The organism is Vibrio tubiashii (assembly GCF_028551255.1).
GTDB classification, from domain to species: domain Bacteria; phylum Pseudomonadota; class Gammaproteobacteria; order Enterobacterales; family Vibrionaceae; genus Vibrio; species Vibrio tubiashii_B.
This window is the reverse complement of sequence record NZ_CP117031.1, coordinates 1-230686: the sequence shown is the minus strand read 5'-3', so window position 1 is coordinate 230686 and position 230686 is coordinate 1. Positions and strand designations below refer to the sequence as shown.

Annotated in this window: 203 protein-coding genes and 4 pseudogenes (1 of these 207 cut by a window edge); 128 read left to right on the top strand and 79 right to left on the bottom strand. The window is 46.9% G+C overall.

What is annotated here, in order from left to right; all coding sequences use genetic code 11:
• Nucleotides 1-614, bottom strand: partial view of a winged helix-turn-helix domain-containing protein gene (locus LYZ37_RS24025; protein ID WP_004747507.1) — the 5' portion only. The gene continues 199 nt to the left of window position 1, outside the view; only the first 614 of its 813 coding nucleotides appear in the window; its start codon is at nucleotides 612-614; its stop codon lies off the left edge, out of view.
• 184 nt (nucleotides 615-798) lie between these two features.
• Entirely contained in the window at nucleotides 799-1518 is a 720-nt protein-coding gene (locus LYZ37_RS24020; RefSeq protein WP_171321734.1) for a TetR/AcrR family transcriptional regulator, read from the bottom strand.
• Nucleotides 1519-2200: 682 nt separating this feature from the next.
• On the opposite strand from LYZ37_RS24020, the gene LYZ37_RS24015 reads away from it, so the two are divergent.
• The 6 genes from LYZ37_RS24015 (at nucleotide 2201) to LYZ37_RS23990 (ending at nucleotide 9062) form a co-directional block, all read left to right on the top strand.
• Nucleotides 2201-2401: a hypothetical protein gene (locus tag LYZ37_RS24015; RefSeq protein ID WP_272788456.1), complete on the top strand. Its 201-nt coding sequence runs from the start codon at nucleotides 2201-2203 to the stop codon at nucleotides 2399-2401.
• 317 nt (nucleotides 2402-2718) lie between these two features.
• Nucleotides 2719-2925 (top strand): hypothetical protein, encoded by a 207-nt coding sequence (locus LYZ37_RS24010; protein WP_004747512.1) that lies wholly within the window; start codon nucleotides 2719-2721, stop codon nucleotides 2923-2925.
• Nucleotides 2926-2982: 57 nt separating this feature from the next.
• Nucleotides 2983-4362, top strand: coding sequence for an ATP-binding protein (locus tag LYZ37_RS24005; protein ID WP_272788455.1), 1380 nt, complete (start codon nucleotides 2983-2985; stop codon nucleotides 4360-4362).
• Nucleotides 4359-5612 (top strand): HlyD family secretion protein, encoded by a 1254-nt coding sequence (locus tag LYZ37_RS24000; protein WP_171321730.1) that lies wholly within the window; start codon nucleotides 4359-4361, stop codon nucleotides 5610-5612. Before LYZ37_RS24005 ends, LYZ37_RS24000 begins: the two co-directional genes overlap by 4 nt.
• A gap of 9 nt (nucleotides 5613-5621) precedes the next feature.
• On the top strand, nucleotides 5622-7751 hold the full coding sequence (locus LYZ37_RS23995) for a peptidase domain-containing ABC transporter (protein WP_272788454.1): 2130 nt from the start codon (nucleotides 5622-5624) through the stop codon (nucleotides 7749-7751).
• Nucleotides 7752-8066: 315 nt separating this feature from the next.
• The gene (locus LYZ37_RS23990) at nucleotides 8067-9062 is read left to right on the top strand and encodes a GlxA family transcriptional regulator (RefSeq protein WP_272788453.1); all 996 of its coding nucleotides are present in this window, start codon (nucleotides 8067-8069) and stop codon (nucleotides 9060-9062) included.
• A gap of 24 nt (nucleotides 9063-9086) precedes the next feature.
• Here LYZ37_RS23990 and LYZ37_RS23985 read toward each other — a convergent pair whose 3' ends face one another.
• The 6 genes from LYZ37_RS23985 to LYZ37_RS23960 form a co-directional block, all read right to left on the bottom strand.
• Complete coding sequence (locus LYZ37_RS23985) at nucleotides 9087-9350, bottom strand: hypothetical protein (protein WP_239956223.1); 264 nt, start codon at nucleotides 9348-9350, stop codon at nucleotides 9087-9089.
• 30 nt (nucleotides 9351-9380) lie between these two features.
• Complete coding sequence (locus tag LYZ37_RS23980; RefSeq protein ID WP_272788452.1) at nucleotides 9381-9926, bottom strand: hypothetical protein; 546 nt, start codon at nucleotides 9924-9926, stop codon at nucleotides 9381-9383.
• A gap of 99 nt (nucleotides 9927-10025) precedes the next feature.
• Nucleotides 10026-10514: a RadC family protein gene (gene radC / locus LYZ37_RS23975; RefSeq protein WP_195877629.1), complete on the bottom strand. Its 489-nt coding sequence runs from the start codon at nucleotides 10512-10514 to the stop codon at nucleotides 10026-10028.
• 197 nt (nucleotides 10515-10711) lie between these two features.
• A complete protein-coding gene (locus LYZ37_RS23970; protein WP_272245841.1) occupies nucleotides 10712-11149 on the bottom strand; it encodes a phage regulatory CII family protein in 438 nt (145 codons plus the stop codon).
• Nucleotides 11150-11816: 667 nt separating this feature from the next.
• A complete protein-coding gene (locus tag LYZ37_RS23965) occupies nucleotides 11817-12596 on the bottom strand; it encodes a substrate-binding periplasmic protein (protein WP_272788451.1) in 780 nt (259 codons plus the stop codon).
• A gap of 430 nt (nucleotides 12597-13026) precedes the next feature.
• Nucleotides 13027-13323: a hypothetical protein gene (locus LYZ37_RS23960; RefSeq protein WP_004747530.1), complete on the bottom strand. Its 297-nt coding sequence runs from the start codon at nucleotides 13321-13323 to the stop codon at nucleotides 13027-13029.
• Between the two features lie 512 nt (nucleotides 13324-13835).
• On the opposite strand from LYZ37_RS23960, the gene LYZ37_RS23955 reads away from it, so the two are divergent.
• The 6 genes from LYZ37_RS23955 to LYZ37_RS23930 all read left to right on the top strand — a co-directional run bounded on the left by LYZ37_RS23955 (nucleotide 13836) and on the right by LYZ37_RS23930 (nucleotide 17334).
• Nucleotides 13836-14306 (top strand): cold shock domain-containing protein, encoded by a 471-nt coding sequence (locus LYZ37_RS23955; RefSeq protein ID WP_069669731.1) that lies wholly within the window; start codon nucleotides 13836-13838, stop codon nucleotides 14304-14306.
• 44 nt (nucleotides 14307-14350) lie between these two features.
• Entirely contained in the window at nucleotides 14351-14887 is a 537-nt protein-coding gene (locus tag LYZ37_RS23950; protein WP_171381521.1) for a GNAT family N-acetyltransferase, read from the top strand.
• Between the two features lie 174 nt (nucleotides 14888-15061).
• Nucleotides 15062-15619: a nucleotidyltransferase domain-containing protein gene (locus LYZ37_RS23945; protein ID WP_004749124.1), complete on the top strand. Its 558-nt coding sequence runs from the start codon at nucleotides 15062-15064 to the stop codon at nucleotides 15617-15619.
• Nucleotides 15620-15718: 99 nt separating this feature from the next.
• Nucleotides 15719-16429, top strand: a complete 711-nt coding sequence (locus LYZ37_RS23940; protein WP_195877624.1) for an HAD family hydrolase — start codon at nucleotides 15719-15721, stop codon at nucleotides 16427-16429.
• A gap of 121 nt (nucleotides 16430-16550) precedes the next feature.
• Nucleotides 16551-17012, top strand: coding sequence for a MaoC family dehydratase (locus tag LYZ37_RS23935; RefSeq protein ID WP_272788450.1), 462 nt, complete (start codon nucleotides 16551-16553; stop codon nucleotides 17010-17012).
• Between the two features lie 106 nt (nucleotides 17013-17118).
• The gene (locus tag LYZ37_RS23930; protein WP_069669733.1) at nucleotides 17119-17334 is read left to right on the top strand and encodes a TIGR02450 family Trp-rich protein; all 216 of its coding nucleotides are present in this window, start codon (nucleotides 17119-17121) and stop codon (nucleotides 17332-17334) included.
• Nucleotides 17335-17373: 39 nt separating this feature from the next.
• On the opposite strand, the gene LYZ37_RS23925 is transcribed toward LYZ37_RS23930, so the two are convergent.
• Entirely contained in the window at nucleotides 17374-17547 is a 174-nt protein-coding gene (locus tag LYZ37_RS23925; RefSeq protein WP_272788449.1) for a DUF6435 family protein, read from the bottom strand.
• Between the two features lie 192 nt (nucleotides 17548-17739).
• Between LYZ37_RS23925 and LYZ37_RS23920 the strand changes: the two genes are divergently transcribed.
• Complete coding sequence (locus LYZ37_RS23920) at nucleotides 17740-18072, top strand: YnfA family protein (RefSeq protein ID WP_004747542.1); 333 nt, start codon at nucleotides 17740-17742, stop codon at nucleotides 18070-18072.
• 92 nt (nucleotides 18073-18164) lie between these two features.
• Here the strand turns inward: LYZ37_RS23920 and LYZ37_RS23915 are convergent, their stop codons facing one another.
• The 3 genes from LYZ37_RS23915 to LYZ37_RS23905 all read right to left on the bottom strand — a co-directional run bounded on the left by LYZ37_RS23915 (nucleotide 18165) and on the right by LYZ37_RS23905 (nucleotide 22431).
• The gene (locus LYZ37_RS23915; RefSeq protein ID WP_272788448.1) at nucleotides 18165-18617 is read right to left on the bottom strand and encodes a hypothetical protein; all 453 of its coding nucleotides are present in this window, start codon (nucleotides 18615-18617) and stop codon (nucleotides 18165-18167) included.
• Between the two features lie 493 nt (nucleotides 18618-19110).
• On the bottom strand, nucleotides 19111-21108 hold the full coding sequence (locus LYZ37_RS23910; RefSeq protein WP_272788447.1) for a hypothetical protein: 1998 nt from the start codon (nucleotides 21106-21108) through the stop codon (nucleotides 19111-19113).
• Nucleotides 21109-21711: 603 nt separating this feature from the next.
• Nucleotides 21712-22431 (bottom strand): SIMPL domain-containing protein, encoded by a 720-nt coding sequence (locus LYZ37_RS23905; protein WP_069669735.1) that lies wholly within the window; start codon nucleotides 22429-22431, stop codon nucleotides 21712-21714.
• A gap of 929 nt (nucleotides 22432-23360) precedes the next feature.
• Here LYZ37_RS23905 and LYZ37_RS23900 point away from each other — a divergent pair.
• Nucleotides 23361-26585, top strand: coding sequence for a P-loop NTPase fold protein (locus LYZ37_RS23900; RefSeq protein WP_272788446.1), 3225 nt, complete (start codon nucleotides 23361-23363; stop codon nucleotides 26583-26585).
• A 555-nt stretch (nucleotides 26586-27140) separates the two neighbouring features.
• On the opposite strand, the gene LYZ37_RS23890 is transcribed toward LYZ37_RS23900, so the two are convergent.
• The 22 genes from LYZ37_RS23890 to LYZ37_RS23750 form a co-directional block, all read right to left on the bottom strand.
• The gene (locus LYZ37_RS23890) at nucleotides 27141-30479 is read right to left on the bottom strand and encodes a DEAD/DEAH box helicase (RefSeq protein WP_272788445.1); all 3339 of its coding nucleotides are present in this window, start codon (nucleotides 30477-30479) and stop codon (nucleotides 27141-27143) included.
• A 161-nt stretch (nucleotides 30480-30640) separates the two neighbouring features.
• The gene (locus LYZ37_RS23885; protein WP_272788444.1) at nucleotides 30641-30988 is read right to left on the bottom strand and encodes a hypothetical protein; all 348 of its coding nucleotides are present in this window, start codon (nucleotides 30986-30988) and stop codon (nucleotides 30641-30643) included.
• A gap of 366 nt (nucleotides 30989-31354) precedes the next feature.
• Nucleotides 31355-31693: a hypothetical protein gene (locus LYZ37_RS23880; protein ID WP_272788443.1), complete on the bottom strand. Its 339-nt coding sequence runs from the start codon at nucleotides 31691-31693 to the stop codon at nucleotides 31355-31357.
• 183 nt (nucleotides 31694-31876) lie between these two features.
• Nucleotides 31877-32254 (bottom strand): hypothetical protein, encoded by a 378-nt coding sequence (locus LYZ37_RS23875; protein ID WP_272788442.1) that lies wholly within the window; start codon nucleotides 32252-32254, stop codon nucleotides 31877-31879.
• A gap of 158 nt (nucleotides 32255-32412) precedes the next feature.
• Nucleotides 32413-32655 (bottom strand): hypothetical protein, encoded by a 243-nt coding sequence (locus tag LYZ37_RS23870; protein ID WP_272788563.1) that lies wholly within the window; start codon nucleotides 32653-32655, stop codon nucleotides 32413-32415.
• Between the two features lie 185 nt (nucleotides 32656-32840).
• On the bottom strand, nucleotides 32841-33704 hold the full coding sequence (locus LYZ37_RS23860; RefSeq protein WP_272788441.1) for a bacteriophage abortive infection AbiH family protein: 864 nt from the start codon (nucleotides 33702-33704) through the stop codon (nucleotides 32841-32843).
• Nucleotides 33705-33853: 149 nt separating this feature from the next.
• On the bottom strand, nucleotides 33854-34495 hold the full coding sequence (locus tag LYZ37_RS23850) for a hypothetical protein (RefSeq protein ID WP_272788439.1): 642 nt from the start codon (nucleotides 34493-34495) through the stop codon (nucleotides 33854-33856).
• Between the two features lie 498 nt (nucleotides 34496-34993).
• On the bottom strand, nucleotides 34994-35320 hold the full coding sequence (locus LYZ37_RS23845) for a hypothetical protein (protein WP_272788438.1): 327 nt from the start codon (nucleotides 35318-35320) through the stop codon (nucleotides 34994-34996).
• 217 nt (nucleotides 35321-35537) lie between these two features.
• Complete coding sequence (locus tag LYZ37_RS23835) at nucleotides 35538-36194, bottom strand: GIY-YIG nuclease family protein (RefSeq protein WP_272788436.1); 657 nt, start codon at nucleotides 36192-36194, stop codon at nucleotides 35538-35540.
• Nucleotides 36195-36316: 122 nt separating this feature from the next.
• The gene (locus tag LYZ37_RS23830; RefSeq protein ID WP_272788435.1) at nucleotides 36317-37333 is read right to left on the bottom strand and encodes a hypothetical protein; all 1017 of its coding nucleotides are present in this window, start codon (nucleotides 37331-37333) and stop codon (nucleotides 36317-36319) included.
• A gap of 116 nt (nucleotides 37334-37449) precedes the next feature.
• Nucleotides 37450-37749 (bottom strand): hypothetical protein, encoded by a 300-nt coding sequence (locus LYZ37_RS23825; RefSeq protein WP_272788434.1) that lies wholly within the window; start codon nucleotides 37747-37749, stop codon nucleotides 37450-37452.
• A gap of 139 nt (nucleotides 37750-37888) precedes the next feature.
• A complete protein-coding gene (locus LYZ37_RS23815) occupies nucleotides 37889-38314 on the bottom strand; it encodes a hypothetical protein (protein WP_272788433.1) in 426 nt (141 codons plus the stop codon).
• Between the two features lie 124 nt (nucleotides 38315-38438).
• Nucleotides 38439-39449, bottom strand: coding sequence for a 5'-nucleotidase (locus tag LYZ37_RS23805; protein ID WP_053343203.1), 1011 nt, complete (start codon nucleotides 39447-39449; stop codon nucleotides 38439-38441).
• A gap of 167 nt (nucleotides 39450-39616) precedes the next feature.
• Nucleotides 39617-40807 carry a HEPN-associated N-terminal domain-containing protein gene (locus tag LYZ37_RS23795; protein ID WP_272788432.1) on the bottom strand — a complete coding sequence of 397 codons (1191 nt, stop codon included), beginning with the start codon at nucleotides 40805-40807 and terminating at the stop codon, nucleotides 39617-39619.
• Between the two features lie 146 nt (nucleotides 40808-40953).
• A complete protein-coding gene (locus LYZ37_RS23790; RefSeq protein ID WP_272788431.1) occupies nucleotides 40954-41796 on the bottom strand; it encodes a hypothetical protein in 843 nt (280 codons plus the stop codon).
• Nucleotides 41797-41932: 136 nt separating this feature from the next.
• Entirely contained in the window at nucleotides 41933-42838 is a 906-nt protein-coding gene (locus LYZ37_RS23780; RefSeq protein WP_272788430.1) for a hypothetical protein, read from the bottom strand.
• Between the two features lie 196 nt (nucleotides 42839-43034).
• Nucleotides 43035-48782, bottom strand: a complete 5748-nt coding sequence (hhe, locus tag LYZ37_RS23775; protein WP_272788429.1) for a DUF4011 domain-containing anti-phage protein Hhe — start codon at nucleotides 48780-48782, stop codon at nucleotides 43035-43037.
• 301 nt (nucleotides 48783-49083) lie between these two features.
• Nucleotides 49084-49575: an RDD family protein gene (locus LYZ37_RS23770; RefSeq protein ID WP_171381544.1), complete on the bottom strand. Its 492-nt coding sequence runs from the start codon at nucleotides 49573-49575 to the stop codon at nucleotides 49084-49086.
• 263 nt (nucleotides 49576-49838) lie between these two features.
• A complete protein-coding gene (locus LYZ37_RS23765; protein WP_272788428.1) occupies nucleotides 49839-50768 on the bottom strand; it encodes a glycine betaine ABC transporter substrate-binding protein in 930 nt (309 codons plus the stop codon).
• 101 nt (nucleotides 50769-50869) lie between these two features.
• Complete coding sequence (locus tag LYZ37_RS23760; RefSeq protein ID WP_272788427.1) at nucleotides 50870-52522, bottom strand: acetolactate synthase large subunit; 1653 nt, start codon at nucleotides 52520-52522, stop codon at nucleotides 50870-50872.
• A gap of 46 nt (nucleotides 52523-52568) precedes the next feature.
• Nucleotides 52569-54050 (bottom strand): aldehyde dehydrogenase family protein, encoded by a 1482-nt coding sequence (locus LYZ37_RS23755; protein ID WP_272788426.1) that lies wholly within the window; start codon nucleotides 54048-54050, stop codon nucleotides 52569-52571.
• Between the two features lie 2 nt (nucleotides 54051-54052).
• Complete coding sequence (locus tag LYZ37_RS23750) at nucleotides 54053-54499, bottom strand: VOC family protein (RefSeq protein ID WP_004743503.1); 447 nt, start codon at nucleotides 54497-54499, stop codon at nucleotides 54053-54055.
• Between the two features lie 304 nt (nucleotides 54500-54803).
• Between LYZ37_RS23750 and LYZ37_RS24370 the strand changes: the two are divergent.
• The 3 genes and pseudogenes from LYZ37_RS24370 to LYZ37_RS23735 form a co-directional block, all read left to right on the top strand.
• A pseudogene (locus LYZ37_RS24370) lies at nucleotides 54804-55116 on the top strand (IS5/IS1182 family transposase); the annotation flags it as partial.
• Nucleotides 55117-55707: 591 nt separating this feature from the next.
• Nucleotides 55708-56202, top strand: coding sequence for a RidA family protein (locus LYZ37_RS23740; protein WP_272788425.1), 495 nt, complete (start codon nucleotides 55708-55710; stop codon nucleotides 56200-56202).
• 59 nt (nucleotides 56203-56261) lie between these two features.
• Nucleotides 56262-57599 (top strand): MFS transporter, encoded by a 1338-nt coding sequence (locus LYZ37_RS23735; protein WP_272788424.1) that lies wholly within the window; start codon nucleotides 56262-56264, stop codon nucleotides 57597-57599.
• Between the two features lie 6 nt (nucleotides 57600-57605).
• Here LYZ37_RS23735 and LYZ37_RS23730 read toward each other — a convergent pair whose 3' ends face one another.
• The 5 genes and pseudogenes from LYZ37_RS23730 to LYZ37_RS23705 form a co-directional block, all read right to left on the bottom strand.
• Nucleotides 57606-58286 carry a TetR/AcrR family transcriptional regulator gene (locus LYZ37_RS23730; RefSeq protein ID WP_004747968.1) on the bottom strand — a complete coding sequence of 227 codons (681 nt, stop codon included), beginning with the start codon at nucleotides 58284-58286 and terminating at the stop codon, nucleotides 57606-57608.
• A gap of 792 nt (nucleotides 58287-59078) precedes the next feature.
• A complete protein-coding gene (locus LYZ37_RS23720) occupies nucleotides 59079-59240 on the bottom strand; it encodes a superoxide dismutase family protein (RefSeq protein WP_272788423.1) in 162 nt (53 codons plus the stop codon).
• A 27-nt stretch (nucleotides 59241-59267) separates the two neighbouring features.
• On the bottom strand, nucleotides 59268-59732 hold the full coding sequence (locus tag LYZ37_RS23715; RefSeq protein ID WP_272788422.1) for an ankyrin repeat domain-containing protein: 465 nt from the start codon (nucleotides 59730-59732) through the stop codon (nucleotides 59268-59270).
• A 100-nt stretch (nucleotides 59733-59832) separates the two neighbouring features.
• A complete protein-coding gene (locus tag LYZ37_RS23710) occupies nucleotides 59833-61347 on the bottom strand; it encodes a catalase (protein WP_272788421.1) in 1515 nt (504 codons plus the stop codon).
• A gap of 392 nt (nucleotides 61348-61739) precedes the next feature.
• Nucleotides 61740-62149 (bottom strand): annotated as a pseudogene (locus tag LYZ37_RS23705) (hypothetical protein).
• Between the two features lie 334 nt (nucleotides 62150-62483).
• Between LYZ37_RS23705 and LYZ37_RS23700 the strand changes: the two are divergent.
• Nucleotides 62484-63059, top strand: a complete 576-nt coding sequence (locus LYZ37_RS23700; protein ID WP_272788420.1) for a YceI family protein — start codon at nucleotides 62484-62486, stop codon at nucleotides 63057-63059.
• 263 nt (nucleotides 63060-63322) lie between these two features.
• Here LYZ37_RS23700 and LYZ37_RS23695 read toward each other — a convergent pair whose 3' ends face one another.
• From LYZ37_RS23695 to LYZ37_RS23675, 5 genes are all read right to left on the bottom strand, one after another.
• Nucleotides 63323-63526: a hypothetical protein gene (locus tag LYZ37_RS23695; protein ID WP_272788419.1), complete on the bottom strand. Its 204-nt coding sequence runs from the start codon at nucleotides 63524-63526 to the stop codon at nucleotides 63323-63325.
• 721 nt (nucleotides 63527-64247) lie between these two features.
• Nucleotides 64248-64862: a DUF2913 family protein gene (locus tag LYZ37_RS23690; protein WP_171321666.1), complete on the bottom strand. Its 615-nt coding sequence runs from the start codon at nucleotides 64860-64862 to the stop codon at nucleotides 64248-64250.
• A gap of 197 nt (nucleotides 64863-65059) precedes the next feature.
• A complete protein-coding gene (locus tag LYZ37_RS23685) occupies nucleotides 65060-66082 on the bottom strand; it encodes a phytanoyl-CoA dioxygenase family protein (RefSeq protein WP_272788418.1) in 1023 nt (340 codons plus the stop codon).
• Nucleotides 66079-66579 (bottom strand): DUF1353 domain-containing protein, encoded by a 501-nt coding sequence (locus LYZ37_RS23680; protein WP_272788561.1) that lies wholly within the window; start codon nucleotides 66577-66579, stop codon nucleotides 66079-66081. Before LYZ37_RS23680 ends, LYZ37_RS23685 begins: the two co-directional genes overlap by 4 nt.
• A gap of 26 nt (nucleotides 66580-66605) precedes the next feature.
• Nucleotides 66606-67133: a hypothetical protein gene (locus tag LYZ37_RS23675; RefSeq protein ID WP_004747996.1), complete on the bottom strand. Its 528-nt coding sequence runs from the start codon at nucleotides 67131-67133 to the stop codon at nucleotides 66606-66608.
• 274 nt (nucleotides 67134-67407) lie between these two features.
• On the opposite strand from LYZ37_RS23675, the gene LYZ37_RS23670 reads away from it, so the two are divergent.
• The 4 genes from LYZ37_RS23670 to LYZ37_RS23655 all read left to right on the top strand — a co-directional run bounded on the left by LYZ37_RS23670 (nucleotide 67408) and on the right by LYZ37_RS23655 (nucleotide 72329).
• Nucleotides 67408-67980 (top strand): hypothetical protein, encoded by a 573-nt coding sequence (locus LYZ37_RS23670; protein WP_171321658.1) that lies wholly within the window; start codon nucleotides 67408-67410, stop codon nucleotides 67978-67980.
• 832 nt (nucleotides 67981-68812) lie between these two features.
• Nucleotides 68813-69880, top strand: coding sequence for a replication initiation protein (locus LYZ37_RS23665; protein WP_272788417.1), 1068 nt, complete (start codon nucleotides 68813-68815; stop codon nucleotides 69878-69880).
• A gap of 170 nt (nucleotides 69881-70050) precedes the next feature.
• Complete coding sequence (locus LYZ37_RS23660; RefSeq protein WP_049843825.1) at nucleotides 70051-71250, top strand: ParA family protein; 1200 nt, start codon at nucleotides 70051-70053, stop codon at nucleotides 71248-71250.
• Complete coding sequence (locus tag LYZ37_RS23655; RefSeq protein WP_171321656.1) at nucleotides 71250-72329, top strand: ParB family protein; 1080 nt, start codon at nucleotides 71250-71252, stop codon at nucleotides 72327-72329. Before LYZ37_RS23660 ends, LYZ37_RS23655 begins: the two co-directional genes overlap by 1 nt.
• A 107-nt stretch (nucleotides 72330-72436) precedes the next feature.
• Here the strand turns inward: LYZ37_RS23655 and LYZ37_RS23650 are convergent, their stop codons facing one another.
• Nucleotides 72437-73591 carry an MFS transporter gene (locus tag LYZ37_RS23650; RefSeq protein WP_272788416.1) on the bottom strand — a complete coding sequence of 385 codons (1155 nt, stop codon included), beginning with the start codon at nucleotides 73589-73591 and terminating at the stop codon, nucleotides 72437-72439.
• A gap of 74 nt (nucleotides 73592-73665) precedes the next feature.
• On the opposite strand from LYZ37_RS23650, the gene LYZ37_RS23645 reads away from it, so the two are divergent.
• Nucleotides 73666-73860, top strand: a complete 195-nt coding sequence (locus tag LYZ37_RS23645; RefSeq protein ID WP_272788415.1) for a hypothetical protein — start codon at nucleotides 73666-73668, stop codon at nucleotides 73858-73860.
• Between the two features lie 1982 nt (nucleotides 73861-75842).
• The gene (locus LYZ37_RS23640; RefSeq protein WP_171322057.1) at nucleotides 75843-77291 is read left to right on the top strand and encodes a tryptophanase; all 1449 of its coding nucleotides are present in this window, start codon (nucleotides 75843-75845) and stop codon (nucleotides 77289-77291) included.
• Nucleotides 77292-77423: 132 nt separating this feature from the next.
• Here the strand turns inward: LYZ37_RS23640 and LYZ37_RS23635 are convergent, their stop codons facing one another.
• The gene (locus tag LYZ37_RS23635; RefSeq protein WP_239956214.1) at nucleotides 77424-78140 is read right to left on the bottom strand and encodes a helix-turn-helix domain-containing protein; all 717 of its coding nucleotides are present in this window, start codon (nucleotides 78138-78140) and stop codon (nucleotides 77424-77426) included.
• Nucleotides 78141-78622: 482 nt separating this feature from the next.
• On the opposite strand from LYZ37_RS23635, the gene LYZ37_RS23630 reads away from it, so the two are divergent.
• Nucleotides 78623-79030: a winged helix-turn-helix domain-containing protein gene (locus LYZ37_RS23630; protein WP_069669774.1), complete on the top strand. Its 408-nt coding sequence runs from the start codon at nucleotides 78623-78625 to the stop codon at nucleotides 79028-79030.
• Between the two features lie 238 nt (nucleotides 79031-79268).
• On the opposite strand, the gene LYZ37_RS23625 is transcribed toward LYZ37_RS23630, so the two are convergent.
• Entirely contained in the window at nucleotides 79269-80192 is a 924-nt protein-coding gene (locus tag LYZ37_RS23625) for a LysR family transcriptional regulator (protein WP_004744285.1), read from the bottom strand.
• Nucleotides 80193-80308: 116 nt separating this feature from the next.
• On the opposite strand from LYZ37_RS23625, the gene LYZ37_RS23620 reads away from it, so the two are divergent.
• The 4 genes from LYZ37_RS23620 to LYZ37_RS23605 all read left to right on the top strand — a co-directional run bounded on the left by LYZ37_RS23620 (nucleotide 80309) and on the right by LYZ37_RS23605 (nucleotide 83375).
• A complete protein-coding gene (locus tag LYZ37_RS23620; protein ID WP_272788560.1) occupies nucleotides 80309-80977 on the top strand; it encodes an SDR family oxidoreductase in 669 nt (222 codons plus the stop codon).
• A 30-nt stretch (nucleotides 80978-81007) separates the two neighbouring features.
• On the top strand, nucleotides 81008-81637 hold the full coding sequence (locus tag LYZ37_RS23615) for a GrxB family glutaredoxin (RefSeq protein ID WP_171802504.1): 630 nt from the start codon (nucleotides 81008-81010) through the stop codon (nucleotides 81635-81637).
• A gap of 10 nt (nucleotides 81638-81647) precedes the next feature.
• Complete coding sequence (locus LYZ37_RS23610) at nucleotides 81648-82739, top strand: alkene reductase (RefSeq protein ID WP_272788558.1); 1092 nt, start codon at nucleotides 81648-81650, stop codon at nucleotides 82737-82739.
• Between the two features lie 102 nt (nucleotides 82740-82841).
• Nucleotides 82842-83375 carry a YbhB/YbcL family Raf kinase inhibitor-like protein gene (locus LYZ37_RS23605; protein WP_195877776.1) on the top strand — a complete coding sequence of 178 codons (534 nt, stop codon included), beginning with the start codon at nucleotides 82842-82844 and terminating at the stop codon, nucleotides 83373-83375.
• 43 nt (nucleotides 83376-83418) lie between these two features.
• On the opposite strand, the gene LYZ37_RS23600 is transcribed toward LYZ37_RS23605, so the two are convergent.
• Nucleotides 83419-85008 (bottom strand): peptide ABC transporter substrate-binding protein, encoded by a 1590-nt coding sequence (locus LYZ37_RS23600; protein ID WP_272788557.1) that lies wholly within the window; start codon nucleotides 85006-85008, stop codon nucleotides 83419-83421.
• A 431-nt stretch (nucleotides 85009-85439) separates the two neighbouring features.
• Between LYZ37_RS23600 and LYZ37_RS23595 the strand changes: the two genes are divergently transcribed.
• Both LYZ37_RS23595 and LYZ37_RS23590 read left to right on the top strand, forming a co-directional pair.
• The gene (locus LYZ37_RS23595) at nucleotides 85440-85700 is read left to right on the top strand and encodes an H-NS family histone-like protein (protein ID WP_004744279.1); all 261 of its coding nucleotides are present in this window, start codon (nucleotides 85440-85442) and stop codon (nucleotides 85698-85700) included.
• A gap of 104 nt (nucleotides 85701-85804) precedes the next feature.
• Complete coding sequence (locus LYZ37_RS23590) at nucleotides 85805-86170, top strand: hypothetical protein (RefSeq protein WP_272788556.1); 366 nt, start codon at nucleotides 85805-85807, stop codon at nucleotides 86168-86170.
• On the opposite strand, the gene LYZ37_RS23585 is transcribed toward LYZ37_RS23590, so the two are convergent.
• Nucleotides 86165-87403 (bottom strand): aromatic amino acid transporter, encoded by a 1239-nt coding sequence (locus LYZ37_RS23585; RefSeq protein ID WP_171322039.1) that lies wholly within the window; start codon nucleotides 87401-87403, stop codon nucleotides 86165-86167. The genes LYZ37_RS23590 and LYZ37_RS23585 overlap by 6 nt on opposite strands.
• 372 nt (nucleotides 87404-87775) lie before the next feature.
• Here LYZ37_RS23585 and LYZ37_RS23580 point away from each other — a divergent pair, with 372 nt between their 5' ends.
• The 6 genes from LYZ37_RS23580 to LYZ37_RS23555 all read left to right on the top strand — a co-directional run bounded on the left by LYZ37_RS23580 (nucleotide 87776) and on the right by LYZ37_RS23555 (nucleotide 94245).
• Nucleotides 87776-90316 (top strand): hypothetical protein, encoded by a 2541-nt coding sequence (locus LYZ37_RS23580; protein ID WP_272788555.1) that lies wholly within the window; start codon nucleotides 87776-87778, stop codon nucleotides 90314-90316.
• Complete coding sequence (locus LYZ37_RS23575; protein WP_239826561.1) at nucleotides 90316-90972, top strand: hypothetical protein; 657 nt, start codon at nucleotides 90316-90318, stop codon at nucleotides 90970-90972. The genes LYZ37_RS23580 and LYZ37_RS23575 overlap by 1 nt, the downstream gene beginning before the upstream one ends.
• Nucleotide 90973: 1 nt before the next feature.
• Nucleotides 90974-91909, top strand: coding sequence for a hypothetical protein (locus tag LYZ37_RS23570; protein ID WP_171381579.1), 936 nt, complete (start codon nucleotides 90974-90976; stop codon nucleotides 91907-91909).
• 144 nt (nucleotides 91910-92053) lie between these two features.
• A complete protein-coding gene (locus tag LYZ37_RS23565; protein ID WP_239956209.1) occupies nucleotides 92054-93334 on the top strand; it encodes a hypothetical protein in 1281 nt (426 codons plus the stop codon).
• Nucleotides 93335-93617: 283 nt separating this feature from the next.
• Entirely contained in the window at nucleotides 93618-93977 is a 360-nt protein-coding gene (locus LYZ37_RS23560) for a hypothetical protein (protein WP_004744276.1), read from the top strand.
• Nucleotides 93967-94245, top strand: a complete 279-nt coding sequence (locus LYZ37_RS23555; RefSeq protein ID WP_004744275.1) for a hypothetical protein — start codon at nucleotides 93967-93969, stop codon at nucleotides 94243-94245. Before LYZ37_RS23560 ends, LYZ37_RS23555 begins: the two co-directional genes overlap by 11 nt.
• 200 nt (nucleotides 94246-94445) lie before the next feature.
• On the opposite strand, the gene LYZ37_RS23550 is transcribed toward LYZ37_RS23555, so the two are convergent.
• Nucleotides 94446-95387 (bottom strand): hypothetical protein, encoded by a 942-nt coding sequence (locus LYZ37_RS23550; RefSeq protein WP_171322036.1) that lies wholly within the window; start codon nucleotides 95385-95387, stop codon nucleotides 94446-94448.
• 412 nt (nucleotides 95388-95799) lie between these two features.
• Between LYZ37_RS23550 and LYZ37_RS23545 the strand changes: the two genes are divergently transcribed.
• The 23 genes from LYZ37_RS23545 to LYZ37_RS23435 all read left to right on the top strand — a co-directional run bounded on the left by LYZ37_RS23545 (nucleotide 95800) and on the right by LYZ37_RS23435 (nucleotide 125140).
• Entirely contained in the window at nucleotides 95800-97161 is a 1362-nt protein-coding gene (locus tag LYZ37_RS23545; protein WP_272788554.1) for a type VI secretion system protein TssA, read from the top strand.
• Between the two features lie 27 nt (nucleotides 97162-97188).
• On the top strand, nucleotides 97189-97719 hold the full coding sequence (locus tag LYZ37_RS23540; protein ID WP_004744272.1) for an Hcp family type VI secretion system effector: 531 nt from the start codon (nucleotides 97189-97191) through the stop codon (nucleotides 97717-97719).
• A 67-nt stretch (nucleotides 97720-97786) separates the two neighbouring features.
• Nucleotides 97787-98296, top strand: a complete 510-nt coding sequence (tssB, locus tag LYZ37_RS23535) for a type VI secretion system contractile sheath small subunit (protein ID WP_004744271.1) — start codon at nucleotides 97787-97789, stop codon at nucleotides 98294-98296.
• Nucleotides 98296-99774 (top strand): type VI secretion system contractile sheath large subunit, encoded by a 1479-nt coding sequence (gene tssC, locus LYZ37_RS23530; RefSeq protein WP_004744270.1) that lies wholly within the window; start codon nucleotides 98296-98298, stop codon nucleotides 99772-99774. Before tssB ends, tssC begins: the two co-directional genes overlap by 1 nt.
• Before the next feature lie 48 nt (nucleotides 99775-99822).
• Entirely contained in the window at nucleotides 99823-101178 is a 1356-nt protein-coding gene (locus tag LYZ37_RS23525; protein ID WP_272788553.1) for a type VI secretion system contractile sheath domain-containing protein, read from the top strand.
• Nucleotides 101175-101591, top strand: a complete 417-nt coding sequence (gene tssE / locus LYZ37_RS23520; RefSeq protein WP_171381584.1) for a type VI secretion system baseplate subunit TssE — start codon at nucleotides 101175-101177, stop codon at nucleotides 101589-101591. Before LYZ37_RS23525 ends, tssE begins: the two co-directional genes overlap by 4 nt.
• Nucleotides 101584-103365: a type VI secretion system baseplate subunit TssF gene (gene tssF / locus LYZ37_RS23515; RefSeq protein ID WP_171381585.1), complete on the top strand. Its 1782-nt coding sequence runs from the start codon at nucleotides 101584-101586 to the stop codon at nucleotides 103363-103365. The genes tssE and tssF overlap by 8 nt, the downstream gene beginning before the upstream one ends.
• Nucleotides 103347-104330, top strand: coding sequence for a type VI secretion system baseplate subunit TssG (locus LYZ37_RS23510; protein ID WP_069669787.1), 984 nt, complete (start codon nucleotides 103347-103349; stop codon nucleotides 104328-104330). Before tssF ends, LYZ37_RS23510 begins: the two co-directional genes overlap by 19 nt.
• Before the next feature lie 9 nt (nucleotides 104331-104339).
• Nucleotides 104340-106949, top strand: a complete 2610-nt coding sequence (tssH, locus tag LYZ37_RS23505) for a type VI secretion system ATPase TssH (protein ID WP_272788552.1) — start codon at nucleotides 104340-104342, stop codon at nucleotides 106947-106949.
• A 153-nt stretch (nucleotides 106950-107102) separates the two neighbouring features.
• Nucleotides 107103-108254 carry a D-alanine--D-alanine ligase family protein gene (locus LYZ37_RS23500; protein WP_004744264.1) on the top strand — a complete coding sequence of 384 codons (1152 nt, stop codon included), beginning with the start codon at nucleotides 107103-107105 and terminating at the stop codon, nucleotides 108252-108254.
• A gap of 3 nt (nucleotides 108255-108257) precedes the next feature.
• Nucleotides 108258-110456, top strand: a complete 2199-nt coding sequence (locus tag LYZ37_RS23495; protein WP_049843843.1) for an MFS transporter — start codon at nucleotides 108258-108260, stop codon at nucleotides 110454-110456.
• A complete protein-coding gene (locus LYZ37_RS23490) occupies nucleotides 110453-111592 on the top strand; it encodes an ABC transporter substrate binding protein (RefSeq protein WP_004744262.1) in 1140 nt (379 codons plus the stop codon). The genes LYZ37_RS23495 and LYZ37_RS23490 overlap by 4 nt, the downstream gene beginning before the upstream one ends.
• On the top strand, nucleotides 111589-112284 hold the full coding sequence (locus LYZ37_RS23485) for a substrate-binding periplasmic protein (protein ID WP_272250317.1): 696 nt from the start codon (nucleotides 111589-111591) through the stop codon (nucleotides 112282-112284). The genes LYZ37_RS23490 and LYZ37_RS23485 overlap by 4 nt, the downstream gene beginning before the upstream one ends.
• 33 nt (nucleotides 112285-112317) lie before the next feature.
• The gene (locus LYZ37_RS23480) at nucleotides 112318-113262 is read left to right on the top strand and encodes a type VI secretion system-associated FHA domain protein (protein WP_272788551.1); all 945 of its coding nucleotides are present in this window, start codon (nucleotides 112318-112320) and stop codon (nucleotides 113260-113262) included.
• Entirely contained in the window at nucleotides 113262-113729 is a 468-nt protein-coding gene (tssJ, locus tag LYZ37_RS23475; protein ID WP_004744259.1) for a type VI secretion system lipoprotein TssJ, read from the top strand. Before LYZ37_RS23480 ends, tssJ begins: the two co-directional genes overlap by 1 nt.
• Nucleotides 113729-115045: a type VI secretion system baseplate subunit TssK gene (gene tssK, locus LYZ37_RS23470; RefSeq protein ID WP_272788550.1), complete on the top strand. Its 1317-nt coding sequence runs from the start codon at nucleotides 113729-113731 to the stop codon at nucleotides 115043-115045. The genes tssJ and tssK overlap by 1 nt, the downstream gene beginning before the upstream one ends.
• Before the next feature lie 7 nt (nucleotides 115046-115052).
• Complete coding sequence (gene icmH, locus LYZ37_RS23465; RefSeq protein WP_272788549.1) at nucleotides 115053-116198, top strand: type IVB secretion system protein IcmH/DotU; 1146 nt, start codon at nucleotides 115053-115055, stop codon at nucleotides 116196-116198.
• A gap of 1 nt (nucleotide 116199) precedes the next feature.
• On the top strand, nucleotides 116200-119649 hold the full coding sequence (gene tssM, locus LYZ37_RS23460; protein ID WP_272788548.1) for a type VI secretion system membrane subunit TssM: 3450 nt from the start codon (nucleotides 116200-116202) through the stop codon (nucleotides 119647-119649).
• Between the two features lie 2 nt (nucleotides 119650-119651).
• Nucleotides 119652-120344, top strand: coding sequence for a protein kinase domain-containing protein (locus LYZ37_RS23455; protein WP_171322011.1), 693 nt, complete (start codon nucleotides 119652-119654; stop codon nucleotides 120342-120344).
• Entirely contained in the window at nucleotides 120310-122211 is a 1902-nt protein-coding gene (locus LYZ37_RS23450; RefSeq protein ID WP_171322009.1) for a hypothetical protein, read from the top strand. Before LYZ37_RS23455 ends, LYZ37_RS23450 begins: the two co-directional genes overlap by 35 nt.
• A 68-nt stretch (nucleotides 122212-122279) precedes the next feature.
• Nucleotides 122280-124271, top strand: a complete 1992-nt coding sequence (locus tag LYZ37_RS23445; RefSeq protein ID WP_171322007.1) for a type VI secretion system Vgr family protein — start codon at nucleotides 122280-122282, stop codon at nucleotides 124269-124271.
• A complete protein-coding gene (locus LYZ37_RS23440) occupies nucleotides 124271-124834 on the top strand; it encodes a DUF6931 family protein (RefSeq protein WP_004744251.1) in 564 nt (187 codons plus the stop codon). Before LYZ37_RS23445 ends, LYZ37_RS23440 begins: the two co-directional genes overlap by 1 nt.
• A gap of 9 nt (nucleotides 124835-124843) precedes the next feature.
• The gene (locus LYZ37_RS23435) at nucleotides 124844-125140 is read left to right on the top strand and encodes a PAAR domain-containing protein (RefSeq protein ID WP_004744250.1); all 297 of its coding nucleotides are present in this window, start codon (nucleotides 124844-124846) and stop codon (nucleotides 125138-125140) included.
• Between the two features lie 65 nt (nucleotides 125141-125205).
• Here the strand turns inward: LYZ37_RS23435 and LYZ37_RS23430 are convergent, their stop codons facing one another.
• From LYZ37_RS23430 to LYZ37_RS23410, 5 genes are all read right to left on the bottom strand, one after another.
• Nucleotides 125206-126186 (bottom strand): GlxA family transcriptional regulator, encoded by a 981-nt coding sequence (locus tag LYZ37_RS23430; protein ID WP_004744249.1) that lies wholly within the window; start codon nucleotides 126184-126186, stop codon nucleotides 125206-125208.
• Nucleotides 126187-126397: 211 nt separating this feature from the next.
• Nucleotides 126398-126880: a hypothetical protein gene (locus tag LYZ37_RS23425; RefSeq protein ID WP_069669800.1), complete on the bottom strand. Its 483-nt coding sequence runs from the start codon at nucleotides 126878-126880 to the stop codon at nucleotides 126398-126400.
• Nucleotides 126864-127628 (bottom strand): winged helix-turn-helix domain-containing protein, encoded by a 765-nt coding sequence (locus LYZ37_RS23420; RefSeq protein WP_272788547.1) that lies wholly within the window; start codon nucleotides 127626-127628, stop codon nucleotides 126864-126866. Before LYZ37_RS23420 ends, LYZ37_RS23425 begins: the two co-directional genes overlap by 17 nt.
• Nucleotides 127629-127666: 38 nt before the next feature.
• Entirely contained in the window at nucleotides 127667-128182 is a 516-nt protein-coding gene (locus LYZ37_RS23415) for a hypothetical protein (RefSeq protein ID WP_171322002.1), read from the bottom strand.
• Nucleotides 128157-128879: a winged helix-turn-helix domain-containing protein gene (locus LYZ37_RS23410; protein ID WP_272788546.1), complete on the bottom strand. Its 723-nt coding sequence runs from the start codon at nucleotides 128877-128879 to the stop codon at nucleotides 128157-128159. The genes LYZ37_RS23415 and LYZ37_RS23410 overlap by 26 nt, the downstream gene beginning before the upstream one ends.
• Before the next feature lie 459 nt (nucleotides 128880-129338).
• On the opposite strand from LYZ37_RS23410, the gene LYZ37_RS23405 reads away from it, so the two are divergent.
• From LYZ37_RS23405 to tpx (LYZ37_RS23390), 4 genes are all read left to right on the top strand, one after another.
• Entirely contained in the window at nucleotides 129339-130754 is a 1416-nt protein-coding gene (locus LYZ37_RS23405) for an EAL domain-containing protein (protein ID WP_230300142.1), read from the top strand.
• 130 nt (nucleotides 130755-130884) lie between these two features.
• Nucleotides 130885-131709 carry a winged helix-turn-helix domain-containing protein gene (locus LYZ37_RS23400; RefSeq protein ID WP_171321998.1) on the top strand — a complete coding sequence of 275 codons (825 nt, stop codon included), beginning with the start codon at nucleotides 130885-130887 and terminating at the stop codon, nucleotides 131707-131709.
• On the top strand, nucleotides 131693-132181 hold the full coding sequence (locus LYZ37_RS23395) for a hypothetical protein (RefSeq protein WP_272788545.1): 489 nt from the start codon (nucleotides 131693-131695) through the stop codon (nucleotides 132179-132181). The genes LYZ37_RS23400 and LYZ37_RS23395 overlap by 17 nt, the downstream gene beginning before the upstream one ends.
• 160 nt (nucleotides 132182-132341) lie before the next feature.
• On the top strand, nucleotides 132342-132842 hold the full coding sequence (tpx, locus tag LYZ37_RS23390; RefSeq protein ID WP_272788544.1) for a thiol peroxidase: 501 nt from the start codon (nucleotides 132342-132344) through the stop codon (nucleotides 132840-132842).
• 280 nt (nucleotides 132843-133122) lie between these two features.
• Here tpx (LYZ37_RS23390) and LYZ37_RS23385 read toward each other — a convergent pair whose 3' ends face one another.
• Nucleotides 133123-134628: an aldehyde dehydrogenase family protein gene (locus LYZ37_RS23385; RefSeq protein WP_272788543.1), complete on the bottom strand. Its 1506-nt coding sequence runs from the start codon at nucleotides 134626-134628 to the stop codon at nucleotides 133123-133125.
• 344 nt (nucleotides 134629-134972) lie between these two features.
• On the opposite strand from LYZ37_RS23385, the gene LYZ37_RS23380 reads away from it, so the two are divergent.
• The 3 genes from LYZ37_RS23380 (at nucleotide 134973) to LYZ37_RS23370 (ending at nucleotide 139477) form a co-directional block, all read left to right on the top strand.
• Nucleotides 134973-135557: an outer membrane beta-barrel protein gene (locus LYZ37_RS23380; protein WP_239855018.1), complete on the top strand. Its 585-nt coding sequence runs from the start codon at nucleotides 134973-134975 to the stop codon at nucleotides 135555-135557.
• Nucleotides 135558-135845: 288 nt separating this feature from the next.
• Entirely contained in the window at nucleotides 135846-136457 is a 612-nt protein-coding gene (locus LYZ37_RS23375; protein ID WP_004744238.1) for a hypothetical protein, read from the top strand.
• Nucleotides 136458-136609: 152 nt separating this feature from the next.
• Nucleotides 136610-139477 (top strand): HD domain-containing phosphohydrolase, encoded by a 2868-nt coding sequence (locus LYZ37_RS23370; RefSeq protein ID WP_272788542.1) that lies wholly within the window; start codon nucleotides 136610-136612, stop codon nucleotides 139475-139477.
• Between the two features lie 103 nt (nucleotides 139478-139580).
• Here LYZ37_RS23370 and LYZ37_RS23365 read toward each other — a convergent pair whose 3' ends face one another.
• Both LYZ37_RS23365 and LYZ37_RS23360 read right to left on the bottom strand, forming a co-directional pair.
• Nucleotides 139581-139952, bottom strand: a complete 372-nt coding sequence (locus tag LYZ37_RS23365) for a hypothetical protein (RefSeq protein ID WP_171321990.1) — start codon at nucleotides 139950-139952, stop codon at nucleotides 139581-139583.
• A 121-nt stretch (nucleotides 139953-140073) separates the two neighbouring features.
• On the bottom strand, nucleotides 140074-140679 hold the full coding sequence (locus LYZ37_RS23360; RefSeq protein ID WP_171321988.1) for a porin family protein: 606 nt from the start codon (nucleotides 140677-140679) through the stop codon (nucleotides 140074-140076).
• A gap of 485 nt (nucleotides 140680-141164) precedes the next feature.
• On the opposite strand from LYZ37_RS23360, the gene LYZ37_RS23355 reads away from it, so the two are divergent.
• The 7 genes from LYZ37_RS23355 (at nucleotide 141165) to LYZ37_RS23325 (ending at nucleotide 146482) form a co-directional block, all read left to right on the top strand.
• On the top strand, nucleotides 141165-142097 hold the full coding sequence (locus tag LYZ37_RS23355) for a hypothetical protein (protein WP_272788541.1): 933 nt from the start codon (nucleotides 141165-141167) through the stop codon (nucleotides 142095-142097).
• A gap of 82 nt (nucleotides 142098-142179) precedes the next feature.
• Nucleotides 142180-142662 carry a tetratricopeptide repeat protein gene (locus LYZ37_RS23350; RefSeq protein ID WP_171381603.1) on the top strand — a complete coding sequence of 161 codons (483 nt, stop codon included), beginning with the start codon at nucleotides 142180-142182 and terminating at the stop codon, nucleotides 142660-142662.
• Nucleotides 142663-142877: 215 nt separating this feature from the next.
• Entirely contained in the window at nucleotides 142878-143198 is a 321-nt protein-coding gene (locus LYZ37_RS23345; RefSeq protein WP_171381604.1) for a hypothetical protein, read from the top strand.
• Nucleotides 143199-143408: 210 nt separating this feature from the next.
• On the top strand, nucleotides 143409-143564 hold the full coding sequence (locus LYZ37_RS23340; RefSeq protein ID WP_272788540.1) for a hypothetical protein: 156 nt from the start codon (nucleotides 143409-143411) through the stop codon (nucleotides 143562-143564).
• Between the two features lie 79 nt (nucleotides 143565-143643).
• Nucleotides 143644-145302, top strand: a complete 1659-nt coding sequence (locus tag LYZ37_RS23335) for an SgrR family transcriptional regulator (protein ID WP_272242244.1) — start codon at nucleotides 143644-143646, stop codon at nucleotides 145300-145302.
• A gap of 52 nt (nucleotides 145303-145354) precedes the next feature.
• Complete coding sequence (locus LYZ37_RS23330) at nucleotides 145355-145720, top strand: cupin domain-containing protein (protein WP_049843860.1); 366 nt, start codon at nucleotides 145355-145357, stop codon at nucleotides 145718-145720.
• A gap of 144 nt (nucleotides 145721-145864) precedes the next feature.
• Nucleotides 145865-146482, top strand: coding sequence for a LysE family translocator (locus tag LYZ37_RS23325; protein WP_272788539.1), 618 nt, complete (start codon nucleotides 145865-145867; stop codon nucleotides 146480-146482).
• A 24-nt stretch (nucleotides 146483-146506) separates the two neighbouring features.
• Here LYZ37_RS23325 and LYZ37_RS23320 read toward each other — a convergent pair whose 3' ends face one another.
• The 3 genes from LYZ37_RS23320 to LYZ37_RS23310 all read right to left on the bottom strand — a co-directional run bounded on the left by LYZ37_RS23320 (nucleotide 146507) and on the right by LYZ37_RS23310 (nucleotide 148563).
• Nucleotides 146507-147181 (bottom strand): glutathione S-transferase N-terminal domain-containing protein, encoded by a 675-nt coding sequence (locus LYZ37_RS23320; protein ID WP_272788538.1) that lies wholly within the window; start codon nucleotides 147179-147181, stop codon nucleotides 146507-146509.
• A 153-nt stretch (nucleotides 147182-147334) separates the two neighbouring features.
• Nucleotides 147335-147796: a VOC family protein gene (locus LYZ37_RS23315; RefSeq protein WP_272788537.1), complete on the bottom strand. Its 462-nt coding sequence runs from the start codon at nucleotides 147794-147796 to the stop codon at nucleotides 147335-147337.
• Between the two features lie 392 nt (nucleotides 147797-148188).
• Nucleotides 148189-148563 (bottom strand): hypothetical protein, encoded by a 375-nt coding sequence (locus LYZ37_RS23310; RefSeq protein ID WP_004744225.1) that lies wholly within the window; start codon nucleotides 148561-148563, stop codon nucleotides 148189-148191.
• Nucleotides 148564-148652: 89 nt separating this feature from the next.
• On the opposite strand from LYZ37_RS23310, the gene LYZ37_RS23305 reads away from it, so the two are divergent.
• Entirely contained in the window at nucleotides 148653-149477 is an 825-nt protein-coding gene (locus LYZ37_RS23305) for a LysR family transcriptional regulator (RefSeq protein ID WP_004744224.1), read from the top strand.
• A 126-nt stretch (nucleotides 149478-149603) separates the two neighbouring features.
• Here LYZ37_RS23305 and LYZ37_RS23300 read toward each other — a convergent pair whose 3' ends face one another.
• On the bottom strand, nucleotides 149604-150470 hold the full coding sequence (locus tag LYZ37_RS23300; RefSeq protein WP_272788536.1) for a carotenoid biosynthesis protein: 867 nt from the start codon (nucleotides 150468-150470) through the stop codon (nucleotides 149604-149606).
• A gap of 1182 nt (nucleotides 150471-151652) precedes the next feature.
• Here LYZ37_RS23300 and LYZ37_RS23295 point away from each other — a divergent pair.
• From LYZ37_RS23295 to LYZ37_RS23280, 4 genes are all read left to right on the top strand, one after another.
• Nucleotides 151653-152447, top strand: coding sequence for a winged helix-turn-helix domain-containing protein (locus LYZ37_RS23295; RefSeq protein WP_239956356.1), 795 nt, complete (start codon nucleotides 151653-151655; stop codon nucleotides 152445-152447).
• Nucleotides 152434-152919 (top strand): hypothetical protein, encoded by a 486-nt coding sequence (locus LYZ37_RS23290; RefSeq protein ID WP_004744221.1) that lies wholly within the window; start codon nucleotides 152434-152436, stop codon nucleotides 152917-152919. Before LYZ37_RS23295 ends, LYZ37_RS23290 begins: the two co-directional genes overlap by 14 nt.
• Before the next feature lie 356 nt (nucleotides 152920-153275).
• The gene (gene tpx / locus LYZ37_RS23285) at nucleotides 153276-153782 is read left to right on the top strand and encodes a thiol peroxidase (RefSeq protein ID WP_206536185.1); all 507 of its coding nucleotides are present in this window, start codon (nucleotides 153276-153278) and stop codon (nucleotides 153780-153782) included.
• Nucleotides 153783-153784: 2 nt separating this feature from the next.
• Nucleotides 153785-154393, top strand: a complete 609-nt coding sequence (locus tag LYZ37_RS23280) for a redoxin family protein (RefSeq protein ID WP_272788535.1) — start codon at nucleotides 153785-153787, stop codon at nucleotides 154391-154393.
• Between the two features lie 390 nt (nucleotides 154394-154783).
• Here LYZ37_RS23280 and LYZ37_RS23275 read toward each other — a convergent pair whose 3' ends face one another.
• The 3 genes from LYZ37_RS23275 to LYZ37_RS23265 all read right to left on the bottom strand — a co-directional run bounded on the left by LYZ37_RS23275 (nucleotide 154784) and on the right by LYZ37_RS23265 (nucleotide 157958).
• Nucleotides 154784-155038: a hypothetical protein gene (locus LYZ37_RS23275; RefSeq protein ID WP_004744218.1), complete on the bottom strand. Its 255-nt coding sequence runs from the start codon at nucleotides 155036-155038 to the stop codon at nucleotides 154784-154786.
• 167 nt (nucleotides 155039-155205) lie between these two features.
• The gene (locus LYZ37_RS23270; RefSeq protein WP_272788534.1) at nucleotides 155206-156702 is read right to left on the bottom strand and encodes a M20 family peptidase; all 1497 of its coding nucleotides are present in this window, start codon (nucleotides 156700-156702) and stop codon (nucleotides 155206-155208) included.
• Between the two features lie 233 nt (nucleotides 156703-156935).
• On the bottom strand, nucleotides 156936-157958 hold the full coding sequence (locus LYZ37_RS23265; RefSeq protein WP_239956133.1) for a zinc-binding alcohol dehydrogenase family protein: 1023 nt from the start codon (nucleotides 157956-157958) through the stop codon (nucleotides 156936-156938).
• Nucleotides 157959-158275: 317 nt separating this feature from the next.
• On the opposite strand from LYZ37_RS23265, the gene LYZ37_RS23260 reads away from it, so the two are divergent.
• The 11 genes from LYZ37_RS23260 (at nucleotide 158276) to LYZ37_RS23210 (ending at nucleotide 173800) form a co-directional block, all read left to right on the top strand.
• Nucleotides 158276-158779 carry a YgjV family protein gene (locus LYZ37_RS23260; protein ID WP_272788533.1) on the top strand — a complete coding sequence of 168 codons (504 nt, stop codon included), beginning with the start codon at nucleotides 158276-158278 and terminating at the stop codon, nucleotides 158777-158779.
• 830 nt (nucleotides 158780-159609) lie between these two features.
• The gene (locus tag LYZ37_RS23255) at nucleotides 159610-160572 is read left to right on the top strand and encodes a D-2-hydroxyacid dehydrogenase family protein (RefSeq protein WP_272788532.1); all 963 of its coding nucleotides are present in this window, start codon (nucleotides 159610-159612) and stop codon (nucleotides 160570-160572) included.
• A gap of 19 nt (nucleotides 160573-160591) precedes the next feature.
• Entirely contained in the window at nucleotides 160592-162151 is a 1560-nt protein-coding gene (locus tag LYZ37_RS23250) for an amino acid adenylation domain-containing protein (protein ID WP_272788531.1), read from the top strand.
• Entirely contained in the window at nucleotides 162148-163359 is a 1212-nt protein-coding gene (locus tag LYZ37_RS23245) for an ATP-grasp domain-containing protein (protein WP_272788530.1), read from the top strand. Before LYZ37_RS23250 ends, LYZ37_RS23245 begins: the two co-directional genes overlap by 4 nt.
• Complete coding sequence (locus LYZ37_RS23240) at nucleotides 163356-164570, top strand: MFS transporter (RefSeq protein WP_004744208.1); 1215 nt, start codon at nucleotides 163356-163358, stop codon at nucleotides 164568-164570. The genes LYZ37_RS23245 and LYZ37_RS23240 overlap by 4 nt, the downstream gene beginning before the upstream one ends.
• An 86-nt stretch (nucleotides 164571-164656) precedes the next feature.
• Nucleotides 164657-166069, top strand: a complete 1413-nt coding sequence (locus tag LYZ37_RS23235) for a citrate/2-methylcitrate synthase (protein WP_272788529.1) — start codon at nucleotides 164657-164659, stop codon at nucleotides 166067-166069.
• A complete protein-coding gene (locus LYZ37_RS23230; RefSeq protein WP_272788528.1) occupies nucleotides 166062-168692 on the top strand; it encodes an aconitate hydratase in 2631 nt (876 codons plus the stop codon). Before LYZ37_RS23235 ends, LYZ37_RS23230 begins: the two co-directional genes overlap by 8 nt.
• A 61-nt stretch (nucleotides 168693-168753) precedes the next feature.
• Nucleotides 168754-170136: an LLM class flavin-dependent oxidoreductase gene (locus LYZ37_RS23225; RefSeq protein WP_004744205.1), complete on the top strand. Its 1383-nt coding sequence runs from the start codon at nucleotides 168754-168756 to the stop codon at nucleotides 170134-170136.
• The gene (locus LYZ37_RS23220) at nucleotides 170117-171571 is read left to right on the top strand and encodes a DUF6025 family protein (RefSeq protein WP_272788527.1); all 1455 of its coding nucleotides are present in this window, start codon (nucleotides 170117-170119) and stop codon (nucleotides 171569-171571) included. Before LYZ37_RS23225 ends, LYZ37_RS23220 begins: the two co-directional genes overlap by 20 nt.
• On the top strand, nucleotides 171564-172769 hold the full coding sequence (locus LYZ37_RS23215) for an ATP-grasp domain-containing protein (protein ID WP_272788526.1): 1206 nt from the start codon (nucleotides 171564-171566) through the stop codon (nucleotides 172767-172769). The genes LYZ37_RS23220 and LYZ37_RS23215 overlap by 8 nt, the downstream gene beginning before the upstream one ends.
• Nucleotides 172766-173800 carry an enolase C-terminal domain-like protein gene (locus tag LYZ37_RS23210; protein WP_004744202.1) on the top strand — a complete coding sequence of 345 codons (1035 nt, stop codon included), beginning with the start codon at nucleotides 172766-172768 and terminating at the stop codon, nucleotides 173798-173800. The genes LYZ37_RS23215 and LYZ37_RS23210 overlap by 4 nt, the downstream gene beginning before the upstream one ends.
• 165 nt (nucleotides 173801-173965) lie before the next feature.
• Here LYZ37_RS23210 and LYZ37_RS23205 read toward each other — a convergent pair whose 3' ends face one another.
• Nucleotides 173966-174334 carry a DUF3693 domain-containing protein gene (locus LYZ37_RS23205; RefSeq protein WP_272788525.1) on the bottom strand — a complete coding sequence of 123 codons (369 nt, stop codon included), beginning with the start codon at nucleotides 174332-174334 and terminating at the stop codon, nucleotides 173966-173968.
• A 124-nt stretch (nucleotides 174335-174458) separates the two neighbouring features.
• Between LYZ37_RS23205 and LYZ37_RS23200 the strand changes: the two genes are divergently transcribed.
• The 13 genes from LYZ37_RS23200 (at nucleotide 174459) to LYZ37_RS23140 (ending at nucleotide 182839) form a co-directional block, all read left to right on the top strand.
• Entirely contained in the window at nucleotides 174459-174683 is a 225-nt protein-coding gene (locus LYZ37_RS23200) for a hypothetical protein (protein WP_272788524.1), read from the top strand.
• Nucleotides 174676-175932, top strand: a complete 1257-nt coding sequence (locus tag LYZ37_RS23195; protein ID WP_272788374.1) for a replication initiation factor domain-containing protein — start codon at nucleotides 174676-174678, stop codon at nucleotides 175930-175932. The genes LYZ37_RS23200 and LYZ37_RS23195 overlap by 8 nt, the downstream gene beginning before the upstream one ends.
• Entirely contained in the window at nucleotides 175923-176231 is a 309-nt protein-coding gene (locus LYZ37_RS23190; protein ID WP_272788523.1) for a hypothetical protein, read from the top strand. The genes LYZ37_RS23195 and LYZ37_RS23190 overlap by 10 nt, the downstream gene beginning before the upstream one ends.
• 3 nt (nucleotides 176232-176234) lie before the next feature.
• The gene (locus tag LYZ37_RS23185; RefSeq protein ID WP_272788522.1) at nucleotides 176235-176471 is read left to right on the top strand and encodes a transcriptional regulator; all 237 of its coding nucleotides are present in this window, start codon (nucleotides 176235-176237) and stop codon (nucleotides 176469-176471) included.
• Between the two features lie 10 nt (nucleotides 176472-176481).
• On the top strand, nucleotides 176482-176715 hold the full coding sequence (locus tag LYZ37_RS23180; RefSeq protein ID WP_272788521.1) for a hypothetical protein: 234 nt from the start codon (nucleotides 176482-176484) through the stop codon (nucleotides 176713-176715).
• 117 nt (nucleotides 176716-176832) lie between these two features.
• A complete protein-coding gene (locus LYZ37_RS23175; RefSeq protein WP_272788520.1) occupies nucleotides 176833-178164 on the top strand; it encodes a hypothetical protein in 1332 nt (443 codons plus the stop codon).
• Nucleotides 178165-178172: 8 nt separating this feature from the next.
• Nucleotides 178173-178517: a hypothetical protein gene (locus LYZ37_RS23170; protein ID WP_272788519.1), complete on the top strand. Its 345-nt coding sequence runs from the start codon at nucleotides 178173-178175 to the stop codon at nucleotides 178515-178517.
• A gap of 3 nt (nucleotides 178518-178520) precedes the next feature.
• Entirely contained in the window at nucleotides 178521-179939 is a 1419-nt protein-coding gene (locus LYZ37_RS23165) for a zonular occludens toxin domain-containing protein (RefSeq protein WP_272788518.1), read from the top strand.
• 2 nt (nucleotides 179940-179941) lie between these two features.
• Nucleotides 179942-180133, top strand: a complete 192-nt coding sequence (locus tag LYZ37_RS23160; protein ID WP_272788367.1) for a hypothetical protein — start codon at nucleotides 179942-179944, stop codon at nucleotides 180131-180133.
• 46 nt (nucleotides 180134-180179) lie between these two features.
• Nucleotides 180180-180368 carry a hypothetical protein gene (locus tag LYZ37_RS23155; protein ID WP_272788517.1) on the top strand — a complete coding sequence of 63 codons (189 nt, stop codon included), beginning with the start codon at nucleotides 180180-180182 and terminating at the stop codon, nucleotides 180366-180368.
• 518 nt (nucleotides 180369-180886) lie between these two features.
• Nucleotides 180887-181945 (top strand): N-acetyltransferase, encoded by a 1059-nt coding sequence (locus LYZ37_RS23150; protein ID WP_272788516.1) that lies wholly within the window; start codon nucleotides 180887-180889, stop codon nucleotides 181943-181945.
• On the top strand, nucleotides 181923-182327 hold the full coding sequence (locus tag LYZ37_RS23145; RefSeq protein ID WP_272788515.1) for an ASCH domain-containing protein: 405 nt from the start codon (nucleotides 181923-181925) through the stop codon (nucleotides 182325-182327). Before LYZ37_RS23150 ends, LYZ37_RS23145 begins: the two co-directional genes overlap by 23 nt.
• Nucleotides 182324-182839: an ATP-binding protein gene (locus LYZ37_RS23140; RefSeq protein ID WP_272788514.1), complete on the top strand. Its 516-nt coding sequence runs from the start codon at nucleotides 182324-182326 to the stop codon at nucleotides 182837-182839. The genes LYZ37_RS23145 and LYZ37_RS23140 overlap by 4 nt, the downstream gene beginning before the upstream one ends.
• Before the next feature lie 30 nt (nucleotides 182840-182869).
• On the opposite strand, the gene LYZ37_RS23135 is transcribed toward LYZ37_RS23140, so the two are convergent.
• Nucleotides 182870-183235 carry a regulator gene (locus tag LYZ37_RS23135; RefSeq protein WP_272788513.1) on the bottom strand — a complete coding sequence of 122 codons (366 nt, stop codon included), beginning with the start codon at nucleotides 183233-183235 and terminating at the stop codon, nucleotides 182870-182872.
• Between the two features lie 777 nt (nucleotides 183236-184012).
• On the opposite strand from LYZ37_RS23135, the gene LYZ37_RS23130 reads away from it, so the two are divergent.
• Entirely contained in the window at nucleotides 184013-184525 is a 513-nt protein-coding gene (locus LYZ37_RS23130) for a hypothetical protein (RefSeq protein ID WP_272788512.1), read from the top strand.
• 132 nt (nucleotides 184526-184657) lie between these two features.
• On the top strand, nucleotides 184658-185758 hold the full coding sequence (locus LYZ37_RS23125; protein ID WP_272788511.1) for a tyrosine-type recombinase/integrase: 1101 nt from the start codon (nucleotides 184658-184660) through the stop codon (nucleotides 185756-185758).
• A gap of 79 nt (nucleotides 185759-185837) precedes the next feature.
• Here the strand turns inward: LYZ37_RS23125 and LYZ37_RS23120 are convergent, their stop codons facing one another.
• Nucleotides 185838-189053, bottom strand: a complete 3216-nt coding sequence (locus LYZ37_RS23120) for a S41 family peptidase (RefSeq protein ID WP_272788510.1) — start codon at nucleotides 189051-189053, stop codon at nucleotides 185838-185840.
• A gap of 993 nt (nucleotides 189054-190046) precedes the next feature.
• Between LYZ37_RS23120 and traA the strand changes: the two genes are divergently transcribed.
• From traA to traG, 15 genes are all read left to right on the top strand, one after another.
• On the top strand, nucleotides 190047-190328 hold the full coding sequence (gene traA / locus LYZ37_RS23115) for a type IV conjugative transfer system pilin TraA (RefSeq protein WP_195877709.1): 282 nt from the start codon (nucleotides 190047-190049) through the stop codon (nucleotides 190326-190328).
• Nucleotides 190329-190631: a type IV conjugative transfer system protein TraL gene (gene traL / locus LYZ37_RS23110; protein ID WP_004744182.1), complete on the top strand. Its 303-nt coding sequence runs from the start codon at nucleotides 190329-190331 to the stop codon at nucleotides 190629-190631.
• Nucleotides 190632-190641: 10 nt separating this feature from the next.
• The gene (traE, locus tag LYZ37_RS23105) at nucleotides 190642-191208 is read left to right on the top strand and encodes a type IV conjugative transfer system protein TraE (protein WP_272788509.1); all 567 of its coding nucleotides are present in this window, start codon (nucleotides 190642-190644) and stop codon (nucleotides 191206-191208) included.
• Complete coding sequence (gene traK, locus LYZ37_RS23100) at nucleotides 191205-191942, top strand: type-F conjugative transfer system secretin TraK (protein ID WP_069669856.1); 738 nt, start codon at nucleotides 191205-191207, stop codon at nucleotides 191940-191942. Before traE ends, traK begins: the two co-directional genes overlap by 4 nt.
• Nucleotides 191932-193446: a TrbI/VirB10 family protein gene (locus LYZ37_RS23095; RefSeq protein ID WP_272788559.1), complete on the top strand. Its 1515-nt coding sequence runs from the start codon at nucleotides 191932-191934 to the stop codon at nucleotides 193444-193446. The genes traK and LYZ37_RS23095 overlap by 11 nt, the downstream gene beginning before the upstream one ends.
• Before the next feature lie 151 nt (nucleotides 193447-193597).
• Complete coding sequence (gene traV, locus LYZ37_RS23090; protein ID WP_004744178.1) at nucleotides 193598-193993, top strand: type IV conjugative transfer system lipoprotein TraV; 396 nt, start codon at nucleotides 193598-193600, stop codon at nucleotides 193991-193993.
• Nucleotides 193994-193996: 3 nt separating this feature from the next.
• Nucleotides 193997-196549 (top strand): type IV secretion system protein TraC, encoded by a 2553-nt coding sequence (gene traC / locus LYZ37_RS23085; protein WP_272788508.1) that lies wholly within the window; start codon nucleotides 193997-193999, stop codon nucleotides 196547-196549.
• Nucleotides 196503-197228 (top strand): type-F conjugative transfer system protein TraW, encoded by a 726-nt coding sequence (gene traW, locus LYZ37_RS23080; protein ID WP_272788507.1) that lies wholly within the window; start codon nucleotides 196503-196505, stop codon nucleotides 197226-197228. Before traC ends, traW begins: the two co-directional genes overlap by 47 nt.
• Before the next feature lie 9 nt (nucleotides 197229-197237).
• Nucleotides 197238-198233 (top strand): conjugal transfer pilus assembly protein TraU, encoded by a 996-nt coding sequence (gene traU, locus LYZ37_RS23075; RefSeq protein WP_049845141.1) that lies wholly within the window; start codon nucleotides 197238-197240, stop codon nucleotides 198231-198233.
• A 118-nt stretch (nucleotides 198234-198351) separates the two neighbouring features.
• Nucleotides 198352-199026, top strand: coding sequence for a type-F conjugative transfer system pilin assembly protein TrbC (gene trbC, locus LYZ37_RS23070; RefSeq protein ID WP_272788506.1), 675 nt, complete (start codon nucleotides 198352-198354; stop codon nucleotides 199024-199026).
• On the top strand, nucleotides 199023-200744 hold the full coding sequence (traN, locus tag LYZ37_RS23065; RefSeq protein ID WP_272788505.1) for a type-F conjugative transfer system mating-pair stabilization protein TraN: 1722 nt from the start codon (nucleotides 199023-199025) through the stop codon (nucleotides 200742-200744). Before trbC ends, traN begins: the two co-directional genes overlap by 4 nt.
• 12 nt (nucleotides 200745-200756) lie before the next feature.
• Entirely contained in the window at nucleotides 200757-201527 is a 771-nt protein-coding gene (traF, locus tag LYZ37_RS23060; protein ID WP_272788504.1) for a type-F conjugative transfer system pilin assembly protein TraF, read from the top strand.
• A 15-nt stretch (nucleotides 201528-201542) separates the two neighbouring features.
• Entirely contained in the window at nucleotides 201543-201950 is a 408-nt protein-coding gene (traF, locus tag LYZ37_RS23055) for a conjugal transfer protein TraF (protein ID WP_195877700.1), read from the top strand.
• The gene (locus LYZ37_RS23050) at nucleotides 201947-203323 is read left to right on the top strand and encodes a conjugal transfer protein TraH (RefSeq protein WP_272788503.1); all 1377 of its coding nucleotides are present in this window, start codon (nucleotides 201947-201949) and stop codon (nucleotides 203321-203323) included. Before traF (LYZ37_RS23055) ends, LYZ37_RS23050 begins: the two co-directional genes overlap by 4 nt.
• A gap of 3 nt (nucleotides 203324-203326) precedes the next feature.
• Nucleotides 203327-206233, top strand: coding sequence for a conjugal transfer mating-pair stabilization protein TraG (traG, locus tag LYZ37_RS23045; RefSeq protein ID WP_272788502.1), 2907 nt, complete (start codon nucleotides 203327-203329; stop codon nucleotides 206231-206233).
• 159 nt (nucleotides 206234-206392) lie between these two features.
• Here traG and LYZ37_RS23040 read toward each other — a convergent pair whose 3' ends face one another.
• Both LYZ37_RS23040 and LYZ37_RS23035 read right to left on the bottom strand, forming a co-directional pair.
• Nucleotides 206393-207016 (bottom strand): hypothetical protein, encoded by a 624-nt coding sequence (locus LYZ37_RS23040; protein WP_272788501.1) that lies wholly within the window; start codon nucleotides 207014-207016, stop codon nucleotides 206393-206395.
• Nucleotides 207017-207018: 2 nt separating this feature from the next.
• On the bottom strand, nucleotides 207019-208095 hold the full coding sequence (locus LYZ37_RS23035) for a ComEC/Rec2 family competence protein (protein WP_272788500.1): 1077 nt from the start codon (nucleotides 208093-208095) through the stop codon (nucleotides 207019-207021).
• A 298-nt stretch (nucleotides 208096-208393) separates the two neighbouring features.
• Between LYZ37_RS23035 and LYZ37_RS23030 the strand changes: the two genes are divergently transcribed.
• Nucleotides 208394-208951 carry a hypothetical protein gene (locus LYZ37_RS23030; RefSeq protein WP_272788499.1) on the top strand — a complete coding sequence of 186 codons (558 nt, stop codon included), beginning with the start codon at nucleotides 208394-208396 and terminating at the stop codon, nucleotides 208949-208951.
• A 24-nt stretch (nucleotides 208952-208975) separates the two neighbouring features.
• Here the strand turns inward: LYZ37_RS23030 and LYZ37_RS23025 are convergent.
• Nucleotides 208976-209342: pseudogene (locus LYZ37_RS23025) on the bottom strand (regulator).
• A gap of 436 nt (nucleotides 209343-209778) precedes the next feature.
• Between LYZ37_RS23025 and traD the strand changes: the two are divergent.
• The gene (gene traD / locus LYZ37_RS23020; protein WP_272788498.1) at nucleotides 209779-211914 is read left to right on the top strand and encodes a type IV conjugative transfer system coupling protein TraD; all 2136 of its coding nucleotides are present in this window, start codon (nucleotides 209779-209781) and stop codon (nucleotides 211912-211914) included.
• 139 nt (nucleotides 211915-212053) lie between these two features.
• Nucleotides 212054-217780: a conjugative transfer relaxase/helicase TraI gene (gene traI, locus LYZ37_RS23015; protein ID WP_272788497.1), complete on the top strand. Its 5727-nt coding sequence runs from the start codon at nucleotides 212054-212056 to the stop codon at nucleotides 217778-217780.
• Between the two features lie 23 nt (nucleotides 217781-217803).
• Here the strand turns inward: traI and LYZ37_RS23010 are convergent, their stop codons facing one another.
• From LYZ37_RS23010 to LYZ37_RS23000, 3 genes and pseudogenes are all read right to left on the bottom strand, one after another.
• A complete protein-coding gene (locus tag LYZ37_RS23010) occupies nucleotides 217804-218145 on the bottom strand; it encodes a hypothetical protein (protein ID WP_069669869.1) in 342 nt (113 codons plus the stop codon).
• A gap of 688 nt (nucleotides 218146-218833) precedes the next feature.
• Nucleotides 218834-219058: a hypothetical protein gene (locus LYZ37_RS23005; RefSeq protein WP_272788496.1), complete on the bottom strand. Its 225-nt coding sequence runs from the start codon at nucleotides 219056-219058 to the stop codon at nucleotides 218834-218836.
• Between the two features lie 340 nt (nucleotides 219059-219398).
• A pseudogene (locus LYZ37_RS23000) lies at nucleotides 219399-220055 on the bottom strand (CatB-related O-acetyltransferase).
• Nucleotides 220056-220144: 89 nt separating this feature from the next.
• On the opposite strand from LYZ37_RS23000, the gene LYZ37_RS22995 reads away from it, so the two are divergent.
• Nucleotides 220145-221104, top strand: a complete 960-nt coding sequence (locus LYZ37_RS22995) for a LysR family transcriptional regulator (protein ID WP_272788495.1) — start codon at nucleotides 220145-220147, stop codon at nucleotides 221102-221104.
• Nucleotides 221105-221162: 58 nt separating this feature from the next.
• On the opposite strand, the gene LYZ37_RS22990 is transcribed toward LYZ37_RS22995, so the two are convergent.
• On the bottom strand, nucleotides 221163-222440 hold the full coding sequence (locus LYZ37_RS22990; RefSeq protein ID WP_272788494.1) for a WS/DGAT domain-containing protein: 1278 nt from the start codon (nucleotides 222438-222440) through the stop codon (nucleotides 221163-221165).
• A 288-nt stretch (nucleotides 222441-222728) separates the two neighbouring features.
• On the opposite strand from LYZ37_RS22990, the gene LYZ37_RS22985 reads away from it, so the two are divergent.
• The 4 genes from LYZ37_RS22985 (at nucleotide 222729) to LYZ37_RS22970 (ending at nucleotide 225997) form a co-directional block, all read left to right on the top strand.
• On the top strand, nucleotides 222729-222977 hold the full coding sequence (locus LYZ37_RS22985; protein WP_171321843.1) for a DUF6482 family protein: 249 nt from the start codon (nucleotides 222729-222731) through the stop codon (nucleotides 222975-222977).
• 173 nt (nucleotides 222978-223150) lie between these two features.
• On the top strand, nucleotides 223151-224041 hold the full coding sequence (locus LYZ37_RS22980; RefSeq protein WP_272788493.1) for an ABC transporter ATP-binding protein: 891 nt from the start codon (nucleotides 223151-223153) through the stop codon (nucleotides 224039-224041).
• Nucleotides 224038-224979: an ABC transporter substrate-binding protein gene (locus tag LYZ37_RS22975; RefSeq protein WP_272788492.1), complete on the top strand. Its 942-nt coding sequence runs from the start codon at nucleotides 224038-224040 to the stop codon at nucleotides 224977-224979. The genes LYZ37_RS22980 and LYZ37_RS22975 overlap by 4 nt, the downstream gene beginning before the upstream one ends.
• 4 nt (nucleotides 224980-224983) lie before the next feature.
• The gene (locus LYZ37_RS22970) at nucleotides 224984-225997 is read left to right on the top strand and encodes a FecCD family ABC transporter permease (RefSeq protein ID WP_272788491.1); all 1014 of its coding nucleotides are present in this window, start codon (nucleotides 224984-224986) and stop codon (nucleotides 225995-225997) included.
• Nucleotides 225998-226061: 64 nt separating this feature from the next.
• Here LYZ37_RS22970 and LYZ37_RS22965 read toward each other — a convergent pair whose 3' ends face one another.
• The 4 genes from LYZ37_RS22965 to LYZ37_RS22950 form a co-directional block, all read right to left on the bottom strand.
• A complete protein-coding gene (locus tag LYZ37_RS22965) occupies nucleotides 226062-228170 on the bottom strand; it encodes a peptidase domain-containing ABC transporter (RefSeq protein ID WP_272788490.1) in 2109 nt (702 codons plus the stop codon).
• Nucleotides 228171-228172: 2 nt separating this feature from the next.
• Nucleotides 228173-229414, bottom strand: coding sequence for an HlyD family secretion protein (locus tag LYZ37_RS22960; protein ID WP_272788488.1), 1242 nt, complete (start codon nucleotides 229412-229414; stop codon nucleotides 228173-228175).
• Nucleotides 229415-229529: 115 nt separating this feature from the next.
• Complete coding sequence (locus LYZ37_RS22955; protein ID WP_195877685.1) at nucleotides 229530-230105, bottom strand: hypothetical protein; 576 nt, start codon at nucleotides 230103-230105, stop codon at nucleotides 229530-229532.
• A gap of 116 nt (nucleotides 230106-230221) precedes the next feature.
• Nucleotides 230222-230686, bottom strand: a complete 465-nt coding sequence (locus LYZ37_RS22950) for a hypothetical protein (protein ID WP_272240770.1) — start codon at nucleotides 230684-230686, stop codon at nucleotides 230222-230224.

The following is a 230686-nucleotide window of genomic DNA, read 5'->3' as shown; positions in this document are numbered from 1 at the left end:
TGATAGAGCTTGCGACTGGCGTGGCTATCCTGATAGAAAAAAGTGGTACTGCCACGATTGACCGTTTTCCATGTATCCAACTGCACGTCCCAGGCAAAGGTGTAACGATGGACCGCTTCCGCAGTTTGGATGGCTGCGATCACCAGCAGCAGCCCAGCCGCGATTTTTTTTCCCCATGAGATCCACCGGGTTTGAGGCTCAATGGGCGGGTCAAGCGGCGCTTCTTCTCGCCCCAACGCTAAGTCTGGTGACGCGCTCAGCTCTGAGCGCTCAGAGTCTGATTCTACAAGTTCAATCAGGTTATCAAACAACAGGTAGCCTTGATAAGGCACGGTTTTAATCACGTCTTGATCTTTACCATTGTCGCCCAGTGCCAAGCGTAACTGAGCAATACTTTGAGTCAGGCTCGCATCAGAGACCACGCGTCCAGGCCAAGCCATGGTAAGCAGATCGTGCTTCGCGACAACCTGACCCTGGTGAGCGAGCAAAACCTCAAGCACGCGACATTCCGGGCCCTTAAGTTTCTTCACTTGTTTGGTTTGCACATGGATCAGTTGATCCTTATCCAGTGGCGAAAACTGCCACACCGACGTGCCATTGATATGTTTTGTCATTCAACCCACTTCCCCTAATGCATCGTGGTACCTCTTCTGGGTACTGATTGTTTGTCGTCACTCCTACTCTCTTTGAGCTGGCATCGCTTGTGGCCGCTGGCCACACTCACAAGACACGCTGATGGTTGGCCTTTCCTTCAGCGATGTGATCACGTCCTCCTGCCCGTTGCCCACCCCGTAGGGATCAACGTTGCGCTTCCTCCGTGACAGCAATCATTGCCGCGATTTGTCCCTGTAACCCCGCCAATACCACGTCGACATAGCGGTTAAAACTGTCGTTCATTGGCTGCTCGTGCCCATTTTGCCAACGTAAGACAAAAGCCCGATTCATCATCTGCGGCAAGCTTCGCGTTAGGTTCGGATAGTCAGCCGCGTTGAGCCTATCGGCCTTGGCTTGCAACTGATCGCGCCATTGTTGTAAGTCTTCTTGAGGCAGGTGCCCAAATTCCATCGTCGCGAAACCACACATGGCCGCCACTGTCGTGTTATACATAGTCACAAGGTGCCGCTCTGGGCACTTCATTTCAAGTAACGCGGTAAGGACCCCTTCCAGCAGGCTGGGGTTTTGATGCGCATTTGCCAAGAGTCGCGCGCCAATCAGATCCGAGACATGCGGATGTTGCTTGATCGCTTCGCGATAGTTCTGAAACAGCGCGTTCAGCCAACCCTGCCCGGTCAATGCCTCATCACTGGGTGTGACATTGGACATCACCCTATTGGCAATTTCGCCCAGTAAGGCATTTTTGTTGTGGAAATACCAATAGATCGCGGTGGGATAAGTCTCCAGACGTCGAGCAAGGTCGCGAATACTGAACGCCTGGATCCCCTTCTCTGCCAGTAATCGTAGCGACTCGTCTAAAATGAGCGCCTTGGACAAAGAAGGCGTGTTCGCTTTTCTTTTCATAACCCGTTACCTAGAGTGCTGCTGTGCATACGATGTTTGCGTCCTTAATGGCTCTCGAAGCGTGGCGGTGTCGTGGACGATATGACGCTTGCTAAACCGACCGCTCGGTGGGTCGGTTTCTAACATATTCACTCCGTCAAAAGGCGCCGCCTTGCCATTGCGGGGATGGTCTCCCTGCCTCACGCCTTTGCGCAACAACGAGTGATGGCATCACGTCCCTTTGCTCACGACAATCTTGCTCCGTGGACTGTTGGACATTTTCATTGTACACCGAACAATAATGCACGCAAGGTATCCACCAAGAGTGCTGATCCCCCTTCTGACCACCGCTAATCCACGGAATTCAAAGCGGTTTTATCGTTGTTCATCAACAGGCCGTCTTTACGTTATACAAAAAATGGGCGCCGTTAAGTACCATTTGGCTCATATCCACACCCGAAAAGAGACATTGTGCCGATCTGACTCACACACATCAGGACGCGTTCCGATCTCTATTCCTTCAGCCAATGATTTAACGTATTTATCTAATAGAAATATCGTTCATATAAAAGTGGAACGGCAATAAAACGACATTCTTTGTCGGCTTTTCGGATATCCTTTATTATTTTCATTGATTCAATGATTGACGTTGATTATTTTGCACTGGCCAGAACAACTGGTCATTTTAATAAAAGGTAAATGTATGAAGAAGCAACAATTAACTCATCATGAAATGAAAAGCGTCAGCGGTGGGGGCGTTGGCTTGATCAATGGAGCGGCGAAAGTAACCGATGGTCTCTTTCGTGTCATTAATGCCTCTGGTCATGGGGTTGATGGGTTAACCCGCCCGTCCCCAAGGCCTAAGAACGGTAACCTCTGCTGCAGTAACAGCCGCCGCATCTAGTCTTAAACGGAGCTTACGCTCCGTTTTTTTTGTCTCTTCGCCATCCCAGACCCTCATTAAAAGACATTAATGATATTATTATCTTTTAATGGTTTTTTATTTACTTTTCTGTTAATAGAAGTAAAAAAGAAATACATACCCCCCCACAACAATACTATTTGGATTGTATTTACATCAGAGAAAGGACATTCATCCTATATTTCGTTGTTTTCTAAAAATGAATTGAATAGTTTGAAATCGAGTTTTATAGAACAGTCAGTTTGGCAATCCATTAAAACTCAACTTGGTAATCAAAAATAAATTAAGGAAATTCGATTATGAAAAAAACACAACTATTAACTCAAGAAGAAACAAAACAAGTGAGCGGCGGTGGCGTGGTTGGCGCAATTGATGGGGCTGGTGCGGTTGCAGACGGTTTGTCTCGTCTACTCGAATCGGCTGGTTTGGGTGTTGAAGGCCTAACCCGTCCATCACCAAAACCAAAAAACGGCAACGTATGTTGTAGCAACAGCCGCCGCATCTAATCGGCGCAGGCGGGGTATTGAGCTCCGCCTTCTTCTCCTGCGAATTGGACCACTGTTATGAACGCACCCACTCACGATTTGTCCCACACGCCACACCCATTGTTTCAGTGCCTCACCAAACTAGGACTCGCGCTTTCCCAAGCGCATGTGGACCGTCTCTCTTCTTTTTCCTCGATGTATCTGCACGAACGCTTAGCGGTGTATTTGACGGAGCAAGGTGTCCCCTTTTCCGCTACCGCCGTTCAGGAGGAGTCGGATCTGGAGTTATTGTCGCCCCCCTGTCTGGTCCACTGGAACTTGCACCATTGCGTTGTCGTCCTCGACGTCTCCCTTCAGGGACTGCTGGTGTGGGATCCGTATTTAGGCGAGCGACATTATCGCAGCATGGAGTTTCTCGATCTGTGTAAAAAGCCCGGTTACGTCAACTACGTTCTATCGCTGGGCGAGCCCTCCTCAGGCCCCTCACCACTGGCCCAAGTTTTCAAACGAGAGCAAGCCCAAGAACGCACGCTGGTCAAGCGGTTAACCCCATTGGCTTTGATGATGTCGTCGTTTGGCAAACGCCCAACCCGCGCGCTCCTTCGCCTGCTGACTCGGTGGTGGGATTGCTACGTTCAGCCGGACATTTTGGCCGCGCCGCAACACAATATTCAGCGCGTGCTTGCGTGTCCCAACGAACAAGCACGTCACTTGGCCAGAGCCAACTTGGCAGAACTGGCGATCAATATGGGCTACACCGCCCATCTGTTGCGGAAATTGCGCCGTCCTCGCTCGGTTGAATGGGCACACCGCGTGATCTCGGCTCCGCTGTCTTCCCCTCAGTCGCCGTTTGACGGTCAGTGCATCATTGAGTTACTTCACCTGTTTGACCCCATTAGCGCGGTGTACAGCGTGCTGCAAAATCTGCCCTCAGATCGCGATGTGGTGGTCTACGGTAACCCCTGGGATGACACCATGATCACTCTGTGTCACCAAGCTTTCGCTGAGCAAGGTCATGAACGCACCTTGGAAATCTTGCCGCCCGCAGGTAAGCACTCGTTTTTCAAACTGCTTAAACGGGCGCGGGCAGGGGCACACATTATTATGTTTGCCGATGGCAATCCGTTGTTTGTTTCGGACGAGGCGTCGGGGCTTCAGATGGCACGCTCATTCACGGCGTGTACGATGTGGCAGCAGCGCGCGTTTATCACCCACACTGGCGCCTTACTGGCCGACAAAACGGCGGCCAATTTGTACATCGCCGGGCTGGTCAAACGAAAACGCTTCACTCTGGAAGTTACGCCCATTCCGACACGGCACCTATCCCGCGAGGCCATAGTGCAAGCCAAGGCCGACGCCCTGTGCCAACTGATAGAAATCAGCCCACAAGGTTGGTTATTTTGGCGTAACGCCGAGGTCTACTTTCATGAATATCACCCCGCTTTGGAGCTTCAATGAGCCTATTTCGCAATGAAGTGACCGAGCGCCAACACGGCTACTACGGTGACATTTTGATCGCGCTGCCGCCCACTTTTACGCGCTTGATTGCCCTGACTAGCCTCGTGGGGATCGTGGTTGTGGCTTTCACTCTTTGGGGAGAATTTAGCCAAAAAGAAAAAGTGCAAGGGCTGTTACTGCCAAAAGGGGGCATTGCTGATGTGTTCGCCCCAGAGTCCGGCCTCATCAGCCAGCGACTGGTCGAGGAAGGACAGCGGGTCACACGCGGACAAGCGCTGTATGTCATCAACACCGAATCCACCAACCCCACCGATGGCGATCTACGCCAGCACTTGGGGGCATTGATGAACAAGAATGTCGAACTGGTTAAACAGCAGGTCGCGGCCAACGAGACCTTAACCCATCAAAAGCAACAAGCGTTGGAGCGGGAGATCCGTCAATTGGCGGTCAATGCCGAAGGTCACCGACAGGTCATCGCGCTCAAGAAACAACAGCTCAAACTGGCTCAGGAGACACTGGCGTCCTTCGTCACCAAGCAGCAGCAGCAAGCCATCAGTAAAATAGAGCTGCGCCAACGGCGCAGTGACATGCTCGCCATTGAGGCCGATTTGCAGCAATTGCAATTGCAATTGGACGACTTTCGTTACCAGCAAACGCAAAAGCAGGCAGAAATCAAGCAACTTGGTAGCCAATTGACCTTAGAACGCGCCCAATTGCAGCGCCGCGTTGGCGACGTCCAACAGCAATTAGCCACCAACAATGCGCTTAAAGAGACGGTCGTCCCCTCGCCTTTTGACGGCACCGTCTCGGCACTCAATGTCTCGCAAGGGCCCGTGTCGCAAAACAGTGTGTTACTCAGCATCATTCCCGAGGGTCAAGCTTTGCAGGCGGTGTTGTTCGTCCCAAGCCGGGCGGTGGGATTTTTATCCGTGGGTCAATCCGTCCGTTTGCAATATGAAGCGTTTCCCTACCAAAAATTCGGCCAGTACGAGGGGGTGATTGACGCTATCTCATCCACCACGGTTGCGGTGGACGATCTCAAATACCAACCGCCTTCCCAAGCCAAAACCCCGTTGCCACCGTTTGTCTACTTAGTCAAAGTGACGCTGCGCTCGCAATCGGTGGATGTGTATGGGGTCGACACCCCACTTCGTGCCGGAATGAACCTTGAAGCGAGCCTAGAAGTCGAACGACGAAAAATCTATCAGTGGCTCCTCGATCCTTTCAAAAAAGTCCAAGAATACATGTAAGGTAATACAGTGACAGTATTGAATGATTTAGCGGAACGCCTGCAGATCGGTTTTTCGCGCAAGATCCCCCTCTTCTATCAATCCGAAGCCGCTGAATGCGGGCTCGCGTGTGTCGGCATGATTGCCGAGTACTGGGGGCATAAATTAAACCTAACCCGATTACGCAGCGAGATGTCGGTGTCGCTCAATGGCAGCACCCTGAGCGATCTGATGACCATGGCCAAAAAGCTCGACCTAAGCGGTCGTCCGCTGCGTGTCGAAGTGGACGATTTGGCGAGCATCGCCAACCCGTGTATCTTGCACTGGGATCTCAATCACTTTGTCGTCTTAGTGAAGGTCAGCCGGCATTATTTTTACATTCACGATCCCTATATTGGCCGCCGCCGTCTGTCGCGCGCGGCGTTTTCACAGCATTTCACGGGAGTGATCTTAGAGCTGACCCCACTCGACAGCATGGCCCCCATGCGTCATGACATCCATCAACCGACCTTGCGTGATGTGTTCGGCCGCCCTAACGGTCTGATCGGCTCGCTGGCGAAAATCGTTGCGTTAGCCCTGGTCTATGAGATTTGTGTCTTAGGGGCCAGCTTTCTGCCTCAAGTGGTGATTGACCACGTTGTCCCCAGCCAAGATCAGAGCTTATTGTCTTTGGTCATCATAGGCTTTGGTTTACTGCTCCTGATCCGCGTAGGGGCCAGTGCATTGCGCGCTTGGACCGTCATGGCAGTCAGCGCCAGCTTTAACCTGCAGTGGCGTGCACGCGTCTTTCAGCACATGATGCACTTACCGATCCCCTTTTTTGAAAAACGTAATCTGGGTGACATCGCGTCACGATTTGATTCTTTGGACGTTATCGAAAGTGCCATTACTAAACAGGTTGTCGAAGCGCTGTTGGACGGGATGTTGGCAATGGGTGCGCTGGCCATGCTATTGAGTTACGATCCCAAGATAGCCGCCATTGCCTTGGGGGCCATGAGCGTCTATTTTCTGCTGCGACAAGGATTCTTCGCGCGATTTCGCGAACTCAATCTCGAGTTCATTTTATCCAGTGCTAAGGAAAAAACGTATTTTCTAGAAACGGTTCGCAGCATCCAGAGCATTCGATTGTTTGGCCGCACTGACAATCGCGCGGTTCGTTGGCAAAATCTTTTGGTCGATGAGCGCAATGCCGACATTCGACAGCAGAAACTCGGCATTATGTTCGAGTCGATGAGTACTCTGATTTTTGGTCTTGAAGGTCTGATGATCGTTTGGGTCGGTACCGCAGCCGCACTCACCGGGGATCTGACGGTAGGGATGCTCATCGCGGCCTTGTCGTTTAAAGATCAGTTCTCTACCCGAGTCTCCGGCTTTATTGATACTCTGTTTCAGCTCAAGATGCTGAGTTTACACTTAGAACGCGTGGGCGATGTGGTGTTGACTGAACGAGAAGAGCCCGAACCTCAGCGTTCTTACGTCGATGTGGCACACTTGTCACCTAGCATTCGTTTTGAACAGGTCAGTTATCAGTATTCTGACCATGAGCCTCGCGTGATCGACAATCTCAGCTTTGAGATCCACGCGGGTGAAGCGGTCGCCCTGATTGGCGCCTCTGGGTGTGGCAAAACCACCGTGATTAAGTTGATGCTCGGCATGCTAACGCCCACCCAAGGTCAAATTCTCATCGACGGCACGCCACTCAGTTCGCTGAATCTAAGCGAATATCGCCAGATGATAGGCAGCGTCATGCAAGATGACACCTTGTTATCTGGCTCATTAGAAGAAAACATTTCGTTTTTCGACCTCCAGGTTGATGCGCAGCGTGTACGCGACGTGGCGGCCATGGCCGACATTCGCCAGCACATTGAGCAGTTACCGATGGGGTATGAGACCTTTGTAGGTGAACTGGGCAACACCTTGTCCGGTGGACAAAAACAACGTGTGCTCCTTGCCAGAGCCCTATATCGACAACCAGACATTCTGATCTTCGATGAAGCGACCAGTCACTTGGATGCCCAATCGGAGCAACACATCAACACCATGATCCGTGACCAAGCCGCAATCACCCGCGTGATTGTGGCTCACCGACCTAGCACCATTGATTCTGCTGATCGCGTGATTGATATTGCCGCGCTCAACGGGGTCAGCGCTCAGTCCTAGCGCGTAAAATGGGGCCGAGCGCCAAGACACCCAGACGTGAACGGGTGGATTTTCTAGCTTCGCGCCGATACGCTCACGGCCAAATCGCTTATTGCACAGAACAAAAATAGAGTAATTACACTATTTCAATCAACATAATTGGTTATTAATGCGACATGAAGATAATTAATTCTTATTTATCAGTTAATTAAAAACCACACCAAAAAACTCTATCACGTCATGAATGACTGATAATTCATCTTTTTTGATTAACGACCAGATCTATTTACAGCGCATAGTGATGTTATGACTGGCTCAACAAGGGAGTTCGAACGGATGGTAGAACCTAGCAAACCTTTACGCATCACCGCCTTACTACTCAATAACGTCCCGACGACCGCGATCACCGGTCCTGTAGAGATGTTAATCATTGCCGCCAAGTTGGCCGGGCTTCCCGATCCCGATGTGCGTTATATCTCTCCTTACGATGCGCACATACACACCTTTTCTGGACTGACGATTGCCTGTCCCACACCGTGGCAGCAAGTTGAAAAAACAGACATTTTCTTGCTCGGTTGCTGTGGCGATCCAAGTGACGAAGCGTATTTGCTGCCAGACAAGCTCAAAACGTGGTTGACGCAGCAGCTCGTCGGCAGCCAGTTTGTTGTCTCCCTGTGCACGGGGACGTTTTTACTGGCCGAGTTGGGGTTACTCAATCATCGCAGTGCCACCACCCATTGGGCACATGTGGCGGGCTTTCGGGAACGCTACCCCAGTGTCAAGCTGATGCCTCACCTAAAAATCACTCACGAAGGGCCGTTTATCTGCTCGTCGAGCGTGCGGGATTATTATGACGCCACCTTATTGATGATCGATGAGTTGTTCGGCAGTGGGCATCGCGCGCATTGTGAGCGCTACATTGGGGGGGACATTTCCAATGTTGCGCGGATTTGCCTGACCAGTTTTGGCCAATATCGGCAGCACAACGACACGCTGATCCATGAACTGCAAGACTGGATGCATCATGAACACCCAGGCAATCTGACCGTGGCACGCTGCGCAAGCAAGAGTTTTTTAAGCGAAAAACAGATGACGCGACGGTTCAAAGCGGCAACCGGCGACGTGCCGGTTAACTATATTCAGCGCCTGCGCCTCTCGTCTGCACGAGACAAGCTCAGTACCACCCGGCTGAACATTGAAACCATCAGCCGTCAAGTGGGCTACAGCAACATCAATCATTTCCGGTTACTGTTCAAGAAGTTTTATGACATGACGCCCACTCAATACCGTAAAGTGACGCAATCTTATTGTGAACATGAGCCTGCCCACTAAGGATGGGGGCCCCGCCCCTCTCGATTAAGCTTCGGTCAAGGTGATCTGCTCACCACGAACGATTTGGTAGACAGCGATATTGTGTTGGCAAAGCTGCCTGACCACCTCAGGAACGCTTTGGATCGGCAAGGCCAATACATAGCCAAATTCCAACCGCTGGATCGATCCCGAGGCCTCCGGTCCGACGAAAGACGCCAATACCTTGAACGCCGTCTCTTGCCATTCCCCCACTTCAAAATACACCTGATATACCACCTGACTGTAATCACGGGGTGTGCCGTGTGTCATGGTCACCTCTCCTCTGTCGTCGCCAGTCTGTCATGCGATGCGCTCGCGAATATCGACCTCAATCAGCCAAATCTCTTCTTGGTAAGATGGTCGCACCCGGTCAGGTGTCACCACCCATCCACCGTCTATCCTATCATCCTCGGTCACCAACGACAGCGCGCTCCCGTCCGTGAACAATAGGTTGAGCCCCCAGTCGTAGATCAGCGTTTCGTCGCTCGCTGCCCAGCCGCCTTGATCGCCGTGCTGCCATTCGGCATCACGACTGCGCCGGCGGAGGATCTCGATCGCTTCAATCACAGCGAGGGACGAGGCTGCGCCATCCTGTTGAGCGCGGTAGCATGTCGGTAAGCCCTCCATCGGCCGCAGTATTGGCAGATGGAAATCATGACCTTGCGGGGTGGTATACCACTCATTGCTCAGCTCGAATACCGCGTCACCGACCACAAAAGGCACCTGTAGGACGGGTACCTCCGATTGAGTCATGGCCAGCAACGGCTGTAGGCTCAGTGACGCCCCCAGCAATTGCGGGAGCGTCGCCATCGACCACGCATCCATTTCATACACCAGCGGTTTCATAATGGCGCTCCTTAGGCAAGGCTCTGCTCACTACTATCGCGTGTCCTGCGAAGATTTACAACCGCCCTCGGACTGGCGTGGCCTTTGCAAAGGGCGCCGTCAGAGCCAGCCCCGCTCTGCAAACGACACGACGTCAGCAAATGAAACCACAAAGTGGTCGAGTAGCCGAACATCCACCAGCGCAAGGGCGTCGTGTAAACGGCGGGTGATCCGGCGGTCAGCCTGACTCGGCTCCGCGCAGCCTGACGGATGATTATGAAACAAGATCACGGCGGCCGCACTGGTGGCGATGGCACGCTTCACCACTTCACGTGGGTAAACCGCGGCTTGATCAAGGGTCCCGCGAAACAATTCTTCACAGGCGCGCACCCGATGTTGATTGTCCAGAAACAGCGCCCCAAAGATCTCCACGTCGCAAGCGGCCAATTGAGTTTGGCAGAACGCTTGGGCGATGGGCGGCGCATTCATCACGGGTTGCTCAAGGAGCACCAGCTTGGATTTCAGCACCGCCGCGGCTTGCTGCAAGAGGTGTTGTTCTTCGTCTGAGAACACCGGAGTTAGGGTCGTTTGGTAAAGTGGCGCGTTCATCACGTATCTCCTGGGTCGGCTATCGGGCGTCTGACGACCCGCCAGACCGAGCGGGGGGCGATCGCAAGGGCGCGTAGCGGCTTGGCCCTCCCTTGCGATCGACGACCGCTTGGGCAAGGGTTCTGAGGCATTGACGCCTCACTGGCCGATCCAGAGAGTCGGGCTGTCTGCCCTATGACGTTAACGGCACATGAAGGTTACTGAAGCCGATGAATAAGATCCGCTAAGCGACGGATCCCCATATGGGCGGTGTACAGCATGTCATCGCGTTGGGCACGTCGAAGCGTGTCATTGCTGGCGCTCAACAAAACACGTGACAGCTCGCCGGTGTCGAGGGCATGCGCTAAGATCAGCGAGGTTAACGGCGGTGGCGGCGCTCCAGACGGCGGTGGCGTCGTCACCACCTTGAGCCCGTTCAGTACACTATTTAAAATCAAGGGATCGTCACTGAGTTCGGTCAGCGCAACGAGTTCGGCGCACTTGAGCACATGCGGTTGCTCGGGATTGAGCTTATTGCGCAGTGTCACCGGAGTCAGTCCCAATTTTGGCGCCAGACGGAACATGTTGTGTTGACGTGAAAAAAGCCGGCAAGCCTGTTCAAATTGCCGCTGCCTCACGTTGAGACGTTCTGCCATAAGTCCTCCTCTAGTGGGTGTGCGTGCTCACGCTAACAAAGCGCGACCAGACAGAAAAGCCCAACTTCTGGCCAGTCGCGGCTCATCAAGGGTAAGACGATACGATAAACCAATGCGCCAACGCGGCAGGCTGACAATTCAATCGAGAAAACAACCGGATAGCACCAATCGCCGTTTGACCTTGACGTGGGTCTCACTTTGAATTTAATAATGGATAATAAAATGGCGAGACCCACGAAGCGCTAAGGCGCGCATTCGCATCGCACGAGCAAGGGAGAGGTCACAGGGCTCGAATCCTTTCGAGAGCGCCAGATAAATACATGCCTGATCGCGGACTTTAGGCGACGTTAACGACAACATTCAACAAGGACGCCTTTTTTGAAGCCGAATTGACGGGAACGAGTACTGGCACAACCCAAGATCAGGATTCTGAATAGTGGTCTGGTATTTGGGGGCATAAGATTCTATTGCTCAATACACCAGACACATGACGATATCAGGGCAAGTGTACTTATATTGGTTGCGGTGTCACTGAATCCATTTTCTCAGCCAGAGTATGTTCCGAAGTAGGAGATGCCTCTTAGGCTAGACATGAAAAGTTATATTAGGCATGTAACCTCACGACCACTTCTGGCGGTGATTGACATTACCCTTTAACGAACAACCCCTAGTGATGCCTTGCGGTGTATTTTTTAATACTATTCACCGTCACCTGATCGCGTATGTCACCGATAGTTCTCCATATTTGCCTAACTAACTCAGGGTTGTTTTCAGTAAACCTATGGCTAAAAATCAAGTAATAATATTTGCTTAATATGGGCGGGTATACTTTTTCGATACTGGCTAGCTTATTTTCATCGATATAACTGTCAGCGATGTTACTCTGGACGGCGACAGCGATTACTCGCCTTTTTCTCAACATTTTAAACAAGTGTTGCGTGCTTGACACTTCAAGTGTGCTAATTTCATTTTCTTTTAAGGTGTCTATAATTGAAAAACCCGTATGAACAAGAACGGGCTGATGGCCAGTAGAGTATAGCTTTACCCCATCCCATTCTAACTTTTGAATCTTAAGCCTATAGAGAAAATAGTCTAGCGTGGCGATACGCAACGCACTATCAACTTGCCCATTGATAATGGGATAGTGTGCGTATTGGGCCCTCTCATGGTTGTAGGAAAAAATAAAGCCGCCATCCACTTCATTGGATTTGATATGTTGAAGCACTCGTTTCCCTGGTACCCTCACATATTCAACTTTGAACTGCAGCATATGGGCGAGTTGTTCTATGATTTCGACAGATATGCCTGGAGGCGTCGCAACATCATTCCCATTGCCCATTTGAAACGGGAAGGATTCGATATCTGAGTAAGCGAGTTTTATTGTCTTGCTTGAGGAGGCAAATGAAACAATGGGGAGCAACAGTAAAGCGAGAACTAGGTACCGCATTGATCTCTCCTTGGCTCAATTCATTTTTGATATTGTCAGGTTATTCATACAACGATTGAGCACCTTTTTCTCTGGGCTAAAAAGGGATCAGTTCTCATCTAACCAGACTGCACATAGATCTACCTAAAGTAATTTGCCTTCTCTCCCGATCAGAATCAACCTTTATGCACTTGAATCTCTAATCGAGTCTCTCATTTCTCTTGATCATCAACTCGCCTTAACAGTAGATTATCCGCAAGCAATCGAGGATTAGCCGTGATGAATGGCTCGTCCTCTCGCGAATCAATTGCGCTAGATGACGCCAGTGGTGTGAAAGAGATACGGCCGTACTCATCAAATTAGATAGCGTACCGGTAAGAAAGGCATACACAACGATCCATACGCCAACGATTGAAAGCTACAATCCATTCAAGGGGCCTAGGCCCCTTAGTTAGTATTCACTGGGCAGCAACACCGTGGTCAATTGATGACCCGCTTCGGTGATCAGCCAGACGCGCTGACCGGAAAATCGGTATACCGATACGATCCGCCCACCTCGACGAGTGGCCACGTCGTTGGCTTTCTTGTCTTCTATGTCGCACTCACCCCAATCACCACTCTCATGGCGGAGTAAGAGTGGCCTCAGCAGGGCTTCGGGACGTCCGTCGAGCAACGCTTGTATCCCTTGGGTCATCACGACCTCTCCGAGCGTGAAAGAGACGGCGGTTGAGTAGTAGTTAGCTGGCATTGCGTTTGTCCTCCTGAGCGAACAGCGACCTAACGTGGTCAGCGTCGCCATGCACTGTGTGTGTGAGGGGTAGATGGTTCATGGGCTCTCTCCTGTGTTGGGGGTATGTCGTCGTTGCTGGCCTGTCCATGCCCCACTCACGGTTCGCCAGTACAAGGGCGCCTGCGTGCACTTTACCCTTGTGCTGAAGGCTCTGAGGGGGGATAGGTCACAGGCAAGCGCAAAGACGACGGAGCCCCACAGTGAGATCCCTGCCCTTGTCACCGACTCACAGCGTCAAAGGCGATGACACCTTTGGGCCTCGCTAAGGATGCCCTGACGTCATTACGCCACTCAAGCCGTCATACACGGCTCTTCGAGGCAAACGCTTTCACCAAGTAAAATTATTGGGTAAAGTATTGTTCAGAAAAGGAAAAACGAACTTTACGGATAGCAGAGCCTGAAGGTTGGGTCGCCCAACAATCCTCTCACAGAGGGCTAGGCTGTTCATCACCAAGAGGAATACGTTAACCATGAAAGGTACCATTGTCCGGTGGAGAGATGATCGCGGGTTTGGCTTCATTCATTCGGACGACTATCAAGGGGATATTTTTGTCCATATCTCAGAATTTGAACCGGGGTTCAGGCGTCCTCAAGTTGGCGATGAAGTCGATTTTCGCATTGAGTTAAATAAGGGGAAAACCCGGGCTCATCTCGTCTCGTTTGTTGGCGTGGAGCCCGCAAGAGGAAATTTCGCCTTGTCTATCTTACCGGTACTGGTCTTAGTCGGTATCGCCCTTGGCGTAGTCAGCTTCCTCACTTATCAAGCCCCAGAACGCGCCCCTGAAGATGACAAACTCGGTTTCGAGTGTGAGGGGAAAACGCGCTGTAGCCATATGACATCGTGTCATGAGGCGAAATTTTACTTGGCACATTGCCCCAACGTGAAGATTGATGGTGATCGCGATGGCGTACCTTGTGAGCAGCAGTGGTGCGGCCAATAAACGGGATACCCACCCATAAGATGCAATGAATAGAAGGAAGCACCGTGGCACAACAGACAGTCACTATCAGACCCGCAAGGGAAAGTGAACTTGAGCGTCTCCACGCTTTGGTCATTTCAAATGACGAATGGACGCAATTTAACGGTCCGTACTTTTCATACTCACCTCCCTCGTTGGAGCAGTTCGAAAAGACAACGTTTCAGCGCCTGTTAACCGGCGCAAGCTTACAGTTGATCACCGTCGATGACCTCCCCGTCGGCACGGTGAGCTGTTACTGGGAATGCGAAGAAACGCGTTGGCTTGAAGCCGGCGTGGTCATTTACGATCCTGCGTATTGGGGGCAAGGCATTGCAGCCTTAGCGCTTCCCTTGTGGGTGTCGTATCTGTTCAATAGTCAGATCATCGAACGGGTGGGGTTAACCACTTGGTCGGGAAACCCTCGAATGATGTCATTGGCCCTGAAGCTGGGTTTCCAGCAAGAAGCGCGGCTTCGAAAAGTCCGCTATTACAATGGCGAATACTATGACTCGGTCAAATACGGTGTGTTGCGGTCAGAATGGCTCGCGCGGTATGCGCCTTAGCCTCGAAACGGCCCACGCTCTCAATGCCAGCGCCAATGAGTACGTTGCTATTGCCACTTCACCCTGACTTTGGTTTACTCACAGCTTGGTCGCGGACGTTATGTTGAGCGTGAAGGCAGGTCCCTCATTCAAGCGCCCCTACGCGGCTCTAACGCGAAACAAACGGAGCAAATTGTGATTTCAGAAAAGCTAAACTTGGCCCATCTTCCTCTTCAAAATGCCTTGGTTCAATCCGCGTACTCGGCGTTTCATTCTGAAAATGACGCGGTCGCGGCGGTCCTGTTGGGTTCACTGGCCGCGGGAAAAGGTGACCGTGTCTCGGATGCCGATATTCTTGTGTTTACCAAGAATAACTTTCATCAATCTTGCGAGGCCTGCTTCTCCGCGTTTGAGCGTGATAAAGACATCTTCTACCTGCTCGAGGGCTTCCATAATGAGAACGCTTACTTTAAAAAATACATTTTCAATGACTTAACGAGCGCAGAGATTCACTGTTTAGATGTGAGTGAACCCTTGAGTCTGTCTAAGCCATTTAAGGTGCTGTTTGATAAAAATGGCCTCATCGAGCAACGGGTAACGGACGAACCGGCACCAAAGCACGCAGATTTTCCGGCCTACACGAACGGCGACGAAGGAATAACGTGGGAATTGTTTGATTGTATCAAATGGATGAGTCGTGGTGATCATGAGTTGGCAAAGCACCATTTGAAGAAACTGGTTGCGCAATGGTAACGGTGTGCCTGCTCCCAGCCGACTCGGCAATATTGTCCAACTCATTGATTTTGTGATAAATAGTACGTTTAGATCTCGTGTTTGAATGGAGAGGGAACCATGAAATTGGAGGCGGTGCTGTGGGATTATGATGGGACACTGGTAAACTCTGTGCCTAAAAATATTGAGATAACCAAGACCATTTTATCCATTGTTGCTCCCCGTTTGACTGGGGACGGTTTGCCAGAGTGTTTACGCAACGAAGAGGCCTACCATGTCGCCAACCACAGCGCAAAAAACTGGCAAGAGCTTTACGTTGATTACTATGGATTAACCCAACAGGAAATGCGCCTGGCGGGGGGCATGTGGGCCGAGCACCAAGAGAAAAATACCACGCAGGTCTTGTTGTTTGAAGGGATCAAAGACGTGGTCACCGAGTTCTCCTTCCTGCCTCACGGCATATGCTCGCAAAATTCACAGAGCAACATTCGTCGTGTGTTGGAAAACCATGCGCTAGCGGCTTTTTTCAAGGCCATTGTCGGGTATGACGACGTGTCTCATGGCCATCAAAAACCGGAGGCTCTGGGTGGCCTTCAATGTCTTGACGCCATGTTCGGCCATCGCACCAGCCAATGCTTGATGTACATCGGTGATCATGAGGCTGATGTCCAATTTGCTCGTAACCTTCAAGCTGCGCTGGGGGGCAACGCTCGCGTCATTGCTGTGGCCGCAGCGTACAGTGGCGCGGCGCCGGAATCGTGGTCGTGTCAGCCTGACTACACGGCACGCTCGGTTGACGAGCTCTATGATCTCATTGGAACATACGCCTAACTCGCCGCTTAAATGGCGTGCTCACTCAGCGTGCCTCTCTTTGAAGTCATTCCAGTTGCGCTCGGCTTGTCTGATACACTCGGTGGCTGTTTAACCTCGAATTCACTGCTAAAAGGACGCTATGAACGTTATCTCGAAGGATGACATCGCTCACTACATTGGTGTTGAGACAGAGCCAACCGAATGGTTTGTCGTCAGCCAAGCGCAGATTAACCAATTTGCTGACTGCACCTTAGATCATCAGTTTATCCATACGGATCCCATCAAAGCGCAAGACACCATGTTTGGTTCGACCATTGCCCATGGCTTGCTGTCCCTGTCCATGCTGCCCCATTTTGCTGAGCGCTTTGGGTACCAATTGGAAGGGGCAAGCATGGGGATCAACTATGGGTTTGATAAAGTGCGTTTTATCCACCCGGTCACCGTGAATAGCCGCATTCGCGCGCGTGCAAAATTGCTGACCGTCGACGAAAAGCGCCCCGGTCACTATACCTTTAAAAGCGAAGTGGTGGTTGAAATCGAAGGGGAAAAGAAGCCCGCGTTAGTCGCCGTTTGGCTCGCCGTCCAGATAGTGCCTGAATGACCCTCTCCTTCGTCGCGTCTTAACTGATAAAGAGTGGCTCGCCGCTGAACTTTGGCAGCGCTGCCCCGTAAGACATGGGATACAGCGACAACATGACGAGCCTATGATGAATCGAATTAACCCTGCCAAGTTACTCAACAGTAAATGGACAGCCCTGCAGCCGCAAAAGCGTGAGAAGCACTTCTTAGTGTCCGATGTTGATTACGCAGAAGATGGCTCCGTAAGATCGTGCACCTTGGAAGCGGTGATGACTCACGGCGAGTATTCCATTGACTGGAAAGAGCTCAAAAATACCGATAAGTGGGCGTATGGCTGGAAGTAAGCAACGTTGCCCCTTTCTCAACGTTTCTTGCACAGGCGCTCAGCGTTGACTCTGGACGGCTTCGATTTGCTGACCTAATTCTTCCGCTTGCGCGGTTAAAAGCGAATAGGTTCGAATGTCCCCTCTTCTTTGCGCGAGCATCGCCTGCTCGAGTTTTGCAGCATATTGCTTCTTCAGTTTCTTGGTCGAGTCACGTTTAAATAGTGAAAACATTGTTTATCTCCGTTGGGTGCTCTGTCTAGTTACGTCGTTTGGACGCAAAAAGATTAACCCAGAGCACAACAACGCCCACTCGACGTACGCGAAAGGGGTCGTTGGAGCCGCTGACCCTGTTTAACTTGCCTTAACCTGAAAGACTCAGGCACGATGGGTACCGCCAACGAATAATCTCTATAGGAAAATAACGTGCTTGAAGTGAAAACAATGGGGCTTTTCTTTCTCACCGCCGTTGCAGAAATTCTGGGTTGCTACTTGCCTTACCTTTGGCTCAAAGAAGACAAATCTGCCTGGCTTTTAGTGCCCGCAGCGCTCTGTCTTGCGCTTTTCGCATGGCTGTTATCCTTGCATCCAACCGCCGCTGGTCGGGTTTATGCCGCTTACGGCGGCGTGTATATCTTTGTCGCAATCTTATGGTTGTGGCTCGTGGACGGTCTTCGCCCAACTCTGTGGGATATCGTGGGAGTCTCTGTGGCGATGCTTGGTATGGCCATCATCATGTTCGCGCCCAGAACCCCGTAACCGATGACACTATGAGGTACGCAAGCGACTTTCCAGCAAGCCGGTCTCCCCAGCACAAAAAGGCGTGCGGAGAACAGAGCTCACAAGATGCATCATTCGCGATGACGCTCGAAGACATCCATTATGTGATGTAATTGACGCGAACTCAGCGCAAACCAGCGCGAATCCAGTGACCCATCGAGAATCAGTGGTGACATGCTGGCGTCATTGAGCGTGTCCCAGTTCATCACCGCCACCAGCTCGACAGGCTCACCGCTTTGCTGGTTCAACTGGTAAATATGCTGGTCGACATCTTGGGCAAGGCACAGGCGATAGCGGTTACGATGCGGCGCTTTAAGTAGACACAACGAAAACGAGCCTTCCGACTCCGTTAATGCTTTCCACAACGTCGCCTCTAACCAGAAAAACTCTTCGCCCAAATCGTCCCAAAGTTGGTCGAGCAGCCCTGAGATCCGTTCGGTTTGTAGGGGTAATTGAGTTCGGTCACACAGCGCGCGGGCGCACGCCTCATCGAGGGATCGTAAGATTTGAGGGTTTATCGGCATCGCAACCTCCAAGAAATGAAGTTTCCCTTCACCACTCAGAGACCCCAAAACAAAGGGTGGTGAACTGAACAAGGTTGGAACTACCGCACACTAGGACACGGCCAGCCGAAGCTGCCCTGCCCAGCCCACCGTAATGCCAAGTGAACGATTTATCCGTTCCATTTCTTACAGATGTGCTGAGACCGCACATAACATTCGTTTCAAAAACGGACGTAACATGCGCCTAGTGAGTGAAAACAGGGTTCCAATCCTGACACTGGATTTTGCCAGTGCGAGAGCAGAATATCGGTGAGGAATAAGCGTGTCAATGATTACCAGTTCTTGAGCGCCGGATTGAAGAAAGATAGCCCAACGATCCGATTAGACCACGCCTCTGGGCTGATAAACCGTCCCCTTAAAGAAGAAATACCTTCCTCCTTGATAACTAAAAAAGGATGAGCCCTCATCTGGTGAACTCATCCTTCAACTCTACTTGAGAATCCTTAAATGGAATTTAGTTTCCGGGTCCAAACCCTGCAATACAGTCAATAAAGTCTTTCAGGCTGACTTCATTACCGGTTAGATAATCGGTCACGATCGTACATTGATTGCCGACCGAACTGGTTACCGAGGTGTCACTGCCTCCAAGCGCTGAGCCGCCAAAGTAATCAAAGTTACTCACTGAGTTTTCACCGTTTGGTAGCTTGCCATTAAAGCCAAAGCTCTTGCGCAACTTGTTGGCCGACTCTTTGGTGTACACAAAGACCTTGCCCGTGTCCGTCATCCCCGGTTTGTCATAACCCGGCGCAGAAAAGACCATCTGAATCGTTGGATCTTGAGCATCCAACGCAGTTACTGCCGCTAGGTTAGTTCCGAACACATCGCCGGCATGGACACTTGGCGCTTTCACATATTTAAAGAAGCTGTACGCCACTTTGGTGTTGGCATAATTGTTGTCGTTGTAGACGTAAGCCGCCCCCGCATCCAGAGCCTGGTTGTTGGTCAAACCGGGGTTTTGGCATGGGGCTTTGTTGTTTGTACCATCCACATGCGTACCGCAGTTATCTTCACCAGGAGCCCCAATCATCAGGCCGCCCACACTGTCGATAAATAAGTTGGCGCCGAACTGATCGTTCGCGTCAGGGTTTGGCGCTTTGATGTAAGCCACTTCCTTCAAATTGGCATTGTTGTCATCGTAAGCAAACACATAAACCGCGCCTGACTTGCCAATCCGGTTGTCCAATTTGACGTTACTGTTAAGCGGCGAGTTACCACAAACACTTTCACCATTGATCTTCTTATTAGGATTCGGTAGCGCCCCATCAATCCCAGCTGAGCAGCCAGACTCCCCCGGCGCACCAATCACGATTTTGTTGTCTTGATGATCAAACGACAGGGCACTACCAAACAAATCTCCCGCGTCGGTGTTTGAGGCTTTAATGTACTCTTTCAGCACCCACTGACCATTCTCGCGCGCATAATGGTACACCGCCCCAGAATCTCTGGCCGAGTTATCCCACAGGCTTGGATTAGGGTTTGTCCCACACACGAAGCCATAACCAAGGCGTTGATTTGCGTTCGCCCCTTGGCCACCCACACCGGTACCGCAGTTATCTTCCCCTGGGGTCCCTACTAGCAGTTGATCCCCATCCGAGTCCAGCGCCAAGGCAGAACCAAACATATCGCCAGGATCCGTGTTTGGCGCTTTTAGGTACGCGTCCAACACCCAAGTGTTGTTGCTTTTTTTATAGATATACACCGCCCCAGAATCTCGGGCACTGTTGTCATCCATACCTGGGTGTACGTACTGGCCGCAGACTGAGTGCCCACCAAGGCGCTGATTTGGATTAACGCCCGTGCCGCCGACACCGATGCCGCAGTTGTCTTCGCCTGTTGCGGCAATCGCGATGGTCTTTCCATCACCACTGATGTGGACCACCCCACCAAAGTTATCCCAAAGGCTGGGGTTAGGCGCTTTGATGTAAGTAGTAAAATCAAGCAACTTATGTCCTGCACTTGTTTCAAACTGATTGTTGCTTGCAAACTGCCCCTGCCCTTCGAATACATAGGCCGCGCCAATGGAGACGGAATCTAATGGATTGCCAGAATCTGCGTTACTCTCCATTCCATACGAAAAGCAAGTAACTCGGCTGTTGGTGCCAATGAGGTTGGCGTGTTTGGTCGCCCCAACATTGGCCCCACAGCCCGACTCACCTGGCGCACCGACCAGCAAGACTTGATTGTTCCCAGATAGAATGGCGGCTTCACCAAATTTATCCGAGCTTTCCGCGTTAGGCGCTTTAATGAGCGCCGTACCCAGTTGCCCTTGTAGAGTTTTCCATTTGAGGTACACCGCACCAGAGTTAGGCGCAGAATCGGATCCTGGTTGTGCGGCTAAGCTATCTTCATATGGCGCCCCGACCACAATAGGCGCGAAGCTTGCCTCCGTCGCAAACGGGGCCGACATATAGCCAACCAGCGATAGGTAAATCATGGATCTTAAAACATTCATAATTTCACTCCAGACTTCTTTCTATGTTAGGTGTAGTTATTCCTTGTTAGAGCATGAATAACGATGTGCGAACCTTTAATAACCCAACCAACTTGTTGACAATAATCATTATTATTTAGACTTATTAGGAACAATAGGGGTTAAATACCCGAACACAGTTTTGGTTATTATTTGTGCAATCGAGATGCTACTCATTGACTATTTATTGCTCAATATGAAACGCGCGAGATGTCGGCAATCGGATGGGCATTGTGCGGAATCGCAGTGGATTTGATAGAGAATGGACACCTTAATGATAAAATTAATATTTCATTATTCTTCACTTTCGTAGAGAAAACATTCGCGTTTTACTGCGATATACAGCGAACTCATCGCAAAAAGGCGGCTTTGATAAGTCGATCTAGCTCCCAATACCCAAGCCCATTATGGATGCAACAATCAATAGATATAAGCCTTCTTCGCTTCCTGACACACGCATTCGCTCGACCAAAGTCACGAACTCGGCGCATGAACTATGGTGGCGATGATGAAACGTGCTGAGGCTCAGATCAAAAAAAGCCAGCGTTGTCTCGCTGGCTTTGAAGTCTGTTTAAACGAAAAACGTTAGTCCGAGAGGTAGTACTGCACGGTAGAGACCACACGAACCTTCTTAATGTAAGGCGTGTTGCTGTCACGATCATAGATCGAAAACTGCCCTTGTGTAGCGCGCTTAATTTTCCCCAATGAGCTCTGAGAATCTTTGGCAAATTTCTCCGCAACTTCACGGGCGTTTTTGGTCGCTTCTTCAATCATATCTGGTTTGATGTCATTCAACTGCGTGAAGCTGTAGTTGGCCCGGTTTGAATAGGGATCTTGATTGAGCAATATCCCTTGCTTGCCCAACTCCCCAATTTCATTGATGGCCGCTCTGACCACATCAACCTTCTGGCTGTAGACCGTGATTGTACGGCTGCCTAGATAGCGATACTCAATATCCTGCTCATTGCCATACTGCTGCGCTTTACGGTCAATCACCGAAGGCGACGACAATGATACGCTCGACTCTTCTAACCCCTTCGCACTCAGGAAATCCAGTACCAACTGGGTTTGCTGGTCGATGTCCTCAAACATCGCTGACATATCGTTTTTCGCCACCGTAAACTGGATCGGCCAAATCACGGTATCGGCTTGATACTCACGCTCCGACAAACCTTTTACAGTAACCACTCGCTCGTACGCTTTATACTTTATAGCCGTCTGCTGGATGAAGAACCCTAATACTCCCAGCCCCACGATCAGACATACTCCTAACCACAGTGACGACTTATTGGAAACTCGTTCCATTCCCGCTCCTTACTACACTATAGAAAACATATAGATTGATTATCTTAACCAACTAATGTCAATAAAATAGCCATAAAAGACTAACACTTGACTCGTTGTAAGAAAACGACGACATCAAAGCAGACTTGAGACAAAGGACAACACGCACAACTTAGAAACCGTCATGGCGCTCAAGTTGTTACCAACTAATTTTTATACTCATATTTGGACATTTCTGAGTTGTGAACCATACAGAGCCCTGATTTTTCGGATTACTTCTAGTATTGTAACCAAGCGACCAGCCTACATGTGGCAGGCCAAACTCCCTGATTCACTACAGAATTGAATGTCTCTTCTTTGCTCTTACATTAAATTCGCACACCAAAACTGACTCATATCGCCCACGGAGACCAAAACGAATATCACGCCTGTCAAATAGCGTAAATACATCGATGTTTCCAAATGCCGCCATGTTGACCAAATCATCAAGCACAACCCTATTTGAGTTCGCAACTCCAGTATCAATGGTCAAACAGTGTGTCGGTTAGCTATCTTCATAAACCAATTTTTTACCGACATATTCGTCTCGAATAGAAACGGAGTTACATGTACCCAGCCCCACTCAACAACTTCACTTCTACCGTTCTCCTGCTCTGTTACGAGGAAACAAACATGGGAATACCCGAAGTTTTGTTGTCTTTACATTTGCAGCTTTGATACCACCGAAAAAGTCAATACGATATCTTTTACCTTCTTCAAAACTCAAATTACGTACATCTTCATAATTCGTTGACATGGCCCCCCCAGGCATCAACTATCACCAATATCTAGTATCTTTATCATTTATCTCTATTTGACCATGAAAATGTACGCAAAAGTTTGAAGTTAAACTCACAACAATGTGCTGATTAAGGTGATATTATGTTCATAGATAAATGAACAGGTGACTTATGAAGTATCAGATAGAAAAGCCAGCAGACGAAGACCTATTTAGCAGTGGCGGGCATAGCCATACTGCTAACGCGATGGAGCAAGTCATATTAAATCAACCTGATGTTCATGCTATTGGGCTAGAGGGAGAGTTGGGGTCAGGTAAAAGCACTGTGCTTCGCTTTTTAGAACAACAATTGCCTAATGACATATACAAATTTATCACCTTTGACGTCGAGCAATTTCACTGTGCATCAACCAAAGCCTCATTTGTAAAGCACCTTCGAGATAAGTTAGTAGAGTTATTTGGCTCAGATGGTTCTTCAAAATCTAAACGAATCAAAAGGCAGGTTATCAGAGCTGCTGATAGAGCGCTGGGGCATGACCTTACTTATACTAAACGGGTTAATAGCAACATTAGCTGGTATACCGTTGCATTTGCTATCTCTTTACTGTTGTCCGTTAGATACGCCAAAGACTCTCTAGAGTACATTTTTTTCACCCTATCAATCTTCTTTACAGATACATCCCAATATTCATTTGGTTTAGATGAGACAATCACTACAAGCCTAGGGATTTCCCCTATCTTAGTCATACTACTGATGCTATTTAAACGCAGACAGGAAAAAGATAAGCCAGACAATGAAAGATTAGTTCCAAACATTGGCGATATATTCAAACGTAATTCCGTAGATAAAATCACCGAGAAGTTTCACGTCACTCGTGAAGTCGGACCAAGTGAACTAAAAGAAGCTTTCCAGACAATGGTTTCTTCAATTCCTGATGAACAAAATGTAGTCCTAGTAATCGACAATCTTGATAGAGTAGACAAGGAAAAGGTTCGAGAAGTATGGAGTGATCTAGAGATATTCACTTCGTGTGAAAACAGTAATTTGAGGGTTATTGTTCCGTTCTCTGAAAAACATGTTGCTACTGCACTATCTGATGACAAAAACAGCGATGGCTCCGAGTTCATCCTAAAGAGACTACCAGTAAAATTTAGAACTCCTCCAGTAGTCTCTGCGGGCTGGCGAGGACCATTTGAACATTATTGGAATGAAACATTACAAGATGAGGCTGGCATTGAGCTTTGTTCTGAGCTTATTGATATTTGGGTTTCTCCAATAAAACAAATTACTCCACGTTTCTTAAAAACACACATCAATGAAATTGCCGTAGCTTTGGCTTCAAACCCAGAAAAAATATCGGCAGTAGCCTGCTCTGCTTACCTTCTAGTCCAAAAATCCGAGACTGTTAGCTTTATTGATCTAATTGCAACCAATGCAGATATTGGAGATCAAAATGAAGAACAAAGTATAGTTTTAACTCGCAAAGTTCTTAGAAAAATACTCACCGATCAAAAGTGGTCGGAACAAATAATGAGCATTCATTTCCAAACCAGCACAGATATAGCTAGAAGTGAGCTTCTAGAAGATCCTTTGCGCAGAGCTGTCGCAACATACGATGCACATGAAGTTGTTGAACTATCAGAGATATATGGCTTTGATGTGGCATTCCAACGTTTGATCAGTATAAGTGACCCATATGAATTGGTAAAACTTGCATCTGAATCAGATGAAAATGAACCTAAGCATGAAGGTTGGTTAAGTAAATGGCTTCCAAGTATCAATTCTTATTTAGAACAATACAAAGATGTTACTTCTACATATGACCTTCAGTTGATAGAGGCATACTCACACTTAATTAGCAGAGGTATTAAGCTCTCAACAGCAAGATTGGCAACTGAGCATACAGCACTATCTCAAGAGCTTTATAAAGATGTTTCTAAGAAATCAGAAAATGAAGATATTCTATCCAAACTCCACAGTATAGAAACTGTCTCCGACAAAAAACTAACGCTTAGAAAAGTGTCAAATCCTTCTATAACGTTTTTTCTGGAATACCTTTGGCCTAACAAACATAACTTTCCTCACTGGGATATAGCTGGGAGCATTTTAGGCAGTCTTAGTCTAAAAAGTCTTTTTAAGTCAATATCAGAGCTAGAGTTTTCTGATTCGAATGACCTAATTATGCATGCGGCGAAGCACTTCAGTGTAGGTTTGGTTAAATTCAGCTCAAGACAATTCTTAGATTATTCGTATTCAGATGCCGACTACCCCCAAGTATTGCATACATCAGACTTCGCACACACAAACACAACTATTGAACTCTTAAAAATGATACCTGAACGAAAGGAATCAGAGTTTTTTAATTATTGGTCTGCCATCACATTAGTATCAGCTATTGCATCAGATAGCTTAGAGCAACAATATGAAAACTCTACAATTATAGAGAACTTACTTGATAACTACTACGATGAAGAGGGGCAAGGTGACCTTTTAGACGATATCCTTGTGTTTGTCCCGCGCTACCAGCAGTTAATTACTGCACTACAGAACGACAAACTACCAGAAAAAGTAAAACAACGCATAGCATTACTAATTACTAATGGGCGAGTTAATGCTCTGAACATCTCTGATATGTTTGAAAAATATTACCCTATCCTTAGAGCATACTTTAATGAAAGTGATATTGAACAAACTCTAGATAAATTACTAGGCTGGAAAAAGTACCATTCAGATAGTGATATTTCAACTTGGGCACACGAATCCATACTTGACTGTCTAACATATAATGAGACTTGGAATGACATTGTTATATCTTGGTTTGATTCCGAAGAGAACGACATTAAATTTTGGAAAAATCAGTTCTTAAGTTGCCCTGCTGCTTTGAAGGCAATATCCGAGTGGTATCGCCTAAACAATAAAACAATCAAGTACAGTTCCAGCCTAACTAGTGCGCTAATTGAAGAATATCGCTCATTTGATGCAAACAGCTCTAGCTCTAAAATGTTTGATGCCCTCCTACCGCTGCTGCCAACTAGCTCTCTAGGTAGACTCAAGCGTGCCCTATCATCATTGATAAAAGAAGAGCAAGTAGATGCATCAGAAAAATATTATATTATTGAGCAACTTGGAAAACACATTAGTCTTCCCGACTTTGAAAGTGAAGCTTCCATGTCAACAATTATAAGCTTGATAGAAAACACTACTTCACAAAGTACTGTAAACTGGTTTTCTGAACAAATTGATGAACTTAGTCAAATCTCATGGAGCGAGGCAAAACGTATTAATCTGAGTCAAGCAGTCAAAAACCTCACTGAGCAATTTGAAGTAGGTAGCCTAACGCAGCTAATCATTGAAGAGGAAGATGACATTTCTTTACCAAATGAGGAGACTGCGTAGTTCTTAGGTCAAGCAACAATAGTTGTCTTTGTACTATACAAGGCGTGGATATTTCAATGCACTACGTAAAAAGAGACTGAGCATATCAGTCTCTTTTTACCATTAAATTGTACTAATTGAGACGCAATACCTATGCCGCCGCATACCACCTTAATCGCTTAAACCAACGCATGGTAAAAGTGCCACACGTTGAGAATCACTCTTAAACAGACTGTTATACGCATAAAGAGAAGTTAGACAGCAATATGTCGCCTAGTAACGGGAATGATGAGTTATAAACTCAATCGAATAAGTTTTAGTAGGGTAAACGCGCGCCCTCTGAATTGTGTAGAGTATTTAACCTAAGTGATTTTGGGGCATAAATAAGCTGGCAATGATAGCTAGATCCCGGAGCTTTGGATTTTAAACACGTCGAGAGCGGTCAGTCGCACGAATTGCCTCAACAGTTTCGACTCAACGACCGCGACCGGCTCAGCTGAAAATTGTGACCAATAGGGCTGAGCAAAGTTGACTACCACATCAAATTAGCTAAACAAGTCAGTGTAACGCTGGCCACTACATCGTGTCCTCGGTGGAGGACGCCGGATCCACTGCCGGGCAGTCTGGACATTCAGGACGCTCATTCAGTTGAACAAAACAATCTGAAAAATAGAGTTTGTCGGCCCAAACGCGTGAATCACCAACCACAAACAGATTTTTCTTGGCACGCGTGACCGCGACGTTCAGCAAGTTGGGTTTGGACGACGCCCAAACCGCTCCACCAGGTTTGTTGCGATCACAGCCGAGAACTAAAATCACCGTGTGGCTTTCCTTTCCCTGGAACGTGTGCACGGTGCCAATGTTGTGTTTGATGAACGTCGCCAAGCCTTTGTCTTGTTGCAGCGCTTGACCGTGCTGTCTCAAGTATTGCTTGAGTTCATGCTTCACGGCTTTAAACGGCGAGATCACATACACATCCTTTAATGCGCCGCCTTGGCTCACCAGACGATGCAAGATCTTGAGCGTCTCGAGACCCAATTCAGGATAAAACTGCTTGCGGACACATTGGCCGTCGGCTTGCACCCAGCGATTGGGGCCCAGTTGATCATGAACCACACTGGGCACATGACGGTTATCGACGTGATTGCCGTGAATCATGCGCTCTTGATACGCCGCTTTATTGGCAATGGCAAACATCGGATTGATGCAGCGGCGATGCACCCACAGTGGGATCCCAATCCACTTCGCCCGCCCTTGTACCGTGAGGCTACAACCGTAGGGGTTGACGCGGTCGGCAAGCTCTTGCACCGACCAATTTTCCGGGCTCCATTGATGCTTCTCGTCGCCAAGGGACAGCTCCATCAGGTGGTCGACCAACACCGGTGGCGCGGTAAATACCGGTTCAATCTGCAAGGGATCGCCAACCACAACCGTGCGTTTGGCCCGCCATAAACCACCAATGGCGGCTTGCGGTACCGCTTGCCCAGCCTCATCGATCATCAACCAGCCGATCGATTGCTCTTCGAGGTTAGCAAACATGCGCCCCAGCGACGCAAACGTGGTCGAGATCACCGGAACAAACATAAACAGAATTTGCCATAACTTGTGGCTGTTCAATTCATGAGGCTTGGCTTTCAAACAATCGGAAAGTTGAAACACCTTGTCCTTAAAAGCGTTATGCCGTTTCACTTCATACAGCCACGCTTGATGCAAGGTCATCGCAGTGATGAAAACGGTCGAGCGCAGATCATTAATCGCTCGCTCTTGCCAATACGCATTTTGCTGCAGTGACGCCTGATCAATCGCGGCACTGGGCTTGGGTACACTATCCGGATGGATGTGTTGGCTAAGCGCCACCCACTCAGCTTGTAATGCGCGTTGCGCGTGTTGTTCACTCTCTATCTGCCTTTCATGCGCCTGTTGCTGCATCGCGACCTCGGACAGCTCAGAGCGAAGAGTCGCGAGTTGACCACTGTGGTTATTGCGCTTGGCTTTCAACAGTGAAGATTGCTGGTACAGAGCGGCCCATTGCTGGTTATACTGGCGGCTCTTTGCGGTATTAAACCAGCGTGCAAACCAACCGGGACGCTGCAACGTCAGTGCGGAGATACTGTCCTGCGTGGCGTCTATTTGCTCGGATAAAGAGGCCACCTGTGACTCTTGCTGACGCAGTTGGTGCTCAGCGCGATCTCGAAGCTCAACAAATCCTCTTGATGCCTGCTGGAGCGCCAGCACTTGCTGTTGCTTTGCATTCAGGTCTTGTTTGAGAGTGACAAAGCGGACCTGACGGGCGCGGGCTTGCTCAAACGCGGCTAAGGCTTGCTCAAAGTCGCGCTTTGCCTGCGCAAATGACACGCACGTGACATGTTTAAAGTGCTGCCACAAATTGAGAAAATCGCTGCTGTCTGGCCGCGAGGCTGGGACGTTATCACCGTAGTACTTGTCAAAGAAAAAGCGTTGACTGAAGTCGTCTCTTTTGGCTTTTGCCCCCATCGCCGCAGAAATCAGGCCCCAGCATTGCTGCTCCGGCGCCAAAATGGGCTGGAGTTTGCCTTTTCGCTTACGCGCTGCCAACTGATTGGCCACCGACTTGAAGAACGTCATCTGTGGTCGATAGTCGTCATCAATCGAATCATTTTGCGGCAGCTCACGCGAGATGTTTTCCACTGCAGCATTGTTGGAAGACGCCACCACCATTTCGAAACCGGTTAACGAGGCGATTAAGTAGCCATTGTGATCGAGACCTTGCGCCGGATAACTCAGTGCAGCTAGGCGCTTAGCGCGCTCAACTAAGTTTTCAGCAATGATATCGCGCAATAGGGTGGTTTTCCCTGTCCCAGGTGGACCATTGACCGACATCAGGCCTTCCTGACCCAGCTCTTTAAACGTGGTGTTCACCGCGAACTGTTGCATCAACGACATATTGTATTGGGGGGAAGATGGCCAACGACCGGCTGGCGTGCGCTCTGGGCTTAAGTGCTGCGCGATCAAAGGCAACGCTTGGTCAGTGTATAGATCGACGTGACGGTGAGCCGATTGACTTAAATAACGCATCAGACCTTGGCCTGCCGTGCCCTGCCGGATGCTATTGATCGCTCTTTCAATGTCCTCGATATAGAAACTGTTCAGGATCGGGATGGTCGTGTCATTGACGTCGGTGTCGTCTTCGTCTTCCACGTCATTCGGATCGGCTTCTCTCGGCTTGGCGGAGTTCGTGGCGCGTTGGTCAGACGCTGGTTTACGCTCAAATTGCAAGTACGACAATCGAATGCAAGGCACTGGACTATCTGGTACTGGTAACAGCGTGCGATAATCCAGGTTCGCCCATTGATAGAACAGCGCGACCAGTCCACTTATCAGTTGCGCATTGGCGATCGCCCCATGCTCGGCAAACACGCGATCCATGTGCTCCTCAAGACCCTTGATACTGCGCCTAAAGTGACCGTAAGTTAGGCTGGCTAACTCCTGATTGAGGAGACAACCGAGCGCCCAAGGTAGCGTGCTGACCATCAAGGAATCACGATCGATAATCCCATGTTCATCGACCGTCAACTGAGCAAAACAGCTCTCTCCTTCACTATCCAGCCGTTGTTCAATCTCAATGGCCTGTTGCGCCGATAGTGAGGACGGCGACGCGCCCTGCGTTTGATCGACGATCTTGATCAGGGCGGATTTATCAAACAAGCCTAAATTCAGTGTATAACGCGTCGCTTTTTCCGGATCTAACCCAAACTGGCGTAAATTATGGGGAGTAAACCAAGGCAGTACTTGATCCCCCTGATGCTGAAGCTCTTGGAAGTTGATGTCGCGTGGGGTTAATTCTTCATCGTCTTTGCTGGGCAAAGCGTACACTTGGAAAAATTCAATACGATGCCATGCCATCAAGACATCGATTGCCCGTTGCTGATTAGTCATTCGCCACTAGCCTTGGTTACGTTGTTATTTTTACGCCTACTATTCATAGACTTATTTTTCATCACCTTATCAAATCCTCGTGACAACAACCATTCGTGACATCAAGTATTTCGCAGTGCTGCAAGACACGTTTAGCGAATTGCAGCACTGCTGGGACGCGCTCAGCGCCGTAATGTCAGGCTAAACACTTCCTCATTGACCCCACCTATCACTATTGGCGCGTCCACTTGCTCGTTCTCGACCAACATCGTGGTGTTGAGCTCACGTCTTCCGTAACTCGCGATCTTATCGACCACCACCCTGACATCGACTAGGTAATCGTGCGATGTTTTCGTTACGCTACCTGAAAACTCGATATGCTCAGTGTCATTGCGGTTGCTGACTTTAAAACGACTATCTGGGCCAATGTCGGCCGAAATGACAGAATCGCCGTAAGTTAACGCCACTACGGTTAGATCTAGCGATTGACCTGCTAACGCGGAAAACGCGCTCAGCCATAGGGGCAGCAACCACTTTGTTGAATACTGAATGGTTTACGACTCCAGGCTGGATATCAGCACCATCGCCAATACTAACCCAATTGTAGTTGCTGCCATGATGGTCCTCCTCTGTGTAAGTGTTTGTGCCGTGGGACAAATTACCGCTCCGTACCGTCTATTGATAGACAGGACGTGTATCGCCTTGTAAGCCAAGCAAGACACAAAAATGACAGAGCGTTTATTTTTCAGCAGCTTACCGCACGCAAATGGCTCGCCCATTCGCACCATCAAGGACTCACGAAACGGTCGCGCAGGGACGGCATAGTGTTTGAGCACAAAACTAGAGTGAGGTGAAAGCGCCAAGCGTTGTGAATCACTCTTGAGCCGTTGTTATGTTTATATTTCAAGCCACTGATATGGTGCTGCCAACCCCATAACTAATTCATGTCCTCTGTTAGAAGGAACTATACGTTTAGACACGTCATGTTCTAACTTAAATGACCCAAAACACAATACTTTCTTACCCGGCGTGATGAAATTATGGTTTAAGCCAAACTTTAAACGAGCGATGGGGTAAATATTATTCCCTTTACCTTGAAATTTTGGAGAAAACTCTGCCAACGAAAAACGCCCAGTTGAGGTACTAAAATTGACTTTATTAACCTGCCCTATAACAGCAGCTTTAACCGTACCATTAGCAAGTACCTTTTGATGTAATTCATCATAATGCTTCACATCAAAAAAAATTCATCCCACCTTAATTTTTCTTTATCCACCATAACAAAAATTGACTGACGCATCATTGGGGTTTTACTCCCATATTCATAAAGGTCAAGTAAACCATTTAGATTATTTACATAAGGCAGTTTTCTACCACGTGTTCTATAAGTTCGTTTTACAGTGTCATGGTTATGATTTTTAAAAGTTATTTTCCTTACCTTTCATTTTCATTTGGTCTTTCTCATCCATCAAATGAATGCGAAAAACCCGACTCCCATTAGCTAGGGCAGTAAGGACTTCATTTGTTGAACCTGCTGCGTCAATCACTTGTTTGCCTTTTGTAGCAAAAGAACAAGTAATTGAATGATCTTCATATTTCGCCAGCCTGAAGTAAGCAGGGACTTGAGTTATCCTTGATTTACCAACCCTTTGACTAGCTGAAACATACTCAAGTTCTGCTTCACAGCCTTTTCCACCACAATATATTGGATCAGGTCTTCCCAAAGGTAAGTAATTCAAAATTGTTACTTGGTTTCGATTTGAATCGTAACCAAATGGAATTTTCACTCCACTCACAGAACTCTCCTATAAACATAACGCCCTGCTAAGTGGCTAGCAACACATACCGAGACACTTAACCAGACCACCGTAAACACTGTACCCGACAGGAATAAAAATTGCCGAGTGTTAGCAATCCTAGTTAAGCGGTTTGTTAGCTATCTCAGGGCAGAGGATTATTGAAATTCATCACCGCAGTTTTCTAGAGTAGTCTCACCACAAACAGAACAAACAACATATCTATCTGTTAACTCCAAAGAAACACCACCGGGCAATGACGCAGCAGAACCACTAAAGAACCCACTTAAAAACGCTTTGAACTGTTCTTTCCGAGACGTGCCATATTCAGATGGTTTCTGCTTCATAACTTCTTTGTGCTCAGTGTTCATCTTACACTTCTCACAAAATCTAATGTTCATACTTCCTCCTGATTGAATCACTAACGTTAGCCTTAATATTCGAAACAAATCGAGATTGCTCACACCTTGTTGAGGTGTGAGCAACGCAATACCGAAGCCGCCAATTACCACCTTAAGCACTAAAACAAGCGCATAGTAAATTGCAAATCACTCTTAAGCAGTTGTTAGGTGCGTTTTCCACGATGCTATAGGTCGCTGTATGCAATTGTTTCTATTTTGTCTCTATTAACACTGCACTCAATGAGGCTTTGTGTGAAAATATCTTCTTGGTCCTCAGAGTAACAACAAACTTTCCAAGTCGCCTCTGGAACACTTTGAGCAATACGCGCGAAATATGGCTGATCAATAGTATTCAAAGAATGCCCTATTATGACAACGTCTTCGATATTACTGAGTTGTTCAAAATACCATTCATGTTGCTCAATGACGTCAGCTACTGGTTTTTTTAATGCATATAAAGGATAACGAGCACCGCTTTGAGCGTCTGAGAACATATCTCTGGTGCTTTCACCGTCTTCGTCAAACTCAGCAGGCTCAACTATAGTTTCACCATGTCCGAAAATTAGTTCATCATGTGTTTCAGCACGACCATGAATATGGAATACATGATTATCTTCAATACCGTACACAGCTTGGAGAGTTGATGTATAGTTAAAGGTTATGAACTGAGAATCTTCAGGAAAAGTCATTTGCTGTTCAGCAACACTCACATCAAGTTGGTTAACCCAACCAGTAAAAGTTTCTCTTACTGATGAAACGTGAATGTCTGTTTGCTCCTTAATTTCATCTTCCAAACCATATATGAAACTAGGTCTGAAATCATCTGAAGTAATATCAACTTCGTTGTGAAGATCGAAAAAACCGTCCGCATCAAAAGCACCTAGAGCATTTTCAAAATCATGCCAAGGCTCGTGAACACTTAAATCAAAGAGGTAATAGTTTCCCAATTCATCAAGTGTATCCTGAGCAAACTCATAAAACTCGCGATAACTCGTTGGCAAGCTATGCCACAAGTCAAATCCATTACCGATAATGTATAAATTAGTCAACGTTTATACCTCCTAGCACCTAACGCCGCATTAAGGTGTGAGCAACGCAACACCGATGCTACCGCATAACACCTTAAACACCCGACGCAACGCATAGCAAAAATGCCAAGTGTTGCGAATCACTCTTAAACAGATTGTTAAGTTCCGTTCTACAAGCTATATGCCATGTACTCAATAGGGAGTGAAAACTTCTCTTTTATTCGAGCTATGTATTCGACATCCGAATTTTTTAGTTCATGGGGAGATACAATAACTAACTTATCGATACGAATATCGTCGTTATAAAATCCATACTCCAATAACTGACCTAAGGCTTCTCGGATACAATTTTTTGCACTACTCGACGTCTTAATTTCATACAGTGAATAGCGACTATCTTTCTTAACCACAAGGTCTATACGGTTTCCAGAGCCGCAACTTTGTTCAGTGCCTACAAAGTCAGCCCCATAACATTGAGATAGTTGTTCATACAATGCTGTTTGTAATTGGTTGTGCAACAGAGAGATTTCTTTTTTGTAGTCACTATATGACCGCTTGGTTTTGCTTTTTCCCTCAGTATGACCAGCAACAAACTTAAACCCTTTTGGGCTTTCCAAATTCGGCTCTACTTTTCTGTTCTTCAAGTTGTAATAATTAGAAGTTACTGCAGGATCGTCAGCACTAAACTCCTGAGGTTCGTCGAGTAAATCTAGGTCTTCGGGTTTATATCTCACGACAGAAAAGATGTCAGCGGTTACAAAATTTTTGAATTCTTCAATGTTAGCCCCAACTGAATTTAGTTGAGAAAGCATCTCTTTGTACCAACCATTTTTCTTGTACTGTTTGTATACTCTTTCTGACTCTTCAGCGGATACCACTTCTAGATTTTTTATTTCGCCCAGCCACCAACGCTGTTTCGTATCGCTATTTATTGAGTATAAAGAAACATCGAAGATTTGGTCTAAATATGTATCTCTGTGCTTTCCAATTGCTTGGATATACCCATATTGATAACCATCAATGATTTTGGTCGTATCTAGTATCTAGCAACCATTCCTCGTGGCCATATCCATTCTGATACTCATAAGAGCCTTTGTTGCTACTTTTACCTGGACGACCAGATGGGGTTATCCAATCATTGCTGTTCCAGCAAATTCTAGCGATTTTCTTCATATTAACTCCGAGGAACTTAACGCCTTGCTAAGGTGTGAGTAGCGCAATACAAAAGCTACCGCACAGCGCCTTAATCACCATAAGCCATCGCAAAGTAAAAAATCCTCCTTAAGCAATTTGTTAGGCAAATTGTGACTTTAAGACCTATATTCACCTACGAACAAAAAATTCTGTCTATGATCATAACTTTTGTTTGAGCACAACAACTTAACGCCAACCTTGAGGTCAAAACGACACTCATCTCCTAATTCTTCCATAATAGGTGTAGATGCCCCATCACCTTCCGGGGTTTTATACTTAATCACAAATTGACCTGACTCCCGTTGATATGCATAGCCTGGAACGGACCACTCTTTTTCCTGACCATTCATTTTTGTGAAAATGCCAACATATGAATCAGTCATTTTGCTACTGCACCCTGCTACTACAAGACTTGTTAGTAATAAGATTAGTTTTTCGTTCATAGCATCCTCCGCGTAGTTTCGTCGGAGCATATATTAAAGCGAAGAACATAATTAATTGCCTAGGTAACATAAGGTTGCGCTTTTTGCCGAATACCCTGCTAAGGTGTGAGCAACGCAATACAAAAGCCGCATACCACCTTAATCACTTGAACCAACGCATGGTGAAAATGCCACGCGTTGCGAATCACTCTTAAACAGTTTGTTAACTGTCTTGGATTCAAGCGCGATGTGGGTTGTATTTTTCATTCACCTCATTTGCGCCATCCTCATGAAATAAGTCTGTAGTGTTAATAATAGAGAAGGGGTCAAAATCATTTATGAACAACTGTGCATTAAAAGATATCGACGAATCAGGTGAAAAGTACAACTCACTTTCACCTTTACCACCAGTGATGAACCCTAAATCAGAGCGAGTAATAACCTGATCTACTAGATAACCGCCAACTTCTTTTTCTTGGGTAATTTCTAGCCATACACGCTCTTTTGGTTGAACGATTCGAACCGAAACGATATCAAGTTTAATCCATTGAGAGTACTTTGACATTAATCCTTCAGTTATATCTATAGCAGAGAATGCGTCTTCCTCAGATGTGTTCCCAGCTAAGGTTTGCACCAATTTTATGGCTTTGTCTAACGGATACCTAAAAAACTCTCGATTATTATTGACTCTAAAATCAGAAAGCTCTTCGTGAATAGCTTTTTCGGCATGACTGTAATCATCACAAAACAATTCAAATGCCACGTGATAAGGTGTTGGGACTCCTGTTTTATATAGCTCTCTAGCCCTCGACCTACTATCTCTACGAGTTTTACCGATTTTTAATAAGCCGGGCATAGATTCATTTATCAATATATATACGTATCCTGGATTCACAAGTTTCTCCTATCTCGCCTAACGCCTAACATAAGGTGCACCATGGTAAACTCACCAAGTGTACCGAACTCCATACCAAAACCGCCGAGTGTAACAGTTCACCTTGATTGCTTTTTTAAATTTTATCCATCGAGTTTCATCGATGTTTTGGGTAGTAACTCAATAATCGAACGGCCTGCCGGTTGCTGCGATAAACTACTTTCATTTTTGATATAACCTGTATCTTGAGGTGAGAATATACAGGAAGCCGCATGATTCAACACAATGTCTTTAGTTTCTTCCGATGCAGCAGCATCAGTAAGTGCCTTATAAGTCATAAGAGCATTCTGTCTGCGCTTATTCACAATCGCATTATGTTTATGTGACAGAAAATTTTTTGCAGCTAGAAACAACAAATACGCAATAACACCGAATATTAAGACTTTACTAGTAATTAACTGCACTGCTTGCAAGCTGTCTTCGGGCTTAAACCAAGCAATTTTATGAATAAATAGCGTGCAAAAAGCGTATATTCCCAAAGCTATAGCTGCATGAATTGTTTTTGTTTTCCAATATTCTGCTGCTTTCTCATGAACTTCAGCTTCATCTTTAAAGTATATTGCCTGTTGAGATACCCCCTGTTCAGCAGCAACTTTGCGAACATCTGCCAGTACATCCTGAGCTTGCTCCTGATGAAGGGCTAAATCTTCTGTGATTTTACCTGCGTTATCTTTTACCGACTGTAGCATTGCGCGCGCATCATTTTCCATTCGCTGGAAATCTACAGACTTACTTACACCATAGGAAATAAAAGGATATAAGCGATTAAAAGCACCATCATAAGCATCTTCAATCTGAGAAATGATCGAATCCCTATTACCACTAGGATTATCGATATTGTTCGGTTGAAAATCTAATGCTTGTTCAAAGCGGCTATAATCAGCATCAGATTGACTTTTTAATTGACTAAGCATTGAATCAGGGAAATCATCCAAAGCTGATAACGACAACTGCCGATATAACCGAATTACTTTAGCTGCAGGCTCAACAGCTTTCGAAAAATCAAAGTGCTGGCCTAGCTCACTAGATCTTGCAAGTGTTTGCGCATCAAAACTTTGAATCCGTTCGAAGGATTCTCTTGCTTCTTCCAATATGCTCATTATTACCTCTTAATTAATGGTGACACTATAAAAATTAACGCCGCGCCAAGGTGTAAGGTACGCTTGGCTATAAAACGCCAAGCGTTGCGAGTCACTCATAATGCTTGTTATGTAAATTACTCGAGTAAAACTGCCTCACCATAAGCCACAATATACGAGACCATCCACTGCGACCCTTGCTTCTGATAAGAACCGGTCACCATTCGCACATTAATTACGGCGTGAGCCCCCTGATCTAGTGCCGCTTCTAGTAAACTAGAAAAAACTGATTGCATTTTCTCTGGAGCATTTCCAGCGATATTCTTAACGGTATATTCAACGAGACCTAGTGAAGCTATAACTTTCCGACCAGGTACATAATCTAAGGTATAACAACCTGAAACTAACCCACTACTTTCACCATCTGTGCCAAACATTTACTTCTGACCTCCATTTTCATAACGCCCTGTTAAGGTGTGAGCAACGCAATACCAAAGCCACCGCATACCACCTTAAACACTAAACGCAACGCATAGCAAATATGCCACGCGTAGCGAATCCCTCTTGAACAGTTTGTTAGGCTTCAATTGTATCCACAAGCTTCTGTATTGCCTTTTCCAACTCTCTTGGGTTTGACCACAACTTGTAAGAATAGAGCCAGCCTGACCGCGGACCTATTTTTATCCGACCAGAAACACTGCTAGTAGCTTCCTTAGTTACTTTGACTTTATCAATTTGTTGTTTTGAAAGAGACCACTGCAAGCCTCCACGATTATCTCTTATATCATGTAGGTAGCAACGAAGTTGATTGTTTTCTACTCGTAACTCGGTTGTTTGTTTCCTTGTAGAAAAGAGCTCCAATCTATCATCAGATGGCTCAATATGCTCCTCCGCTAGATACTTTTGGTAACCATGCCAACCAACTAAAGCCGCTACACCAAATGATCCTAGCGAGGATAGAGAAGAAATAATTGTCCATATTGATGTTGTATCTGTACTCATGATTCCTCCTTGAAGCCTAACGCCCTGTTAAGGTATGAGCAGCGCAATACCGATGTTTCCGCATACCACAAACGCAACGCATAGTAAAAATGTCACGCGTTGCGAATCACTCTGAAACAGATTGTTAGTTGCATGCTTCATCTGGCACTGTATCAACTTTTTTCTTGGCTTTTTCCTGCATTATTTTATTCAGAATTGAGTTTGATGGATAAAGAACTTTTGCGCTCGGAACCTCTGTTGACGCTGGGTCCAAGTGTGAATCTTGATCATCAAAAAAGATATGTGGCTTAAAAGCCTTTAGAAAGCGACTTTTCTCTAAACCTCCAAGAAAAAATGCTTGGTCAATATAGACATTCCAACTACGAAGGGTTTTTATAACTCTCATTTCCGCCGGGCTATTTCGCGCAGTCATAATAGCCAATTTTACAGGAGAATATTCAATACGCCCTGGCAACCTTTCTTGTACTTTTGATAGTTTTTTCAGAAGGTTAGCATATGGCCCTTCTTGTAAAGGGATATCCTGTTTTTCATTTTCACTACGCCAGAACTCTTCTAACCCATCCGTTTGGTTAACAATTTCACTGTCCTCGCTAAAAAGCACGGCATCCGCATCAAAAGCAAAGCGAACTTGCTCTTCGTTCAAACTCGCCTCTGACTGAGGGGGCCTTTTAACTAATGCCGAGGCACATACCCCACTATCGATGACCTCTTGAGCATCTTGCTCATTGGTAGTTAGAAACAAGTCGACATAAAAAGCATCTAAATAGATCGAACTCGCTTCACCAGCTGTAAATGCTGAACGCGTAATAGGGAGTTTTCTCCTACGAATTTCATTCAATACTCTAAAGCCAGTTTCCGGGCTATTCCTCGAAATAACAACTACCTCGACTATCGGCGCATTGTCTTCCGGACTTTTGTGCGTATTGAGATTTAGCAGTGACCTTACTAACGGCATAGCTGTACCATCATTTAGCGGTTCATCTTCGTGCTCAAGCATATATGTTCGATATTCGTCTATCGCTGTGTTTGGATCTGTTTTGTTTTTTTCTCTAAAGATCTCATCAGCTTCAGATAAATCAAATAGTGCAGTAGCTGAAATCCCAACAACCAAAGTTTCTGTTAAATCTATTGGCATAATCCCTTCCTTTCTGACGTATTAAAATTTTTCTATGACGCAACTAACGCTCTGTTAAGGTGTGAGCAACGCAATACCTAAGCTTCCGCATACCACCTTAACCACTAAAACCAACGCATAGTGAAAATGCCACGCGTTGCGAATCACTCTTAAACAGTTTGTTATACCTATATGTATTTATTGGGATTAATTCTTTTTAGGCTAATAAGTCTCAAAAGACCATCCTTTGCATCATGCTCCACGCATTCTTTGTCGTCACAAAATAATACTATTGCATTTCTTTTATAAAGCTTTGAACTCGGATAAATAATACCGTCAACTTTCTTACCTTCTTTGGTCTTATGGATAAATCGAAAATGTTCGCTGACTACTTGTGTTGGGACATAATCAATATGCTCAAGACCATCTTTTCTCACTGGAGCTGTAAAGTCCGATAGAAAATCGTACACAAAAGATAGTTGATGACGATAATCACGTTCACATCCTGACAGCAACCCTTCGTATGGAGGTAGTTTACTAAAGTCAATCACGACAAGCTCTCGAGTCACTTCAAAAGTCCCAACACTCGCAACCTTAGCTTGATTTGGTCCCTCAAAGGTTTCAGCGATTGCAGTGCGTCGGTCGAAAGCCCCATAGAACATTGATATTCCGGATGGACTCATTCTATTTGGATATACTGCAAACTCTACTGGGGGGGAACCAATGTCATTAGCTGAATTAAGTTTTGTTTTTTTATCATGAATTCTTACACGAAGTACTTTTTCGCCGACCTTAATATTCTTATATAAGTTTAGGCTGTCTACGACATTGCTCAAAGAATCCATGAAATATTTAGGAGGAATTTCGTCGAAACTATTAAACTCTCTATCATCTTCAGCACGGTAAAATGAGTATCGAGATTTGTGCTTCACTAGATGTACAAACGATTTCCATCCATGCAAATATGCCTCCGAGGGAGATAAATTGTAAAAATCTCTCTTGCACCATTGTTGGACATTTAAAGAAGATATAATGTCATCTTGAAGATCCATATTTTCTATTGGGATACTTAGCTTCCCTAACAGATCGTATGAATCCATTACATCTCCACACCATCCCTTATCCCATGCAACACCAACGTTGTTAGGCTCACCATATTCCTCACTGATACAATCCACTAAGAATTCCATAAGCATGTCAAAATGAATGATTCTTAGTCTTTTATTTCCACAATATGTACATTCCCCTCGTTCCCCTTGATCACGCACATATCTTCCTAAGTCTTCTTCACCAATGCATCGAGAACATAAGAATTTGTCACCTACAGAGTAGAACCCTCTTTCTTCTTGTTCCAGCATGAACTCTTTAGCTCTACCCATATTTACTCGCTCCCCTTGTGCCAATAGGTATAACGCCCGCTTAAGTGGTGAGCAACGCAATACGATGTTTCTGCACACCACCATAATCACTAAAATCAACGCATAGTAAAAATGCCACGCGTTGCGAATCCGCCTTAAAGCGTTTGTTAGGCATCTTTTAGGTGCGATCGCAGCAAAGCATCTGCGCAAGACATTCTCTTTCCATATTGATGCTGCAGATATGCGGTAAACTTTCGAGATTTAACATCAACGGTTAAGCCATTTAGTCTTTTGTTAGCAAGAAAGTTAGGAAGTTCATAGATAGCAATAGACTCATCCGAAATAGTAGACAACATCATTGAATCAATTTTTCGCATACAAACTCGCGAAAGGTTTATCAATGCAAACACTTCATTGACTTCAAATTCAGCGTAGGATTGCAGAGAAAAGTCAAAGCCATTTAACTCTGTTGCTTGCTTTGCCCAGTAATTATTTAGATGGTTAGAGTCATTCTTTATCAATGAACGGTAACCTTCACTCATATCTTCACGAACATGAGCAATGTGGTTTCTTCGCAACCGCAAGTATGCGATTGTTTTTATGATTGCACTTTCAGGAACTTCACCAAGCCAGTGGCTTAACTTCTGTTTAAGTTGCTCCTCTGGTTTTTTATCAGTTATAGCATCATGAATAGATGTTTCTACGCTAGCACGAAACTCTTCAATTTCTTCAATATAACTCAACAAGTACTCTACTGAAGCAATTACACTCATGCTAACCAGAGTGTGAAACGCTTTGGTACGAAAAGCAGGTAAAGCTTCAATTTTTATATGGAGTCGTTCAGAAAATTCATTTTCTGAGAATACTTCCGTTGTATATGTGCTGGCAAGCTCATGAGATAACTTGGAAAAAACGTTCTCGACCTCAACATCTGAAAACAAAAAGTAGCAAAGCTGATCATTCATCTCTTCAAGCTTTGCTTCAAACTTTCTAAGTACCTGGGATTTCATTCTTACTCCTCTTGATGCCTAACGCCCTGTTAAGGTGTGAGCAACGCAATACCAAAGCTCCCGCAAGCCACTTTAAACACCAAACGCAACGCATAGTAAAAATGCCACGCGTTGCGAATCACTCTTAAACAGTTTGTTAACTGTTTTTTTTGTGATGCATGTTAAGAAGATACAGCACCCCAAAACTCAATAACAGACCAGTACCAACGCTTAATAAGAAACTCGGCACAAACCAAATTTTCATTACAATACTTAGAATTGCCATGAAGCCAACCCAATACGTTGGCAATAACTCCATAATAAAGTGCCTACGATACTGACTGTTTTGGAAAAAGAGAAAGTTTTCATCAAACCGTTTTATTGACTCGATTAGATAAGGAGTTTCCATTACTTTCTTATAATGCTGAATAAGCTCTCTTGTCGACCTCATCTCTATAAGCAAAGAATACCAGTAGTCCCTATCCGTATTTGTCACCGTGTAACCAGAAACTTTATTTGATTCTTCCTCGCTGATAGCAAGCATTAAACGAGCCTTTTCTTGGTACTTTTTCATTTCATCTTCACTTATTTGAATGTCTATAAATGAGTCAGAGTACAGTTGATGAATCATCAAATATGAATAGAGATTTGACTGCTCGGCACTGTCATTGTGATCTTTGTAAGGGTGTTGGTTTGTGACTTTACGGAGAAACTGCTCGTCTTGACTTGGTTTGCTTGGCGGATTTTTAGTGCCAGTCACTCGTATTTTCCACTTTGCAATGTACTCGGTACAAAGCCAACAATAATTAGAAAGTAAATATACTAAGCTCACCAAAAGCATCATAAAAATGAAGTTAAAATCGATATGCGATGATCTAACAAAAAACAATGTAAAGGTTACGCTTTCCTCGTTATCTGGTGCAGATTTCAATCCAAAAATGATCAAGAGTGTAATCGCACTTAACACTAGAATGTTTCGCTTAACTTTTAACTCATTATCCGTAAATGTTGGAGCTACTGGTTCTCCCATAGACTTTTTAGTTAGCTCAGATAATCCAGTCATACAACCTCAATTGACTATATTGATAAAAAAACAGTTAACAATTATTAGATAGGATTATTCTGCTTTTAAACACCGAAACATTCTGCATTTTCAACATACCTAATTTTTCCAATTAGTTAGGGTCAAAGGTTACGGTTAAAATTAAGCTAATTGCAAAATCAAAAATCGATGCTTTCTTCCTAACTACAACAGGCCACTAAAACGCTTCAATGCTTTCGTAATCCATAATAATTTCCAGTACATCATCCAAGTAGTCCCCCGCCTCTTTCGAGCAAGTGTGCTCTCTCAAATACCCTGGGATATCGAGAGAAAACTCCTCACGTGTCATAGGCCTGTCCAACACTAGGTGCTCTATCATATCCGGTCGCAATAAGCGTTGGTTGGGATCCGTCTTCGGATACTTCCTCGCAATCACTTGATCTCGGTATCGCACCAACGCCTCTTTCAAAGTTTCGGCAACTGGCTCAGACCTCTCCTCAGGCACTGCCTCAGCAAAGTAGGGCTCTTGCATTTCCCCAACATACTCTTCTCGAGAGTTAGATGCTGTCGCCTTAGCTTTTAGTTCCTCGATGATCGGTTTGAGCTCCGCATGAGGATGCTTAAACCAGTCGGTAGACCAGATGCGGCGAATGGTCCACCCCAACCCCTCAAGTACGCCTTGTCGAACTCGATCTCGGTCTCGGGTCGAACGGCTGCTGTGATACGTCGCCCCATCACATTCAATCCCCATCAGATAACGCCCAGGCATACCCGGATCGCGCACCGCGATATCAATATAAAATCCCGCCACGCCGACTTGAGGGACACACTCAAAACCGTGCTGGGCCAGTGCGTCCATCACAGCAATTTCAAAATCACTGTCGGGCTGGCCTTGCTGGATGCCATCTTGACCAATCAGTTGACCGGTTTGGGCGTACTGAAGGTACCCTTTGAGTGACTGCACGCCAAGGCTGCTCGAATCCGTCAGCACAATCTGATCGGCCGTCATGGAGCTGAACACATGAATGCGCTGCTTGGCGCGCGTAAATAGCACGTTCAAGCGGCGCCATCCACTGGCCCCATTGATTGGGCCAAAGCGCTGTGGAATGTCGGTCGCACCTATTTCTTGTGGGCCGTAGGTAAAAGAAATAAAAATCACATCTCGCTCATCCCCTTGGACATTTTCCAGGTTTTTAATGAACAAGGGATCGTCGCTCTTCAGGTTTGCTAGGTACGCCGCTCGCAAGCTCGGATCTTGATGAATGGCGGACTCCAGATTGGCTTCAATCAGATCGCGCTGCTTAGAGTTCATTGCCACGATGCCTAAGCTTTCATGAGGACGTTGCATCAGGTGCGTTTTGATCGCCGCGACCACTTCGTGCGCTTCACCTTGGTTGACGTTGTTAATGAAGCGCCCTTCTCCAATGAGGTGGAACTTGATGCCGTAGTCCTCACACTGATCATAAGGCGAAGGAAACACCACCAGATTGCCGTGATAGAACTTGTGGTTTGAAAATTCGATCAAGCTGCCATGGCGCGAACGATAGTGCCAACGCAGTTGCCGTTTATCAAAATAGGCACTCACCGCATCGAGGATACTCTCCGCTTCATCAATCACCCCCGTCTCGTCCCCGTGAGCGTTTACGTCATTGGACAGCGACTTTTCAAAAAACGCGGTGGGCGGCAGCTGCTTCGAGTCACCCACCACCACAATCTGCTTGCCACGTGCGAAGCAGCTCAACGCGTCTTGCGGCTTCACTTGAGACGCCTCATCCATGATCACCAGATCGAAATCCAGTTGACCTGGCGGAAGGTATTTTGCCACCGCCATTGGACTCATCATAAAACACGGCTTGAGGGCGAGCATCGCTCTACCCGCGCGCGTCACCAAATTGCGAATCGAGATGTGTCGGGTCTTCTTGTCGATCTCTCGTTGCAGCAGCGCCTGCTCTGAATAACTGCTCGCCTTCGCGCCGCGGGTGCCTGCAGGTACGGGGCGATCGGCAGCGCGGGCGGCCACTCGCCGCCGTTGCCACACTTTAAGCTGCTCATCGTATTTGGCAAACTGCTGCTGAAGGGCCGTTTGCTCATGACCGGACATTTGCGACAGCTCCGGCTGAGTTTGATAGATTTCCCGCGCGAGGCACTGATAGGTCGCAAACTTCATCGCGTCTTGGGCGAACGTGATTGAATGAGGCTGCTGACTCAAATAGCGATTGAGCAAGCGATAGCCGCCCGTTTCCATGCGCTGCTTGGCAAACAAGTACTTGAGCCAGCCATCAAGCCACTGCTCACTGTGGAGCGCACGTTGGTTACGCTCAATCACTGCGCTGAGACCGTCGCCGCTGTGTTGCAACCAACAGGCGCGCTGCGCGCCCGTCAGGGCGATAAATTGCGCCTCCGCGTCCAGCACTTGGCGCCACTCTTGGGCCAACGTCTCCCCTAACGCCTGCAGCGCGTGTATCGATTGGGGATCCGATTGGCGCTGGATCAAGGCTGCGATCTGACCCTGACCACACACCCGTTTGACTTTTGCAGCGTAGCTTAATGTGTCCGTGATCACCTCGAGCCCCACCGGCGTTGAGCCAGTCTTAGTAACCGAAAGGTCCAACGGCTCAGAGAAAATTGGCGCACACACGTCATGGTCCGGCATGTCATCCAGCAAATCACGCAGCGACTGACACACCTTGATTTGCGCGCGCAACTGAGACTGCGATAACCCAGCATCCAGCAGGTAGTGCTGGCACAAGGCCAGTTGGTGGGAGAAGCTCTCGTGTAGCTGAGTCAACGGGTAAGGCTCGGCGCCTAACACGATCTCAGACTGCGTCAAACACTCCACCGACGTCAGCACCGACGCGAGTCGTTGCCGCGCTTTTCTCAGCGCTTCAAGCTCGATGACCAAACCGTGCTCATACAAGCTTTGCAAGCCACGAAACACCTCTACCGGCAGGGTGAACAAAGCTTGCGCGAGGGCCACGCGTTGACCAAACCCAATCCCATACTCAGTCCGAACCCGCTGATACCAAAGCGCCATGGTCGACACTAAGTCGACGTCGGTGTCGAGGCCATGAAAATGCTGTTTCAGCAGTTGATTGTTTCTTGTGTCCTCGGCAAAGCCGGTGCGCCTCGCCGACCAGTCCGCCGCCGCGCTCAATTGCGTGGCCATGGCATGGGGCTCAAACGTCGCGGCTCGCGTAAACTGGCGCACCGCTTGTTGGGTCGCTCGCCATGAAGGCTGTAGCCATGACCACCACGTGGTTTGCGCCAGCTCAGCCGCGTATTGCTGTAAGAGTTCAACGCAGGGCAACGCGTCGATGAGAAACGTCTGCGCCAATGCGTTACCTTGCGTCACTAGAGCGTGGTGCTCTTCGACAAAGCTGCGCATAAACTCGGGCAAGGCTTCGTTGTCGAACAGCGCGTCCCGCGCACCAAGGTGCTGCGCGGGTAAAGACGCCGCGAGGGAAAGAAAGGTTTCCAGCTCTTTCAGCCCAGACCAATGCGTGGCCAGCAAGGGCTGGATAGCCTCCGGTAGATGCGGTGACAACTCGCGGTAAGACGTCTCGATGTGGCCAAGGCGCTCCATCATCTCTGCCAGTTGCGTTAATGCCCGCGCAAGATCATCAAAGTGGGTTTGCGTATCCACGCCTAACTGCGCTAAGCCGCGCAGCGCCGCCTCCACCTCATCAATACACGCCAAATCGTTAACCAGCCCTGAGGTGAAGGTGCCGCTGAGCTCCCCATACCACTGCGCAGCTTGCTGGTGCTGCGCCACAAACGCGTCCAGCGCCTCACTCGTACTGACGGTCAGCTTGGCCAGCGCGGGGATATCGGTGTGACGATGGGGCAGCGGGATAGCGCACCACTGCGTGATCAGCGCATCGAGCTCCGTCAGCGAGAGGTGAGGTTGAATGGTCAGGTGATGCTGGTGAGTGACGTCGACCAAGCGATCGCGCCAGACCATCAAGGCGTCATTCCACTGCGCCAGCACTTGACAGACTTGATCAGGATCGTGACCGGACAAGGCTTTGTTCTCCACCCCAAACCAAGGGTGGGAGGCCCAATTGCCGGCGTCTGGCAATTGCTGACTGACGCGGCTTAAGTAATCATAAAACACCTCGAGCTGCTCAAGCTTGTCGTCCAGCGCCCCCACCGAGAACTGGTCTCCGGTGAGCGATTCAGGCGCCACATCATTGAACTTGAGGGGCGAGACCGCTTCTTGGTAGCGCGTCGCCGCCATGAGGATTTCATGGATCGTCAGGCCAGTCTGTTTCCACTCGCGGTTAATCCACTGCACATAGCACTGCAGCTTCTCGCGTGCCCTTTCATAACGCTCCACCTCGCGGCCGTATTCGCTGTGCGAGTAGTGAAAATGGGGCGCATTCGACAGTCGCTGTTTGAACTCATCCAGAACCAGACGTTTTTTTGCCTTGTCGCTATGGAGATCAAGACAGAAGTCCCCCAATCCGGTCTTATCCATACGACGTTTTACCACTTCCAGCGCGGCTTGCTTTTCCGCCACAAACAGCACGCTTTTTTTCTGTGACAGCGCCGCAGCGATCAGATTGGTGATGGTTTGGGATTTCCCGGTGCCTGGCGGGCCTTCGACCACAAGGTTTTTGCCGTTTAACGCGTCAATCACCACGCTCATCTGCGAGCTGTCGGCGTCTTCAATCATCGGGAAATCGTCGTGAAGATCCGCGACGTCATCCAATACATAACTGTCATCACGGCCATTGCCTTGCGTTCCCATCCCGTCACTGGCGGTGAGTTCACCATCGTAAAAGAAGCGGCGAATGACATCGTGCTCCAGTAGGTTATCGGCGCCATCAGGCCAGTTGCGCGGGTCAAGATCGCGATACATCAATAACTTGCCCAAACTTAAGGTGGCAAGCGTTGCATAACGGCGCACCGCCCACTCTCGCACCACCACGTCATTGTGCTTGCGAGCCAGCAACGCGCTCACCGCCTCAAAGTACTCTTCCGGTGTCAGTAACCGATCTTCATTGTCGGGATCCACCAGATCTGGCAGCGTCAGACCGAACTCTTGCAGCAATTTTTCATGTAAGATCAGGTTCTGAATGATGTCTTCGCCGTTGTATTGGATGTGATAGGTCACCACCCCTTTGCGGTAGTCTTTTTCAATACTGACCGGCAGCATATACAAAGGGGCCAATCGCGGTTTGCTGCTGTCTGCCTGATCCACCCATTCCAAAAACCCCAGACACAGAAACAAGATGTTGTTGCCAGTTTCTTCGATCGCCGTTTTGGCCTCGCTCGCCAATTTTTTCACAGCGCGATGCAATGGCGCTTCAAACAGCAGCGACTGCAGGTAACCGTCGCTGTGTCTGCCGTCTTTCGCCCGCGCGTCAGGCATTGGCAAGGTGTACTGGTGGTCGATCCCGAGCAAGCCCGCCCACTCTTTCGCCTCGGGCGGCTTTTTGTTTTGCAGATACTTGCCTTGCGCGTCATCCCATTGCACATAGCCATGAGCGATCAATTCATCTAAGGTTGGCTCGGGCACGGGCGTCAGTTGCATCGATTGTTCCGATAACAGCCGTTTGGCCAGTTCGTCCGGCAGCTCGTCGACCACGCGGACAAACGCGCGACTTGTTTGGTCTAAGTTGAGCAAGCGCGAGCGGCTACCCGAGATGTCTAACAGTTTCTGACGCATCGTTTCAAACGCCGATCCCATAAAGTGATCAGGATACGCGATCGGGGCATCACGATAGGCGCGCTGGCAAGGCATTGAAGTGGGCGTTAACAAGGGCGTTGGCGCTTGGGGTTCGGTGACGGTACGGGAGGAAATCAGCGCTTGAATGCGGGCTCTCAGCGCGCTGTTTCGCTGGCGTGAGCTGCGCCCGGCAAGTTCTGCGTCAATTTGCGCCAACATGATCGGATCATCATGGTGCAATTCAACGAGGGCTTCCAACGCATCGATGAGTAACGTTTTGAGTGTATTCGACATGATAAATAACCTAAACAGAATAGCAAAATATTCTGTACTACTTAGTGTATCTATGGCCCGTGTACGCCTGAGCGTCCTTCAGCAAAACAACGGGGTTAGTCCCAATGCTTTAATTGCCGTGTGTAACACGTCAACAAAATAAAACGAGGGTGTCCAACAGCGCTCGCTCTGCTGTCGATTTCATGATCCCAATCGGGTAAGTGGCGTTGTTACCGCGCAGCGGGAAAGTTCTGCCTCCCCGTCAGAGTGAGTCGGCAACGCAGCGATGAGAGACGCGGCGCTTGCCACTCAGCGTAAGCAATCAGGTGTCTGAGTTGGAAGAAAACGCCACCTCGGCGGTGCGCTCTTTGTCGCCAATCACCACCGTATTGGCCAGTTTGTCGTGCCAACCTTGTTTGCGTTTATCCCAGGCCACCCAGAGAATACCAAGGCCCAAAGGGAGCGTCGCGACAATATAACCCAGGTATCGAATGAGGTACTGTCGCAACGACGGCTTGTCACCGGTGTTGGCATCCACGATTTTGGCACGAATGGCCATTTTCCCAGGTGTCGCTTGACGATACACCCAGAAACTCAGCACCGCGATGAGTGGGAACAGCCAACTCAGCACGAAGTCCGTGCCGCCTTGGATCACGGCGTCACTCTCAAAATACGCCCAACCGTATACGGCGACGAGTATCGGGTACGTCAGCACACAAAGGATCACCGTATCAATCACGGCGGCCCCCACACGAGACCAAAACCCCGCATACTGATAGCGGTCACCCACCTTTAATGTCGATTGTTCATCCATGTCCTTTGCCTATTTGATAAGTCCGATCGCCAGAATATGATACTGATTGCAACTTTACACACAAGCGGGGTTTCAGTCACGGCCCCACGCCAATCAGGACAGAATCGTGGCGCGCTGATCATGATTAAATAAACCAAAGTAGGGATTGACTAAAGTTAGTGAAGAACAGTTAAGTTATTATGTTATGGGCATTGTTACCATACTATTTAAATTACCCATCCTTGAGCTTAGAAAAGATGGGTAAATAAACGCATTAGCTTCAATCACCCTAAAGGCTCTAACCACTTAGATAAGTATTCCGTATTTTCTTGCAACCATTTTTTTGCTGCTTCATCTTCTGTCAAATTAAGTCGATTAACACTATAGTCTATTTCGGAAATAATATCGTTTGTGAGATGAATGTTATCTAAGACGGATATCTCCTGTGGTGAAAAATGAAGGTAAAGACTATCTTTTCTTGCTAGTAGTACTGCTCGATCCTTACCACCGAGTAGTTTTTTGGGATCTTTTAATTCTCGGATTCTATATTGATGATGTAAGAACTGTGGATGCCATAAAGGGACTATCACCCAGTCTTTCACTGAAACAGCGTCTTCAAATGCTGAAATGCAATCTGCTTGCGTACCAGTTTTAAACTCATATCCATGAGGCGTCAGATTGTACTCTTTCATGATATTTTTAGAAAATCGTGTAATACCTGCACCTTCTCCAATCCCTTGAATAATGGGGCGCATTTTAGCAATGACTTTTGGCTTTGTTAGGTCTTCTATACTTTCTAACTCGTTAATTGGAACATAATCAGGCACTCCCCAGAAGGCATAAGGCTCATAGTGTAAACCTAACTCAAGAGTGGCAATGTTTTCTTCGACGCTTGATTTATAAATACCATGACTATGGGGCAACCAAGCAGAGCTTACAAAGTCGACATATCCATTCTTTAGACGATTAAAGTTTTCTTCATGTAAGTCATAAGATCTCACTACTTGTTTGCCCAATAGATTCATGACATGTGCGACAACGGCACCGGTTACTCGATGGAAACTTAAATCAGTCACCCCCAGCTTTACAATTGGGCTGCCTTGTTTTATTGGGTTAATTTTATCATTGGATTGAGCTTTAGATATTGAGGCGCTAGTTATTGCTGTGGCCGCCATATACTTTAAGATTTCTCTACGTGTTTTTTGATTGTTCATAATATTCCTCACTATTAGTTAATAAGCACTCTAAATAGTAAACTGACGTTCACTATCAAAAGTAAATAACTCTGAAATTTTTGTTTAACAATTAATTTTGGTTAAATATTACATGTTATTTCGCCAAGACGTTTCGTTAACAGCTTATTCTCTCGATAGTCAATAGGTATAACGATTAGGCTAGGTCCATCATATTTATTCGATTTTTCTAAGGCTCCCGCTAACTTCGCGCTTTCATCAACAAATTGATAATGCCAACTAAATGCCTCAGCCAATTTCTTCCAATCGGGGTTATTAAATGACAGGTCAGTATGTCTTCCATGCTCAGCCCATTGTTTCCAAGCAATCAGTCCGTATTCGCGATCTTCCCAAACCATAATGGTGATATTACTATTTAAACGGCTAGCGGTTTCCATCTCTTGCACATTCATAAGGAAACCTCCATCACCCACGATGGCAAGGATATTGCGTTGAGGTTCAACAATACTTGCAGCTATGGCACCTGGTAAAGCAAATCCCATTGAACAAAAACCATTTGGAATTAGACAGCCATTTGGGATTTCGCAATGATAATGTCTCGCAACCCACATTTTGTGTGCACCAACATCTGAAAGTACTAAGCCATTTTTTCCAAATATTTTTTGAACCTCATGCAGTACTTTTTGAGGTTTAATTACACCAATATCAACTGCATTGTTATGTTCATTCAGTTCTTTTTTGATCGCTTCTCTTATAACATCTCGCTTTTCAGGCTCGAAATACACATCGCTGCGTCTAATTTTTTCATCTAGTAGGGTTAATGTATCTGCTAAATCCCCAATTAGTTCTATTTGCGGGTGGTAATGCTGATCAATTTCTGCTGGGATAAAATCAATATGAATAATCTCTTTATTACCTTTAGAATTCCATAGACTAGGTTGATATTCGACCATATCTATACCAATACAAATAACCAAATCAGATGATTCAATAGCGCAGGAGCCGATATCGGTTACTCCTAATCCTATTGTATATAGTGATTCTGGTTGATCTGGTATTAATACGCCTTTTGCCATGAAAGTGTTGAGTACACCAATACCGGTATTTTTAACTAAGGATCTAAATGGCTCTGTAGTACGTTTACGAACGCAGCCATTACCTGCAATAATAACTGGGAATTTGGCTTTTTTTATACGCATCACTGCATCGTCAATGATGTGTTCCGCGGGAACTGAACGACGAAACCTACGTGTACTCATAGGAACGGATGTTGTTTTACATTTAGCGATGTCTTCAGGAAGTTCAATTAGTACAGCCCCTGGCTTTTCGCTACGAGCAATACGAACCGATTTTCTAACTATTTCAGGAATTGTATCTGCATTAACAATGCTAGTTGCCCATTTAGTAACTGGTTCGAACATTTTTATCACATCCATAATTTGGTGCGATTCTTTATGAAGTCGATGAGTACTTCCTTGTCCGGTTAATACAATCATAGGCGAGCGATCCATATTTGCATCGGCAACCCCAGTGATGAGGTTAGTAGCACCTGGACCAAGAGTCCCAAGACAAACTGCTGGCGTGCCTTTCAGCCTTCCATATACTTCGGCCATAAAAGCAGCGCCTTGCTCGTGTCGAGTTAATATGAATTTTATTTTATCTGACTTTTCTAAGCTCATCATAAAGTCAGCATTTTCTTCCCCTGGAACACCGAAGATATATTCAATACCTTCATTTTCTAAACATTTCACAAGTAGATCTGATGCTTTCATCATAAACCTAGTTCTCCTTAACTTGTAAGTGATAGTCAACTTGTCTAATTCAATTATTGATTTTTAGTTGTTTTTCCATGTCCTTATTACCCTTAATCCTTTGAACGATCATTTTATTGGTCTGCATTTCATTTATAGTATTACGTATCCCTCCAACCCCTAACCCTGATTGGTTTAGGCCAGAGAAAGGCATATCATCATCACGAAATGCAGAATGGTCATTAATCATCACAGCTGACGAATTTAGTTCTCTAGCGATATAATTTGATTTGTCGATATCTTTACTGAATACAGCAGATTGAAACGAAAATTGAGAGTGATTAGCTTGCTCTATTGCATCACCAATGTTTGAGTATGAATAAAGTGCGATCACAGGTCCGAATATTTCTTGTTGTGTCACTTTTGAGCTTTTACTTGGATTAAGGAGTAGAGTGGGAAGCAAACATGAGTCGTTTATCCTTTCACCACCACAAAGTAATGTTGCTCCTTCTTCTATTGCCTCATTAATCCATGACTCGATACGACTTATTTCAGAACCACGAATAAGAGGACCTACATCTGTTTTTTCGCTAAGCTGATCACCCGTAACTAATAATTGGGTCTGTCTAACGAGTTCATCGGAGAATTCTTTTAACCTTGTGTCTGGCAAGAAGACTCTCTGTACTGAAACGCAAACTTGCCCAGCATGATAGAAGCCGCCTTTCACTATCGATGCAACCGTTTCAACCAGATCAGCGGTTTCCTCGACAATCACAGGGGCAACTCCGCCATGCTCAAGGAGGCAGCGCGTCCCGGGTGATAACTTACTTCGGAGCATCCAGCCAATTTTTGCACTGCCAACAAAAGTCAACAAATTCACTTGTTCATTAGTAATGAGGCTTTGTGTTAGTGCATGTGAACCAGTCATCAAGACTTGGCACCACTCAATCGGTAATCCGGATTTATAGATTAATTTAACTAGATTAAAACATGATAATGGCGTGTCAGCGGCTGGTTTTATCAGTATAGGGTTGCCGCACACTATTGCCGGAATCACTTGATGAACAATCAAGTTTAGAGGGTGATTAAAAGCGCTTACCGCCACTACGATGCCGATGGGTTCTTTCAGCGAATATGAAGTCCGTATATGGCTTTCAGTATCATCACTATGTAGATGGACTGGCTCAGTATTATTTTGGCTTAAATACCTAACGCAAAGTTCAACGCCTCTGATTGCTCGTTTTACTTCCGTTTTCGTATCTATTATTGGCTTGCCGCCTTCAGACGCAGCTATATGTACTAACTTATCGATGTCATTCTTCATCAGAGTAACAAGATTGTTTAACACGGCTAGGCGTTGATCTCGGCTTAACCAACGCTTTCGATTCTTGAATACATCACGTGCATTATCAAAAGCCAGAGAAATATCATTTTGATCGCTTAACTCTACAGACCCAATCGCTTCACCAGAATAAGGGTTTTTTACTATGTGAACGCATTTCTCATTATTTGATGGGCTATTAGCAATAAATGAGGTCTTGACATAATTCATAATTAGACCTCTCCATTAGACTTTTGCCATTCTTTAAACTCAGTATCGTGAAAGATAAGTTCAATCGTTATCTTATTCGGATCTGTGATAAAAACTTGGTGCTCAAATATATTAGGAACAGTACGTTCGAAATAATTCCAATCAAATGTCTTTATGTTTTCTAAGAGTGATGCATAACCCTCTATCCGAAATGCGAGATGATCAATTCTTCCTGATCCTTCTTTATCAGCGTCTTTCATGCCTAAATACTCTGCAACCGGATCATTTTCATTCATTGCTGCTTCAACTAAGTGAAAGATCGGGTCATTGTTTAGGTAAAGCCAATATCCATCAAATTTGAAGTCTGGCCTAGTGCCAACCCTGAGGCCTAACAGATTTATATAAAAGTCTCTGGTCTCTTCCAGCTTGTTAGTTCGAATGGTGAAGTGTTCAAATCCTCGTACAATCATAATTTTTCCCTATAGTCTGCTAGGTGATTTTTATTGGTAAGTCACGATCCAAAGCCATTGTTTATTTTTTAATCACGACCATTGTTTATCATTTGATAAACAATATCAAGTTTTTTATCAAATGATAAATAATGTCAATTTGTTTATCAGCGAGTAGGCTTTAGGCGCGTAAATCGAAGGAACTAACAGTAAGCTTGCGATCTGATCGACGACATTCATTCCAGCCTGTAGCCTGATGTCGAAACCGCGTTGCAAAACAAAACACTGGAAACAAGATAAGCAATACAAACGCAACGTGTAGTGTGAACTGCATATTGCTGTGGAACGAGCACTCATGAAATTACTGCCGCTGAATTGACTTTATCGAAGGTTACTGATGCAGACGTTCGCCTCACTGACTTACGCAAACACGGCGATGAATCATCGATCTGTCTAGGAAGGCGCAAGGGATTGTCAAGATACAATATGGGTTATGCAGCAGTTCCTCTAATCCCTTCAATAGAAAGTCTGCTTTGGGAGAATGCCCCCCTATTGACTTGGCGGTAGGCTGTCAGAAACCCTGTGGATCCAACAAGGAATGGAAAAAGCAGTACGGTTATCACAAACGCTCACTGTCAGGCAGTTTGGTTTTCGGACCCAATTACGCAACAGGATCTGAGTGCATTTATGGATCCTTAGGTAAACAAGCCTTTATGATGGTCGGGCACACCACTCTTCCTGGCTCATTCATCGAATTTCCATACAGGGCATTGATGTATTTGCCTGTCACTTTTCCGTGCCTATCATCAAAAAAATATTGAAATCGATCACTTTAAGCACTTCGATTCACTTGGACGTTCCTCGTTAACCTGTTGGACATTATTTTATTCACCGACCGTGTTGGCAGAACTTCATACCAACAAATTGCGTCGCCGATAATGTGCTCAGCAGTTTTTTGGGGTAAAGAAGTCAAGCGTCCCCCTTTCGATACAACCTACAATCATCGTTCAACTGTTCATTTGTCATCTTTCGGTTCACCTCACATTAAATTTGCACAGAGTACTGGCTAACGAGCTTGGACAATGAAAGCGAAAACAAAGTCTTGATGATCGTTTTTACGTCGTTAAGTTTGCAAATTGCGATTTTCAAGATGAAAACCTATTGACTTATTAATCATCACGACTAATCTGTTAATGAATTGTTTATCAAATGATAAAAAGGAGTAACCCATGTCACTTAATTCTGTTAAAACAAATCCGGAAGCACAGTTATTGATGCTAGGTATCGATCTACCTGCAGCACCAAACGCGGTGTCCAATTACGAACCTATAGTACAAACTGGCAATATCGTGATGACATCCGGTCAACTTCCGTGGGTTGATGGCGAGTTGAAATATGAAGGTCAATTAGGCAAAGGTGGAGAGCTTACCGACGAAGAAGGCTATCAAGCATGTCGATTATCTGCATTGAATGCAGTGGCGCAATTGAAAAAACACCTTGGCGACTTAAACCGAGTTAAAAAAATCATAAGAGTTGTAGGTGTTTTAAATGTTAACCCCACCTCACGCTGGACGGAGCAGCCTAAAGTATTAGATGGCGCTTCGGATCTAATTAATTGCATTTTTGGAGAGCGTGGACGCCATTCTAGAATGATTAATAGTAACTCAGCTATGCCACTAGATTGCGCTTCTTTGATTTATATTTATGCGGAAGTCCAAGAATAAGAAACGAATACTAACCTTGGGATCATGAAAAATAATGGTTCATTTACATGGAGCAAAAAATGACAATGTCAAAATCTAAAAATTTAACTGAAAAAAAATTAAGATTATTTTTGATTAGTGTTTTGGCGATCTTTACATCGGGGCTCAGTTTTGGCTTGCGTGGTGCTATTGCTGGGGACGTTCAAGCGCTCTTTCTTAATCCAATAGATGCTGCCAACTCTGCAACATTAATAGGTCAAATCCTTGGAGTGGCATTCTTAGGTTTTTCATTTACTTTGTTTTTTGGCAGCCCGCTGGTGAACATAATTGGGATTGGAAGAATGCTGCAGCTAGCCGGTGTGAGTTTTGTAGCGGGGACTCTGATTACTATGTTTGGCCCAGTGTTAGTCGAAGGCGACGATATATATTGGGTATTCTGGATAGGCATGGGATTAACTGGTATCGGGTGGGGTTTTACTGAATCTGCAGTAAACCCTTTAACCACTGCTATTTACCCCAAAGATAAAACGAATAGGCTTAATATATTACATGCTTGGTGGCCTGCTGGTATCGTCGTCGGAGGGGTAGCAAGCCTTGGGTTTGATGCGATTGGAGTCGGGTGGCAAGTCAAGTTCGGAATAATACTCATACCAACAATCTTGTTCTTACTTTTAATCATAGGTGTCAAATTTCCAAATACAGAACGCGTAGAGTCGGGCGTAAAATTTACCGATATGCTGGCCGAAATAACCCGGAGACCGTCTTTTGTTATTTGGTTTTTCGCAATGTTTCTTACTGCTGCGACAGAACTTGCACCGGGACAATGGGTTGATATTACTCTTAGTCATACCATCGGAATGCCAGGGATAGTGATCCTAATCTATATTTCAAGTTTGATGTTTTTTATGCGTCATAGTGCAGGTTTTTTATCAAAATATATTTCTAATACCGGCTTGCTATTGGTGTCTTGTATATTATCAGCGATTGGACTTTATTTACTAAGTCAATCGGTAGATCCGTACAGTGCAATAATAGCCTCAACACTTTGGGGGGTCGGTGTCAGTTTTTTGTGGCCCACTATGCTTGCTAGTACATCTGAGCGCTTTCCTCGTGGTGGTGAATTCTTTTTGGGCTTAATGGGGTCGGCAGGTTCTCTATCGATTTATTTTGTTCTTCCAATGATGGGAAGTGTGTTTGATACAGCGAAGTTGACGATTGCTGGAGGGGGTGATGCTTTTGATGCTCTTGACGGTGTTGCACTTGATAATGTATTGGCTAAAGCTGCGCAAATCTCTTTTCAATCGGCAGCCATCTTTCCAATTATATTAGTACTTGTGTTTAGCATTATTATGCTTTACGAATACAGAAAAAAACACGCTAAGACTGCTGAATGTTTTGAAAATACTCAAAATAGGTGAGTAATATTAATGACTATTTTCTAATAGAGCATAGTATCCATAAAGAAAATGCTTTACTCGTGCTCTTATAATTGCATTAATATCTTCAGGTAGTTGCATAAGGTAGATCCAGCGACGTATCCCCATATAAAAGAAACTGGAATGGAATCCCCAAATTATTTCAATATCAATTTCTGAAGGGGCTGGATCTAACCCATGCGCTGCCCTAATTTCGCTTAAGATAGGGAAAAATATTTTTTCTTTTAAAAGTTGAGTATAGTTTTTGTTGAACTCTGGATTACTTAATGCCGTAAAAATGAACAATCGAACCCAATCATTTTCTAAAATGGCCGAAGTGTATTCTTCTAAATAATTGATCAACCTTTCTTCTATAGGCTGTTTTTGATCGGATAGTGCAATTTCCCATTGAGGGTTCCAGCGAGAAACAAACACTTCATGATGAACTCGTTCAATCAATGCCTCTTTGCTTCCAAAATATCGATATATCAGCGGTTGGGTAACACCGATATTTTTAGCTAATTCACGTGTAGTTACGCCAAACCCATGTCGAGCAAAACATTCGATTGATCGTTTGATAATGTAAGTCTCACGTTCTGTTGCAGTCATGTATTTCGTAGTAACTTTTCGCGACTTCTGGAGCATGCTGTTTGGATCTTGTGCTTGAATGAGTGCTGTTTCCTTTGTCATTCCTATCTACTCTGGCCTGTTTTGATGACGAATACTTTTTAAGTCTAATGTTACTTGCCGTTAATGTATATAATTTCACTAAAGAGCGTGACGGGATCACATGTTCTCCAATAACAAAAAAGATTGAATTGAGAATGAATTCTAAATCCTGATAGTGTCATAAGCGCCATCACCAGATATATCGATGATTCTTCGCAGTGTTCGTACCCACCGTAATATGCCGTTTGCGCCACAGAACAATCTCTAAAGGAAAATGATGAGCTTGAAGTCAAAATTGGGGCTTTTCTTTCTCGCTGCCGCTGGTTGCGCCTGCCCCCTTACGGCGGCGTGTCTATCCATATCTCAAGCTCCAAGAAATCCAGTTTCCCTTCACCACTCAGAAACCCCAAAACAAACGGTGGTGAACTGAACAAGATTGGAACTACCGCACACGTGGAAACGGCCAGCCGAAGCTGACTCAATCGCCTACTTGCTGTCATTGAATTGGCCGGATTTTAGCCTCTATCATGGAGCGAAATTGATGACCCACCGGTCTATGATGAAGTGATCTACTAGGGTTCGTCGGTCCGCTAAACTCTCTTCAATATCTCGGTCGCTTAGCATATCGAACTGCTACAAAAGCGATATCAGATGGGGATTGGGAGCCGGAGAAGTCCATGTAGTGCCCAAGTTAAAGTAAAAACAGGACTTCAAACATTGCAAAGCGTATTAGTTCCCTCCGATGCGACAGAACTAAGAAAACGGTCCAGATAATCTGGACCGTTTATTGTTTGTGGCGTCTAAAGAAGGGGATTACTTAATCACACCACACACAATTCGAGCACCACCGCCGCCAAGTTTCGCCGGATGGTCAAAGTGATTATCGCCACCAGCATGAACCATCAAAACACGACCTTTTACATCATCAAGTTTTACTCGTGGCGTCAGTGCCGCAAGCCATGTGGTGTTATTCATACTGTGGATCCTATTGATTGCTATTTATCAGTGTTGAATCAATTTCAGAACATTGGATTGACCATAGATCTCGGCAAATTCTTTCAAATTTAGCCCAGCTTTATTGCGCAGCTCTGGCGAGCACTCCGCTTGATATAGGTCTTTCGCTATACCAATTTCGCGTTTGATGAGTGCCCCCATTAATGCGGTGTTACCACGCTTATCTTGCAGGCAGGCGTTGGCACCTGAGTCGAGCAGCAAGCGAACGGTTTCTCTATTTCCTTGATACGCTGCCACCATCAAAGCGGTATAACTTTGATTATTTCGTTGGTCGATTGGAAAGCCTTGAGAAACAAAAGTATCGACCACTTCGTTATTGCCAATTCGCGCAGCACCAAAGAATAGTTCAACCAGAGATTGGTATTCCTCTTCCAATTTGTCTTCGGCAGCCAATAAGGCTAGCGAGAAGCTCCAAGAGAGCAGAACGGCGCAGAGCAAAAACACAGTTTTCATTTACTCATCCTCATTAACGGAATGGGAGAATGACCCACGGGAGCCCTGATTTTCGGGCAGAAAAGAGCAGATAAATCTCCCGCAGGTCAAAACTTATTGCTTACATCATCGCTTTGTTTTTCACTTGCTTGAGATTGCTATCTGTTGCCTTGGCCAGACGCGTACCGTACTCTTTATCTGCACGATAGAAATAGCTCACCATGGTTTCCTTAACGTCTTTATCCATCACCTTATTTAGGTCACCCGCTAAGTTGGCAATCAAATCACTCTGATCTTGCTTGCTCATGCTGCGGAATAACACACCTGCTTGGTAGAAGTTGCGAGGATTGCTGATTGCTTTTTGTTGAACAGTCCCGACCAGCTTGGTTTCAACCGCTTTATATTGCGTGCTTTCTTCCAGCGCCAGTTTACGGCTTGGTTCGTAGTTCACATCACCATGGCCTTGCTTCGCGTTGTTGCTCAATCCGTCTTGATTATGGTTATTCACGGATGCTAACGGACGGTTTACTGGCAGTTGGAACAAGTTCACTCCCAAGCGGTACAACTGTGTATCTGCATAAGAGAACAAACGACCTTGAAGCAAACGGTCTTCCGATGGCTCGATACCAGGAATCAAATTTGACGGTGCAAATGCCGACTGTTCAGTGTCTAAAAAGAAATTTTCTGGGAGGCGGTTTAACATCATAGTGCCGACTTTTTGATCCGGTACATTCAGCCATACTTTGGTTGCATCCAACCCGTTATAATCCAGTTTGTTCAGGGCTTCTGGCGATAACACTTTCACGTACAGATCCCACTTAGGGTAGTTCCCTAGACCAATTTCTTTGTAGAGATCATTGGTTAAATGGTTGAAGTCCTTACCCTGCATTGCCGTCACTTCATCAGGACGAAGACTTTCAATGCCTTGCTGGCTTTTCCATTGGAACTTCACATAGTTCACATCGCCTTTCTTGTTGATCCACTTGTAAGCGTGGACACCAAAGCCATCCATAGTGCGATAGCTTGCTGGCGTGCCTAGGTTGCTATATAGCCAAGTCAGCATGTTGGTCGCACCCGGCTCATGGCTGAAGAAGTCAAAGAATCGGTTTGGATCCTGAACGTTGTTAACTGGAGACGGCTTTAGAGAGTGCACCATATCCGGAAACTTAATTGAATCACGGATGAAGAACACAGGCAGGTTGTTCCCAACCAGATCCCAGTTACCCTGTTCAGTATAAAATTTAGTGGCAAAACCACGAGGATCGCGAAGTGTCTCTGGTGATCCTTTTGAGTGAATAACGGTCGAAAAACGAACGAAAACAGGAGTTACCTTTCCTTTATTAGTAAAAGGAGCGGAAACCGTTAAGTCACTAAAATCACCCGATGCAACGAACTCACCATGAGCACCTGTACCACGAGCATGCACAACACGCTCTGGAATTCGCTCTCTGGCAAAACGCTGCAATTTTTGGATCAGGTGAACGTCTTGCAGTAATACGCTTCCGTTTTCACCTGCTGTGATTGAATTCTGGTTGTCACCGACTGGTGCGCCATTGTCTCTTGTCAGGGTCTGCGCCTGTAGAGATGTGCTGGCTAAGCCAACTGTAATTAGTAAAAAGCTTTTTGACATCTTCATGGATGCTCTCCAATGCGTCCTAACCATTTAACCAGTCGAGTGGTCAATGGCTAATCAAAAGCTCCTTTCTGCCCACGAAGAATATATCTTCAATGATTGCATTTGTTTAATGGGAAATAACGATAACTCTAATAGATAAAAACGATGAAATACTTATGGCAAATCGAGTGCCGATAAAAAACCAAACTGGATATCTATAAATCACATTTAAATACTGCCCATGTCAATTTTTGGGGGGATAGTAGCAACAGCATCGGGTTTGGCGCTAGTGCCTATCATGTTTACCTCGCGATCTAGATGAAAAGATACCAATCGCGCAGCCATAAGCTAGAACGGCCATTAATTTTCCTGTTTCTCTGTCACGTGCAAGGAAACTTAATGGCATCCAGTGGCTAATCTGGGAGCATTTGTCTACTTTTTATGGAAAGATCCACCTCCTCGTCGAGCGAGTCAGCAAAGCTGCGATGAGAGACGCGGCGCTCCCCGCTCAGTGTAAGCAATCGGGTGTCTACGTTGGAAGAAAACGCCATCCAGACAATACCAAGGCCCAAAGGGAGCGTCGCGACAATATACCCAAGGTATCGAATGATGTACTGCCGCAGCGACGGTTTACAGCCGATGTTGGCACCATGTCCTTTACCTATTTGATCAGTCCGCACGCTAGAATATGATGCTGATTGCAACCTCACACAAGCGGGGGTTCAGTCAACTCACTCTGTGCATCAACACACATTTTGGCAAAGTGCGTTTTTGCGCGACAGTGCGAGCCCCCCCCTCTCGATTTACCGGCCCAATGCCCCATCGGATTGCCTGCCTGAGTTATGAATTTATATGATGGGGTTCTTCACACCTGGATAATCCGGTATGACGTTGACTAAACCCATTAATATCTAAAAATAATCAAAGTTCATCGCCCAATCAGCCCGCCATTAGGACTATTCACAAAAGTTCATTAGAAATAATCGTTATTCACAGCACCTGTCTGATCTGGCATGACAATGTATTTAACCTTTAATAAACAATAACAATATGAAGCGAACTTAATTACCCATAAATTAATTTGAGGTAAGACCAGAAATAATAGAAAAACAGGTACCATCCTCGCCGCAAAAAAAACAAACAAGGAGAAATTAAACATGAAAAAAATAATTATCGCATTCGGCATCCTGGTGACGGTTGCTTGCTCACATGCCTTCGCTTCAGATGAATACCGTCTTGATAAGAAGCTGTCTAGTATCAGTTTTTCGACCATCAAGAATCAGTATGTGATCGAGCCCGCCTCCATTCAACCGGCAGCTGGAGTGTTATCAGAAGATGGCCGCTTGTCGTTGTCTCTCGACATCACAACGATTAAGACTGGGGTTTCGATCCGAGATACTCGCCTATCAGAGCTGTATTTTGAATCGGCCCTTTTTCCTAAAGTGAATATTGTGGCTAACCTTGATCGCGCATTATTCACCACAGGCGCGCTGCACGCGATTATTCCCGTCGACGTAGAATTGTATGGCGTGAAAAAAACGCTCCGTTTCCCTGTCACGATCATACCAACGGAACATTATCTGATCGCAAGTACATCTTCCCCGGTCATGATCAGTGCAAAAGACTTTGGGATCCCAAGTGAAAATTTAGCCACCTTAGCTAAATTGGCAGGTGGCATTACGATTTCAGATAAGACACCATTAAATTTTAATTTGGTGTTTATCAAAAAATAACATGGATAACCAATATCGAGATAAACGCCATTAATCACTCTGGATAAGCCACCATAAAATATAGAAAGGCCGTCTTTTTCGATCGGCCTTTCTATTTTTGCCGCGGATATCAGATTTCGCTCTACGGAATGTCTCAATCGTTCAACGCTTAAACAAGCCGCTCTCAGCCCGCGTGTCGCCGCTTGGAGCACGAGAAATTCGGAGCCACTGAATGCGCCCATCCACAAGGGCATGCCCCTATCCTGACCGAGTAGGTTTGTCGGTTAAGCCACAACCGAGAGTTCTGGCTCCATGTGCTCAATACTCAATACTGAGGCCACAGGGTGACGCTGACAAATATGGGCCACGGTCTCACTCGCCGCCTTAAAATCAAAAGGTTTTTCTCCTGTAATCACGACCCCACCCTCAGTGACACCCGGGGTGCAGCGCATCGAAAGAACGCTCAGTCCCCATACTTCAGCGCCCATCGCGAGCGGTCAGCTTAACGAAAGAAGGGCAACTACTATTAAAAAGGCCTGACGATTTTGCGTGCTGTGGATGAACTGCAGGATCAACTGGATGGCGAAAAGGACAGATTTGCCGGAAACTTAATGTCTTAGCTCCCCTTTTAGGTCGATTTAAACACATGCCCCCAACGCTCGTATCGAACTCGATCTTTCTGAGCACCCAGAGTGGTCATCCCATCACCAATGGTGACGTCATCATATCTATTGGAGCATGAAACAACTCATCATTGAGAATGGTCACTTTTGCGGCCAAGCAACGTTTTATCTGCGCCTCACCACAAGACATTCAAGAAATGGGTCGACCAAAGACCTCATTTGATCTCTTACAACACCGTTGTGCGCATTAAGAGAAAACAACGAAGACGTGGCACTGTAGCCCTTTACCGATATGGCAAACGACCGTGAGCAGATGATACGAATCAATCCTAGCCTTGCGAGTAATGAAGGTCGTGAGATCAAAAAGTGGGTCGTAGCAGGACTAGGTATCACCCTGGCACTCTGAGTAGGACGTTCAACCAAAAATGGAAGGTGGGCAGCGCGAAAAAAGCCCCTCAGCTCGAGTAGCGGGGGTTCTCTCATGGTTGCAGACACCGTTATCAAGCGTTCCTTCGCAACCACTCAATAAGGATGCTTAGCCGTTTTTTTTGTATGGCTTCTCCATCGGTTTGGCTAACTACACAGCTCATTGAGCAGAAGTCACCGCACTCGAAGCCTCCAATACTGGATGCAACAGAATATGGGCTTGGTGCTGTTCAGCCTGCCACTCTTTCATCTCGGCACGAAACTGGCCGTGCTGCTCGATATGCGGCAATAACTCTGACGCTTGCTCTGACTGGATCAACACGGAAAGCGGTGCGACTTGTTGGTCGGTGTTATCGAAACAGTGCTCGAGATGTTCTTCTAACATGTAGAGTACCCCAGGTTCAATGGGCGCCTCTTTATCGAACAAGCGCGATTCGACATTCAACTCGTCATAGAGATAAACCAACAACGAATAGAGGCTTTCTGCCCCAGCCAGTTTGGTTTGATTGGATTTGGTGTTCAGCAGATAAAGCTTTTGTTCCAAATTGCCACTTTTGGATCGCGCCACCTGGATCATCATACGAATGTCTTTTTTCACATTGGCCAACGTTCGCTGTTTGAGCTTAGGCTTGAGAAATCGCACTAAAATTTCGTTGCGGGTACTCACTGGCACATGGCGATCGGATTGAGCCACCTGACCCAGCAAGTGAAGCAACGCATGGCAGATCAAAGTGTGCAGGTTTTCGTAGTATTCAAAATCTTTTTTAATTTGCATGTCTGTACTGGCAAATAAACGACAATGGGATTCGATGCGCCTAGGATACGACTTACCTACCCAGAACGCGAGTGACGAGGTGGCATTTGTGCTGGAATTCTCGTTCCTTATGCATGCCGTGCAACGTGTCATGCGCTTTTCAGTCCCTCGTAACTGTAAGTAAGTGCTCACATAAAGGAATAATGCGCCTTAACGAATTAAGTAGGCGGCGCAGCACTGACGCTTCGATACCGGTTGGCCCCCCGAGAACGATCCTCACCGCACAACAACAAGTTTTCGTGATGAGTGATGTAATGCAGCTCCTCGTCCACCAAATCGCCACAAAACCGTTCGGGATAAATGAGGGTATTACTGCGGGTGACTCGCCAGTGCAATGCGTAGCGACTGGACCAGTTGCGGTTGGGTAAGAACCCATGCAAGAGCCGCTCATTAAAAAGCACAAACTCCCCCTTTTTCATCGGCAAGACGACCGTTTCGGCGGTCGTCTCCGGCACCCCCCAGACGGTTTTGGCTTGGTACTTCGCCATCTCAGCTTCCACATAATGTATGACTGTCCGATATGTATCGATCCCGACATCGTAGCTTTCAAACAACCGAGAGGTATCCACGTTTGGCACGAGGTTACCGAGTTGTGCTCGCCTTAAAATCGCATCGACGCTTCTGCATCCCGCAAACGGATTTTGCCATTGCGCGGCGCTCGGTAACGGTACCCAGACTTGTCTATGACGGTAAAACAGTGATCGACGCATAAGCTTGAGGGGCGCGTCATCCGCGGTGACATCATCCAACGCCAGCCAGACCGAGACATTATTGTCCCGGCGAGCTTGCCCTCCCATGGGCTTTAAGCAAGGTTTCGGCTCACCAATCGCTTTCCAATCTCCGCCTCCCCAATCTTGAAACCACCCTGTACTGCTGCCCCCACCGGAAACATGATCAAGGTAAGATCGCCACAACAACAAGTCTTCCCCAAGCAATTGGCGAAGTGTCTGTATCACCATGGGATGCGTCATTAACGCCGCCAGTTGAGGCAACACCAAGTGCCAATCGCGCACACTGTATCGCCCATAGATGGGATGCTCCGGTGCTTGGGTGACAATGTCACTCAGCGACGCTCGAATTTGGTCAAGGCCATGTTCATCGACGTAACATGGCAAAGGTCCCAAGTAGCCATCCCGTTGAAATGCGATACGTTGTTCGGGTGTAAGGCCATTCACGCTCATCGGGACTCCCGATCAATCACGACCAAGGATTTAGGCAATAAGGGTTCGGCGACAGTTCGGCGACAGCGGCGCCAGACAACCCCGCCAAAGAGTGCAAGTCCCCCCCAAACCAATCCGTGGATCAGCGCCATCCCATTAGCTTCTCGCCCAACTTGATAAAAATGCCGATCCCAATGTTTTTTTCCCGCGCCTTCGTCAGCTTTCACAATGTGGTGAGCGTCATCGAGAGCCCAAATATAGTCGTAGCGGTAAGCAAAATCATGAACAATCCCCGGAACCAACAGCAGTCCGGTCGGCGATAGTCCCCCCCACAGGCCTCGCGGAAAGGAGGCCCCATCAAACACAAAACCGCTCGGGATAACGAATACGCGTCCTTGATGACAACAGCGCCAATCTTCCGCCAACTGCCACGAACGTACGGCCGTGCACCAACGGAGCCACTGACGCCAGAAAGGTAACCCTTGAGTGGGGAGACGGATGGGAATCAGAACGGACATGAGCATGATCTTTCCTTATGACTGCGCTACGGACGCACTAGCCAAGCGCGTTGATGGGATTGATGGCGTTTCACCGCATCGAAAAAGGCCTCCTCGATAAACGACAAAAACACCTGATGTCGTTTTGGTGCAGTGAGCAGCAAGATGCGCGTTTCCCCTGAGCGAAATGCTTTCGCTGGTGGGGTAACGTGTGAAGGTAAATGGGGTTCTGCTGAGTAGTGTCGGCCCAGTTGCTCGGCTAAACGCTCGAATTGCCCTTGATCGGTCATGACACATAACAGTGCCACCAAACGATCTGCTCGATCAAACACAAGACTGATTTCCGCCAACCCATCATTGACCAAAATTGTGGGTGGGTGAAGGGTGTCAATTGGCAGGCGATAGATTGGGCCATGTGTATAGCGATCCACATTCGCAAACGTAGCGGTTGGGTAAAGTTTGAGCATGGTTTGCACCGTTGAAGTACCGAGGGTCAGCCTAAACACCGTCACCGAGGCCAGCGCGGAGTGATGAATCAGCGTAGCCATGATCCCGACTATCAACGCGTATTTCATGCTCCCTCCGAACTAACATCATCTGATAACCTGACTATATGGCTTCTTTTTCAGTGACAGAAGGTTAATAAATTTAAATAAAGCTTTTGGAGAGAGTGAATCGAGTGGCATTCGAAGAGTCGACAACTCAAAGTTACATTTAACGTTTATTAATCATTAACAGCGCTTTCACCAATAGCAATCATATATACAATCGAGAGCATATACATGCCGACTACTGATCCCGAGCGAATCATAGGGTGGCCGTTTCATCAACTCAAGCCAGAGAAAGATCATGGACACTAATGCGATATTCGATTGTTTAGCACTGACCTTTGAACGAGACTTTGAGCGCATCTTTGTTCGTCCCAATTGTTATTTTGAACGCTGGCATCAACGGATCCACTTTTCCACCCCGTTGGATCTGCGTTATTTGGTTTCACCAGCACCACTGCGACGAGAAAGTTTAACCGATTACGAATGTACTCGGTTGCAAATGGCTGCGGTCCGATTTGTGTGTGGTTATTTTGATCAATTGATTTACCAGCGCCCCTACTGTCCTGCAATTGATAGCCAATACCAGTTGAAAGAAAGTCACTATGTAAAACGTTCTTCTTTACTTGTACGTGACGTGAATGCGATGACTGTGGATTTGTCTGTCAGCAATAGAGCTTGTGGTCAGGAGAAACAGCAAGTCACGTTGGACTGTTATGGAGACATCAACGGCCAACATTGGTTTTTCTCACGTTTGGTATTCTTTGGTCACGCAGAGCCGCGATTGGGGATCTACCCATTATCGCTTCTCAAGGCCAAAACACAGCGTCACTTCTTCACTCATGATGGTATCCCTGAAATCAAAATGTTCTAGTGAAGTGAGGCGCTTGCTTTTGTGACATGGTCACTTAAAACAGGTGTGGTGTTTAATAGACTCGATGGTGGGTAAAAGCAGTAATAACACGTTATGTAAGTGTGTACTTACATTCATTATGATAATTAATAACTAAGACTTGTCTAAAAAACAATCGGATCTTCCTACATGATAGAGTGATCAGTACAAAAAAATGTGTGATATTGCTATATCGCACAAAAAAGTTTGCTTAAAACGCCCATTCCGATGTGTATTTTTGTCGAATAAATATTTAAGTGTTTGAAATTATTAATGTTAGTTAGGACGACATAAAAATGATCATAGACCCTTCTATTATGATGTGGTTCAAGTCGATGCCTCAAACCAACCGGTTAGCCCGTTATTCACTTATCCACAATCACTATAAGATCTATTGTTTCTATTAAGTACTATCTAAACTATTAGACTATTGATCTATATAACTATAGAGCATTTAAGTGATTGAAATTAAATGGTTTTTAGAGAAATATAGATCAGAAAAGTTTGCACCTTGATCAAATAAGTTTGCTTTAGGATCATATAAGTTTGCTTTGTGATCATTTTTGTTTGCTTACCTGACAAATAAGTTTGCTTATGACGACAGAAAAGTTTGCTTAATGATCATTTACTTGTCAAAAACAGAACAAAAAAGTTTGCTTATTTGAACGGCGCACAAAAAATTGTGACACAAGCAAACAAAATTGTCGTTAATACTGCCTAATCACACATATTTGTTTGCTAACTGGTTAAAATGTGTCATCCTACACTGCATGTAAAACAAAAAAGTTTGCCTGAGCAAACAAAACTGTCCGGTATGAGTACGAACCCTAAGAACTTACCGAAGCACATCAAGAAAGGCCATGAATTGGTTTTCTCTCAGCAGGATCTGACTGCTCGTGAGGCAAACTTGTTTGGTCTGATGGTGGCGAACATGAAACCTGAAGATTGGGACAATCAAGGCAAGACACCTGAATACCGATTTACGGCGTCTCAATTGTCCGAGTGGTTGGGATTAAACAATCGTGCGATTGGCTCTCAGTTAAAGCAGGTCGTCAGCCGTTTGGCATCACGAAAGATAGGGATCATTATTGAGAAGCAAGGCGACACGGAATTTGAGTTCACGCCTTTATTCAAAAAGGCGACGTACAAAGATCGTGTCCTGACTTTGATCCCCAATGATGCGCTATCAAAAGAGTACATCGAGTACAATCAAGGTTTCTCTTTGATCAACACCAAAAGTTTTTTGGGACTCAAGCGTGAGTACACCAAGCGTCTGTATGAGATCTTGTCACGCTTTAAAACGGATGGAACCAACTTAAAGCCGATCGAGATCGATGATTTGAGGGCCTTCATGGGTTTGCTCAATGAAGACGGCTCTCTCAAGGCCAATAAAAGTTCCTTTAAGAACACCAGCGTATTTTTGTCGCGGTGTATTAAGGAGAGTATTGAAGAGTTAAGTGAAGATCCCAAGACCAGTAAAGAGATTTTGTTCTTGGAATCAGAAGACGGTTTGGGGATCCGTCTGCACAAGCATGGCCGTAACATTCACGCGGTCGAGTTCTTGTATCGTTGGATAAACAACGCTAACCCCGCGAAAAAGCTGCATTTTGAGGACGCCAAACGCAATATTACCCGGTTGGAGACCAAGCGTTTAACCACGGATGAGCCGTTGACAACAGAAGAGCTGGAGCTGCTGTCTTACTCGTATCGTTCAATCGATGAAGACGATAAAGCGGCATTTGTTGACCAAGCGCTAATGAGTCGTCAAAGCAGTGGCAATGGCGACGTAACGCCTGAACTGGTCGACGGTGACGACGACGACAAGTCTTTCCTCGATAAATTGGCGGAGCTGGAGCGTATTAACGGCGCTAAAGGTTATTGATCCAATATCACACAAGAAAGTTTGCTTTGAGGGTTCAAGCAAACTTTTCTGTCGACTATCTCTCCCCTACTCCGCGAAAACGACAATATATTTAGGTATTCCATCATTTTTTGTTGTGTGAAATGAAAAATAGAGGATATACTAAATCCAGAAACTTGGTGGAGATAGAAATGGATACTCTGCAAACTACTGCAACCTTTCAGAATTTAAAAGAAGGGGCGGATCGCTACATTAAGCGCCGCAATCTTCGTTTGTTGGCAAATCATCGCAAAGAGTTACGCAACTTTACTCGTGCCGAAGCATCGGCGTATTTGGGCATCGATGCAAAAACCTTAGACAAGTACGTGGCAACGGCGGGCATCGACCCTCGTCGCCATGAAGACTCTCAATGGTCGATAGACATTGGTGAGATGTATCAAGTCCGTGATCTGCTACCTGAAGCTTTGCGCAAAGATCCAAAATTTGTCCGCCAGTCGAATCAGAAGATGCAGGTTTTGGTGATCCAGAATCAAAAAGGTGGTGTGGGTAAAACGGTCTCTGCGGCTACCATCGCCTCCGGCTTGGCAACGGAATTTCACCAAGAATACCGTGTTGGGTTGATTGATATGGATGGCCAGGCAACGTTGTCTATGTACTACGCACCTGAATCCGAGCTTGAAGGCTGTCTATCCATTGGCGATCTGATGATGCGCAATTTTGAGTTGGATGAAGGCGAAACCTTTGAGCAAGCGGTGTCTGAGTCGTTTCTTGAAACGACAATCCCAAATTTACGCATCTTACCGGCGTCGCAAACAGACCGGGCGATTGAAGGCTGGTTTCATGAGCAGGTGTTCAGTCAGAAGCTCGCCACGCCGTATTCTTTGTTGAGTGACATTATCGCTTCGGTTCAAGATGAATTCGATATCTTGATCATCGATACCCCGCCTTCGTTGGGGTACGCGACGTACAATGCGTATTATGCGGCAAGCAGTGTGGTCTTCCCGTTGTCGATCACTGAAAATGATATCGACGCAACGTGCTCTTATTTCAGCTACATTCCTCAAGTCTGGGCACTGTTAGCCAACGCCGAGCACCAAGGCTACGATTTTATGAAAATCTTGCTGACCAATCACAGAGACAGTTCGACAACCACAGAGCTGATGAACAGTTTGTACGATCATTTCTCCACCTATTTGTATTCGAAGGAATTCAAGCACAGTGAAGCCGTTCGTCAGTCTTCTTCGCTGCTGTCGACGGTATTCGACATGTCTAAGAGCGAATACCCTAAGAGCAAGGCGACCTTTCAAGGGGCGCAGCAGAATGCGTATGAAGTCACCAGTCAGATACTGCGCGACATCGTGAATGTATGGCGTGAAGAGGAGCAAGACTAATGGCAAAAAAACGTGGCGCGATCAGTCCGTTAGGCAACACCGTTGGATCTGAAGAAGCGCAGAAAAACGCCCGTGAAGCCAATCTAGAGTCACTGAGCCGTCAATTGAGCTCTGAGTTGGAAAAAGCCGGAGAAAGCACGCACGCGTTCTTAGCGCGCCAATTTGGCCTGGAATCGGTGGGTCAGGCGGTGGAATGGCGGCTTGCTTCGGGACAGTGTGTTCAATTTCACGAAGTGACCCTCTCTTATGACCAGGTTAAGCAAGACACTTTTGTCACCTTTGACATTAATGGTCGCGATCAGTCGCTGCTAACCCCGGAGTCGTTAGCTGATCTGGATTCACTGGAATATCAGCAGTTTTACCCTGCGGTTGGTCGTGAAGTCGAAGGTAAAATTGATATCCTTGATGGCTCTCGACGTCGTGCTTGGTTTTTGCTCCAGCAAGGGAAAGTGGCCACATTTCGTTTATTGGTTACCAAAGCCACCATAACGGTCAATGACGCTAAAGCGCTTGCCAAGCAATTGCAAACGGCCAAAGAGCATAACCCAAGAGAGATTGGTCTACAGTGTCTGACCCTTATGCAGCAGGATGGGCGCACTCAGGAAGACGTTGCGAAAATGCTCAACATCAGTCGGCAAAGCGTGGGTCGTGCGGTAAAGGCGGCCAGTATCGATGAACGGCTCATCGCCCTCTTCCCAGTTGTGAATGAGCTTTCTCACACCGACTATGAACTTTTGCACAAAGTCATGAAGCATTTTGAGTCGTTGCCAGATAAGCTGTCTCACTTCATCGAGTGCCTGAGTTCGGAGTCCCCTCAAGCGTCTGAGGTGAACAATCGCAAAGAGCAGCGCGTCGAACAGATCAAAGCGGCGCTCAAGTTTGAAACGGCGAAGACGAAAACCGAGAGCGATGTCGTGATCACGCCACTGACAACGTTTTCTTCGAAAAGCATGTACGCCAGAAAACGCATTAAGGGCCGTGCCTTTAGTTACGAGTTTGCGCGTTTGCCTAAGTCAGTGCAAGAGTCACTCGATGAGGCGATTGCCTCTGTGCTGAGTGACTATCAGCAAGACAAATAGCGCTGACGCGACTCTGTCCCCTGAAAGCCTGATCTCCTGTCGTGGTGATCAGGTTTTTTTGTGCCCGTTTTTTGGGAGGGAGACAGTGTGATGTTCTAAAAGTCGCGTTACTGCGGCTGCGGAATGCGTTTGACGACAAGAAGCGCAATGATTGCAAACACGGCCGCCAAGGCGAAGCTCCACTCTGCGCCGTAGTGTTCACCCAGTGTGGTGATGATGAAGGGCGCGATCGCCCCGCCGAGCCATCGGATGAAATTATAGGCGGCAGAAGAAACCGAGGTGTCACAATTGGGGGTTTCCAACGCCAGCTCAGTAAACAGCGTATTCACGACCCCAAACCAAGCGCCACACAAGATGACTCCGGCGCTGAGCCAGCCGCGCTGCGGCACGGTTGATCGGACCAACCACGCCATTAGCAGCATAAGAATAAACAGCACCACCAAGCACACGGTTAAAATGGTTTTCGGCGTTTGGTGCGTTTTCCATTTTGTGGTCACGATGGTGGATGTGATGGCGAGAGCCAATCCCCAGCCGAAAAACACCAGTCCGACGCTGACTACATCGAGATGAAGGACGAAGGGAGCGTAGGCAAGAATGGTAAAGAACACAAAGTTGTAAAAAAATGCCGCCACGCTGATGTAGAGTAAATAGGGGGTTCGCAGTGCTTTGAGGGCGACCAACCCTCTCCCGGGGTGCCGCTGTGAGGGGGTACGTGGCACCCACTTAGTGATCGCGCTTCCAGCAACCAGCATTAAGACTGCCGTTCCAACAAATGGGTAGCGCCAAGACATTTGACCAAGTGCGGCTCCCAATAGCGGCCCACAAGCAATGCCAGCGCCCAATGCGGCTTCATAATACTTAATAGGGCGAGCACGATTATCGTGTGACAATGTCACCAGCAAGGTGAGTGCAGTGGCCACAAACAAGGCATTGCCCAGCCCCCACCCACTTCGATAGCCAATCAATTGATAGACCGATGTTGCTGTTCCGCAGGCTAAGGCAAACAGAGAAATCGCGATGGATCCAAGCACCATGGTTCTTTTGAGTCCTAGGTGGTTCGCGGTATAGTCGGTGGCCAGCATCATAATGGCGGTGATAAAAAAGTAGCTCGAAAAGAGCAGCGAAACTTGACTGGGAGTGGCGTGCAGTCCTTGAGATATCGACACCAAAATGGGGTCGACCAATCCGATCCCCATAAAGCCGACAATCGTTGCAATGAGCACGGCTCTAATCGCTAACCTATTTGAAGGGATGAGGGTCATGGTTCCTCCTGTGTTGGGTGGAATCAATCCGATAGGCTTCGTCAGCCTACGGGTTGTTTTGTATCGAGTGGTAGATGACTCAATATTGCGATGACGTCAGGCGGCAGATCCAGTTATTCATATTTATTATTGCTTACGGTCGCTTGACTTGTGTTGAGGTAGCGGTCGTGGTGCCACTTTCTTTGACGACTCAGGCTCACTCATTCCTTAAGATGAGCGTGATGGTCAATCGAACGCAGGGCATGGGCGACGAACTAGACCTGAAGTAAGGGACACCACACAGCATTAATCTCCTCCTCTCTAGTCGATAAAGACAACGTCACTGCACATGGAATTTGGTTTGTTTTCTGCATAACAACGCTCATCGGTGGCGACACCCACGCATACCGCTGCAGAGCGGCCGGGTGATGACGGCAAAAAAGCGTCTCAACGCTTGTGCGAAATCGTCCGTGTAACGGGTGTGTTGGTCTGTAGAACAGTGTTGAGTTTTCTTGCTGATCCCCAATTGCCCCTGCGCTCTAGCTCGGCCCAAGGTTTTATGCGTGGTAGTGGCTGCTGAGATGACATTCGTCGAATGACTACCAGTGGCGTGTGAAGGCTAACCGCCCTCACCTGCCTTAGAATGTTGTCAATGCCCAGGCTGGGCATCGTGCCTGAGCAAGAATAGCGTGGTGGTTGAGCTGCCGTTTGTCGAATGACTGCCAGTGGCGTGTGAAGGCAAACCGCCCTCACCTCCCCTAGAATATTGTCAATGCCCAGGCTGGGCATCATGCCTAGCGCAAGAATGGCGTGGCGGCTGAACTGCCGTTTGTCGAATGACTTCGAGTGGCGTGTGAAGACAGACCGCCCTCACTTCCCATAGAATGTTGTCAATGCTCAGGCTGGGCATCATGCCTAGCGCAAGAATAGCGGTGGCGGCCGAGCTGCCGTTCGTCGAGCCTCTGCCGGTGGTGCGTGAAGGCCGACCGCTCTCACCTCCCATAGAATGTTGTCAATGCTCAGGCTGGGCATTATGCCTAGCGCAAGAATGCCGTGGTGGTTGAGTTGGCATTCGTCGAGTCTCTGCCGGTGGTGCGTGAAGGCAGGCCGCCCTTACTTCCCATAGAATGTTGTCAATGCTCAGGCTGGGCATCATGCTTAGCGCAAGAATGGCGTGGCGGCTGAACTGCCGTTTGTCGAATGACTTCCAGTGGCGTGTGAAGACAGACCGCCCTCACTTCCCATAGAATGTTGTCAATGCTCAGGCTGGGCATCATGCCTAGCGCAAGAATAGTGGTGGCGGCTGAACTGCCGTTCGTCGAATGACTGCCAGTGGCGTGTGAAGACAGGCCGCCCTCAGCTGCCTTAGAATATTGTCAATGCTCAGGCTGGGCATTATGCCTAGCGCAAGATAAGTGGGCCGGCTGAACTGGCGTTTGTCGCGTCTCTGCCGATGATGCGTGAAGGCCGACCGCCCTCAGCTGCCTTAGAATATTGTCAATGCTCAGGCTGGGCATTATGCTCAGCGCAAGAATGGCGTGGTGGTTGAGTTGGCATTCGTCGAGTCTCTGCCGGTGGTGCGTGAAGACAGACCGCCCTCCCCTCCCCTAGAATGTTGTCAATGCTCAGGCTGGGCATTATGCCTAGCGCAAGAATGCCGTGGTGGTTGAGTTGGCATTCGTCGAGTCTCTGCCGGTGGTGCGTGAAGGTAGGCCGCCCTTACTTCCCATAGAATGTTGTCAATGCTCAGGCTGGGCATCATGCTTAGCGCAAGAATGGCGTGGCGGCTGAACTGCCGTTTGTCGAATGACTTCCAGTGGCGTGTGAAGACAGACCGCCCTCACTTCCCATAGAATACCGTCAATGCTCAGGCTGGGCATCATGCCTTGCGCAAGAATGGCGTGGTGGTTGAGCTGCCGTTTGTCGAGTGTTTGCCAGTAATGCGTGAAGACAGACCGCCCTCACCTCCCATAGAATGTTGTCAATGCTCAGGCTGGGCATTATGCCTAGCGCAAGAATGGCGTGGTGGTTGAGTTGGCATTCTTCGAGGGCTTGTCAGTATTGCGTGAAGAAAAATCTCTCTTACCTGCCTTGGAACGATGTTAATGAGCCGTCGCTGTTGGCTTTTTCATAGAACTGGGCAACCTGCTTATGACGCGATGCGCATCACCGACGTAAGTCATTAATGTCTAATAAAGCATAATGAATATAGCGTAAGGCGCGTGAGAGATAACATCGGACTGTAACTTCAACCTTGAGTGAGGAGCTTTGGATGAAAGTACAATCTGAACCAGCCGCAACGTTCGCGTATAAAACCAAAATGGTAGAGCCAATTACTCTCTTGACGAGAAAAGAGCGAGAATTGGCGTTAGATAAATGCGGTTATAACCCCTTTGGTCTACAAAGCCGAGAAGTGTATATCGACCTACACACGGATTCTGGAACGAGTGCTTTGAGTCAAGAGCAATGGGCGGCGTTGATGATAGGAGATGAAGCCTATTCTGGTAGTCGTAGCTTCGAAGCGTTAGAAGATTCGGTTGCTAAGGTGTTTGGCTATCAACACTTCGTGCCTACTCACCAAGGGCGTGGAGCTGAAAAAATTCTGTTCCCTCTTTTAGTGAAGCGATGGAGAGAAATGCGTGGTCACGCGGTTAGCAACAGCAAACCTATCTTTATCTCGAACTTCCACTTTGATACGACTGCTGCGCATGTAGAGCTTGCTGGTGCTAAAGCGTTAAACAGCGTTGTGGATGAAGCCTATGACACAGAGGCCGAGTTTCCTTTCAAAGGAAATATGTGTTTGGTTAAATTGCAGAAACAAATTGACCAATATGGCGCGCAAGCCATCGCCGGTATAGTGATGACTGTGACCTGCAACAGTATGGGAGGTCAGCCAGTATCGATGGAGAATTTGCGTCAAGTGTATGAGTTGGCGCATGGGTACCGTATACCTGTGGTGATTGACTCTGCCAGATTTGCCGAAAACGCGTACTTCATTAAGCAACGTGAAGAGGGCTATGCCGACAGCGCCATCATCGATATTGTTCGTGAAATGTATGAATACAGTGACATGTTAACGCTGTCAGCGAAAAAAGACCCAATGGTCAACATCGGTGGATTGCTTGCCGTTAAGCAGAACGAAGATCTGTTCCGCCAAGTCCAAATGCTGTGTATCGTTAATGAAGGGTTCGTCAGTTACGGTGGGCTTGCAGGGCGTGATATTCAATGCCTCGCGGTCGGTTTGCTAGAAGCCGTCGATGAAAATTACCTGAGAGCACGAATTTCGCAAGTCGAGTACTTTGGTCAACTGCTTAAAGAAGCGGGTATCCCAATACAAACTCCGGTGGGGGGACACGCAATCTTTATCAATGCGGGGCTGTTGTTGCCACATATACCGCCAGGGCAGTTTCCAGGTCATGCACTTGCTAACGCGCTGTATCTTGAAGGTGGAATTCGTACTGCTGAGATTGGCTCTTTTCTGCTAGGTCGTGATCCAGAAACTGGGATGCAAAAACACAGTGAAGTTGAATTAACGAGATTGGCGATCCCTAGGCGGGTATATTCTAATGAACAGCTTATCTATGTTGTTGACGTGTTGAAAAAAATCAAAGCCCATGCGAAAAATATAGTCGGTTATGAGTTTACTTATGAACCACCAGTGCTTCGTCATTTTCTTGCGCGCTTAAAGCCAGCAGGAAAATTGATCAGCTTTGATTATTAGACGCAATCAACTATCCATTGATGGAGGTTTGGAGGGGCTCGGAAATGATTGACGATGCTCGTCTGTCTGTATAAAAACCTCCTTCATCACATCATTCTACACATGGCTTGAATCATAAGGGCGCCGAAATTTCTATGGCTGGGATAAGAGATGCCCATTATCGTGAGATGACGTCAGGTGGAGGCAATAGCCTCGACCTCGACTCGTCTTGATCAATTTCTCGCCAAACGTGCGAGACAGCTTTTTGCGTAACCGGCATATTAAGACGCGAATAGAGGTTTGCTGATTGAGAGAATCCTCACGAATTGCACTGGTAATGTCGCTCATTGAAACGGGGGCATTACAATGGACGAACAAGTAGGCTAGCAAGTCGAACTCGCTGGTTGTTAATACGGTATGTTGACGACGGTAGCTTAAGCTTCGTGAATGAAAATGCAACGTCATTCTGTCATAAGCTAGATGGGTGTACTCAAACTTGTGTTTCCAGTCACTGATGATTTTGTGCAGCCTCGCGTACATTGTTAATTTGGAACAAGGCAGAGACTGCCACTGGATCAGACTTTGGCAGCGAGTCTTCCGTCGAGGCGCAGGGTGCGCGATCTGTGTTACCCATAAAATTGGTGCAGTGAAGTAGGGCAGTTGCGGATGAGTTGAGGTCAACCAATGCGTCAATGACGCGAAGCTTTTGGCGTAGACAATACAGTCAAAAGGAAGCAGTTGATCATAGTTGGCGTAGTCCCGAGGTTCGCTCACGATACTGACGCGAATATTTGATTGAGACATGAGTTGTAAGACTTGCGCAGTACGCTGAAGGGTCTCATCAGCGATCAATAAGATTTGAATAGTCATCGGTTTTCTGCCATTACGTAAACTTGGATTGTTTATGGCAATAAGCAATTAGTTTCGCAATTTATTAGTGTTTTTTAAGTTGGTGAAACCACTAGTTTGACCGAGAAACATCTAAACTTTTAAAATGTCACACTGTCACGTATTTTCAACATTGGAAGCCAATGAAAGGAAAGTCTGATGGTCGTTGTGATTTACTTGCCTCGACCTTGACGAGGTTAGGGGAGGGGTCATCATCGGGCAATCTACGCACGCAATCCGGGCTAAGGGCAATAATATAATTTAATAATTGCCAAAATGTTGCAGCTTTTCCTTATATTAGCTTTACCTTAAATAAATGAAATCTAATAATAAATAACGATTAATTATTATTAAGTTTGAATCCTTAAACGAACTCTGCAAAGTATTCGCTCTAATTAAGTAGTTGAAATAATAAAGTAAATTATTACAAATAGAGTTAGGAGTGACGGCTGAGGAGGTAAAACATGTATGACATTGAGTGTAGAAAAATCTCATGTGCATTTTGTCGAGAGGTACAAGCGATAGAGCACGTGTTAGGGATCAGTGTTAGGTCGTGTGAAGGAAAAATGTTTATTGTGTTGGGGGAAAAGCGCATGGGGTGCAGTCAAAATGCAGTCCGAGCGCTGTGCTACTTGTGCCAGAAAAAAGATTATTTGGTTTCCAAGTCGGATATCGAAGCTTATGTTTGGCAAGGCGGGGTAGTGGGGATGAGCAGTTTACCGGTCTTGATGCATGAGGTGCGTCGTTTGATCAGACATAGTCGCTTTGAAATTGTCACGATCCGCAATAAAGGTTTTGTTTTCCATGATGCCAAGCAAAAACGTTTATTAGAGCAGAGTCGCGTCATCCACCAGCAAGCGGTCAACACCTGATGAGCGTCGATAATAATCCATGTTAAATTCTATTAATTCTATATCGACACAAATACGATATAATGGTGCTAGGATCAATTCTGCGTTGAGTTCTTGATAGGCATTCCCTATGGCGGTCCCACACGTCCAGGGTGAACGACAAAGTGTTGTAGGGAGTGACACTGTGCTTATCAGACCGACTACCTGCAAGCAGAATTGATCCGCTTCAATGCCTAGTTGTAGTGGTCGTTTGGATGGTTCAAGCCTCCTCGAGTGATTTGAAACGCTCAATCAAGAAATCGAGAAACAGCCGCAAGCGTTTAGGTTGATACTGCCGGCTGAGATATATGGCATTGAGATCCGCACCGTAGGAAGATGTCGAAGCGTTGAAGTTTTTCATATAGCCATTGAGAAGGGTGACAAGGCGTTGTTGTTTAATGTCGGCCTGCACGTCGAGTATGGATTTCAACGCAATACCGGCCCCATCCAGCGCCCATTGGCGTATGACTTCACCATCGTCGGAAAATCGCTTTGGCATGACTGTGATGGCATTATGCTGCTCTTCATCTTGAAAGTGCCATGTTTTCAATTCTTCGTTGCTTCTAACCATGGCTAAACAGTCATGGTTGGCCAAGTCCTGTGGTGTGATCGGAGTACCTTTCTGCGCCAAATAACTCGGTGAAGCGCATAAGACACGTCGACTTGATGCAAGTTTTCGCGAAATCAGATTGCTGTCTGCCAGCTCTCCGTAGCGTATCACGATATCCAACCCAGACTCGGCTAAGTTCGACAAATTGTCGTTGAGGTACAAGTAGGGAATGACTTCCGGGTACAGGTCACTGAACTCGGATAAAAGAGGCGAAATGTACTGTTTACCAATATCTCGTGGCGCAGAGATTTTCAGTGTCCCCCGAACGTCATTGGTGCCAGTTTGGAGTAAGTTTTCCGTTTCATTGACGCTATCGATGATCGCAAGACAGGCCTGATGATACGTTGCGCCCGAGTCGGTTAACGAGATATGTCGGGTACTTCGATTGAGTAATTTGACACCGTAGCGAGCCTCCAATGATTGCAAGCGCGCTGTGACCGTCGCGGGCGATAACCCTAATTCTCGGCCAGCGGCAGCAAGGCCGGCATTTTTCACGATGCTGACAAACAGCGTCATGTCTGAAAACTTATCCATGAACTCTCCCCATCGATTATTCAGCTCAATAAAATAATCAATTCGAATAATACTTAATTATCAATTTTTTTCCAATGCTTATACTGACTTCATTGTCATGGGATGGGAGAGAAGTGATGCAAACCAAACAGACGATTTACGTGGTGGTCGGTGGGACATCCGGTATCGGAGCGCACCTAGCGAAACAACTGGAAAGCGAAGAGAGCGTGGTGCATGTCGTGAGTCGTCGAACCGGCGTGGATATTGGGGATGAACAAGCGATACGTCGCTATTTCGACACTGTTGGTGCGTTCGATCATCTTATTGTCACTGCGGGCTCTTCTGCCCCCTCTGGTAAGGTTGTCGATGTTGACATTGCCCAAGCAAAAGGGGCCTTCGATACCAAGTTTTGGGGGGCGATTCACGCCGCGAAACACGGCTCACAATACATCCGCGAAGGAGGATCGATCACGCTGACTTCAGGGATGTTGGCCCGAAAAACCGTAGTAAGTACATACGTAAAAGCGGCCATCAATGCCGCCATGGAAGCGACCGCTAAAGTGCTAGCAAAAGAGTTGGCGCCGATCCGTGTCAATGTTGTGAGCCCCGGCTTAATTCAAACAGACGCGTACAAAAACATGAGTGAGGCAGACAGAACGGCGATGTATGAACGTACGCGCCATCATTTGCCTGTTGGCAAAGTCGGTGAAACCACGGATGTGACGCAGGCGTACCAACTTGCTATTCAAAATGCGTACATGACCGGCGCCGTTATTGATGTGGATGGAGGAGCGCTGCTTGGCTAACGTCTTTCCCCCTTTGATGAGGAGTCTAATGTGACACTGTACATCTATGAACATTGCCCATTTTGCGCCCGAGTGCGTTATGTCGCCGCCGTGCTTAACATCCCGCTCAACGTGGTGATCGTTGCGTATGACGACGATACGACCACGGTGGACTTGATTGGAGCAAAACAAGTGCCTGTATTGCGTAAAGAGGATGGAGAATGCGTGGCGGAAAGCTTGGATATCATCGATTACTTGATTGAACTGGCGGGGTCGAGTGACCACCGCAAGCCTTCTTTAGCCGCCTTAAAATGGCAACAAGCCGCGTTTTTGCCTCTACAAAAACTGGGGTATCCGCGCTGGGCGGAGATGGGATTGCCCGAGTTTTCAACCGAATCAGCGCGTTGGGCTTGGCGGATCAAGAAAGAAACTGAGGCGCTAAATTTCGATGCCTTGCTGCGTGATACTGACGATATCGCCAAGGACGTTGAGGGGCTGATCATCGAGGCGAAAGAGATCTTACATCTCGGTTGCGAACTGCAAGCGAGGCTCGTCGATGAGGCGCTTGTGTTCTCGTTGTTACGCGGTTTTTGCAGCACTACCGTCATCCAGTGGGACTCCGCTGTGAAAAATTGGCTGCTGTCGGCAAGTCATAACACCAACATACCCCTACTTAAGTAAGGATTCCCAAATGAGTAAACTTTTTGAAGCGGTGCAGTTACCAGAGCTTGCGTTAAAAAATCGAGTGGTCATGGCTCCCATGACGCGTGCTCGTACAAGCCAGCCGGGTAATGTCCCAAACCGATTGATGGCAACGTACTATGCGCAGCGCGCTGGTGCGGGGTTGATCATCTCAGAGGCCACCCAGATTTCAGATGATTCGCAAGGGTATTCGTTTACCCCTGGTGTATACACGGATGAGCAAGTGGCAGGCTGGAGAGCAGTGACTCAAGCGGTCAAAGAGCAAGGCGCCGCGATGTACTGTCAACTGTGGCATGTTGGACGCGTATCTCATCCCACTTTCCAACAAGGTCGCGCCCCGCTCGCTCCTTCGGCATTGAAGCCCGTTGACACTCAAGTGTGGATTGCTGATGAACAAGGTGAGGGCCACATGGTTGACTGTATCGAACCTAGGGCGATGAACCAAGCTGACATTGATCGGGTGGTTAGTGACTTTGCTTCGGCGGCCAAACGAGCCATGCAAGCGGGCTTTGATGGTGTCGAGATTCATGGTGGCAATGGCTACCTCATCGATCAGTTTTTACGGACCAACTCTAACCATCGAACGGATCAATACGGTGGGACGCGAGAAAATCGAATTCGCTTTTTGCTGGATGTTGTGGATGCAGTTAGCGCAGCGATAGGCGCGAATAACGTTGGCGTACGACTTGCCCCGTTCATTACGTTCAAAGACATGAATTGTCCCGATATTGTGCCAACGATTTTAGCAGCGTCAAAGCAGTTACAAGCGCGCGAGATTGCGTATCTGCATTTATCGGAAGCCGACTGGGATGACGCGCCCGTTATCCCTGACAGTTTTCGTATTGCTCTGCGTGAATGTTTTACTCACCCAATTATTGTGGCCGGTAGCTACACGCAGGCTCGAGCCGATGAAATCCTTAAGAAAGGGTATGCAGATTTGGTGGCATTTGGTCGACCGTTTGTTTCAAACCCCGACTTGGTCACCCGACTCAAACATCAACACGCTTTGGCGGAGTTAGACGGCACGACTCTCTTTGGTGGGGATGAACGCGGCTATACTGACTATCCCTCGTATGGCTAACGGCGCAAGGTATAACGCCCCCGCGTTGGGGGCAATGGATTGGGTGTTGACGCGCTTAGGCGTCAACACGGTGGCTTTTAAACAACGTAGGAAAGGACAGCAATGAAAGGGATAGCCAAAACAATACTGGCAGTAGGTATCATGACGGTGAGCTCGGCGCAGGCGTTTGAGCTGACGAGCGATGACATTCGCGAAGGTCATCCGATGGACAAGACCTTTGAGTTTCAGGGGTGGGGGTGTGATGGTGGTAACCTGTCGCCGCAATTGACGTGGAAGGGTGCCCCACCAGGAACCAAGAGCTTCGCGATCTCGGTGTACGATCCAGATGCCCCAACAGGCAGTGGCTTTTGGCATTGGTTGGCGTTTAATATTCCGGCGTCTGTCCATACCCTGCCGCGCGGCGCAGACATTAAAAAGTTAGGTGGAACGGAATCACGCATTGATTTTGGCACTGCTGGCTTTGGTGGGGCATGCCCACCCGTGGCAGATGGCATGCATCGCTATCAATTTACCGTTTGGGCTTTACCGACGGCGAAACTGGAATTAGATGAGCAAACGCCCGCCGCGGTGGTTGGGTTTACTTTAAATAGTATGGCTCTGGATAAAGTCACATTAACAGCGACTTATACGCGCTAGTTGCCGTTAGGCTGGGCTTGCTCGTCGTTTGAGGCGCGTTCACTTACGGCGTTTTTGGTGGTGGTTGTAGTGAAAGATCCTTACTGTAAAGAGCCGCCGGGTAGCCAGGATCGTACCCTTGTAGTCTTGGCGTCGCGAGCCGATTTGTGACGCCAAAGTATAAAGGGATCAGTGGCATGGTTCCCAAAAGGTGCTCCTCGGCCTGCTGGTAGAAATGGACGCGTTCTTCGGTGGTGTCTGCGAGGCTGGCTTTCTCAAGGAGTGAGTCATAGAAGCGGTTGTGATAGTACTTTCCGCCAAGTGCATCACTGGCCAAGTAAGAAAGAAACGCACTGGCTTCATTGTAGTCCGCGCACCACCCCATGCGAGCGATTTGATATTCTCCCAGTCGAGTGCTGGAGAGGTAACTTTTCCACTCTTGGTTGAGTAATTCGACTTTGACAGGCAAGGTCGATTGCCACATTGCACTGATGGCTAAGGCGATTTTTTTGATCGAATCGCTGGTGTTGTATAGGAGCGTTAGGTGCAGGGGGTGGTCTTTTGTATACCCTGCTTGTGCGAACAACTGCCGAGCAAATGAATCTCGGCGACTCTGCGTGAGATTAGCTAAGGCAGGTTGCCAGTTCGGGGCATCTTGCGTAGTCGGGGGGATCAAATGGTAGGCAGGGATTTGGCCTTGTGCAAGCAGACGATCGGTAAGCACATTTCGGTCGATGGCGTAAGCTAGTGCCTGACGCACTCGAACGTCGTTAAGCGGGGGACGTAACGTATTAAATTGGTAAAACTCTGTGCATAGATTGGGTTTACGCAAAAGGCTCTCTGGCTGTTCTCGACGCAGTCGGGTGTAGTGTTCTAGAGGGACTGTAGAAGTGAGGTCTATCTCCCCCGTCATAAAGCGGTACATCTCAGAGATCGGGTTGTCAAGCGCGAGATAGGTCACTCGTTCGAGCTCGGTATTGGCATGATCCCAGTAACTGGGGTTTCGGCCAAGCTCTAGACGTTCGTTAATCACCCATTCAATCAACAGGAAGGCGCCATTGGTCACGATATGTTGAGGTTGAGTCCAGTGATCGCCAAAGCGTTGTATCGTTTTTTGGTGGACAGGAAGAAAGCTCGTATGCGCCAACATATGGACAAAGTAGGGAACAGGGCGATCGAGTTCGACAAGGAGTGAATGAGGGCCCTCTGTCTTGACTCCCAGTGCTGAGACTGGAGAGGTACCATCAATGATCGCTTGAGCGCCTCGAATGTGCGCCGCGCTGAGAAACCAGGCATACGGAGAAGCCGTGCTGGGGTCGACGGCTCGGCGCCAACTGTAAACATAGTCCTGTGCCGTGACGGGCTCGCCATTTGACCAAAAAATGTCATCACGAAGGGTAAATCGGTAGTGTTGATGATCGTTGGTTTGCCAATGGTGGGCATTTGCGGGCACGATGTCACCGCGGCGGTTGGTGATCACCAGGCCTTCAAACAAATCACGCAGCACATTGCTTTCGGCCACACCTTGCGCTTTATGCGGATCTAAGGTGGCGACTTCGACACCATTACCGATAGTCAGATGGTCAGCGCTCGCTGATAAAGAAAACAGTGAGAGTAGAATTAGGAGAAAGAGGGAAGTTTGAGCGATATTCATAAGGCTGGGTCCGGTAGCAAAAAAAAAGCAGTGAGAGGGCTCACTGCAAAACGGGGAGGAACTGTGGAGTCGCCTCGTGGTTTCCATTAATCATCGGAAAGTAATTAACTTATGGTTGTTTGTTGACTCATAGCCGCCAACGATCTGTGAATCAACACGACTTAATGTAAACCCAACACTCGTCTACAACTATTTATTAACGCGTATTAAGTGTCATTATTTAATGCACTATAACTAAATTTATTGGTGTGAATACCGCTATACGCATGGGGCTGATTCTAAAAAATTAATTTTAAAACATACAGTTATCATTTAGGCCCATCGCCGGTGTGTAGGTTCACGTTGGGCGAGGTGACGGACTAATAGGGATTGATTTTGCTTGTCGACGAGGCTATATGATGAGTATGAATTTGCGGGAGAAGGGTAGGAATATGGAGATTCAGGAACAACACAAAATTTTATTGAACAAAGGTCGTTTACGGGCACAACTGAAACACTGTTCTAGTGACGATTTGATGTTAGCTATCGACAATCTCACCACCGTGATACAAGAGCGTCGCCAAACGACGTTGAACAACAAACTAGCAAAAATCGCCCAACGGATTGATAGAGAAGGGATCGACGTTTCGTTATTACTTGCTCGACTTGGACAAATGACCACCTCCGGCTCAACAAGTCAAAATGGAGCTTAATTTGACTGGCCAAGTGATAAACGATCAGCAGCGAACGGGATAATTCAAGGTGGCGAACATGCTGATGCTCAGCCTGAGCATAGACAAGATAGGCGTGTAGATTCGTGATTAGGGCCGTCACCTTGGATCGAACTGCGTTGTTTGCTTTGGTTCTTAGGAATCGAGGGTTTGTGTTGACCGACTCTGGTGATAGCCACACTGGCGAAGAGGTCGTGATTGACTGGCCAGATCCGTCGACCTTGTCCCGTGTGTGTTGGCGGTTATCTTATGCGGGCATGCGAGCGGAAACGGGGCTTCATCGACCTCCATGGCGCTCCGCTTGTACGATTGTGTTGAGTTTAGAGGCGATCTTGCCGTCCCACTTTGTGGCTGATGACATTGAGGCCATCGCGGGCCTCACCGCTTCAATATTAGGTCAAGATTGCGATCTTAAAAGGACAGGCATCATCATTCATGAACTCCTGCTATGAAAAGGGTTTGCTCCAAAAGACAGGTAAGGCATTGAAGACACTCAATAGATTAATAACAATGATCCCCAGCCCAAAAACAAAGACGATGAGTAAGGTAATGTTTCCACCATACACGCGATAGGTAGGGGAAGGGTTGTGACGCTTTTGGCGGGTTTTATACACTAACAATGCTGGAATGAGGCACATCCAAATTGCTGCGGCTGCGGCGGCCAACGCAATAGCACTCACAAAACCAAAAGGCAGCAGTAATGAACACAAGAGAGGCGGCAAAAACGTTGCGGCCCAGGTTTTGGTGCGTCCTCGGCGACTGTTATCGAAGTGCAACATGTCGGCCAAAAAGTCAAATACCCCCAAACCCACACCGACGAAGCTTGACAACAAAGCAGCGGTCGAAAAGCTGTTGATGAATATGGTTGTGTAGCGATGGGGAATGAACTGGTTTACCGCTTCAAGTAACGCGTCAATGTTACCACCTTGTTCGATCACGGCATGGAAAGCAGCCTGAGGTAAGTTACCATAAACGCACACCAGCCATATTGCGTAGCATAGAAAGGCAATAGACGTCCCCCCGATCAGAGAATATTGCGCCATGCGTTCATTGCGATAATAATCGCGCATTGACGAGACGGCATGATGATAACCAAATGAGGCGACGGCGATCGGAAACAGTGCCCAGATGTATTGGCTCTGCTGCCAGCTAACAATGCCCACTACGTGGTCGACATCGATATGAAAGGCCAGTTGAGTCGCACTGAAGGCAAAAGTGAAAATCACGATGATCATCAGTAAAACAGAAAGGCGATCCACCCAAAAAGTGGAATGCCAGACCACGTAAGAAAAGAGGGCAGTAAACGCAATCGAAGCATAGGGCACCGAGATGTCAAGATACTGATGGAGGAGTTGCCCGGCTGAAGAAATGTATGCATACAATAAAATAGCCCCCACGAAGTACACCATGATGTTGTTCAACCAGGTCATTGGGGTACCCAGCAAGTCTTGAGTCAGCGTTGAAAAAGAAGAAGTGTAAGGGTAGGTTTGGAGAACCTCTAGGATCAAGCAGCCACTGAGGGTCATCACTAACATGGTGACAAACATAGTAAAGAGTGACCACAGTGTCCAAGCCCCCGCCCCGACGGTCGGTAGACCAAGCATTCCAGCCCCAATACAGATGCTTGCGATGATGCATACTCCGCCGATCAAAGACGGGTGTTTTGATTGAGATGTTGTTTCCATTGTCAGGTTCGCTCTTATTGTGTCGTCTCGCAAGTCGCTAAGAAGAGACGGCTTTGTTACAGGGGGACGTGACGTTCGGCTAGCGATTTCAATGATGTTGGCAATCTTGGCTCTTTGACGGCACTGGCGGCTACTTTATGCGAGCGAGAGATCCGGAGCAGGTTATTACTTTTTATTAACGGTAATAATGTGAAGTCTTCTGTGTAGTCACTGTCTTTGTGTCACGCTTGTAGCACGCTTGTTTTGTTCCAATACCCATCGTAAGGTGACTAGAGTTTGAGTAGCCTCACAGAAGTATGATATCCGGTTGAATTATATACGCATCTCATTGAGCATTAATTCTTATGTCTAGATGGTGTTGGTATTATTAAAATGTATGCATTACTTCGTTTGCTCATTGTATTCGTCGGTCTTTGGGTGACGAGCATGACTTATGCGTCCGATGTAGAGATAAAAACAACGTCCTCATTGGGGCAAGGGGTGCTATATGCTCACAATGGACAATGCTACGTCGTCACACCTGCACATGTGATGGACGGTGAAACCCGAGGAACTGCTTTAACTGCAGGTCGTCAACACTACCCGGTGACATTACTGCATACATTTGAGGTAGATCTCGCCATTCTTCGTTTCGATGCTATCGCTCCTAGGTGCGACAAAAGTCCACAACCTTTGAATGAGTTGGACAAGGTACTTACGGTAGTTCGTAATGGTGAAGTATTGACCAAGTTAAACGATGCAAGCACATTACGAACACCTATCGAAGTTGTCGGGATTGATGAAACAGAATACTTACAGATCAAAGCCAGTGACCAAGCTCGTCCGTTTAAACAAGGGTTCAGTGGCAGTGCCTTATACATCGCCAACAGTATCAGTGGTGTGTTACTTGAAGTCGAAGACGGTTATGGCTACGTGTATCGTTATGATGCAATGATGGAGCGGCTTAAAGAATACTTCGGTGTTGACGATGGCGTAACAGTGCAAGCAGAACAATTTTCTCCTCTTGAAATCAGTGAACAACTTGCTGGCGAGCAGAAGAAAGAATGGACACTATCACTCAAAAAGAACAGTCCTATCATTTTTGATGCTGGCAAACGAGACAGTCGACTCGAGTATAAGGTTGAAATTTTCGATCCTGACGATAAACGCGTTTTTAATGATACCTTTTATGCGAGATCGTCATATCGATATACTTATACACCTCAAACAGAGGGTGAGTATCTTCTGCGTGTGACTGGCTTACATAATCAGGGTTCCTTACATCTTGAGATCACGTCTTACACCACGGATACTCAATTGACGGGAGATGCCAATACTATCGTTATTGGCGATACGATCCGAAACAAACTAGCCTATCGGAGTGTGGCCACATATCGTGTGAATGCGACCAATAACAGTCCTATTGAGTTCCTTCTGATCCCTAAAGATAGCAACCTAGAGTACGATTTTGAGATTCTTAATTCAGATGGGCAACGCCAGTTCGTAGAGGATTTCTATGCGAAGAGTGAGTATCGTTTTGCCTTCACACCAAAAAGTAACGATCTTTACACTTTGAAATTCACGGGAGCGGCGAAATATGGCGAGTTTGAGATCCGTACTAAGCAATATCATCGTGATAGTCGCTTGCGATCTGCTGCGAATATTATTGAACCAGGAGATAAAATCGAAGACAAGTTGGCGCGAAATTCGGTTGCGGAATATCGAATAAGCTTAAAGAGAAACAGTCCTGTCGAGTTCTTGACTATCAAACGCGATAGCCCATTGGAGTACGACTTCGAGATTTTTGATTCGGAGGGTAAGCGCCATTTTGTGGAAGATTACTACGCTAAAAGTGAGTATCGATTTGCGTTTACCCCTTTACTCGACGATGTGTATACCTTGAAATTTACTGGAAAGCATCGTCATGGTGCTTTCGCATTGAAGCTCAAGCAATACAACACTGACAGCCAGCTAAGAGGCAAAGGTCATACTTTGCAAGTGGGGGAGAGCATGGATAACAAGTTGGCTGATAATACGGTCGCGGAGTATCAGATGCGAGGTGTGGGCAATAGCCCGATAGAATTTCAAATGATTCCCGTCGACAGCAACTTAGAGTACGACTTCGAGATTTTTGATGAGCAAGAACGGCGTTTGTTTAAAGAAGACTACTATGCGAAAGCAGCCTACCGCTTCGCGTTTACTCCGCAAAACGACGAGTGGTTGACCTTTCGATTAACGGGAATCAAACGTCATGGACGTGTGATCATTAAGACGAAGCAATACAACCACGATAGCCAACTGCGCGGAAAAGGGCATGCGCTAAGCGTTGGAGAAAGTATAGACAACAAGCTAGCGACGAACAGCATCGCTGAGTACTTCATCCAAGGTGTTGAAAATAGTCCTGTGGAGTTCATTATGTCGCCAGTTGATAGCAACCTCGAGTACGACTTTGAAATATTTGATGAAAACGAGCAGCGACTTTTTAAAGAAGACTATTACGCAAAAACTGGTTATCGGGTGGCGTATACGCCTGAGAAAAACGGGCGTCTGACGATTCGCTTGACAGGAATACAACGCCATGGGCGTGTGCTCATCAAGACCAAACAATACAACCTCGACAGCCAATTACGTGGAGGTGGACATACGGTCTATCTCGGGGATGTAATTAAAAACAAATTGGCTTCTCAAGCGGTTGCTGAGTATCAGTTACAAGTCGATGCAGGGACACAAATTGAGTTTTTGACAGAATCTCTAGACAGCCCGTTAGAGTACGATTTTGAACTCTTCTCAAGCAATGGCAAGCGGTTGTTTAAAGAAGATTATTATGCGAGTAAGGAGTACCGTTTTGCGTTCACTCCTCCTCAATCTGACACGTTGACTATCCGGTTCACGGGACTGAGCCGCCATGGTTCTTTTAAGCTTAAGGTAAAATGATGAGCCGATGGGGATTGATTGCCGCTTGGTGTATACCTTCATTAGTTCTCGCTAAGCAGCCAGATTTAATCAGTTTTACCGAATCTTACAATCAGACGGTGAAGGTTTCTGGTCGTTTTCATGCGGGGATTAATGTTGATTCTGGCTCACGAATAGAGGGACTCTATGTTGATATTCCCGCCGAACAGAGTGGTAAACTGTGCGTTAGCCTGATCAGTGTTGATGGCGTTTATCGCGCCAATATGGAGTATGACGTTTCTGATGTGACGTCTGGCATGATAGAGCTTCGTTTTCCAACGGCCTATCGAGGTGAGTTGGATCAGTTTGAATCTGATCAAATCGCTATTAAGGCAAGTGTGGCGGCGTCATGTCAAGACGTGCAGTCGTCGTTTCTATTAGCGTCATGGAATACGTTTGAAAACGCGGATTCGCTGAGTATCTTGATCCGCAGTGACGCTCGTCGAGATATTGCCTATATCCCGACTAAAGCGAATTATTTGTACAAAGCGAAATGCCAACGTATTCCATCGAGCTATGGGGTGTCGTATGACAAAAAATGCCAATTTGATCAGGTAGATCTTGATAAAGTCGAACAGGTTGAAATTGTACGCAAAAACTTACGCACTTTGCCACACATTGTCATAGAGATTAAATAGCATGAAGAAATGGATGCAACTGTCTCTAGTTATTGGCATGTTAAAGTGGCTAGGACGCACTGAATGGCTGGGCACATCGCAACGAAGTCGCGCATTTTTGCTACTAAGTGTGGTTTGCTGGCTAGGGTTTGCTGGGTACCTTCTAAAGACGACGTTTCCTTATATTCCAGGGTTGCCGCTCGTACCTACCCATGATTCCTTGTTTAACGTTCAAGCACGTACGGAACGTGTCGTGATTCAACCATATGAGTCTACTCCCTACCCATATTGGGAACTCGGTAGTGTGCAGCTGTTTGATGGTTGTGATGACAACTCAGAGCACGTATCAGGAACATTAAATATCGCTGAAGGTGTGCGGATAGAGATCCTTAAAACCGAGCGTAACGCTCTTTATATTACGCTTGATAGTAAGAGCTTTGCCTCTGTGGGAGAGCTGGTTACTATGCCAAACAAGGTCCTCTCGGACTGTGCCACATTTGTTTTAGATACACAGTCTAAGAGCTATACCTTACCGTTTGATGGTGAGGTAGAACTCGGGGGGGCGATCAAAGAAGCCAGCTTACGTTCAGCGTTGTTGCTCAGTGGTCAAGTTTCGATCGCGGATAAGCGGATCCTGTCCGAGGAGTATTATCAAACCACACCAGTCACATTGTCATTGGGGGATCGTTTTTCTATACGATCACCGTCAACCCAAACGTCTGGATTTATATATACAGATGCTAAACAAGGTGTCCAGGTATCGTATCGAGTCAAAGGAAAAATGGGGCTGATTGAAAAGTACAAATCTGAGCCGATAGAGATAGCCAATGGCTTTTGGGGAAAAGTACTTAACGATGACGTGCTAATGGTGCTTTGGGCCGTGTTTTTGGCTTTTTCTAGAGCCTTGGTGACGTTGGTGTCGCGTTACCATCAAGCTCGAACTCTTCACCCTACTTAATACAAGTTCGCTCGGAACGGTGCTTTGATGAGGCTTCCTTGTGACAAGGACTATTGCATACGCGGTGAGGTTCGGTTAATGCTTAGGATAAGCTTGCCATGATGCTACCGAATTCTCGCTGCGCGATGAATGACAGGAAAATGAATGCCAGATCTAAACCGAGATATGGGCCGTGAGGTCAGATTGTTGTGCGTGATTGATAAGCAAACATGTTTTATGGATCACAACGGAGAGGACGCCTCTGTCAATGAGGTAACGCTCGAGGCTTTGCCGCAAACAGGAACCAGCTTTATCGGTATTTGCATTGGGGAAAGTCAGTATGGGAGCTCATTATGGAGCGTCGATGTCACCAGTGCGCATATGGATCAGGTGCTCTCTAGTACTGGAAATCCTTACATTCGCAATTCGCTGCCCAAACTGCGTAACGGAGAGTTTTACGCTGTGTTAATAACGGTCAAGTATAATGACCAGAGTGACAGCTATCTGTACCGTACTTATTCAGAGGATGCGCCTAGACGAGCCGATGTGCTCAGAATGGCATTTCTAGAGTTTGGTTGTGAGAAAACTCAAAGGTATGAACGCCTTTATCAAGAAAGGCTACATGGCCAACCGGAGCGGGCCAAGCGACAAAAAGTACGTGATCATCAAGGTCAATTCGTACTGGTTCCCTACAGTGTTGGTCAAGGAATGTGTTCGTTGTTGCATAATGGATCGGTCGGTTACCTATTAGATGCGGGGGCGGGGACGCCCATTAAACGTCCAGATTACATCGGAAAAAAATTTTCCAACCAGCTGCGCGATGATATTAATGGGCTCGATGAAGTCAACGTCATTTTATCTCATCTAGATGCGGATCATTTTCGCTTGTTGCGGTGGGATACTGAGTTACTAAATAAGGTGGCATGTATTTTTATTCCTTCTCAGCAGCATTGGGTGGACTGTGCAGATAAGCGAGTGGCAAGTAAAGTCACGCCCGTGAAAACGATGAAGGTAGTCGGCCCGAATTTAACATTACATTGCGTGCGCACTCAGCCTAGTTTCAAAACGAATATCAAAAATGACCATGCATTGATCGTTCATGTCCAGCTCAATGATGAAGATGCGCTGTTTCCAGGAGACTACTCGTACCAGAAATTAAGGAGCGACAAGAACCCGTATCTGGCGAACTTGCCTCAGAGCTACGAGTATCTGTGTGCTCCACACCATGGGGATGAAGAAAGCCAATACTCGGTCCCCGAGAAAAACAGCCCAAACAGCGTGGTATTTTTTTCTGCAGGTAACCATAAGAGTTGGGGGCATCCCAAACCGTCCTCAGTGACGGCACACGAAAGCCAAGGCTTTAACACTCATACCGAGCAGTACACAAGATGTATTAAGGGTCTGAATGGTTGCACTATCAATAAGGCCAACAAGATAATCGGGTAAGTTGTGGCATAGTGCGGCCTTCAGGGAGACATGTCCAGACGAAACGTTTCGATCGTGTTAATGCTTCTTTGGTGATGGGCGATGAATGGGGGATTATTGATAACTTTAGCAGATGATTAGGACTAATAGAGGTGGTGTTTCGGACTTAATATCGAGGTGATTTTCTCCAACTGTCTGATGTAATGGATTTTTTTTGAAATTAGTGCAATTGAGTTCATGGTTTGTTTTTAAACATGTTCCGTTAACATATAGCGCATCAACGACGACGTATGAGGAAAGTAACGTGTACCAAGAACTTAGCGAATTGCTCGATGAGATCGGTTACGCTTTTGACAAGCATGAGCTAAAAATCTGTACTCTTCGAGCTCATAAAAATAAGGTTATCAAAGCCATGCTGGCTAAGGCCAGAGAGTTAGAGTTTGATATGTCGACCAACATCGCAAAAAGTGTTCTGTCCTCTATCATTAGCCAAGAAGAGATTGATGAACAAGAAGCCATCGAAATTCTTACCGATTACGTGACAAGTGACGTATCTAAACAGACTACGATGCGTGAACGTTTGTTTGCTGCGGCGATCCGCAAAAGCGAGGATTTTCACATTGTCATGTTACTAAATGGTGAGGGTGCTCGACGTGTTGTATAAAGAAGTACTGCGTGAACGTGCGAAAGAGGCGCTGCGCTGCGCACGCCTGCTTGAACTCAATACCGCTGAGCGCCATACAAAGGTATGTTTGATTGCCTGTATCGCGGATACTGACATCCACATCAACAATATTGGCGAGGTATTAAGCTTGTCTATTTCGAACCCAACGCAACTGTTGGTCGGAGCCTTTGAGAAAAGTGAACTGATTGGACTCATCCAGCCTTTGATCGAGAACAACGGGGAGCCAGTCCTACCGTATCGAAAATAGCGACCTGTGCATTTTAACGCTTTGTTAAGCCGCTACGGTGTCATGGATGCCCGTAGCTTTGTCGTTGGCTTAACAGTATTAGAATGTGCCTGCCAAAATCCCTTTCTCTAGTCAGAAACATTACCTCAAATGTGACGAGCCTATTTTAGGATTCAATCACCTAATTATCATGATAATTAGATTGCTCTAATAGTGAACAATTAAATGACATTTATTTTTGCAACTAGGGCGTTGTCATTGGATCTGTCGTGGAAGCAGTTCATCAATTTTCCTTTTTCCGAATAGTAAGTAAGAAAATCGATTAAATCGTGACATGAAATTGATCTTACTCCCAAGTCAATGACTGTACCTGCATGATGCTTATTAAATTCAGAACCAACACGAATCAAAACCTTATCGGGTGCAAATATATTTTTTGCTTTGATAAGCATGGATCTGACTTTATTTTTACGCTTTGATTTATCCCTAAATACTGGAGTTTGGGGAGGGGTACCTTTGAACGTAATATCATAACTGTTGGTGCTTGAAACGGCATTGGCGATCTGTTTTCCGATGGTATAGCCATCCAACACGACATCTTTAATGTTTGACAGATTAACCGCTGAATTCCCGATGGAACTGTTGGGGCTTGTCGCTTTCGATTTTGGGGAAACCACATTGCCCCCTTGGGCAACGATTTGCTCGGCAAGCATACCCGTAGCGGTTTTGACGCCCTCTCCAGCCTGGCTTGGAATGAGGCCTTTCAGAACTGGCGAGACGGTCTCCCCAAATTTCGGGCCTGCCCAGGCCATAGCGATACCGGACAGGTTATGGATGACGGCGTCGGCAAATGGGTTTTCCACCGCTGCGTTCAAAGTATCGCTTGGTTTGTTGATCCAAATTTTAATGCTCTCATAACGGTTTGTGACGTAAAAATACCGTGGATTGCGTGTCTCCATTTTGTCGAGTCCCACAACGATCGCCTCAAGCGTCCCGGATAGGCAGACATCTTTAACCGAGACGTCGTAAGGGCCTTTAAGGAGGCTGTTGGGGGAGGCGAGATCGATAATTCCTCGAACGGCGATACCAAGTTTTCTATCGGCTGCACACCCGTTTGCTTCATAGCAAATAGTGGCGTCGTCTGGGCTCCATGGGGCTTTCATGCGTTCCCTCTCTTTATCACAATAGGGTTTATGTCAACAATATATAAATGGGTGAGGAAAATAAAAATAATATCCTTACGAAAATTATAACTTTGTTCAAATAAATAGGGTTTTTATTATTGATTGACAAAGTTAAATGACTGTCCACTCTTTTTCAAGTCGCAATAAGAAATAACAGTTTTTATTCCAACGAACTTTAGGTTGTTATTTTTTATTATGCAACTCAATAGATACTTTATTTAATTGTGATGATTCATGGCGTGAATGGACCGCCAAAATGGCATATATGGTGGTTTTCTCAAACCAATGAAAATATAAACTGTCGTCGTCTATCAATAAATTTCGCCTTTGGGAAAACAAAGACATGGCGAAATATATTCACGATACCTTAATTAGCAAATTATGAGAGTCTATGCCATTTTTAAAATCTCAGGCTGAACAGCTTTCTCAACCAATCAGTGATGAGTTGGTGTGTGGTGTTTACTTGAAAATGGACAAAAGTGCGTTTCGTCCATTACGGAATGAGTTCAATGTTGCGCAAACCGCATTGCGTAAACTCAGTCAGAATCCGGCAGAAAGCGAAAAAGACGAGTTGATAGCCGCGTGTCACGCAAGTTGGCAGTCCTTGTCCGAGCGTTTGCTTGAAACTTTCGCCCACACCACGCGAGACATCGAGTTAATTTCTTGGTTTATCGCGGCTCAATGTTTGCTCGACCCTAGTCTTGAGAGTGCGGCCAATAGCATCGAATGGTTAGCGGACTTGGCAGAGCAGCACTGGGATCATCTCAACCCCGTCTTGACTGAAGAAAAACTCATATCCGACGAGAGTGCAGCCATCGCCAAGCAACAAGCTGAAGCGAAAATTAAGGCATTGATGCAACTGGTTGGGGAGAGTGAAGAGAGCTGTTTGCTGTATGGGCCACTGCTTCAACTTCCCTTGGTCGGAACGGTAACGTTTTATGACTACCAAAGCGCTGAGCGCCGAGGTGAAACCAGTCAATTAAAGTCGTCTCTCTCCGCAGTAGTCGCTCAAGAGCGCGCTGCCATCACCGCTAAATTGGACAATTTGAGCCAAGCACTCGCGCAGTTGGATAGATTACGCGTAAACGTCGCTCAGCGAAGCCAAGCATTAGGCGTCAAAGCGGCCAATTTTGGCTTCGTGACGGGATTACTGCGTCGCGTGGACCAAGCGCTATTTCATCTCACTGGGATCAAAGTGACGGCGACGACGGAGCCGAAAGCCGCAGCGCCTGCTGATGAGCCTTCTGTGGCTTCCGAGTCCACGATTATTGAGCCATCGACTTGTACATCGGAGCCTTTGCAGCCTGAGACAACGTCACAGCACCTCCATGCTGGGAACTTGTCCGCGTTGGGCGCGCTCAACAATATGAACCGTGATCTGGCGTTCCATCTATTGAGAGAGATCGCGGACTATTTTCGCCAAAGCGAGCCGCATAGTCCTAGCGCTTTCATGTTAGAGAAGGTGATTCGTTGGGGCTATCTCCCTCTGCCAGAGTTGTTGCAAGAGATGATGGCAGAGAAAAGCGCTGACTCGGCCAGTGCAATGTTTAATGCCGTTGGGCTCAATCACCTTGAGCAGGTGACTCTGCCTGAAGTGACACGCCCAGCGATCACCCCGGTGCCTTCGGTGGCTCCGCAAGTTTCGGAAGCACCAAGTGCCCAAGAGTTAGTATCACAGACTTCCCCTGTCGATACCCAACCTCAACAAGATGACGAACCTAAATCCTCAGCGAAATCTGGCTTGAGCTGGTAATCGTCTTTTTAAAAATAAGGAAAAAACATGGCAAGTATTTATATGCGCGTTAGCGATCTTCAAGTTGAAGGGGCGGCAACAATTGGTCAGCTTGAAACGGCTGAGGGCAAAAATGATGGTTGGTTTGCTATCAACTCCTATGCGTGGGGCGGTGCACGTAACGTTGCGATGGACATTGGTAACAGCACCAATGCTGACTCCGGTATGGTTGGCGTGAGCGAAGTCAGTGTCACTAAAGAAGTGGATGGTGCGTCGGAAGACCTTCTGTCTTACCTATTTAACCCAGGCAAAGACGGTCGTACGGTTGAGATCGCGTTCACGAAACCAGCGAACGAAGGCCAAGGTGTGGAAGTGTACTTCCAAATCAAACTCGAAAAAGCACGTTTGGTTTCTTACAACGTGAGCGGTACAGACGGCTCACAACCTTTTGAGAGCCTGTCGCTGTCTTACACGTCGATTTCTCAGAAGCACCACTATGAAAAAGTGGGCGGCGAGCTGCAAAGCGGCGGCGTTGTGACCTACGACTTACCGACCGGAAAAATGACGTCTGGTAAGTAATCCTTCAAGGCGCATTATCGCTCATAGTGCGCCTGTTTTTAGCCAATCTCTAAACTAGGACACTGTTATGTCATTGAACTCGCAACATAAGCGCGTCAGTAAGAACCGAGTCAGCATTACGTACGACGTGGAAACCAATGGTGCTGTTGAAACCAAAGAACTGCCGTTTGTCGTCGGTGTAATTGGTGATTTCTCGGGCCATAAACCGGAATCGGAAAAAGTCGCGCTTGAAGAGCGTGAATTTACTGGCGTTGATAAAGACAACTTCGACTCTGTGATGGGGCAAATCCACCCACGTTTGTCGTACAAAGTGGACAACAAGCTAGCAAAAGACGACACCCAATTTGATGTGAATTTGAGCTTTCGCTCGATGAAAGATTTTCATCCGGAGAATCTGGTTGAGCAGATCGACCCACTTAAGCAGTTAGTTGAGACACGTAATCAACTCAAAGTGTTGTTGAGTAAAGCGGACCGCTCAAGAGATCTCGAGAGTTTGTTAAAAGAAGTTCTACAAAGTACAGACGCCATCAATGGCTTAGCTGAGGAACTTGGTTTAAATCAGGAGGGCGGCGAATAATGTCGGTAGAACAACAAGCAACGCAAAATGTGGCAGAAGCAGAGGCTTCACTGAGTTTTCTTGATCGTGCGATCAGTGCGACCGCCCAGACGCCGGTCGATACGACGAAAGAGTTGTTGAGCATTATGACGGCCCAAGCGCTAGAAGGGACCGTTACGTGGGATAAAAACCTCACACTGACGATTGAGAAAGCCATCGGCCAGCTTGATCGCAAGATCTCTGAGCAGTTGTCTACAGTGATGCAAAACGCTGAGTTCCAGAAAATGGAAGGGTCTTGGCTGGGTCTGCAAAAACTCGTTAAAAATAGCGAGTTAGGACCAGATTTAAAGATCAAACTGGCGGATTACACCAAAGAAGAACTGCTTGAACAATTCGAAGATGCCCCAGCAATTGATCGTAGTCGCTTTTTCAACATGGTGTACCAGGAAGAATTTGGTACGGCCGGGGGTCAGCCATACGGTGCTCTCCTTGGGGATTACGAGTTTGGTTACGGTGATGAAGATGTGTCCTTGCTTCGTTACATGGGCGAAGTCGCGTCGGCATCTCACTCTCCATTTGTTGCGGCGGCAAACGCTGGCATGTTCGATTTCAATTCATTCAGTACCTTTGCTGAAGGTAAGCCAGTCGCTACAGGCTTTGACTCGCCAGCGTATGCAAGTTGGAATGCATTCCGTGAAAGCGATGACTCGCGTTACGTAGCGCTGACCTTACCTAAGACAATGGCACGCTTACCCTACGGCGCGGATACGGTGCCAGTGAAGTCTTTTGCGTTTGAAGAGCTGAAAACACGTGACAACGGTCAAGCCATTGTGTCATCAGACAACGAGTTTGTTTGGAGCAACGCAGCGTATGAATTTGGCTTACTCATGACTCAAGCCTACACAAAATACGGTTGGTGTACGGCGATTCGTGGTACGGAAAATGGCGGCAAAGTTGAAAACTTACCGAACTTTACGCACGTGTCAGATGCCGGTGATCTACTGCAGCAATGCCCGACTGAGGTCAACTTTACCGATGAACGCGAGAAAGAACTGAGTGATCTGGGTTTCTTGCCGCTCGTGCATTACAAAAACACGAACTACGCGGTATTTATGGGCGCGCAGACGACGCACAAGCCAAAGACTTACACAGATCCTGATGCAACCGCAAACGCCGCAATTTCAGCTCGTTTACCTTATACGATGGCTAGCAGCCGCATTGCTCAGTACCTCAAAGTCATGGGCCGTGACCGCATTGGTTCTAACTTAAATCCAAGCGATGTTGAGCGTGAGCTGAACAGTTGGATCAATCAGTACGTGAACCCAAATGCGATTGGTAACGATGCGAAAGCCACGCACCCGTTGGTTGAGGCAAAAGTCACCGTCGAAGAACAAGCTGGCCGACCTGGTGCTTATTCAGCGGTGGCCTACCTTCGTCCTTGGCTACAGATGGAAGAATTGACGACCTCATTACGTATGGTCGCAAATATCCCTGGTTAATCTGATTCGGGGGCTCATAGCCCCCGAATGTTTTGCATTGAGTTTTTGATGAAAGTTGACTCCGAAATACCACTCAGCCCAATAAGCTCTTCCGCCTGGCAGGCCTTATTAGCTAAGGCGCCACGTCAATCAAAAGCGCAATTCAAAGCATGGCTTACTCGTTTGATTGCTCAGCTTGATGCACTGCTCAGTGACCAGCTATCTGAAGTCATTCAGCATCCGCAGTTTCAGCAACTGGAAGCGTCTTGGACTGGAATCGAATCTTTAACAGAGGTTCAAGTTTCGCAGCGTCGTGTGAAAATTAAGCTGCTCGATGCCAGTTGGCAAGTGGTGGCTTCCGATCTTAACCATTCATTCGATTTAAAGCATTCGGGGCTGTATCAGAAATTATATGCCAACGAGTTTGATACGGCGGGAGGAGTGCCTTTCGGGCTTGTCATGGTTGACCATAAGATCAGTGCCGAATACAACCCAGATCAAGAGTGGGATGACTTATTCACTCTTCAACTGTTATCTGAGTTGGGTGAAATGGCATTTTGTCCAATGGTGTTAGGTGTTGATGAACTCTTTTTTGGGGATGACCCTCGTCGACAACTGCATGATCGAGCTCGTATAGACCGTATTCTAAGCAGCCGTGATCTCGTGTCGTGGCAACTGCTACGAGGGCGCAGCTCGTCACGTTTTCTCCACTTAGTGATGCCAGAGTTTTTAATGCGCCAACCTTATCAGCATTGTCCTGCTGGCTTTCTGTTTAACCAAGAACAACGTGAGCATTGTGCCTTATGGGGGAACAGTGGCTACCTGGTCTTGAGTAATGTGATGCGCGAGTTTGACCGCATCAGTTGGTTTGGGTTTTTGCGTTCATACGATGACACTGGAAACTATGGAGCGGTAGTGCCGAACTCTGGATCACTGCGCACGAAAGTAGACTTGTTTGCGGAGGACGATGGCTTTTGGGCCGCGCAGGGATTCATGCCCTTAACGAGCCTTTATTTGAGTGATCAAAAAGGATTTTTTAGCAATCAGTCCGTCTGGCAAGCCCCGAGCCCAGATCAACGTCAACTAGGAATGCTACAGACCAATTTGATGGCCTGCCGATTTGGTCACTACATCAAAGCACAAATCCGTGATCAGGTTGGACGGTACGACAGTGTGGAAAGTTGTCGACGTAGCCTTGAGCGGTGGCTGGATCAATACATCAGCAACGTGAGCTATGGAGAAGACTCGATCTTAGCGCGGTATCCCCTCCGTTCCTGCTATGTGCGAATTGAAGAGTCAGAACACGATAAGACGCGTTATCTGTGTGAAATCATGCTCCAGCCTCAGTATCAGTTTGAAATGATGGACGCCAAAGTCGTGTTGACCGCGTCGGTATCTGGACAAGAAGTGGGAGAGAGTCAATGAGTCTAATGGCAAAACTCAATCAGGGGTGGCGCAATGACATTGATGCCGTCCGCGACGTCATTGTGGATAACGTTTGTGATTTGATCTCGAGTCGGGCACCTCTTTGGTCGAACGAGCCATCTATCCCAGAAGCGACCATTGCTGGTTTGGGGATGAGAAACATAGCTCGCGCACAAAGTAAGACAAACACTGCCGACATTATTGATGAAATTGAAGCGCTAATCCGTTTCTATGAGCCACGTTTAACGCAGGTTGAAATTGAGGTGCAGGAAGGGACAAGCGCGACGAACCAACTGAGTTTTCGTCTGTCTGCTGTGGTCCACTCGGATCTTGGCGATGAAGCCATCGTGTTGGACTCCTTTCTGGATCTCAGCAGCAACAAACTTGATGTAAGGAAGTCTAATTTTGTCTAATTCATTGCTTTCCTATTTTGAACAAGAGCTGCGTTTTATTCGCAATGAAGCCACACAATTTGCCGAGCGCCACCCAGGGGCAGCGCGCGCGCTCAGTATACGCAAAGACAGTATTGATGACCCACAGATCGCTCGTCTGATCGAAAGTGTTGCACTGATGAACGGTAAGTTACAGCAGCGTCTTGATGACTCTTATCCGGAACTGACCGAAAGCCTGGTTACCTTGCTGTTTCCGCATTACTTAAGACCGATCCCGTCCTATACCATGCTGGATTTTGAGGTGGAGAAGGACGCCAATGCTAAGCATATGATTCCCAAAGAGACGGAATTCGACTTAATGGGGGAAGGGGAAGAGCCGTTAGTGTTTCGAACGACGGAGGACATCGAGATTTTTCCGATCTCCGTCTCGTCAGCCGACGTGTTATTTGCACCTTTTGAACTGGCTAAGCCATCAGGGGCAGAGAGTGCGAAGGCAATGTTGGAGCTGACCATCACGGCGACCGATGAAGGCATTGAACTCAGTGAGTTGGGTATGGAAAGTCTCACTCTGCACCTCAAAGGAGAAAGCCACTTTGCTTTGCGTCTTTATGATGTCTTGGCTCAAGGTGTTGCTCAGGTGGCACTTCAATGCGAAGGCGGTGCGGTGCTACTGGGACCATCGGCATTGCAACCCATTGGTTTTGACGCTGAGAACACGGTATTGCCCTATCAGGCAGCCAGTTTTGGTGGGTTCAAACTGCTGACTGAGTTCTTTATGTTTCCCGAGCGTTTTCAGGGGTTTAGTCTCGATTTGACGCGCCTTGGTCAACGACGTCTAGGGGCGGAATGTCGGCTTCAAATCTTCCTTGATGAAATCAGTGTGGAGCAGGCGCGAAGCATCCAGACCCAGCACTTTTCATTGTTTAGCGTCCCTTTAGTGAACTTGCACAGCAAGATCTCTGAGCCTATCCATATTGACTTCAGCCAGAAGCAATATCCGGTGTATCTCGACAGCAATCAACGCAGTGATTTGGAAGTATTTTCTGTCGACGAAGTGGTGGACGTTACAGAGGGTGAACCGTGTGTGGTGCCGCCTCTGTACGGGGAAAAATACACCAGCACAAACAATTCATTGCGATGGCAACTTGTGCAAAGTATCCATGAAAGAGGGGTGCTGAGCAGCAGTTTGAAAGTGGCGGACTTGGGACACGTCAGTGCGAAGGTAGGGGAGCGCGTCTGGACTGTCACCACCACGGCTAGCGATGGTGTGAGCGCAGGTTCACTCCCAGTAACAAGTCAAATTGCTTGTCGTGATGCGCTGACAATACCTGCCACAATGAGTTTGTCACGCAGGCCGACGTTGCCAGTACGAAGTCGAGACGCCAATAAGAATGTGTGGGCGCTGCTGTGCCACTTGCATTTTAACTACCATGCCATTTTGGGTACCGACAATCCAACGGCTACCTTGAGAAATGTACTGGAGTTGTACAACCACAATCAAGCCGTGCAGAACCAAGTATATATTGATGCCCTACTGGAGATTACCCAAGAGCAGGTTGTGGCACCGCTCCGTGTCTCTGGCAAAACGTGTTTTGCCTACGGAACAAAGATCGCTGTGACGTTAGAAGCCAGTAACGTGAATGGGGGCATTGCTTTGTTTGCCCACTTACTGGATCGATTCTTTGCCTACTTTGCGGGCTTTAACAGCTTCACGCAGTTGGATGTTTATCTCGAAGGACAAGATGGTGTTTATCTGTCCTTCCCAAGGAGAACCGGGTGCAAGAGTCTATTGTAAGTCGATTGACCTCGGGTGGCTTCGCGGGTCAGTTGGAAAAGGCGTGGCAGATGTTCAAGCATCAAGCGCATCTGGCGGGGCAACGACCTGAAGTCAGGTTCAAAGCCGAAGTTCTTCCTGCCTATTACCAGACTCAGGTGTCTCAAGTCACGTCTGACCGAGCTGGGACATTCATCGTGTCAACTTCGGTTGCTGCGTTGTCTGGCAATGGAGGAGCGATGCCCCGAGCGATGTACAGCGGCGCGCTCTCAGCGCGATTTGAACGGGGGGACGAAGCCGCCTGTGATTTCTTTGACACGTTTAACAACCGCTATTACCGCCTGCATTGTGAGACCGAACAAAAACACGATCTGGCCTATCAAGTTGAAGAAGAGCACTTCCATTGGAACCAACACCGTCAGTCGATGACGGGCATGCTGTCTTCACTGGCTGGTCAGACGGGAGAGATGCGCGCTATACCCGAAGATCACTTGGTGCAATACACCGGACTGCTTGGGCTGAAGCTGACGTGTCCGCTCGCTTTGAAAGCGTTGCTGGAGGACTATTTTGACGCGGAGTTTGATATCGCCCGAAGTGGACTAGAGTACCTCCCTCTTACGGAATGTTCGTTAACCCAAATTGGGCAGAGTGGTCAGAATCAACAGCTTGGGATAGGTGCGTTGGCAGGGAAGAGTACACCGATGCTCGGACACAAACTCGCGATCAAAATTTGTCCCAGAAACTACGCCCATTACCTTGCCATTCGGCATGACGAGAAAATGATACATGCGATTGATCATATGGTGCGCAGTTACATGGGGGTCAATACCAAGTTTGCTTTGTACATGAAAGTGCGAAGCCAGTACCTGCCGCGAGTCACGCTCTCTTCCGACCATCAGAAAGCACTGCGAATAGGGCAGTCTGCGTGGATGGACAATCAATCAACCCAACCACAGTTTGTGGAAATGCCACTGGCGAAAAGTTAGGAAAAAAGAATGATCAACATTGAACTGCAGAGCTTGGTTAAAAGGCTGACACCAGCGTTAAAAAACGCTTTAGAGTCAGCCGCTGGTGAATGTGTCAGCCATACTCATTTCTCGATAGAGCCAGAACATTGGTTCTTGCTGTTGCTGCAGCAAAGTAAAGGATGGGATGCGGCGTTGCAACAAGCATCCTTATCGAAAGCTCAAATCCTCGAGCGTTGTCATGCTCATTTAACAGGGTTACCTCGTGGGAATGACTCGTCCCCCGCGCTGTCACCAGAGTTGGTTGAGTTACTGAAAGATGCTTGGATGTTAGCCTCGCTGAACAATCAACAATCGGTTGTCAACGAGTATCACGTTCTCATGGTGCTTAAACAGCGAATGGAACAGAGCACTTACAATGGTGTCTTGAGTGGCTGGGTGACAATGTTATCGTCAGAGTGGTTGCGCCAGCAGGCTTTGGCGGCCAATACGCCCAGTCCAATCTCGGAGACGTCCGAAAGCATGGTCTCAGCCCGTGGTGATTCCACCACGCCGGCTTTGGACAAGTACTCGCAAAATTTAACGGAGGCCGCACGAAGCAGAACGTTAGACCCGATCACGGGGCGTGGTGATGAAATTCGTAAGGCGATTGACATCTTGTGCCGTCGACGTCAAAACAGCCCCATCTTAGTCGGTGATCCCGGTGTGGGAAAAACCGCTATCGTTGAAGGATTGGCACAAGAAATTGTCAATGGCAATGTCCCGCCTGCGCTCGAGAATGTTGAGCTGCGAAGCCTTGATCTATCCCTACTCCAAGCGGGTGCGAGCATTAAGGGGGAATTCGAGAATCGCTTAAAAGATGTCATCAATGAAATTAAGCAATCGCCGACACCGATCATCATGTTTATTGATGAGGCACACACGCTGATTGGCGCCGGAGGCGCTGCAGGTCAAAACGATGCGGCGAACATTCTTAAACCAGCCCTGGCTCGGGGGGAATTTCGCTCTTTAGCGGCGACGACGTGGGCGGAGTACAAACAGTACTTTGAATCGGATGCGGCACTGACGCGACGCTTTCAAGTCGTGTCTGTTGACGAGCCGAGTGCTGAGGATGCGGTGCATATGCTACGCGGCGTTAAACGAAGCTTGGAAAAGCACCACAGTGTCAAAGTGATGCAGCAAGCCATTGATGCGGCTGTGTCGTTGTCTATCCGTTATTTACCCGAACGCAAGTTGCCGGACAAGGCGATCAGTTTGTTGGACACTGCGTGTTCACGAATTGGGTTAAGCCAAAGTGCCACTCCACGTCAAATGGAGGCGGTGGCAGAGCAAATTCGCTATACCCGCAATGAAATTGACACGCTATCGCATGAAGCGGCCTTATGGTCGATGGATGACCCTCGATTAGCGGCGGCAAAGCAGCGGTTGACCACCTTAGAGGCTGAACATGAGGCCATTGAATCACGCTGGAATGAGGAGCGTGATTTAGTGACGTCAATCCTCGAATTGCAAACTCGTCTGGATGAGGAGCTGCAAGATCAGGGCGAGATCACGTCCAATGAACTAAGAGACACGCTATCTGAGAAAATGGCGGCATTGGCCGAACTGCAAGGCGAGCAGCCATTGGTTCTGCCTCAGGTGACGGCACAGACGATCGCGGAGGTGGTTGCACTGTGGACTGGGATCCCTGTCGGCAACATGTTAAGCCAAGAGGTCGAGCGAATGATGGCGCTTGAGTCACACATTGGTGAACGTGTTATTGGCCAGATCACCCCAATTGCTGAGTTGTCACAGGCGATACGTCTTTCGCGAGCGGGATTAACGGATCCGCGCAAGCCTGTCGGTGTGTTCTTAATGTGTGGACCTAGTGGGGTCGGCAAAACCGAGACGGCGTTGGCTTTAACTGATTTGCTGTATGGGGGCGAGCGTAATATCACCACCATTAACATGACGGAGTTTAAGGAAGCGCATAAGGTCTCGATGCTGCTGGGCTCGCCAGCAGGCTATGTTGGATACGGAAAAGGAGGCGTCTTGACGGAAGCGGTACGCAAAAACCCTTACTCAGTACTCCTGCTGGATGAAATGGAAAAAGCGCACCCAAGTGTGCATGACATCTTCTATCAAATCTTTGATAAAGGGGCGATTTCAGACAGCGAAGGTCGCCATGTCGATTTTCGCAACACCATTATCATCATGACCTCAAACGCCGCGGACAGTGCCGTCGTGGATGCTTGCTCAGAAGAGCGACCTGACGTTCCTTCTCTGACTCACACGATCTTTCCTGAACTGCAAAAACACTTTAAGCCAGCGTTTTTAGGTCGAGCAACGATTGTGCCTTATTTCCCACTCAATGACGACGAAATGGCAAAGATCGCGGCGTTATCTCTTCAGCGAATTCGCCAGCGTGTTGATGAACACTACGGGGCGAGCTTTGATTACGACCCACAAGTGATTGAGCAGTTAGTTCATCTGAATGAGTCCCCGGAAACAGGGGCGCGAGCCATTGAACAAATCATCAATCGTCAATTGATGCCTAACTTGGCGAATCAATGCATTCAACGCATGAGCGAGAACCAACCGGTGGAAGCGGTACATGTTGGTGTCGACAGCAATGGCTTGTTCGACATTCGCATTCAATAACAAGTGATAAAGAGGCGTTAGACCTCACATTAAGCAGCGGTGAGTGATCACCGCTGCCTTGACCAACAACGACGTGAGTTTTTGATTTTTTTGTTGCTAGGGGCGATGTCAGCGCTCCCACGTTAGCAACGTTACATCATGAGTAAGATATAGATGACGCAACCTGTTTTTTCTAAGTCACAACTGGAATGGATTCGACACAACCTCACTGTCGCCGTGATCCACGGTGGGGACAAAGCGCGCGCGGAGAGCTTTATTTTCGAGAACTTAAGCCCGCGTTCAACTAAGACGTACGAACCTGTGGCGCACGATATCGCGAATGCTCTTCGAGAATCGGGTTTTCAACATGTGGAGGTATTGGCTGAGGACATTGATCTTGCTCAGCAGTTGAAAGACAAAGCCATTGACTTAGTGATCACCAATAGCGGTGGACTTCAGGGATTTGATTCGATGTGTCATCTGCCATCCACATTGGAGATGTTGGGCGTCCCTTACGTCGGACATTCGCCAATGACGGCAGGCATATTGGATAACAAACACCTCTTTAAGCATGAGATCCACGCCGCGGGATTACCGACGACACCTTTTATTACTATAGGCATTGACGAACGCTTCGAGGATGACGTCAAGCAAAGCGCGATTGACCAAATTGAGGCGCAGTTTTCGGACGGGTTTATCGTAAAGCCTGTGTCTGGGAGAGCGTCGATCCATGTTTACCCGGTCTTTTCGAGAGAGGCCTTGGCAGGGGTGGTCGAGAAAGTGCGTGCAGCGACGGGGAACACGGTGATGATCGAACCCTTTCTCGGCGGTCGTGAATTTGTGGTGGCGGTGGCAGGCGAGTTCATTTTCAAGTCTGGTCAGCTTACACAGTCGGATACACCGCTGGCTTTTTCTATCACTGAGCGTGTGCTTGGCGAGGACGAGCCGATTTTTACGTCTATGGACGTAAAACCCATCACCCAAGATCGTCTGATTGCGGTCACCGACGAACCTCTGCGTAGTGAACTGGCAGCGATTGGGCAGAAAATCTACCGCCAATTGGGTCTTCAAACGCTGGTTCGCGTTGATTTACGTATGGATAGCACAGGCAAAGTGTACGTTTTGGAAACGAATCCAAAGCCGGATCTTAAACGCCCTCAAGGGGACAACGTCAGTTTGGTATGCCATGACTTAGCCCGTGAAGGCATGGACTACACAGATCTCGTCCAGTCACTGGTCTTCAATCGTCTGTCTTTCTTAAAACAGAAAAGACCGATGGCGTTGGCTCACTGCCTAACGGCGCAATTTGATGCTTTGCAGGAGTAATGGTTGAACACGTTTAAGCAATACAGTCGCTTGATGCTTGGGGCGTTATTGGTCCTGTTGTCACTGATGTTGATCTTCGTCGTGGGCTATGCCCAGGCATTGAAAAGCTACCAACAACAAAGCCGAGACGCCATTCTAGCCCAAACGGAAGCGGCCAGAATCGGTATAGAGCAAGTGCTGAACTCTGGGGTCCCGCTGCCTGACATTGCGGGGTTAGAAAAAGTGTTGGCTCCCATCGCAGATGCCGATTCGTCAGTGGTCGATATCCGCGTGATCTCGGGACAACAAGAATTGTATCGCTATACCGATGAAAGCATGCTCGGAAGCTTGGTCAGCATCCCTTTGAACAACAAGTTTACACAGGTGGGAGCATTGGAAGTGATGCTCAGTGATCATGAGATTGCCAAGACAATTGATGGGCACTTCAAACCCATGCTGGGGTTGGTGCTCTTTTTGACCGCCGCGTTTGTGTTTTTTGTTCTTCGAAGTGCCAATCCTAAGATCTACTTTACCGCATTTGGCGGGGTGTTTTTGGCAATGTCCACGAGTGTATTTTTAATGGTGGGGGCTCTGTATAAGTCGGGTTTGGAGAACAAAGCCGACTCCATGGCCAACATCGTAACGCAGCGATTAGCGCCTGTATTGAGTGCTGGAATTGGGTACGAGCAAGTCAGCGGTATTGATCGAATGTTGGACAGTTTTCGTCAGTCCAATCCTGAAGTTTCATCCATCTCCGTGTCGCAAGGGAATACGATGATCGCCAAAAGTCAGGCTCGCGCCGATTCCATGGCTGTGGAGAGTATGGCTGCGTTTCTTGTGGAGGATACCAAAGGCAGCCAAGTTACGGTGGCCTTTGATCCCAAGGCATTGCTGGCTCAACTCCTGAAAACGCTGAAAAACTTTGCGATCTTGTTCGCTGGGTGTGCGTTCATCTGCTTTGCATTTGTGCGTTTGCTTTGTCACTCCAAGGCACAATCTGACAATGAGGCCGTGTTAGCAAAAGTGAAACCTTTGTTGCTTGTGACGGTATTGATGGAGTCATTGATGGCGCCCGTATTGCCGCAATATTTGACGCAGATAGCGGTGGAGAGTGGCGCGAGTGAAAGTTGGTCCTCGTACTTTTTCACCCTGTACTTCGTTGGATTTGCTGCGACATTACTGCCGGTGGCGCGATTACTCGAAGTGTGGGATATCCGCAAAGTGTTGGGGTCAGGGATCGTACTGTCGTCGCTAGGTTGCCTACTTTTGGCGTATGACTCTCAATTGATGACGGTGCTCGTGGCTCGTTTGATTTCGGGGGTGGGTCAAGCCACGATCTTCATTGCTGTGCAAGGGTATATCTTGCGCTGCAGCGATCAAAGCAACAAAACGCAAGCCGCCGGTATTATCGTGTTTTGCTTTAATGCGGGCTTTATTTCAGGCGCCGCAATTGGTGCGCTCTTGGCGGACACTGTTGGGGTTCAGGGCATCTTCATGTTGGCGGTGTTTGTTGGGGGGTTAATGTATCTGTTCGCGTTGACTCTCCCTTCGATGGCGATGCAAGCCACAAAGCAGGGGACGTTAAAAGAAAACTTCACCGCCATGGTCAAAGATGCGTCAGCACTGATGCGAGTCCCTTCGTTTATGCGCACAATGTTGCTGGTAGGGATCCCGACCAAAATGATGCTCACAGGTGTCGTGTTTTTTGCCGTACCTATCTTGTTATCGAATGCCGGCGTAGAGCGAGAGAGCATCGGTCAAGTATTGATGGCGTACGCTTTTTCCGTGTTATTTGTTAGCGGCAAGGTGTCACCGATGATAGACCGAGTAGGCTCGGCGAAATGGGCGCTGTGTCTTGGCAGTGGCGTCGGTGCTGTCTCACTTATTTTGTTGTCTTTTTCTTTCCGTTTTGAAGACATAACGTATCTGGTTTTACTTGCCACGTTTGCGATGTTAGTCATGGGGATTTCCCACGGATTGATCAACGCCCCTGTTGTGACGCACGTAGTGACGTCGACTCAGGGCGCGAATGCGAACTCAGTCGCGTCAACGTATCGCTTTCTTGAACGACTCGGACATGTTTTGGGATCCATTGTTGTTGGAGCACTGCTGACTCATTTGGGACACACTTGGGCGTTTTTCACCTTATCGATCTTCTTCGGATTCGCCGGGGCGACGATGTGGCTTCTTGATCGAACGCCAAGCATGGAGGGGCAGTCATGAAGAGGTTGATGGGAGTTTTGCTGTGGGTGACGATGTCATCGTTCGTTCAGGCGAAATGGCCTCAGTGGTTGGGAGAGCCGCTCAGAGACAATCATTCGGTGGAGTGGGAAATAAAGGCTCAAGAGGGGGACGTTGTGTTCGCGCCGCGCGCAGAACGTCCGCGTGTCTGGGTGCTTATTTCACGCAAAGCGGACTCTTACGATGTGGCCCTCTCCACCATGCTAAAAGTCTTTCGTCGCGAGATGCCTAATGTCTCATTTCGAGTGTTCTTATTGCCAGCGACTCAGCAGCAGTTGCGAACGTGGACGCATGCGGCGGAACGCGAGGCGGCTCTGATTTACAGCGTGGGATCGCGGGCGACGGTGTCGCTTCATGAGGTTTATTCGGGCGGAAAACTGCCGGTGATCTCAGTTAATGCCAAAGATCCTGTCTTGATGGGGCTGACAGACAACTACCAAAGCAGTGGAAACAACTTTGCGTATACATCTTTAAACTTGCCAGCGGATATCACGCTTAACTTCTTACGTCGTTTCCGACCAAGCTTGACGCAAATAGGTGTGCTGTATGCCAAAACCAACACCAGTGCTTACTTGACCCAGTACCTACCACTGAAAATGGAAGCAGAAAAGCAAGGTGTGCGAGTTTTTCCTATTGAAGTGGATGAAACCCAACCCGGACAAACGCTAGAAGAAAGCATGGCAGCGCAAACGCAAGCCATGCGAGTTGGTGATGATACGTTTGAGCGTTCACTGCTTTGGTTAACTGGCAGTTCGAGTTTGCTCAGTCGGATCGATGAGATAAACCAGTATTCGCAGCGATTACCTTTGCTGACGGCAGTACCGGATGCGGTCAATGCCAGTGCGCAAAGTGCGTTAATGTCGGTTGGTGTCGGGTTTGAAAACAACGCACATCAAGCGGCGCTCTATGGTCTTCGCATTCTGAACGAAGGGGTAAAGCCTCATTCTTTACCTGTTGGACTCCTGTCCCCCCCTGATATTGCGATCAGTTTTAAACAAGCTGAGCGAGTCAACACCCCCGTACCATTCGTTTTGCTCGAAATGGCGAGTGATATCTACGCCAGTGATGGAAGTGTTGTGCGCTCTGCGGGCATGAGCATGGAGGAGCATACACCATGAGAATCGTCATATTTCTGCTGCTAATCATTGGAAGTAGCAGTCAATCGGCGTGGGCGTTCAGTCGACCAGACCGTTTACTGCTCGCAACGCAAGAGTGGTTTCCCTACCAGTATCAAGAGAACGGGGTAATGAAAGGCCCAGGGATCGATAAAGTAAAATGCGTAATGCGCCATCTGGATCAGCCCTATCAACTGACCATGACCAAATGGGACCGCGCGCAACTGATGACTGAAGTTGGGTCTCAACATGGTTTTTTCTTGGCTTCACACAACAGCAAACGCGATGAGTATGCTGAGTACTCCGCACCTTTGGAAGAGCAGAATTGGAGTTGGTTTTCTCTGTCGGATTCGACGGAGGTCGACAGTGCGATGTTCAAGTCTCAAATCAAGGTGGCGGCGTTGTTTGGCTCGAACAAATGGTTTTGGTTACAGAAAAACGGCTATCGCGTCAGTAAAAAACCAAGAACCCCTAAAGCGTTGATTGAGTTACTGCTCAACGGCGAAGTCGGTGCCATCTTAGGAAATGACGCCGTGATCGACGAAACCATCAAAAAAATGGGCGTTAGCTACCGAGCCATATCCCGTACTCGTGTTCAGTCCCAGTCTTTGGGGGTGTACTTTTCCAAAGCCTTTATCAAGCGATATCCCCGTTTTCTGGCGGAGTTTAATGACGCGGCCGAACAGTGCCGTTAGCGTTCAATATGGATTTAAAGACAGGTCAATTATATGCCTCTATCAATCAGAATAATCAGTTCTCCGGACGGTGAAAGCATTGCCGAGTGGAATCAAGCCTTTCCTGAAGACGGTGGTGATATCGGTCGTGCTTTCGGGAACACATTGCAGCTCAGTGATGCCAGTCGGGAAATTTCGGGAACGCATGCGATCATTCGCAAGAATTCGCGTGGGTACCAAATTGCCGACAACAGTACCAACGGGTTGTTTATCAATGGATCTGACAAGCCATTAGGGAATGGAAACCAATCGACTCTTAGCGATGGAGACGTGCTGGATATCGGTCGTTACCGCCTACTGGTGTCGTGTTTTGTTCCCGATCTTGCTGTTGTGAAATCTGGATTGGGAGCGGAGCGTCATTCCCCTTTTGGAGACGATCCGTTTAGTCAAGAGACTCCTATCGTTGGTGAGATCCCAACTGAAGAAGTGGATGAACCGGAGGTAGTGATCTCCACGTTGGATGTGGTTGATGACGATCCGTTTGTCGCCCATGTCCCTCCTCCTCAACAGGCGGCGGCGTCGTTAGATCTTGAGTTTCAATCTGCGGATGAGGACCCGCTTGCCGAGGCTGAGGTCAAGGCGATCTTCCCACCGTCGGAGGTGTCTGCTGCACGTCATCCGGATCTCAGCACATCTGTTCGCCCTGCAGCCTATGCGTTAGCGGAATTGCAACATCATGACCAACGTTCCCAAGACCGAACTGACAAAGCCTTAGAAATGGCGTTGACCCGTTTGTTGTCAGACATTTCACCTACTGCCATGGAGAGCATGTTTGATGAGCTGTCTGGTAACGGGTTTTGGTCTCGCAAGCCTAAGTATTGGGAGATGTACAAACATTACTTTCATCGTCAGGTCGACAATCGTGACTGGCAAGTGAAGTTTCAAGCGTACTTTCGAGAGGCGCTGCGTCTTCAGAGAAATTTAGAAGGGGAAAAGTGATGAATATTCGATTTTGGGTACCGCTGCTGGCGCTGTGGTTGTCTGGCTGCAGTTTATGGAGTGAGGACTTAGGGCAACCAAGGTTGGTCGTTAATCTGTCGGCGGCAACAAACATTAACCCGAATGCAGAAGGTAAACCTTCTCCAGTGGAGCTGCGAGTGTACCAACTCACCAAACGCAATGCGTTTGAGCAAGCGGATTTTATTCAAATCTATGACGACGATCAGGGGATCTTAAAGTCTGAGCTAGCGGTTGTGCGTCAATTACCAAGCTTGTTGCCAGGTGAATCGCGTCAGGAGGTTATTCCATTAGGGGCCGGCGTTCAATTCATCGGTGTCATTGCGGGATTCGCTGATTATCGCGAAGCAAAAAATAAGGTCATTTATCAACCTGTTATTGTCCATTCAGCGGCAATCAACATAGAAGTAGATGGCATCAATCTTACGGTGTCTGGGGAAGAAGAATAATGGACAACAATAAAGTTGTATGGAGTGAGGGGATGTTTTTATCACCCCAGCACTTCCAGCAGCAAGAGCGCTATGTTGAGAATTTCACGCGAGAGTTTGCAGGTCAAGTCAGCCCGAAGTGCTTCGGTGTTACGCACCTCGAGTTAGATCGTTCAATGCTCAATATTGGCAAAGTCTCTGTGCGCCGTGCTAAAGGGATATTCCCAGATGGTACCCCTTTTGTGGTTGATCAAGCGCTGGTCGTTGATGTGCCTAAAAACACCCATCACAAAAAAGTGTATTTGGCGCTTCCGGTTACCCGACCAGGCGCCGTAGATGTGGGCGAGGACGCCAGATTAAGGCACCGTGCTCTGGAACATCCCGTGTATGACACAAGCCGAGAGCAAAGTGATCCCGCCGCGTTGGAATTGGCCATTTTGAATATACAACTCAAGCTTGAAGGGGATGAGCTTGAGGACTTTGTCTTGTTGGCCATCGCGGAAATCAGTGAGCATAAGTCTGAGGGTGCGGTTGTGCTCAATCAAGCCTTTGTTCCCCAATGTTTGCATTTTGGGGTCTCGACTTATTTGTCTGATTGTATCGCGGATGTGTTTGCACAGGTTCAGTACCGTTCGCGCGCCATTCATGCCCGTCTTCAGGCAGAGGCAAACAGCAAAAGTTACCAATCTTTGATGCGTGACTATCTATGGCTACAGGTGTTGGGGAGTTGGATGCCGAAACTTGAACAGTGGCATCTCGATCCTACGTTATTGACGCGACACTTATACCTAGAATGTGTGTCGATGGCCGGTCAGATGCAAGGGCTTGAAGGTAAGATGCCAAAATCTTTTCCGGCTTGGAACCCAGACGATCTCTACGCGGTGTTTTCAACGGTGTTCTCCGAGCTCTTAGTCTTGTTACGCGAAGTGCAAATTGACAATGTTTCCACCTTAGTTTGGGACAAGCAACTGTTTGTTAGTCGTCGTTTGCTGCGCACCATAGTGGACGATCGCAGCCTGTATCATGAAGGTCGATTTATCATGGTGGTGTCGTCGTCTATTGGGGCGACTCGCTTGGGTGAAGAGTTCCCTCGCGCTGCTAAGTTAGCCGGCAACAGTGATATCGCAGGGTTGGTGCGTAATGCGCTGTCTGGCATTCCATTACGTCATTTGCCGTATGCTCCGTCGGAGCTTAAATCGTTGAACGATGCTGCCTATTTCGAAGTCGACACTAAGTCGGACTTGTGGCAAACCCTTGTCAAGCGAGACGAGGCAATCGCGTTACATATCGACGAACGAATCGATGACATTCGTGTCGACTTCCATGTGATTAGGTAGGTGTGAGATGGCGGGATTATTCAACGAAGAGCCAACGGTTCGCCTTCAACGTACGGCGAGCGAACAACCTCAAATACGGGAGCGAAGAGAAGCCCCAAATGTCGATACTTCAGGGACCGAACGATTAATCGAAGGGCTGACGGTCTACGGGAGTCCTTTAATGAATGCGGCGACCGAACTGCTCGGCATACTCGTCACCATACGTCGTCAAGGCGCTCCGAGAGATATCAACCGCTTTCGCCAACAGCTGTTAGGGGCGATCGAGGCGTTTCGTTTACGGGGTTTGCACTTGGACTATCACCCAAGTGTGATTGAGAAAAGCTGTTTTGTACTCTGCGCCGCTTTTGATGAAGCCGTGCTGTATACCACGTGGGGGGACCGGGCTCGATGGGAAAACCACTCTTTGTTGAGCAAAGTTTTTTCACAGCGCAACGGTGGCGAAGCTTTCTTTGTGTTGCTGGAAAAAGCGAGTCAGCAACCAGGCAAACTGGTGGACTTCATTGAGTTGCAGTATGTCTTACTGTCATTGGGTTTCAAAGGACGCTATCGCCATGGCGATGATAGTCAACTCTATGACATCACTGCCCGAGCTTACGGATTAATTCGCCACTATCGCTCTGAAACGCCAATGCCTGTGCCTCAAACGCCAGTGCTAAAGGAAGGGAAACGGCCGTGGCTAATGATCAGTATGGCGAAAACGATGGTGGCCACGTTTTTGCTTCTTGGGTGTGCGTATGGCTTTACAGAATATTGGTACCACAGCCGCAGTCAACCGCTGCTGACACAGTTTTCAGCCATCGACATGTCGGGCGTCAGTTTCAAGAAATCCAACAGTGATTTGGTGTATTTGAGTACGGATGATGATTTAGGTCGAGTGAGCGACACCCCTGATCTCCAAGACGAGAAAAAGGAAGAGCAAGTCGCAGCATTGGAATGGGAGATCATCTTAGCGGTGTTCTCTCGACCAAGTGATGCCCTTCGGTTGTCGTCTGAGCTTAACCAAGCGGGGTATGAGTCATTCACGCGGGAAAGCGAGCATGGTATCGAGCTGTATCTGGATGCAGGTGAAGACCTCAAAACCATACGTAAGTTGAAGAATGAGCTAAATGTTCGTTTTGGATTAAACGCCACAATCAAAAGAGCGCAGAAGTAAGATGGGTAAAAAGATATTGTCAATATTTGTGGTGATGAGTGCGCTGATGGGGACGCTTGCACTTTGGTTGTGGTTACCTGATGAACAGCCGGCTTGGATCAAGTGGGTCGCGCTGAGCCTTACCGCGGTAATTATGAGTGTGACGGTGATCTACTGGTGGCGCCAGCGGGCAAAGTCTAAAACGACGTCAGAAGAGCACGATCAGTCGGTCTTATTGAAGCAAGACACCAGAGTGATCGAACAGCTGTTTCGTCTGGCGGTCAAAAAAATACTGGGGCAAGGGCGCAACAAGCTTGACAGTTTATACCGTCTCCCTTGGTACTTGGTGCTCGGAGGTGAGCAAGACGCCAAAAGTTCGGTCTTGCTTCAAAATGGGTTTGAACCGATCAATGAACGCACCGAGCACGACAGTGATACCGAGCAGTACCTGCGCTTTTGGAGCAATGATCACGCGGTTGTCGTCGAAGTTGGTCATCGCATATTCGATAGTGAAGGCATCGACGATGCGTTGTGGGGCGTTCTTGCCAAACAGCTTTTAAAGTATCGTCCTCGCCAAGGTCTTAATGGGATCCTAACGGTGATTGGTTGTGAGCGTTTGGTCGTAACGGACAATAAAGAACGTTCAAAGTTAGCGGCGATCTACCAGGAAGCCATTTTATCAATGGGAGGGGCACTGGATCTGGTTCTGCCCGTCTATATGGCTTTTTCTAAAGCCGATGGCATTGCGGATTTCATCGATTTCTTTGAAGGCTTTACTGCTTGTGATTCTGAAAACCCTTTCGGCATTACTTGTGACTATGATGTGTCACGCCGCTATGACAAACATGACTTTGAGCAACAGAGTCACAAGCTGATTGAGGCGCTGGCCTTGCAACAGTTTGAACAACTCAATAATGCCAATGTGGACAAGGCGGAAGCGATACTCGCTTGGCCTTATCAGTTGAGAATTGTGTTTGAGCGGATCAATGAGCTTCTGAGCGAGATCGGTCGAGAGAACCGTGTGCGTGAAGCGGTTTGGCTCCGTGGCGCTTATTTAATGTCATCGGGGCAAAAAGGCATCAAGCATGACTTGTTAACTCACTCTGTCGCGGAGCGCGGAGAGTTCAATCGCCTCGAGACCAAAGAGCAGCAACCGAGTCGTCGTGGCTACTTTACGCAGCGAATCTTCAGTAAAGTCATACTTCCAGAGAAAAATCTGGTGGGCGTCAACGAGTGGCGACATGCGGGATATTTGGCTTTTCGTTCAGCGATCTTGGTCTCAATCATGGCGTTAATGGTGATTGGAGGCCTGAAGTTAAGGGATAACTGGACGGCGGATGAAAACTGGCGCAGTGCAGCTATCTCTCAGATTCGTTTCTACCAGTCGGATATCCAAGCATTAAGCCAAGACTATTCAATGTCTGATTTGGTGGCGGTCTTGGTTGAGTTGGGCGACGTTGTGATTGCTGGTATCCAACCTAAACCTTGGCATAAGCTCGTCAGTATCAAACAAGGTGAAACGGCAGAAACCATCTACAAAACGTACGAAAAACAGCTTCATCAAATCTTGTTACCGAAGTTAGAAGAATTGATCAGTAGCGAGTTGTATGTATACGTCAATTTGGGTAATCCAAGCCGAATCTTTGAAATTTTGCGTTACTACCAAATGTTGTTTGACCGCGACCAGCTCAACATAGAAGAGCTGCAAGCGTATCTAGTGGATATTCTGAAAGATCAGGGGGAATTATCTTCAGATGAGTTGGCTCAACTCTCTCTGCTCATCGAAGATTTGTTCAGTGGCGATTACGACCAACAGTTAGTGCCAAATCAAGAGCTGATCGCCGTTGCGACCAATAATTTGGAAGGGTTGTCGCCCGAACGTTTGATCTATGCGCGGATTAAAAGCATGCCCCAATACCGCACACAGGTGGATCTGCGCCGACAATTGGGTGAAAAGTTCGATAGCCTGTTTACGTTCTCTACCGGTTTCCATGGCTACTTAGTACCAGAGGTTTTTACCAAGCAAGGGTATGGCAAGCTTGACTTGACGGCTAAATCTCCTTTGTTGAGAGAGCTGATGGGCGAGTTCAAAGCGATCCAGGGCGACATGTCCGGGGCCTCTGTCGTGGAACTCACGGAACTGAGTAAGCAGATCCAAAGGTTGTACTTTGCCGACTATGTCTATTACTGGAAAGAAATGGTCAATAACATTGAGGTGAAGCCTTTTGCCGATGCCGCGGAGCTAAACTACGTCCTGCGCAATGTGAGGACACCGGCCAGCAGCCCATTGCTGGATGTTATGGAAGCGGTGGTCGTCAACACAACACTTGCGGTTGAAGAGCAACCAGATACCAAAGGACAAAAACGGGTAGCCAGTCAGTTGGGGCTGAAAAAAGCCAAGAAAGTGCTCAACAAAGCCAACAAAATCAATCGCGCGGTAGGCGACAAGCTACTTAGACTCCAGCCATCGTTTGTGGTGAATGAAGCCTTTTTACCGTTCTCTCAGTTTGTCAACGGAAGCGGAAAAGGGGCGACCCCTCATGATGAGCTGATTGTTGCGGTGACGGAGTTGACCAGTTTCTATGATACGGCGTTGACGAATGCTAATCCGGGGAAAGCATTTCATGAATATGCACTGGCTCATGCTCAGGGAAGTCGTGATCCGATCGTGAAGTTTCGTTTAGCGGGCAGCCAAGCACCAAGCCAGGTTGCAAGTTGGGTGCAAAGCATCAGCGAACAGGTCTGGGGACAAGTAGTGCAAGGAAGTGCTGACTATTTGAACACTCAGTGGGACGAACAAGTCTATCAATTTTACGCGGCGGCGATTGAAGGGCGTTTCCCATTCGCTCAGCATGGCCGGGGTGAGGTGAACTTAGATGATTTCAGTGCCTTCTTTAAACCCAGTGGCCGGGTTGACCAGTACATTGACCAATTTCTTAAGCCGTTCGTGTATTGGGATAATGGGCGCCTGAAAATCAATGAAGTGGATGGATTGACCTTACCGATCAGTGATTCGACACGAGCACAGCTCGAAAGAACGCGACAAATTACGCGTATCTTCTTCGGATCATCTGGGGGAGAAATGGCATTAACGATTGGCTTAAAAGCTCAATCAATGAGTACAGATGTCACGGAGTTTCGTTTACGAGATGCCCAAACACTCTTTAGCTACCGACATGGTCCACGGGTATGGCGTGATGTGACGTGGCCTTCGCTCGGCGGTGACGATCATCTTAGCGCTGAGTTTTTCAACGGAGACAATCGTCTGGCCGGGCAATCCTTTACGGGTCAGTGGGCTCTGTTTCGAGCCATGTTTAGTCGAAGCAGTCGTGCAACCACCAGTCGATTGGTGCGAACTCTGAATTATGACCTTGATGGTAACCAGATTGGTCTGGAGTTCTCATTGAGAGACTCCAATCAGAGCTTGGACAAGGCGGTGTTTTCACAATTCGCTTTGCCTAAGCAGTTGTAAACATGCCAATGGAAAGGGCGATAAATCAAGGAAGAGCGTTCGTTAATCGTAATGCTCTCCGAGTGCCCGCCGGGCACCAAACTCGGTACTGTCATGAGACACCCCACGAGTATATCAAGCAGTTTACCGCGCCAGCCGAGCTGGCGCGGGAATACTCGGCCTTGATTGATTGTCAGGGAGCGTGCGTTCAAGAGGTGTTAGGCGTCGACTGGTCTCATGGAATTTTACGACTGTCGTATGACCCGTGCGCCGTCACGCTAAGCCAGTTTACCTCAGCGGATCTTCCGACGTTTATTGCCATATTGCCACGTATTATTTCGGCCATTGAGCACTGTCACCACCGAGGGTGGGTGCACGGCGATATTAAACCATCGAACCTGCTCTATGTGCCTAAGAATCATCAAGTGCGCTTGATTGATTTTGGTGCCAGTCATCGCATGGGCACCCGCCGTGAAACATTCCGTCACTGGCAAGGAACCCCCATGTTTGCTTCGTCGGCACAGCTCAATGGAGAGGGGCGGGTCGAGGCGAGAGATGACTGGTATTCGCTTAACAAAATCATCGAGCAAGTCATGCCGTTGGAGCGTGACTATACAAGACGTACAGAATTGGAGCGCTTAGCTCAGCGTTTGTGTACGCGAATCAGCGATAGGAAAGTGTATGAAAAAGAAAAAGCTTGCGACCGAGAATCTTGACTTTGATGTCTCAACAATTAAGAGCAGCAGTGGGGAACTAAACGACAATTTAGGGTGTGCGATTGCCATTGAAAATTGGTTAACAAATCTGTATTCGGTGTGTAAGAAATCGCAGCGCGCTTTGCCGTTTTTAGAAAAAGCCATTGATCTGGTGTACTCGGAGGTGGAAGCTGAACTGTATCGAACATCCGGAGGTAAGGCTAGCGCCTATAGTGCAGCCGAAGTAGCGAAGCACCCGGTGTGGGATTTTTTTGTACAGCGCGTTACCAAAAGGTATGGCAGTTTGGTGCGGGTCGTGAAGCCGCACCGTTCGCCAACGGAATCAGTACGTTCCAAATTGATCAACCGTACTTTCTCTCAAATGCTTTACAACAAGAATCGCGTTCTTGAGCGTTCTAGCAACAGTATTCTGGCTTCGGGCGAGCTTGGCGTGCTTAAAGTTGAACTGCTGGATGCCCAAGTGGGGGCCTTAGTGGATGCCTACAACGGTCATCTAAAGCAAAATGATGAGCTGTGGCCTGCTTTAAACGAGCTGTTTCAAAAGCATGTGGGGACCTCGAGTAAAGCAGAAGGCTCAGTGAAGGAGGGCGGACCTGAAATCGATATCGCGGGCGACGTGTTTGCCGAGTATAAATTTGCGTACGAAAAGGTCTGGGACTTTGGCAAAATGCGCAACAAAATCAACCTTGCGATGGAGGTCGGTGCGCGTGGCGGCTTTAAGGGCAATGTGCATGCCAAGGTTGGTCAAGGGGGGTCGGCCGGTTTTCGCGACAAAAAGGTTGGTGAAGAGGCTGGGCGTAAACTAGCGTCGACCAAGTACACAGAAGATTACACGCCAGGTAAAGGGGTGGAAGTTAACAAAAAGGAAGACGCAAGCGACGACTCATTTGAAACGATGCAGTTGATCCCAGGCATTGACCTCGAAGTCAATGTTTCCTTAGCGGCTCAGGCTGGGTTGAGGTTAAAATTTGAACATGAACTCACTATTGGTGACTTCATGGAGATGAAAAACGAAGCGGACTTGTTTGCAGGAGCAAACGTCAAGGCCGAGTTTGTCGCAACGGCGAACACGGCAAACTATTTTGCGTCTGATGAGATAATCAAATTTAAGGCGGGAGCGAGCGCATTTGCGGGCGTGAAAGCCACAGGCAGCAGCTCCATTTCGTTTAAAGCGCGCGGCATTAAAATGGCGGGGGCGAGTGTGACGGGTTCCGTTTCGGCAGGCATCGGTGTGTCGGCTGCGGTTGAAACCATTGTAAAGAGCTCAGGAGATATTAGCTTTAAGGCGGGAGCTGGGGCGACGGTTGGTGTCGGTAGCAGTGTGGATTTTGGTACCATGGTGAACCCTATGCTGGTGAAAATCCTTCTCTGGGACAAATTAGGTCATCGTCTTCATTCACAACAAACCAAGCGAATCACCAACATTCAATACAACCGACAGGTCAATCAAATTGCTGTTAGTCGATGTCAAGACAACATTAGGACGGCAATGACCAATCTTGATCTGGAATATCGAACATTGGCTGAAGAACTGTGGCGGATCCCGACCTTCACCAATGTATCGACTCAAAATGAGGTTACTACGATACATGACGAGATCTCTCGTCCCAATCAACATGTGCTTGATCAATACTTAAAGACGTTGGGCGTGACAGATCACTTGCACATGGATGACGACGACGTTCTGCAAGCTGCTATTGATATCGATAATGATGCTCGAGAAGTCCAGGCTAACGCGGAGCGGGAGAAAGAGGCTAAGAAAGCTTTCTCGAAGAAGGGTAAGCGACTCAAAAGAGCTAACGCGATTCGCCGTAAGGCGGGGCCGTCTCCTGCAGGGTTGCTCGCGGTTCAGCCCCATACGGCTTAATCGCAGACCTGTGATGGCGGAAATGGATGTCCGCCTAACTATGATTGAATCAGTGGTTTAAAGTACATATGAGCAGTAACACAATACAACATCAATCTCGCCCACTTATAGCGACGTTATCGGACAATGAGGATTACATCGTCACTCATCTCACCGGAGATGAGACCGTGTCGCTTGGATCTAGGTTTGTTCTATCGCTGGTCGCCAGTGCAGAAGTGAATGTTAAAAACCTCGGTAAAGCAGTGCGGGTGATCTATTCACAAGCAGAAGAGAAGTTTCACTACACGGGGTTATGTAACTCAATCCAGTTCACAGGGTTCAGCAAAGAAAAACAGCAGTACTTTTATCAATTAGAAATGGTTGATCCGCTTTCTATTCTCGCGCATCGCGGCAGTCGTCAAATCTTTCAAAACATGACGACAAAGCAGATTGTTGAAGACATACTTAGGCAAGCTGACTTAAAAGGCTTTTTTCGTTTTAATGTGTCTGGCAGCGGAAAAAAACACGAATATTGTGTCCAACTGGATGAGTCGGATCAAGCCTTTATTCAGCGTTTGTTCGCCAGTGAGGGGTGGCATTATCACACTCAGCACTCATCGGGTAAGCCCTTGGTCTGCGTCGGGGATACCAACCAGCGTTTTAAAAAGATCGCGGCGCCAACACTGAGTTATCAAGTGGGAGCGCGTGAATCGAATCGTATGATCAGCCATTGGAGTGATTTGCGCCGTGTGGGTACGTCGACCGTGTCTTTTGCTGACCATCATCAGGCGAAAGGGGATGTTTTTGATAGCGGCGAACGTCAGACCGCCAGCGAAGCGTCACTAAAAACATTATCACGACAAGGCTATGCTTATGGTCATGATTCAAAAGCAGAAGCGCGTGACGCCGCCAAACGTCAGATGGAGGCGTTAGATTGCGACAAATTGGCATCGCAAGCGTCGTCGACCATTACTGCGTTGGTGTGTGGGTCTAAATTTACTCTCAGCGAGCATCCATTGAAATCTATGAACCAAGAATATCTGGTGACTAAGATTACGTATCAAATTGCAAGTGAAGAGTCCCGCAGCGACCTAACGTATCGCAATCAGTTTACCTGCATTCCTACTTCGGTGACTTATCGACCAGAAATACCGACAAAACCGCGTGTACACAGTTTGCATACCGCCACGGTGACCGGTCCTAGTGGCGAGGAGATCTATCGCAACAAATTGGGCGGTGTGAAAGTGCAGTTTCATTGGGATCGCAATGGCAAAGAGGACGAGAATAGTTCGTGCTGGTTGCCGGTGTCTCAAAGCTTGGCCAGTAAGGGGTTCGGAGCGCAATTCACGCCTCGCGTGGGTGACGAAGTTCTCGTTCAATATATTGATGGCGATCCGGATCGTCCTGTGATCACTGGCTCGCTTTATCACCAGAATAGTACCCCTCCATACAGCTCTGCGACTCAAAGTGGCATCAAAACTCGAACTACACCAAACGGCAGCAGTAAACAGGGCAATGAACTGCGTTTTGATGACCAAAAAGACAAAGAGCACGTGTATTTGCATGCCGAAAAAGATTTTGAGATTGAGGTGACAAACGATGGCCTAACCTCGATTAAAGGCTCAAAAACGACTCAGGTGGAAAAGACGGTCGCTATGGCAGCCAAAGAAGGGATCACGATAGAAACAGAGCAAACGCTGGTGGCTAAAAGCAAACAAAACTGGACGGGCGATAGTGGTCAAGACTTGGCACTAAAAGCGGCGTCCAATATTGCTCTTGAGGCAAAGTCGAACGTTTCTGTTGACGGTCAACAGGTCTCTATTACGGGTAAGAGTAAAATTGAACTCAGTGTCGGTGGAAGCAAAATAGAAATCAGTGCGAGCGGGATAAAGATTGATGCTCCGCAAGTCTCGATTGCGGGCAAATCGAAGGCGGAAGTTAAGGCCACGATGTTGGCTTTAGAAGCACAGGGCAAAGCCGATCTCAAAGGCAGCCTTGTTTCGATTAACGGTAGTCTGAGTACTCAGGTAAAAGCGGGAGCAATGGTACAAATACAAGGGGCGATTGCTAAGGTAAACTGATGACATTAATTAAAATTCCTCATGATGATGTTCAAGAGATCTTTCGTGCCTATGAGCCGAGTCCGGAAATATTAGAACTGGCGACGGCCCCTATTGCGCCCGCAAAGTTGATTGCTGAGGCGACGCACAGGGCACTGTTTTCTGATGCAGTCATGTTCATTGCTCATGCCTTACCAATACGCGAATCAGTGTGGTGGGCGGTGTGTTGCGCTGACACGCGTATGGATTGGAATGAAGATGAAACTAATGCCGTACGCGCTGCGCGTGCTTGGGTGCATACGCCGGATGAAACCAGTCGCCGATTTGCTGAGCAAATGATCGATAAAGCGGGCTTAGATACCGGCGCTGGATGGGTAGCTCAAGCGGCATTCTGGAGTGGTGGTAGTATGATTAAACCAGAGGATCCTGTAGTGCCCCCGCCTCCGTATCTGTATGCTCAAGCGGTAGCAGGAAGCGTCAATCTTTGTGCGGTTCTCCCTGATGGTGAGCACGCACAATCACGATACCATGAATTTATCGACATGGGCCTGAACATTGCTTCAGGTGGGAATGGAAAACGCTAGTAGAGAGTCATGTTACCAGCCGCTAGAGCGACGGACATGCATGTGTGTCCAATGCAAACCCCCGCTGTTGTACCGATCCCACATGTGGGAGGGCCACTACTACCGATGCCGAGTACGGTATTGGTGGGTAACCTCCCGGTAGCGACACTTGGTCAAATGTGTGTTTGCGTGGGTCCACCTGACAGCGTGGTAAAAGGCAGCGCAACGGTTTTAGTGAACAATAAGCCCGCAGCAAGAATGGGCGACCTGACTGCACATGGAGGAACCATAGTGATGGGGATGCCCACGGTCTTAGTGGGGGGCTAAGCAGCCATGGGCATCTTAACTAAGTCTTAAGCCGCTATGGCGGCTTAACACCAGCGTCTTTGTCACTATGCGCTCGCGCATAGCTGGGTGACTTTACGATACTGCGTTGGCGTCATTTCATGGAACTTGCGAAATAACAGCCGGAAATGATTCGTATCGCTGTACCCGACTTGCTGGCAAATTTGATCGATATTTAACTTGGTGGTCTCCAGTTTTTCTCTTGCAATCGCGATACGAATTCGCTGAATGTAATTCATGGGAGATTCTCCAGTTGCTGCTTTAAAACGACGTTTCATTTGTCGTTCGCTGAGAAAACTCTTTTCTGCACACAGGGCAACAGATAGGGCGCTGGGCTCTGCATCATGCATCCAATCCTGCAATCCATGGATCAGTTCATCACTGTGTTGACGGTATTGGGCAAAGCTGGTTAAACATAGGGGCTGGTTCGAAAAATTGCCTCCCATGAATTGTTCGCATTTTTCGCGATGGGCAGCACCGAATAAGGCATCAATCAATAAGATTGTTGCTTCATAATATTCGCGAATGCCCGAGGTGCAAATAAAAGGCCCGTCATGGGTGACATTGCGATGCGGCATGAGCTTGACGTCCGGATAGAGATGGCGGAAACGCTCGACTTGGACCCAATGCGTGGTGGCACTGCGTCGGTTTAAAACCCCCAGTTCTGCCAAAAGAAACGCTCCGGTACACATACAGATGACATATTTACATTGAGCGATTTGCTTTTTTAACCATTGTTTCATGTCATCCGGTAACTGGTAACTTCTAGAATCGGGCTCTCCACAAGAGCCAATCAAAACGATGTCTGCATCGTTGACCGTTGGCCAATGCGTGATGTTTGACAGTGTAAAACCAGCGAACGACGCTATTGGACCTTGGTGAGGAGAAACGTAGCTGATCTCAGGCGCTGGGTGTCCGGCCAATTGAGCGGCAATAGTGAGCATTTCGAGCGGTCCAGAGATCGCCGTAGTTGGCATTCCTTCTAGTAATAACGCTGTAATTCTCAAAGGCTGTAATGGAGTAAGCATGACATTTCTGACCAAGTTGCGGTGTCTGATATGGCCATACTATGTCGCCAATTCGGTCAGAATCCTAATGAACAAATGCGAAATTATCGGTTCATGTCATTTCATAGTGATTTTAAATAACAATTTTAAGTGTCTGATAAGTAATGATATTAATTTAAACAAAAGTGGTTATAACGATTTATGTTGAAAGAATTAGGTTAATTACTCTAATTTATTGGTCTGCCGTTATGCACTGAACGCTGCTAGTAAGTAAACTGACATAACAAAAGTTATACCTGTCTTGGTAGAGGGTTTGGAAGAACTGCTGAACTGGTTGGTCAATTAAATGAGCTTCAGTGACGTCAGGCTCGACACTGGGAGTGTAATCTTTGGAGTAAGAAGGGCTGCTGGTAGAAAACAAGTTGTCTCCCCAAAAATAGACTGATGAGTAGAGCTTGAGTGTTTTTTTGTCACCCTGTGAGAGAAAGCTGGAATGGAGATCGTGCCGTCCGTACCAGTTTTGATCGACAGTATAAAATTGCTTGAATGCTTCAATTCCAGACGAGCTATAGGTCGAGCCGTGTGCAAACATGAGCGTATTGTAACGCTCCGTCAGGAACGCAGGGTGATGTTTTGCGTTAAGAACGCCAATTATGGCAAACACACCGAGGTTGGTCACAATGAGAGCAACAATCCATTTACTGGCATAATTCACGAATGGCCTCCTTACGTTGGGAAGTCGAATAATCTCGACTGAAGCTCAAGTTTTGTGTGCTGCGTTCACGAAGTGTTGACGAGGTGTAGATACAAGAGATGTAGTATTGCGCTGGGTTCTCAGAAAGATAAATCATCAAGACATTTTCGGGGTAGGTGTCTTTGATGGCCTCATACTCTTGTGTACCGACGTCAGTGTTTGGGAAAAAATACGTGATGCCGAGATAAGTTCTTTGCTGCCAAATTTGTCGGGCAGTGAAGGCGTCAATGTAGAGAATACGAATTAACCACGATAAGGCAAACACGAGGAGTATCGATAAACTGGTTATTGTCAGTTTCGTCGCGAGCTTGGTTCGCGCAGGGGGGACGTTCGTTGCACTGACTGTTGGTGAGACCGAACTTGGTGTGTGAGGGAGGAGCTCCTGACGGTTGTCAGAGAAAGTTTCCGCAAAGGTGACGACGCCTTCAACCAGCAGGTAGCCTTGTTTTGGAACGGTTTTGATAAACTGTTGCTCGCGGCCCGTATCCCCAAGAGCTAAGCGGAGTTGAGCGATGGCTTGCGGCAGGTTGGCGGGGGAGACCACTCTCTCTGGCCAGGCGCTATGATTTAGTTTGTCTTTCGACACTACTTGACCAGGGTTTTCCACCAACAGTTTGAGGATCTGGCAGTCTGTCGATTTTAGCTTGCGACTCTCTTGAGTTTGGTTGTTAACCAGTTGTCTTCTTTCGGTTGGGTTAAAGGTCCACATTTTTCCTTCATTCAGTATTATCTGTTCTCGGCGAAACACTACATTGCCAATCGTTCGTCTTTTAAACCAATGTCAACACACTGGACGGATTGGTTTGACAATTGGATATAGCAATAGAGGGAGTCACTTTGCTCTAACACTTGGAATGCCTCATCCCCACCATCAAACAGTACGTGTTGTTCGGGGGGATCGAAGTACTTTGTTTCATCGGCTTCAACGAGCTGATTGATGTACTTAATCGAATACAAAGCTTGAGGCCAAAAGGTGATCAAAAACTGAGTTTTTAGCTTTTCACCACTGTCAAAGTGAATCGTTGTCAGCAAAATAAATCGGTTGAAGACATAGGGAATGAGCTGGTAATCGATATTTCTCGCGATCTTGTCGGTCGGCTCGACACCATAAGTTAAAATGGTCTTTTTGATGGTCGTGTGTGGGTTGAGCGCAAATGTGGGTATCGCTAGATGGGTATTAACGACTAATTGAAGCGGTAGCATAAGCAGCAGAACGCAAACACTGACGAGAAAAAACTTATTGGCATTCTTGTAATACTTCATCACGGATGATCTCGATTGGGCGTTCAATATCGATGGAGAAGTTGACACTTTTCCGCTCAGTTGTCTTTGCTTCACGACGGACACAACTGACGTAAATACGGGTTCCATTAGAGGAGATATAGAAGTCCACGTTCTTTGCCAACGCTTGCCCTGCTAAGGCATCCATTAACTGTTGTGTATGAGGATCATTGTACTCAACAAAAAAGGCGTTGTTTTCTGTGGTCAGTTTGAGCACATCAATGGCTTGTGCTTGTTTGGGAGGCACAAAGAGAAACCAAAACAAGGCGAGATTAACGACAAGGAGAAACACACACACACCTACCTGCCAATTTCGAAACGAATCAGCGCTGAGGATTTGTTCGGATTTAGGGTCGGCAACATTTGGCAATTCATCGACCAATGTGATCATGTTCCCGACCATAAAATAGCCTAACTTTGGTGCGGTACGGATAATACGTTGCTCCTCAACGTTATCGTCTAGAGCTTTTCTCAGTGAAGCGATGGTATTGGTGATACTGGTGTCGGAGACGAATTTCTCTTTCCAAACAAAGCGGTGTATTTCTTCTTTACTCACGACGCGATCGGCATTGGCAATGAGCAATTTCAGCATCTGACATTCAGAGTGCGTTAATCGTTTTTCTTGTCCCGTTTCCCTATCACGAAGCTGAATTTCGTTTTGAGGCCTAAATTCCCACATCAGTGTTGCTCAATCTCGTTCATCATCACCAACAATATGTGGCTGATTTGACTCGGTAATATGTCCTATTTGGTGGTCGCTTTTGAGGGTGGCGACCGACATAATTGCCCGCCTACTGCCTATATACTATTACATTATAACAGCAGTATATGAGGAGTTTGTAATCCCGCAAGTACTATTTTGCGGATAACCTAGCAAATAATAACTCGAGTAATCACTGAAAAGAGTCATCTATATCTTAGATTTCACTGATCAATGCTGACAATAATGTTATTTACGCCGTTTTTCCTACCAATTGAGTGAGGAGAGGCGCTCGTGCGCGTTGCTATTGATAAGAACGTTCGTTGAAGGTCGCTAAATTCGAAATGACGTGAAGAAGAATAATAGAAATACTCACGTCAAGTTATGAGGGCAGCAGGTTTTGCTGACCATTGCCATTTTGGGGGACACTTGGAATTTTTGTCTATATCAGGACCGTTTATTATTTTTGGTCTACTTGCAACATTATGTATCGTTCTCGCTCATCGCGTTATCCGCGAAAAAGAAACCACGTCGTTTTTTATGCAACGACTCAAACGAGAGCAGCAAAAACAGAAAGCGAAACATTTTTTCTGTGAGGAGAATAAACTCCCAAACATCAATTACATTCAAGACAAGTTTTGCAAAATCTACGAGAGAAAAGAAAACATACAAAGTGTGATACATATTATCTGCGTAGGTCGTACTCCTGATTACTACCGCTTTTTTGATCAGAGAACCGCTAATGCCATTAAATCGGAATTGCATAACACGTTGAGCAAAACACTTTCACCGAGCATTATTGGCTTGTTTGAAGACAAGTACATTGTGCTCATTTTTACGAAGAATTCCGTTTGGCAACATGAGCAAATCCTTGAGCAGCAGCAATTGCTGAAGCGTACTTTGCCTTCAGAAAAAACCATCAAAGGTAAAGTGCTTCCGTTTGAATATGCCATTGCCAGTATGGACATCTCTAGCAGAGATTTGCATCAGTCCAAAGACCGAATTTTCCGACGCATTGCCTTTGGTGTTTCTCAATCACTAAAACAGGCGGATGGGTTGTACATCTATCGTGATAAGGACTACAGCCTAAATTTGATGAAACGTGCCACGATACACGCCTTGCATCAAGACGTTCGTCAGGGTGGGGATCAATTTGAGCTCTATCATCAACCGATATGCTATAGCTTAAACACTTCGCAAGTCTACGCTGCTGAGGTGCTATTGCGTTGGAAGCGAAGTGAGTATGGCGGTCCAGGGGTGTTTATGCCATTGGTCGCGCAAGAGCCTCCTCTGCACTACTCATTGACTTTGATGATCATTAAGAAAGTCGTCAGTTTCATCAGTAACCCAGAGCACAATTTTCCCGATATCAGTATCAACATCAGTAACTCGGATCTGAGCATGATGGATTTCTATGCTGACGTGATGTCGGCCACTGAAAACTTCCCTGAGCTGCGCAGTAAGATTATTTTTGAGATTGTGGAATACTGCGATTTCTTTGAAAGAAAGCACACCCGCGACAATCTCTTAGCGCTGAAACAAGCCGGCTTCCGATTTGCTATTGATGATTTTGGTAGTGGTTATTCAAATTTTGCCTTGTTGTCCAAAAAATATTTCGACTTCATTAAGCTTGATAAGTCTCTGGTTAAAGACAGTGAAACCAATGTGACGGCCAGTGAAACACTGAAATTTATGGTTAAGTTGTGCGAGCGCATTGGTGTTGGATTGATCATTGAAGGGGTCGAAGAAGCGTCACAGATGAAGTTCTTACCGAAGAAGTCTCACGTTTACCTACAAGGGTATTTGTTCTCGCGTCCTAAGAGGATGAAAGGTGACTTGACGCTAAATGGTTAAGGAAGAATAGCGCTTAACAAGATTTGCCCGTTTTGGCGTAGAGAGTCGCAGTGATGCGTCATTCACGCTGAGCAAGCTGACGTCTTCAGGGAGGGAGGGCGTCGTCGGCTATTGTAGATAGGTAATTAATTTGAATGTACAGATACGATCGCAGTGCAATGCGCTTTGGCAGTTGTACCCGTTTGCCAGAGAACAATTGGTCAACGTAAAAACGCGACAAGCTACCAAGCTGAAGGGACCGGACTGCAGAGTCTTGGAAGTTTTGATTGAAAATAAAGGACAAGTGGTGTCCAAACGAGAGATCCTCAAATCAGCCTGGGGCGAGCGAGTGGTTTCTGATGCCAGTTTGACGCAGAGCATTGCGCAGATAAGGTTAGCGTTGGGGGACAACGGGAAGGAGCAAAAATACATCAAAACGTTGCCCTCTCAGGGCTACTTACTGTACGACAATGTCGTGGAAATGGCGGACTCTGAGTGGGAGATTGAGCCCGGTGCATCGGATGGTGAAAGCGAACATGTTCTCCGGCCGAGTGTGCACAATCTGCCCCAACTCTCTGTAAGAACCCCCACCTTTAACAGGAAAGTAAAGTGGCTATTGTTACTTTTGTTGATGATGTTGTTTGTGGCGCAACTGAGTGGGATCGTCAATCGATTAAGCTTCGATTGGAACCTCCAAGTTGATGATTGGGTGAATGTTAAAAGGGCGTCGGTAAATTTTCTGTACCAGCGAGAGCCAGCAAGCGAAAAACTATATCATTATTTAAGTTCGGAAAAGCGATTAACGGGCTACCAACAACCCCTTGATTTGGTGATTTCTACCGGAGTAAGTAATTACTACGTATCCTGTCTCTATCTTAATGACCACACGGGCGCCGATGACGTAAAGAATTTTACTTTTTCATTGCAGGAAAGCTTTTACTTTATCGGAGGGATGATCAATGACCTCTGTCGATAAGTGGCTAAAGCGCCTCGCACTTATGGTCACTGTGACTGCGCTGGCTAATGCAGGATTAAAATATCGAGACGTTCCTCCCTTTATGAAAGGGGCGAACACCCACCTTTACTACAGTAATAATGTTAACGTCAAAATGAACGGTGATGTGACTTTTTACGAAGACTATCATACGTTGTTTTATCGCCTATTTTTCAACAAACGCTCGTTTTCTAGTCGATCTATCTATGGCGAGGAGCGCGATTTGTACTTCAGCTACTATGCGGATTTTTACAGCAACAACCTGATGCTGTTTTCTGACTTCTCGATGCCAGAAGGCCTAGTCGCGGAGAACAATTATATAGAGGTCGAAGCGCATGCGCTTCGGCGTTTGAGTAATGAAGTTATTCAAGTTATCTACAGTAATGCGCGCGTCCTATGTTACACCAAACTGCTAGAAGGTGGCGTAAAGTGTATGCTCCGAAGAAAAGCATAATTGCCTTTTAATCAATACCTTATTGACTAACTCTGTCTGATTCACAAATGTTTAGATTAGTTCATTTGTCGATGAACGGCGTTTTTGGAACAGTGCGGGCTTCGTTCGTTATCTTTTGACGGCGAAGACAAAACTAAAAAACTAAAAACGAGAGGTAATCATGTTAGTCACTTTCTTAGGTAATCCAGTTCAACTGGCTGGTGAGTTTGTTACTGCTGGACAAATGGCACCGAATTTCACTCTTTGCGATAAGGAGTTGAACGATTTTGGGTTAGAAAGATTTAAAGGGAAACGCATCATTCTCAATATCTTCCCAAGTGTGGATACGCCAACGTGTGCAAACAGTGTACGAGCGTTTAATACCGTAGCCGATTCACTGCAAGGGGCAGAAGTGGTTTGCGTTTCTGCGGATTTACCGTTTGCGCTTGCTCGTTTCGTTGATGAAGAGAAGCTCAGTAATGTGGTGATTGCATCGTGTTTTCGCTCGCCGACATTTGCCGCTGACTACGGTGTTGCGCTTAGTGAGGGGGCTCTGAGAGGCCTGACGTCACGTGCTGTTGTGGTTTTGGATGAAGAAAGTCACATCTTGCACGCCGAATTGGTTAAGGAAATCAGCGAAGAGCCGGATTATTCTGCCGCCGTACGCGCTATTCAGGGATAAGTCACTTAAGTTTTGACCGGCTAGCTAACTCACTGCGTAGCGACTGACTGGTCAACCTGCTCTCTTCAGATGACCTGACTGGAGAGAGCCTTCCCCTTTATTTCCCTACTGTGTTGGCTCGTTGATTTGTTGATAAGTTAACTTAGTCGTTGGTTCTGCTGCTGTGCCGTGGACCCATGATCGTGCGCGGTTCGAGGCCAATCAAGACAGAGGCGTTACCTTATGTTTTGTTCGGATAAAATGCCCGGCAATGCGCCGGGCAAGTGGGGGTGCGAGCTCGTTAGAAGAAACCCAGCGGATTGACGCTATAACTGACAATCATGTTCTTGGTATTTTGGTAATGACCCAGCATCATTTTGTGTGTCTCGCGACCAATACCTGATTTTTTGTACCCGCCAAACGCAGCGTGGGCTGGGTAAGCATGGTAGCAGTTGACCCAGACACGACCCGCTTCGATTTGACGAGCCATATGATATGCAGTGTTGTTGTCTCTAGTCCAGATCCCTGCCCCTAAACCGTATTCGGTGGCGTTAGCGATCTCAAGTGCCTCGTCTACCGTTTTGAATGTGGTAACCGCAACGACCGGGCCAAAAATTTCTTCTTGGAAAATTCGCATCTCGTTGCTGCCTTTTAGCAGTGTCGGTTCGATGAAGTAACCATTTTCCTCGTGACTGTTACCACCGACCAGTAGCTCTGCCCCTTCATCTAACCCAAGTTGAATATAACCACGAATCTTGTTGAACTGCTCTTGTGACACTTGGGAACCAACTTGAGTGTCGGTATCTAATGGGTTGCCTTGAACAATGGTCTTCATTCGTTCGATAAGTTTCGCCATAAAGCGATCATAAATCGACTCTTGAATTAATAAACGAGAAGGGCAGGTGCATACTTCACCTTGGTTGAAAAACGCAAGGAGGACACCTTCAACACATTTATCGACATAGCTGTCTTCGTGATCAAAAATATCAGCCATGAAGATGTTTGGTGACTTGCCGCCTAGTTCAACTGTTGATGGGATCAAGTTGTCTGCCGCACATTTGAGCACCTGTTGGCCGACTTCGGTTGAACCTGTAAATGCAATCTTAGCAATACGTTTGTGTGTTGCCAGTGCTTGACCTGCATCAGCACCAAAGCCGTTGACAACATTGATAACGCCGGCAGGAAGCAAATCGTCTAGCAGTTCCATCATTACCAGGATGGAGGCCGGTGTTTGTTCTGCGGGTTTTAACACCACACAGCAACCTGAAGCCAACGCCGGAGCCAATTTCCACGCTGCCATTAACAACGGGAAATTCCACGGGATGATTTGACCCACTACCCCAATAGGTTCAGGAAAATGGTAAGTGGTCGTTTGATTGTCTAGTTCAGCGGCTGTGCCTTCTTGAGCTCGAATACAACCTGCAAAGTAGCGAAAATGATCCACCACTAACGGCAAATCAGCGGCTAAGGCCTCGCGAACAGGTTTACCATTGTCCCAAGTTTCCGCCACGGCCAGCATTTCGCTGTTGGCTTCAATGCGATCGGCAATTTTTAGTAGCAGGTTTGAGCGTTCTGTAACGGAAGTTTTAGACCACGTTGCCAGTGCTTTGTGCGCAACGTCTACAGCGAGGTCGACGTCTTCTTTCGTCGACGCAGGGACTTGACAAAACTCTCGGTTATCCACTGGTGAAGTGTTTGAAAAATATTGCTCTTTGACAGGGGATACCCATTCCCCACCTATATAGTTGAGGTACTTTTTCTTAAAATGAATAATAGCACCATCTGTATTTGGCTTTGCGTATAACATTATGCTTACCCTCAAATTTATCGGATTCAAATTCCGTAGAAAATTATCCAGTATTTGTTAGGTAATAAAATATTAAACCTGTTTTATACATGCTTTTTGTGGATTTTAAGTTTATATAAAACAATGACATAAATTAATTTTAATTTATTAAAGTCTGAATTGATATTGATATATGTCTCATTTGTACTGACAAGGTAAGCCGTATTTTTTCGTTATTTTTGTTTGTTTTTGGAAGCAGTGTTTTCATATTTTAATCTGGTGTCCTAAACGGCTGGCTATATTGTCCGATGTCATTGGTCGGTCTGGGTTATGCTCGTCATAATAATCAAATACGAGAGATAATAATGAAAACACGTGCAACAACACTATTAATTTCCCTATTAGTAGGCGTAGGAAATATCACGCCAGTACATGCCAATGAGCGGCTGAATGGTATTTACCTCGGAGTGGACTATCTTCAAGCTAGCTTTCTCGATCTGCCTTCGGCGCAGAAAGAAGAAGACGCGGGATATGCGATTCAGGTGGGTTACGTGTTTCCTTCCTCGAGTGCTTTCAAGCATGGTGTTGAACTCGAGTATTTTGATGCGGGAAGTGTAAAATATACGTTCCCTGCATGGAACATCATTGGCTCCGGGAACATTGAAATTACGGGTGTGAGTTTGAATTATAAGCCGAAGTATTACATTGATCGCTTCTATCTGTCCGCCCAAGTAGGTTATACGAGGTTGGACGCAAAAGGCAGTGCCTCATACACCATCAATGGACAAACTTTTCAGCAAGATTTTTCAAACAAAGTGGATGACTCTGGCTTAACATTTGGCGGTGAGCTGGGCTTTGATGTTACTCAGCAACTGGCGATTAAAGGGGGATATCGTGTCCTTGAAGAGGACACCAATGCTCTGTATGCCGGAGTGGCGCTTCGTTTTTAGTCTGCAACCCCACAGAATAAAACAGGCTTGAATTCAAACAGCGAACGCGGCCCGATCAAGAACCAAATGCAGCGATTTGCATAAATTCAAAGCTGAGCTTGATGTCACAATCTATTGATGTCGACTTAAATGATGTGGAACAACGTCCTACACACCGCTGTCTTTTTGCAACGGTATCGCCATTATGGGATTGGTGGAGACGGTATGTTAACAAAGCAGTTCTTAGGGTTGCGTTGTAGTGCCGTCTGACCCCCAGTCCTCTCTGCCTGAAAGACAAGGTCAACATCTATGTTTAAAAAACTCATTCCGTTTATGTTCATGTTTCCCCTGACGAGTCAGGCTTCCAGTGAAATCGTGGATAATTTCTCACATATCGGATTTGGCTATAAGGGCGCTAATTTTCATTCAGGGGCGCTGAAACCTTACCTGAACAACCAGTATGACAACCAAGAGACAAAAACGTTAGGGGGGCTTTATTTGGATGTAAGTGCTCAACTGTTTGACAGCGTCTTTGTGGAAGGAAATGCGGATTTTCTCACTCGATTCAGTTCCGAGGTGGATGCGTGGCAAGCTGGCGGTGGCGTCATTGGTCGTTTTGGGGGCGCTGTTGCCGGCTCTGTGTCGTGTGGGGCCGTTAATTACCGTGCGGACAGTGATTATAGCCCATCTTTTTCTGAGCGCGGAACTTACTGCAAAGCCATGCTTAGAAAGCAGATCGCGCGTCATTGGTTACTTGGGATCTCCTATCAACGAGATTTTTTGGCTCTCGACAGAGACGAATTTAAGGTCGATAACGTTTTTCAGTTTGGTTCTGTGTTTGGTCTGGTTGCTGGGTTCGAGTATGCCAAGCGTGATGCTGCAGAGGTCGGTTACGAACTGGGTCTTCAGTTCTCGTTCTAGCGCGTCGTAGCCGTTCACCATCTCGGGTAACGACTCATACTGATCGTGTTCACGTTATTGAAATATAAAATGAATATCCAGTCTGTTTAAAAATAAACAAACATAAAAAGTCTACGCTTTAATGGAGAATAATCTCTATTGGAGTGCCGTCAATGACAGCGAAACGCCTCACTTTGCCGATCCATGTTCACTTAGCGACGGTGATTATCCTGGTTGTGATTTTAGCCTCCGTTATTCAGATCGGGTTAGCGAGTCGGGGCTTATCGACGCTGATTGTTGAAGCCAACAATAAGATTTTTACTCGTGTCGCTGCTGAAACACGCCATCAGTTAAATCATCACTACAAAACGGCTTTTTCTGCACTGGGAACTTATTCGAAAAGTCACGCACTCCATGAAGTTGCTGAGCTCGCAAGCCAACAACTGCTCCCGGAAATCGCGCATCTCCTTGAGGAATTCGAGCACGTGAATGCGTACTCTTTCTATTACCCTTCGGGTGATTTTTTTTCGGTAATGCGGATCAGAGATCCTGTCATGAGGCAGAGAATTGCTGCTTCAGCGTCGGCGCGTTATGTACTGACTGTCTCTAATGATCTTTCGAGTCAGATACAGATCATGAGTCAAGAACTGAAGGTGTTAGAAACGCGGCCCAATGACAAGCGGATTTTGTACAAAACGAGTTCGTGGTTTGAGCAAGCAAATCAAAGCACCAACCTCATTTCCAAGCCTCTATTGTTGCCAGGTCCTGAATCCTTAGGGCTGAAAATCTATCGGCAAAGTTCGTCAGGAGTGATCATTTCTGCCGATGTCTTACTTGACGATTTACGCCGATCTTTGTCGGATACACTCACAAATGATTCCTCACTCCGAGTGCTTTACAACGACGCGGGACAAATTCTCGCCTTGAGTGATAGTGCTCAGCCACCAACGTCTTCCCAGGGAGTGATCACTCATATTGAGATGGTGACCAATCAAGTGGTGCCCCATGCTATCGAAGAAAATGCGGAACGTGGTCAACTGGGGGAATTCGAATACAATAACGAACAGTGGATTGGTCAAATAGTGACAATACGGCCTTTAAACAGCGAGCATGTTCATTTATTGATGGCATCTAAAGCCAACGCGTTGTTCAACAAAGGCGCTCTTATCAAGCAACAGACTTTGTATGGGTCATTACTGGTACTCATCCTCATGATTCCCATGATTTACGTCATTTCAAAATTTATTTCTAAACCTATCCAGCGAGCGACAGAAAAAGCGAAAGACATAGAAGGGTTTAAGCTTGACAGTGGCGCTTTGGAGCGGAGCGTGATTCGCGAGATACAGCAACTTAACGACGCGCAGATGTCGACGCAAACGACCATACGGCAATTTGTCAGTTTGACGCACAAGATAGCGCGTGAAGACAATTTGGACGATATGCTTAGTATGGTGTGTCGTGAGGTCGCGCAAGCGGTAGAAGCGCAGGGGGTGTTATTGTACCTGCTTGATACGGAAGTTAAGTGCTTGGTGCCAAGCATGCTTTGGTGTGACCAAGGCAATTCGTCAGACATTAGTGCTTCGCCTATCCCGGTCTCTGAAGCGACGCGCTTTGTTAGAGAGATCTTTGTAGCAAAGCAGACCGCGACATTTACGGTAGATGAAGTGCCTCACCTGAAACTGCCCCTTTTTTACGATCGCTGTGAGGTTGTTTGTATACCGATTAAAGGGCGTTCAGGGGAGGTGGTTGGTTCACTCGGTTTACTCTATCCGTACGCGAATGCTTCGAGACATTATGCTCAATACGCCGACTATTTGCAGACTTTGTTGGGCTTTACCTCGGTGGCGATTGAAACTCATGACATGCTTGACACGCAAAAAGCGTTACTGGATTCATTCATTCAGGTGTTTGCGGGGTCGCTCGATAAGAAGTCACCTTACACTGGTCATCATTGTCAACGTGTTCCGGTGATCACCGAATGGTTGACTCAAGCTGCGGAGGACTCGAAGATCGAAGCCTTTCAACACTTTAGTTTAACTTCTGAGCAATGGGAAGAACTGAAGATGGCTAGCTGGTTGCATGACTGCGGCAAAATTACCACACCCGAGCATGTGGTGGATAAAGCCACTAAACTCGAGACGATCTACAATCGAATACACGAAATTCGAATGCGCTTTGAGGTGCTCAAACGAGACCATGAAATAGACATACTCCGTCAAAACGCTTCGAAACTGTCCGAAGAACAGCGTGAGAAATTAGATCAGGTGCATCGAGATATCGATGCCGATTTTGCGTTTATCGCGGAAATGAATCTAGGGGCAGAATTTGTCAGCGACTCAGATCTTGAGCGACTAGAGCGTATCGCGAGTAGAACTTGGACACGAACTCTGAGTAAAACGGCGGGATTGTCTTGGGTAGAGAAACAGCGCTATCCTAAAACTGACACTTTGCCTGTGAAAGAGGGACTGCTAAGTGATAAACCCGAACACTTGATCCCTTGGGATTTTCCCCCTACAAACGAAGCGCGATTTACCATGAAGCCGACGGAATACCAAGCGAATCAGGGGGAAATGTACAATCTGTCTATTCGACGGGGCACGTTAGCCGATGAGGAGCGTTTTATCATCAATGATCACATTATTCAGACGATTAAAATCCTTGAGTCTCTGCCTTTTCCGAAACACATGCGAGGTGTTGCCGCGATCGCGGGTGGTCACCATGAGAGAATGGATGGCAAAGGCTATCCGATGGGGTTAGTCAAAGAGCAGATGCCAATCACCGCACGGATAATGGCAATCGCAGATGTTTTTGAAGCTTTAACCAGTACTGACCGTCCATATAAGAAGGCTAAATCATTGTCGGAGTCGATTGAAATTATGAGCCACATGGTCAACAACCAGCATTTGGATGCCGATCTGTTTGCGTTGTTTCTCTCGTCTGGGGTATATCTGAGATTTGCTAATCAATTCATGCGCGCAGACCAAATTGATGGTGTGGACGTCGAACGTTATTTAGACCGTGTCGAAAGGCCGCAACACTAGAGTGAGGGGGGAAGAACGTGGTTCAAAGGTCAAACAGGCAGCCATGTTTCCCTGGAACGCCTTCACTTAACGAGCGATATGACTCGGTCGGGTTGAGTTTTCTTTACAATTGGCTTGATTTCGCGACGACTTGATATGCGTCTCGATATAGGATGGTACCGACGTCCTGGTATTGAAGTACAGTCACGATGGTGTCGTATTCCTCAAGAATATGCTTGAGCTCGTACATCAGTGCCACAAAGCTCGTACTCGAATCGAGAAACCAAGAGATCGCATTGTTAGGCCAATTTGAATGCTCAAAAGGAGGGCACGGCAGGGTATCATTCAGTTGTTCGAAAATCGCGTCTAATTGCTCTCGGTGGTAAGAGTAAAGAATCAATCCTTCGTCGAGCATCAGTTTTGCTTGAGTAATGATTCCGTGGGTATGTTGAAGTTTTTTTTCTTCTTCCATACTGGCGATGAATCTTATGTACACTCCTATTTTTCCTCTTCTTGTGTGAAAGACGCTCACCTTGAAGCGACTTGACGGTGATCATTGTTGGAGAGTTAATACTTCCAATAAATTGCCAAGGCGGTGCTAAGCCACCGCCAAGGGATCAGAATGTATAGCTCGCCGCTAAGTAAAAAGTACCAATGGTCGGTGTGTAGGTTTTAGTTTGGCGGAAGAAACCGTAGTTTTTTTGGACTTCCACTTCATAAACATCTGCTTCGTACGCTGCTCTGACGGTGATCCCACCGAATTGAGGTGGCGTGTAGTCGACGCCGAGACCAAGTCGATAAGCAGTGCCGGTGTCAGATTCACTCAGTCTACTCGATTTATTGTCGAGTGAGATGGAACCCAGTCCCGCGGTGGCAAAAGGACGCACGCCATTGTCAAAGGTATAGCCAACATTTGCCGCTAATGTAAAGGAGCTATGCTCCATTGTAAAATCGGAGATAGTGTTCAATTGGGGTTTGACGTCAATGTCGCCATAGTTTGTGTACTGCGCCTCAATACTGATGATTCTGTTAATGGCATAGCCTGCAATCAGCTTGGTCGTCGAGGACTCGTCGAACGAGTATGCCCCCGCAATGTTGTCATCCAAGTAGCGATCTTCACTGTAGTCGGTTGTGCCGAAGCCAGCACCGACGTAAAAGCCGTCAAACGTCTGTGCAGAAACCGATGCCGGTAGGATCGCGGCCAAAAGTATTATTTTCTTCATCATCATTCCTCTCTATCTACATTGAATTGGTGTAACGAAAATCCGTGGACCTGCTCCCTTTCACGCTACTGGAGAAGGGAAATCACTCGACCATGGACACTGCGTCGGCCTTCGGTGGGAGGGAGGGTCTTGATATTAATTCTATCAATGCCGTTTCAGTGATATCAGACGCGTTTGTTTGGGGATTGGGACTTTCTTTCCTAGGAGGTTTCATCTGCATGACAAGATGCAATAAATTAGCATCTTGATACGCATAACTTCGAATACTTTAAGTGAGGTCAACGGTGATTTGTTTGGTCCTAAATACGGATCTCGAGGCGAACGAGGATCTCTTGCTCCATAAAGATCGCCAGGCTCTATCGAGGCTTATAGAGGCAAATGAAGTCAAGCTCTATTCGCCACCAGTGTTCTCGGATTCTATGCGGCTTCAACGATTGCGCTGGTTTGAGAACAAGATCACGGAGTATTTATCGAGGATAGAGGCCTTGATACAACGCAACCAAACAGGCCCGAAGAGTAAAGAACTTGGGGCAGTAAAACGTACCATTGAAGCGAGCTATCGGGAGATCTTACAAGCTTCTGAACGTCAGTTTCTGACATGGTTTCGGGCGATTAACCAGGACACGTTGCCCTTAGGTGAGTCAGAGACGAAATATTTCATGGCCGCTTATCATGCTCAGTTACCTGTGAGTCAATTTCTCCGCAGTGAGTCAGAACGTCTGAAAGGTTATGTTTCTCAAGTACTCGAGCACGCAGGTGATGGAGTGCCTACTGTCATCATTTCGAAAGACGAGGCACTGAGCCAAGCGTGTAAGCCGCACGCTCACATTACGTGCTGTCGTCAGTTGATCGATTTTATTAAGCGTAACGATGTTCAGAGCTTGTTAAGACGATTGGACCGGGGGATCGCAACCGGTCAGCATTTTCTGGCGATATCACGTTTTCAAGCGCTCGCGGTGTCTGCAGGAAAGCGGCTGTCACATGCGCTAAAAGAGCATGTGATTGGTTTACAGATCTGCGATTTACTGATCCCCAATGATGATAACATGGCCCATATCATTGGAATGGGAGAGTGTGGGGCGGTCAAAGCGGAATTTAGCCAACCAATCTATTTTGGAGCTGGGGATATTGGCTTGGAGTTCGAGCTCGATATCGTTGTGGATGTGTCCTTTGACATATTCAAAGTGGATTATTTTAGCTTGCGCCACAAGCCGCGAATTATGGCTGAGTATGAGCATCACGTTCGGGTGAAAGATCGGTCTATCGCCAGAGTGAAAGGCGTCGCCTTGATCCCATTTTGTCTTGACTACTTGGCGGCGAGGAACAAAGGAGAGCGTTTGCCCCACCAAACTATTAAAATAAGTAGTATTGATGACGTAACGCTACGCAACTACACGCTCGCGCAAGTTGATGGTTAGAGCCGCGAAAATTATGACAAGTTGGCGTGGTTTGGCGCTTAAGTGCGTTAGCACGGTGGTATCCCTGAAAGGAAAACGATGTATGGAATCGATATTGATGAAAGCAATTGCATTGCGTGAACAAAAGCAGTACCAAGCATCACGAGATACGTTAGCAAGTCTGCTCTCAAATGAAGTGTTTGCGGCACGCGCACACCTGCATATAGCCTGGTCGTATGACAACGAAGGAAAAGAGCGAAGGGCGATTGAGCACTACCTACAAGCCCTTTCCGGTTCACTGTCCTCAGATGAGCGTTTTGATACTCTGTTTGGTTTGGCCAGTACTTACCGAAGTTTGGGGCAATATCACGAGGCGCTCGAGTTTTTTGAGCAAACGCTGGTCGCTTATCCGGACGCGTTGGAAGTTCAGCCTTTCTATGCGATGTGCTTGTATAATTTGGGACGTCACAAGGAAGCGGTGTCGTTGCTGTTAAAGCTGTTACTGTCTACAACCGACAAGGCAGAGATCAAAGAGTATCAACGCGCGATTGCTTTGTACGCAAATGATCTTGATCGAACCTGGTGAGTGTACAAGTATAGAGAGTTAAGTGTGGAATGTGAGGGGGGTTGGGACACTGATTATGGTGCTTTAGGACGTTTTGCGGTCAGGGGCTCGTTCTGGGATGCATCTCTCCTTTTCTCGACAGGGATAGGACCATACTTGGATTGATTGGGGCAATGTGTTTGTGTCATCAATGACAGAGCCATCTTAAACTCATATGCATCGCTTGGTGGGTAAACATGTGGTTATCCAAAAAATCTATCAATCAAAACGTCAACTTGGCATTGGACGAATTCTCAAAGTCCATCAAAGCGATAGAGCGCGGGTCTACAGAGGCGTTAGCGCTCGTTATTTTCGTGAATGGTTGCTATGACAGCAAACGATTTACCCATTGTCGATATAACGCTCTGCTGCACTATCCGCGAGCGAGAGATGCGGCGCGACACCTAGTGGCGTTGTGTGATTCGGATATTGATGGTTTTTGCGTGGCGATTCGAGAGGCTCACACGATATTGCGTGATTCGGATGTGGTCCGTTGTGAGTTAGTTCTAAGCTATTAACGAGGCGAACCTGACGGTCTCTCTTGATGAGGAAGGGGTGAGAGAATGAGTATTGGCAGTCGTTTGGTGCGCGAACGCCTCTCTTACATAGAGCGTGAAGGCGCCATGGCGTAAAAGGTGAACCATATTCATTCAAGTGATCGTTCTTAGTTCGTTATTCACTCCGCATACTGCTTAGCACGTTTACAGCAAGTTGCCAGGAGTACGACAATGAACCCACTCGACTATACGTTTTATACGCTGAATGCAAAACGTTATTTGATTGAACCAAACGTTGCACACGTTGTAGGTGTGTCGCGCAAATCATATCGGTGGCCTTACGTCTTTTTCTTCGGTTTCGTCGTTGGTCTGTGGTTGTCGCTGTAGTCGCTATCTAGGAGCTCAAGCGAGCGACACGGAGTGAGGAGTGGCGGTTAGGGTAAGTAACAATAATAGAGTAGGTATCGTGCAATCCTGTTTCCTTTCATCCAGTCAATTGAAGCGTGTTAAGCAGCTCGAAAGTCAGTTTTCGGTGCAAATAGCGTGTGGTGTCAATATTTCCCGACTTGCTGAGCTATTAGTTTGTTCAGAGCGCAATGTTAGTAAGCTAATGACCTCGTTGCAAAAGTTGGGGGTGATAAGTTGGGTACCAGGCCGGGGCAGGGGGCATCATTCGCAATTCACCTTGTTAAAAAGTTTTGAAGAGGCTTTGACTGAGCAACTGGAGCAACTGGCTCAGAATGGAAATCTGAATCAGGCCTATAGATTGGCAGAGCAGTTCGGTCGAGTTGGACTGTTTCAAGAACGTATGCCCTATTGGCTTGATAGTGCTCGACAAACCTTACGTGAGCAAAATACATTGATGTATCTTGTGCCATACGATTTGCCTGAATGGCGGCCCCATTGCGCCCTGTCAACGCGTTCAATTTTGTTGATCGAGAGTGTATTTGACACACTCTTGCGGTATGACAGTAAACACCAACAAATTTACCCACATCTCGGCCATCAGTTACGATTGAGTGAGTGCCAAATTCGCGTTCGAATTCGCAACAATATTACGTTTCATAACGGTGAGCGCCTAACACCAGAATGGGTTCAAGCGAACTTTGAGATGCGACGCGATACGGTACATCCATACCAGATTCTATTTCGCCATTTGGAGCGTATCGACGTGGATGGCCAGTGGGTGGCGTTTGTTTTGCGTCAAAACGATCCGGTTTTTCTTCATCTATTGGCAGATGCCCATAGCGCCATTTTTGACTTTCGTTCTGAGGTTCCGCAAGGGACGGGGGCGTATGCTGTTGAACGCCTAGAGAGTCAACATTGGAGTTTAGTGCGAAATCAGCATTACTTTGGATTGGGAGGTGAAATTGAGCGTGCGGAATTTTGGACAAATGAAGCCTTACCCGATGGGTCGATGCATGTTACGGAATCTTACCTGACGGATGGGGAACTGGAGCAAGATCAGGAGGTCATTGAGCAGAGTGGGTGTACTGTCCTCCAGTTTCGACACCATGAGCATGCCCTATCGACCGCTGAGCGGAGCTGGGTTGTGTACCATAGCCGCGGCTTTCTGGAGCGAACCTCACGCCAAGCGGCGAACAGTGTCATGGATTGTCATCAGGATAAAGGGTTTCACTTGTTTGACCAAACTAGGTTGAAGCCTTCTAGACCTGTGGTAGTTGAAGTGAGATGCGTCCATCGAGCTGAAGTGAAGCCTCTATTGAGCGCTTTACAAGAAAAAGGGATTGAAGTGCGGATCCACGACCCTGACGAAGATGTGGCGGGTAGCGAGGTCGATATCGTCTATGATTGCTATGCGTTTGGCGATGATCTGACTTTTCAATATTACGAGTGGTTGTTGTGTGGAGACGTGTTTGCGCGCTGTTTGTCCCACCCGGCTCAGCAAAGTCTGTTGAGTTTTGTGGATACGTTAATGCAGGAAAGTGAACACAGTCAGGATTTTTTGCAAAAGCTATATCGCGCTGAAGATTGGTTGATCCAAAACTACCATTTTTGCCCCTTATGGCGCGACCATGTTGTGTATCAAAGAGCAGATAACGTGTACGGGACAGAAACTGGAAACATGGGATTGATGTCTTTAGCCAATATGTGGTTAGAGTGACCTGAGTTTTGTTACTCAGTCGACAGTGAAACGTATGGATTACGAGGTGAAAATGGAAAAAATCAATTTGTCAGAGAAGTTTCGTTTGTTTGATGAAGAATGGACACCCAAAATTGTTGGCCAATCAAATGGTCAGTTGGTGAAGATCGCGAAAGGGAGTGGCGAACTGGTTTGGCATGCCCACGAGAATGAAGATGAATTGTTCTTAGTGCTGAAAGGGCAACTGACGCTTCAATTAAGAGATGGGGATGTGGTGTTGAACGAAGGAGAGATGTACGTGGTACCGAAGGGCGTCGAACATTGCCCTAAAGCGTTGCCAGACACTCATTTTATGATGATTGAACCTGAGTCAACTGCACATACAGGTGAAACGGAGTGTGACAGAACGGTGTCACTCGAGCATCAGTCTTGGCTCTAAGCTTTCACTGAGCAATTGACCCTCTTTCCCGCAGGGAGAGGGTTAGAACGCGGCGAGGCTGACGGTCGTGCTCAGCTCAACACACTCGACATTGAATGTTGTTCGCAGCGGCTTACATAGGCGTTAATTAAAGGGGGACGCAAAATGGACTTTCAAGTATGGCTTGGTTTTATGGCCGCATCGCTGATCTTAACGGTGACTCCAGGACCGAGCATTTTTCTAGGGATCGCTCACGCGCTTCGTTTTGGGCATCGACGTGTCTTTTATACCGCATTGGGAGATATCACTGCCAATGGGATACAAATGCTTTTGGTGGCCTTAGGTTTAGGGGTAGTGATCGCCAATTCCGAGTTTGCGTTTGCAGTTATTAAAGTGTTCGGGGTCATCACTTTATGTTTTATGGGGCTTAAAATGTTGCTTGCAAGACCAACGGCCATTGAAGAGCCAGAGTCCGTTGGCGACGTTGTCTCTAATTATAAACTGTTTTGGTCAGGTTTTATGGTCGCCGCGGGCAACCCTAAAGCCATCGTTTTCTTTACGGCGTTCTTCCCTCAATTCATCGACATACATACGCCAGTTCTGCCACAATTGCTGATCATGTGTCCATCCATGGCGGTGTTGGATTTTACTCTGGTGATGCTCTATGCCTGTTTAGCCCGCCACCTGGCCTCGACAACACGACTATCATTGCTGTCTGTCACAAGAGGAAGCGGTGTCTTTCTATTAGGGGCGGCTGGCGCGCTGGCGCTAAAAAATCGGTAATCGAGTCACGAGCTTGTTGGGCATCTAGGTTTCATTGGGGGAGTGCTTACTATCTAGTTGAAGATACCATGCTTGAATGTGGGGGCCTAGGTGGGTGAGCTTGACGTTTTCGCTGACGGTGAATAACCACTTTAATGTGCCATAAACAATGTAATCGGCATAAAGTGGCGCTTCACCACCGACAAAGGGGAGATCTTTAAGATGTTGCTCCAGCAATTGCAGTTTGTCTGTGAGCTGCGCTGTGGACGCGGATTGACAGTTTGACTGCACGTTTTCTAGCGAGTCTCCGAGCGCTTTTTCACGTGAGGCCCTGAAGTAAGCTTTGTCTCGAGCCTTGAGTTTATTGAAGATATCGAAAATCGCGATACGCGCGATATCGGTGTGTAAGGTTCTTGCCCACTTCTCAAAGAATAACGCCAGCGTTTTACCTTGTTGCGAGGAGAATAGTGAGGGTGTATCAGGGTAGGCGTTTTCGAGGTACTCGGCGATCTCAAATGAGCCTCCAATACGGCGATTGTGATCATCGTGAATGAAAGGAAGGGTGTGAAATAGGCCTTGTGAAGCCTCGTCTATTTCGGTAAACCCAACATCGACCGTTGTGAATAGCAGCCCTTTGTGTTGAAGCGCCATCCGGGTTCTCCAGCAATATGGACTGAAGTTTACCCCTTGTTCTCCCGCTAATTCATACAGTGTAATCATGCGCTCTCCTTCTGCATCGCTCGATTGGCATTCACGTTGTTTCTGACATTAGAGTATGTGGAGGTGGAGTTCAATCCCCTTGAAGAGGGCGAGTGTCTATCACTTTTCTCACTCGCAAAGTAGAGTAGAGAGTGCTTTGAGCCAACGTTTGCACTAAATGACATCGACGACTGGTAGGGGAGTACCGACTATCTTGTTGCTAGGGGAAAAAGGAAAAATGATTTCAATTGTTATACCGTTGGGATCGTCGAGAAAGATCTGATGTTCATTGATTTGTGGGATCACACGTTCTCGAAACGGAACTTTCTGGTGTACAAAGTGCTGCTGAGTCGAGGCTAGGTCGTGTCCTTTGAAAGAGACATGGTCGATGGCTCCTGAGCCAGATTGAGCGCCGTTATTCCCTAAATAAGCGACGAGCGCTTCGGGAATATGCCCCTCTGGCAGCGACACTAAGTGCAGTATAGGGTGTCCGTCGTCGTTGTACATCCATGCCCCTGGAAATGCAAATTGCGGGCGTGGACCACGGTGAAGCCCTATGCATTGTTCAAAAAACTGAGCGGTCATTTCTAAGTCGGAGGTTCTGATTGTAAAATGATCGATGGCCTTTATGCGCATGTGACTACCTTGTGACTGATAAGAAAACTTGTGTGCAACAATACGCGACGGGTGACGGCCAAGAGAAGGGGGGGAAATGTAAAAACAGTTTTCGTCAAAACTGAATAGTCTTAGGGTAGAGATTGTCTACTTTGGCCAAGGTTGAAAGCGCGCTTGAAATCAACCTGAATCGAGTGGTTTAGACGTTAGGATTGATTAGTCTAACCCCAAATCGCGAAGAACGTGGGCTGATTTAGATTCTGGTTCCAAGTGTTGATAGCGTTTTGGGGTAGGTTTTAACTTTAACAAAGTGCGTTTAATCATTTTTACGATAAGCATAGTACACCTCGATATTGTATGGTTTCAGTTGGCTGACTAATTCAATATAACCTTTGATGAACTTGACGATTTTATTAATCAATAAACCCCTTAGATTTAAGTAATATTGTTTCGAATAAGAGCGCGTTATCGTCATAATCATTAATCCTTATGGTGTTGAGTTGTGGAATTAAATCGTCATTGATGAACTCTAACGTAATGACGAACTTTGTCGGTTGAGCTAATCTAGGCAGACTTCCTATAATGGCGACATAGTTTGTAATCTGGTTGTCTTTTACTTCAACTAATTGTTCATTTTTCTGAATGTTAATATGGTGAATTTCATTGACATTGATTCCTTTAATCGAACAGCTAACAATATTAAACTGGCTGAGTTCATTTTTGGATAATGCGATAAGAAATTCATTGGTTTGTTTCCTAATAAGGATTTCTTCATGTAGTCTTAACATTATTCCCCCTCCTTGGAATGATTTATATCAATAGCCATTAATGAAAACAACGTGACATAGTGTTACATATAGGGAACAATGATCTAACTATGATGAATAATGAACTGATAAGCTTCGCCGCTGTATGCAAGCACCTCTCGATTACCAAAGCCGCTAATGAACTTGGTAAATCAAAAGCTCATATTAGTCGTCATATCGCCGATCTGGAGGCATCGATTGGCGTCAAATTGCTCTATCGAACCACTCGTAACATTTCTCTCACCCCAAAAGGAGAGAGCCTTAAGGAAACGGCCCTTGAGTTACTCGCCAATCTAAATGAATTGAGTTACAAGACGTCGACCATGAACGATGAGATGAGTGGTAAGTTCACGATTACAATGCCGAGCTCCATTGCGGCCTCATTGTTTATCGATATCTTGAAAAAACTGAAGTGCAGTTTCCCCAACGTCTCTTTTAGAATTATTGCAACGAATAAGGTGGAAAACCTGATTGAGGGCAATATAGATATGGCGATTAGGATCGGCAGCATCCGCGATGAAAGCCTCATTGCTCACAATATTGGGACATTTAGCAACATTTTAGTCAGTTCAAAAAAGAGTCGCGGAGATACTCTGATTGTCTATGAGAAGTTCCGTCATAAAGAGACAGTCGCGAACAACTACAATGGAACTATCGAAGTGGATAATGTGCCATTGCTGATCACCTTCTTGGAGAATGGTATTGGTGTAGGCATTGTGCCAGATTACTACTTCAAGGCGAATTCAATGTGTGATGTGACGATTCTAGAGAAGTATCAAGATTGCCACAACATATACATTACCTACCCTTTTCAATCGCCTTTACCAAAGAATTTGCTGGAAATATCCGCGATCATCACCAGTGAAATGAAGAGGATTCTTCATATTCAACTCTAAGGTCGCAGCCGATTTTTTGCGCTCTAGCAGGTTGTTCTTGTAAGGTGGCTGCGTCGTGAGGCGAATACGGTACTTATGTTGTCAGGCAACGCGAGCGCCAGGTAACAGGGTACCGTATTGTGTGAATTAAAGCGCTGTTGTCGCACGGAGCGAGTGATTGCGGTGTCGGTAGATCTTATAGATAGATTGGATGCCGATCGGTAGCATGGTAAAGAGACCAATAAGCATGACACTCCCATAAACGTCTTTGGAACTAAAAACTTCGCCATGCAACGTGGTGACATCAATGCTGTCTTTGAACAAGAAGCAAAGGATGTATTTCGACATGATGGTAATGTAAACGATTGAGGGCAGGTATAGGTAGCCATGGGTTGGGATCTGTTTCAAATGCACTTTATCGTTGTAGCACCATAATGTGAAAGGCAAATAAAAGGTAAAGACGCACAAAAACCAACCAAAGAAATTACTTAAAGGCACGCCAAAATACACACCACGATCGGTCCAGACCCACAAAGATTTGATGAGCGAATTCACTGGGTCCATCACGACATCCCATGAAACCATGACAAATGAGGCAACCAGGGAGATGATGATGGCTTTGCTTACCGTTGGAATCGGTTTATCAACCTGATTGAGCAGGATCATTGATATAAACCAAGAAACATAGCCCAAACTGAAATAGGTCGGCATGATTGCCAATGGCACGTCAAATATTTTGGTTCCTAGCCTATCTGAATAATAGTAGTGACCGAAAGGAAATCCACTTGAAACGCTGACGCTTTCGTAGAAAACACTGACAATAAAGACTAGAAGAAAGAAATAAGACATTTTCTTTACTCCACAGTACATACTACCGTGAATGATTGCAAACGGGAGCAATATTAGTGGGGTAAATATACTCGAGATATTTATATCGGTATAACCCCGAATGAATGAATAAACAATATAAACAATGGTGATTGCAAGCAAGAATAAAGAGGTTCTATGCTTCATATGATACTCTTATTTTTCAAATTAAAAGCCATGATAGCAATTAGGCTCGATGAAAGATGGTGCGAATTAATTGATATTAGTCGAGCTGTAATAATAAAGCGCCACAAAGTATCATAAAAAATTTGTTGTCTGGTCTAATCAGTATCAATTTAGAGACAACAGGGAAATATTCGAGTTGCCCAATTAGATAATATATCGAATTGGCATGTAGGCCGCGTCACTGATAAATGGGTCCGCCATTAAGTTGGCCTCAATAGTGATCTGACGCTGGCAATCTGGTGAAGGGGGCATCTGTTCGAGTGAATTGCGCTAGGTATTTCTGATATAAATGAATCTTGCTTCAGAAATTTCGCTGAAGAATGTTGTTTTTCTTCACTTTTGGTTGGAGGCGTCTAGACTGTGGGTCAGTGCGCTTTCCAAGGACGCTTGGTTAGCGGCTTCAAGAAAGCCACATCGGATGATGTGGCTTTTTTATTGCTCACGAGAGATTACGGGGGACTCAACCATATGAGTGGTGTCACTGGCAGTCGCGAGTCGAACTTCATTGTTTCCATATGGAAACTCTGAATATCATTTTGAGAACTACCCCGGCATAGTCGATGTGGTTATCCTCACTGCGAATTGCCGTTGATTTACGGAAATTCAGATTTCGTTACAGTTGTGATAGGCCGTTATTTTGTGCTCTGTGGCCTGTGATGGGATCGATCCCTCGACTTCAGTTAGGCGATAAAATGTGAGAGTAATATTAAATTACCATCAAGTGATTTTATCTCAAGTCTTTGAATAATAATCAATTAATTAAAACGTGTTGTTGGATTGTATAGCTAATGTTAAGGGTATTTTGCTATTTAGAGCCTTAGAACTAGATGGTATACAGTCATTTACTTTTTATATCAAATGGTAATATTTTATTATTGTTTTTTATAAATTGAGCGGGTATCGTACGCCCAAAAACGGGCTTCTTTCCATAAAGCTGAAGTACATGGTGCAGGGATTTTTTACCTGCAAGCCGACCTGTCTGCAGCGAAGAGCAACCGTTACCTATGGCTAGGCTTAATGACGTACTCTAGGATGGAGTCACGTGCTCCCAAGGGAGCAAATCGGCTATCGATGGCCTATCAAGGACGATCTTAGCCTTAGGTGTCGCACCTAAGAAGTTGTAGATTGACTAATTGTACGTGTATGAACTGCGAATCTTTGTGGCAGTTGTATCCTCTTGCCCGGGAACAACTGGTTAATGTGAAATCCTTGAATGGCAAAAAACTGAAAGGCACAGAGTGCCGAGTGTTAGAAGTTTTGATCGCGAATCAAGGTCAGGTTGTACCAAAAAAAGAGCTGTTTACTCAGGTTTGGGGTGATCGTATTGTCTCCGATAACAGTTTGACCCAATGTATTGCTCAGTTGCGACTAGCACTGGGTGATAACGGCAAAGAGCAAAAGTACATCAAAACCATCCCTTCGCGTGGCTACATGCTGTTTGAAAATGTCGTGCAGTTGGCAGAGCCTGAGCAACAGAAATTGCCTGAAGTTGCCGTTTGTGCGCCGGAAAAGGCAACGGTTGCGGCAACGTCCCGTGACGCAGAAGAGCATCATTATCACCAACAACTTAAAGCATTGCTGGCGCTGTTTTTCGCTGTCGTATTTTTGTTTCAGACTGCTCAGGCTGTGAATCGTTGGACATTCGGTTGGAATGTGCCGTTGGATCGTTGGATCACTGAGACACAAGATGAGAGGACGTTTATGTTCCTCGACAACCCTGCGAGTAAAACACTCTATCATTATTTCCGTGATGAAAGCGCCCACCTCGAAGGGACGCCTGTAACCGATCTGCTGATTTCCACAGGTGTCAGTAATTATTATCTTTCCTGTGTCTACCGCTGTAAATCGACGGGAGATCAAGAAGTCAGAAACTTTACCTTTGATTTGCAGGAGAACTTTTACCTAATGGGAGGAATGGTACGCGATGTCTGTCAATAGAGTATTGCTGGTATTTTTTTCCCTAGCAGGTCTCGCTACGCTGACGAACGTAGCGCTCAAAATTGCCGATGTGCCTGACTTCATGAATGGAAAAACAAGTCAACTTTTCTACAGTGGCACGCTTAATGTGACGTTAAGCGGCGATGTGTTTTTAATCGAGGATTACCACACGATTAACCATCGTTTGTTTTTCAATCAAAAGTCCCACACGAGTCGTGTTATAGAAGATGGACAACGCGGACTGTACTTTAGTTACTTTACGGATTTTTATAGTGATAATTTGGTACAGTTTACGGAGTTTTCACTACCGATAGATGCGCCTATGCCTGCGAACAACGTGATTCAGGTTGAGGCTCATGCTATGAGGCGTCTCAATAACGAAATGTTGCAGATCATTCATCACAACCGCAAAGTCCTTTGTTATACGAAGTTACTTGAGGGTGGGGTGAAATGCATCACGCGTCGAAAATAAAACCGCGCCGTATTTCAAATCAGCACCGCTTTTTGCGGTGCTTTTTTTTACCTTAAATTCGACCTGTTGTTTGATTCCACCCAGGATCACTTCAGCGCCGATTAGTGACTTCTGGCCCAAGTAAGACACGCACGATTTCCTCTTGCATGAGATCATCAAAGATAGTGCTTATTCATCAATAAAAACAATCACATAGGTGTGAATCATAAAGGTTTTGATTAGTTCACTATGGAACTAATGAGTGTTTTGACACCATGTGCCTCGTTCTAAGGGTCGCTCGTTTGGATTGCTCAACATCCTGTTATTAACGAGTGAACTCATCAAAGTGAATGCACTATGTGTACATAAAAGAGGTAATCATGTCAGTAACATTCTTAGGGAACCCGGTTTCTGTAAACGGTCAACTACCGCAAAAAGGGGAGCAAGCCCCAGAGTTTACTCTGTGTGACCAAACATTGGCTGATATCAGCATCGAGCGTTTTAATGGGAAAAAATTGGTGCTCAACATTTTCCCGAGTGCGGATACGCCGACGTGCGCTGATAGTATTCGATCATTCAATGAAGCGGCAAAAACCCTGGACAACACTGTCGTCTTGTGTGTCTCTGCTGATCTCCCATTTGCACTTGCTCGTTTTGTCGAGCGACACAAGTTACATCAAGTGTCTATTGCTTCGTGTTTCCGCTCGCCAGAGTTTGCTCAAAGTTACGGTGTAGCGATTGCAGACGGTGCGTTGCGCGGTCTGACTTCGCGTGCAGTGGTTGTACTCGATGAGCAGCGTCAGGTGTTGCATTCACAGTTAGTGAGTGAAATTGCTGACGAGCCAAATTATCAGCAAGCCATTGCCGCAGTAAAGGGAGAATGATCATGAAGCGCGCATTAGTGTTACTTGCCATGATCATGTCCGGTGCCGCTTACGCAGGTTACGATGTGACACAACAAACAGCGGAGTTAGGAGAGGATCAGAATGTCACGTTGGAACATTCTACGACCTTCACGCTAGGCGGCCATGCCGTCAAAGTCGGTGACCTTATTCCGGCCATGACACTGGCCAATTCAGCGTTGAAACCGGTCGAGACTCAAGGCAGTGGTAAAGTTCGAATCTACAACCTATTGGTGTCGGTTGATACGCCTGTGTGTGTGGAACAGGCCGTCGTGTTTAATACACTGGCTGAAAAACATGTTGAATACGCGGATCAGCTTGAATTCATTAATGTGAGTGCTGACACTCCGTTCGCTCAAGCGCGTTTTATCTCTGAGCAGAAGTTAAGCCAGAAGGTCGCGTTTCTTTCTGATTCATACAAGCACGAATTTGGCCAACAAACAGGCGCTCATATCGAAGAATTGGGCTTGTTATCGCGTGCCATTATCGTCGTAGGTAAAGACGACCGTATTCTACATATCCAACGAGTTCCAGAGCTGACGCAATTGCCGGATTTGAACAACGCTGTAGCGATTGCGAAACGCCATATCTAACGGTGGCTATTTTCGGCATCGAGCGCCTTCTCTCCCGTGCTTGATGCCGCTTTTTATGTATGAGTGACAGAATAATGAACCTTTTGAAGCCACTAATAGCGGTCACGTTGATAACGCTGGCGTTTTGGCTATTTTACTCTCTACTGCCTGTGCGTTTTTCTCCTGAGCAATTGTGCCAAGAGCTCAGGCGCTTTGAATCCTCTCAACGTTTTCCTAGCCGCAATGTCTGCCACTCCAGTCACTGGCCGCGAGGGTGATTCTTCCTCACTGACCGAATCGGTTTAGTCGGGGCGTCATGCCTTTTTCTTCAAGGAAAAAATACAAGGATTGTATTACAGTGACAAAAAAAGCGGCTGAATGCCGCTTTAATTCGTTACTGAGTAAATCCCTCTAGGTCAATCTGCCTGCCAGGGACGAAATGACGTCTTCGGCCTCATAGTTGTAAGTCGTTTGGCAAAAGCGTGTTTCTTGCTCTAACTGAGCCAGAGCTCGTTGTTTTAAACGCAATTTATCTTGCTCATCTAACCATTTACTTTTTACGAAGAAGCATTTTAATGACAGGCTCAGATCGTCAATATGGGGGCCTTCTTGGCCTGTCAACGTCTGGTATTCTTCAAGGTCGTTTAGCGCAAGTTTTAATGACATGTCTATTCCTATGATTTCAAGAGTTGAATATGGGAGGTGTAATTGCCCCCCTCAGACACCACTCTACTTAGAAGGCAGAATCATCGGTAATGAACTTGTATGAATACCTCAAAATTAAAGTAATTACTTAATTTTAAGTCTTTGAAATAAAGCATTAATGGTTTTAATTAATTCAAGTTTGGCATAGCCAATTGTTGAACAAGTGAGCGATAAAATGTCAGCATCTGTCCATAAGCCTCAACACTTATCCGCTCGTTGGGCCCATGTATCCGTGGTAGATCACTGTCATCAAGTGCGAGCGGCAAGAATCGATAGACTCGGCTTGTTAGTTCAATGTAATGCCGAGCGTCGGTTGCATTGATCGTCAAATAAGGGGCGACAACGGTGCGTGACGCGCCAAATACTTTTTCAGTGGTGTGCTTGAGTATCTTGAACGCGCGGTTGTCTTGTTCGGAGATAGGGGTTGCACGATTGTAAGGCGGGCGAATGTCCACTTGTATGGCAGGGTCGTCAATGATGGCTTCTATGTACTCGATCACTTGTTTGGGCGCCGTATTAGGAAGCAAGCGAACATTGATATTGGCCGTTGCTTCAGGGGCAAGCACGTTGTCTTTCACTCCGGCGTTCAACAAAGTGACAGCCATAGTCGTGCGGACCACCGCATTGGTCGCAGCACTGGCCGTCAGCTGGTCAAGCAAAAGAGGCTTAAATAGCCAAAGGTTCGCAAAGAGAAGGCGATAATTGAATGCCATGTAACCTGACGTGGCATCGAATAACTGTTGAGTAGCGCCACTGTACTCTGCCGGCATGGGATGGTCTTCTAAACGTGAAATCGCTCGAGCCAATCGCCCAGGTGTGGTTTGGGCTGGGGGCATGGATGAGTGACCCGGGATCCCTTTTGCTGTCAGGGATACATTGAGGTAGCCTTTTTCTGCTACGCCTATCAAAGCGACCGGGACAGGGACGCCGGGCACCACCTCATCAAGAACAAAGCCCCCCTCATCAAGAACCAGGGCAGGGCTAACGCCGAGGCGCGCTAATCGTTCGGCCATAGCTTTGGCACCGTGCTCACCACCCACTTCCTCATCATGACCGAAGGCAAGGTATATATCGCGCTGGGGCTTGGCACCGGATAACAAGAGGGCTTCTATGCTTTCCAAAATGGCGAGCATTGAGGCTTTATCATCCATTGTTCCTCTCCCCCAAACATAGCCATCTTTGATCGCGCCTGAGTAAGGAGGGTGGATCCAGGTCTTTCGTGTCGATATTGCGTAGGGCACGATATCTTGATGTGCGGTTAGGACAATGGGCCGCGCCTTTGGATCACTGCCGGGCCAGCGGTACAAAAGACTAAACTGATTGATGCGCTCGAGTTCTAAGTCACGATGCACCAGAGGATAGGCGCCTGCAAGCCATCGGTGAAAATCTAAGAACACGGCAGGGTCGACACGCGTGGCATTGGGATCTCGCCCATCTAAGCGTGAAACAGTAGGAAACTGTATGGCCTGGCTAAGACGAGTCAACTGAGCGGCATTGGCAGGTTTTTGCTCAATGTGGGGTTGGTTAGGAAGCGCTTTCTGGTGTAACCATGTTCGGATTAGTAACGTGAATACAAGAGCCAGCAGTGCGAGAGAAACGAGAGAAACAAAAGATCGGAGTGTCATCAGTGGTCCTAAAAAGGCGGCATGGTTTGACTAGTTTATCCGCTGTCGTCGTATAAGCTGACCCGATGAGTGTGATTGTGCAGAATCGAACAGGTCATGTTTGGGAAACGGTCTCTCCTAAGCAGAGTCGAGCTGCTTAGGAGTCCGTTATCATCAGCCTCGATGAACGGCGAAGTTGAACGATGTTTTATTTGGCCTCTACTGCCCAAGACATCCCGTCACTTGGCGTCAAGTCAATCGTAATTGATGACGACTTTACCGATTGTGGCCCCACTTTCGAGCAGAATGTGCCCTTGTTTGAGGGTGTCAGCTGAGAAGCCATGGAGCTCTTTTGTTAAGGTCGATCGAATCCGACCCGCGTCGACCAAATTCGCAATCTGTGTAAGGATGTCCCCTTGTTTGTATAGATCAGCCGTCTTGTAGAGAGAACGTGTAAACATCAGTTCCCAAACAAATCCGACGGATTTACCTTGTAGCTTGCTTAAATCAACACCGCCCTCAAATTCGACAATCGAAGCGATTGTGCCCTGAGGGGCAATGAGCTCAGCCATCGCATCCCAGTGGCCCAACGTATCTGCTGTATTAAAGATGTAGTCTACGGTCTCAAACCCCAGAGCTTGGACGGATTCGCAGAGATTCTTATGATTCGCAACATAGTCGGCCCCCATTTGTTTGACCCAATTTTCAGTCTCTGGTCGAGAAGCGGTCGCAATCACGGTGAGGTTCGTCAGTTGCTTGGCTATCTGCGTCGTGATTGATCCGACGCCGCCGGCACCCCCGATGATCAGGAGTGTCTTTCGTTCTGTAGGGTCGACGCGCAAGCGGTCAAACAGTGTTTCCCAACCGGTTAATGAGGTCAGAGGCAGTGAGGCCGCTTCTGCGTCTGTCAGCCCTCTTGGCGCCAGAGCGACCAACCGAGAATCGACGGCATGGTATTGTGCGTTGGTGCCTGGGCGGGTGACATCTCCAGCATAGTAAACACGGTCACCTAGTTTAAAGTTCGTGACGTTTGCACCAACTTCCACAATTTCACCAACAGCGTCATAACCTAGAACGCGAGGTTGTTCTAGTGTGGTGTCGGTTGCCGCTCTGATGCGTATTTTCGTGTCGGCAGGATTAACGGAGACAGAAGCGATCTTAACTAACAGATCAAATTTTCCCAGTGATGGGAGGGCGGTTTCAAATTCAAAAAGACTCGATGAGGCTTCGATAGGTTGTGATTGACTGAATCCAATGGCCTTCATGGTGGTTGACATTATCTACTTTCCTTATTGTTTTCTAGGCTCGGCAACGTTGCCGTCGTCTTGTGTTATGCCAACTATACGGAGCTCAATGTCAGAGAAAAACGAGCGCAAGGCTGAAAGACTTTCAAACGTTTATTGATAATTAACAAACACATATCTGTGTGGCGACACTGGCTCAAGAGCGCTGAGGGAGGTATCATCGCGGGCATCCGAAGTGAGCGTGATACAGACAAAACAGGGCGGTCAAGACCCCTCATCATGTCTTCGGATGGGACGGATTGTCAGGGAGAAAACTCGCGCAGGAGCGCGTATCAATAGGTGGTTGATTTATGGATGTGTTCTTTTTATCCCAAGTTCTTGTGGCTATAGCGATTTGTTTTGATCTGATGTCGTTTCAGTTTAAGGATAGAAAAAAGATCGTCGCGTGTTTGTTTTGTGCGGGCGTATTGATTTCTACGCATTTTGCATTGCTCTCGGAATGGACTGCCGCGTCCCTAATGGGGGTGGCGACTTTGCGTTATTTGGTCAGTATTTTTTCGACTTCCTCTATTTTGAAATATGTGTTTTGTTCGGCGTCGGTTCTCGTTACTGGTGCTACCTTCACAGGGCTTACTAGCATCATCGGTTGTATGGGCTCCGTGCTTCAGACCCTCGCAGCATTTCAGGAGAATGACCGTCGACTAAGGGAACTGATGATAATAGGAACAGCGTTATGGCTTCTACATAACTATTTGGTTGGTTCACCCACGGCGGTACTAATGGAAGTCTTGTTCATTTCGAGCAACCTCTTTGGCTATTACCGCTACTATTTTAAACGCGAAGGGATAGCATAATCGCACTCTGAGTATGAACATGCTCACGTTAGAAAACATTAACATGCAACGTAACTGCCCCGTCGCTAACGCGATTAAGGCCACTTCACATATGACGTTGTCAGACATTGCGCACGAATATAATTACATTCAGGTGCATGGTTTATCTTGGTAGTTATAGCAGGCCGATGTCCCTATCCATAGGGATGGCGCTCTCCAAATCAGATTGTCCGGTCTCAATTTATGCTTAGTTGTCGGTGAATCAGGGGGAAACAAGGCAACCATGTTCGCGATGGTATCAATGTGATTACCACCAAGAGACTAACGACGAACCTGAATTGCCATCGCTCAACGAAGGAATAGTTAGATGTGGGTAGTGAGTCATTTTTCTGGTGAGCTCCAAACCGTGTCAATGCAGTGCTGGTCAATATTTGCGGAAACCCCGCGAGTGATCGTTCTTCACAAATGGATATGTGGTGTTGCACAGCTCTGGGATCAGCAAGCTGAGGTCAGGTGCTACTGTTTTACAAATTTATGATCGAATCAAAAGAGCGGTACTTCCGCCTTTTAGCGTCAATAAAGTTCCAAGGTTCGCCTGTTTACTATGGAGACGCCTCAAACCAATAATATGCTATAAACATATTATTTTTCAGTTAGCTACGCTTTACCTTCTTCAATCTTTATCTTCTATCTTTCCTAAAATTGCATCTATCAATATGAAACTGGTATTTATGAGAATAGTGTCATTTTTTAAGAAATACGTCTGTTATAAACATAACGGTTAGTTATTTTTTCTGATAGTTTGCACACCCAAGGTTATCAAGATGTAGCGTAATTGTAGGGTGGTATTGATGAGCAATGTTAAAATAGTGGTAATCCCTGATGATTATCAAAATGGCGCAGGGAATGTGTCTAGCTTACATGAGGACTCGTCGTGTCGAGTTATTTCAATTGGTGACGTTCACAAGGATGTTACTGCAGATGAGATACTGAGTCAGGCAGAGGCTTTGATTCTAATCAGAGAACGTACAGTCATTGACTCTGAATTCTTAAAAAGAACCCCAAAGGTCAAAGTCATTAGTCAGACTGGAAAAGTAGCCAGAAACATCGATTTGGATCTGTGTCGAGCGCACGGTATTGATGTAGTCGAAGGAAAAGGTTCGCCAATAGCCCCAGCAGAGTTAACTTGGTTACTTATTCAGAATTCCGTTAGGCAATTTGTCCCTTCTGTAAACGCTATGATGGCTGGCAAGTGGCAAGTTGCAATGGGTGACACGGTTTCAGGTAAAACGTTGGGGGTAGTCGGCTATGGGAAGATAGGGAAACGTGTAATTGAGTATGCTAAGGCGTTCGGGATGAATGTTTGTGTTTGGGGTTCTGAGCGTGCTCTCAATGAAGCAAAAGAAGATGGAATCGATGTGCCAGTGTCAAGAGAGGAATTCTTTTCGTCTTGCGATGTAATTTCTCTGCACCAGCGTTTGGTTCCAGATACCCAAGGCAATATTACCTACGATGATTTATTTGCTATGAAGCCTTCCGCTGTCTTCGTTAATACAGCCCGCGCTGAACTGGTTGAGTCGGGGGCCTTAGAGCAGGCTTTGGATGATGGTCGTCCTGGTTTTGCCGCGCTGGACGTATATGATCAGGAGCCTATCTGGACTACTGAACATCCAATGCTCAAACGAGCTAATGTTCTTTGCAGCCCCCACTTGGGTTACGTTGCCCAAAGTAGTTACGACTTATATTTCGATATCGCATTTCAAAATATTAAGCGTTATATGTCGGGTGATAGAAGTCACGTGATTAACGCTTGAATATCATAAAGGACGTTCAATGAAAGGGATAGATTGGGTTAATGGTATGCTCAGTGGCTTCTTAACCAGTGTCGAAAAGTATCCACTCGCTAAGGCAATTGTTCTAGATGAAAAAGGTTACAGTTATCAAGAGCTGCTGCAAGCTGCGGATAACATTTACCAGCACCTCTCTCGAGTAGCAATTGATTTGAAAGGGAAACGTGTCGCGATACTCGGTGGCAAAAACATAGAAACTTATTCCTCCGTAATTGCTGTTTTATTGGGTGGCGGTACATTTGTTCCTCTTAACCCAAGTTTCCCCACGCAAAGGAATCGATATATTTTTGAGGCTTCACAAGCCGATATTTTGCTGACGACATCGGCCCTAGGTGACTATATCGGAGAAATGAAGGCGAGGTTGCCATCTTTGGAATGCGTGTGTGTCGATCGGATCTGTACGTCAGGTGCGAGAAGCGTTGCTGAGATATGTCAGTATAAACCTGTTGTTGGGGAGCATGAGCATGCATATATCCTCTTTACTTCGGGAAGTACAGGAAACCCAAAAGGCGTTCCGATACACCACAGAAATGTAACTGCTTTCTTAGCGCATAATCTAAAGCAGTTTCAATTTAAACCGTCAGACCGGTTCAGCCAAACGTTTGATCTGACTTTCGATCTTTCGATATTCGACTTATTTATTGCTTGGAGTGTTGGCGCGTGTGTGTATCCACTCCAACCTTGCGAGTTGTTGTCTCCTGTCGCGTTTGTTAACAAGCATCAATTGACGGTGTGGTTCTCTGTTCCTTCGGTAGTGCTAAACAGTTGTAAACTGGGTTTGCTTGAGCCAAATGCTATGCCTTCACTTCGTACGAGTCTATTTTGTGGAGAAGCTTTGTCAAAGGAAATTGTCGAGCACTGGTTGCATGCGAGTCCTAATACACGTGTGTTTAACTTATACGGTCCTACAGAATTGACAATAGCTTGTGCAGATTATGAGGTTACCGAGGCTGTTTTGGATCTATCTTACAAAGGCTTGGTGCCGATTGGGCGGGTTTACTCAAACCACACATATCTTCTATTGGATGAGCAAGGAAAAGAAGTTGACGAGGGAGAGCTTTGTATTTCAGGTCCTCAATGTTTCAGCGGCTATTTAGGTTTGCCTGAAATTAGTAATGCAAAGTTGTTTGTTGATCAGAGTTCACGCCAAACTTTTTATCGGACAGGCGATTTAGTGAAAAAAACGTCGGGACAAAATCTTGTGTTTGTTGGAAGAGTAGACCATCAAGTGAAAATTCAGGGGTATCGAATCGAACTGATGGAAGTTGAACAGCAGTTGAGAAAGCTAGGTTGTATTGATGTGGTAGCACTCCCTTACCCTTCTTATGAGAGCCCTCAACAAATAGCTGTCGCTATCCTCGGGCAGAAGGACGACGATGATGTCGCTTTGTTAAAAAAGCACTTAAGTCTGTTATTACCAAAATACATGACTCCTCACTACTATGAAACGTTTGACAATTTTCCTTTGAACTCAAATGGCAAAGTTGATCGAAATGAACTGTTAGCAAATATCAAAAAACGGAAAGACTTGATCAAATTATGAAACACGTACTACTTGTTGGTGGTTCGCGCCACTTAGCGCCAGTGCTAAAAAAGCTGGGTTGTCAAATCACTTTACTGATCCCGACAAATAAACTGAAAAGAGCATTAGAAGTTGACGTATACGATAAGGTCATTGCGCTACCGAAGGAAACGGATTATGACCATTGGTTAACGATAGTTTCTTCACTTCATCAGCTCAACCCTATAGAAAGTATCGCGTTTTTTAATGAACCGATGGAGCCGTTAGCGGCGTTTATCGCCGAAAAGCTGGCCTTGCCTGGTCACACTCGTCAAGTTATAGAACTGACCCATGACAAGAAGAAAATGCGTGCGTATTTAGCCGAGAAGGGCTTGGATGACACGCCTTCTCGCCTTATCCCGGTTAGTGATATGAGCGGCGCAGAGGAGTTCTGTAGACAAACCGGCTATCCCGTCATTGTGAAGCCGTTGAATGGAAGGGGCAGCATGGCCGTTTCGAAAGTCCTCGGGGCTAATGAGCTTGCGAGTGCAATCGAGAAAGTTAATCAATCTGGTAGTGATACCGTGCTAATGGAGCGTTTTTTAGAGGGAAATGAATGGAGTGTCGAATGTTTCAGTGAACATGGCCAGCACAAGCTGATTGCCATCACCGAAAAATTTAAAGATCTAAACAATATTGAAACGGGCCATTGCCTGCCTGCCGAATTATCCAGCGAGAAAGAAGCGGAGATCAAAGCGTTTGTCTTCCAATGTTTAGATGCAATTGGGCTAAAGAATGGTCCCAGCCATACGGAACTGTTTACTACACCTGAAGGCCCAAGGATTGTTGAAACTCATGCAAGATTGGCCGGTGATCGCATACCCGATCTTGTGAAATATCTAACTGACGTTGATTTGGAAGCTTTGTGGGTTGAACAGACGTGTGGTAAGGAAGTCTTAAGTCGTGTTCCCGAGCTTAGGTCTAGTTCACACCAGACATGCGCTTCAATTCGGTATTATACGCCTGTAATTGAGGCAATATTCAACCAAGTTAAAGGGGTTGAAACTATCGAACAGGATGAGCATGTGAAGCACGTAGAGGTACTGCAGACACCGGGGTTTAAGTTTGGCGGTATCCAGGATTCTTTTGACCGTGGAGCATCGGTTGTAGCTGTGGGTAAAACTTGCCGTGATGCTGTTGACAAAGCGCAGAAGAGTCTTGATTCCCTGGTGTGGGAATTCGAGTCATGACCTTGACACGGGATGCGAAGCTGCTGTTGTTAGCCTCTATCATTTCGAATGTAGGCAATGGAATATATACACTCGCAGTCGGAAAGTTGCTTTATGATCAAACGGGGTCTGCGTTGTCATTCGGCATCGTGATAGCGTTCGAGTATTTGATGATTTTCCTTTCAAACTTTTTGGCTGGTCCTATTGTGGACCGCTACGCCAATAGTCGTATGCTAACTCTGGTCGATGGCTGTCGAGCCGCGTTTATTTTGGCTTTGTGTTTATTGGTTCAGGACGAGTTACCCTTGGTTCTTGTGACGTTAATTAGTTTCGTCATCTTTATTGGAAAACCATTTTACCGAGCTGCTTTTTTCTCAATTGAGCCTTTGGTTGTACCAAGTGAGCAACTGGGGAAATATCATGGCTTTGCTTCGAGTGCGTTTCAGACCGGACAATTTATTGGGATCGTTTTGGCTGGCGTCCTACTAACATATTTTGACCCACTACTTTGTCTCGTGCTCAACGGTGTCTCGTTTGCATTTTCTGCTTTGATTTTCTGTTCAATAAGCCAAGTTGGCGAAACCAATTGTGAGGTTGCTCAGAGTCAACATTGGGATAATCGTTTAATTGCCGATTGGCGAGATGCGGTCAAGACACTGAATTCTGTTCCTGGTTTGACACTCACCATCTTCGCCTCAGTTGGGGACTATGTTTTACCCAGTATGATCAATGCGTTGTTAGTAGTGTTTGTTGCTCAATACTTTAACGGGGAAGCAGCTGCTCTCTCGTTGTTGGATGGAGCATTCGCCCTAGGCGCGCTGTCAGCGGGGTTGCTGGCGGGACATGTTGTTGATCGCCTGGGGCGTAGTAGATCCGCTGGAATGGGCTTGTTTGGTCAGGGGCTCGGTTTTGCAAGTATTGCGTTTATGGCCATTCCTTCCAACATAGTCGGAATGATGTTTGCCATCGGCGCGTTTAACACCATATCTTACACTTCGCTGATCACGCATTTACAACAAAACACGGATAAATCCATTCGAGGTAGGGTGAGTCTTTTTCGTAATTTGTTTGCCGTTTGTGTGGCAGGGGTGACGATACCTTTGCTCACTTATCTTTCTCAGTCTTCGCTGTCTTGGGCGCTACTATTTGCTGCATTGGTTAGTTGTATTTTTGCTGTTATTGCCGTCTTAGCGGTCAAGAAATGGAATGTTGAATTGAGTTACCAAAGCTAATTCACATTAGTTATAAGGATATTTATAAGGTTGCATTAAGGTTGCGATGCAGTGACGTTGTGCCCTTAGCTAGGAGGTTTCTACCAATGATAAAAGATAAGCTCATTGTTCAGTTGTTTGCTGAAACGTTTAAAATTTCGGAAGCGTCAGTAAGCAACAAGTTGCATTATCAGCAAAATGAAGCTTGGGATTCAATGGCTCATGTAGAGTTGCTTCTACGTCTAGAGCGAGAGTTCGGGCGTAAGATCACCACAGAAGAGGCATCTAGATTAACAACATATCAAGCAGTCAAAGACTGGATACACGGGGTACCCGATGGTCAAATGAAAGCTGGCAGCCCTAAATCAAAAAAAGATGTGGATTATATTGATATTAGTCGAGGACTCAATGGGGTTTACTTTGATGAGTCTGGAATATGTCGAATAGATGGTCAACATGGTCTTTTAGGTTATCGTGGCTATTCCCTTGAGGATCTAGCTGAGTACTGTTCTTATGAACAAGTTGCTTATTTATTGATATATGAGCGGCTACCTACGGCAGAAGAACTGAAGATTTTTTGCTTAAAAATTCAAAATTTTCGTGTGCTGCCCGAAGAAATTCTTACATTAATCGAGTCGTTGAAATTGTGTCATCCGACTTATGTTCTACGGACGGTGTTGTCAGCGATAGGGGCGTTTTACGAAAAGCCTAAAACCCAAGATCAAGAGATTGTTAAAAACGAACTCATTCGCATCATCGCACAAATCCAATCGATAATTGTTTGTCACTGGCTATGTGTAAATAACATCACTATTCAGCCTAGCTATTTGAAAGGGAATTTTTGTGAGCTGTTGCTCAGCCATTTTTATCAAGGAGAGCAGCAGGAGTTGGCGGTCAGTTTACTTAATGCTGACTTAGTCGTTCACTCAGAACATGGCTCTAATGCTTCGACATTTGCTACACGTGTTGCTTGTGGGGCGCAATCCGACCTCCACAGTATTTTTACGAGTGCCATCTCAGTGTTTAACGGCGACCTACATGGCGGGGCCATCGAACGTGTGATAGAGATGATCACTGAAATTGGTCATCCAGATAATGTCGCCAGCTACCTTGAACAAAGGCGAGCGAGTAACCTACCTATCATGGGTTTTGGTCATCGCGTTTATCGTACACACGATCCTAGAAAGCGCAAATTAGAACAAATGACTTATCTAGCAGCAATCTCAAACAAGGATATGCTTGGCTATGAGATCATCCAAGCACTTGAAAAGGAGATGTTGCCTTACCATAAGCATGGTATCAGTGGGAATGTCGACCTCTACGCAGGGTTATTGTATCAGCAGTTGAATATCCCCAAAGAGTACTCCGTCCCGATTTTTATTGCTTCTCGCTCTGCGGGGTGGGCTGCCCATATTCTCGAGCAACAGAGCAATAATATTTTGATTCGTCCAAGGCTTCATTACAACGGACCTGAGATCAAACGATTCACCAGAGAAGAAAGAGAATCGACGTATGTTTAGTTCAAACTATTTAGATACCTTTGATGTGGGAAAAAAGCGGTACACTTTCGTTTCTGTTCCTAAATTTTCTGCCTACCATGACGTGGAAATAGACACTATTCCCTTTACTATTAAGCTCTTCGTGGAGTACCTCATTCGTACTGAGCAATCTGAGGCTGCGTTACGCTTGTTAGAACAATACCGCTCAGAGGCGCAATCGGATATCGAGTTTACGTTTTCACCGAGTCGTTTGATTATGCAGGACTATACGGGAGTTCCTGTTTTGGTCGATTTGGCATCATTGCGTACATTATTATCTGAGAAGGGACAGGATCCGAGAGTTATTACCCCGCAACTTCCTACCACGCTTGTAATTGATCATTCAATTCAAGCAGAGCATTTCGGATGCCATGACGCTAGTCAGCGCAATTACTCAGAAGAGATCGCGAAGAATACTGAACGTTATCAATTTATACGTTGGGCTCAAGATGCGTTTGACAACATCGAAGTAGTTCCACCAAACCGCGGAATTGTGCATCAGATCAATGTAGAAAATAAGTCGGTACTTTTGACTGAAGACGTGAAAGATGATGGGAAGACAATCATCTACCCGGATTCAGTGATTGGCTCTGATAGTCACACAACAATGATCAATGGTATTGGCGTATTAGGTTGGGGAGCTGGAGGCCTAGAGGTAGAGTCTTTGATGTTAGGAATTCCCACCTCTCGACAAATGCCAGCACTAATAGGTGTTCAGATTGAAGGGGAACTTGGCACAGGAGTCTCCGCTTATGACTTAGCCTTGTACATGACAAATCTTTTTCGTCGCGAAAACCTGTCGGGTAGCTTAGTCGAAATTTATGGAAGTGGTGTTAAACAATTAAGTGCATTCGATCGATGTACTATCGCAAACATGGCTCCCGAAATGGGCATTATGTGTTGTTTATTTCCCGTCGATCAACAAACGATCCAGCACCTTTCTCTGACCGGGAAAACTAAACATAATCAAGAACTTGCAACTAGCTATTATTCACATCAGAAGATGATGGGAGCGGAGTGTTTAGACGACAGTGCGTTTTCACATGTTGTGAAGATCGATTTAAGTCACGTGTCAGTCAGTATTGCAGGACCGTATTTACCTAACAATCTGACGAGTGTTGAACAAATTGCGCATGAGAACCCTATCTCACACCACTCTCAAGGTAAAAAGACAATTCTAGATGGCCATATCGCCATCGCTTCAATAACTTCTTGTACCACAACATCAAATCCTGAGCTAATGCTAACCGCTGCATTGCTTGCAAAGAATGCTGCTGCTAAAGGTCTGAAGGTACAGCCTGATATTAAGACCACGTTTGCACCTGGGTCACGTTCAGTTTTGCATTATCTGACCAAAGGTCAGTTGATGGAGGGGCTAGAGGCTCTCGGGTTTTATCATGTTGGCTATGGGTGTACTACTTGCAATGGGGGGAGCGGCACATTAACGGACAATGTGATTGAGGCCATTGAGCAGGGAACAGATTGCGTAGCAGTGGTTAGTAGCAATCGCAATTATACTGGGCGAATTCACGGAAAAATAGAGAAAGCGTACCTTTGCTCACCGGCGATGACTGTGGCATATGCACTCGCCGGGAATATTGGAGTAGATGTTTTAACTGAAAGCTTGGGAAAAGACTTAAATAATAATGACGTCTACTTGAAGGACATCATGCCAACAAGACATCAGGTCGAAGCACTGTATAGCTCGTTGGTCACAAAAGAGTCGTTTGAGACACTTTTAAATGACAATGATAAAGAATGGTTGAGTAACCCCAAAGGAAATGAAGCATTGCATCATTGGGATATTCATTCGACGTACTTGCAGAATCCCAGTTTTCTAACGGAAGTCTCGAAAATGGGCAGTTCTCCCTATCAGAATATGAATGTCCTGCTTAATCTGGGCGATGACATATCAACGGACGATATTTCACCTGTAGCCAAAATTACTACTGAATCTTATGCGGGACAGTATCTGTTGGAGAAAGGTGAGTCACCATTGAGCCTCAACTCCTATGGAGCTCGTCGCTCCAATCATCATGTCATGATCAGAGGAGGCTTCTCGGGACCACGCAAGATCAATTTACTAGGAATCGATCTGCCTTCTGGTCATACCTTACATAGCCAAACCAACGAAATAGCGCCAGTTCACCAAGTAGCGTTGGATTATCTATCCCAAGGACAATGCTCAGTTATTTTTGCCGGAGAACGCTATGGTGTTGGTTCATCACGAGACTGGGCCGCAAAGGTGCAACGTTGTTTAGGCGTGAAAGTCGTCATTGCAGCAAGTTTCGAACGCATCCATAGAGCCAACTTAGTTGCGGTTGGTATTTTGCCACTTATCCTCGCAAACGAAGATGCACAGTACAAGAAGCTGTTGAATGGCAGAGAAAAAATCACTGTTCGCATCCCTAATCAAGAAATAACTTCAGATACAGTGTCTGTTGAGATCGAGAACCTATCAGGATCACGTGAGCGATTGGTACTCTCATGTAAAGTCGCGCTCTATTCACGCTCTGAGCGCGAACAGTTTCGTAGCGGTGGATTGTTGCCTTATGCATTAGAGACATTAGCAGGTGTTTCCGAATGTGAAACGGAAATGACTTAGATCTCACTAAAAAGTGCCCCTTTATGTTTGGGGAAACGTAATTTCATAAAAGGAATAAATAATGAATACACAAAACAAAAGGACTATGAAATTGGGCTGTTTTATGCCGGCACCAGGGCATCATATCGCGGCGTGGCGTCATCCAAGCTGCCAGCCTGATGGTGGACTAGATATTGAGTACTATTGCTCTCTAGCTCAAAAAGCGGAGGAAGGTCTTTTTGATATGATCTTCTTATCTGATGGAGTTGGTGTTCGAACGCATTACCGAAATAATGACGAGCTCAGTAGACAAGGACGAACAGTCCATTTCGAACCTTTAACGCTACTGTCTGCGATAGCAATGGTCACTCAACGAATCGGGTTGGTTGCTACTGCCTCGACCAGTTACAACGAACCTTTTCACATTGCACGAAAGTACGCGTCATTAGACTACATTAGTCATGGGCGTGCTGGATGGAATGTTGTGACCTCAGTAACTGATGTGGAGGCTCAGAACTTCAATCTTGAAAAGCAAGCTGACCACGAAGAGCGCTATCAACGTTCGAGAGAGTTTATGGATGTCGTAACTGGCCTTTGGGATAGTTGGGAAGATGACGCATTCATTTGCGATAAAGCCAGCGGTCACATGTTCGACCCCAATAAGTTACATATTCTCAACCACAAAGGGGACTATTTCTCTGTTAGAGGGCCACTAAATGTAGCTCGTCCTAAGCAAGGGTATCCGGTCATTGTTCAAGCCGGATCATCAAAAACTGGTCGAGATTTTGCTGCGCAGTGGGCAGAAGTAATTTTTACTGCGCAGACTCAAATGGATGATGCGACCGCTTTTTACAAGGATATAAAGGCTCAAGCTAAAGCTTATGGGCGTAAGGAACATCAGCTTCATATCATGCCTGGTGTAACGATTGTGGTGGGGGAAACAGACGAAGAGGCAAACCAGAAGTTTCAAGCTCTCCAAGATTTAATTGATCCCGTTGTGAGCTTAAGTTTGCTAGAGAGTCAGCTAGGTGATATAGACTTGTCTAGATACGATATTGACGGGTATCTACCGCCGCTGCCCCAGACAGAAGGTAGCACAAGTCGACAACGATTGATTTGGGAAAAAGCGCAGCGAGAAAACCTTACGATCAGAGAGTTAGCTCGTTCAATAGCGGGCTCCCGGGGCCATCATCTACTCATAGGTTCTCCTAAAACGATCGTCGATACTCTGCAGGAATGGTTTGAGGCAGGAGCAGCTGATGGATTCAATATCATGCCTCCAGTGAACCCAGAAGGGCTTGATGACATTGTAAAACTGGTGGTGCCAGAGCTACAGCGTCGTGGTTTGTTCCGAACAGAATATCACGGAAGCACGTTACGTGACCATCTAGGGCTAGAGCGCCCAGAATTTGCTTCCGCTAAGAAAACTAAGGAGAACAAGCAGTATGCAGAGTTGTCTGAATGAAGAAAGTGCTCTGCTTAAAGCACTCGGTTTAATCGGTCATGAGTCTTGGCAACTTGATCCAGAGCAGTTAGAGAGTTTGATGTCTGGAGAGAAGCATTATGCGTTTCTTCACCTTGGCTACGCGAAAACACCTATGTCGAAGGTACTTGAATCTATTTCATCCTCTTCAATTTCTCCACCGCGTAGCGGTCACATGGGAAACTGGGGTGATATTGTGGTGGGTCGTTCGGGGGCGATGGATTTCAATTATTTCATTTGCCTCGGAGGCTATGGTCACCCCTCCATCTTCTGCTTTAATCAAACTGAGACTAAAGCACTTGACGGAGGTGATACTGTATATGTTCCCGGCTCTCTGGTGAAGCAAGGGAAACAATCAATGCTAGAACTGTATGCGTGGGATGGTCAGCAGTTCGCTTTGTGCGATAGAACTTCACCTCGATTTGTTCCTTTTCTGAAAGCAAAAAGCGAACAAGGTCTCAAACCGTTAACAAGTCTTCTGACGCACCAATTACGCGAGCAATTGGGAACATTCGAACTTGAAGTAGACTTGTTAGCAAAGCACCGGGAAAGGCTATCCGCGTGGATTGAGGCTCTTATTCGTGCCGCTTTAACCAGTAACAATCCCGCTAGGTTGCTACAAGATTTGGTCGGACATGCGGCAACGCTGTCAGGAGATATAGAGCGTGCTAAGTTTTCGTTAGAGGGCAATAGTATCGTCATGAATGGGATAGAATACAGCCCAGAAGACTTTGCGGATCTAATTTGGGCGCCTATCATTGCTGTAAATGAGCCTCAGCATTTTTTCAGCAATATGGAAAAATGGCCAGTGAAGCTGCCAATTATATCTCATTTACTTGTTGCTGTTTTTTCGGCGTTGTGTCGAAGCCACTTTGTGTGTAATACAAATAGAGGTGATTTTGGCCCTACCATTCACTTTCATTGGGGGGCTAGGGCCATGGGGGGGTTCCCTCCTGCCAGAAAAGGTTATTTTGCTGAAAAATCGACGGCTAAATCGCTCCGCCACATTATGGCAATCATCGATGATGTGTCTGCCGAGCCAATAAGCCTAGTATATGTTGTTATGCCGGCTCCTGTGTTTATGCTTTGCCCGACCAATTTGAAGTCAAATGATGCACAGGTCTTAGAAGGCTTATTTAGTCATATTTTTGCCAACTTTGATCCCTTAGAGTGTTCAGAATCGTTAGGTAAAAAACTGAATGCGTTAGTGCACGAATGGTTGCAGCGAAATGGTCAGGATCTATCGAGCTATTTTACGCGTCGATTTAATGGTTGGCCGGGATTGCTAGATGTTGATTCAGCAGATTTAGATGTGAGTGATCATTTATTGTCTAAAGCCTGGCAAGCCCTAACCATTGAGCAATTATGTATTGTTGTTGGCACCTTTCATGAATACTACGGGAGAAATGATGACTAAAATTAATGGTTGGGTATTGATCATTGGTGGTAAATCTGAGCTCGTATATAAAGCCCATCGACTCGGTTTACAGGTGGTAAGATTAATTGATCGCAGCCCTACAGATGTAAAAGAGATCGATTTAGCAGAGCACGTAGTCACTGCCGACTTCAACGATGAGAAAATGGTAATCAATATAGCCTGTGCGTTAAATCAAGTTTTTCGTTTCAAGCAAGCTATTTCGTTGTCTGAAGACATGTTAGTGATCTCTGCTAAAGTCCGAGAAGCGTTGTGCTTACCGGGAGTTAGTGTCGAGGTCGCAATGCTTCTAAAGGACAAAGCTCTAATGCGAGCTCACTTGGCGAAGAGTAATTTCCCATCCATTCTTTGGAAATTTTGTACTAATTCGGATCACGTTATTGAGTTTATCAGAGAAAACAGACTTAGTAAGGTAATTCTTAAGCCTGTATGTGGTGCCGGAAGCGAAGGTGTGCGCGTCATATGCAAAGGAGACTCAGTACCTACTGTGGTCGCAGACATCCTGAGTAAAGGGTGGAAAGAGTTCCTTGTCGAGGAGTTTCTAGAGGGTGAAGAAATCAGTGTTGAAGCCTTCAGTTTTAATGGCAAGCATCAAATTCTCGCGACAACGAAAAAAACAATTACGGCTGGATGCATTGAACGAGGGCATGTTTTGCCTTATCAGCCAGACGGTCTCGATGACATTGAAGCATTCGTGATGGAGTTTTTAAATACTGTGGGGCTAAAAGACGGCCCTTCACACACTGAGCTCAAACTTACTTCTACAGGTCCTCAAATTATTGAGTCACATAATCGTGTCGGTGGTGATCATATTAATGAGTTACTAAATCAAGTCTATAAAGTTGATCCTAAGGAGGTTGCGATTAGTTATGCTTGTGGAATGCAAGAAACGTCACCTTTTTACAACCCTCAAGGTTACGCCGCAATTAGGTATGCCATTGTTCCAGCTGGGAAGTTATCCTCCAATCCCAAGGTTGCTATTTCGGAGCGTAAAAGCGTCCAGTTGCTGGATAGTCGATTGGTGTTTGAAGTTGGACAGATTATTCCGCCTTTATCCGATTCCAGTGCTAGAGCCGGATTTGTCATAGCCGCGGGTGACAATTATGAGTATTTAGATCAAACGATGAGTCACTGGTTGGAAAGTGTTGAGAAGGCAGTCGCCGAGGCGATGGAATCATGAACTGGAGCATCGCTTTCGTACAACTCGGTTTGTCACAGCCATTTGTAACTAGTAAGGGGTGTCAATCAAGTGTCAGCCCCATTTTTGTCCGCTGTCATTCATCAGTCGATAACAGCATCGGTTTTGGTTCAGTTGTGGTGTCTAAAGACGCGCCCATGAGCAACAATCAGGTACTTGAACAGTTTCAGTCGAGTGTGGCCAACTTAAAAGCAGAATGCTGTACAACTTTAAGAGCATCGTTGCGAACATTAAACATCAGTCCTGCAATAAGGTCGGGATTGAATATGGCAATAATTTCTCTTGAGGCACAGCGCTTAGGTATGCCTGTTTCTCATGTGCTTGGTTTGCCAGCACCGAAGCGGATTGTTTCTGGTATATCTATTGGTGTCTCTTCACGTGCAGAGCTCCGTCGAGATCTGAGTCGTTATTTGGCGTGGCCGATTATAAAGTTGAAATTGGATCATGCTGATTTGGATGTCTTGGCTGAGATACGAGCGCACTATGAGGGTAGAATTTGGGTTGATGGTAATGGTGCTTGGGATTATCGCTCAACTTCACTTGCGCTACCTGAATTGGAAGCGTTCGATGTAGAAATACTAGAGCAGCCACTGCAAGCGGGTAACATCGAGTTTTTAGGTGAGCTTCGTCATGCAACTAGTATCAAAATTTTTGCAGACGAAGATTGCAGTTCGTTGGGGGATTTACACAAACTAAATGGACACGTTGATGGGGTAAATATTAAGCTCATGAAGTGTGGCGGATTGGATTCTGCTTTGGAGATTGTCACGCAAGCACGTGAGTTGGGAATGGAAACAATGATGGGCTGTAAAACAGAGAGCTATCTCGGCATAGCCGCCGCGGCTCAACTTGCGGGAACTGTTGATTATTGTGACCTCGATGGGGCGGTGGATATAGAGAAGGACTTTTTCATCGGAAACGAAATCAAGGATGGGATTTTGTCTGTTAACAAAGACTGTATGCTTGCGCGTTTTCAAGAAGGTGATAGAAATGTGAACTGGCTGTCCGTATAACTCAAGAAGAAAGTATCTGCGTCATTAGCTTGAGCCTTGTTTGGTTAATCATCAGTATTTTAATCGATAGATTATCAATACTGATGATTAAATATTTTATGGTAAATTCATTATGTTCAATGAGTCAGACATAAACAATTCAGGTTCATTCTATACATATATTATTTAACATAATGTACGTAATGCGCACTGAGTAATTGCTCCAGTCGGGCTGCTAATCCACATAGCCAAGCCGCCGCAAGCTATTGATATTCCGTGTAAACCGCGCCCGTTAAACTTTTTTGCAATGCTTTCCCAAAGTGCTTTTATCTCTGGGTTTTCGTTGCGGTCGGAATGACAACCCATCAAAGCTACTTCTTTATCAATTCCTGCATTTTCAGCTAGAAAAATTGCTTCTTCATCAGATAGATAGCGCTTTCCTTTCCTCATTTCACTGATTCTAGGAGCTGGCATATTTAAATCGTGCGCAACTTGCTTGTCTTGTATGTAGTTTTGAGCCTTTTTATAGGCATCAAGTAGTTCTGATTGATACATAGCATCCCCCTTATAAGTCTGATTTTAGCGCATAAATTACAAAATTCTGTATCTTGCAGTTACAAGATTCTGTAATTACAGTTACAAAAAGTTGTAATTCACTTGGTCTTTTTTGGAGAGTTCTATGAGCTTCGCTGCGAAACCTGCTCGTAAAAATCCTGTGTACTTTGAACACCACTCGGATGGCTTCTGGTGTTCGATTGATGGCATGCCTGAATACTTCAAAACCAAACACGAAATGTACCTCTATGCGTGTGAGTCCGACCGTGAACTGATTGAAATTACTCACGAAAACGAATCTGAACTGCGTGCCAATGGCGCTTTTGACCGAGTATTTCACGATGAATAAGACTGTCATTGACTACGTGAGCTTCTCCGGTTCGCCTTTACTGCTTGAGCGCTGTAAAGACATGGCGAAACAACGCTTTGCTTTAGAGCAAATCAATGAGTTTGAATCTCAAAATGTGGTTGCGATTGCTCAACGTGAACAAACCAAGATTGCTCACTTTGGGGAAAACCTTGCTCAAGTGCTTGGCTGTATTGAGTCTGAAGACTTTGCTAATAAGGATTTGTACTTTGCGGCTCTGGATAAGGAGCTCATCAATGCCGATGTGCGCATTGATACCGATGTGTCCTTTAATGAATGTTATCAACGTCTTATTAGCAATATCGGCATCGATATGTTGGACACCCTTTGTCATGGCGAAATCGAATCGTTTCTAGAGGTGTTAGCAGACGAAATCAGCTACGAGCAAAACGAATGGACACTTGAACGTCGCGGTGGTTTTTCTGGTTATCGATACTCGGCAAAACTGCTGTGCAATGGCACTCAAGCTGGATTAGTCGCTTGGGGTGCGGCGAACTTCGGTTATTACGTGTCGTTTTCCGGTAAAGGCTGCGAGGCTGTGAACATGGAAGCGCTTTATAAAGCACTACAGCAAATGGTTGGCGCCAAATTGACGCGTGTGGATATTGCCCTTGATGACTTACAGGGTAACGTTTCTATCGAAGACATCAAAGATAAGTACCTTGATGGTCAATTTATTACTCGTGGCACGCCCCCTAGTGCCGGTGAATTTCGTGGCTATCAAAGTATGTCACCACAAGACCGCAAGAAATGCGGCTTTGTACCGGATGCAGGTCATACCTTTTATGTTGGTGCGCGTGAGAACGGCAAGGTATTCCGCGCCTACGATAAAGCCGCGCAGATGAAGTGCGAACAGTATCCCAACTGGAACCGTTTTGAAGTTCAGATTGGCAACCGTTACAGGGTCATTCCTCTTGAGGTGTTAATCGACCCTGACCCGTACTTTGCAGGCTCTTACCCTGCCCTTGCCTCTCTGATTGATGATGTCGAGCCTATCGCTATCTCGACCACCAAAATCAAATTTATGACCTCGTTTGAAAACGCGGTTAAACACGCTCGTGTTCAGTACGGCAAATTGGTCAACGCCATGCGCCAACTGTACGACGACGATAAACAGATACTCGAAACCCTGACTAAGGGACTCGAACTCAACGACATCCCCGACCGGATTAACTTTCCAGTCGGTCGGGACTTACATCTAGAAAAAACTGGAGAAATACCATGCCATTAACCGTAATCGTCATCGGGTGTGAACACTCGCAAGGTCTATCAAAAAAAGATGACCGTCCATACAACTTCGCTCAAGTGAACTATCTAGCCACTAACGAAGGTTGGAAGTCTGAAAAAGGCGAATGTCAGGCAGTCGGTCTGGACAAGAAACAAATCGCCATGAATCCAAATCCATCACTGGTGATGGCATTCAAAGAATTAGAAAACCAATTCCCAATGATGTGTGAGCTGCACTTGGATGCAGACCCGCAGAACCCTGCGCGAAACATCGTAGTCGATATCAAGCCAATCAAAGGCTAAACCGTGTCTGTTTGTGTCGCTCTCACTCACGGTTTACTCGCAAAGTCCACTGATGGAACGTGCGATTACCTTTTACTAACCAAGGTGGAAGCGGCTCAACTGGTCGAAAATGGACAGGCTACATTGTCCTTCTTTCAATTTGACCCTGCGATGTACGAATTCTTTTTAGGTCAATTGCTGTTGACCTTTATCGGTGGTCACATCATGGGTCGCGTCATTAAGTATCTAGGTAAAAAATAAAGGTAACACTATGAAATTCTTCAACTTTGCTAAACAAACTGTTCAAAACCGTTACGCTCAAATGGGTGTACTTCTGACTGTCTCAGGCTCGGCATTGGCTGACGCTTCGGCTAACGAAGGCGCCATCACAGCAGCCATCACTGGCGGTAAAAAACTGGTTGAATTGACCACAACGGGCGTTATCGGGCTTGCGGCTCTGGGCTTCGGTGTGGGCATGGTCGTGTCTTGGCTAGCGCGTAAGTAATGGTGGTCTCTATTGGCATGGCGTCTGTCATGGGACTGGTGTTTTGTTACGGGGTCTATACGGGCGTCATATCAGGATAAGGGGGCTAAATCAGCCCCTTTTTTTATAGGTGCACTTATGCGATTTGCTATCAATTTTCTGCTTGGCGTTTTGCTGTTAATGACGCTGATGCTCTCCGTTCCTAGCCATGCGCAGCAATGTGAATTCGGATTTAAACCCGATGGAACATGTCGCAACGTGTGTGAGTTTCTCCACGCTAAGGCAGGCACTCGCACCATGTCATGGGATGCGTACATATGGGGACAAGATCCTAAAGCGGCATGTGTGGGAGACAGTTTAGAAAATCGATGCGGTATGGCTCCAGCAGGCAGTCAAGCGTGTGTCGGTGTCGGTGAAAATGGCTCAACAATTGTCGGCACAAGATGTACAGGCAAATGGAAATTTACAGGTCAAATTTGTAATGGTCCTGACTTTTCAGGCGGTACAGTGCCATCACTGCCCGACCCTGACCCCGAACCAACACCACCACCGATTCCAGACAATAATCACACATCCATTCCTAATATTAGCGTTGTGGGTTTTGGCACTTTGGGCGCTCAAATCAAAGGCGGTCACAACGCCATTAATAACCAGATCCAACGCGGTTGGGAACGTCTAGAGAACGTGTCCTATGCAGGCTTAACGCAAGACCAAAAACAACATGACCAAATCCATCGGGATATGGTGCAAATGGGCTCCACGCTGAGCATGTTAACGAGTAGCGTCTCAAATCTCTCTACGGTCATGTCAACAAAGAAAGAAACCCCTTGGACTAAAGAAACACTCAAGGAATTGATTGATGGTATCAAGGTGATTAGCGATTGTGTCAAAGGTACCGATAACAATAACGGCTCTGGTGATGGTTCAAATAACTCTGGTGATGAGGCTAACAAGCCAGCGTGTTCCGGTTTAAAAGGCGGTGGCTCTGGCGATGGTACCGATATGAGCGAAACCAATCGTAAGCTAGATGACATAGCCGAGGCGACCCGTATGAATGGCGGCTCTATCTTCCGCGTCGGTGGCACTCTTGGGATGGGGCTTGGGGATATTTGGGATGGTATCGACAAAATTAGAAAAAGCGGTAAATCCTTTAAGACGCCCGAAAAACCGACCTTTAAGACCCCTTTCAAAGATGGGGTTGAGGGCTTAAAAACGGAGATTGAGCAACTTGAGAAAGACATCGAGGACAAGCTCACCAAGTCACCGCTTAAGATGGGCACCATGCACTTTAACGGCGGCAGCTATCGAGGCACGCAGTTTGATTTAGATCATCATGGTCATCGTATTTCAGTCGGCTTCAATTTCTTAGACCGGATAGCACCACACATCGACCTCATCAAAGGGGTCATTATCTTTCTCGCCACACTCATGGCAGCCATCATCGTCTTAAGTTCTGGACGTAATTCGTAGGGGGAATCATGGATTACATCTATCAAGTATTAGAGTTTCTTTCCGGTGTAGGCAGTGACGTTAAACATTTTGTCTTGGGCATCCCTGAGTTCTTAATGAACATCGTGACCTACTTCTGGTACTTCGCCACTAAGTTCTATCTGACGTTTAAGCTCTGGGGTCTGGAGACCGCTTACAAAGTTGCGACCATGCTACTTCAGAATTATGAGGTGTACACAGTGCTCAATGCCGCGTTTAACAAAATCTCGCCAGACCTACGGGCGATTTGTCATGCGATTGGTGTAGTCGATGCGATACGTATCATCATTGATGCGTTCGCGACCGCTTTCGTCCTGCGTATCATGGGGTGGTAATCAATGGCTGTTTACTTTCGTCATGGCTCCAATGGGGCGTATAAATCCGCTTATGCGGTGTGGTTTGAAATCCTCCCTGCTCTACGCAATGGTCGCTTAGTCGTGACCAATATCGAAGGACTTAAACCTCTGGATAAAATTGAGAAACTGCTCGGTGAAAAGTTTCCTCCAGGGGCGCGTTTGATTCGTGTCTTTTCTCGTAAGTTAACGGGTATTGAGCTTTGGCAGAATTGGTTTAGTTGGATGCCTATCGGGGCTTTGGTGGTCATTGATGAGTGTCAGGACATCTTTACTGTGGACGCAGGATTCAAGAAAGAAAAGACACACAAGCGCCCGATTGAAGAATTCCTCCCTAACCTCCCAGATGACTTTGCTGACCTGTTTCACAGCCGATGGACAAAGGTCGATGAATCGACACTGGATGAGGGGGATATCGACGACACGGGCGAAACACAGCTCGATGAGCAAGGACGCCTCCTCTACCCTGACCACTTTTACGGGGCGTTCATGCGTCATCGTAAATATCAGTGGGATATTGTCATGCTCACGCCTGACTGGACATCAATACCCACGTGGCTAAGGGGATGTGCTCAAGAAGCGTATTCCCATCGCTCAACCGATACTTGGTTTCGCAAGCGTAAGCCGCGCATTTACAACCATTCCACCAAGGCAACCAAGACGGCTCCAAGCACACGAGAAGATATGGCAAGCACCACCTCAAAGAAAATTCCGGTTGAGGTGTTTGCACTCTATAAGTCCACAGGGACAGGAAAGTTTAACGAGTCTAAATCAGACGTCACGATGCTCAAATCACCGAAGTTCATCTTAGCCATGCTCATTGGTATTGGCGCGGTGTTTAAATTTGTATGGGATGCTTATGCTTTATTTTATAGCGATACTGAAAATCCAACTCAAGAAACTGCTCAAGTTACTGAGTCCAATTCGAACAACACTACGACGATTGATAGCCAGAATCTGGATGCGAACACATCGACTACGCAAAGTGGTCATGGCGTGGGTTCTGGCGGTGATAGCCATCAAAATAGTGCTCAGGTTGCTATTGATGCTGTAAACCCTTTCTATCGACATTTCCCTATCTTCAATCAAGCGCGGTCAGTGTATTTAACCAGTGTGGTTCGAGAGCGAATTGAGGGAGACATTACCCTGACCAACTACCGCTTTCGAATTGATAAAGATGACGGTGAATACTATGTCAGCTCCCCTGTCCTGATTGGCTATGGCTATGAGTTCCTTGAGCTTGATGAGTGTCTCATCCAAGTCAAGTTAGGCGACACAACCAAGATGCTGACCTGCCCACCAAGACAAGGACTGGATAAGCCCGATGACTTTACTATCCCCGACCGGACGCAAGAGCTTAAACAAGTCGACATCTTCAATCTCTCTGGCAATAAGGAAGCGTAACCATGAGCCGTAATTCAGAATATGAACAACGCCAAAAAGATAAGGGACTCAAGAAAATCACGCTCTGGGTTCCTGAAGATAGAGATTGTGAGGTGAAACAAGCCGCGCAAATGATGTGCGACAACGAAGATTTAACTATCAACGTGCTTCGAAGTATCGCTACGGGCAAGCTTGTCTCTATGTCTTCCAAATAAGTGCCGTCACTGGTGACGTTTAATTTTCAATAAAAGGAGTGACACAATGACAGATGAACAAGTATTGATGTTTGCGGATGCAATTAGCCAAATGATGGCTATCGATGTGTTTATAGGTGTTACGGCTGGATTTTTGTTTCAAGCTATTGTCAGGGCTTTACTGTCTAAGCCCCGCAGGGATAAGGAATTGCGAAGCGATGACGAAGCACCAAGCCACTCGACCGACTCAAATTAGAATGCTCTATCAACTGGCGCGGTCAGCCTTCGCTGACGCTTGAGATAAAAACACCCCTCCTTCTTGCCAGAATATCCCTCGCAGAGACCTGTCACAACAAAGGGGCTTTAACGCCCCTGCAACCCACATAAGATAGCCACACACGCTATGCGCAGTCGCGAAGACTGAGCAGCGAGCATAGCAGTGTGGGCGTTCCTATTGCTCATAGCAAATCAATCGAGTGTCGAGATTGATTCCCCTTTCTCTACGTTCTGCAAACGTAGTGCGCCAGTGTTTGAGCGTCAGCGAGTCGACCCCGTATAGTAATACGGGGTGAAAGTCTTAATGGCGCTCTGATTTTGATTCAGTTTCTTTTCTACTGAGAATTGGTTTTTAATCTCGTTAGACACTCACATAATTAGAGAGAAGATTATAAAAGATATGGACACAGTTGCAGTGCAAGGATAAATTCCACATCTAAGGTGTGGGTTATGGAGCTTTGATGTCCCACTATGTTCAATACCAAAGAGTATTTATCTATGGAAAATTTAGTCTATCAACCGTTCTCAGATATAAATATTAATGACAATTTTTTTGCGACACTAAAGGCTGACTATCAGGAATTTCCTGAGTGGTTCGCTAAGAAGGCGTTAGCAGGTGACTGTGCGTACGTTTTATACAACCCGATGGGATTTATTGAAGGTTTTATGTATTTGAAGGTGGAGAGCGGAGTTGTGACAGATACAACACCAAACCTACCAAATGGAATGCACCTAAAGATTGGTACTTTTAAGTTTGATGCAGCAGGAACAAGACGCGGTGAAAGGTTCGTGAAAAAGGTATTTGACCACGCTATTAAATCAAACGTAGATGATGTCTATGTGACAATTTTTGATAAGCATGCTCACCTTATTTCATTAATGCAGCGATATGGGTTTGATGTAATTGGTTCTAAGTCTACACCCAACGGTATCGAGAACGTGTTAGTTCGTAACATGCATCACGTTCATAACAACATAATGGCTGACTACCCAAAGTTTAACATTCGAGGAAATAAGAAGTACTTGATGTCTATATATCCAGACTATCACACACGGATGCTACCAGACTCTATTCTTAACAACGAGTCTCACGATATTATACAAGACGTTTCTCATACAAATAGCATCCATAAAATTTATCTATGTGCTATGGAGCTTACTGCCGACTTTAGACCGGGTGATATCATTGTAACCTACAGAACATCGGATGGTGCAGGTCCTGCACGTTATCGTTCTGTTATTACTTCAGTTTGCGTCGTCGAAGAGTATAGAAACATTGGTGATTTTCCTACTCTCGAGTCTTTTTTATCTTATGCAGGCTCATACTCTGTGTTCTCACAAGATGAACTTACATACTTCTACCGTTCAAAACGCTATCCTCATATCATACGATTCACGTATAATACCGCGATGACGAAACGTGTGATTCGTGACAGGTTGATTAATGAAGTTGGTCTCTCAGAGGGTGCATATTGGGGAGCAATGGAGATATCGGATAGCCAGTTCAATCACATGCTTGATTTAGGTGAGGTAGATGCAAGTTTTATTATCAATTAAACCCGAGTTTGTAGAAAGAATCTTTACAGGCGAAAAGAAATTTGAATACCGTAAGGCGATCTTTCGAAGAAGTGATGTAGAAAAGGTGATCATCTATTCTACATTGCCCGAGGGTAAAGTAGTCGGCGAGTTCTGTATCGATAGAATCTTAACTGATACACCACAAGAGATTTGGAATCAGACCCAAACAAAATCTGGTATCAAAAAAGAGTTTTTCGATCACTACTTCAATGGGAAGTCAGAAGCTCACGCTATTAAAATTGGTAATGTTAAAAAATATGACAATCCCTTTCGATTAGACAAAATGAAGAAAAAAGTGTCAGCACCTCAATCATTTATGTATTTGTCGAGGGATCTCTTTCCGGAGTTTGCATTTGAATGAATAAACTAATATTCATCTCTGGCGTACACGGCGTAGGGAAGTCTACACTGTGTTCGCAAATAAATAGCTTTGTAGATATCCGCTCATACTCCTGTAGCGATATCATTAAAGCTAATTCTGCATACGTTGAAACCTCAAAAGTGGTAGATAAAGCGGAAGCTAACCAAAGAGCGCTGTTAGAGGGAATTTCTAATCTTGATGATGAGAACATTCTATTAGATGGCCACTTTTGCTTAGTCGGTAAAAATGAAACGATTATCGAATTAGATTATCAGGTGTTTCAGGACATTAACCCAGACATAGTAATAAATGTGTTGGCAGACGCTCACGAGGTACATAGGCGTTTGCTCTCAAGAGATGGCGACTGTATTTCTCTAGATTTAATCGACAAATTACAAAAGCAAGAGTCTCATAATGCACATGAGTTTTGTTCCAAGAATGGGGTGAAAATTGTTGATTACAATTCCGGAGATGATGTCTCCACTCTCTTAATAGAGCTAGGTTTAAGTTAAACATTTCTAAGGGCTCTTTGAGCCCTTTTTTCATTTCATTCTTGCGAGCGCTCGGACGAACTTCAATAACTTTGTAGTCGTTGTGATCTCTAATTCGGACTGAATCTGTAGTAGTGCTATACCCGCAATTATTTCTTGAGGGGTCACAAGTTGACCTGTAGGTAATTCTAACTTGTCGTTGCGCATTCTAAACTGACACCAGTTTTCATAAGCAGACAATTGCTTCCCACTGGCAAATCTCATTAGACGCTTACACTCCTTTGGGATTGCTTTGCCTTTATCCCACTCTTTGATTGTTCTCACACTTTTAAAACAAAGTTTGGCTGTTTCGTCTACCGTTAGACCACATTCAAATTCACGAAAAATATAATTTTTGGTCATTTCGTGATACTTCATGATTTACTCTCTCAAAAGTGAAAGAGTTTATAAATCTATAAATTGCAGTGATACTGATTGCATTAAACATAAAGACTCGTAATGCGCACTGAGTATGTAGGTGCAATTTAGTAATGTCCGGTTTGAGCAATTTTAAAATGTCCTATTATTTCCAAGTGAATCTGTCCTATGTTTGCTTGGAGGTTTTAGGATGTTAGTAACGATGAACGATCATGAATTGCAACGCTTCGCCATTATCCAAGACGTATTAAACAATAAGTTAAAGCGGCGAGATGCTACATCCATTTTTAGAATAAGCTACCGACACTTGTCTCGCATGCTTAAAGCTTTTAAAGAACTGTGCGTTGGATCCCTAGAGCATGGCAACGTCGTTAAACTCTCTAGCAATAGCATTACAAGGTTTGATTTGGGAGCCTCCTAGCCGAGACTGAGGTTTTACCTATTATCTCAGGGTATTGGCTTCAACCCTCATCCCAATTGGTTGGGAAAAAGTTCACTCTGTTAGAAAAAAAAGTACTCCTGCATATTAAACACGCATTCGGGCTGGTTTATCAGTGTCTATGACAGAGATTGATAACGAATAGAGGTGATCTCGCTGTGGCGGTAAACCATTGGGACAACAATGTTTGAGAGTAAAGGCGTCGCCAGTATTATCGACGTTAAATGTGAATCGGAAGCTACTTTGTTCTCCAGTTAAGCCATTGATGTGGTTACCTTCACCAGTGATGGGTGCACACTAAGTTAAACCACAACATATACAGAAAGGACAACGTTATTATGAGCAAAATCATTTACGCGATCAAAGATACTCACTCAGAAGCACAGGGTCGCGAGTTAGCGCGAGCACAATTATCCGCTGGTACCATCGATGTCTTTTTCATTGAATGGCCGCATCCTATCAATCTTAGGGATGTTGCTGGGAGCTTTTCAGGAATTGCCAACGATGCTCGTCCTACCTTAATTGATCTTGTCAAACTTGCAATTGAACATGATATTCCCGTTGTGCCGTGCGATCTGACTGTTGACCAAACGGTAGAGAGTTTAAATAAACTGGATGACGGTTATGGACCTTACAATGAAGCCTCAGCCTTTCAACCTTGGGGGAAGGCTATGCGCGATAAACATGTGGCAGTGGTTATCAATAATACGATGCTTGAAAACCCCGAATACGTCACGGGTTTAGTCATGTTTGGTGCAGATCACTTTCAAAATGAAGAGGGTCGCAATGCTGACACGTTAGATGTGTTGATTTACAAGCGCTCGTGCATTGATGTCGAACTGTTGAATTAGATAGAAGGCGAGTATGAAAAAGGCCGCTTCATGCGGTCTTCTTTCCAATGTGATTAATCAGTACCCGTGTTAATATACGTCTTAGAACTGCCATTCTAGGACGTATGATCGTTTTTAAGGGAGAAAGATCGTTTGACGACGTTATCGGTGTTGAGTGAGGTGCCGTTTGAGCGCTTACTGCCGCATGAATTTGCAGAGGGGCTAGCGGCGGCGCAGCGCGCGGGTGAAGCGCTCGAAGGCCATCCGCTGGTGGAGGCCGCGATCACTCATTATCAGGGTGAGTTCTTTCGCCGAGCAGAGCGCTTGCAGCCGGCCAGTCTGGTGCGCTTAAAAAGTGCGTGGGCGACCTTTGTCGCCTGGTGTTGTGAGCAAGATCGATGTGCCCTACCCGCTTCACCGCAAACGGTAGAGGCGTACTTGATTGCGGAACAAGAAAGGTTACACCGTAACACTTTAAAAGTGCAGCTTTGGGCGATCGGTAAGACCCATCAAATTTCCGGATGTCCCGATCCCTGCCAAAACGATTATGTCAAAGCGCAGCTGCAGCAGATCCATCATCGTAAAGTGCGCCAACGTGAAGTGATCAGGCAAGCGGTGGCGCTACGCGAAAGCCACCTGAATGCGTTAGTGGATCTGTGGGACCGACCGGAAGCGAGCTTGACTGAGTGCCGTGATTTGCTGATCGTGAGCATGCTGTACGAAACCTTGCTGCGCAAAAGCAATCTAGAAACCTTACGTGTGGGGGACATCGACTGGCAGGCTGATGGCAGTGGGTTGATCAAGGTGTTTGTCACTAAGACTGACAAAAGTGGGGATGTGAAGTACAGCTATGTGTCGCCCCCGACTATGGATCTGCTGGCTCGCTATCTCGGCCATGCCGATATTGTTGATAACCCGGAGGCTTTTCTCATCCAGAGAGTTAAACTGTCTAGTCAACAACTAAAAGGATCGGCGCGTACTCAAGCGGCGATATCACCAGTCTCGGCTAAGTTGATTGGGCGAGTTTGTGCCAAAGCGGCTAAAACGCTTGGTTTAAGCACTGATCGCCCTTTTACAGGCCACAGTGCTCGGGTCGGCGCGACGCAAGATCTGCTGGCCGAAGGGTTTTCATCTCTGCAAGTGCAGCAAGCCGGGGGCTGGAGTTCGGAGAGAATGGTTTTGCGCTATGGAGGTAGTGTACTGGCTTCTGAATCTGCGATGGCGCAACGAAGACAAAGAAAATCCCCGAAATAAAGGCTTTAACGGCTATTTAACCAGGGTGAAATGGCCCCTGGTTGGGAAGTCCAAGGGCCATCGAGTGAAGATTATTGTGTCATTCTAGCGTCGCCAATAAGGCGTTGATCGCGACGTTCAATTGGTGATCTCTATTCGCCGCCACATCCGCGGGGGAATTGTAGGCAACAATATCAGGCTTCACTTCGTTGTTCTCCAACCACTTCCCCTCATCATTTTTAAATCCAAGTTGAGGGACACCGTAGTCTAGGAAGGGTTCTTGTTGGATTTCCCACAACACGAAAGTGCCGGTGCCAGGGACGGGTTCACCCACCAATTTCCCTATTCCCTCTTTTTGATAGAAGTAAGGGACGATTGAGCCGTCGGAGTAACTCGAAGCATTCGCCAGCATAATACTGGGTTTTGCCCAGCGGCGTAGAGGAAAGGTGCCCACAGAGTAGCCGTCTCTCGACAGGGCTGAACTGTGTCTTACGCCTGACAAAACCTGCATGATTTGGTCGTGTAAGTTGCCCCCTGTGTTGTAACGAACGTCAATCACGACGGCCTCTTTATCGCGGTAGAGGCCAAACAACTTATTGACCAATTGGCGATAAGCGGCATTATCCATTTCAGGTAAATGAATATAGCCAATTCGGCCCTTCGACAACCGCTCAGTGAGCTCTTCGCGCTTCGTAACCCAGCGCTTATAAGCAAGATGGGCTTCACCAGACAAAGAGATCGGTTTGGTCACCACCGATATGGTGTCCTGATTACCTGGAGTGAGCACCGATAAACGCGTCAGCTTACCTTCCAGGTTATTGAGCAGTGGATAGATGTCGTGTCCAGGTAGGACATCGATACCATTAACTGAATAAATAATGCTGCCCGCTTTTATTGGCTTGCCAGGCAGATCCGCCGGTCCACCACGTAAAATACTGCGAACCCTGATCCCTTTACCTTGGTACTTGTCATCATAAATTAGTCCCAGCGATGCAGCAGACTCCCATTGATTTGGGTGGCCAAAGTAGGTTGCTCCCGTATGAGAGGCATTCAGCTCTCCTGCCAGCTCACTGAGTAACTCAGCAAAGTCGATGTAGTTGTGAATACTTGGCAAGTGTTTTTCATAGGCCCCTCGATACCATTCCCAGTTTACACCATGCAAATCCTTGTCGTAGAATTTGGTTTTAGTCAGGCGCCACACGTGGTCAAAGATATACTGCTTCTCTTTGGTAAAATCGTATTCAGCTTCCAAGCTAAAATGCACGCCCTCACTCTGGCCACTGGCGAGATCGATTTTTTCTAACTGACCATCACCAATCAGCAACAACGTCGATCGGTCCTGGGTCACCGTCATGGATTTGATGTCATCCACCGAACGAGTCAACATCACTTCATGATCGCCCGTGACTAGATTTATGTGAACAAACTCGATGTCGTCATCACGATGATTTGCCACCACCATTTCAGTATTATCTGGGGAGAGATAGCTTGCAATAACGGACATCGAATAAGGCGTTATTCGATGAATTCTGTCTTGCAGATCGTGGACGTCCACGCTTGTCCCGTTATCTTGCTCAGCGCTTTGCTCTTGCTGTTCCGCCAACCAAGCTTGATCTTGAGATAAACCCAAGCGCGCCTCGATGCGTTTGTTAAGGGTGACGGCATACACGTTACCATTAACCGCACTGCCATCTAATTCGGTGAGGCCACCTTTTTCTGAAGTCCAGTACACCATCTGTCCATCGTCAGAAAATTTTGGCTGAGTTTGGCTAAATCCGCTATAACTGAGCGTAATGGGTGCGTGTTGACCAAAGCTATCAAGCAATAAAATGTTGTTGGCACTCAACGTACTGCCATCACGAGACACAATGTACTCGCCATCTGGTGACCACTGGTAATGCCAATCAGCATCTTCATAAGAATACATTGACTGGCTGCTAATAAGGGTTGTGGTCGAGCCGTCTTCAAGCGTCATGACTTTGAGCGTGTTTCTGGATGTTCGATATGCGACGCGTTGGTCGTCGGGCGACAAGACTGGCTGCGTTTCATCGATTGGCGTATCGGTGAGTTGTTGCTCTGTGATCTGAGCGGCGGTAAAAAAACTCTTGTCTTGTTCGCTGATGTGACAGGAAAATAGGTCCCAACTTCCCTTACGTTCAGAGCCGTAAATGAGGGTTCTACCATCACTTGAAAACGAAACGTTTCTTTCTGCTTGTGGGGTGTTCGTTATTCGGCGCGTCTCACCGGTGAGGGTCGATATCACAAAGATCTCGCCTCTTGCGACAACCGCGATCTCAGGTGCGGTTGGCGAGGCCGCCATTTCAGTGATTTCATAACCTAGGTTGACGTTCGTGGTGCTGGTTTGGCTCCGCGCAGTGGGAATACGGATGTCGACTTGATGTGGTGTGGCTTCATTGTTCTTTTTGAGCCAAATGCCGCCATCAAACCCGTAGGCTAGATCACCGCGTTGACTTATCGACAAGAACCTCACGGGCAGTTTGGTATGGTGAGTCACCGCCACCGCATCATCTTCATGCCCATTGAGCGATTGCTTCCAGACATTAAAGCTTCCCGAACGCTCAGATAGGAAGTACATGGATTGGTCATCATCGGCCCACACCGCATTTCTGTCTTCACCGCGAAACGTGGTGACTTGAGTGTGGGTTTGGGTGTCGACGTCATACTTCCAAATGTTTCTTGCGGCATCCGATAGCGATCCTTTGCGCCACGGTTGTTCTGTATAGGACGGCAAATCAGTGTATAAAGCTTGTCGACCATCATGAGACACTGAGTAACTGCTGACTGAATTGGCTAACAAGACCTGTTCTCTGCCCCCGCTCGCGGGAATGGCATAGAGTCGGTTTGAGCGGCCGAAATACCCATTGTTTACTTCGCTGTCTCCGTTACCAATCCGTTGTGATTGAAACAGCACTTGGCTTCCATCGGCGCTGAAAGAATAAGGTGTTTCTTTGCTACCGTGAAAAGTGAGACGCTGAGAGGTATGGGTTTGCATATTGAGGACAAACACATCTCCTGGACCATACTGATTGGCTTCGTATGCTAAAAGCTCGCCGTCAGAGGACCAAACTGGATTAGAGCTATGAACGCTTTCACGCGTGAGTGGAACCGCATCCCCCCCTTCGGAGTTTGCTAGCCAGATTTGCCCATTGAAGGTGAAGGCGATTTGCTCACCGTTCGGAGAAATTGCAATATCGCGATACCAAGATGATCCTTCTGGTGTTTGTGCGAAAAGCAGAGAAGCGTGACTGGTCGTCAATAAGGCGAGGACCACTTGGGCAATATGTGAAAATTTCATAGATTTTACTTAATGTGTTCTTTTTCATCATGATATAGCAAAATCTTGACGTCGATTGCATCTATTTTGAGACATTAATGCAAGCCATTACGGGCGTTTCCGATGCATTCCTCAGTCTCATGGTGGATTAGGCATTGGCGGGGGCGATGGTCTGTTCTTCTTCTGTGTCTCCGTATTTTTTTATACGTCTAAAAACATTTAGTTATAGTGCGTTAGAGGCTTTCAATATGCACAAATACGCATTATGACCATTGCCCTTAACTTTGCGCAAACGCCATAATCCACTCGTGCTCTTTAACAACATCGCCATGGCTAACAACTCACTCGCCTTCCCGCGTTGAGAAACGCAAGAAGCATGCGACAGAGTTGTTCTCGATGAATGCCCATAATAATTCATCAATCACACCCCACGTTTAGCAAACGAGGCAGGGGCTTTGTACCGTCCGAACAAATGAAAGTGTAGGACACCAACTCTGTTGATAAGGAGGTCGCATGTCGAAAGCACCAACCAATCCACCGGACACACTCAAGGTAGGCACTTCTCGCACCAAGTTATGTACTCAATGGCAGGGGGTGACTGTGACGTGGCAAACATCAGACAAAAGCGAAACGGTGAATACGAGCTTAAGCCCCTGCCGTGTCAGGTGTTTTCGATCGTCTACATGTCATCGCTATCTCTGCTGCACCCGACCACGAACGAAAGTCGATCGAGCGATTTATGCCGGTCAGCTTTTCTCGAGTCACGCGGATCCACTGAAACAGCCGGGTTACTTTGTTTAGTGCTCAGGTTAGAGAGGCGGGCTAGACGGGTAAATCCCCCCCCCCTATTCGGCTCCAACGCGACGGCGAGGCGGCCCCCATATGTACGATAGATTTGGTCAACGCACACCTTCCTGTCCACATTGGGTGCGCTTCTGACGCTCTCACTAGCAACGCAAGATTGACGTCCTTGCGTGTGCGCACAGACGCCTTGGTTACATTAGGAGTTTACTCATGACTTCACAGCACATTGGATACACGTTTGTCCTCTTCATTGGTTTTGCCATTTTGATCACTTACCCTGTCCTCGCCGCTGACCTTTTTGCTACCGGAAAATCAATCATTAAGGACACCGCGGGTAAAGGCTCGACGGTAGAAACCGCTATGCTAGGCACAGGCCTTATTGTCAGCGCGATAACCGGTCTAACCACACGAAACTGGTTAGCCGCGGTGGGGGGCTTTATTGGCGGCAACATTCTGTGGTCGGTCGGCGCCCCGATGGTCGGACTCGCCTAAATGGAAAATCCTGACCTCTTTTTCAGCATTCCCAGACACATGAATACGGGAAAACGTCTCGCGGGTTTTCCGCGCGATGAAATCATCCCTGCCATCGTCGTGTTCGGTCTGTGTTTTTGGCAAGGCTATTCAATCCTCGGGATCATACTAGGACTGGGGTGGTTCGGTGGCATTCGATTTCTCAAAGTGGGCTACGGAGAACACATCGTCGCCCTTACTTTTTATTGGTGGACGGAAGGTTTACTGAGCCAAGCTTACTTCACTCGAACGCCCTCTTCTGAGCGGCGTTATTGGATATTTTAAGGAGACCCCTTTGGATTCCTTTATCGCAGACGAGCGCCTCAAGACAAAAAGCTTACTTAACGCGCTCCTTTTGGCCGGTTTCCTAGCCATGCTGGTGACCAACATTATGCTGGGTGTGAGCGTCCAAAAGGCCTTCAATAGTAAAAGCCGAACCTTTGTTCCCCCGCTCATCTCAAAAGCTTTCTCTGTCTCGGATGGCCAAGTAGATGCCCCCTACCTAGAGATGATAGGCGAGTTTTTGGTGTACAAGAAACTCAACGTTACGCCCGCTAGCGTCCATAGACAATATGGCCTGCTGCTTGATTATGTCAGCGAGCAATACTGGCCGTCCATCCAACCTCGACTCTTACGCGAAGCAGAGCAAGTAAAGTCCGAGCACATTTCCAGTCGCTTCGATATTGAACACGTCGAAGTCGCCGTTGAGGACTTAAAGGTACGGTTTACCGGTGTGCTCCAAAAGCACGTCGGTCGCCGTCCACTCGCGCGAGAAAAAGACGTCGTTTACCAAGTGTCGCTGGATTATGCGCAAGGCGAAATTTCTCTTCTTTCCATCAACCGTGTGGATCCCGAACAATGAAAACGCTAATGCTTCTTCTCGTTACACTGATGTCTCCATGCCTTGCGCTTGCAGAGAACGTCAGCATGCTCAACTACACCTTTAATGATGGCGACACCATCCCCATTTCGCTGTCTAGCCTAGACGTCAACCGACTTCGGGTTGATGATGACCGCATTATGGATATTACCTGCCCGCGCGGCTTCTGCACGTCGAGCGCCGAACAAAGAGACAAGACGGGCTCCATCAAGCTCACTATCAATATCCCCGCCCCGTTTACCGCGCAACTGACCACAGAGAAAGGGCGTCTATTCGCCCTGTTTGTGACCCCAAAAGCCACCCCTGGTGTTATTACCCAGTTCACTTACGCAAGGGCACACCTTGAGCAAACGTCCGTCTTTGAACGCAAGTTTGATTACCCGACCGCGTTAGTTGAGTTCACCAAAGCAATGATGCATTGGAAGCAATATCAGACGCCGGTGGTGGGGTTCTCGGTGCATCGCGTTGACCCTGATACGTTGCCAGAAAAGCGTTCTGCCTTACCCCTGACGCCACAAGTGGTCTTTTCCGGGAAACACTATTCAGGGATCATTTATCAGGTAACCAACAACGGTGACACCGCCGTCAACCTCACGACGGCTCAGTTCTATAGCGATTCGGCTCGCAGTGCGGCTCTTGACGACGTTCACCTCAAACCGGGGGAGTCCACCACGCTCTACTTAGTGACGGGAGGGGGAGTCAATGATGTTCGATAAATTCTTTGCCCGTTTTTTAGAGCCCAACGGGGATTTCGAACAAGGTGCCAACATCAATCAAGCCACCAAGAAACGTAACCGTATCGTGACGGCGTCCGTCTTGTTGGTGTTGCTGATGCTCGGGAGTGCTTTCTGGGCCAATGTTGAGCAATCGCCGCACCCGGATGAACAGCGGCCTCAACAGGACGTCGCTTTCGGCGCCGTTGTGACCGATGATTTCACCGCGAAAGACAACCAAAGCGCCCTCACGTATCAGCAGATGCAAATTGATGAGATGGCTAAGATGCTTAAGACCTTTGAAGGCACGTTAGACACGTTAGATCAGAGCTTAACCAATGGGTTAGATGACCTTACAGAAGCAAGTGAAAGGCGTCATCAAAACGGTATGGACACACTTAAACGCGAGTGGCAGCTAGAAATTCAACAAGTTAAGCAACTGAAAGAGCAGCTGGCAGCCCAACTCGACCATGGCACATCACCTTTGAGTCGGCCCGCGAGCGTGAATGGAAACGGGGAGAACTTCGGTGACGACACCACTCGTTTTCCCCGCACGGCCACTGCGTACTATGCCGACACTCCCTCCAACGACGGGGAATTTGCCTATCAGGAAAACCAACGACGTTCTGTCGATAGCACCGGGTTTGAAACCCAGTCTTTTCACTGGCAAGCCTCGATAGAAGAAACTACCTCCCTACGCACCACTGAGAATTATGTGCCAACCGGTACTTTTGTCACCGCCGTGGTCACCGGTGGCGCGGATGCGAACGCGGGGGTGTCGGGTCAAGGCGATACTGCTCCGATTGTCTTTCAAACTATTAATTCAGGCATTCTGCCCAATGGCAAAAAATCGAAGCTAGACAACTGTACGATCACGGGGTCGGTGTACGGGGAAATATCCGCCAGTCGAGGCATTACAAGAACTCATCGCATGAGCTGCATTCAACCTGATGACACGATCTTAGACATTCCCGTCAAAGCCACCGCCTTTAATTTCGGTCGCAACGGCATTCGTGGCACCACCATTTTAAAGAATGGCAAAATCGTTCAAATGGCGGGGGTGTCAGGGATCCTCACGGGGCTCGGTGAGACAGGGGCGGCACTTTCTCAAACCACAACACCCACCGCTTTAGGACCATCTCAAACCGTCGAAAGTGAAGAGGCCTTAGTCAACTTACTGGGTAACGCTACGTCCAGTGTGGGCAGTAAACTCGCTGACTACTACATCAAATTGGCCGAGATCTACCATCCTATTGTCGAGGTCAATCCCGGCGCCGTGGTAAACATTGTGTTTCTTGAAGGTTTTCCCCTTGATCCCCTGCTTGCTGAAGAATACGAAGCGGCCGTCGAGAGAGAGGCGCAAGCCGCGATGACCCTCCCTCAGAATCCACTGATGAGTGTCATGCCCCATCCCCCCGCCATGGCAACAGGACAAGCGATTAATCCATTGGCTGAAAAACTCGCTCAAGAAGGTCTCCCCGTCTCTCAATTTGGTCGTGAGCAATAGCGCCACTGAGTTTGTGCTCGCAGGCGTCAACAAGGGATCACTGACCTTCAACCATAAACGGCCACTCAGCCGAACTAAAGTGGTCAGCAACCGCTTTTCAGATAATCACATGAGCAACGCGTCATGCTCATCCATTGTTAAGGATACCATTATGCTTAGAATCGGACTTACATTAGTGAGTATTGTCCTGTTATCAGGGTGTGCCGCAGGACTCGGTGAAGAGTTTAGTTGCAACAACGTGGGTGGAGTGAAAGGCTGCACGCGTATGAACGACATTCGCGACAATATCGACGTCTATCGCGCCCCCAATGCCATTGTTCACTCTCGTCCTTCTAGGGCTAAAGCGCCACCCTTGATGTTTGCGACGCTCCCTCGTCGTGAGCGCCACGGCCAACCAGGACGAACGCCGGATAAGGTCAACAAAATTACCATCTTTCCTTTTAAAACTTCCACGCACGAGCACTATATCGACACGCTCGATATCTATTTTGTTGTCGATGAAAGCACGTGGATAGACAAGCCTGTTCAGGCCATTAGAAAGGACTGACTTATGATCCCCTTTATCAATAACGCTATGACAGGCCTCAGCGCTGTATTTAAGGATGCAAAAAAGAGTCAGAACCATATGCATCAAGAGCTACCCTACCGCCACTACGACTACACAGAAAACCTCTTCGACAATCGCACCTCTCGTGGCTTTGGTTTGCAAATCAGCGTGCTTGGCGGCGCAAATGACCAACTGATCATTTCACTCAACAACCTGGTGACGACCCTCCCCCAAGGGAAAAAGTGGGATTACCAACTTCAGCTCATTGGCCATAATCGGGTCGGTCACTACATCGATGCTAATGAGAAAGTGCTGGCGCAACGTGGCGGTATCTTGGCTGAAATGGCCAAGCGGGATGCGCAGTACGCTCGTTATGCTGCCAAACAAGGGTTTTTCCACCATCAGAAGAACAACCACTTCGACCTACGCGATTATGAGGCTTATTTCTTCGTATCAACGACCGGCAAAAACCCTGACGCGCTCAGAGACGTGCGAAGTGACGTGGAAACGGCCTTGGTTCAACTCGGGTTTGACACTTTGACGGTTTACCCCGAAATGTTGTTATCGCATGTGGGTGACATTCTCAACTTTGACCCTGGGCAAGATAGACCGTTAACCCGCAACTACAACCCACTCGACCCGCTCAATCTCCAAGCCTTATCCCCCGATACCGAGTGCCTCATGCGCCGAGACCATTTGGCCCTTCGTCATACCTCACCAAAGGGCGAAGAGGTAAAGACCCGAGTGGTCAGCATGGGGCTGTCTAAGCTGCCTCATGACTTCAGGCTGTACGGACTCCCCGAATGCTTTGCCTCGATTCGCAATGTCAGCCGCACAATAGTGTGCCCGCACATGCTCACACTGAACTTCCGTTGTGAGCCGACAGGAAAACAAGAAGCCGATAATAACAACAAAATCAATGACCTAACAAAAACCGTTGAGTCAAAAATGGTGTTATTGGCGCCAACGGCTAAAGAGGAACTCAAAGAGCGAAAAGACATTCAGGCAGGACTCAACGGCAAAGAGTTTATTGTCACTTCAATGGCATTCACGCTTACGCTGTTCACTCAGGACACCCGGCAGCGCCAAGACGTCCAAGCCGCCAAAAACGCCTTTGAGGGCGCGGGACTCAACCTCATCACACTGAACATGCTGCAATCGCAATCCCTACTCTCTGTTTTGCCTTTCATGATGAGTGATGGGTTTTGGAATGACGCAAAGAAAGCGGGGCGAGTGCGAACGTTGAAAAGTTCAAACCTGGTGAACTTTTTCCCCCTGGTGTTGGACTTCAAGCGTTTAAAGCCCGGTATGTTACTGCCGACCATGCGCCAACAAATCTCCTTCTTTGATGCGTTTACGTGTGGCAGTGATAACCAAAACATCGCGCTGACGGGGGGATCGGGCGCAGGGAAGAGTTTCCTGGTTCAAGAAATCGCGAGATGCGTCTACGCCATGATGGGCAAAGTTTGGATCTTGGACAAAGGGGAGAGCTACAAGAAGCTCACGCTCATGTTGGGCGGAACCTACATGACCCACCAAAATATCTACCTGAGCCCGTTTACGCATCTGGGTAAGATCGCCGATGGCCAAACGTTTGTCGATGAGCATGGCCAAGAAGTCAACCCACTGGCCGAGGCACTGCATAACATCACGGCGCTATTTACGACCATCGCCTCACCTTATGATCCGCTCACCAGTTATCAGCAAACCATTTTGGGAAGCGCCATCGTCACGGCCTGGGAACGCAACAAAACAGCAACACGCGTCGACGATGTCCGAGAAGCGCTTTTGGAAAAATATCAAGAGCTCGAGGACATCCGTATTCGCGATATCGCCGTTCAACTCGAACAGTATTGTACCGGGGGGATCCATGACGAGCTGTTTAATCAACCTTCCATGCTCGATCCCAATGTCCACTTTACGACCCTAGAGCTTGACGGTTTTTCACCGAGCGTCCTACGCAGTGTAATTTTTGCTCTGATTGTCACCATCAATCAGCAAATGTACCTGTCTGGCAGTCGCTCTACACCGAAAATGTGCATCATTGAAGAGGCATGGAGCTTACTCTCTGGCAGCAACAAACAAGCGCAAGAATTCATTAACCAAGGTTATCGTACCGCACGTAAGTTTGGCGGCTCCTTCTGCACAGTCACGCAAGGTATCGATGACTTTTTCGCCAATGAGGAAGCTAAAGCGTGTTACAACAACTCCGATATCCACTTCATTCTGCGTCAAGGCGAAGGATTCAATAAATACGTAATGGACAACCCCAATGCCTTCACGCGATTGGAAAAAGACCTCATTCAGCGCTTTGAGAAATCCTCCACCGCAGGGTACAGCAGTGTGCGGGTGAAAGCCGGTGGACACGTCTCATATCACCGATTTTTCGCGGATCCCGTCAAACGGGCCATGTATTCCACCGAGCCTAATGAATACGAGTACTGTGAAAAACTATACCAGAGCGGGATGACGATCAGCGACGCCGTTAACCAAACCTCAATGCACTTCTATGGAGAGCAAATCCGTGAATTCGAATCGCATCTTGCCTCCTTGTAGGCACACCCTGTGTCTCGCCTTAATCTGCACCACCACCATGGCCAGCTCGAAAGACTTTGGGATCATAGGACCCACCTTTCCAATCGGTGAAATAGACATGTTGCAATGGATTGAACAACGACTGAAACACTTCGAACGCACAGGCAAACTGGCGGATCTGCAAAACGAATTTCAAGCCAGAGTGAAACGTAAGGTCCAAAACCCACCTCCTCTGCCATTGAGTACCACCACCACGCCAGAAACGTTCTACGTTAACCCGAGCCTGACCTTTCCAGCACCAGTGCTCCATCCACAAACAGGCGAAATTATTGCGGCTAAAGGGCAAACCATCAATCCATTTGATAGCGAAACCTGGCCAACCAAGCACGCCGAGGGGTTTCCCAACGTTGAGCTATCCAAAGTGTTGCTGTTTCTCGATGCGCGCGATGCAAAGCAAAGAGCCTTTGCCAAGCAATTTACCCACAAAAAGCCCATCAAATACGTCCTAACGGGTGGCAATATTGAGCAAACCGCGCAACTGTTAGGAGCACGGATTTATCACGCGCAAGACGGTTTTATTACCCACAAACTCCACATCAAACACGTCCCGTCACTGGCTTACCAAGAGGGCGTCCGTTGGCGGATTGATGAATTTGATGTGTCCTCGTTAAGCGAGGAGGATGCAGAACCTACGCCCTAAGGAGGCATCATGAAACCTTGGTTCGTTCTAACGCTGCTTCTCATCAGTAACCAAGCAACCACAAAGGGAGCCGCGTGTGTGAGTCGGTTCATTAACCCTTTAACCGATATCTGTTGGAACTGTTTATTTCCTATGACGATTGGTTCGGCAACCGTTGTGCCTTCACACTACCCTGACACCAATAACCCAGCCTCCCCTATTTCCTACTGTCCTAAGCCGCCGCCCATATTCATGCAAATCGGATTAAACATTGGCTACTGGGAGCCTTATGCCCTCACCGATGTCACTCGCGTTCCTTACTGCATGGTCAATATGGGAATAAAGCTGGGCGGCGCGAACCAACAGAAAATGGGCGGGCGCGTCACGGCAAGAGACAGTGACAGCAGTGATGGTGGATTTTATCACGCTCATTGGTACAGATATCCCGTCATTTGGTGGCTGCAACTGTTGCAATCCACCGCCTGTATGACCACGGACAGTTTTGATATCGCCTACATGACAGAAATTGATCCCCTATGGGGTGATGACGAACTCTCGTTAGTCCTCAACCCCGAAGCGCTGTTGTTTGGCAACCTGATTGCTCAGCTCGCGTGTGTGCCAGAGGCCATGCTTACCGCGTCCAATACCACCTTACCGATGGATGCCCTCTTTTGGTGTCTGGGCGCTCAAGGCAGCGCCTATCCATTAACGGGAACAACCAACTATCGCGACACCCCAATCCAAGCAGGGACGCTTATCATGGAACGGCTCAACTATAAGCTCCATAGACAGGGCATGATCATGGAAACACGCGGTGAAGATGGCGCCATCTGCTACCAATATCCCACCCCAATCCTGCCTAAATCTCGATACCGCTATCAAATGACCGGACCGATCCCAGATGCGAGATGGTGCCACCCCTATACCACCACCACAACCCTTTGGGAGTCGGGCCATGATAACCCTGTGACAGGGGATAACTTTGGGTTTGCTCAATGGCGAAAGCGAAACTGCGTATTTTTATAACCCTAAAGACCGACAAGCGCTCCCCTTTCGCCAATCAACGTCTTCGCCGCCTCAGACAACCGATCTGGTCAACCTGTGCATGGCCAGTGTCAAGGTGTGAATCAATCGGAGAACACTCATGAAAACGCTCATCTTGCCTTTATTGGCAGTCTGGTTCAGTGCCCAGAGCCAGGCTTATACAGAAGAATTGAACGTTTTGGCGGCGCGCGAGCCTGCCATGATGCCCTCCCCTCCTGCGCTAAATGGGAGTAAGGTGTGGGATAAGGCCAGACAACATCAGCAAGCGACGACAGAGTTGGGTCGACACATTCAATCTCTGGCGAAACCCAACGCCTTAACCAAACTGCTCAACACTCCGCCGCCGACCCAAAATCCCGACCGTGCGCCAAAAGGCGTGATGGTGTTTGTCTCCCTTACGATGCCAAGCCCCTCTCTGAAACAATTGCTCAAGCAAAGTGAACGAACGGGCGTCCCGATGGTGATCCGTGGTGTTCTGCCGAAAGGATTTCCGGCCACCACTGCGCGGATCAGCCAACTGATAGGCATCCACCGTAAGAAGCCCATCCAAGCGGGCTTTTCGATAAGTCCCGAATGGTTTCGGCGGTTCAATGTCGAACGTGTTCCGGCTTTCGTTTCTGTCAAAGCGGGCCGCTGTTTACCCAAGCAAGCCTGCAACCCCAAAGACTATGACATTGTCTACGGGAATCTCTCACTCTATCAAGCCCTCGAGGTGCTCACGCAAGGAGACACCGGAGAAAACGCGAGGGAGCTCTTGAAAAGGTTAGAACAATGAACAAGGTACTCATTCTGGCCTTTGTCCTCCTGACAGTGAATGTGATGGCCAACCAAAAGCAGTCCTTCAATGAGTCGGCCAATTGGGCAAAGCAAACCGCCAAAAACATGCTTGAACCAAACCAAATTCCACTCGATGTGAACGACTACTGTCAAGACGCGACCTGCCGCGCCAAAGTGATCAATCCCGACGAAACATCGCTCAATGATGGCAATATGGAAACAAAGGCAGCCCAAGCCTTTGCGGCCAGTGACCTCGCTCAAGATATCCGTAAGAACACCAACAAGAAACGTCCCGATTTTAGGCATGATGAGAGCCTGCGTTATGCACTCCTTGGTCAAGAAAACGCGTTTGAGATCAGCCATGGACAATCCAATAAGTACGTCAATTGCGAGCGCGATACACAGTGTTTGTTTGACGACGTCGAAAAAACATGTCACGCCCCAACTCATACCCCGGTCCCTTGTTATAAAACCCCTCGTTTCACACCGGAGATCATCGCCCCAAGCTACCAATGCGCCGCAGGCCAATTAACGGGGCACCGCTGCCTGCGTTATCGCAATGAGTGTCGGTATAATTCGCGTGACCGTTGGATCGTTTCTCATCAATGTCAATCAGCCACGAGGAACTATGGACTGTGGAACGGAAACATGGTTCGAGCCCCATTTTTCAAAGGCCGATTACGCACGACCAGAAGCACGCCGTGCGAACGCGGCGGTGCCACCGCCTCTTTCACCAGTTATGACATTTGCCGGCAGGTGGCTTATTACACCCCGGCCACTCCTGTCTGCCCTGCAGGCTATGGTCTCAGCGGCAATCAATGCGTTAAAAATCACGTTGACTGGCGCGTCGAATGCACCTTAATCAAAGCGTGTCAGCCCCTGAGTCAACGATGCATCGAGGGGGCCGCGTCTCGGATGATAAACGGCGTCGCGACCTACTTACCGTGTTGGAAATATGAAGTACGACATGAATGCGATTTACCGGATAACTGTGGCCAATACGCCGAATGCAAAGAAGACAAACGGGAATGCAGCCTCAAGCAAAACGGGGTCTGCATTGAAGAAAAAGTGACCCACACCTGTACTAAAAAAACCTGCCGCACAATGACACTGAACTGTGGAGAGCAATCCCTCTGTCTCGATGGGGAGTGTTACGACCCACTCCCAACCCTCAATCGCCACTTTGATCAATCCGCCGCCGCGTTAGCGGCGCTCGGAGAAGCAGCTAAAGGGCTAGGTGACCCACCAAACATTTTCTCGGGAGAGCCCATGCAATGTTCCCAAAAAGCGGCGAGCATCGCGAATTGCTGTCGGGATAGCGGTTGGGGCACCGATGCGGGTCTCGTGACTTGCAATGAAGAAGAAAAAGCCCTGATCCGCGCCAAAGACAAAGGACTCACGCTGTATGTGGGGGAATATTGCGCAGAAAAAATCTTAGGCGCGTGCCTGCGTAAAAAGCGCTCATACTGCGCGTATGACAGTCGATTGGGCAAAATCATCCAAGAGCAAGGCGCTATCAATCAACTCGGTAAAACGCTCGGCTCGGCAGAGAGCCCGACCTGTCCGGCCCTCACCCCAGAAGAACTCGGGCAAATCAACTTTGACCGCATCGACTTCAGCGAGTTTTACCCCGAGCTTCACAGCAGGATCCATCTCCCTGATCCGAATGTTATCAAGCAGCGGATCCAGAATTCCTTGTCGGGAGAGGCCAACTAGCAAGGAAAGACTATGATGTGGCAACGATTGATCGCACTGCTTATTGCCGTGTTTTATTGTCTCACCACCGGCGGCCACCCAATACCGCCGGGTTGGCGTTTTTACAACGAACCCAAACCAGCCAACCCCGTCACGCCGAAAAAGTTGCCCGCTCCGATGCCGGCCAATACCACTCAGACCGTAATGAGTGCCACCGAGCAGCTAGCGTGGTTTAAAAAGCAGTGGAACGAAGCCAACGCCGCGGCCACCATTGACCCGAAAAACAAACAGAAGGTCAGGCGTTTTCTCGCGCTTAATCGCTACATTACGTCACAAACCGACCAAATAGGGATGACCTTCAAACAACTGTTGGTCGAGCACCCTGAGCTGTCCTACACGCGAGAGCATCCCACCGAGCAAACCGCTCGCCAATCCTACCTTGCCGCACTGGAAACCAAGCATAAAAACACAGTGCGCGAAATGGCCAGGCAAGGATGGGGACTGTTTTTTGTTTATGAAGGACACGATGCCATCACGCAGCAGTTGGCGCCTTCTATGCAGTCTTTTGCGGACGCTTACGACTTAGCGCTACTCGGGCTGAGCGAGGATGACCAATTCATTACTGCCATCCGAGAGAACCGGCACAACCAGGGCAAGATAGCCGCCGATTTTACCCCGGCCTTATTCCTGGTCAACCCCAACACCAAAGAGATAAAACCGCTCGCTTATGGATATATCTCGCGCTCTCGGTTGCTGCAACGCTTCTACAACGTCGCCACCGATTTTTCACAATCCAATTACTGACCCCGGAGAGCCATTATGCGTGTCCTGTCGATCTTGTTTGTTTGGCTGAGCCTGTCAGGCTCCTCTTCGCACGCGGCGAAGAACCATGAGTATGCGCTCGTGTTCCTGATGCAAAGCAGTTGCCCGTACTGCCACATCGTGGCACCAAGCATCACCCACGTCTCTCGACAGTTAGGGTTAACCGTTTACACCTTCACCTTAGACGGCGGTGGGCTGCCCGGCTTTCAGGTGCCTATCCCTGTCACCCAGACAATTCGAGAGAAATTCCTCAGCGTGAGCAATGTTGTGCCAGCGACCTTTCTGATCAACGTCAACAGCCAAAAATTCACCCCCATCAGCCGAGGAGAGGTGGATTACGCCACCCTGTACCGTGGGCTCTCGAACGCCCTAAACGATCCCCAAGTGAGGAAGGCGCTGCAATGAGTCCTGCCACTCGACATGTCCTCAAGGGCGCACTCACGCTCATGATGTGTCCCTTAGCGCAAGCCAGTACCAGCAGTTCGTTGCAACAGTTCTTCGACGATTCGGGTTACAACGCCAACGTCACCAACCCAATGGCTTACCAAGGGCAAAGTGCGAATTACTACAGCGGCGGCTCGTTATTTGTTCGCACGAAAATCGTCAATGCGCAATGGGTGAATGCCACGGTGCCCTCCGTCAGTGCGGGCTGCAGTGGCATTGATATGTTCATGGGGGGCTTCTCTCATATCAGCTCGGATGAACTGACCAAACTCGGCAAGGCCATCATTCACAACGCACCGCCGTTTATCGTGGATTTAGCCCTGCAAACGTGGGCGCCTCAGTTGAAACAAAACATGGATAAGCTGCAGGCGGTAGCCGATAAGTGGCTCAACCAATCGATCAATTCTTGTGAAGCCGCGCAAGCGACGATTGGCGGCTTAGCGGCCTTGACCGCCCCTGCCACGAAAAAGCACGTGTGTGCCACATTAGGTACGCAAAACAACGCCTTTGCCGATTGGGTCGAAGCCGCCTCAAAGTGTAACAACGATACCACGGTCAACGGGCAGCTTGACGCGGCCAACAATGATCCCGCTCTGAACGCGATGACCATGCGTAGCCACAACATCGTCTGGTCCGCCATCATGAAAAATGCCTACTTCAGTAGCGACACGGACCTGGCGCAATTTGCCATGAGCTTGTCGGGCACCTTTGTGTACGACAAAAATGGCCAGCCCCGTTTCTACCCTAGCCTGCTGACTGACGACAACAATATGGTCGATGCGTTACTCAATGGCGGTGACATCCAGCGCTATCAATGCGGAGACACCTCAACGGAAGGCTGCTTAACGCTCACAGTGAGAAAAGTCACCATCCCGGCCGACACGGCATTTAAGGTTCAATTGCAAAAAGAGCTCGATACCTTATGGCAGAGCGTCCTGACCGACCAAGCCCTTATCGACAAGCAGAAGGGGTTCATTGAGCTTATCCACACCCCCGTCTTGAAGTTTTTCTTCGACAATGCGGCGGTCGGTGCCGTGCCGAACATCCCGGCGTACGCCAACCTGCTCGCCATAGAACTGTTGAATCGCTACCTGACCAATACGCTGAATCTAGTCGAGCACGTCCTGTCGGCGTCCAACAGCAGCCTAGCCAATCTCGAAGCGATCAAGAACGATACGGCCAGAGCGAAACAGTTCATGGTTGGTTTAACGCAAGACGCGATGAGCTTGATCAACGCACAAAACGACTTGATTGCCGCGGAACGCGAGACACAGCGCACAGGCAAAAAGCAGCTGTCGAAACTCATTCCCCATCCCGAAGATTACCAGGACTGACCGATGGTTCTTGACTATTACACTTACACCTCTGGCGCGGTGGTGCAAAAAGCCCTCAACGCCGTCGCGGTGTTCTTTGCGACCAACGCGTTTGGTGACTACCTGCGGATTTGCATCATGCTCGGTTTACTGATCACCACCGCCACTTTCATGCTGAGCCGCAACCCGAGAGACATTGGCAAATGGATGGCGGTGTATACCTTGGTGCCTTTGCTGCTCATCAACATGAAAGCCACTGTCCTGGTGGTGGACAAAACCGAGCCCGGGCGAGTCTACAACGTAGACAATGTGCCCTACTTAGTGGCCCTTCCCGGCTGGTTTTTCAGTGGCATGATGGCGGGGTTTACTGAAGGCGTGGAATCCATTTATACCCGTTCAGACGATGAACGCTACGGCAGAACAGGCATGCTCTTTGGCTCCGAACTGTACCAGTTGTCCAGACAAGCCAGCGTGCGTACCGCCGAACTGAGTGAGCAATGGAACGACTACTTTGACAACTGCCTGTACCTTGATGAACGGATCAACAACAAGTTCACCTGGGATGAACTGTTTGGGGCCGAAGATATCTTTGCCTTTCTCGATACCATCCGACAGAGCCCACTGCGCGGGATGTACATTCAAGGCACCTTCCAAACCTGTGCAGCGGCTTACCCTATGATTAAACAAGGGTTTGAGGCGGCTGCAGGCAAAGACATGACGCTACTTGCGCAGCACCTATGGGGCAAAAATGCCACTCGCTTTAAATCCCAAACTGATATCGCTCTGCAGCGAAGTTACCGTCAATTTGTTCAGCTCAGTCGAAGCGCGTCGAACATCTTGAAACAGAATATGGTAATGAACGCCATTCGTTACAGCATCGACTCGGCGGATCCCACGCAAAGCGCGTTAAACTATGCTTACACCGCCAATAAGTTACAGACGACGTCGATGTGGGCCTCGCTCGGTTTAATGGCCAAGGAATATTTGCCCATGCTGCAAACCATTATGTTTTTGCTCTTTTCCTGCTCAGCCTTCTTTACCGCGGGGGTGGCGATATTACCGGGGATGACCGTGATGGTGTTAAAGAGCTACGCAGCGACCTTTTTCTACTTGGGGACATGGCCCATGTTGTTCGCTATCTTGAACGCGATTCAAATTTGGGGACTGGAGCAGATGAGCGATCCTATCGCCGGTCGCTTCAGCGGCCTTGCCCTATCCAACGCCAATGCGCTGGATGAGCTCCACAGCCGATTCTCCTACATGACCGGCATTTTGATGATGAGCGTCCCGGTCATCGCGGCAGGACTGCTCAAGGGAGGCTCGGCGGTGTTGTCCAACATGAACTACCAATTAGCCGGCATGATTAACGCCACCAACGCGCGCGCTACCGCGGCGGCGTCAAGCGGGAACATGGACTTTGGTAATCTGCAAATGGACAACCATAGCTTCAACAATACGGCGGCCAACAAGTTCGACGACAACACCTTAACCAATACTGGTCATAACTACACACAGAATGCGGACGGCTCTATCACGACGCAACATGCCGATGGCCGAACGACGTACAACGCGACCCCGGCGGTCAGCCAAGCTAACTTTCAAATGGCGATTCAACAATCGATGCAACAAGGTATGCAAGATAACTTGACTCACACACAACAATCGCTTGAACAGCAAAGTATGCAGCTTAGCCACAATATCAACACGGGCCTTGCTCAGAGCGATCGATGGGGAGAGTCTCTCAGTCAATCGCAGTCCTACGGCAGCGGTCATAGCAATAGCACGGAAGGGCAAATCCTAGCAGGCTACAACGAGATGCAGTCGGCGGTGAACAGCGTGTCTCAAGCGACGGGTTGGAGCCAGGAGCAATCGCAAGCTTACTTACATGCGACGAGTCTCAGTGCGAATGCAGGACTCCGCGTCGGCGGTAAGGGTAGCAGTGGCTTGCTAAGTATGCTTAATGCCGGAGTGAACGCGAGTTCACGTTGGTCCGCCGAGGATCGTGACAGCTTTTCTAAACAAATTAGCGAGAACCAACAAGCACTGGCGCAAGCAACCCAGCAATACACTCAAGGCGCCAGCACCGTGACAAGCGCCGCGGAGCAAATCGATAACAAGAAGCAGCACAGCGATGTTGAACACTATGCCAAAGACTTTGCGGTCAACTACCAAGACGGCAAACACATTGCTTCACAAGCTGCGAAAAGTGAGTCGGACATGCTCGCATACAGCCAAGCGCTGACGCGTATGGAAAGCGACTCTGCCAGCTTTACTCAGAATCACTTGATGGGCTTCCAACACTTCTTAGAGAATCAAGAACTCAAAGATAGTGACATTCAACGCTTAATGACCGCTCACCGCCCTGAAGACCTACAGGAAGTTAAAGATCGTTATGGCCAGTATATTCAGACCGAGGCGTTCAAAGAGCTTTCTGGGGTAAGTGGTTCAAAAACGGAAACAGAGCAGGCTTACCAAGAGAAATATGACTCTGATAAACCAGTGTCTCATCCCGTGCCTGAATTCACCCCGATGCAAACCAAGTTGATGCAAGCCGCAAGCACCTTAGCAGAGCTCAAAGCCGACACACTGCGAGAGCAAGGGTTGGCGGCACACACACCTTGGGAGCATTACGATGAAAAAGCGTTTCAGGAAGTGACGCAATCGGCGCAGCACCAACAATCACAAGCTGAACAACAAACCACTCAGCCTGTAGAGCAACGTGCTGACCTAACGTTAAAGGAGCACGTGGAGCAAGAAGTCGGTCAAATGAAAGACGCGACCCCGGAAGTCTCTTATACACCTGACCAAAGTTATCCCGTAGTGAGTGCTTATACTTACCATTATTCAACGGATGAGACTAAATCTAACGCCAACAGCAGCGACCAAGAAGTCCCCATTTCACTCGCCAATGACCCCAATCACGGCATATAAAACCCTGTTCATGGTTTTTGCAATACTAAAAGTTATCCATTCTTCTAATGCTGTTCACTGTTAATCCCCGGAATGTAATACGGGGTGAAAGTCTTCCCTATGTACAAAAAAAGCTAGACTTTGAAGCTAGCTTTGAACGTAATTGTGTAAGATAAATAATTATGCAGTAACAGTTCTATTATTGAGAGACTCACATATAGAATTCAAAACCAAGTTTTTCCCCGTAGCACGGCAAAAAAGGTTCAGTAATATTGTAAAGGCTAAGCAGAACTGTAAAGCATAATCGCTGAAATCATAGACATGGTATAGATCAAGTCCAGCTATAGTGATAGAGATAAAAATCCACCCTATATAGCAGTCTCTCGCTATTAGAAACTGTTTATTTGCACTTCTAACAACTACAGAATCTCTTACTGGCAGATAGATTTGGGTGTACCAGATCTCTTCAGTCTTGCTTTTGTCAGAATTATCTGAGAACACTTCCGGCCATCTTTCGATGAGCCGGCTAGAGTCAAGACGTGAATCTTTAGCAGAATATTTTTTACAATGGTACGCGGGTTTTTTACTCGAAAAAAAGGCAAGTTTAAACTTTATTTCTCTGTCGACTAAGTTTGTCACGATCAGAGAAAAGGCAGTTAATATTGCTATTACACACAAGTCACTAGCGATACTTGTCACATCGAGTTTGCTAATTTCCCAACCCTGAAATTCGGCTATAGGTATGAGTAAGCATGCCAATATTATCCCAACAGTTTTATTAGATTCGGATTTCAAATCAGCCATTGTTAAGCTTCCACTTCGTCAAAGTACTCTATAGGTTCAACAGGGTTATCCCAGCCCTCTCTAGTACCCATCCCATGATGATGACGAATAGAAGATCCCTTGGTAGCGAGGACTTTTGCGCCCCGATGCCACAGAGCATTAACAACGCTATCTCTTGGGTGTTTATCAGACATCTTAGCTGCTGAACATATTGCACTAATTCCACGTGACTCACCCTTATCAACATGAGGCCCAATATATGAATTTAGTACTTCAGAACTTATGTTTCGTCTACTGCCATGGTGAGGAACCTGGAATAACCTTAGAGTGTTTCCTGTTGACCAGTTTTCGAACAGGTTTGATGCCTTTTTAAGAGCTTCGACGCCAGAGTCTCCGGTGAAGAGCGAGCTTCTTCCTTCGCAATTTACTAAGGTGATTATGCTTGTTGAGTTTAAGGGGGATGTTTCAACGTCCTCTGATAAATTATCTTTCCCCCAGATCGCGGCAATTTTCTTTATTACGGCGTCTAGCGCACTTTTCAAAAAGCCTTCCATCGATACTTCAGTCTTTTCCGCTGGCTTTTCATCAAGTATTTGTGGCAAGAGCTCTTTGTAGTACTCTTCCGAAGGCCCAAGAATTACCAGTTGGGCACTAGAGAACATAAAGTTCATTCCTGCCCTTGGAGTAATTACTTCTACGTCATTCTTTTCTGCTAGGCTAACTAGATCTACAGCTTTATTTAGCGATTCTGCGATTTTGTCTCCCAGACTATTGTCGGTGAATCTCCCATCACTAAAGTGTTCAGAAAGGTTGTCGAATTCCCACGGTTTGGAAATTAAGAGTTTTTTAACCTCTAAGTTTTCTATGATGTGGAACAGGCCATTTATATGATCGGAGTCAGGGTGTGTTGATATCATGAGATCAACGATATTAGTGCCATAGTGTTTCTCAATATGAGCCGCTAACACTTTACCGTCATCTTTATATCCACCATCAATTACTATTACTGACTGGCCAAAGTCGTCCGTAATCCGCATTGAAATTGCATCACCGCTTTTTGACTGTTCCCCGACAGCATGAAAATCTACTTCGTACCCCATTTATAGCTCCAGTGTATAGTTGTATTGGGAGCGATATAATACTCTGTATGTTGCATAGGAATTTAGACTTTTATCCCATATTAATCTCGTAAAAATGCCAGAAATATCATTAAGAATTTGTTCGTTAAAACCCAATTTTCAGACACTTATAGTAAGGATAAAAATGATGTGTGACCTTTATCAAAAAGCTTATAGATTATGTGGTTTTTATTTTGGTTCCTCTTGGTTTCGACTAGACAGTCCCATATATAGAGAGAGCAACAGTCTGCATAATAAACACCACTAAATGGAGTTAATAATGAGCTTACAACTGAACAAGCAACTAGCTGATTTGAAAGAGAAGTCAGACAAATATTATGGTGAGCGAAACGAGGTTAGAACACAGAAACGTGCTGAAATCATAGATAATGTTAAAAATCATTTCATTTCCTATCTGACCGAACAAGGTTTTCAGTGTGATGAAAATCATCATTCAAAGTTAGTAAATGCCGATTACAAAGGGGATATCAAGTTGTCATTTAAATATGACGACCCTACAACCAACTATATGGGATGTGATGGTGCATTTGAAATATCGAGAATTAGCGGTACTAGAAGTGCGAAGCAGGTTAAGTCTGTATTTGTGATGGAATCAGAAAACCTTCCTTCATTTAACGGTTTTTTCCGTGGTGAAGAGGATAGGTTGAAAAGCGAAATCAAGTTTTATGAAGAGGAGCTTTTGCCTGCTCAAAAACGTATAGGGACTTCAGATTTGACAGGTGAGTATTCTTTAGGAGTATTCGATCCAGACACAAGTCGTGGGCTTTCTTTAATCTCTAAGACCATCCCTGAGCTTATCGACGAAGTAATGAGTTAAGAAAAAAGACTCCTATCGGAGTCTTTACTTTATCTGTGCAATAGCTCTTGCTAATTTAAGTAGCTTAGTTGTGGTCTGAATTTCTAGCTCTGATCTTATTTCTATAAGAGCAATTCCAACTAATACCTCTTGAGCACTAACTAGTTGCCCTGTAGGCAATTCAAGTTTATTAAAATGCATACTGAAATTGTTCCATTCGGTGTCACTAGATAATGCCCTCCCTTTTGCTAATCTCGTGAGCCTTTTACATTCACTATGGGATGTTTTTACCTTTATCCCATTCCTTGATTGTTCTCACACTTTTAAAACAAAGTTCAGCGGTTTGTTCTACTGGTAACCCGCATTCAAATTCACGAAAAACATAATTTTTGGTCATTTCGTGATACTTCATGATTCACTCTCTCAAAACCGAAAGAGTTTATAAATCTATAAATTATGGTGATACCAGTCTCATTGAACATAAACACGCAAAGTGCGCACTGTATGAAGACGTATTAATTAGCGAATTTGCCTTATAAAAAGTTATTCATGAATTGCTAATTTGAAAAATACTGGCAAGAGTTTGTCCAAAACCAGTCTCAGTAATTATTGTTTCCTTTAACCATTTGCTTGACCAGCTTACAGGCAGCAAAGTTCTAAGCTTTATTGTCCTCCGGCAACTACCGTTCACCTAAAGTGAGGCGAGTTAAAAACAAGTTATTTGTCTCCATGTACTGTTTCTCGTCTCTCTCCGAGGTGTTTTTGTCTATAACAACCTAACCTCCCCCTACCTGAAAGCGCCTATCTTGGCGCTTTCTTCGCTATTGTACATCGGACAGGATTCGCTTATGAGTTTTCAGCACACAAGTAACCATGCTACTCGTGGTGGACAAATCACCTTTCACACCATTCACATGTTCTTTCAGGTGCACTCTAAACTGGGCAAATACCTTGTGTATGCTGTCGCCGCTTTGACTTTACTCCTTACTTGGTTAAGAGCGCCTGATAATGCTTGGTGGGCAATCTTCTACACAGTGCGAAACCATCTCTACCAGGGTTTTGGCATGCAAGAAACCGCCAAAGTGACCACCTTCTGGAATGGCCAACGCTACGTCAGTACGCTTGGGCTGCAATTGAACAATACAGAGCTAGGCACATTATATGATTCTGTTATTCATCAAGTGCAAATCAATTTTCTCATCGCTTTCTTTTCCGGTTTAGTGCTGTTCATCATGGCCACACGATACTTCAAAGCTCAAGGTGAGAAAAAAAGCCAAGATAAACACATTCGGGGCTCTCAACTGGTCGAACCGAAAGCTCTGAGCACGGATCTCAAGCAACGTGCTAAGGAGAAGAAAAAACGGGGCAATGGCAACGGTAAATTGTCCGATTTTGTCATCGATGGCATCGCCCTATTCAAGCACGATTTTGAAGTACAACACGTCGGTCTCAAAGGGACAACAGGGGTGGGTAAATCCGTGGCCATTCGCAAACTTCTGCGCTGGATACGCAAGCGTGGTGATAAGGCCATTATTTACGATAAAGGCTGCACGTGTGTCAGTAAATTCTACGACGAGTCTCAAGATACCATCCTCAACCCTTTTGATGAGCGCTGCCCAGACTGGGATATTTGGTGTGACGCAAAGGAAGCCCCCGACTTTGAAAACATGGCCAACGCGTTGATACCGCAACACGGTGAAGGCGATCCGTTTTGGGTCGATTCTGCGCGAACCATTTTTTCGAGTACGGGCTATCGCATGCAAGACGACCAGGACGACAAGCGGTCCACCGAACGCTTACTCAACCTGATACTCACTTCAGAACTCGAAGAGCTCGGCAGTTACTTACACGGGACCGAATCAGCGTCGCTGGTCTCTGACAAGATCCAAAAAACCGCCATTTCGATCAAATCTGTTCTGGCGACTTACATCAAAAGCCTACGCTTTCTTGATGGGCTCAATCGAGAAAATGAAGATGGCCAACCTGAACGTAAAAAGTTTTCGATCACGGACTGGATACAAGATGACAACCAACGCGGCTTTTTGTTCTTATCCAGTGCCGCTCGCCAACACGCCTCTTTGCGACCGCTTATTTCGAGTTGGTTAGCCATCGCGTCCAACGCCATATTGGGGTTAGCAGAAAACCCAGATCGTCGCATTTGGGTGATCATAGATGAAATGCCCAGCCTGCATAAACTTCCAGAACTTGGGGAAATCATTGCTGAAGTACGCAAGTTTGGGGGTTGTTACGTGATTGGCCTTCAGTCCTACGCACAATTAACAAAAACCTATGGTAAGAACGCGGCGGAAGAAATGAACGACTTGCTGAACACTCGTTTCTACTTCCGTTCCCCCTCAAACGCCATGGCTGAAATCTCGTCTAAGGATTTAGGCGAGCAGGAAATTGAGCTGTCGAAAGAACACATTTCTTACGGTGCGAACCAGCTCAGAGACGGAGTATCACTTAGCCATGAAACCCGCACTCAACGCCTTGTCATTCCCAGTGAGCTTCAGTCGCTCGATGATTTGCAATGTTATCTGCGTGTACCAGGATCTTCATTCATTACCCAACTCGATTTGAGCTATGACAAAATGAGGAACATCGCCTCACCTTTCATCAAGCGCGAATTCCCCCCCTCTCCTGGGATGTTAGAAGCGTATGAAAAAGCCGTTTATCTCGAAACCGTAGTACCTGGTATGGCACTTCCAGAGTCAGAGAAAAAGGTCTTGTGTGCAATTCAGGCCTCACAGTTTGACAGTGAAGATGAAATGAACGTCGAAGCGTCTCAAATGAACGCGGCGCTGAAGGGGAACACTGTCAATAGGCTCAAAAAGCAAGCCCGACGTGGTGATGCCGAAACCGTAGAACAAGATACAAGTACCCAACAAGCCACATCAACAGCCACTCAAGAGCGAATGAACAAGGAAAATGACGGCGCTTCAACCAGCAAGGGGGGAGTCAATGACATTGAATTGTACGATTAAATACGCGCTATCGCCGCTTTTGTCAAAGGGGAAACGCCCCGAATTAACGCTCTTCATCATCAATGACGGTGACACCCTCAACGATCCGAGTGCCGTTCACTAACCTGACTCGAAGCTTTCTGGTTATTAAGGAACTCTCATGCTATCGATTACTGCCCTCTCTAACCCCAAAAAAAACGCCGAGTATTATCTCAATGAAGAAAAGCACCACGACCTTCCTAACCTTTCTCTGGAAAAAGGAAATGAGGACAATTATTACCTTAAAGAGAATAGTGACAACCGAAATACCCAATGGTTAGGAGCCATCGCTCGACACTCGGGAATGGAAGGTCAAGAAATCAATCAAACCACTTTGGAAAAAGCCCTGCAAGGACATTGGGGAGAAGAGACGGTTCACGGCAAACGTGATAAACACCGACCTGGCTTTGACATCACCTTCTCTGCCCCAAAATCGGCCAGCCTGTTAGCGCTCGTTGGCGGAGATGAACGTCTACTCAATGCCCACCATCAAGCGGTGAAGTTCGCACTTTCGGAACTGGAGAAAGACGTGGCTCAAGTGAAAGGCACCGATGAACAAGGTAAGCAAACCTTCGAAAACACCGGACAAATGCTCTTTGCCGCCGTGCATCATAAAACCAGTCGTGAAGACGATCCGCAACTGCATACACACGCACTGGCCGCGAACATGACGCGAGATGATGAAGGCAAACTGCGCGCCCTTGCGTCGTGTTTACGCCAGAAAGACGGAGTCATTAATGGGTCATCGGAACGGCTCTATGCCTCACAAAAATATTACGGCATGCTTTATCAAAGTCAGTACGCCAAGCTTGCTGAACAAGCCGGCTACACCATCAGAGGTACAGGCAATGGTCAATTTGAAATCACCGCCGTTCCTGACAATGTCCTAACCCTCTTTTCGAAGCGCCAGCAACAAATTGAAGAGAAAGCCCAAGAGCTGGAATTTAATTCATTGGCAACTCGGGACTTAATCGCAAAAAACACCCGCAAGCCCAAAAGTTATGCCAGTGGCTCCTCCCTTCACCACAAGTGGCAACAAGAAATCAAAGCGACGGACTTTGATATTCACAACGTGGTCGCTCAGGCTAAAGCCGGAGGCGCCATGGCTAAAGTGCAAGTAACGAAAGGGGCCCATCTTCACGCAACCCTCGACCGCACCGTTAATCATCTGGTTCTGTATCAAAGTGCCTTCTCACTAGAAACCGCTATTGAAAAAGCAGTCTCTGAATTCAGCATCGGTGGGGAAGGTAACGCTATCGATCTTAAAGCCGCTGCTGAAGAAAAAATCGCTAAGGGTGAATGGGTGAGCCTAGACAAAAAAGGGCAATACACCACCCAAGCGATGATTGAAACAGAAACACGCCTACTCACGGCAACCGAAGGTCGCTCGCAGCACATGCGAATTCACCCGAACCAAACCGCCCTTGATGACTTAAATCTGAGCAAGAACAGTACTCAGAAAATCCAAAACATCCTTGCGTCCACTAAGCAGTTTCAAGTCGTGAATGTGTTTGGCCCAACTGAATCGATCGCTTCGCACCTCCAACATGTTGGAACGCAATCTCAAAAGCGCGTCCATCTAGTCTCTTCCAACAGCGCAGACCGAAAACGCGGAGAGAAAAACGTCATTGCGCAAAATCACCGTGTCAGTGACTGGGTGAGAAACTACTTCAACTCGACACAGCATCACCATTTGCAAGCGTTCTTATCTGGCGACACCCCATTTACCAATAAGGACGTCATCCTGATCGATAACGCGCACAAGCTCAGCGCCACTGATTTACTGGCCATTACTAAGCAAGCGAAAAAGTCCAACACGAAAATGGTTTTCCTGAACAGAACATCCGCGAGGCAGGGTTTCAAATCACACTCGGCAATGACCCTGTACAGCAAAGGCAACGTCAAAATCACACAATGGGTGAACCATCGAAGGACCAGCACGCACGTGCAACTGCATAAACAGGACGCCCTCCTTATCGCCAAACACTACGCCGCGCTTTCCGACAAATCCCACACTCAAGTCTTGGCCACTTCACAAAAAGAAATCACCACTCTGACTCATGAGATCAGACATACCCTTCAGAACCAAGGGCAGCTTGCCCGAAGCGAGATCAGCGTGGAAACCCAAACGCCTGTTTCACTCAATGACGCGCAACGCGAAGTGGTCGCTCACTATCGTACTGGAATGACGGTGAAAAGTTGGAAAGACAAGCAGCCATCTGAGTGGCTCATTTCTGGCCTATCCCGAAAAAGCAACACCATCGATCTCATGGACAAGTCAACGGGCGAGGTCAAGACATTCAATGTCAAAAGTGCGGTATTTAAAAAGCTTAAACCTCAGCTCTTTGAGTCAGGAACGATCAACCTATCAGTTGGAGAATCGATTGTCTCACTCGGCCGTCACTTTGCCTCTGGGCTGGAAGCCAATACATCTTACTCCGTTTCCCAAGTGAAAGGCGACACCTTAACACTAGAAACCCCAATGGGTGAAACGCTCGAGACAACCAGTAAAGCGCTGAGAGACAGCCCAATTCAGTACGGGTATGTACAACGGGCCAGCCAGCTCGAACCAGATAAAAACCATGTGATGATTTCTGGAAAAAGCTATGTCTTCACTAGCACGCTTATCAACGAAATATCCCAAAATGGTCAAGCCCTGGATATCTACACCGACAACAAAGTGAAAACGGAGCAAGCAATGCAGAAAATGGAGCATAGACCGTCGGCCATTACTCGGGTGTTAGAATCCAGAGCAACAAACGACCGCTTTGTTACCCGCCACACGGCGGTAGGTATTCAGCGGGATGTCTGTTCGGCGTTGGCAGAACGGACAGTGGAACTGCCTGTCATCGAGCGCGCGGTGAGTTTTGCGATCCACCACATCAGTGAACGTGAAGCCGGATTCACGCAAAAGCAACTGGTAGAAGAAGCGGTTCGCTTCGCTTTTGAAGAGGCGGGGCAAGCGGTGACAAAAGAAGAAGTGGCACAGCTCTTAAATGAAAAGTCGGATCTCCTTTCGGCTGAATATCAGGATGGCACACGTTGGACAACCCAGGCAGCCATCGAGACAGAACACACGATCATCGAGGCACTGAAAAAGGGCCAAGGACAAGTCATTCCCTACGCGACTCCCGCCGACACACGGCGCTTTTTATCTGAGCAAACGCATCTGACCCAAGGCCAATGTGACGGTGTCACATTAATAGCCACCACAGAAGATCGCTTTATTGCCATCCAAGGTTTAGCAGGAACAGGGAAATCCACCATGCTAGAAACGGGCATGCCTCTCGTCAAGCAAGCGCTGAGTGCGGGCACCACCTCACCGAACCAGATCATCGGTCTTGCACCAACCCACGCCGCCGTCTCCGAACTCAAACAGAAAGGCATCGAAGCCCAAACCCTGGAAAGCCTTCTGTCTGATGTACGCCGAGGGGCCATCGAGCCTCAGCAGTACAGCAATGCTCTTTTCCTCCTAGATGAAAGTTCCATGGTCAGCAACCGACAAGCGAAAGAATTTGTGGATATCGTCACCAGAGCCGACGCAAAAGCCGTCTTCTTGGGGGATAAAGAGCAGCTTCAACCCCTGTCTGCGGGCAAGCCATTTGAGCTTGCCATTTCTCAAAGCGCCCTCAAAGTGGCCTTTATGACCGATATCGTTAGGCAGCAGAAGGCGGTGCTTCAGGGCGCGGTCCATAACATCATCGACAAGCAACCAGAAAGCTCCTTAGACAAACTGGCACAACAGGCCACACAAGAAGAAGGCACGCACAGAAGTGAACATGTGGTTTCGACACTCAACGAAGACGCCAAAGATCAGGTCAAAGCCCAAGAAGAAGCGACGCAAATGCTACCGGGGTGTGTTGCTCGAGACTATCTCGCTCGAACCCCTGAAACGCGTAACAACACACTCATCATTGCTTACACCAACATCGAGCGCGATCAGATTGCTTACCAAATCAGAACGGGATTGATCAAAGAGAGAACCTTAGGTTCAGAAAACATTGGCGTCCTTCGCATTCGTCAAACCGGGGCTTCGAAAGCAGAGCTCTCGACGATGTTGCCCTATCAAAAAGGACTCGCCGTTTCTACCAAACCAGGAAATTACGCGACGATAGAATCCGTTGATAAGGAAAACGGCGTCGTGATGTTACGCGACCCACAAACGAACCAATTGAGCCCTTTTCTGCCGCGCCACCGTTCACACCAGTTTACCAACGTGTTGGCGGTCAGCGTTCAACCCATCTCCGTCGGAGAAAGGATACTGACTCGATTCACGGACAAGAAGAGAGGAATTGTGGCCAACCAGACCTACACCGTCATCACGGCATCCAACGGTTTGATAGAGGCACTGAATGTGGAAGGGCAACGATTGTGTCTCGACCCAAAGTCGTTAAGCGATGGCCACTGGGACTACGCTTACACAAAAACCGCCGATATGGCACAGGGCTCAACGTATCTCCACGTGATAGCTGTAGTAAAAGGGAAAGGCGCGCTCACCGACATTCGCCGCGCAGGTATCGACCAAACTAGGGCGAGTCAACATATCAGAATCTATTCCGACCACCCCAAAGCGATGCTGAAACAATGGATCAACCAAGACACCAACAAAGCGAGTGCGCTGGAAACCCAACAAGGGAAAACACCTATTATCATGCAATACTTCAACGACGCCCCACTCCCCAAGGAGAATCCCAAATACCACGATATCAACGGTGAATTTGATGCACGTTGCTTCTCTGAACACATCAAAGAAACCCTACCTAAATTTACCGAATCTCTGGCGATGCACTTGCTTGGCACACCGAATAAGAGCCAGTCCAATAAGCATACAATGGTATTCGGGCAAGGTAGAGAAACGACTGAGATACAATTAACCGGGGAGTTTAGGGGGCATTTCAAAGATAACGTGACTGGCGAGCAAGGCACTTTAATCAATTTATTGATGAGTAGAGAGGCCATAAACTATAAGGCGGCTTTGTACCACGCCGACAAGCTCATAAACGACAAGGACAAATGTGGCCTCAGCGAGAACCCTGCGCACGACCAATTAACCCAAACCTTGACGGACAGAACGGCAAAATTTATTGGTTATGCGAAAGAATACTGGAACCAGTCGATACCCCTAAAAGGCACGCCTGCGGAAATACTTTTAAATTCGAAGGATTTCAACACGGAAGGAAAAAGAAATATTCGGTTTCATCCCGCCGTCTATTCATCTGAAACCCAGTCAACCTACCCTGCTATGCTGACCCATATTCACGATAGAAAAAAGCGCACGCAAGGAATAGAAATTACCTATCTACAAAGCGATGGTGATCTTGCAGACTTAGGCGTCATTTCTCGAACGCTTGGTTGTAAGTCGGGTAACTACACTGAATTTCACCATGGTAAGGAGGCGAACACGAGCATTATTACGAATACGCTTTATGAGGCATTCAATATCCAGAAAGCAACCAACGGCGAGTTTGATATTTATATAGTCAATAACCCAAAAGACATCGTCAAAATGCCTGATGAGGAACTGAGGCAACGGGTGATCATCGCACTGGAAAGTAAAGAGACTGTCTCTGGCTACCACATTGATAAAATCAAATCAGCACTCTCCAATAAGGTACTGTCATTTATCGAAGGGAAAGACATTCAAAAAGAGATGAAAAACGCAGCGTTGAATCACCATAAAGATATCGTTAACGATGATGTCTCAGGCAGTGACCGTAAGTTACCAGAAGAGCGTTCTAAAGAGGTATACCGATTAAAAGAACGCTTTGAGACTCTTAACCACAACCCATATGAGCTACCACAAAAAGGAGAGATTGATAAAGATTTCACCTTAGATAGAGGGCGATAAAAAGAGAGCTTCAGCTCCCTTTTTTATTTCGCTAACCATTCTTTGACCCTTTCCACCACACCATCAACGATTCCCCGCCTCGTTTCCGCAGCTTCCACTTCCACCTGTTTCATTTTATCCCTATCGTAAGTTTGGCCATGAACCATATTAATCACCGCCCCACTCTTTTTCGTCTGAATATAGATTTCTTCAAGCAGTTGCCTGTTGGTGACGCCCTCATCATCGTTCTCCAAGATACGCAAAGCGAGGTCAAACAAGTTTCGCCCCGCCTCTGCATTGCTCGTGATCTGTTCTTTCTTCATGTACGCGTAAAAGCGTTGTTCGAGATCCTTAAGCGGAACTTGAATGACATTGGGACGACCCATGAGCGTCTACTCCTGTATCAACTCGATGTACTAAAAATGTACTAAATCGCATGTCCTCTCCCTCAACGAGAGAAACACTGAGTGTACTAATGTCTATTACACAATTGGCGCCAATACAACCAAGTGGATATAAAACAATGCTGTAAGTGTACTAATTTTTTATTAGGAAACGTCCTAAAATACAGAACATCAACGTCTAGCCCTTGATACGCAAAGAATTAGTACGAAACCAGTACATTTACAGTACAAGTGTACTAAGAATAAAACTTAGAATGAATGCTGATTTTAATAATTCGAAAATCGATAAATCCAAGCATTGAAGGATCTTAAGTAACTGATATTTAGAAATTTCCTCATACTTGAACACCATTTACATGACGAAGTCATTTAGCGTGGTGTGTAGTGAAGATTTAGAAATACAGTGGCGTTTTTCTAGAATATTTTCCTATCAGTTTTTGTTTTCGCTAAGAGTCTAAATTATCGTTGAAAAATGCCCCTATTGAAGGGGCTAGGGGTGTTGACTTGACCGCGCAGTTTTTCGTATTCAGAGGCACTTTCACTCCTAAGTTGCACGCTAAAATGACGAAATGAAACACATGACAAAGTCGCTCAATAGTTACGCTGCGGGTCGTCTCAGTTCCAGCCATTTCTGGACAGAAGTGTGTTAGGGAAACACGTGGATGAGCGACTAATCATACTCAGTAAGTGCTCTCTGAAGCTCATCAATAATCAACTGTGCAGCCATAGATAAACTTCTGTTTGGGCGCAGAACTGATACCCTTGCATCTAACGGTAGAACTAGGCTTCTCACTGGAGAATTTGGTTGCCGTGATGGACGAGTATCGAGCGTGATCAACATGTCACATACCGCTAAAGTTTTCTCTGCTTGGCGAGTACGTCTCGAGTACTTCACCCTACCTGAGACTCCGGTCCTCCCAACGCCGCACGGTGCAGAGTGGCAGTCAGACCTTTCAGCGGTTGCGGAGCAGAGTGGATCGCACACCCCAAGTGCGTGTAGCTAAGACATGTACGCTACCTGTCACTTCATTGTCAATGATAAGCACGGCAGTCTAGTGCAAAGCGCCTCGACCCAAAACACGAGGTGAAAGCATCCGGCCCCACGAGTGTTGCCACTAGCAACGATAAACTGGTGTGCTCGGTTTTAGCGGCGAGAAAGAACTCAGCCGCGACCGAAATCCAGTAACCAACAACGTTAGAATGATTAATGTTTTCTGCGTCGCCCGTACATATGCTCACCCTCTCACGTTTTCTAAATAGTAACGTTCAAGTTCGTCGATACGTCCGCTACACAGCGACTTCATTGCGCCTTGGATATGCTCTAAAGGCCAATCCCACTATCTGAGCTCCAACAAAAGCGTTACTGTTTCCTCATCAAACCGCTGCTTGATAACAATATTGTTACCCACAACAACGGTATAGGCATCTACGCTTTTTGAAATCACGGCTCTCGCCCCTATCACAGCACCATCGCCAATTTTGGCGCCTGGCATAATCATCGCTTCACTGCCAATCCAAACATCATTGCCAACAACAGTATCCCCGGCTCTTAGAAAACCGTTTTTGACGTCTTGTCCAAACACGTCTTCTGAAAATGGAAATGTTGATACCCAGTCTAATCGATGACCTTGATTTCCCGCCATCATAAACGTTGCACCAGAAGCGATTGAGCAAAATTTACCAATGTGTAAGCGATCAACCTTACCAAATTGGCCACTGTGCCATTCGTCTTGAGTAGAAGCATCACCTAACAAGTACCGTACGGCCTGATCTTCAAAAGATTTTGAATGGTAAAAACCGGAATAGTAGCTAAAGTCACCGACCTCGATATTCGGATTCTTTACGTGTTCTTTTAGATTCTGGCTCTCTAGCCAATTTTGAAAAGTCCTCATTGCCATGCACTCTCTGCTGCTTGTTGCCGAGAGTGTAAATAACCCCTATTATTTCCTGTTGTGTGAAATTAAAAACTCAGAATTACCATATGGAAATAAAATGGCTTCCCTACCTCCCCATTTACGTTGCACTTTGTGAAGAAAAAAGCATTGCTGGCGCAGCAAGGAGACTGAGTTGCTCCAATGCGCACGTGAGTAGACAATTACGGCAATTAGAGGCGCTGCTGTCAGTCCAACTTATTCATCGAACCACTCGGCAGTTCAACCTGACTTACGATGGAGTGGAGTTCTATAAGCAAGCGAAACACTTGCTTGAAAGCGCGGAAGTGATCAACGAAAAGCTATGCCTCAGTGAAAACGCTGCTGGGAAACTGCGTGTCGCCGCCTCAGCGTCGTTTGGGTCACTGCTCTTAACGGAACCCTTGGTCGAGTTTTATCGAACTTACCCAGACATCAAGATCGAAGTCATTTTCACCGAAACGCCGTTTGACCTCATCGAAGCGGGCTTCGATGTGGCGTTTTTTCTGACGGACACTCCACCGGAGGGTTACGTTGGGCATCGCCTTGGCTCACTTGATTGCAAGCCGTATGCCCATCAGCAGTACGTGAAACAACATGGTCAAATAACGCACCCCAATGAACTGCACACACTTACCCATATCCTGTACAAAAACACTGACCTAACGTTAGATCACTGGACGTTTCACCATGCTACTGGCAATGAAAAGGCCGACATCAAACTTACTGGTGGGTTTAGCGTAAACTTAGTTTCATCTATGGTTGATGCTATGGTTAAGGGGTGTGGCGTGGCGATGTTGGATGAGTTTGCACTGTCAAAGTTGCCGCAGACTGAGCGGCAACAGGTTGTACAGCTCCTTCCGGAATGGCAAACGAGCGCGATCTTACCCTTGTATATCCTCTACCCAAAACGCCAGCATTTACCAAAACGTACACGTTTGTTCGTGGAGTTTTTTCGTAATTCCCTTGAGCACATTTTGCCGCAAGCGCAAAAGAAGAAAGACGCCCAAAGTAGAGAGCGCCTTTCATAACAAACCAATGGTTGGACTTTGATAATCTCTCGATGCGAATAGCGTTATATCGTTTGTCTCACACAGCCACTTGTAATGAAGAAAGCTGCTGCCTCACCAGGGCTTTAAACTGTTCGAGGTCATTGGCATTTAAGACTGAATCAGACGCTGCAATGCCAAGCCCGACTCTGTCGCCGTAGGGCACCAATGTCAATATCAAGCCATAGTGCCCCTGAAGTGGGAAGTTAAATCCCCCCGCTTTAACCAGCTGAGTACCACAAAATGTCAGCGCCTCGTTATCGTTACGATTATAGTGACCAAAATTTGAAATATAGCAGTTAGATTTGGTGCTAATTAGACGAAACCCCTCCATCAATTGTTGGGGCGAAGCTTGAGCAAAACCACGGGCAAAGTTGGCATATGACAGTAACATGCGCTGAGGTGCCATCGTCACCCGATCAATTTGTTGCTGAAAAGCCTGGCTCATCAAACGCATATCTGAATCGTCGAGTTTCACGGGGATAGCGCTCACGTAATTTCCCAGCAGTTTACTCTCTTCCTGGCGTACATTAGCAGTAACTGAAACTGAGATGCTGCCCTTAAGGGTCGAGGCCTTAAGCGCAAGTATCGATTTTGCAATTGCCGTCGAGATCAGACTATTTAGTGAGATCCCTGGCGTTCGAACAATGTGGTCAGTGTCGATCTCAAAATAGTCAAAATTGACCGTATTTGAGTCCCCTTCGCGATAGAACAAATGCACGGAATTCGCATCCGATAAATACGCTCTCGACTGCGATTGGTAATCCTCCAATTGCTTGTTGAACAACTCACGGTCGTTGATTTGTTGGCCAATGAACTCTTCATCTGAAATGCTCTTTATGACTGAAGGTAAGTCGCTCTGCATTCCATTATAATTCGACACCAAAAGTTCTTTAATGAGGTAGCCCGATGGCCCATCGCAAAATACATGATTAAACAGAAGGCACAGTAAGGTACCCGCCCCATCCGGTGTATCAATCTTAAGCATTATCACAGGCGCATTGGCTGATTGACCAACGATCAGATCCAGCTCGGCACCGAGCACAGCCTTTAGGGTTTCAATCGCCGATTTACGTGCCTGTCTAATAACAAACGTATTGTCGTACTGACATGGTACATAACGATAACTCGCCTCTTCGTCCATTAATCGATGGCAGAGTTTTGGAAGTTGCTGATACACCTTATCAAGGGCCTGTTGCAAACGTAGGCTGTCTAATTGACCTTCCCATTGCCAAAATTGAATGAAGTATTGAGGATGATTGCGCTTATTGATTTCAAATTTAACTTTATCGAGAAAGTTTACGGGAATTGACTGCATGTAACACTAGAGGGGCTAATTTCTGAATCTACCCCATGGTAACGAAAGATCGATGCGCACGTGATAGGCATTTAAGACCATTTTATGGTGACAATAGGAAGAAATGGAAAGATTTAAGATGAACGTCTCTGGTGAACTGTCTGGAGCCTGTCACTCATAGACACTTCCGCGTCGTCGACCCTTTGACTTCCTATGTCATCAATTCCACTTTTTAGGCCAGCGTTGGTCTTAATTGCCCCAAAAGACGTAATAACCAAACACGGCCTTTTTTGATTCAGGAGCAGCACAATGGACTTAGAATTGGAACTAATTGAGGGCGGATGTTATCTAGCGGTAGAAATCCGTGGAGACGAACGCCGAATTCTGCGCTCTAACACTGACGCATTCATCAAATACCAGAACCTATCGCAAGCACGCGCTCATTTGGCGCACAACAATTATGCATCCATTACGCTGATCGAGCACAACACATACGACGAAATGTGTGGAGAGTGTGTTAATCAGGAAGTTACTGCCACTCGACTCGACTGGTCATAAGTCCCGTATTATCAAAGTAGCGCAAATGTAAGGCTGCCCACCCTCTAACGAAGGTGGCGCTTGTCTTGCGACCTCGTTCATGAATGATTGGTGCACCCATTTAATCCCTCCCAAACCCATAAATGTTATGTTATAACATTACAATCATCATAGAATTATGGATATAATGAGCTATGACTCATTTTTCAACCACTACTCCGCACGCTGATGAGGAGTCAATCGAATATTGCATCGCAGCTGGTAATGACAACGCCAAGGTGATTGTTCCGCCAAAGATTCAAGTACAAGGACTTGGCTACCACCGAGGTGATTCTCCGCCAATTATCGATAGTGCCACGTTTGAGCTAATGAAAGGTGAAAACTTGGCCGTCATCGGCCCAAACGGTTCAGGGAAAAGTACTCTACTCAGATTACTTGCTGGTATCTTGAGTCCAACGTTTGGCGAAGTACACTATGACGCGATCCCACTCCGTCAATTGTCACTTAGGCAGCGCGCGACAAAAATAGCCGTCGTGAATCAACATGAAACACCAGATCCAAGATTATCGGTAAGAGATTATGTACGGCTTGGCGCCATTCCTTATGAAAGCCATCGCTCGTTAGAAGCCATCAACACGAGTGTTGAACAAGCACTAACAACCATGAACCTGCAACAGTTATCGAACAAAGCCATGCATCAACTTTCTGGTGGCGAACGGCAGAAAGCGCATATCGCAAGAAGTTTATGTCAAGAACCTGAGGTACTTCTACTAGATGAGCCAACCAATCATTTAGATCCAAAAGCAAAAGGTGAGGTTCTCTCATGCATTGTGAATTTGGGACTCACCACCGTCACCGTGTTGCACGAGCTATCACTTGCGGCACAAATGTGCGACCAACTATTGGTGCTTGAAAGTGCGCGACTTCGCGCTTTTGGACCGCCACAGACCGTACTCACGTCTTCATTAGTCGACAGTGTCTTTGGCGTCGAATTGCATCATTTTCAGCACCCACGAGAACACCGCTCGCTACTCTGTCTCGATATCCCATTACTTAGAAACGTTCAATCAACGGAAACTATATGAAAAAAATACTGCTTTTCGGATTTCTTTTTGCATCCGTCACCTCCTACGCAAGCGTTACAGTGGAAAACTGTGGCAAATCGATTAGTTTCAAAACACCGCCTAAGCGTATGGTGGTCCATGACATTAATATGGCGGAAATGGCCTTCGCTCTCGACTTACAAGACCGCATTGTAGGTTTAACGGGCATCACTGGTTGGTATAAAACAGGTCCCGAGTTTGAAAAAATGCGAGGAGATATTCCGGAGCTCGCGCCCAAATACCCAACGATGGAAAACTTGCTTGCAGCCGAACCAGACCTTTTCTTCGCAGGATGGTATTACGGCATGAAGCCCGGCGGAGAGGTCACCCCAGATACGCTAGCAAAAAAAAACATCAACACCTTGGTCCTCAGTGAGAGTTGTGTTCACTTAGACAAACAAAAATCACAAGTCACCATGGATCTCCTATTTGACGATGTCATGCGTCTAGGTAAGATTTTTAATAAACAAACACAGGCGGCTTCCCTGGTGAAGCGGTGGAAGTCACAACTGAATGATGTCCAGCTAAAGGTTCACGGTGCGCCGAAAACACGGGTGTTCCTGTACGACTCGGGGGAAGAAAAACCCTTTACAGCCGGGAAGTACGCCATCATAACACCAATGATAGAAGCCGCTGGTGGTCGCAATATCATGGCCGATATGCAAACCAGTTGGGGACGCACAGCATGGGAGAACGTCGCCATGAAAAACCCCCAATTCTTGCTACTGTTAGATTATCAAGATGGTAATGGCGTGACCAAATTGATGGACTTTTTAAAACAGCATCCCGCTATGAAACAGACAGATGCCGTCAAGAACGAGCGCTACATTGCTCTAAGGTACGCAGAGCTCACACCAGGCCCTGCAAATATCGATGTGATAGCGAAACTTGCTAAAGCTATCCACCCTGAGCGTTTTTAGACTAATGACCAGTACAACGCGAATGCAAAGTGGCATCATTGTTGGACTGTGTGCGTTGATAGCGTTAACCGCGCTGTCTGTGCTCCAGGGCTCGACAACAATTCCGCTTCGCGCCGTGGGCGATGCATTTCTTCTGTGGTTCTACCAAGGAGAAAATCACCTCGGCCCAGTCTATAGCATCGTCATTGACTTACGTCTTCCTCGGGCCCTGTTGGCAATGATGGTAGGTGCAGGTCTTGGTATCGTCGGTGTTTTGCTGCAAACCACGACACGTAATGATTTGGCAGACCCCTTTTTATTCGGTTTAAGCGCGGGGGCCGCAGCTGGCGCGGTCGCTGTAATCACCATTGGCAGCAACTTACTGGGTATCTGGACACTGCCTGCTGCGGCTTTTATTGGCGGAATGACCGCATCCGCACTTGTCATTGCACTGGTGAGGCAAATGTCCGATTCAGGACCAGAGAAACTTATTCTTGCTGGACTGGCCGTCTCTTTTATCTTTACCGCGTTAACCAATTATTTGATTTTTTCTGGAGATCAACGAGCCGCTCACTCGGTATTGTTTTGGTCATTAGGGGGCTTAGGTCTTGCTCGGTGGGATAACCTATGGTTGGCATTCCTCGGATTTATTGCCGTGTTTGGCTATGCCCTCTATCATCACCGCAATTTTGATGCTCTACTCGCAGGAGAACAGACCGCCTACACGCTTGGAGTCGACCCTATTAAGTTGAGAAATCTAACTTTTGTCATTTGCGCCTTCAGCACGGCGATTTTTGTTTCCTTGACTGGTATCATTGGCTTTATTGGCCTTATGGTGCCGCATATTGCAAGGACACTGACGGGCGCACTGCACAAAAAGCTAATTCTCCTATCTGCATTACTCGGGAGCCTCATTCTCCTCGGCAGTGATTTAGTCGCTCGGATTATTTTAACGCCTCAAGAGCTGCCTCTGGGTATTGTGACCACATCGGTTGGCGGTTTGTTTGTGTTTTTCTTACTAACGAAGAGCTCACGATAACCTGAAGCTAACCTAAGCCTACTCTTTGGCCTAGGTTAGCACTCACCCAAGGACACAGATGCGGTTACAATCTGATCACGCGGTCGGCTGTTGCAATCGTCTCTTTTCGGTGAGCAATGATCAATCGAGTCATATTCATCTGGCGTATGTTAAAGTTAATTTGATGTTCATTGTCTGCGTCTAAGTGACTCGTTGCTTCATCTAAACACAGTACTTGTGGCTGTTTATATAAGGCGCGAGCAAGGAAGATCCGTTGCAATTGCCCCCCAGAGAAGCTATTTCCCATGTCGCCAACTAAAGAATGAAAGCCCAGCGGTAGTTTCTTAATGTCATCCAGTATGTTGGCTTGTAAACAGCTTTGTTCTAGACGTTCAAAATCATAATCAGACTCAAACATGGTAATGTTTTCGCATAGAGTTCCAGAAAACAGGGCGTCGTCTTGCATGACACTACCAAATCGGCTGCGATAGTCAGGCAAGGCAACATCGCTAATCTTCACCCCATCAACATATATGCTCCCTTCATCGACAGTCAAGATCCCCAACAATAGCTTCATAATCGTTGTTTTTCCTGAGCCTGAAGGACCGACTAATGCCACGCTTTCACCAGGCATCACCTCAAACGACACCTTATGTAACACCCAATCTAAATTGTCTGCATATCGGAAGCTGACATTGTCAAAGCAAATGTGACCGGATAACTGCTTCGGTAAGACCGCTGAGGAAGGGACGATTTCACGCGCTTCAAACACAATATCCGATAATCTTTCTAAATGCAGTTCGAGCAATTTAAATGAAAACAATTTATCAATGAAGTTCGTCATACTGGTAGTAAATTGCGTCTTGTATGCAATAAAAGCGATTAACATCCCAACGGTCAACTGAGCTTCCATTACAGCTAGAGCGCCAAAATAGACGACGAGGATGTTTTCAACACCAAACAACAACTTGTTCACATGGGACTCAGCGATTTGAATACGGCCTAACTTTATCTCCGCGTTAACGACTTCAGCAAACCGGTTCAGCCACATGTTTTGCCGGTTTGTTTCATTGCTAAATAACTTGATCGTTTGCATGGCTCGCAACGTTTCTAAGAAATTAGAATCTTCTTTTGCTGACACGAGGATCAGTTCCGCAGTTAACCGACGGTTCGGGTAGTAGAAAGCAAGCTGTACCGCATAAGACGTCGCTACAACCGCAATAACGATGGCCGCGAGTTTTACGTTGTAAAGAAACATCATGACGACAACAACGACGGCCATCAGGCCGTCAATAAGCGACTCGACCAACCCAGTTGTGAGCATATTTCGAATAGAAGCGATGGAACCAAAGCGAGAAACGATATCGCCAATATGGCGTCGTTCAAAGTAGCTAATAGGCAACCGCAAGAGATGATGAAATAAATTGGCGCCCATCTGTATGCTCATCATGCTATTAAATTTGAGAATAAACCAGCTTCTTAACGTACTGACAGACACCTGAACAAACAACAGCAACATAAAGCCAATCGCCAACACTAGGAGCAACGGTTGGTCATTGCTTAGCAGCACCGAATCAATGACCCACTGCATATAATACGGGGAAATCAGCGCGGCAAATTGCATCACCACAGACAAACAAACAAGCGATACCAATGCTCGCTTGAATCCCTCTATTCTCTCCCACAATTGAGAGATTTTCATCGTCACCTGACTATCTTTCTTCTTGAAGCTTGCACTCGGTGTAAGCTCTAACGCTACACCAGTGAAGCTCTTGCTTACTTCTTCGAGACCCAGCTTTCGCTTTCCTACAGCTGGATCATTGACAATCACAGCGTTTCTGGTCACCTTGGTCAAAACAACGAAATGATCCAAATCCCAGTGAAGTATACAGGGAGTAGAAAGGTGGCGAAGATCTTCTAAATCACACTTTACGGCACGTGAAGACAGCTGCAGCTCGCTTCCAATATCCATAATGTCTTTCAAGCTCATTCCTTGCGTCGCCGACAAAGTGTGCTTTCTCAACGACGCGATATCCACCTTGAACCCGTAGTACGAGCAAATCATCGCTAAACAGGCCAGTCCACATTCAGACATTTCTGACTGAGTAATTAGGGGAACCGATTTGAGAGATGAGAACGACAGTAGTTCCGTGGGGTTAAGCGATTTAACAGCAGATTTGGGTAGATTAAGCATGACTATCCGAGCTTTCCTTTGATTGCATAGATCGGGTCCAACAGCCATTCAAGTAGGCTACGTTTTTCTTGGATAATATCGGCTTCAGCGATCATACCGACTTTAAGTGGGAACTGTTTTCCATACGCCCCTATCGCTTGGGTCGCTAATGTTGCTCTCACACGATACATCGCTTCCGTAGTTTTAATCGGAAACACTTTATCGCTAGGCAGCACTAACGCTTGATCAATATTCGTGACCTGCCCTTTAACCAATCCGAACTTCTGATAAGGAAATGCGTCGAACCGAATCCTGACTTCGTCACCCAGTTGGACGAAACCTGCGGAGCGCGTAGGCAATAGTAGCTCCATTTCCAACGGCGAGTTTTGAGGAATGATACTTAGTATAATGGTGTCGGTGGTAAGATAAGATCCCACAGAGGGCTGAATCGCGGTGACCATGCCAGACTCTGGAGCGGTAATAATAAACTCGTAATCGTTGTCGAGTTCGATCTGCTGGGTCTCTAGCTGGGAAATTTCTCTTTGTATGGTCGTCTTCTTTAGAAACCTTTGTTCCGGAAGCAAGATTTTAGCGGACTTAAGCGCGTCAATCTCGACCAGTACCGATGCCAACTCCTTTTCCAGTCTATCATACGACTCCAATGCTTCTAGGTACTCCTCATGAACTACCGCCAGTTCTGTCGACGATAGGTAGCCTTTGTGGTGAAGGCTTTTATTCTTTTCGTATTGCTGTTCTTTGAGCTCTAAGCGCAACAAACTCGTGGCCTTTGCTTTTCTAATCGCGTTGAGACTCCGGTTTCTTTGCGTCAATTGTGTGTCGATTCGACGTTCTTCTTTGTCAAAGATTGCAGTTTGAATACTCAACTCTGACTGAAGCGCTTGACGTTGCTGTTGCAGCTCATTTTTCAGTGCCATGGAAACGTCGACCCCTCCGGTCATCCCCTGACTGTCTCTGATCTTAGCAATGGGTTGGTTACTGACTACGTTGCTGCCTTCCTGAACGAGTAAACGAACTAAGACCCCTTTTCGACCAGACACAACCTTGATAACACCTTTGGAGGGTAATAAGTACCCTTTCACGGTTTCTTTTCGAGAGTAACTGCACTGAGAAAGGTAAACAATGACAGCCAGAAACGTAACGAAGATAAGCAGATGTAAAGGGTAGCTCGACAGCCGTTGATGAATAATGATTTTTCCAGTGAGACGATTTTTCTTAGCCTCAATTGCTTCTTTTCGAAAGATCATTCGCGTCTCTTTTAAAAAAGGGAAAGACCATCGTCGTCCTTCCCTTACCGAAATGGATGAAGAATTAAAATCTTCACCTGATCTTAGCGTTCCCAGTGGCTATGCCCAGAAATCACTATTTCTGCCAAAGTGCTTGCCAATCTTTTTGTTTACACACACAGCCGATGAGGAAACAAGCAGGCTCCACGACTAAACGTACAGCTTTACCACGCAGGGAGCCTTTTTCCACAATCTTCATTTGGTAAGCCAATTCGATCGCTCGATACTTGGCGATTGGGTACATGATTTTTTCAGCCAGAGGACTCTTGCGCATCAACTCTACGTACGGAATTGCCCAGTAATGGTAGCCACGTACGGTAGTCTCTGACAGATGGTTCTGCGTGTACTGAAGGTCCGCGCGCCAAACTTCAGCATCAAGCATTCCTTTACGATAGAAGTGAGTACAAATAACGCGACTGCTACCTCCACGACCACCGCCGCCTCGGTTTTTACCCGCTTCCGAACCGCAGCCACCTGAATGATTCATATCGGTACTCATTTTGCCGTCTCGTGCATCGCGAGCACCGGAACCACAGCCTTTATCACCACCAAATGCGGTGTTCGCCGCGTCAGAGATACTCATGCCACCAACCACATGCTGGGTATCGCTTGGGTCTAAAACCGTAATTTTACTGCATTCTACTTTTTTCATAGTTATACTCTTATAGTATGATTTACATTTTAAATTGGATTAAAAGATCGCATATGAACAGCAGCGATCATATTTAACCCTACCGATACTGAAAAACTCATTCGTTAACTTAAGCGTCAGTTTATTTTTTTACACTGATACTTCTCGGAAAAATTCTGTGTCATTGAAAGCTGTGAGTCTGTAAAATCTAGTATTTTAAATTGATCTACCGTCGGCTCTTCACAACGAGAAAGTAAAGCCTGGTAAACGGCGTCATCTTTATTAGAACTTACTTTTTCAAACTCACAACCCTTCTGATTCAAGATCAATTCATCTTTGTCTAGATTATATTCCCCATATTCATCCAAGATGTAAATTTGATTTCCTGAATTATTTCCATAAACGGTTATCGAAAACTTTAATGTGTATTTCTTATCATCTTCTAAATTTATTTTAATGTTGGCCTTACCGCCGCTCGCCCCTCTATAGAATTGGCAGTCCCACTGACCTTGTAAATTCTCGTTTAGTCCACTAATATTGCCTGGTTTATAGTAACCTTCCCCATACTGATATATTGCTAACGCCCCTAAAACAATAACCAA

Coding starts and splice junctions, on each gene's coding strand:
- LYZ37_RS24020 (WP_171321734.1), bottom strand. CDS start 1,518: ATGAAAAGAAAAGCGAACACGCCTTCTTTGTCCAAGGCGCTCATTTTA.
- LYZ37_RS24015 (WP_272788456.1), top strand. CDS start 2,201: ATGAAGAAGCAACAATTAACTCATCATGAAATGAAAAGCGTCAGCGGT.
- LYZ37_RS24010 (WP_004747512.1), top strand. CDS start 2,719: ATGAAAAAAACACAACTATTAACTCAAGAAGAAACAAAACAAGTGAGC.
- LYZ37_RS24005 (WP_272788455.1), top strand. CDS start 2,983: ATGAACGCACCCACTCACGATTTGTCCCACACGCCACACCCATTGTTT.
- LYZ37_RS24000 (WP_171321730.1), top strand. CDS start 4,359: ATGAGCCTATTTCGCAATGAAGTGACCGAGCGCCAACACGGCTACTAC.
- LYZ37_RS23990 (WP_272788453.1), top strand. CDS start 8,067: ATGGTAGAACCTAGCAAACCTTTACGCATCACCGCCTTACTACTCAAT.
- LYZ37_RS23985 (WP_239956223.1), bottom strand. CDS start 9,350: ATGACACACGGCACACCCCGTGATTACAGTCAGGTGGTATATCAGGTG.
- LYZ37_RS23980 (WP_272788452.1), bottom strand. CDS start 9,926: ATGAAACCGCTGGTGTATGAAATGGATGCGTGGTCGATGGCGACGCTC.
- radC (WP_195877629.1), bottom strand. CDS start 10,514: ATGAACGCGCCACTTTACCAAACGACCCTAACTCCGGTGTTCTCAGAC.
- LYZ37_RS23970 (WP_272245841.1), bottom strand. CDS start 11,149: ATGGCAGAACGTCTCAACGTGAGGCAGCGGCAATTTGAACAGGCTTGC.
- LYZ37_RS23965 (WP_272788451.1), bottom strand. CDS start 12,596: ATGCGGTACCTAGTTCTCGCTTTACTGTTGCTCCCCATTGTTTCATTT.
- LYZ37_RS23960 (WP_004747530.1), bottom strand. CDS start 13,323: ATGCCAGCTAACTACTACTCAACCGCCGTCTCTTTCACGCTCGGAGAG.
- LYZ37_RS23955 (WP_069669731.1), top strand. CDS start 13,836: ATGAAAGGTACCATTGTCCGGTGGAGAGATGATCGCGGGTTTGGCTTC.
- LYZ37_RS23940 (WP_195877624.1), top strand. CDS start 15,719: ATGAAATTGGAGGCGGTGCTGTGGGATTATGATGGGACACTGGTAAAC.
- LYZ37_RS23935 (WP_272788450.1), top strand. CDS start 16,551: ATGAACGTTATCTCGAAGGATGACATCGCTCACTACATTGGTGTTGAG.
- LYZ37_RS23930 (WP_069669733.1), top strand. CDS start 17,119: ATGAATCGAATTAACCCTGCCAAGTTACTCAACAGTAAATGGACAGCC.
- LYZ37_RS23925 (WP_272788449.1), bottom strand. CDS start 17,547: ATGTTTTCACTATTTAAACGTGACTCGACCAAGAAACTGAAGAAGCAA.
- LYZ37_RS23915 (WP_272788448.1), bottom strand. CDS start 18,617: ATGCCGATAAACCCTCAAATCTTACGATCCCTCGATGAGGCGTGCGCC.
- LYZ37_RS23910 (WP_272788447.1), bottom strand. CDS start 21,108: ATGAATGTTTTAAGATCCATGATTTACCTATCGCTGGTTGGCTATATG.
- LYZ37_RS23905 (WP_069669735.1), bottom strand. CDS start 22,431: ATGGAACGAGTTTCCAATAAGTCGTCACTGTGGTTAGGAGTATGTCTG.
- LYZ37_RS23900 (WP_272788446.1), top strand. CDS start 23,361: ATGAAGTATCAGATAGAAAAGCCAGCAGACGAAGACCTATTTAGCAGT.
- LYZ37_RS23890 (WP_272788445.1), bottom strand. CDS start 30,479: ATGACTAATCAGCAACGGGCAATCGATGTCTTGATGGCATGGCATCGT.
- LYZ37_RS23870 (WP_272788563.1), bottom strand. CDS start 32,655: ATGAACATTAGATTTTGTGAGAAGTGTAAGATGAACACTGAGCACAAA.
- LYZ37_RS23850 (WP_272788439.1), bottom strand. CDS start 34,495: ATGCTTTCTCAACTAAATTCAGTTGGGGCTAACATTGAAGAATTCAAA.
- LYZ37_RS23845 (WP_272788438.1), bottom strand. CDS start 35,320: ATGAACGAAAAACTAATCTTATTACTAACAAGTCTTGTAGTAGCAGGG.
- LYZ37_RS23830 (WP_272788435.1), bottom strand. CDS start 37,333: ATGAGCATATTGGAAGAAGCAAGAGAATCCTTCGAACGGATTCAAAGT.
- LYZ37_RS23825 (WP_272788434.1), bottom strand. CDS start 37,749: ATGTTTGGCACAGATGGTGAAAGTAGTGGGTTAGTTTCAGGTTGTTAT.
- LYZ37_RS23815 (WP_272788433.1), bottom strand. CDS start 38,314: ATGAGTACAGATACAACATCAATATGGACAATTATTTCTTCTCTATCC.
- LYZ37_RS23805 (WP_053343203.1), bottom strand. CDS start 39,449: ATGCCAATAGATTTAACAGAAACTTTGGTTGTTGGGATTTCAGCTACT.
- LYZ37_RS23795 (WP_272788432.1), bottom strand. CDS start 40,807: ATGGGTAGAGCTAAAGAGTTCATGCTGGAACAAGAAGAAAGAGGGTTC.
- LYZ37_RS23790 (WP_272788431.1), bottom strand. CDS start 41,796: ATGAAATCCCAGGTACTTAGAAAGTTTGAAGCAAAGCTTGAAGAGATG.
- LYZ37_RS23780 (WP_272788430.1), bottom strand. CDS start 42,838: ATGACTGGATTATCTGAGCTAACTAAAAAGTCTATGGGAGAACCAGTA.
- hhe (WP_272788429.1), bottom strand. CDS start 48,782: ATGTCGAATACACTCAAAACGTTACTCATCGATGCGTTGGAAGCCCTC.
- LYZ37_RS23770 (WP_171381544.1), bottom strand. CDS start 49,575: ATGGATGAACAATCGACATTAAAGGTGGGTGACCGCTATCAGTATGCG.
- LYZ37_RS23765 (WP_272788428.1), bottom strand. CDS start 50,768: ATGAACAATCAAAAAACACGTAGAGAAATCTTAAAGTATATGGCGGCC.
- LYZ37_RS23760 (WP_272788427.1), bottom strand. CDS start 52,522: ATGATGAAAGCATCAGATCTACTTGTGAAATGTTTAGAAAATGAAGGT.
- LYZ37_RS23755 (WP_272788426.1), bottom strand. CDS start 54,050: ATGAATTATGTCAAGACCTCATTTATTGCTAATAGCCCATCAAATAAT.
- LYZ37_RS23750 (WP_004743503.1), bottom strand. CDS start 54,499: ATGATTGTACGAGGATTTGAACACTTCACCATTCGAACTAACAAGCTG.
- LYZ37_RS23740 (WP_272788425.1), top strand. CDS start 55,708: ATGTCACTTAATTCTGTTAAAACAAATCCGGAAGCACAGTTATTGATG.
- LYZ37_RS23735 (WP_272788424.1), top strand. CDS start 56,262: ATGACAATGTCAAAATCTAAAAATTTAACTGAAAAAAAATTAAGATTA.
- LYZ37_RS23730 (WP_004747968.1), bottom strand. CDS start 58,286: ATGACAAAGGAAACAGCACTCATTCAAGCACAAGATCCAAACAGCATG.
- LYZ37_RS23720 (WP_272788423.1), bottom strand. CDS start 59,240: ATGAATAACACCACATGGCTTGCGGCACTGACGCCACGAGTAAAACTT.
- LYZ37_RS23715 (WP_272788422.1), bottom strand. CDS start 59,732: ATGAAAACTGTGTTTTTGCTCTGCGCCGTTCTGCTCTCTTGGAGCTTC.
- LYZ37_RS23710 (WP_272788421.1), bottom strand. CDS start 61,347: ATGAAGATGTCAAAAAGCTTTTTACTAATTACAGTTGGCTTAGCCAGC.
- LYZ37_RS23700 (WP_272788420.1), top strand. CDS start 62,484: ATGAAAAAAATAATTATCGCATTCGGCATCCTGGTGACGGTTGCTTGC.
- LYZ37_RS23695 (WP_272788419.1), bottom strand. CDS start 63,526: ATGGGCGCTGAAGTATGGGGACTGAGCGTTCTTTCGATGCGCTGCACC.
- LYZ37_RS23690 (WP_171321666.1), bottom strand. CDS start 64,862: ATGCAAATTAAAAAAGATTTTGAATACTACGAAAACCTGCACACTTTG.
- LYZ37_RS23685 (WP_272788418.1), bottom strand. CDS start 66,082: ATGAGCGTGAATGGCCTTACACCCGAACAACGTATCGCATTTCAACGG.
- LYZ37_RS23680 (WP_272788561.1), bottom strand. CDS start 66,579: ATGTCCGTTCTGATTCCCATCCGTCTCCCCACTCAAGGGTTACCTTTC.
- LYZ37_RS23675 (WP_004747996.1), bottom strand. CDS start 67,133: ATGAAATACGCGTTGATAGTCGGGATCATGGCTACGCTGATTCATCAC.
- LYZ37_RS23670 (WP_171321658.1), top strand. CDS start 67,408: ATGGACACTAATGCGATATTCGATTGTTTAGCACTGACCTTTGAACGA.
- LYZ37_RS23665 (WP_272788417.1), top strand. CDS start 68,813: ATGAGTACGAACCCTAAGAACTTACCGAAGCACATCAAGAAAGGCCAT.
- LYZ37_RS23660 (WP_049843825.1), top strand. CDS start 70,051: ATGGATACTCTGCAAACTACTGCAACCTTTCAGAATTTAAAAGAAGGG.
- LYZ37_RS23655 (WP_171321656.1), top strand. CDS start 71,250: ATGGCAAAAAAACGTGGCGCGATCAGTCCGTTAGGCAACACCGTTGGA.
- LYZ37_RS23650 (WP_272788416.1), bottom strand. CDS start 73,591: ATGACCCTCATCCCTTCAAATAGGTTAGCGATTAGAGCCGTGCTCATT.
- LYZ37_RS23645 (WP_272788415.1), top strand. CDS start 73,666: ATGACTCAATATTGCGATGACGTCAGGCGGCAGATCCAGTTATTCATA.
- LYZ37_RS23640 (WP_171322057.1), top strand. CDS start 75,843: ATGAAAGTACAATCTGAACCAGCCGCAACGTTCGCGTATAAAACCAAA.
- LYZ37_RS23635 (WP_239956214.1), bottom strand. CDS start 78,140: ATGACTATTCAAATCTTATTGATCGCTGATGAGACCCTTCAGCGTACT.
- LYZ37_RS23630 (WP_069669774.1), top strand. CDS start 78,623: ATGTATGACATTGAGTGTAGAAAAATCTCATGTGCATTTTGTCGAGAG.
- LYZ37_RS23625 (WP_004744285.1), bottom strand. CDS start 80,192: ATGGATAAGTTTTCAGACATGACGCTGTTTGTCAGCATCGTGAAAAAT.
- LYZ37_RS23620 (WP_272788560.1), top strand. CDS start 80,309: ATGCAAACCAAACAGACGATTTACGTGGTGGTCGGTGGGACATCCGGT.
- LYZ37_RS23610 (WP_272788558.1), top strand. CDS start 81,648: ATGAGTAAACTTTTTGAAGCGGTGCAGTTACCAGAGCTTGCGTTAAAA.
- LYZ37_RS23605 (WP_195877776.1), top strand. CDS start 82,842: ATGAAAGGGATAGCCAAAACAATACTGGCAGTAGGTATCATGACGGTG.
- LYZ37_RS23600 (WP_272788557.1), bottom strand. CDS start 85,008: ATGAATATCGCTCAAACTTCCCTCTTTCTCCTAATTCTACTCTCACTG.
- LYZ37_RS23595 (WP_004744279.1), top strand. CDS start 85,440: ATGGAGATTCAGGAACAACACAAAATTTTATTGAACAAAGGTCGTTTA.
- LYZ37_RS23585 (WP_171322039.1), bottom strand. CDS start 87,403: ATGGAAACAACATCTCAATCAAAACACCCGTCTTTGATCGGCGGAGTA.
- LYZ37_RS23580 (WP_272788555.1), top strand. CDS start 87,776: ATGTATGCATTACTTCGTTTGCTCATTGTATTCGTCGGTCTTTGGGTG.
- LYZ37_RS23575 (WP_239826561.1), top strand. CDS start 90,316: ATGAGCCGATGGGGATTGATTGCCGCTTGGTGTATACCTTCATTAGTT.
- LYZ37_RS23570 (WP_171381579.1), top strand. CDS start 90,974: ATGAAGAAATGGATGCAACTGTCTCTAGTTATTGGCATGTTAAAGTGG.
- LYZ37_RS23565 (WP_239956209.1), top strand. CDS start 92,054: ATGCCAGATCTAAACCGAGATATGGGCCGTGAGGTCAGATTGTTGTGC.
- LYZ37_RS23550 (WP_171322036.1), bottom strand. CDS start 95,387: ATGAAAGCCCCATGGAGCCCAGACGACGCCACTATTTGCTATGAAGCA.
- LYZ37_RS23545 (WP_272788554.1), top strand. CDS start 95,800: ATGCCATTTTTAAAATCTCAGGCTGAACAGCTTTCTCAACCAATCAGT.
- LYZ37_RS23540 (WP_004744272.1), top strand. CDS start 97,189: ATGGCAAGTATTTATATGCGCGTTAGCGATCTTCAAGTTGAAGGGGCG.
- tssB (WP_004744271.1), top strand. CDS start 97,787: ATGTCATTGAACTCGCAACATAAGCGCGTCAGTAAGAACCGAGTCAGC.
- tssC (WP_004744270.1), top strand. CDS start 98,296: ATGTCGGTAGAACAACAAGCAACGCAAAATGTGGCAGAAGCAGAGGCT.
- LYZ37_RS23525 (WP_272788553.1), top strand. CDS start 99,823: ATGAAAGTTGACTCCGAAATACCACTCAGCCCAATAAGCTCTTCCGCC.
- tssE (WP_171381584.1), top strand. CDS start 101,175: ATGAGTCTAATGGCAAAACTCAATCAGGGGTGGCGCAATGACATTGAT.
- tssH (WP_272788552.1), top strand. CDS start 104,340: ATGATCAACATTGAACTGCAGAGCTTGGTTAAAAGGCTGACACCAGCG.
- LYZ37_RS23500 (WP_004744264.1), top strand. CDS start 107,103: ATGACGCAACCTGTTTTTTCTAAGTCACAACTGGAATGGATTCGACAC.
- LYZ37_RS23490 (WP_004744262.1), top strand. CDS start 110,453: ATGAAGAGGTTGATGGGAGTTTTGCTGTGGGTGACGATGTCATCGTTC.
- LYZ37_RS23485 (WP_272250317.1), top strand. CDS start 111,589: ATGAGAATCGTCATATTTCTGCTGCTAATCATTGGAAGTAGCAGTCAA.
- LYZ37_RS23480 (WP_272788551.1), top strand. CDS start 112,318: ATGCCTCTATCAATCAGAATAATCAGTTCTCCGGACGGTGAAAGCATT.
- tssJ (WP_004744259.1), top strand. CDS start 113,262: ATGAATATTCGATTTTGGGTACCGCTGCTGGCGCTGTGGTTGTCTGGC.
- tssK (WP_272788550.1), top strand. CDS start 113,729: ATGGACAACAATAAAGTTGTATGGAGTGAGGGGATGTTTTTATCACCC.
- icmH (WP_272788549.1), top strand. CDS start 115,053: ATGGCGGGATTATTCAACGAAGAGCCAACGGTTCGCCTTCAACGTACG.
- tssM (WP_272788548.1), top strand. CDS start 116,200: ATGGGTAAAAAGATATTGTCAATATTTGTGGTGATGAGTGCGCTGATG.
- LYZ37_RS23455 (WP_171322011.1), top strand. CDS start 119,652: ATGCCAATGGAAAGGGCGATAAATCAAGGAAGAGCGTTCGTTAATCGT.
- LYZ37_RS23450 (WP_171322009.1), top strand. CDS start 120,310: ATGAAAAAGAAAAAGCTTGCGACCGAGAATCTTGACTTTGATGTCTCA.
- LYZ37_RS23445 (WP_171322007.1), top strand. CDS start 122,280: ATGAGCAGTAACACAATACAACATCAATCTCGCCCACTTATAGCGACG.
- LYZ37_RS23440 (WP_004744251.1), top strand. CDS start 124,271: ATGACATTAATTAAAATTCCTCATGATGATGTTCAAGAGATCTTTCGT.
- LYZ37_RS23435 (WP_004744250.1), top strand. CDS start 124,844: ATGTTACCAGCCGCTAGAGCGACGGACATGCATGTGTGTCCAATGCAA.
- LYZ37_RS23430 (WP_004744249.1), bottom strand. CDS start 126,186: ATGCTTACTCCATTACAGCCTTTGAGAATTACAGCGTTATTACTAGAA.
- LYZ37_RS23420 (WP_272788547.1), bottom strand. CDS start 127,628: ATGTGGACCTTTAACCCAACCGAAAGAAGACAACTGGTTAACAACCAA.
- LYZ37_RS23415 (WP_171322002.1), bottom strand. CDS start 128,182: ATGAAGTATTACAAGAATGCCAATAAGTTTTTTCTCGTCAGTGTTTGC.
- LYZ37_RS23410 (WP_272788546.1), bottom strand. CDS start 128,879: ATGTGGGAATTTAGGCCTCAAAACGAAATTCAGCTTCGTGATAGGGAA.
- LYZ37_RS23395 (WP_272788545.1), top strand. CDS start 131,693: ATGACCTCTGTCGATAAGTGGCTAAAGCGCCTCGCACTTATGGTCACT.
- tpx (WP_272788544.1), top strand. CDS start 132,342: ATGTTAGTCACTTTCTTAGGTAATCCAGTTCAACTGGCTGGTGAGTTT.
- LYZ37_RS23385 (WP_272788543.1), bottom strand. CDS start 134,628: ATGTTATACGCAAAGCCAAATACAGATGGTGCTATTATTCATTTTAAG.
- LYZ37_RS23380 (WP_239855018.1), top strand. CDS start 134,973: ATGAAAACACGTGCAACAACACTATTAATTTCCCTATTAGTAGGCGTA.
- LYZ37_RS23375 (WP_004744238.1), top strand. CDS start 135,846: ATGTTTAAAAAACTCATTCCGTTTATGTTCATGTTTCCCCTGACGAGT.
- LYZ37_RS23370 (WP_272788542.1), top strand. CDS start 136,610: ATGACAGCGAAACGCCTCACTTTGCCGATCCATGTTCACTTAGCGACG.
- LYZ37_RS23360 (WP_171321988.1), bottom strand. CDS start 140,679: ATGAAGAAAATAATACTTTTGGCCGCGATCCTACCGGCATCGGTTTCT.
- LYZ37_RS23350 (WP_171381603.1), top strand. CDS start 142,180: ATGGAATCGATATTGATGAAAGCAATTGCATTGCGTGAACAAAAGCAG.
- LYZ37_RS23345 (WP_171381604.1), top strand. CDS start 142,878: ATGTGGTTATCCAAAAAATCTATCAATCAAAACGTCAACTTGGCATTG.
- LYZ37_RS23340 (WP_272788540.1), top strand. CDS start 143,409: ATGAACCCACTCGACTATACGTTTTATACGCTGAATGCAAAACGTTAT.
- LYZ37_RS23330 (WP_049843860.1), top strand. CDS start 145,355: ATGGAAAAAATCAATTTGTCAGAGAAGTTTCGTTTGTTTGATGAAGAA.
- LYZ37_RS23325 (WP_272788539.1), top strand. CDS start 145,865: ATGGACTTTCAAGTATGGCTTGGTTTTATGGCCGCATCGCTGATCTTA.
- LYZ37_RS23320 (WP_272788538.1), bottom strand. CDS start 147,181: ATGATTACACTGTATGAATTAGCGGGAGAACAAGGGGTAAACTTCAGT.
- LYZ37_RS23315 (WP_272788537.1), bottom strand. CDS start 147,796: ATGCGCATAAAGGCCATCGATCATTTTACAATCAGAACCTCCGACTTA.
- LYZ37_RS23310 (WP_004744225.1), bottom strand. CDS start 148,563: ATGTTAAGACTACATGAAGAAATCCTTATTAGGAAACAAACCAATGAA.
- LYZ37_RS23305 (WP_004744224.1), top strand. CDS start 148,653: ATGATGAATAATGAACTGATAAGCTTCGCCGCTGTATGCAAGCACCTC.
- LYZ37_RS23300 (WP_272788536.1), bottom strand. CDS start 150,470: ATGAAGCATAGAACCTCTTTATTCTTGCTTGCAATCACCATTGTTTAT.
- LYZ37_RS23295 (WP_239956356.1), top strand. CDS start 151,653: ATGAACTGCGAATCTTTGTGGCAGTTGTATCCTCTTGCCCGGGAACAA.
- LYZ37_RS23290 (WP_004744221.1), top strand. CDS start 152,434: ATGTCTGTCAATAGAGTATTGCTGGTATTTTTTTCCCTAGCAGGTCTC.
- LYZ37_RS23280 (WP_272788535.1), top strand. CDS start 153,785: ATGAAGCGCGCATTAGTGTTACTTGCCATGATCATGTCCGGTGCCGCT.
- LYZ37_RS23275 (WP_004744218.1), bottom strand. CDS start 155,038: ATGTCATTAAAACTTGCGCTAAACGACCTTGAAGAATACCAGACGTTG.
- LYZ37_RS23270 (WP_272788534.1), bottom strand. CDS start 156,702: ATGACACTCCGATCTTTTGTTTCTCTCGTTTCTCTCGCACTGCTGGCT.
- LYZ37_RS23265 (WP_239956133.1), bottom strand. CDS start 157,958: ATGTCAACCACCATGAAGGCCATTGGATTCAGTCAATCACAACCTATC.
- LYZ37_RS23260 (WP_272788533.1), top strand. CDS start 158,276: ATGGATGTGTTCTTTTTATCCCAAGTTCTTGTGGCTATAGCGATTTGT.
- LYZ37_RS23255 (WP_272788532.1), top strand. CDS start 159,610: ATGAGCAATGTTAAAATAGTGGTAATCCCTGATGATTATCAAAATGGC.
- LYZ37_RS23250 (WP_272788531.1), top strand. CDS start 160,592: ATGAAAGGGATAGATTGGGTTAATGGTATGCTCAGTGGCTTCTTAACC.
- LYZ37_RS23245 (WP_272788530.1), top strand. CDS start 162,148: ATGAAACACGTACTACTTGTTGGTGGTTCGCGCCACTTAGCGCCAGTG.
- LYZ37_RS23240 (WP_004744208.1), top strand. CDS start 163,356: ATGACCTTGACACGGGATGCGAAGCTGCTGTTGTTAGCCTCTATCATT.
- LYZ37_RS23235 (WP_272788529.1), top strand. CDS start 164,657: ATGATAAAAGATAAGCTCATTGTTCAGTTGTTTGCTGAAACGTTTAAA.
- LYZ37_RS23230 (WP_272788528.1), top strand. CDS start 166,062: ATGTTTAGTTCAAACTATTTAGATACCTTTGATGTGGGAAAAAAGCGG.
- LYZ37_RS23225 (WP_004744205.1), top strand. CDS start 168,754: ATGAATACACAAAACAAAAGGACTATGAAATTGGGCTGTTTTATGCCG.
- LYZ37_RS23220 (WP_272788527.1), top strand. CDS start 170,117: ATGCAGAGTTGTCTGAATGAAGAAAGTGCTCTGCTTAAAGCACTCGGT.
- LYZ37_RS23215 (WP_272788526.1), top strand. CDS start 171,564: ATGACTAAAATTAATGGTTGGGTATTGATCATTGGTGGTAAATCTGAG.
- LYZ37_RS23210 (WP_004744202.1), top strand. CDS start 172,766: ATGAACTGGAGCATCGCTTTCGTACAACTCGGTTTGTCACAGCCATTT.
- LYZ37_RS23205 (WP_272788525.1), bottom strand. CDS start 174,334: ATGTATCAATCAGAACTACTTGATGCCTATAAAAAGGCTCAAAACTAC.
- LYZ37_RS23200 (WP_272788524.1), top strand. CDS start 174,459: ATGAGCTTCGCTGCGAAACCTGCTCGTAAAAATCCTGTGTACTTTGAA.
- LYZ37_RS23195 (WP_272788374.1), top strand. CDS start 174,676: ATGAATAAGACTGTCATTGACTACGTGAGCTTCTCCGGTTCGCCTTTA.
- LYZ37_RS23190 (WP_272788523.1), top strand. CDS start 175,923: ATGCCATTAACCGTAATCGTCATCGGGTGTGAACACTCGCAAGGTCTA.
- LYZ37_RS23180 (WP_272788521.1), top strand. CDS start 176,482: ATGAAATTCTTCAACTTTGCTAAACAAACTGTTCAAAACCGTTACGCT.
- LYZ37_RS23175 (WP_272788520.1), top strand. CDS start 176,833: ATGCGATTTGCTATCAATTTTCTGCTTGGCGTTTTGCTGTTAATGACG.
- LYZ37_RS23170 (WP_272788519.1), top strand. CDS start 178,173: ATGGATTACATCTATCAAGTATTAGAGTTTCTTTCCGGTGTAGGCAGT.
- LYZ37_RS23165 (WP_272788518.1), top strand. CDS start 178,521: ATGGCTGTTTACTTTCGTCATGGCTCCAATGGGGCGTATAAATCCGCT.
- LYZ37_RS23160 (WP_272788367.1), top strand. CDS start 179,942: ATGAGCCGTAATTCAGAATATGAACAACGCCAAAAAGATAAGGGACTC.
- LYZ37_RS23155 (WP_272788517.1), top strand. CDS start 180,180: ATGACAGATGAACAAGTATTGATGTTTGCGGATGCAATTAGCCAAATG.
- LYZ37_RS23150 (WP_272788516.1), top strand. CDS start 180,887: ATGGAAAATTTAGTCTATCAACCGTTCTCAGATATAAATATTAATGAC.
- LYZ37_RS23145 (WP_272788515.1), top strand. CDS start 181,923: ATGCAAGTTTTATTATCAATTAAACCCGAGTTTGTAGAAAGAATCTTT.
- LYZ37_RS23140 (WP_272788514.1), top strand. CDS start 182,324: ATGAATAAACTAATATTCATCTCTGGCGTACACGGCGTAGGGAAGTCT.
- LYZ37_RS23135 (WP_272788513.1), bottom strand. CDS start 183,235: ATGAAGTATCACGAAATGACCAAAAATTATATTTTTCGTGAATTTGAA.
- LYZ37_RS23130 (WP_272788512.1), top strand. CDS start 184,013: ATGAGCAAAATCATTTACGCGATCAAAGATACTCACTCAGAAGCACAG.
- LYZ37_RS23120 (WP_272788510.1), bottom strand. CDS start 189,053: ATGAAATTTTCACATATTGCCCAAGTGGTCCTCGCCTTATTGACGACC.
- traA (WP_195877709.1), top strand. CDS start 190,047: ATGACTTCACAGCACATTGGATACACGTTTGTCCTCTTCATTGGTTTT.
- traL (WP_004744182.1), top strand. CDS start 190,329: ATGGAAAATCCTGACCTCTTTTTCAGCATTCCCAGACACATGAATACG.
- traK (WP_069669856.1), top strand. CDS start 191,205: ATGAAAACGCTAATGCTTCTTCTCGTTACACTGATGTCTCCATGCCTT.
- LYZ37_RS23095 (WP_272788559.1), top strand. CDS start 191,932: ATGTTCGATAAATTCTTTGCCCGTTTTTTAGAGCCCAACGGGGATTTC.
- traV (WP_004744178.1), top strand. CDS start 193,598: ATGCTTAGAATCGGACTTACATTAGTGAGTATTGTCCTGTTATCAGGG.
- traC (WP_272788508.1), top strand. CDS start 193,997: ATGATCCCCTTTATCAATAACGCTATGACAGGCCTCAGCGCTGTATTT.
- traW (WP_272788507.1), top strand. CDS start 196,503: ATGGAGAGCAAATCCGTGAATTCGAATCGCATCTTGCCTCCTTGTAGG.
- traU (WP_049845141.1), top strand. CDS start 197,238: ATGAAACCTTGGTTCGTTCTAACGCTGCTTCTCATCAGTAACCAAGCA.
- trbC (WP_272788506.1), top strand. CDS start 198,352: ATGAAAACGCTCATCTTGCCTTTATTGGCAGTCTGGTTCAGTGCCCAG.
- traN (WP_272788505.1), top strand. CDS start 199,023: ATGAACAAGGTACTCATTCTGGCCTTTGTCCTCCTGACAGTGAATGTG.
- traF (WP_272788504.1), top strand. CDS start 200,757: ATGATGTGGCAACGATTGATCGCACTGCTTATTGCCGTGTTTTATTGT.
- traF (WP_195877700.1), top strand. CDS start 201,543: ATGCGTGTCCTGTCGATCTTGTTTGTTTGGCTGAGCCTGTCAGGCTCC.
- LYZ37_RS23050 (WP_272788503.1), top strand. CDS start 201,947: ATGAGTCCTGCCACTCGACATGTCCTCAAGGGCGCACTCACGCTCATG.
- traG (WP_272788502.1), top strand. CDS start 203,327: ATGGTTCTTGACTATTACACTTACACCTCTGGCGCGGTGGTGCAAAAA.
- LYZ37_RS23040 (WP_272788501.1), bottom strand. CDS start 207,016: ATGGCTGATTTGAAATCCGAATCTAATAAAACTGTTGGGATAATATTG.
- LYZ37_RS23035 (WP_272788500.1), bottom strand. CDS start 208,095: ATGGGGTACGAAGTAGATTTTCATGCTGTCGGGGAACAGTCAAAAAGC.
- LYZ37_RS23030 (WP_272788499.1), top strand. CDS start 208,394: ATGAGCTTACAACTGAACAAGCAACTAGCTGATTTGAAAGAGAAGTCA.
- traD (WP_272788498.1), top strand. CDS start 209,779: ATGAGTTTTCAGCACACAAGTAACCATGCTACTCGTGGTGGACAAATC.
- traI (WP_272788497.1), top strand. CDS start 212,054: ATGCTATCGATTACTGCCCTCTCTAACCCCAAAAAAAACGCCGAGTAT.
- LYZ37_RS23010 (WP_069669869.1), bottom strand. CDS start 218,145: ATGGGTCGTCCCAATGTCATTCAAGTTCCGCTTAAGGATCTCGAACAA.
- LYZ37_RS22995 (WP_272788495.1), top strand. CDS start 220,145: ATGGAAATAAAATGGCTTCCCTACCTCCCCATTTACGTTGCACTTTGT.
- LYZ37_RS22990 (WP_272788494.1), bottom strand. CDS start 222,440: ATGCAGTCAATTCCCGTAAACTTTCTCGATAAAGTTAAATTTGAAATC.
- LYZ37_RS22985 (WP_171321843.1), top strand. CDS start 222,729: ATGGACTTAGAATTGGAACTAATTGAGGGCGGATGTTATCTAGCGGTA.
- LYZ37_RS22980 (WP_272788493.1), top strand. CDS start 223,151: ATGACTCATTTTTCAACCACTACTCCGCACGCTGATGAGGAGTCAATC.
- LYZ37_RS22975 (WP_272788492.1), top strand. CDS start 224,038: ATGAAAAAAATACTGCTTTTCGGATTTCTTTTTGCATCCGTCACCTCC.
- LYZ37_RS22970 (WP_272788491.1), top strand. CDS start 224,984: ATGACCAGTACAACGCGAATGCAAAGTGGCATCATTGTTGGACTGTGT.
- LYZ37_RS22965 (WP_272788490.1), bottom strand. CDS start 228,170: ATGCTTAATCTACCCAAATCTGCTGTTAAATCGCTTAACCCCACGGAA.
- LYZ37_RS22960 (WP_272788488.1), bottom strand. CDS start 229,414: ATGATCTTTCGAAAAGAAGCAATTGAGGCTAAGAAAAATCGTCTCACT.
- LYZ37_RS22955 (WP_195877685.1), bottom strand. CDS start 230,105: ATGAAAAAAGTAGAATGCAGTAAAATTACGGTTTTAGACCCAAGCGAT.